Here is a 224498-nt window from a genome sequence, read left to right as displayed (position 1 = left end):
TTTTTTCTTGTTTACCAAACTTTACAAATATTTGTATCGCGTTAATATCAAATCTAATAAGCTAGTCATTGTGCAACAGCAATGGATTGCAAAGTATTTTAAGGAAAACTATAGTATTAATAATTTGTTGGTTGCCCGCCCTGAGGCAGAAAATATAAGAAACCGTGAAACCGCTCAATGCAACTCAGTGTCTACTGGAGTAAAAAGATTGCTGTACCCAGCATTTCCAAGAACTTTTAAAAATTTCAATATACTTCTTGATGCGATGGCAATCTTAAAAAAACAACAAATACATATCTATAATAAATTAAACATAATATTGACCTTTAATAAAGGAATGACGAAATTTGGAGATTTTATTATTTTTGAGTGTGAAAGGCGTGGGTTGCAAAATATACATTTCATTGGTCTGAAAAGTAAAGAAAAATTAGATGATATATATCGCAATGAAACCGATGCTCTAATTTTCCCTTCTAAGCTTGAAACATGGGGACTTCCTCTTTCTGAAGCAAAAGAGTTTAAATTACCAATTCTTTCTGCCGATCTACCCTATGCTCATGAGACAATAGGAAATTATGAAAGAGTGAACTTTTTCAAACCTGATGATGCTGTTTTGTTGGCCGAAAAATTAGCTGCCTTTTCCCAAGGTGAAGATATTTTCGGGCCGACTACATTTACTGATGATCCTGCATATTTGGTTAGTCACAGTTGGGCTGAGTTAGCGAAACAGATTATTGATTCTTTGGAAATGAAATAATGAGCTCTACTTTAAAAATTGGTATTGCGGTAGTGACTTATAATGGTGGGGAAATTTGGGAGAAAGCGGCGCAAGCTATTCATCTAAATTGTCAACCCGGTATTGATGTCGTGGTTGTGGACTCACAAAGTAAGGACAACACCCAAGCAGTTGCCCAACAGTATGGATTTATTGTCCATGAGATCCAGCAGCATGATTTTAATCATGGTGGTACTCGTAATCTAGCTATGGATATTTTTCATGATAAGGATTATGTTATTTTTCTGACTCAGGATGCTATTCTTGAAACTAGAAATAGTGTGGCTACATTAATCAATTTTATGGTCGAAAATGATCTATGCGCTGCATATGGTAAGCAACTTCCTCATATTGATGCTAATCCAATAGCTGCCCATGCACGTGAATTTAATTATGGATGCGAGTCGTTGATAAATCAGCTAGATTGTATCCCTATTCGTGGCATCAAAACTGCTTTCATGTCTAATTCATTTTCCGCTTATAAAGTAGATGATTTTCAGCGTATTGGTGGTTTCCCAACGGACACTATCCTTTGTGAAGATATGTTTTTTGCGGCGAAAGCTATTCAACATAATCTAAAAACAGGCTATTGCTCTGAGGCTGCAGTCCGTCATTCACATAATTACTCAATTATCGAAGAATATAAGCGTTATTTCGATATTGGTGTTTTCCATCAAGATGAACCGTGGATTCAGAAAAAGTTTAATGGAGTATCGTCAGAAGGTAATAGATTTATTAAATCAGAGGTGATTTATCTAATGAAACATAATCCATTGTTAATTATTAAAGCATTTATGAATAATGTGGCAAAATTAATTGGATACAAAATTGGATTAAGATATAAAAATCTCCCGCTTAGTGTCATAAAAAAAATGAGTATGCACAGGAATTACTGGAAGAATTCTTATAATAGGTGAGTCATGTTAAAGAATAAGTTTAAGCATAATGTACCGAAATATGTTTTCGCAAGTGTTGATTTTTTTGTCTATATATCCTCTCTTTTTGTAGCAATGATGCTTACCAAGCATTTTTTTGGCGGTGACTTATCACCTTTTCTGCCTGGGGAAGATTATAATTACCGAGTACTCTCTCACTTCATTCTTGGATTCGTCGCTGTAGCGTGGTTTGGAATTCGCTTACGCCATTATACATACAGGAAACCATTCTGGAATGAGCTAAAAGAAATACTACGAACAGTCATCATTTTCGCTGTAATAGATTTGGCGATCGTCGCGTTTTCAAAATGGCATTTTTCTCGCTATCTTTGGGCTTTTACTTGGTGTGGGATTTTTATATTTATACCGGTCGGCCGAAATTTAGTTAAGCGATTCCTAAAAAAGATAGGTATGTGGAAAAAGAAAACTATTATTCTAGGTGGCGGTGTTAACGCTTATGATGCATATCAAGCATTAATGAGTGAAAAGAACTTAGGCTATGATATTCAATATTTATATACTGTCAATGGCAAAGTTGAACCTATTAGTGAAGATATTAAGCTTCTTACAGAAGAGGAAGATATCTACAAAATTGAAGATTTTAGAAACATCCAATTTATCCTTGCATTTGATGATGGTGATTATCAACAATTAGATCGATGGCTTAAAAATCTCACAAAGAAAAAATGTCGTTCGATTTCAGTAATACCTACAATTCGTGGTGTGCCATTGTATGGAACAGATATGGCATTCATCTTTAGCCATGAAGTCTTATTACTTAGAGTAAATAACAATCTAGCTAAACGTAGTTCTCGTTTTGTTAAACGAACTTTTGATATTATAGTCTCTAGCTTTCTTTTAATTTTACTTTCCCCACTACTTATTTATCTGAGCCTTAAAGTAAAGAAAGACGGTGGGTATGCTATTTATGGGCATGAAAGGGTCGGTCGAAAAGGAAACTTATTTAAATGTCTTAAATTTCGCTCAATGGTGATGAATTCGCAGGAGGTGCTACAAAACCTGCTTGAAAGTGATTCTCAAGCCAGAGATGAATGGGAAAAAGACTTTAAGTTACGAGATGACCCTCGAATTACCCCAATAGGAAAATTTATTCGGCGTACCAGCTTGGACGAACTTCCGCAACTCTTTAATGTTTTGAAAGGTGAGATGAGCTTAGTAGGTCCGCGACCAGTTATCGCTGAGGAACTACTACGCTATAACGATGAAGCTGATTACTACCTCATGGCAAAACCAGGTATGACAGGTTTATGGCAGGTAAGTGGACGAAATGATGTCGATTATGAAAAACGTGTATATTTTGATTCATGGTACGTTAAAAACTGGTCTCTATGGAATGATATCGTTATTTTATTTAAAACAATTAGTGTCGTTTTAAAACGCGACGGTGCTTATTAATCTTATTAAAGGTGCGATGATGAAAGTTATTGATACTAAGATCAATGGTGTTAAGATCATAGAACCCAAAGTATTTGAAGATGTACGTGGTTTCTTTTTGGAAACATTTAACGCCCAGCGTTATAAGAAAATGTTAGATATTGAACATGATTTTATCCAGGATAACCATTCACGTTCAGTCAAAAATGTTTTACGCGGCTTACATCTCCAGACCAATAATCCACAAGGCAAGTTAGTTCGTGTGGTCCATGGAGAAGTACTTGATGTGGCCGTTGATATCCGTAAAAATTCACCAACTTTTGGTCTTTGGGAGTCAGTAATTCTTAGCGAAAGCAATAAAAAACAATTTTGGATCGCGCCAGGACTTGCTCATGGTTTTGTTGTTCTCTCTGATGTCGCTGATTTTGAATATAAGTGTACAAATTATTACGATCCTGCAAGTGAAAAATGTATTTTATGGAATGATGCTGATCTGAATATTGAATGGCTGGTATCCGATCCTATTCTTTCTGATAAGGATATGAAAGGATTAACTTTTAAAGAATATGCTTCTCAACTTTAATTTATAGGTCTATTTGATGAAAATTCTGGTAACAGGCGGTGCGGGCTTTATTGGTTCTGCAGTGGTTCGATATATTATAAATAATACCGCTGACTATGTTGTCAATGTTGATAAATTGACCTACGCAGGTAATCTAGAATCGTTAAAAAGCATTGCTGATAATGAGCGTTATTCTTTCGAGAAAGCAGATATTTGCGATAAAGCTGACATTGAACGCATTTTCGAACGTCATCAACCTGATTTAATTATGCATTTGGCTGCAGAAAGCCATGTAGATCGCTCAATTTCTGGTCCGGCAGATTTTATTGAAACGAATATTGTAGGTACATACACATTGTTAGAGGTGTGTAGAGCTTACTGGAATAACTTAGAAAGTTCACGTAAAGAAGCGTTCCGATTTCATCATATTTCAACTGATGAGGTTTACGGTGACTTACCGCACCCGGATCAATGGGAAGGCGATAATGATTCATTACCGTTGTTCACCGAGGAAACAGCTTATGCACCAAGCAGCCCATATTCAGCTTCAAAAGCATCCAGTGATCATTTGGTGCGTGCGTGGAAGCGGACTTACGGTTTACCGACAATTGTTACTAATTGCTCTAATAACTATGGTCCATATCACTTTCCAGAAAAACTTATACCTCTGGTGATACTGAATGCCCTTGAAGGAAAACAATTGCCAATCTATGGCAAGGGTGATCAAATTCGAGACTGGCTATATGTAGAGGATCATGCACGTGCGCTCTATTGCGTATTGACTAAAGGCACGCCAGGAGAAACCTATAACATAGGCGGGCATAATGAGAAAAAAAATATTGAAGTGGTTCATGCAATTTGTGATTTACTTGATGAACTCGTTCCATCTTCAACTTCATACCGTGAACTAATTAGCTGGGTTGCAGATCGACCAGGCCATGACCGTCGTTATGCTATAGATGCGGATAAAATCAAAAATGAACTTAATTGGTCCCCTCAGGAAAGCTTTGAGTCTGGGATTCGCAAGACTGTCCAGTGGTATCTCGACAATACAGAGTGGATAAATAATGTGAGAAGCGGGGAGTATGCTAACTGGATTAAGCATAACTATAAGGATCGAGTGTAATGAATATACTATTATTTGGTAAGGGCGGGCAGGTAGGTTGGGAGCTACAGCGGGCATTGGCCCCTTTGGGTAAATTGACTGCACTAGATTTTAATTCTAGTGAGTATTGTGGTGATTTTGCCAATCCCGAAGGGATTGCCGAAACTATACGCCGAATCAAACCTGATGTTATTGTTAATGCTGCTGCATATACCGCAGTTGACAAAGCAGAGTCCGAATCTGAGTTGGCGTATATAGTGAATGCCGAGAGTGTTGGGGCTATTGCATCGGAAGCCAAAAAGATCGATGCTTGGGTTATCCACTACTCCACTGATTACGTTTTCCCTGGTGATGGTGACATTGCAAAGAAAGAAACTGACCCGACGAATCCGCTCAATGTTTATGGTGAAACCAAACTAGCTGGTGAGCAATTATTGCAGCAACATTGTGAAAAATATCTTATATTTCGTACTAGCTGGGTCTATGCTGGTAAAGGGAATAATTTTGCCAAGACTATGCTAAGATTGGCAAAAAAAAATGTGACTTTGTCGGTTATCTGTGACCAATTTGGTGCACCGACTGGTGCTGAGTTGCTTGCTGATTGCACTGCTCACGCCATTATCACCGCACAAGCTAGGCCAGAAGTCGCTGGCTTATATCATTTGGTTGCATCTGGGGTTACAACTTGGGCTGATTACGCTGAATTGGTTTTTGCTCAAGCACGTAAAGCAGGGATTGAATTAGCTGTTAAGGATGTTAGAAAAATATCAACGAGTGAATATCTGACACCAGCTTGCCGTCCTGGAAACTCCCGTCTTTCAACGGAAAAATTTCAGACGACTTTCAATCTGCAGTTACCACAATGGCAGGTTGGTGTGGAGCGGATGTTGGCTGAACTATTTACCGCATCGTCACTTTGATCCCTATTTTTTGGCATAAACACTATTTGAGATAAAAAATGACAACTCGTAAAGGTATTATTTTAGCTGGTGGTTCAGGAACACGACTTTACCCAGTTACAATGGCGGTGAGTAAACAATTATTACCGATCTATGATAAACCGATGATTTACTATCCACTGACCACTTTAATGCTGGCAGGGATTCGAGATATACTTATTATCAGCACACCCCAGGATACGCCTCGATTTGAACAACTGCTAGGTGATGGGAGTCAGTGGGGACTGAACTTAAAGTATAAAATACAGGATAGTCCTGATGGTCTGGCTCAGGCTTTCATTATTGGTGAAGAGTTCATAGGTGATGATAGTTGTGCGCTAGTGTTAGGTGATAATATTTTCTACGGTCATGATTTACCAAAATTACTTTCAAACGCAGTGAAAAAAGAATCAGGTGCGACTGTTTTTGCTTATCATGTCAACGATCCAGAGCGATATGGCGTAGCCGAGTTTGATGAGGCAGGCAAGGCTATCTCCTTAGAAGAGAAGCCCGCAAAACCCAAAAGTAACTATGCAGTGACTGGACTTTATTTCTATGATAATAGTGTAGTTTCCCTAGCTAAGACCCTGAAGCCTTCGGCGCGTGGTGAGCTAGAAATCACAGATATTAATCAACTTTATCTGGAGCAAGGAAATCTCTCCGTTGAGATGATGGGACGTGGTTATGCGTGGCTTGATACTGGTACTCACCAGAGTCTCATCGAAGCTAGTAATTTTATTGCAACTATTGAAGAACGTCAGGGGTTAAAAGTTGCTTGCCCGGAGGAGATTGCATTCCGTAAAGGATTTATCACTGCTGACCAGGTTCTCAAACTTGCTGAACCGATGGCAAAGAATAACTATGGACAGTATTTGAATAAATTAGTTAAATAGTCACGGGTTATTAATTATTTGACGATGTTCAATGTAAAAAAATGACTTTATTTTTATTTCATATCATAATATAAAGATATAAAAAATACAGGGCGTCGCTTCATTGACATGAAGTGACGTATTTTTAATTTTTCTAATATTGTATTTTTTCCTGATGTTGTCTTCTGACAATATCTGGAGGACCGATGTTTAAATTTTTAATCTACCCTCTCAATACAGCGTTGATTCTAACATTGAGTTTATTTTTTTCGTTGTTGAATTTATCTTGGTTTTATGCGGAACCAGATGAAATAGGAATATTATATCTATTGATTATAATTTTTTTTCATCTGTTTTTGAGTACAATTAGCTATTGGTTGCCAAAGTCAGAATTAAAAAACTATGGGATTAATAAGAATACCTATCGCTATATGTTGTATATAAGTTTGGGTGGTTTTTTTGTTGAGTTCGCATTGTTGGGTATACCCTTGTTATTTGATGGTGGGCGTGATAATTACATCTCATTACCAGTGCTACATGTTGTATTTTATTCTTTGTTATTGTGTTCTGCTATTTTTGCCGCTTTATATTCTAGCACCAAAGAATTGATAATATGTCTGGGTTGCATTTTTATTGTCGCTATCTTATTGTTATCCCGACAAATGATAATGATGTCGAGTATTATGACGGTAATAGCATTGTCTCTGCGATATAAAGTCTCATGTAAGGCTGTAATAAAGTTTGTCTGCTATGGTTCTCTGCTAATAATAATTTTTGGTGTGCTAGGTAATTTACGACAGCAACTATCTGGTGATTATGTAGATGGTTATATTTATATAGTTGGTGGAGCGAATGGTCGTGGTGCTTTGTTATGGGAGTCGATCTATTGGATTTGGTTATATATTGCCAGTCCGATATATAATCTACTACTTAACTTCAGCAGTTATGATAATTATGGTCATGCCTGTAATACAGCCACGAATTTTGGTTCGTGTCAAGGTGACTATATAAGTAATGTTATTTTACCGAATACATTTACAAAATATCTAAACCTTGAGCCGTTTGAAATTGACCTTGTAGTCAAACATTTAAACGTGGGTACTGGATATGCAGCAGCTGCAAGGATAATGGGGGTTTGGGGGGTAGTGATACAACTTGTTTTTCAGTTGCTATTGTTTTTGATCGGCTATATCATTACGCCTAAACATATCAAAGAAGTTTTTGTCGTTTACTTCTCGACGTTATCATTCTTTATGCTTTTCGATAATTTATTTGTTAAAGGGGAGTTCTTTTTTGGCTTTGTTGTGATATTAGTTGTTGGTTTTTTGACCAGGCCAGTCGGCAACAAAGGGAAGTGTGCGTGATTAAGTCTGATTGACGATGAGTTATTATTTACTGCATCAGATGAATTGATTTAACGAATATTCTGACTGAATGCTGCGCAGCTTCATGATATACATATTCTAATATTTTAGCTTTGCTAAAAAAACTATACTAATGATACTTTGGCAAGTTTAAATCCTACCCAATATTGCTAATATTGAGTTAATATTTAGCTCACATTCAAGCCGCGCACATGCCGCGGTGACCACACCTGACAGGAGTATGTAATGTCCAAGCAACAGATCGGCGTCGTCGGTATGGCAGTGATGGGGCGCAACCTGGCGCTCAACATCGAAAGCCGTGGTTATACCGTCTCCATCTTCAACCGCTCCCGCGAGAAAACTGAAGAAGTTGTTGCCGAGAACCCGGGTAAGAAACTGGTTCCTTATTACACGGTGAAAGAGTTCGTCGAGTCTCTTGAAACCCCACGTCGTATCCTGTTAATGGTGAAAGCGGGTGCTGGCACCGATGCTGCCATTGATTCCCTGAAGCCGTATCTGGATAAAGGTGACATCATCATTGATGGTGGTAATACCTTCTTCCAGGATACCATTCGTCGTAACCGCGAACTGTCTGCTGAAGGCTTCAACTTTATCGGTACCGGTGTTTCCGGCGGTGAAGAGGGCGCCCTGAAAGGCCCATCTATCATGCCTGGCGGCCAGAAAGAAGCGTACGAACTGGTTGCGCCGATTCTGACTAAAATCGCCGCTGTTGCTGAAGATGGCGAACCGTGCGTGACCTATATCGGTGCGGATGGTGCAGGTCACTATGTGAAGATGGTGCACAACGGGATCGAATACGGCGATATGCAGCTGATTGCTGAAGCCTATTCCCTGCTGAAAGGCGGCCTTAACCTGTCTAACGAAGAGCTGGCAACTACTTTCACCGAGTGGAATGAAGGCGAGCTGAGCAGCTATCTGATCGACATCACCAAAGATATCTTCACCAAGAAAGACGAAGAGGGTAAATACCTTGTTGATGTGATCCTGGACGAAGCGGCGAACAAAGGCACCGGTAAATGGACCAGCCAGAGCTCTCTGGATCTGGGCGAACCACTGTCGCTGATCACCGAATCCGTATTTGCTCGCTACATCTCTTCTCTGAAAGACCAGCGCGTTGCGGCATCTAAAGTGCTGTCTGGCCCGCAGGCTAAACTGGCTGGTGATAAAGCAGAGTTTGTTGAGAAGGTCCGTCGCGCGCTATATTTGGGCAAAATCGTCTCTTATGCTCAGGGCTTCTCTCAACTGCGTGCCGCATCTGACGAATACAACTGGGATCTGAACTACGGCGAAATCGCGAAGATCTTCCGCGCGGGCTGCATCATTCGTGCGCAGTTTCTGCAGAAAATCACCGACGCCTATGCTGAAAACAAAGGCATCGCGAACCTGCTGCTGGCTCCGTATTTCAAAAATATCGCTGACGAATATCAGCAAGCGCTGCGTGATGTAGTGGCTTACGCTGTGCAGAACGGTATTCCGGTACCGACCTTCTCTGCAGCAGTAGCCTACTACGATAGCTACCGTTCTGCGGTACTGCCGGCTAACCTGATTCAGGCCCAGCGTGACTACTTCGGTGCGCACACGTATAAACGCACTGATAAAGAAGGTGTGTTCCACACCGAATGGCTGGATTAATCTGATTTAGTCAAACTGTGAATCCAGGCCCGGAGCGCTCCTCCGGGCTTTTTTATTGCCAAAAAATGGGATTCAGTCAGGTCCGATATCCGGTGTTGTAGCAAATCACGATATACTGGCGCAATGCAGAGCCGATGCGCCACGTTGTTGGCAGCGTGTTCACCCTCAAATGTTCAACCGGAAGAAGTTACACAGCGAATGAAGATAACTATCTCAGGAACAGGTTATGTAGGTTTGTCGAACGGTATTCTGATTGCCCAGCACCACGAAGTGGTCGCTCTGGATATCGTTCCGACGAAGGTCGAGATGCTGAATCAGAAAAAATCGCCGATCGTTGATAAGGAGATCGAAGAATATCTGGTGACAAAACAGCTGAATTTCCGTGCAACGACCGATAAGTATGATGCTTACCGCGACGCGGACTACGTTATTATCGCGACACCGACTGATTACGATCCGAAAACCAACTACTTTAACACATCGAGCGTCGAGTCAGTGATCCGCGATGTGGTCGAAATCAACCCAAATGCGGTGATGGTAATTAAATCAACGATTCCGGTTGGCTTTACGAACTCGATTAAAGAACAGTTAGGTATCGACAATATTTTCTTCTCGCCAGAATTCCTGCGTGAAGGTCGTGCGCTATACGACAACCTGCATCCGTCCCGTATCGTTATTGGTGAACGTTCCGAACGCGCCGAGCGTTTTGCCGCGTTGCTGCAGGAAGGTGCGGTTAAAAAAGACATTCCGACGCTGTTTACTGACTCGACTGAAGCCGAAGCCATTAAGCTGTTTGCTAATACCTACCTGGCGTTACGCGTGGCTTACTTTAACGAGCTGGATAGCTATGCAGAAAGTCTTGGCTTGAACTCACGGCAGATTATTGAAGGTGTGTGCCTGGATCCGCGTATCGGTAATCACTACAACAACCCGTCATTCGGCTATGGTGGCTACTGTCTCCCGAAAGATACTAAGCAGTTGCTGGCTAACTACGCGTCTGTACCGAATAACATTATTGGCGCGATCGTTGATGCGAACCGTACGCGCAAGGACTTCATTGCAGATTCTATTCTTGCGCGTAAGCCTAAGGTGGTCGGCGTGTACCGTTTGATCATGAAAAGTGGTTCCGATAATTTTCGGGCATCATCAATTCAGGGCATCATGAAGCGCATTAAAGCCAAGGGTGTGCCCGTTATTATTTATGAACCCGTGATGGAGGAAGATGAATTTTTCCACTCTCGGGTAGTACGTGATCTTAATGCGTTCAAAAATGAAGCAGATATCATTATTTCTAACCGCATGACGTCAGAATTAGTTGATGTTGCCGATAAAGTTTATACCCGCGATTTGTTTGGTAGTGATTAATCTCGTCTCCATAAAAAAGGCCTTATAAAAGGCCTTTTTATTTTAATCAGGTCAGTAATTAAACTTTGTAGAAATTACGATACCAGTCAACAAAGTTCTTCACCCCATCTTTTACCGTGGTTTCAGGTTTAAAACCAATTACCTCATACAGTGCTTTAGTGTCTGCGCTGGTTTCCAGTACATCACCTGGCTGTAGTGGTAGCATGTTTTTCTTCGCTTCAATACCCAGAGCATCTTCCAAAGCCTGGATATAGTCCATTAGCTCCACCGGTGAACTATTGCCGATATTGTAGACGCGCCAGGGCGCAATGCTGGCTGCTGGCGTACCTGTCTCAACCGTCCACTGTGTGTCTGCGTGTGGAATGACATCCTGCAGGCGAATGATTGCTTCTGCGATATCATCGATATAGGTAAAGTCACGCTTCATTTTGCCGTAGTTATAGACGTCAATACTTTTCCCTTCCAGCATCGCTTTGGTGAACTTGAACAGCGCCATATCCGGTCGACCCCATGGGCCGTATACGGTGAAAAAACGCAACCCGGTGGTGGGCAATCCGTACAGGTGGGAATAAGTATGAGCCATCAGCTCGTTGGCTTTTTTGGTTGCTGCATACAGCGACACGGGATGATCGACGGAATCATCCGTAGAGAAAGGCATTTTGCGATTCAGGCCGTAAACTGAACTGGATGAGGCATAGAGTAAATGCTGAATTTTATTATGGCGACACCCTTCCAGTATGTTCAGAAAGCCTGTGAGATTTGAGTCTGCATAGGCATGCGGGTTTTCGAGTGAATAACGTACGCCAGCCTGTGCGGCAAGATGAATGACACGTTCAAAATGCCCGGATGCGAAGAGTTCAGCCATGCCTTCCCGGTCGGCTAAATCAATTTTATGAAAATGGAAACCAGGCTGTGCCAGTAATTCCAGACGAGCTTGTTTAAGACTGACGTCGTAGTAATCGTTCAGATTATCAATACCGACTACTTGATGGCCAGCCTCAAGGAGGCGTTTGCTAACGTGGAAGCCGATGAAACCAGCGGCACCCGTAACCAGGTATTTCATGTTTATTCCTCTTTTTGGCTAAATAATAGCCAGGCACCAACAGGCGCTACTAAAAAGTGGAATGATACCGTTAGATGGTAAAAAAGCTAATTGTTATATTTTTTACGCTTACCATTTTTACTGGTCAGACGGTAAAGATTCATGACATGGATTCATTAAAATGAATTGTAAAGGGCAACGATTGGCGGACATGAAATCTGATTGTTGCTGTTTTTTTGCTCATGAAAGTGTTCTTTGAGTAATTACACTTTTGTTTAATCGTATTGATTTTCAGTAGTGATTGAAATACCAATCAAAATCCCTCAAACAATTTGATTTTTTATCATTAATCCTATGGCATTGCTTCAATTTATAGCTAAACTAATCCCAGTTTAAGGCTTTCCTTATCTAGGGTTTCTATGTCTGTAAGTGATAATAACATGTCCGGGCGCAGTCATGATCCGGAACAGATTGATCTGATTGATTTACTGGTACAGTTGTGGCGCGGGAAAGTAACAATCGTTATTGCGATTGTTATTGCTGTAGTGCTTGCTGTGGGCTACCTGGCAGTTGCTAAGGAGAAATGGACTTCAACAGCCATTATCACTCAACCGGATGTTGGTCAGATAGCCACATATAACAACGCCCTCAACGTGTTGTATGGTGTTAGCGCCCCTAAGGTTACTGAGTTACAGGCAAACGTGATTGGCCGTTTTAGCACGTCATTTTCTGCATTGGCGGAAACGCTGGATAATCAGGAAAAGCCTGAAAAACTATCGATTGAGCAGTCTGTAAAAGGGCAACCATTACCGTTGGCGGTTTCTTATGTGGCTGGCTCACCAGAAGACGCTCAGCGTCAGCTGGCTGAATACATTCAACAAACAGATGAAAAGGTTGCCAAAGAGCTGGAACTTGACCTGGTTGATAACATCAAATTGCAAACAACTACGTTGCAAGATTCTCTGAAAACTCAGGAAGTGGTCGCGCTGGAGCAAAAAGATCTGCGAATCAAGCAAATCCAGGAAGCGCTGCGTTATGCAGAACAAGCCGGGGTGATTAAGCCGCAGATTCAGCAAACTCAGGATGTTACGCAGGACAGCATGCTACTATTGGGTAGCGATGCCCTGAAGTCCATGATTGAGCACGAATCTACGCGTCCGTTGATATTATCTGACAACTACTTTCAGACTAAGCAAAAGCTGTTGGATATCGAAAATCTTAAGCTTGAGGGGGCCGAGTTACACGCCTACCGCTACGTGATGAAACCAACGTTACCGGTTCGTCGTGACAGTCCGAAAAAAGCGATTACCCTGGTGCTGGCGGCTCTGCTCGGCGGGATGATTGGGGCTGGCGTGGTGCTGGGGCGAAATGCGCTGCGCAGCTACAAAGGCAAAGCAGAGTAAGCGCTCATCTCCATAAAAAAAACCGGGCTTGCCCGGTTTTTTTACATCCACAAATTACTGATGTCTTTTGCGTAAATTCTCTATCACTGTCGTCAGGTCGAGGTCCTGATCCTGCAGCAGCACCAGCAGGTGATACATCAGATCAGAGGCTTCATTTGTCAGCTCAAAGCGGTCGTTCACCGTCGCAGCCAGCGCGGTTTCTACGCCTTCTTCACCCACTTTCTGTGCGATGCGTTTGGTGCCGCTGGCATACAGTTTCGCAGTGTAGGAACTGGCTGGGTCAGCAGTTTTACGTTCGGCCAGCAGTTGCTCAAGCTGATACAGGAACAGCCACTGGTGGCTGGTGTCGCCAAAGCAGCTTGAGGTGCCTTTATGGCAGGTCGGGCCAATCGGATTAACCAGGACGAGCAGGGTGTCGTTGTCGCAGTCAGGCGCAATGCTCACCACATTCAGGAAGTGACCTGAGGTCTCTCCTTTGGTCCACAGGCGCTGCTTGGTCCGCGAGAAAAAGGTCACTTTGCCACTTTCGAGCGTTTTTTCCAGCGCTTCCGGGTTCATATAACCCAGCATCAGCACTTCGCCGGAAACCGCATGCTGCACTACTACCGGCATCAGCCCGTCGGTTTTTTCCCAGTCCAGCTCGCGGCATTGTTGCTTCGTTAACATATCCTGATCTCCACGCCCTGTGTTGCCAGGTACGCTTTTAATTCGCCAATATTGATGATTTGCTTGTGGAAGACGGAGGCGGCAAGCGCGCCGTCAACGTCGGCATCCCGGAAGGCTTCGAGAAAGTGTTCCATGGTGCCCGCGCCGCCGGAGGCAATCAGCGGGACGTGACAAACGTCACGTACTTTTTTCAACTGTTCCAGGTCATAGCCATTACGTACGCCGTCCTGATTCATCATGTTCAGGACGATTTCGCCCGCGCCGCGTTTTTGGACTTCCTGCACCCAGTCCAGTGTTTCCCATTGCGTGACGCGGGTACGGCTTTCATCCCCGGTATACTGATTAACGTGATATTTGCCGGTTTCGGCGTCATACCAGGTATCAATGCCCACCACGATGCACTGCACGCCAAAGCGATCCGCCAGACGGGTGATAAGTTCCGGTTCGGTCAGCGCCGGGGAGTTGATGGAGATTTTGTCCGCCCCGAAAGAGAGGATACGTGCCGCATCGTCGATGGATTTAATGCCACCGGCAACACAGAACGGAATATCGATCACTTCCGCTACGCGTGATACCCAGCTTTTATCCACTACGCGGCCATCGCTGGAAGCGGTGATATCGTAGAACACCAGTTCATCTGCGCCTTCATCGGCATAGCGTTTTGCCAGTGGGACAATGTCGCCAATAATCTCATGATTGCGGAACTGGACGCCTTTTACCACCTGCCCGTCACGGACGTCCAGACAAGGAATTATGCGTTTTGCCAGCATTGAATGGCCTCCTCAACGGTGAACTTTCCTTCCAGCAGGGCCCGTCCGACGATCACTCCGCGAACTCCGGTCCCGCGCAGGGCCGCTACGTCCTCGATTCCACCAATACCACCAGATGACTGAAACGCCACCTGCGGATATTTGGCGCACACTTCTTCATAAAGCGCGACGTTTGAGCCCGTCAGCGTGCCGTCGCGGGAGATATCGGTGCACAGCACGTGCTTCAGGCCGACGGGTAAATAGGTCTCAACCAGTTCTTCCAGTGAAACCCCGGAATCTTCCTGCCAGCCGCTAACCGCTACCTGTTTGTTCCCGCGCTCGTCAATACGAACGTCCAGTGCCAGCACCAGCGCATCGGCACCAAAACGAGCAAACCAGCTTTTGACTTCTTCGGGGGATTTTACCGCCGTCGAACCCACCACCACGCGCGCCACGCCAGCGTCAAGCAGCGCCGCCACGTCTGCTTCCGTACGCACGCCGCCGCCAACCTGTACCGGAACATTGACGCCAGCGACCAGCGTTTTGATCAGCGGGATTTGCCGCTGCGCCGGGTCTTTCGCGCCGGTTAAATCAACCAGGTGCAGTACTTCGGCCCCCTGGGCTGCGTAATCCTGCAAACGGGGGAGAGGATCGTTACCGTAATCACGTTGCCTGGCGTAATCGCCCTGATGAAGACGCACCACCGTGCCGTCGATTAAATCTAATGCCGGAATAATCATTACATCTCCAGAAAGTTTTTCAGCAACTGCGCTCCAGCCGCGCCCGAACGTTCAGGGTGGAACTGCACGCCAAAGAAATTGTCCTTTTGTACTGCCGCGGTAAACGGCTCGCCGTAATGACACTGGGCGATGGTCCACGGGTTCACCGGCATAGCATAGCTGTGTACAAAGTAGAAATACGCACCATCTTCAATGCCCTGGAACAGACGATTTCCCGCCTGCGGATAGACCCGATTCCAGCCCATGTGCGGCAGCGGCAGACCGAAATCGGTCATCTTCGGGACATCCTGCTCAATAATGCCCAGCAGTGATACGCCGTTACTCTCTTCGCTGCGACGACCAAGCAGTTGCATGCCTAAGCAGATCCCCAGCACTGGTTGCGTACAGGCTTTGATCAGCTCAATCAGTTCACGCTCGTGCAACTGGTCCATCGCCGCTTGGGCGGTACCGACGCCCGGCAGAAACAGTTTATCGGCGCGCAGCACCACGTCCGGGTCACGGCTGACAACCGGGTCGTATCCGTGGCGTGCGACGGCGGATTTTACCGAGTGCAGGTTGGCGCAGCCGGTGTCCAGAATCACCACGTCCATTACAGCACTCCTTTTGAAGAGGGCAGCGTGTCGCCTTCGACGCGAATCGCCTGACGCAGCGTACGGCCAAAGGCTTTAAACAGGCTCTCCACACGGTGGTGGTCATTTTTGCCTTTGGTTTTCAGGTGCAGGGTGACGCCCATGGTGTAAGAGAGTGAGCGGAAGAAGTGTTCGATCATCTCTGTGCTCAGATCGCCAACGCGCTGGTAGGTAAACTCCGCGCGGTATTCCAGGTGCGGGCGGCCGGAGATATCCAGTGCGCAACGCGCCAGGCACTCGTCCATCGGCAGCACAAAACCAAAACGATTGATGCCGCGTTTATCGCCTAATGCCAGCTTTAAAGCTTCACCCAGCGCCAGACCGGTATCTTCAACGGTGTGGTGATCGTCTATATACAGATCGCCCTTGACGGCTATCTCCATGCGAAAACCGCCATGGGTGGCGATTTGATCCAGCATATGGTCAAAGAATCCCACGCCTGTGTTGATTTTGCTTTGGCCTTCACGGTCCAGCCAGACTTTGACGTCAATCTGCGTTTCTTTAGTATTACGCTCAACGTGTGCGTAGCGGTCACGTTTGGTCAGCTGCTCGCCGATCATCGCCCAGTTCAGGGTGTCGCGATGGTAACGCAATCCGCTAATGCCCATGTTTTCAGCGAGCTGAATATCGGTCGCCCGGTCGCCAATGACGTAGCTGTTCGCCATATCCATGGCCTGTTCAACCAGATACTGTTCAACCAGCTTCACTTTTGGCTTACGGCAATCGCACTCGTCCGCTGGCAGGTGCGGGCAAATCAGTACCTCATCAAATGTCACACCCTGAGAGGTGAAAATTTGCATCATCAGGTTATGCGGACCGTCAAAATCAGCCTGTGGGAAACTCTGCGTTCCGAGTCCATCCTGGTTAGTGATCATAACCAGCTTAAAACCTGCTTTTTGCAGTTTCAGCAAAACGGGAACAACTTCCGGCTCGAAGGCGAGTTTGTCAAAGCGATCGACCTGAAAGTCACTTGGCGGTTCGGAAATCAGGGTTCCATCACGGTCAATAAAAAGATACTTCTGGCTCATACTTGCTCCGCACGTAAGGCGTCAATGACGCGCTGGCTCTCTTCACGGGTTCCGACAGTAATTCGCAGGCAGCCGCTTAACGAAGGTTGTTTATTCTGATCTCGTAAGATAATGCCCTGATCCCACAAAGATTTAAATACGCTACTTGATGCGGTGAAGCGCGCCAGAACATAGTTGGTTTCAGAGTCGAAAACCTGTTCTACACAGCGAATCGTTTTCAGGTTATCTACCAGATACTGACGCTCTTCCAGGATCTGCTCTACGCGTTTACGCATGGCGGAAATCCCTTGCGGCGTCAGGGCCTGGGCGGCGATATCTGCTACCGGCGTAGAGAGTGGGTAAGGGGCAATCACCTTTAACAGCAGATTGATAACCTCTGCATTCGCCAGCGTAAACCCGCAGCGTAAACCGGCGAGAGCAAACGCTTTTGACAACGTGCGTAATATCACCAGATGCGGATACTCAGACAGCCAGCCTGCGAGCGTGGCCTGCGGGCAAAACTCAATATAGGCCTCATCAGCGACCACAATAGCTTTACCCTGCGTCATTTCGAGCAGTGAACGCAGATCCTGCGGGTTAATCAACTGGCCGGTTGGGTTATTAGGGCTGCAAACGTAGACCACCTTCACGCCATCAATCTTGTCCGCGATGCCTTGCAAATCCAGCTGCCAGTTATCAAGGGTCGGAACGGTGCGGCATTCGACGCCAATCGTTTCGGCGCTGACGCTGTACATGCCGTAAGTCGGCGGGCAGTAGAGAATGGCATCTTTACCGGGTTCGCAAAACGCGCGCACCAGCAGCTCGATCCCTTCATCTGCGCCGCGGCTAACCAGCACCTGCTCCGGTTTGACGCCAGCATACTGCGCGTAATTCTCAATCACCGCTTTCGGCTGACACTCCGGGTAGCGGTTCAGCGTTTGTTGACTGAGCTGGAACTCCACGGCGGTGGGATATTCATTCGCGTTGAGCCAGACATCGCCGTTACCGCCGAGACGACGGGCAGACTGATAGGGCGTTAATTCGCGAACATTCTTACGGGCTAAATCAGTGACGCTGAGAAAGTTGTCAGTGCTCATGCTTGCTCCTTCAGGGCGTTAACGCGCAGGGTAACGGCATTTTGGTGGGCAGTCAGTCGTTCAGCAGCGGCCAGTATTTCAATGGTTGAGGCCAGGCCAGAGAAACCTTGTGGGGTTAATTCCTGTACAGTCATCCGTTTCTGGAAGTCAGCCAGCCCAAGACTTGAGCACGTCGCGGTATAGCCGTAGGTCGGAAGAACGTGGTTGGTGCCAGAAGCATAGTCGCCTGCGGATTCCGGCGACCAGTCGCCGAGGAACACCGAACCGGCGCTGGTGATCTCATCAACCAGTTCACGTGCGTTGCGGGTCTGAATAATCAGGTGTTCCGGACCGTAGGCGTTAGAAATGGCCACGCACTGCGCCAGATCTTTGGCGATAATCAGCCGACTGGCACTGAGCGCCTGGCGGGCGGTCTCAGCGCGGGAAAGCTCAGCGAGCTGGCGCTCTACGGCTTTGGCAACGCCTTCGGCAAGCGTAGCGTCTGGCGTCAGTAGGATTACCTGCGAGTCCGGGCCGTGTTCTGCCTGAGAAAGCAGGTCAGAGGCAACAAAGTCCGGCGTCGCGCCGCTGTCGGCGATAACCAGCACTTCGGACGGACCAGCAGGCATGTCGATGGCCGCGCCGTCAAGACGCTGGCTGACCTGACGTTTGGCTTCGGTCACATACGCATTGCCCGGCCCGAAGATTTTATCGACCTTAGGAATAGATTCGGTGCCCAGCGCCAGCGCGGCAATAGCCTGAGCGCCGCCCACATTAAACACCTCTTTTACACCACACAGTTGCGCGGCGTAGAGAATTTCATCGGCAATCGGCGGCGGTGAGCACAGCACCACTTTTTTGCAGCCGGCGATACGCGCCGGGGTCGCCAGCATTAATACGGTAGAGAACAGCGGCGCTGAACCTCCTGGAATATACAGGCCCACGGAAGCGATAGGGCGGGTAACCTGCTGGCAGCGCACACCCGGCTGAGTTTCAATATCCACCGGTGGCAGGATCTGCGCGGTGTGGAAAGTATCAATATTACGCACCGCTGTCTGCATAGCTTGTTTCAGTTCGTCGCTCAGGCGACTACTGGCTTGCTGGATTTCTTCCTCGGTGACGCGCAGCGCGCCGACCTCGGTTTTATCAAACTTCGCGCTGTATTCACGCAGCGCCCGGTCGCCGTTATTTTTGACGTTCTCAAGGATCTCGGCCACCGTACGGCTGATGCTTTTCGAGGCGGAAATAGCCGGGCGCATCAGCAGTTCGCGTTGCTGCTCGGGGCTACAGCTATTCCAGTCAATCAGGGTATTGAAGCTCATGGCTATCACTCCATCATCTTCTCAATTGGCAGCACCAGAATTGAGCTGGCACCGAGCGCTTTCAGTTTTTCCATTGTTTCCCAGAACAGGGTTTCGCTGCTGACCATGTGCATGGCAACACGCTGCTGGTCGCCGGCCAGCGGCAGAATGGTCGGGCGCTCAGCGCCAGGCAGCAGGGCGATAACTTCGTCCAGACGCTCGCTCGGCGCGTGCATCATAATGTATTTGGATTCGCGTGCCTGAATCACCCCCTGGATACGGGTCAGCAGTTTGTCGATCAGTTGTTGCTTGGCGTCGGCCATTTCGCCGTCGCGCTGAATCAGGCAGGCTTTAGAGCGGTAAATGACTTCCACTTCACGCAGACCGTTGGCTTCGAGCGTTGCGCCGGTGGACACCAGATCACAAATCGCGTCGGCCAGACCCGCACGGGGAGCGACTTCTACAGAGCCGTTTAACAGACAGGATTTAAACGACACCCCTTTTTGATCGAGATAACGTTTGAGCAGGTGTGGGTAAGAGGTAGCGATACGCTTACCGTTCAGCGCTGCCGGGCCATCCCAGGCTTCATCAACCGGGGTAGCCAGCGAGAGACGGCAGCCGCCGAAGTCCAGACGGCGCAGGGTAAAATAGCGAGGGTCTTCACCCTGTGCGCGGCGGTTGAGCAGTTCCTCTTCGAGAACGTTTTCCCCGATGATGCCGAGGTCAACAACGCCATCCATCACCAGACCCGGGATATCGTCATCACGTACGCGCAGAATATCGATAGGCATATTCTCTGCCATTGCAATCAGGCGCTGGGTGTGAAGATTAATTTTAATGCCGCAACGGGCCAGCAATTCGCGTGAATCATCGCTTAAACGGCCAGATTTCTGCATAGCTATGCGTAAACGGGTGTTGTCTAACATTCTTTATTCCTCGTTATCCTGTCTGAATCAGTTTGGGTCACGCACAAAAAAAAGCCCCCGAAAGAAATCTTCCGGGGGCTTTCTCATACGCTCATGCACCGCTGGAAGATTTAAATGTCTCCCAGCACACATCGCCTGAAAGACTAGTCAGGATGATGGTGATGATGGTGTTTGAATTGAGCGCGTGTCATAAATTTTCTCGATGAATGTTTATTCATTTGATGTCTTTTAACCTAAACCACTTTAGCTACGGAAAGCAAGGGCTTTTTTTGATCATTAATTCATTTCATATTGATACTATGAATTGTCAGCCACCGTGGGCTGGCGTAGCCTTGCGTTATAGGCCAAAAGTCAGGAGAGAAGGCATGAAAAAGGTCGCAATTGTCGGATTAGGTTGGTTAGGCATGCCGTTAGCCATGTCGCTGGCGGCGAGAGGCTGGCAGGTTACCGGCAGCAAAACCACATTGGATGGGGTGGAAGCGGCCCGCATGAGCGGTATCGAGAGTTACTCGCTGCGCCTGGAACCTGAACTGGTCTGTGAGGCTGACGATCTCGACGCACTGATGGACGCCGATGCGTTGGTTATTACGCTGCCTGCACGCCGTAGCGGTCCTGGGGAAGCATTTTACCTGCAGGCAATGCAGGAACTGGTCGACAGCGCGCTGGCGTATCGGATCCCGCGGATTATTTTTACCAGTTCGACGTCAGTCTATGGTGACGTTCAAGGAACAGTGAAAGAGGGGACGCCGCGTAATCCGGTCACGGCAAGTGGTCGTGTTCTGAAAGAACTTGAAGACTGGTTGCACAATTTACCTGGCACGTCGGTGGATATTTTGCGTCTGGCCGGGTTAGTTGGTCCGGGAAGACATCCTGGTCGCTTCTTTGCCGGCAAGACGGCACCAGACGGACATCATGGCGTCAATCTGGTGCATCTGGACGATGTGGTTTCTGCCATCACGTTACTGCTGCAAGCGCCTAAAGGGGGACACATCTATAATATATGTGCGCCTATGCATCCGGCGCGTAACGTGTTCTATCCGCAGATGGCCCGCCAGTTGGGGATGGAGCCGCCGGAATTTCGCGACGGTACGGATAACGGTAAAGGTAAAGTCATTGATGGCAACCGTATTTGTAATGAGCTTGGGTTTGAGTACCAGTATCCTGATCCGCTGGTGATGCCGATGGAGTGACAAGCCAGCAGAGTGCCGCTGTATACCGCCAGGGGGCGAGTATGAAACCACTGCTGGACGTTCTTATCATCCTCGATGCCTTAGAAAAAGAGGGCAGTTTCGCGGCGGCGTCGGCAAAATTGTTTAAGACGCCGTCTGCGCTTAGCTACACCGTCCATAAGCTGGAAAGCGATCTTAATATTCAGATACTCGATCGCAGCGGGCACCGGGCTAAGTTCACCCGCACCGGACAGATGCTGCTGGAAAAGGGGCGGGAGGTGCTGCATACCGTCCGTGAACTCGAAAAGCAGGCCATTAAACTACACGAAGGCTGGGAGAATGAACTGGTTATTGGCGTAGATGATACCTTTCCCTTTTCATTGCTGGCCCCACTCATCGAGTCTTTCTATCAACATCACAGCGTGACGCGTCTGAAATTTATCAATGGCGTGCTGGGCGGCTCATGGGATGCCCTTACTCAGGGCCGGGCGGATATTATTGTCGGTGCCATGCATGACCCCCCTGCAGCGAGCGAATTTGGCTTTGCACGGCTGGGGGTTCTGGAACAGATATTCGTGGTTGCGCCGCATCACCCGCTGGCGCAGGAACAGGAACCGTTAAATCGTCGCACTATTCGCCGTTTTCGCGCCATTGTAGTGGGCGACAATGCGCAGCATGCCAATGTCTCAGGTTCTCAGGTGCTTGACGATCAGGAAGCCATTACCGTTTTTGACTTCAAAACCAAGCTGGAACTACAAATCAGCGGCCTGGGATGTGGCTATATTCCGCGCTATCTGGCGCAGCGATTTCTGGAGAGCGGCGCACTGATTGAGAAAAAAGTGGTCGCGCAAATTGTCCTTGAACCCGTGTGGATAGGCTGGAATGAACAGACCGCCGGGTTGGCCAGTGCCTGGTGGCGAGATGAAATTTTAGCAAATAGTGCTATTGCGGGGGTGTATGTTAAAACGGCTGCTGACAAATCAATCAGTTAAGAAAAAATATTCTTTTGTGGCCACTTCAATCTCTTGTTATTTCTCCCCAATTTAGTGCAAAATACGCCGCTTGCAAAAAATGACATTAACCGACGTTTTAATACGCGTCGGTTATTTTTTTGCATCAAACCAATCATTCATAAAAGAGGCCGGGCTTCGTACCGGATAGATACTTACTTAAAAATCGACAGTTGTTGTCGCTGAGGATTAACAAAAAATGGGGCAATTTTTTGCTTACGCGACGGTTTTCGCCGTAATGGGGGATAACCATGTCGCATAACGCTACTCCAAACACCTCTCGCGTGGAATTACGTAAAACGCTTACGCTGGTTCCGGTTGTCATGATGGGCCTTGCCTATATGCAGCCGATGACGCTGTTCGATACATTCGGTATCGTATCAGGAATGACCGATGGTCACGTCCCGACAGCTTACGCCTTTGCACTGATCGCCATCCTTTTTACCGCACTGAGCTACGGTAAACTGGTACGCCGCTATCCGTCTGCAGGCTCTGCCTACACTTACGCCCAGAAATCCATTAGCCCGACCGTTGGCTTTATGGTGGGGTGGTCATCACTGCTGGACTACCTGTTCGCCCCGATGATCAACATTCTGTTGGCGAAAATTTATTTTGAAGCGCTGGTGCCCTCGATTCCATCGTGGATGTTCGTGGTGGCGCTGGTGGCCTTTATGACCGCCTTCAACCTGCGCAGCCTCAAATCCGTTGCGAATTTCAACACCGTGATCGTGTTGTTGCAGGTGGTGCTGATTGCGGTGATCCTCGGCATGGTCGTTTATGGCGTGTTCGAAGGGGAAGGTGCCGGTACGCTGGCGAGCAGTCGCCCATTCTGGTCCGGTGATGCGCACGTGATCCCGATGATCACCGGTGCGACCATCCTGTGCTTCTCGTTCACCGGTTTTGACGGTATCAGCAACCTGTCAGAAGAAACCAAAGACGCTGAGCGCGTGATCCCGCGTGCGATTTTCCTGACTGCGCTGATTGGTGGCCTGATCTTTATCGTCTCCACCTATCTGCTGCAGTTGTACTTCCCGGATATTTCGCGCTTTAAGGATCCAGATGCTTCGCAGCCGGAAATCATGCTGTATGTTGCCGGTAAGTTCTTCCAGGTCGGCGCGCTGATTTTCTCTACCATTACCGTACTGGCGTCCGGTATGGCGGCGCATGCAGGCGTTGCGCGTCTGATGTACGTGATGGGTCGTGACGGCGTATTCCCGAAAAGCTTCTTCGGTTATGTACACCCGAAATGGCGTACTCCGTCCATGAACATCATTCTGGTTGGGGCGATTGCTCTGTTGGCAATCAACTTCGACCTGGTGATGGCGACGGCGCTGATTAACTTTGGTGCGCTGGTGGCATTTACCTTCGTTAACCTGTCGGTAATCTCCCAGTTCTGGATCCGTGAGAAGCGTAACAAGACGCTGAAAGATCACTTCCAGTACCTGTTCCTGCCAATGTGCGGTGCGCTGACCGTTGGCGCGCTGTGGGTGAACCTGGAAGAAAGCTCAATGGTCCTGGGCCTGATCTGGGCGGGTATCGGTCTGATCTACCTTGCTTGCGTGACCAAAAGCTTCCGCAACCCGGTCCCACAGTACGACGAAGATATCGCGTAATAACTGCATTTAGCTGAAAAAAAACGGAGACATGTTCTCCGTTTTTTTATACGTGGGATTTATACAATCTCTTCGGCATACTGCCAGAGTGATTTCAGCAGCATCAACTTTTCTTTGTTATCCGCATATTGCTGGCTCAATAGCTGCAATTCATTGGCATAATTTTGCAAAAACTCCGGTGTGAATACCTGGCGACGATGGTCCAGCCAGCGCTGCTGTTCAGCTTCGTCCAGCGTTCCCGGGAAGTTACGTGCACGGTAATTAAACAACAGTTTTTCAATGCGCTTATCGACAAAGGAGATATCCAGCGCCGGTAAATTGCGTGGTTCGGTTTCCAGAACGATTTTCATCGCCGCACGGTCAGCATCGCTGAAAAAGCCGTTGTACAGTTGGGCATCCACGTTATCTGATGGAGTAAAGGGTTCCGCATCGGCAAAGATCGCGACCACTTTGTCGCGTATCTGCGGGTTTTCGCGCAGAACTTTAAGATTATCCAGACAATGCTGGCGGTTAATGCCAAGACGGTCGGCGTCTTCCGGACGCAGGGTATTCGCCTGTGCCAGTACCGGGCATTTGTTGATGTGCACCAATTTAACCGGTACGGCCGGGTTATCACCCAGATCTGCTTTAGACGTGTAGAGCCGCTCGCGCAGGGCGTCGCTGTCGAGTTCGAGCAGCGGCGAAATATCACCAGCTAAGTCGACCATAATAACCGCGTTACGATTCTCCGGATGCCACGCCAATGGCGCCACCCAACTGGTGTTACCGCGCCATGCGCCGAACATACCAGAGACATGGACCAGCGGTTTCATTTGCGGGACATCAACCAGTGCGGCCAGCTTGTGCTTATTACGATGGCTGTAGAGATAATCAAACAGACGCGGCTGGCGCGACTTCACTAATTGCGCCATTGCGATCGTGGCGTATACGTCCGCCATCGCATCGTGAGCATTGGCATGCTCAATACCGTTGGCTTTAGTCAAATGCTCCAGGCGGAAGCTGGGTAAGCCGTCGTCGTTTTCCGGCCAGTTAATGCCTTCAGGGCGCAGGGCATAGCAGGCGCGCATCACATCCAGCAGATCCCAGCGCGAATTATCGTTCTGCCAACTCCAGGCATAGGGATCGTAGAAATTACGATACAGGATGTTGCGCGTCACCTCATCATCGAAGCGCACGTTGTTATAGCCCAGGATACAGGTTTTCGGCACGGTGAACAGGGCGTGGATGCGCGCGGCAAAAGCGGCTTCATTCTCTCCCTTTTCACGTGCTTCCTGCGGTGTGATACCCGTAATCAACACCGCCTCAGGCTGCGGCAGATAATCGTCCGCGGGTTTGCAATAAAAGACTTCTGGTTCACCGATGATGTTGAAATCATTATCTGTGCGGATAGCCGCAAATTGCGCGGGTCTGTCCAGCGCCGGATGGGTGCCAAAGGTCTCGTAATCGTGGAAGAGAAAACCAGGTTGCTGCTTGCCGTCATTCATTGTTCAGTTATGTCCGGGATCAATTTAGCGCTCGTCCAAGAATACCAAAAAATAGTGAGATAATCAGCTATGGTATTATCGAAGCTGGATTGTGTACGCAATAAAGTTGAGATAAACAGGACTTTTATAGAATTAATAAATAAATTCCGCACTGTTAAAATAAATTACGGAAATAAAATATCTTGGAGTTGCGGATTTGTAAACAATCTAATTGATAACCATTATTGTTATTTTCTTCTTCTTTTATTGTGTTCTGGAAACTTTAAAAGTCTTTTATAAACAAAGAGTTTTTATTTATGTCAATTGGCTGTCATGCATTGTAATGAAATGTGATTGATGTAAAAAATAAATATTCTAAACGCCATATAATCATTGGATATATCTAATAACAGGAGGTTATATGAGCATTAGTCGGCGTAATTTTTTGCGAGGAGTGGGTATAGGCTGTTCAGCCTGTGCGATAGGCAGTTTTCCGCCAGGCGCACTGGCGCGTAATTCTCCAGAGAGCATTAAGGGGAAAACATCCCTGACGCCAAGTTTGTGTGAAATGTGTTCTTATCGTTGCCCGATACAGGCACAGGTAATTAATAATAAAACGGTTTTTATTCAAGGGAACCCTAATGCGCCCCAGCAAGGGACACGTGTCTGCGCTCGTGGCGGCAGCGGCGTTAGCCTGGTCAACGACCCGCACCGTATTGTTAAACCCATGAAACGCACAGGACCTCGCGGGAGCGGAGAATGGCAGGTTATTAGCTGGGAACAAGCGTATAAAGAAATTGCCGAAAAAATGACGGCAATCAAAACGCAGCATGGTCCTCAGGGCGTCGTGTTTTCTTCTAAATCCGGTTCGCTTTCAGGGCATTTATTTCAACTGGCGACGGCTTTCGGATCGCCAAACACCTTTACGCACGCGTCGACATGCCCGGCCGGAAAATCGATTGCCGCCAAAGTGATGATGGGCGGCGATTTGGCCATGGATATCGCCAATACCCGTTATATGGTCTCTTTTGGTCACAACCTTTATGAAGGAATTGAGGTTGCCGAAACGCATGAACTGATGATGGCGCAGGAAAAGGGCGCAAAAATGGTCAGCTTCGACCCTCGTCTGTCCGTCTTCTCCAGCAAGGCGGATGAATGGCATGCGCTCAAACCGGGCGGCGACTTGCCGGTGTTGATGGCCATGTGTCACGTCATGATCAATGAAAAATTGTATGACGCGGACTTCGTTGCGCGCTACTCCACAGGGTTTGACCAACTGGCAGAAGCAGTACAAGAGACCACGCCGGAATGGGCGCAAAAGCAAGCTGATGTGCCTGCTGATGTCATTGTTCGGGTCACCCGAGAAATGGCCGCCTGCGCGCCTCATGCTATCGTCAGCCCGGGCCATCGTGCGACGTTCTCGCAAGAAGAAATTGATATGCGGCGCATGATTTTTACCCTCAATGTGCTGCTTGGCAATATTGAGCGTGAAGGCGGTTTATACCAGAAAAAAGCGGCGGCAACTTATAATAAGCTGGCCGGAGAGAAGGTCGCTCCGGTGCTGGCAAAACCCGATGTCAAATTACCCAAGCCAACGGCGCAGCGTATCGATCTGGTAGCCCCGCAGTTTAAGTACATCGCGGCGGGCGGTGGTGTGGTGCAAAGCATCATTGATGCTGTGTTAAACCAGACGCCTTATCCGGTGAAGGGATGGATTATGTCCCGACACAACCCTTTCCAAACCGTTACCTGCCGACCGGATCTGGTCAAAACCGTTGAACAGCTCGACCTTGTGGTCAGTTGTGATGTTTATCTAAGCGAAAGCGCAGCGTATGCCGACTACCTTTTGCCTGAATGTACTTACCTTGAGCGCGATGAAGAAGTTTCAGACATGTCGGGTCTGAACCCAGCCTATGCCCTGCGCCAGCAGGTAGTAGAACCTATTGGTGATGCGCGTCCAAGCTGGCAAATCTGGAAAGAGTTGGCCGTGCAGTTAGGCCTTGGGCAATTCTACCCATGGCAGGATATGCAAACGCGTCAGTTATACCAGCTTAATGGCGATCATGCGCTGTCTGCTGAACTGCGTGAGAAAGGGTATCGGGAGTGGGGTGTTCCGTTACTGCTGCGTGAACCTGAAGCGGTGCGTCAGTTTGTGGAACGCTATCCGGGTGCGGTGGCGGTTGACAGCGACGGTACCTATGGCGAGCAACTGCGCTTTAAATCCCCTTCAGGAAAAATAGAGCTTTATTCTGAAGAGCTGGAGACGCTCCTGCCTGGCTACGGTATTCCGCGCGCGCGCAATTTTGCGCTCAAAGGCGATAGTGAGCTCTATTTTATCCAGGGAAAAGTGGCGGTTCATACCAACGGTGCGACGCAATACGTGCCACTGCTTAGCGAGTTGATGTGGGACAACGCGGTGTGGATCCACCCGCAAACGGCCCGTGAAAAAGGCATCAAAAGCGGCGATGACATCTGGCTGGAAAATGCGACCGGCAAGGAAAAAGGCAAAGCGCTGGTCACCGCCGGAATTCGGCCCGATACGCTGTTTGTTTATATGGGGTTTGGCGCCAAGGCGGGAGCCAAAACCGCGGCGACAACGCACGGTATCCATTGCGGTAATTTGCTTCCGCATGTCACCAGTCCGGTTTCCGGTACAGTGGTGCACACCGCTGGCGTTACGCTTCGTCGGGCATGAGAAAGGAGAACATCATGAATCAAGCAACAAACCCTTATGTCATGCTGCATGACGAGAAACGCTGTATCGGCTGTCAGGCATGTACGGTTGCCTGCAAAGTTTTGAATGACGTGCCAGAGGGATTTAGCCGTCTACAGGTGCAGATCCGTTCACCCGAACATGAACCCGAGGTGCTATCCCACTTCCAGTTTGTTCGCGTTTCCTGTCAGCATTGTGAAGATGCGCCGTGTGTCAGCGTTTGTCCGACCGGTGCGTCATTTCGCGACGAAAATGGCATTGTGCAAGTGGATAAGTCTCGCTGTATTGGCTGTGACTATTGCGTTGCCGCTTGTCCGTTCCACGTTCGTTATCTCAATCCGCAAACGGGAATTGCCGACAAATGTAACTTCTGTGCAGATACCCGACTGGAGACTGGACAATCGCCCGCCTGCGTTTCCGTTTGCCCGACGGATGCGCTGAAATTTGGTCGTCGTGACGACCCGGAAATTCAGCACTGGATAAATCAAAAAGAGGTTTATCGCCAGCAGGATACGCGTAGCGGCCCGGTGAGTGTTTATCGGCGTAAAGAGATCCATCAGGAGGGTAAAGCATGAATTCTATCTGGGGAGCAGAGCTTAACTATGCGCCGGACTACTGGCCGCTGTGGCTCATTTATGCAGGCGTTGTTATTGTGCTGATGATTGCGGGCCTGGTTATACACGCGCTGTTACGTCGGATGTTGTCACCCAAAACAGCTACTGGAGAAGAACATCGGGATTACCTCTATTCGTTGGCAGTTCGCCGCTGGCACTGGGGTAATGCGCTGCTTTTTATCCTGCTTCTGCTGAGTGGCCTGTTTGGGCACTTCTCTGTCGGACCGGTGGCATTGATGGTGCAGGTACATACCTGGTGCGGTTTCGCCCTGTTGGCCTTCTGGGTTGGTTTTGTGCTAATCAACGCAACCAGCGGCAACGGTTGTCATTATCGGGTGAAGTTTAACGGGTTGATATCACGCTGCTTGTTGCAAACGCGCTTTTATCTGTATGGCATCATGAAAGGTGAGCCGCACCCGTTTGCAGCAACGGCAGAGAGTAAATTCAACCCGCTACAACAGTTGGCTTATCTGGCCATCATGTATGCGCTGGTTCCGCTGTTGATCATTACCGGGTTGTTATGTCTCTACCCGCAGGTAATAGGGGCAGGGCCTGTGATGCTGGTGCTGCATATGGTGTTGGCGATTGTCGGCTTACTGTTCATCTGTGCACATATTTACCTGTGCACGCTGGGTGACACACCGGGGCAAATTTTCCGCAGCATGATAGATGGCTATCATCGTCATCGCAGCCATCACTCAGAGACAGCACCGCGCAAAGGCTAATGCCCGCCGCGGTTGATATCTGAAAACCTTTCCTTACAGCAAGAAAATGTGCCTTATGTCACATTTTCTTGCAATTTATCCATGTTTGTTCGCCAGAACTTCCGTAAAAAGAACGGCTATTTTTCCATTTCCTGAGGACATGCTGTTGAAACGCCGTTTGTTTATTGCCGCTTCACTCTTTGCGATGAGTTTTTCGCCCGCGTACGCGACCGAGGTCGTAAGCTTTTCCCCACTGCCACCTGCGATTAATGCCGGAGCGTGGGTATTAATGGATTACACCACGGGCCAAATCCTGACAGCCGGAAATGAACACCAGCAGCGCAACCCTGCCAGCCTGACCAAGCTGATGACTGGTTATGTTGTCGATCGCGCAATCGACAGCAAGCGTATTAGTCCGACAGATATTGTCACCGTTGGGCGCGACGCCTGGGCGAAAGATAATCCGGTATTCGTCGGTTCATCCTTAATGTTCCTGAAAGAAGGGGATCGCGTTTCTGTGCGCGACCTGAGTCGCGGGTTAATTGTTGATTCCGGTAATGATGCCTGTGTGGCGCTGGCGGATTACATCGCCGGAGGGCAGCCACAGTTTGTCGCGATGATGAACAACTATGTGCAAAAGCTGAACCTGCGTGACACGCATTTTGAAACGGTACATGGTCTGGATGCGCCAGGTCAGCATAGCTCAGCTTACGATCTGGCCGTGCTGTCGCGAGCTATCATCCATGGAGAGCCGGATTTCTACCATATGTACAGTGAAAAAAGCCTTACCTGGAACGGAATCACGCAGCAAAACCGTAACGGTTTGTTGTGGGATAAAACCATGAACGTCGACGGTCTGAAGACTGGGCATACCTCCGGCGCTGGATTCAACCTGATTGCTTCTGCTGTTGATGGGCAGCGCCGCCTGATTGCGGTTGTGATGGGGGCGGAGAGTGCGAAAGGACGTGAAGACCAGGCGAGAAAATTGCTGCAATGGGGACAAAAGAACTTCGATACCGTGCAGGTTTTACGTAGCGGTAAGCAGGTCGGTATTGAACGGATCTGGTATGGCGATAAAGAAAAAATTAGCCTTGGCACAGAGCAGGATTTCTGGATGGCCCTGCCTAAAGCCGAAGTCGCGAATATCAAGGCAAAATATGTTCTTGATAAGAAAGAACTGGTCGCCCCCATCGCTGCCCATCAACGTGTGGGGGAAATTGAACTCTACGATCGGGATAAACTGGTGGCGCACTGGCCTCTGGTTACGCTGGAGTCTGTCAACGAAGGTGGCGTCTTCTCGCGTCTGAGCGATTACTTCCGCCATAAGGCGTAGTTTTTCCTGATGTGCCTGACTGGCAAGAGTGCGAATCTGCTCACATAATAATCACTGATTCCTTGTGGCCGTCATACCTAAAAATTACACTGTATATAAATACAGTGTAATAACGGAGGTTATATGGAGTACGAGATAAAGCAGGTCGAGAAACGCATAATTGCCGGTTTCCATATGGTTGGACCGTGGGAACAAACGGTAAAGCAAGGTTTCGAACAGTTAATGATGTGGGTCGACGGTAAGCAGATCGTACCGCTGGAATGGATAGCCGTTTATTACGACAATCCTGACGTTGTTCCGGCGGAAAAACTGCGTTGTGATACCGTGGTGTCTGTGCCTGAAGGTTTTGAGATCCCGGAAAACAGTGAAGGGGTGATCCAGACCGAGCTGGCAGGTGGCGACTATGCTATAGCCGTTGCGCGCGTTGAAAATCATGACTTCGCGACGCCGTGGTATCAGTTTTTTGAGCGCCTGATGCAGGATTCGACGTATGCGATAGCCGCTAAACCCTGTTTTGAAGTTTATCTGAACAACGGCATGGAGGACGGTTACTGGGACATTGAAATGTACGTGCCGGTACAGTTGAAGTAACTGTTTTTGGTGCAAATCAGGATGAATGTCCTGGTCATCAGGATGATGTTTTCACCGTAAAAACAGGTACAATTCGCTTTTTTGCTATTCCCTGACGGAGTGCATGAGTGCGTGCAGATAAGTCGCTGAGTCCTTTTGAAATTCGTTTGTATCGTCATTATCGTGTGGTGCATGGCATTCGCATTGCGCTGGCGTTTCTTCTTACTTTTCTGTTGGTACGCCTGTTAAACATTCCCGAAGGTACATGGCCTCTGATCACGCTAGTGGTGATTATGGGGCCAATTTCTTTTTGGGGTAACGTTGTTCCCAGAGCGTTTGAGCGTATAGGCGGAACGATCCTGGGCTCGGTGCTTGGATTGATTGCCCTGCGTCTGGAACTCTTTTCGCTTCCGCTAATGCTGATCTGGTGCGCGGTGGCGATGTTTCTCTGTGGCTGGTTGGCATTGGGTAAAAGGCCGTATCAGGCGCTGCTGATTGGCATTACGCTTGCCGTGGTCGTGGGGGCGCCTGCCGGAGATATGAATACCGCGTTATGGCGCGGTGGCGATGTTATTTTGGGTTCGTTACTGGCGATGTTGTTTACCGGCATCTGGCCGCAGCGGGCATTTATACACTGGCGTATCCAATTGGCACATTGTGTGACGGGATATAATCGGGTGTATCAGGCCGCGCTATCCCCTAATTTGCTTGAGCAACCGCGGCTTGAGAAGCATTTACAGCAGCTCTTAAGCGACGTTGTCAAAATGCGCGGGCTCATCGTTCCCGCCAGTAAAGAAACCCGTATTCAAAAATCCATTTTTGAGGCTATTCAAACGGTTAACCGCAATCTGGTCTGCATGCTTGAGCTGCAAATTAATGCACTTTGGGCCAGCCGCACCAGCCACTTTGTCATGCTGAATGCGCAAACTTTGCGTGAAACTCAGCTCAGGACGCAGCAGGCGCTACTGACCATAACCCACGCCTTGTACGAAGGGAATCCGCAGCCGGTGCTTGCCAATACGGAAAAGCTCAATGACACCGTGGCGGAGTTACGTCAGCTCATTGCTGAGCATAAAGGCGATTATGTCGCAGAAACGCCCATTCACGGCTACGTTTGGTTGAACATGGAAATGGCGCGACAGCTGGAGTTGCTCTCACATTTAATCTGTCGCGCGCTGCGCAAATAAAGAGCAGATGAGGCGATAGGTTCTACTGCTGCTTCGATTCAGCAAAGATTAGAGGTATGATACTGAAAAAGGCTAAAACCATTGGTAACTGCAATGGCTTTACCCTCGATAATTCAGGTTTCAACCATGCATTGTCGATGCAGATGCAACTTGAAGTATGGCGGGCATGAAAGTAATGTTGACCCACTTTAGCCGTTGTTTTAACGAATCCGAATCTCACATTATCAGGGGTGTAAAAATGGAAACTACCAAGCCTTCTTTCCAGGACGTGCTGGAATTTGTTCGTCTGTTCCGTCGTAAAAACAAACTGCAACGTGAAATTCAGGACGTTGAGAAAAAGATCCGTGACAACCAGAAACGCGTTCTGCTGTTGGACAACCTGAGCGACTACATCAAGCCTGGAATGAGCGTGGAAGCGATTCAGGGCATTATCGCCAGCATGAAAAGCGATTATGAAGATCGTGTTGATGATTACATCATCAAAAACGCTGAGATCTCTAAAGAGCGCCGCGACATCTCTAAAAAGCTGAAAGCGATGGGCGAAGTGAAAAACGCCGATGCGAAAGCTGAGTAACGATTTTATGCTCGTTTGGGTCGCTGCTTAGCGGCGGCCCTTATTGCAGTTCGACCCCGCCAGTTACCATCCGCAACAAATGTTGTTCCGGCCAGTGCAATGTTAATTTTTTCTGTGTCAGCATCCATTTTATGTAGTCCACATCATGACGCCTTCTGTCGAGCATCAGACCGACGACGCTGCCGCTGTGCGCGACGTTGACGCCATATAAATCACATTCTTCTACCAGTGCTAATAGTGAATCAAAATCTGGTTTAGGTAACAGCAACTGGCTGGCGATCGCGCTCAGCGTGGCGGCTTCGCCCATCCGATAAGGGTTTTGACTGATACAGGCTTCCTGTAACTTTTCCCATGCGCGTTTCAGAGCTGGGGAGCCCGCCAGTAGCCCTGACTGACGTGGAGTACGGTGATAATCAGCAGTAAGCAAGGTTTCCGGACTTTCGAGAACCAGCAGATCGAGTTGAGGCTGGGATTCACAGGCAATTTGCGTGGAGGCGTCGTTATGATCGAACAGCGTAAGCTGGCGGAAAACGGTGCTGTCGGTAGGTTCCAGCGAAACGCAAAGCTGCGCCAGAGTGGATTCGTCTAGCTGATGCCCCAGATACTGTGCCGTGGCGATTGCCGTGGCGGCGATATCCGCTGTGCTGCTGGCCATCCCTTTAGCGACAGGAATGGTTGACTGGACATCTATTCGGATATCCTGACTCATGTGTGCCGGGTATTGCCAGTGCAGCAATAACCTCTCAACCATTGCCCGCGAAAGTGGACGTTCATCTGTCAGCGGTGAACCTGAAGTGACCTCAACGGTGCTATACCATTCAACCGGGCAGGAGACCAATTTCTCACTGCCCAGAATCCAGCCCTGGATAAGTTCTCCGCACGATGCGGGACATTGCGCAACAGCCACGTCTTCACCTATGTGATCAGCAATCCTCGGCGCATAGTGTCATGGCGATCGCGCTATTACCATGATTTGCCGCAATTTGCGGTGCGGCAGTATTATGCAGGAATGCCCAATGTCACAGTTTCAGATATCGCTAAACGCAAAACGTCTTGCGCAATCATTAGCTCTTCATTGGTATTAATCACTGCTACTTTGACCATCGCATTTTCCGTTTGAATGAAGGTGGCATTACGCTGATTTTTTTCCTCATCAACGGCCAGACCCAGGAAATTCAGGTTACGGCAAATCGCAGCGCGCGCCCGTGCGGAGTTTTCGCCAATACCACCGGTAAACACCAGGGCATCCAGACCGCCCATCTGCATAATATAGCTACCAATGGTGGCACGAATGCGCTCAGCAAAAAGCGTCAACGCCAGCGCAGCCTGGTGATTGCCCGTATCTGCGGCATGTTCAACGTCGCGGTAGTCAGGTGAGATGCCAGAAACACCGAGCAATCCGGACTCATTGTTGAGCAATTGGTTGAGCTGCTGGGGTGTTTTGCCTTCTCGCAGGGCTATCCAGGGCAAAATGGATGGATCAATATCGCCACTTCGCGTGCCCATCATCACGCCAGACTGTGGTGTAAAGCCCATTGACGTATTCACCGATTGTCCGCCTTTGATCGCGCAGATGCTGCTGCCGTTGCCCAGATGACAACAAACAACGCGCAGGGCGCTGAGTGGCACACCCAGTTTTTCAGCAAGCTGTGAGCTAACGTATTTGTGGCTGGTACCATGAAAACCGTAACGACGAATACCCAACTCGACATAGTAACGCCAGGGCAGGGGATAGATGAAAGAAGGCTCATCAAGCGTTTGATGAAACGCGGTGTCGAACACCGCAACGGCTGGCGTTTTGGGCAATAGCTGGCGGAATACCGCGATCCCCAACGCATTTACCGGGTTATGCAGAGGAGCCAGTTCCGCGAGGCGCTCGATTTCTGCCAGCGTTTCATCAGTTACCAGGGCGGAGTCTTTAAAGGATTCCCCGCCGTGTGCGACGCGGTGGCCCACGCCGTCGATCTCTTCCAGACTGCTGATAATGTGGTGGTTGAGCAGTTTTTCCAGAAGCAACGTTACGGCTTCACGGTGATCGGCTACGGGCAAAGTCTCCTGCCATTTCTGCGCTGGTGTTTTTAGGGTGACCTGTGCATCAGACAAACCGATACGTTCTATCAACCCCTGGCAGATCATTTCACCCTGCGGCATCGCCAGTAGTTGAAACTTAAGCGAGGAACTACCTGCATTAATGGCCATTATTTTGTGAGACATGAAGGTTCCTTTGCATTCAGAAAAATGAACATCTCATCGACCCCGGTATTCTCCAGCGCGCTGGTGACAAATACTTTTTGCGCGCCAGCCTGAACTAACCAGCTCTCCACAAGAGAAATACGCTGCGGGTTGGCTAAATCGGCTTTGGTAACGAGGCCAATAACGGGTCGGTTCATTGGTCCGGTAAAACCGGGAGAAAATGGTGACCACGGCGCGTCAGCATTGAGTACCAGCGCAATAATGTCCGCTTCACAGGCGCTGGCCAGTAGCGCACTGTACAGGCAGCGGTTCTCAAGATATTCACCCGGTGTGTCTATTGTCGTAGGAGACCAGACTATGGCCTGGGTCTTCTGATAGTGAAGCACCTCTCCGCGCATGCACTGCGTGAGCGACGTTTTACCGCACTGGCTGGGGCCAATTAGCATGATACGTTTCATGAGATTACGTCCGGGTGATGGGACACGCGGTAAAACGCATCATTTCGCCCAGCGTTCGGGTTACCTGTTTCAGCGCGTACTCAACGGCTGAAACATCGCCCGTCAGTACCACCGCGCCGGTAAACCGGTCGAGAAAACCAATCTCTACCGCCCCTGATTTCGTGGCGATATCACAGGCGATGATTGAGGCTTCGCTAGGGGTAATGGTCAGAATACCGATCGCAGAAACCGAATCTGGTAATCCCAGTTTCTTGAACAAATCCTTACCCGGATTAGCGATAAGATGCGCTAATGTGACCTGTTTGCCAGGTACATATTCCTGAATCATTCGATCCGTGGTGGGTTGCCTTTCCATTATCCCTCCACCATCTGTCGCCACATGCTTTCATGCGGGCGAGGAATGACCGAGCGGTAAACCAGCAGGCCTTTTTCACCCGCACTTTCACTGGCAACCGTCACCGCGTTATTCACATCGGATACATCGCCGGCAACGACCATGTAGCACTTGCCGCCAATACCAAATGCCATATGGACGCGTACCAGCGTGACGTTGGAGGCTTTAACAGCCCGGTCGGCGGCGCAGATGCAGGCAGCAACGCTCCATGTTTCGACAATACCAACTGCCTGACGCCTATCTACGCTGTTTAGTCCGCTGATTGCGGGGAGTACGCTGGCATGAATGTTGGGGAGTACCAGACTATCAACGAGCATATCGCCAGCAAGAGATGTTCCAGTGGCAATCGCCTGTTGTACGGCACCTACGTCACCACCGAGCATGAGTAGAAATTTTCCCGGGCAGATGGTCTTGCTGACCAGTAAATTCACATTCGCGCTTTTTAACATGGCATCGCCAGCTTCCATTCCTTTGGCAATGCTGGTGAGTTCTAAAATCCCTATAGCCTGAGACATGATTAACCTCTTATTACCGTGATGGATTGCTCAGTGATCTCGCTGACAATACCGTCAATACTGGCGTGAACAGGCGCGCCTAATGCACCGGACGGCACATCGGCAACGCATTGACCGCGAACAACGCGTTCGCCTTGTTCTACACATGGGATAGCGCTGGCACCTATATGCTGGCGTAACAACAGCGTCGTTTTGTCTGTGGAGTAGTCAGTCTCAGCCAGTGGCGCATCGTGATACCAGTCGCTAAGGCCCAGTTTGGTAATAAGGCGCTTAACCGGGATCAGCCGGTACTTCGCCATTTCATCCTCAGGATTTAGCGGCCCTTCATAACGATGGTTGAGCGCCCGCAGCTCGCGTTTAAGCATGCGGTTGATTCGCATCGGCGAAATCCCAACCGGACAGGCAACGCTTTCACACACATTGCATTCTGAGCAGGTCAGGGCCGTGAGCAGTAGCTGCGGCGTGGCCGCCTGCTGATAATTAACCGCACGAACCAGCAGATGCGGGGATAATTCATGACCGATCAAATGCCTTGGGCACAAATCCGTACACAAACGGCACTGCTCGCAAACGGTTTTTGCAACAGAAAGCACAGTGCGTTCATCCTGCATCCGCCGCTGAATCAACGCATGAGACTTAGGCAAAACCAGCAGGCCCCCGGTGGTCTTGCTGACTGGGGTATCCAGTGAAGTAATCAGGCCGCCCATCATCGGACCACCGTTAATAAAGCCGGGATCGTCAACGGTTGCACCCCCGGCCAGCGCCAGAACGTCACGTAAAGACATGCCGACAGGGACTGTGAGTGTGATGGGACTGGCGACTGCGCCGTTAACGGTCAAGGTACGACGCGTAACGGGGTACTGCTGCTCAACTGCTCTCGCGATGTTGAGCACGGTCTGGACGTTATTGACCACTACGCCGACGCTGACCGGCAGCGCGGCAGGCGGAACTCTCCGGCCTGTTGCCATCCAGATGGTCAGAACCTCGTCACCTGCCGGGTAGACATCGGGCAAAATATGTAAGCGGATCCCGGCAGGCAGAAGGGGCGTTAATGCATTGATAGCCTGTTGGTATTTCTCTTTGAGCGCAATAATTCCGGAACTGGCTCCGGTAGCCGTCATGGCATATTGAACGCCGTGGATAAGTCGCTCAGCCTGGACGGCCATCAACTGCTGGTCAACTTTCAACATTGGCTCACATTCAGCCGCATTGACCAGAAAAGTATCGACCTGCGCCTGTAATTTTACGTGAGCAGGAAAGCCTGCGCCTCCGGCTCCGACAACGCCCGCTGCGCGAACGCGTTCGCGAATTGTCTGCGCATCATAGAGCGTGGACTCTGCCGTCATGGCTGTCTTCATAATAATTCCTCAAGCAGTTCCTGCATGGCACTGGCGTCGGCAACACGAGGATTGGTTTGCAGCGTGACATCAGCCAGCGCGGCCTGAACCATCACCGGGATACGTTGCGACCAGGCTTGCTTTCCGTCTTTAAGTGCGTCAACTAAAGAAGGCAACGCACACTGTTTTTTGAGTAGCTCGATATGATGAATGAGCGCATTCAATGCCGCTGTATCGTTCGCGTTATCCGGGCATAAATGGCAGGCTTTAGCGAAACGGGCATAGCGCTTCGCAGCCCGCGGATCGCGAGCATTAAAATGAATGACATGGGTCAGCAGCAGCGCATTGGCAAGTCCGTGTGGCAGATGAAACTGACCGCCCAACTGATGGGCAATCGCATGATTGATCCCCAGTCCAGCCTGACTAAATGCCATTCCCGCGAGCGTTGACGCATTGTGCATTTTCCCTCTGGTTGCCAGGCATTCGCCTTTGCTGACGGCGACAGGCAGATACTGGAAGACGATTTGAGCCGCTTTTTCAGCCAGTGCATCGGTGAAGTCGCTGGCCTTCGTGGACACGTATGCCTCCAACGCATGCGTTAACACGTCCATGCCGGTATTCGCGGTTATGGCTGGCGGTACGCTGACGACCAGCGTTGGATCAAGGATGGCCATGTCTGGATAAAGCGCATTATTAAACAATGGATATTTAATGCCTTTATCCGGATCGCTAATCACGCAGGCGCTGGTTACCTCGGAGCCCGTACCGCTGGTAGTGGGAATTGCGACACAGGTTTCAATTTCAATACCGAACTGTCGGCTGAACCAGACGATGGCTTTTGCGGCGTCCAATGCTGAGCCGCCACCAAAACCCATCACGACGTCCGGCCGCAGGGACTGCATTTGTGCAATCCCTTGAACTACAGTGCCGATGGTGGGATCGGGGGTGATATCGCTGAAAATGCTGATGCGGTTATCCGCTGGCAGAGCGTTGCGCAGCTTTTCAATCAGGGGAGAACGCGCGAGAAAACCATCGCAAATAATCCAGATATGCTTATTCGTGAAGCGCTTGAGCACATCCAGACTTCCCTGGCCGCTGTACAATCGAGTTTGCAGTGAAAAGCTATTCATAACGGCCCCATTAACGAATAGAAAAACCGTTTGTCAGCACGCAACGACGAGAGCGTGCGAAAGTGCGCGCAGATGTTGTTCCTTCACCGGTTGGCGTCGCAATAGTGAAGGTTGTAAAGCCTTCACCACCAACGCCGATCCCGGCGTAAGAGGGGCCATTTTTCACAAAGATGGAGGTCTGAAGCGTGCGCGCGGCAAGGTTCAAACGTGACACATTTTGCGAATGCATAATGGCCGTGTGATGCAATCCCTCTTCAACCTTCAGGGCCAACGTTAATGCACTATCAAAATCGCTCACCGTTACGACGGGGAGCATTGGCATCAGTTGCTCGCTGGTAACCCACGGGTCGTCCGCCTGGACGATGCCTATCAGTAATCGAGGTGCTTTTGCCGGAACTGGTATTCCTGCTGCTTCCAGTAAGGTTGCCGGGCTTTTACCTACCAGTTTTTTATTGGCTATGCCTTCTGGTAGACAGACGGCTCGCAGTTTGTCTACCTCTTCTCTATTGAGAAGCATCGCACCAAAAGACTGCATCTGTTGAACCAGTCGTTCGGCAACGGCATCAACAACAATCAGGCTCTTCTCAGCAATGCAGGGGAGGTTGTAATCAAAGGATGCGCCATTGATGATATCTTCCGCCGCCTTAACCAGGTCGGCCGTTTCATCAACAATGCAGGGGGGATTTCCTGCGCCTGCGCCGATGACTTTTTTCCCGCTTTTCATGCCCATAGCAACAATGCCTGGGCCACCGGTAATCGCCAGAACTGCGATTTTAGGGTGCGCCATCATCTGCCGGGTAGCCTCAAAAGTGGGTTCTGTGACCGTGACGACAAGATTACGAATTCCGCAGCAACGGAAAGCGATATCTTCAATCATGGCAATCAGCTTGAGTGAAACCTTTTTAGCACCCGGATGCGGACTGAAATAAACGCTATTCCCTGCCGCCAGCATGCTGATGCTGTTGTTAATAATGGTCTCTGTCGGATTAGTACTGGGGGCGACAGAACCAATCACGCCAAACGGTGAATACTCGAATAACACCATGCCGCCATCGCCGGTTAGCGCCGTGGTGGTGAGATCTTCGATACCCGGAGTGTTGTCCAGCGCGGCTTTATTTTTAAGGAACTTATCCTCTTTGTTGCCCATACCCGTTTCGGCAGCGCTCTCAGCGGCCAGTGAAGCAAGATGAGGCGTCAGTTCTTCGCGTAGGGCGTTTATGATGGCGCTGCGGGTTTTCAATGGACATTGCTGGTAACGCAGAAAAGCCTGATGAGCGGTATCGATCGCTTCGCCAACGGACGGAAAAATACCGTTACCCTTAACTTCTGCTTTTGCCGGGGCGAGTTGCTCACTCAAAATGTTACGAATAAGGGTTTCAAGTTCTGAAGTATTCATTGATGTGTTCTCACGTTAATCGCCGCAATGGCCGTTTCTGCAATGTCCATATCCTGTTCAACGCTTCCTCCGCTGATGCCAAGACCCCCGAGGAGTAAACCCTCACGCCACAATGCGTACCCGCCACCGAAGGTGACGACTTTTCCCTGCATATGGCTTTCCAGACCGTAAAGCGCTGCGCCTGGTTGTACTACTGATGTCAGCTCATGAGTGGCGGTTTTCATCGCCACGGCAGTCCAGGCTTTTTTCGGTGCCAGTTCGCTACTCACGAGTAATGCGTCAGGCATGCGCCAGGCCACCGTTTGGGTCCCGTTCGCATCAACAATGCTAATGACGACCGGAACCTGAAGTTCTTCTGCTCTCGTCACCGCAGCGCGAGTGAGTTGGTGGAGCTCCTGAAAAGACAGAGACATAGTCGGCTCCTTTGTGGCTGGTGGTTGAACGGCAGCGAGATAGCGCTCAGCCACTTTCTCAATGATTTCGTTTTGATGGGCGTCATGATCTTCTGCTCGTGCAAGCGCATATAAGCAGTCGGACAGGCGGTTGATATAACGCATCAGCACGTGTCTGACGGAGATCTCGGTGGACAGCTCGACCAGTCGTCTCTCTGCGCGGCGTGCCAGAGTTCGGGCAAAGTGCAGTCGGCTGGCGGCTTCGCTGCGGCCTGGTAAAATAAAGCTGCGCAGGGGCGGTACTCTTCCCATTGCGATATCGATGGCACCTTCCAGTGCCGCAATTTCTTCTGAGCTGATGTAGCGCTGCTCTGGCGTCGGTTCTTCGCTTTCGCTTGCCAGTTCGGCGCTGAACCAAAAAAGCTGCAGCTGGATATTTTCAAGTAACTGCCGGTGCTGAGGGTTTTTCGCCGCGCAAACGCACAGGCTAAGCGCCGCATTCAGTTCGTCCAGCGTACCGTAGGCTTCCACGCGCGGATGCGTTTTGCTCACGCGCTGTCCGGTAAATAGGGCTGTTGTTCCGGCATCACCTGTGCGGGTATAAATCGCCATAGTTCCTCCTAACGAGAAAGCGTGTCGACAATGCCGACGATAGCCAGATCAATGGCCTCATTAGGGCCGGAGAAAACGTGTCTGGCGCTGGACCCGCTGCTGAGTAATACCAGTTCGCCGGTCCCCGCGCCGACAGAATCAACAGCGACTTCATCTCCACTCACTGGAGACGCAGGAAGCTCTCCGTCAGCACTTACCCGACGTACCAGCAACAGTTTTTTTCCCACCAGTGATGGAGATTTTTGCGTGGAAACCACAACGCCTGTAACCCGTGCCAGATGCATAGCTCACTCCTGCTTAATTAGTTGGACATTTCGCAGACTGACAGCTTCCTGAGCCAGAGCCGTCACGACACATCGACGGCGTAGCACCAGTACGCCATCCCTCAATTGGGCGACGTCGGCATAGCTGAGAAGCTTCTCAGGATGCAAAAAGATGATTCGCCCCAGTTCGTCACTGAATTCCAGCGGCAGACGCGCTAGTTTTTTCACGGGGATTGCGGGTAACAATCGGTGTTGTAGTGAAATCTTCACGCGGACTCCGCATGCCAGCACGTCGTGAATCGTTACCACCGACATGTTGACTGGGCAGCCTTCGGCAATTTGCTCCAGTAATGGCAGGTCCACTTGCTGGAGATGGAGCGACGAGTACTGGCAGCATACTGTCCGTGAATCGATTTCCCGTAACTGCGCGACGCTAAGAGTGAGCGTGCTTTCCGCGCGTTTTTTTAATCGGGAAACAACCTCCTCGATAATGCGTTGCAGCAGTTCGTTGTTCATCGTGAGGTCACCAGTGTGGCGAATGCCTGGGGATTATCAGCGCCTGCAGCATTGGCTTCGTCTGTATCGATATGCATTTCGAGGCGCATATCCGGCGAAACGCGTACGGCGACGTTATCGAAAATCAGTCGACGTTCATCGCCATTAATGGCGACCGAGACTTTATCACCATGGGAAACTCGCAGAATCAGAGCATCGAGCGGCGACATATGGATATGCCGTTGGGCAACGATCACCCCGGATGCTAAGTCCAGTTCAGCAAATGGGCTGACAAGACGAACACCGGGTGTGCCCTGAATATTGCCCGACATCCGCAGCGGAGCAGCAATTCCCAACGTGCGGGCGTCGGTACGGGAAATTTCGACCTGGCTGGTATTGCGCAGCGGGCCGAGTAAACGCACATTTTTTAACTGACCTTTTGGCCCCACCAGCGTGACAGTCTGCTCTGCTGCATATTGCCCTGGCTGCAGCAGCTCTTTTTTCTCACTAATTGGGTGATTGGGAAACAAGCGACAGTAATCTTCAGCGCACAGATGAATATGCCGATTAGAGATCCCCAGCGGAATCGGGCGCTCGCGCATTTCATCCAGAACCTTAGCGACAGTGGTTTCCAATTGCTGTTTATCCATCACGCTTCACCTCGTTTGCCGGAGTGAAGACAAAGTGTGCGCGGCTCACCTTTTTGGCGAGGGCAGGCAGGATCAAGACACAAATTGCAGCTAATCAATTCTGCATCTTGCGGTGCTTCGGGTGCCGCATGGTCTACAAATATCTCTTCATGCGGTATGGCTGGTATGGGTTCGGGCGTTGGTTCAGGCTCCAGGACAACGCTATGCGACAGGATCCCGTCCCCGGGTCTGGAAATGACTTTGTGAGCCACCAGTCCATCTCGCTGGTCAGCGAAACTGACACCGGTGGAAATGGCCGCCTGGACGGAGGCCACATCCCCGATTATCTTGATCACCGTCCAGCCTGAGCCGTTGGTTTTTTCGAGGCCCACCAGCGTGATGGAGGCGGCTTTCGCCATGACGTCCGCGCAACTGATGGCTAATGCCAGACCACTAACTTCAAGTAATCCCAGTGATTGCTTCACGCTGTGCTCCTTGGTTGCAACGACTTATGCGGATTTAGGTAAAATGGCTTCAACGTCGCTGTGCGGACGCGGGATAACGTGGCAGGATTTCACCTCGCCAACGGCGCTTGCGGCTGCGCTTCCAGCATCTACGGCTGCTTTCACCGCGCCGACATCACCGCGAACCATAACGGTGATGAGGCCAGAGCCGATTTTTTCGTAACCAACCAACTGCACGTTTGCGGATTTCACCATGGCATCAGCGGCTTCAATAGCGCCGACAAGCCCTTTTGTTTCAACCAGTCCCAGTGCGTTATTCATACTGCTTTTCTCCTGTGGGTTATGAGTGGCATTCCCGGAACGGAATGCCTTTAACCAGCCGCGCAGCGTTGTTACCAATGCTGCGGCGATCGTGGCTATTTTGTTGATACGTCAGCGTAAAAAGCGGTGCTGATGAGGGTAAGTTTTTGTAGTGAACGACCAGTTTTTCACGGCTACAGCCAATACCAACCAGCAATGGTGATTGGCAGGCAGCCAACCATGCGTTGTGGATAACGTCAGTTGAGTCATTCTCCTGAATCACAAAGGGGATCCCTTCTTCTTCAATACCCAGCAGTACGTCATTCCAGACGTCAGCGCAGTCAGCACTGGTGAAGATAACGATGGCTGGCGTGGTGAGATTACTTTCCATGAGCGAATGCCTTATGCCAGGAGAGAATCAGCCCTGTCGCAACCGCATTGCGCGGACCTTCGGTACCACGAATATTGCCGCGCCCGGCAACCAGTCGATAATGCGCCAGAGCATCGGTGACCAGCTGCGGAACTTCAAAATCCAGGGATGAGCCGCCAACCAGTACCACAAAGGGAATATCCCGAATGTTCCCGGTCGGACTCACCTGACGTAGCGCTCTGAGTGCGTTAGTAACGAAAACGCGTTCCTTAGCACTTCGACGAATGGCTCGTACTTTCTCCAGCGCCAGTTCACCCGGCAGTGGCACCAGTTCATCGGGCTTCACTACGCACACGCGCGCAAAAACCGTTGGCGGGAGAGGCGTAGGGAAGAACTGAACGCTGCCGTCTTCGTGGCGAAGATGGAACAAGCTCTCAACTTTCGCCAACGGATACTTTTTAATCTCTTCCGCGAGATAACGGTCATCCAGACCCAGTTCACGGGCAATGATCATCGTGACCATATCGCCTGCACCCGCCAGGTGCGTGGCAATAATTTCGCCCTTAGGATTGATGATAGAAGCGTCGGTTGAACCCGCGCCGAGGTCCAGAATAGCCAGTGGTCGCGTGGTGCCCGGAGTAGTTAAGGCCCCCAGAATGGCAGCTTCGGCTTCGGCCCCGCCAACCTGAACGTCAATGTTGAGCTTTTGCGTGATCTCCTGGGCAATCATCGCCATTTGCAGGCGGTCTGATTTCACCATGGAGGCTATGCCGACAGCTTGTTCCAGCGAGAACTCACCGGCAAGTCCACCCGTCACGCTGACAGGAACCGAGGTATCGACCGCCAGCAGATCCTGAATAAAAATTTCATGACTGGGTTTATTGGTTAATTCAGCCATCGTCTGGCGCACATGCTCCAGCATGCCGCCAATATTGGTGCCAGCTTCTCCGGTAACGTTATCCAGTTTTGGGCATTCACCAACCGCTTTCATAATCGCTTCGGCGCCCGCTGCAACGTCGACCCGTACTGTACGACCCTGAGACTGTAGCTCCAGATTTCCGGCAGGAATCGCTCGCGCTTTCACATCCCCTGACGGCGTTTTCACCACCACGGCTGAACGGTTGCCGATCAGCGCCCGTGCCATCGGAACAATGTTTTTAGTCTCATCGGCATTGAGGCCAAAGACGGTTGCAATACCATAGGGGTTAGAAAGCGTTTCAATGACCTTTCCTGGTACGGCGACCTCAATGGCAGCCAGCATCCCCAACGGGATACGGTCAATATGAAGGACTTCATCGACGATGGGCAGGGGATGAGTCAGACGATTACTGACCAACACACCATCGTCCTGCTGCAAAATAACGCCAGTCAACTGGTATCCGGCACCGACGGAAGCATTAATCATCGTAGCAACATCGGCGAAATCAAATGCCGATGACACCACCAGAATATAGGGCGTATCCGCCGGGCGACTGAGAAGGTCTTCCGGCGTAATAGTGACACCCACGCCTAACCCGACGCCGCCCGGTGTTTTAGGGTTATGGCCGATCATGGTGGATTCAGTGATGATGGTTTCGGTTATTGTTTCCATCGCCACGTCGCCAATGACCGGGGTGGCTTCGTTAATACGGATGAGCGAAATATCGCTGACATTGATACCGGCGTTTTTTGCCGCCAGCGTAAGGGCCTCCTGAATGCCAAACACATTACGTAATGTGCCCTTAATTCCGGTGGTTTCTGCCAGCGCGCTGCCGGTGATGCTCAGCACGCCAGACTCATCCAGAGTAGCCAGAGCGACTTCCGTTGATGAGTTGCCTATGTCAATGCCAGCTATATATCGCATGATCCTGTCCCTGAGTTAGTCGTCGCCTTTGAGTTTTTTACGCTCAACGTACAGCGCTGCCGCTTCACGAACGAAAGCTGCACAGATTTTTGCCTGATAACGATTTTCGAGATCGTCGGCGATAGCCATCAGCTCATCTTTTGTTGAGCGGTACGGGCGCAGCGCGTTGTAGATCTCAAGAATGCGATCGTCAGGAACAGCGGTTAGCTCGGCAGCGCGCTCAAAGTTCATCGCCAGCCTGTCACGTCCGGCATCTTTGGCGATTTCCGCCTGGAGGCGCAGTGTTTCAGGAGTGATGCGCATGTCCTGCGCGGTCACTTTGTTGCTCAGAACATTTTCAAGCGTGAAGTCGTCCAGCGTTTTGTTGGTCGCAGTTTTTACCCACTCAGGATGTTTATTCGCGAGAGGGTAATCCGTGACTTTCGCGGTATGTGCTGATGAACTTGCCGCGGACGGAGTCGCGGACTCGCCTTGCAGGCTGTTCATCCGGCTCAACACATCCCGAACCATCGATTCAATTGCGTCGGTATTCATGGAGGTATCCTTTATCAAAGCGCCACGCGCAGTTCCTGCGGGTTTTTGCCTGTCACAACGTATTTGGTCTCTTTAATGTGCAGAATGGCTGATTTCGCCTGGTACTTAGGACGAGCCATCTGGTCATTCAGCGTAGGGACCGGTTGCGGAGATTCACGCTTGGCATAACGCGCGGCGTTTTTACCGATCTGACGATAGGTTTCTAGCGTCAGAAGCGGTGCCTGAGGGAACAACTCCAGGTTTGAAAGCGGCGGTAACCCCTGCTGGTGGATAACCGTCGTGCCTTTTGACTGGATACCGATAGAGATCCCGGAACCGCTCAGACGGTTACCCTCAACGGCAACAAACGCCACATCGGAGGATTTAAAGCAGCGGATAACGCGCGCTTTTATGCCTTCTTCTTCAATACCGGCAATCACTTCGCGCAAGATATTCTTATGCGGGATCCCAACAATATTGACGGTTTGTGACAGGCCAAACGCCGGCCCTACGGCAATAATCACTTCGTCCTGTTGCTGGCCTTGTTTGGCTTCACCAATCTCGGTCAGAAAGCTGTCGCCCTGTGCCGTAGTAGCCTGAGGTGCGCTTGCCGCTGTAGATGCACGGAAAGAGACGGGTTTGTCGCTGGTCTGCATTTCAGACAACACATCTTCAATTATCTGGCGCAGCAGTTTTTCATTAATTTCCATTTTTCACCCCTTAGCCAAGCTCGTTGGGATCAAGTGCGCCAGGGATGTTTTTGATCTCTTCCCAGCGTTCGCCTTGCAGGCGATAACCTGTTGCCGGACCGGCATAGTCGTTAACATCATTGACAGCGGATAGCACCTGTCCGTCGCCAACGATAATGGCGGAGGTATGCAGGTAATCCCCGGTTAACTTGGCTTTCTGGATGTTGAGCATGTCCTGAGCGACATCGGTAAATCCGCCCTGAGCAAGGGCTTTCACCACTTCCAGACCGTTACGGTTTTTGTTGATGATCTCTTGTGCAAACTTGATATCTTCAACGATGTTACGTTCCGGCATATCTTTCGAACCGTGGGCGTAGGTCGCCGCTTCCACTTCTTCATCAGTGATTGGCGGTAATCCCATCCCGGCAAAGACGGCCTGCAGCGCACGCGCCGCTTTGTTACGAATGGCGATAACGTCTTCTTCACGAACCGGGCGCAGACCACCGTCTACTTTCAGGTCACGCTGGAGAACGTTGTAGTCGTCAAAATCTTCAGCATCCTCGTTCGAACCCGCAAACATGTTGTCGTAGTTCGGCACTGCGGAATAACCAGAAGAAATGAAATCAGTACCCGGCAGGAACTGCATCAGCAGACGCGCAGTACGACGCATATCCGAGTGGGTAAAGGTTTGGTCGTTGCTGGAGGCGCATTCCAGATCCAGAGAGGAGCAGATCAGGTTTTCAGCCAGCACTGCACGAATTCCTGACGGCACGGCGGAAGGGACTCCGATACAGCTTACGGAACCGTTTTGCAGACCCTGTACGCCAGCAGCTTTGGTGATGTAAATACAGCGGGCTTCCAGATAAAGCATCGATTTGCCTTCGGCGTAACCCATCTGAACTTCTGAACCAGAGCCGGAGGTAAAGCGCATTTTCAGACCACGGGATGCGTAGGATGAGGCGAGGAAGCCTTTAGACCATGGCGTGTCATCGCCGTCGGTAAAGACGGGTTCAGTACCATAGACGGAGATGGTTTCAGCGTAGCAGGTGTGGCCTAGCATCCCGAGTTTGAGTTCGGTTGCTTCTTCCAGAGAACACTGAGTTAACACGCCCGGGCGTCCAACCTGTGAGCCGACTAACAGCGCAATGGCGTTAAATGGCGCATAACGCGCAACGGCAACGGTCGTTTCCTGTTCGTCAAATCCACGCCATGCGCCTTCAGCGGCATCAGCGGCAATTTGCACGGGGTTATCTTTGACATTAGTGACGTGCGCTTGTTGAGATGGTGTACGACGAGCACGCATTTTCTGCATGGCCATCATCATCTCAACGACGTTCATATGGGACACGACTTCGACAATTTTTGCCGGCGTCATTGCGGTGGTCAGCGGCACAATGTCTTTGCGCTTCACGTTAGGATCGCAAAGCATATTGGCCAGTTTGACCGAATCCATCGCCATGACTTCTTCAGCGCGCGCCAGGTTAATGCCATAGCGGGCAATAAAATGGTCGATTAAGTCAAATTCACTAGCGGATTTACCGTCCAGTTCAGTGACTGTACCGTTGACGATTTTAATCGACGGTTTGGGGTCGTTCGGGCTTTCCATCGCAATGAAGCCTTCTTCGATCCACTCCTTAACGAAGCCATCCTGATTCACAGGGCGCTTCGCCAGTGCTTCAAATCTTTTCGATCTCATGAATCAGCCTCACTGATATCAGATGTAGGACGGACGATCGTTTTTCGGCTCTGAGCCGAGGGTCCCGAGTACGGTTTTACCGATTTCACGGGCGGAGATAACAGCCTGACGAACAGCGCCAGAGTCACCCGAAATAACCAGAATGGCTTCGTTACTGAAGCTGGTGCCATGAGCAGGGGAGCTGTAAGCCACAACTTCCACGTTGGCGGATTTCAGGGCAGTATCAGCCATCAGGACACCAACGGATGCTGGTGCGCCGACGATGACGCCACAGGCACGACCAATCGGTGCGCCAAAGGCTTTTTCCAGCGCGTAGCTGGCGCGTGCGGTGTACTGCATTTCGATGTGACCGGCTTCGTTGGCATAAACGTCGCCAAAGGTGCGATCCAGTTCTTTCAGTGCAACTTCAATGCCGCGTTTCACGTCGGAAACATCGTTGCCGCCAAGAATAATCAGCGAGCCATGACCTGCGCCGCCTTTGGTATCACGTGGTAACTCAATACTGACGACTTCAGTATTGGTGGCTTTCACCGCTTCATCAGCGGCCATGATGTGTGGACCCGCACCAGTACGGGCGCCAAGGATGCCAATGGAGCGATAGCGTTTTTCAAGTTTCATTGCGTCCAAGAGGGCACTGTCTACGTTGGCGATTACCAGACCGACGGTGTCGCCAATCGCGGTACCGACAAACTCCGTTAAACTGCAGCTTTTCTCTGCCATAGCCGTTTCTCGTGTTGGGTGATTATTTTCTGGGATAGCCTGCTGTTCCGGCGTTGCCACGCGAGCAATCACCTGCGCCATGATCTGTTCAACCAGTTCATTGCTGCTCATTAGCTAATTCCCTTCGGTAAGATTTTTTCTACATCGGTATGCGGGCGTGGGATAACGTGTACGGCTTTCACTTCTCCCACATTACGGGCTGCGGCGGCACCGGCATCTGTTGCTGCTTTGACTGCGCCGACATCGCCGCGGACAATAACTGTTACCAGCCCCGAACCAATTTTTTCGTAGCCGACCAGCATTACATTGGCTGACTTCACCATTGCATCTGCGGCCTCTATGGCTGCAGTTAAGCCTTTGGTTTCTACCATTCCTAACGCTTCTTGTTGCATAAAGACCTCGCCTGGGTTGTCCCGATTTTCATGACTATAAAAAGAAGCGAGGAAAAAGAATGGCTGAGTTGAAAGTAAGAGTGAAAAAATAGTGGGGTTACGGTGAGATAAAATTGCTGTTTGTTATTGTAATATGCTGTTTTTATTGATTATTTTAAGATTTGTCGATATGACTATTTGGTTATGTTAATTCCATATTTACACTTTTCTGAGTGACAGTTTAAATATCATTTGCTATGCGAGAAAAATGAAATTGTGATGATTGTTTGAAAATGGCATTCTGCTTTTCGCAATATTTTATTATTTTGAAAATGTACTTTTAATAGGGTGAATCCTCGTTTTGTCACCTGTTTTAATAAAGGTGATAGCAAAATTTTGCTATCACAACACGATTTTTAAGGGTATGTCGCTTGCAGATTGCCAACAATTTGCCGATACAGATTTTTATAGTAAGTCTTGAAGTAATCTTCCTGCCAGCAAGGAGTCCGCTGGTAAAGACACGAACTCTGCTTAGAAGGTGTCACAATGAACGATTCACTAAGAGCGCAATGTATTGCTGAGTTTTTGGGTACCGGGCTATTTTTGTTTTTTGGTATTGGGTGCCTGAGCGCCCTTAAAGTCGCGGGTGCTAGTTTGGGATTGTGGGAGATCTGCATCATATGGGGCTTGGGGATCTCGCTTGCAGTTTACCTGACAGCCGGGATTTCTGGGGCCCATCTCAATCCCGCTATTACCATCGCACTTTGGTTGTTTGCCTGTTTTCCTGGCCGTAAAGTACTGCCTTATTCTGTCGCTCAGATAGCGGGTGCCTTTGGTGGCGCTATGCTGGCCTATTTGTTGTACGGCAGTTTATTTATTGAGTATGAATCAGCCCACCAAATGGTACGCGGCAGTCTGGAAAGCCTGCAACTTGCCAGTATTTTTAGCACGTATCCTGCCGCCGCACTGAGTGTCTGGCAGGCCGCACTGGTTGAAGTGGTGATTACCTCCATTCTGATGGGGATGATTATGGCGCTAACGGACGACGGTAACGGCGTTCCCAAAGGCCCTCTGGCACCACTGTTGATTGGTATTCTGGTTGCTGTTATCGGCGCATCAACCGGCCCACTTACCGGCTTTGCGATGAACCCGGCACGTGATTTTGGTCCTAAATTGTTTGCCTGGATGGCCGGGTGGGGTGATGTTGCGATGACCGGCGGGCGCGATATCCCTTATTTCATCGTGCCGATTGTGGCTCCCATCATCGGCGCCTGTGCGGGCGCAGCAATTTATCGTTATTTTATTGGCAAAAATTTACCGTGTAATTCGTGTAAGTTGGAGGAAAACGAGAGCTAGCTTCATGAAAGATGTTTATTATTGAAAGGTAAAAACTGTTTTCGTGATCCGGTTTCCTGAACGGCTTAAAAAGTCTCCCAAGAATGGGAGACTTTTGTTATGTTCAATGCTGACTTTCATCAGAGCGCTGGATCGCGAGATGAAAATGAATGTGTGAATAATATGTTTTATTTATAACAATAAATTAACTGAGAGGTTTTATCATGATTTCTGCGAGTGCCCTGAACTCAGAACTCATTAATAAAATCGCACAGGATTTTGCACAGGCCACCAGTCTGGCTGTTGTGGTTGTCAATATTCACGGTGATGAAATTTCTGAGCTTTTTAATTTCACTCCTTTTTGCCAGTTGATGCGCCAGCATCCTCAGCATAGTACGCGTTGTCGTATGAGCGACCGCTGTGGCGGGTTGGAAGCCTCTAAGTCCGATCAGCCCTGCATTTATCGCTGCCATGCCGGGCTTACCGATTTCTCAATTCCGCTGGTCATCGCGGGACACCTGGTAGGGTTTGTGCTTTGTGGACAAGTACGCTTAAGTAACGATGTAGGCCTCGTTGATATTCTGAACGTCGATGACCGCTGGCAAGCCGATCCAGAGCTGGTCAACGAGTTCCGTAATGTACCTGAGATGGACTATTCTCGTGTCATTGCCTCAGCGGATTTACTCAAGCTCATCGTCGAAAATTGCCTTAAGAAACAACTCAATTTTGTTGTTATCAAAGATAACCCGCAGCAGTCAGAGCCGGTACGCGCTAACCGCAGTACCAACCCCCATGACAGTAAAATGAAAAAAGCCCTGCGCTATATTGATGCGCATTTATCAGACGAGCTGCGTCTGGAAGATGTTGCCTCTCATGTTTTCCTTAGCCCGTACTATTTCAGTAAATTGTTCAAAAAATATCAGGGTATCGGTTTTAACGCATGGGTAAACCAACAGAGAATGGCAAGTGCCAAAGAGTTGCTTTGCCACAGTGACTGGAGCATAGCCAGCATTGCGCGTAATTTAGGCTTTTCGCAAACCAGCTATTTTTGCAAAGTGTTCCGTCAAACGTATCAGGTTACGCCGCAGGCATTTCGCCAGCAAATTAATGTCATTTCACGCGGAGAGTCCGCTTAAATAGCAATATTTTGCTATTGCCGATTTTTGATATGTGGTGCTATGCCCGTCATTATAAAATGAAAAATAATGACAGCTGCCAATAAATTGTCATAGCGCAACAAAATAATGGTATTAGAGGGATAAACTGCACCAGTTTTTATTTTTGTGATGAGATACAGTGTCTGTGTGAATGACTTTCTTTATTCTTAGCTGATACTTTCATTCAAAAAGTGAACGTATGAATATGTGGGAAAAGGCCAGGAAATTGGCTGAATGAATTCGGAAAGATATTAAACTGAATTATTGTCATGAGGTCGTGAATTTACCTCATAACAGAGAGCTTAATTAACCAGGCTCTTGAACTGACAGGTTTGCCACATTTGTGGTAGGGAAGGGGGTGAGAATCCCCCGCAGCCCCCGCTGCTGTGATGCTGACGACCCCGTATGGACCACTGATCGCAAGATTGGGAAGGACGGGTGAGGATGACGCTAAGCCAGAAGACCTGCCTGTCAGTGACTACCAACAACTTCGGTGGGAAGTGGGTGGTTCAGATGCATACAGTCGAGAGACTGGGTATCTCTACACCCCTACCACCCTGAACAGGATCAGGGTATGGCGGCCAATTTTCACGCATTTGTTCTTGCAGGTACTGGAAGCGGCTGTGGTAAAACCACGGTGACGCTGGGCTTGCTGAGCTTGTTGAAAAAACGCGGTTTGCGCGTCCAGCCTTGCAAAGTGGGTCCTGATTACCTTGATACCGGCTGGCATACAGCGGTATGCGGTACTGCTTCCCGCAATCTTGATAGCTTTATGCTTCCCGTCCCCACGCTAAACGCTCTATTCAATGAGCAGATGCGACATGCGGATATCGCCGTTATTGAAGGTGTGATGGGGTTGTATGACGGCTATGGTACAGACCCAAACTACTGCAGCACCGCCGCGATGGCTAAACAGTTAGGCTGTCCGGTCATCTTACTGGTTGATGGCAAAGCCGTTTCCACCTCAATCGCCGCAACAGTAATGGGTTTTCAGCATTTTGATCCCACCCTGAACATCGCCGGCGTTATTGTTAATCGGGTTAACAGCGAAACGCATTACCAGTTACTGAAAGTCGCAATCGAACGTTACTGCGATGTACCCGTCTTAGGTTACGTACCCCGTATGGATGGGGTTGCCCTTCCCGAACGACATTTGGGTTTAGTCACCGCACGTGAGTCGGTTATCAATCAGCAACCGTGGCAGGAGTTTGCTGCCACGCTGGAGCAAACCCTTGATATTGACGCACTGCTGACATTAAGCCAGTCAACCAATCTTCCTGCTGGCGAATGGCCCGCGCTGCCTGCCGCAGATGCTGGAGCAGGGCTAACGCTTGCAATTGCCGATGACGAAGCCTTCAACTTCTACTACCCGGACAACATTACGCTGCTGGAACGTACGGGGCTTAATATTGTTCGTTTTAGCCCGTTGCACGACACCTGCTTACCCGACTGTCAGATGATCTGGTTAGGTGGCGGATATCCTGAGCTACACGCTGCGGTGCTGGCTCGCAATGTCTCGATGCTGAAGCAACTGCGAGCGGCACATCAACGTGGCGTCGCGATTTACGCAGAGTGTGGGGGGCTGATGTATCTCGGCAGTTCGCTTGAGGACAGTAACGGCGATACCTGGCTGATGGCGGATATCATTCCCGGCCACAGCAAAATGGGAAAACGTCTGACCCGATTTGGCTACTGCGAAGCGCAGGCCGCACAGCAAACATTATTAGCAGCAGAAGGGGAAGTGCTGCGCGGGCATGAATTCCACTATTCTGATTTTACCCCTGAAACGCCAGCGGTGATGAACTGTCGCAAAGTGCGCGATGGTAAAACGCTGCAAGCCTGGTCCGGCGGCTGGCAGGTCGGAAACACCTTCGCCAGTTATCTACACGTTCATTTTGCTCAACGTCCGCAGATGCTTAACCACTGGCTGACAGCCGCGAGGAGCGCGCTATGACGATCCTTGCGTGGTGTGTTGCCTGGTTGCTTGATTTTATCATCGGCGATCCGCAGAACTGGCCGCATCCGGTGCGCTGGATTGGCAATCTGATTTCTGCAGTGCAGCGAATTATTCGGCGTTATTGTCATAGCGACCGTGCGCTGCGCATTGGTGGCGCGGTGATGTGGATTGTGGTGGTTGGTCTGACCTGGGCTGCGTCCTGGGGCGTGCTGGTACTGGCAAAATCTGTTCATCCCTGGTTGGGTTGGGTGGTAGAGGTATGGATGATCTTTACCGTGCTGGCCGGGCGATGCCTGGCGAATGCCGCACAGGATGTCGAACGTCCTCTACGGGCCGGTGACCTTGCTGCGAGTCGGGAAAAACTGTCGTGGATAGTGGGGCGTGATACCTCGCAACTGCAACCGCAACAGATCAATCGTGCGGTGGTGGAAACCGTGGCTGAAAACACCGTCGACGGCATTATCGCGCCGCTGTTTTTTCTCCTTCTCGGCGGTGCGCCCCTGGCGATGGCCTACAAAGCGGTAAACACCCTTGACTCCATGGTGGGCTACAAAAATGAAAAATACCGCGCTATCGGTATGGTCAGCGCGCGTCTGGACGATGTCGCGAACTTTATTCCTGCAAGACTGAGCTGGCTGCTGCTGGGCGTGGCGGCATTTTTATGCCGTAAAGACGGCTCGCGAGCTTTACAGATTGGCTGGCGTGATCGCTACAACCACAGCAGCCCAAACTGCGCGTGGTCAGAGGCATCCGTAGCCGGTGCATTAGGCATTCGTCTGGGTGGTCCTAATGACTACTTTGGCGAGCGCGTTGAGAAACCGTGGATCGGTGATGCGCAACGCGACATTTCGGTAGACGACATTTCCCATACGATTCGACTGATGTGGGTGGCATCGACGCTGGCACTGGCGCTGTTTATTGCGCTGCGGTGGCTGTGGGCCGGTGTAGCCTGAGGACAACATAATGCAATATATCCAGCAACCCCAGGCGATTGAAGCCAAAAGTTTCGACATTATTGGCGAGATCATCCGTGAAACCCGTCCGGACTATCAGTTTGCCAGTCCGTTACATGAAGCCATTATCAAGCGGGTCATTCACACGACGGCAGATTTCGACTGGCTGGACATTCTGTGGTTTTCCAGTGATGTGCTGGAGCAGTTTTGTGCGGCGCTTAGCCGTTCGAGCGTGATTTATACCGACACCACGATGGCGCTTTCCGGGATCAATAAAACGCTGCTGGCAAAATTCGGCGGTGAATGCCGCTGTTACATCAGTGACCCGAGAGTTGTGCGTACGGCAAAAGAGCAGGGGATTACCCGGTCCATGGCTGCTGTCGACATTGCGGTGAAGGAAGAGGGGGAAAAGCTGTTTGTCTTTGGCAACGCGCCAACAGCGCTGTTTCGCCTGCTTGAGCATGATGTCGCTGTCAGCGGTGTGGTTGGCGTACCGGTTGGGTTCGTTGGTGCAGAAGAGTCGAAAGATGCATTGACCCAAAGCAAGTTGCCCGCCATTGCCGCGTTAGGCCGTAAAGGGGGGAGTAATGTCGCTGCCGCTATCGTCAACGCCATGCTTTATCACATGCAGGGGGCGCGATGAGCGAGGCCTTCGATACGCCGGTGTGGCACAACGGTAAAGCGCTGCGTAAAGGATATACCACGGGATCGTGCGCCACGGCGGCGGCAAAAGTGGCAGCGTTGATGGTATTGCGCCAACACCTCATCCATCAGGTTTCCATCGTCACGCCTTCCGGGGTGACGTTGTGCCTGAACGTTGAGTCGCCACATATCGAAGGGCAGCAGGCGATAGCCGCCATCCGCAAAGACGGTGGTGATGATGTGGACGCCACACATGGGATGCTGATTTTTGCGCGCGTGACGTTAGACGATAGTGGCGTGATTGCCTTACAGGGCGGTGAAGGGGTTGGTACGGTAACCCGCAAAGGGATTGGCCTACCGGTCGGTAGTTCGGCGATTAACCGTACACCTCGCCAGACCATTGAATCTGCCGTCCGCGAAGCGATTGGCCCAAATCGTGGGGCGCAGATTGAAATCTTCGCGCCAGAAGGTGAAGAACGGGCGCAAAAAACCTACAACTCCCGCCTTGGCATTCTGGGCGGCATTTCGATTATCGGCACCACGGGTATTGTCACGCCGATGTCGGAAGAGAGCTGGAAACGTTCGCTGTCGCTGGAGCTGGAAATTAAGCGGGCGGCTGGGCTGGAGCGTGTCGTACTGGTGCCGGGAAACCACGGCGAGCGTTTTGTGCGCGAGCAGATGGGTATCGACACCCAGGTTGTGGTCACCATGAGCAACTTTGTCGGCTACATGATAGAAGAAGCCGTACGTCTTGGATTCCGGCAAATTGTGCTGGTGGGACATCCCGGTAAGCTCGTCAAAATCGCGGCGGGGATCTTCCATACCCATAGCCATATTGCCGATGCCCGCATGGAAACGCTGGTGGCCCACCTCGCATTACTTGGCGCACCGCTGGAACTGCTGACGCTGGTCAGCGAGTGCGATACCACCGAAGCGGCGATGGAACATATCGACGCATACGGTTTCCAGCACATTTATGACCATCTGGCTCAGCGCATTTGTATGCGTGTTCTGCAAACATTGCGCTTTACCAAAAATCCGCCGACCTGCGATGCCATCATGTTTTCCTTTGATAATCAGGTTCTTGGCAGTAATCGTCCGGTCGCAGAAATTGCTGAGGAGATGCAATGTTAACCGTTGTAGGGATGGGCCCCGCCGGTTTGCATTTGATGACGCCTGCGGCACGTGAAGCGGTCGCGGCGGCGGATGTTCTGGTCGGTGGAAAGCGGCATTTGCAGCAATTCACGGATTTTGCCGGTGAACAGTTTGCTCTTGGCGCCAATATCCCGGAACTCCTGAGCTGGATTAGCGCGCACCAGGAGAAGCATGTTGTGGTACTGGCATCTGGCGATCCGCTGTTTTACGGCATCGGGACGCGCATGGTGGCGCATTTTGGTATTGAGAATGTGCGGATTATTCCCGGCATTAGTGCGGTGCAGTACCTGTGTGCGCAGTCCGGTATTGATATGAACGATATGTGGCTGACCAGTAGCCATGGCCGCAGCGTCTGTTTTGATGAGCTGGCGCGACATAACAAGGTAGCGATGGTGACTGATGCGCTGTGTGGCCCGCGTGAAATCGCGCAGCAGCTCATTGCCCGAGGCAAGGGGCATCGCTGGATGGTGATTGGCGAAAACCTGGCGATGGAAAACGAAAAGATCCATTTCCTGCCTGTGCGTGAAGTTAACGCCGACTATGACATGAATGCAGTGGTGATCCTCGATGAAAGATGAGCTGTTTCTGCGTGGAGAGAAAGTGCCGATGACCAAAGAAGCGGTACGCGCACTTGCCCTCTCAAAACTTGAATTACACCGCGCCAGTCACCTGATTGATATAGGCGCCGGAACCGGCAGCGTGTCGATAGAGGCGGCGTTGCAATATCCCGGATTACGTGTCACGGCCATCGAACGTAACCCGGCGGCGCTCAGGTTGCTGGACGAAAACCGCCAGCATTTTGCCTGCGCAAATATCGATATTTTTCCCGGCGTTGCTCCCATGACCATCGCGGAAAAAGCCGATGCCATTTTTATGGGCGGCAGCGGTGGTCATCTGACCGACCTGATTGACTGGTCGATGCGTCAATTGCATCCCGCAGGGCGTTTGGTGATGACATTTATCCTCCAGGAAAACCTCAACACCGCGCTAACACATCTGGACCATCTTGGCGTACAGGGAGTGGATTGCCTGCAGCTACAGGTTTCCTCGCTTACCGCGCTTGGCAGTGGTCACTATTTTAAACCGAATAACCCCGTATTTGTTATCGCCTGTCAGAAGGAAGGAAACCATGTCTGAGATTTTTGATCCCCGTAGCGTGTGGTTTGTTGGCGCAGGTCCTGGCGATCGCGAGCTGATTACCCTCAAAGGTTACCGGTTGCTGCAACAGGCGCAGGTTGTTATCTACGCCGGATCGCTGATTAACACCGAACTGCTGGAGTATTGCCCTGCTGGTGCTGAATGTCACGACAGTGCCGAACTGCATCTGGAGCAGATCCTTGATCTGATGGAAGCCGGAGTGAAAGCGGGTAAGACCGTTGTGCGTCTGCAAACCGGCGATGTCTCGTTGTATGGTTCCGTGCGCGAGCAGGGCGAGGAGCTGACCAAACGCGGGATTGACTGGCAGGTGGTGCCCGGCGTCAGCGCGTTCCTCGGCGCGGCGGCGGAGCTGGGTGTTGAGTATACCGTGCCCGAAGTGTCACAGAGCCTGATCATTACGCGCCTGGAAGGCCGCACCCCGGTACCAGAGCGTGAACAGCTGGAGTCTTTTGCCAGCCACCAGACATCAATGGCGATATATCTTTCCGTCCAGCGTATTCATCGGGTGGCTGAGCGTCTGATTGAAGGCGGCTATCCGGCGACCACTCCCGTGGCGGTGATCTATAAAGCGACCTGGCCGGAAAGCCAGACCGTGCGCGGGACCCTGGCGGATATTGGCGACAAGGTTCGCGATGCTGGCATCCGTAAAACGGCCCTTATTCTGGTCGGTAATTTCCTGGGCTCGGAGTATCACTACTCCAAACTCTATGCGGCGGACTTTAGCCATGAATACCGTAAAGCCTGAGTCAATTGCGCTTTTTTGCCTGACTCCTGGCGGCGTTGTGCTGGCGAAACGTCTGGCAGCTATGCTGCCGGTAACCTGTTTTACCAGTGAAAAGCTGCTGGAGGAGGGGTTTATTCCCTTCGAAAACGGCTTTGCGAATACCGCTCGCGAAGCGTTTACGAATTATTCGGCGCTGATTTTTATCGGGGCGACCGGCATTGCGGTGCGCGTACTGGCCCCGCTGGTCAACGACAAGTTTTGCGATCCGGCGGTGGTGGTCATTGATGAACGTGCCCAGCATGTCATCAGCCTGCTCTCCGGTCATGCGGGCGGTGCTAATGCGTTGGCTCGTTATCTGGCGGGCATGTTGGGCGCCGACCCGGTTATCACCACCGCGACGGATGTGAACGATATGGCGGCACTGGATACGCTGGCATTTCAACTGAATGCCCGAATGAGTGATTTCCGTTCGGCGGTGAAGATCGTCAATCAGATGTTGGTCAGCAATAAGCGGGTTGGGCTGTGGTGGGATGACGAACTGACGCAGGATGTCAGCCATTGCGACCGGCGCGGATTTATTACGGTCACCGATCTCAACCAGCTCCCTGAACTGGATGCGGTGGTGTGCATCACCTTACGCACCAATTTACCTGAGCTGCCTGTTCCGCACTGGAAGCTGGTGCCGCAGCGGGTTGTGGCCGGAATTGGTTGTCGCCGTGATACGCCGTTCCCGCTGCTGGCTGCGCTGCTTGCCCGCCAACTCGAAGCCCAACAGCTCGATCCGCTGGCGCTAAAAGCGATTGGCAGCATCACGCTGAAAAAAGATGAACAGGGACTTATCCAACTGGCTTCATGCTGTCGCGTTCCTTTCGAAACCTTTACTGCTGACGCGCTGCGTGAGCATGAGCACCGTTTTCCGGCCTCATCGTTTGTTCGCAAAACGGTGGGTACAGGAAGCGTTTCTGGTCCTGCAGCCTGGCTGTTGAGCCACGGACAACTGTTAGGCGAGACCCTGCGAGAACAGGGCGTCACTATCACTTTGGGAGTTTCACACTGATGTTAAGCGTAATTGGAATTGGCCCTGGCTCGCAGGCAATGATGACCATGGAAGCCGTTGAAGCACTGCAGGCAGCGGAAATCATCGTTGGCTATAAAACCTACACCCATCTGGTAAAAGCGTTCACTGGCGACAAGCAGGTGATCAAAACCGGGATGTGCAAAGAGATTGAACGCTGTCAGGCGGCGATCGAACTGGCGCAGGCGGGGCACAACGTGGCGCTGATCAGCAGCGGTGACGCGGGGATTTACGGTATGGCCGGGCTGGTGCTCGAGCTGGTCAGTAAGCAAAAGCTGGACGTTGAGGTCAGGCTAATCCCAGGGATGACCGCCAGCATTGCCGCCGCCTCTTTGCTGGGTGCGCCGTTGATGCACGATTTCTGCCACATCAGCTTAAGCGATCTGTTAACGCCGTGGCCGGTTATCGAAAAACGCATCGTTGCCGCCGGTGAGGCCGATTTTGTTATCTGTTTCTACAACCCGCGCAGTCGGGGTCGCGAAGGACATCTGGCGCGCGCATTTGAGCTGTTATCTGCCAGCAAGAGCGCACAAACGCCGGTTGGTATTGTGAAGTCAGCCGGACGTAAAAAGCAGGAAAAATGGCTGACCACGCTGGGTGAAATGGACTTTGAGCCGGTTGATATGACCAGTCTTGTGATCGTGGGCAATAAAACAACCTATGTTCAGGACGGCCTGATGATCACGCCACGAGGTTATGTGCTGTGAATTATGGTGATGTGCTGGTCATGGGCGGCACCAGCGACGCGCGCATGCTGTGCCAGCAACTGGATGCAGCAAACGTGGCCTACACCCTGTCCGTTGCGACCCCGACGGGAAAGCAGCTGGCGGGAGACATCAAAGGCCAGGTGCGCTGCGGGCGTCTGGAACGTGAACAAATGATTGCCTGGCTACAGGAAAATCAGACGCGCTGGGTGATCGATGCCTCGCATCCGTACGCCGAGGTGGTGAGTCGCAACATCATGAATGCCTGCGAAGCGGCGGGCGTACTGCTGAGCCGCTACCAGCGCCCTGAGCAGTTGAGCGGATTAACTCACCCGCAGCTTTATACCGTACAAAGTATTCCGCAAGCCTGTGAGGTGGCGCGACGCTTCGGCGATCGCGTGCTGTTGACGACTGGCAGTAAAGATCTGGCCATCTGGCGCGAAGGGTTGCCTGAAAAAACGCTGCTGGCGCGCGTTCTGCCTGTACCTGAGGTCATTCAGCAATGCGCGGATCTGGGATTTGGCGTCGGTGAAATCTTCGCACTGTGTGGGCCGTTTAGCGCCGAGTTCAACGCCGCGTTTTATCGCCAGTGTCAGGCTGATGTGGTGATCACTAAGGCTTCAGGCGCTGAAGGTGGTTATCAGGAAAAAGTTCAACCCTGTCTGGATGCCGGTATCCCCTGCATCGTGATTACACGTCCGGCACCGTTGGTGACGGGAGACGAGTTACTGGAAAGTCAGGCCGCCTTTGCGGCGCGTTTAACGCGCTGGCTGGCCGCGGCTTAAGGAGTTAAAGATGAAAAAGGCGCTTCTGGTGGTCAGCTTTGGCACCAGCTATCACGACACCTGTGAGAAAAATATTGTGGCCTGTGAGCGCGATCTTGCAGCCAGTTGCCCTGACCGCGACCTGTTCCGGGCGTTTACCTCCGGGATGATTATCCGCAAGCTCAAGCAGCGTGACGGCATTGAAATCGACACACCGCTGCAGGCGCTGCAAAAACTGGCGGAGCAGGGGTATCAGGATGTGGCTATTCAGTCGCTGCACATTATCAATGGCGACGAATACGAAAAAATTGTCCGCGAAGTGCAAAGTATGCGTCCGCTGTTTTCACGCCTGACGCTGGGTGTACCGCTACTGAGCAGCCATGAAGATTACGCCCAGCTGATGCTGGCGCTGCAACAGCAAATGCCGACGCTTAGAGAAAATGAAAAAGTGGTGTTTATGGGACACGGCGCCAGCCATCATGCCTTTGCCGCCTATGCCTGTCTCGACCATATGATGACGGCGCAGCGCTTTCCGGCGCGGGTTGGGGCGGTGGAAAGCTATCCGGAAGTGGATGTGCTGATTGAAAGTTTATCTCAGGAAGGGGTGGCGGCGGTGCATCTGATGCCGCTGATGTTAGTTGCTGGTGACCATGCCATCAATGATATGGCCTCTGACGAAGATGATTCGTGGAAAACATTGTTCAATGCGGCCGGGATAAAGGCTACGCCATGGCTCAGTGGACTGGGTGAGAATCCGGCGGTTCGCGCCATGTTCGTGGCACATTTACAGCAGGCGCTTAATGTGGCGCTGGAGGAAGCAGCATGAGCGGGAAACTGTACGCATTAAGCACCGGACCTGGCGCTTCCGATCTGATCACCGTACGTGCTGCACGTACGCTGGGCATACTGGATATTCTCTATGCGCCTGCCGGGCGTAAAGGCGGCGATAGCCTGGCGCTGTCGATTGTACGGGAGTATATCGGCGAGCAGACCGAGGTCCGCTGCTGCCATTTTCCCATGAGTGCCGACAGCGCGGAAAAAGAGGCCGTCTGGGATGAGGTTGCAACCGCGCTGGTTCAGGAAGTCGAAGCTGGAAAAAAAGTAGGTTTTATTACGCTCGGCGACGCCATGCTGTTCAGTACCTGGGTCTTTTTACTGCAGCGCATTGGTTCGCCTGACTGGTTAGAAATCGTCCCGGGCGTGACTTCTTTCGCTGCGATTGCCGCGCGTTCGAAAACCCCGCTCGCCATGGAGCAACAATCGCTGGCAGTGGTCTCCTGTACCGCGCCGGAAGCTGAAATTCAGCAGGCGTTAAAGCAGCATGACAGTCTGGTGTTGATGAAAGTGTACGGTCGTTTTGCGCGTATCAAAGCGCTGCTGCAACAAGAAGGTTTGTTGGGCTGCGCATTAATGATGTCTGAAGCCACGCTGCCAGGTGAACAGTGCTGGCGTCATCTCGATGAGGTGAGCGACGATCAGCCGCTGCCTTATTTTTCGACCATTCTGGTCAACAAACAGTGGGAGTATGCACAATGAAGCTTGAACAACAGCTAAAACAGCTGTCTTTCAGCGGGTTGGCTGCGGCGCTATTACTGATGATTGTTCCTGAGCAAGCGTTCGCCATGCACATTATGGAAGGCTTCTTGCCGCCGATGTGGGCGCTGGCATGGTGGCTGCTGTTTTTACCCTGCCTGTGGTACGGGCTGGTGCGCTTGCGCCAAATCGTGCAGGAAGATAACCACCAGAAAGTTTTACTGGCACTGTGCGGCGCCTTTATTTTTGTGCTGTCGGCGCTGAAAATTCCTTCCGTTACCGGAAGTTGTTCACACCCTACCGGCGTAGGCCTGGCAGTTATCCTGTTTGGACCTGGCGTAGTGGCCATCCTCGGGGCGATCGTTCTGCTGTTCCAGGCACTGCTGCTGGCACACGGTGGTTTAACGACGCTTGGCGCGAACGGCATGTCGATGGCGGTAATTGGCCCGGTAGTGGGTTACATGGTGTGGAAAATGGCCTGCCGTGCAGGGCTGCGTCGTGATGTTTGCGTCTTCTTGTGCGCGATGCTGGCGGATCTCGTCACCTATTTCGTGACGTCGGTACAGCTGGGCGTGGCGTTCCCGGATCCCTCTGCTGGCGCTACCGGTTCAATCATTAAGTTCATGGGGATTTTCTGTCTGACGCAGATCCCAATCGCGATTGCGGAAGGGTTACTCACCGTGCTGATTTACGATCAGCTAACCAAACGCCAGTTAATAACCGCACAAGGACATTAACGATGAAAAAGACGCTGATTATATTGGGCATGGTAGTGGCGCTGGTGATCCTGCCGTTCTTTATCAACCACGGTGGAGAGTACGGCGGTTCAGACGGTGAGGCGGAGAGTCAGATTCAGGCTATTGCCCCGCATTATGAACCCTGGTTCCAGCCGCTGTATGAACCGGCAAGCGGTGAAATTGAAAGTCTGCTGTTTACACTTCAGGGATCGCTGGGCGCAGCCGTGATTTTCTATATTCTGGGTTATACCAAGGGCAGGCAACGCCGTGATGACCGGGCTTGACAGGCTTAGCTATCAAAGCCGTTGGGTTCATGTCTCGCCAGTGCGGAAATTTCTGCTCTGGCTGGTGATGATGATTCTGGCGTTTACTCTGCCCCCGTTGGGGCAGGGTATTGAGCTGTTATTGATTGCCGCGCTGAGCTGCTGGCTGCTGCGTATTTCCTTCTGGCGCTGGTGCCGTTGGATGGCATTACCGTTTGGTTTTCTGGCGGTTGGCGTAGTGACCATCCTGTTTAGCATCAGCCGCGATCCACAGACGCTGTTGGCCAGCATACCTGTGGGAAGTTACTGGTTGGGGATCAGCGCACCAGGTCTGGTGACAGCGAATGAAACATTCTGGCGCAGCCTTGCTGCGCTGGCGGCAACCTTCTGGCTGGTACTGAATCTGCCGTTTCCGCAATTAATTATCCTACTCAAACGCGCGCACGTTCCTCGCCTGCTAACTGAGCAGATCCTGCTGACCTGGCGGTTTATTTTTATTCTGTTAGACGAGGCGCTGGCTATTCACCGCGCACAAACGCTGCGTTTTGGTTATCGTAGCTTGCCGTTGGGCTACCGCTCTCTGGCAATGCTGGTGGGATTGCTGTTCACTCGCGTGTTGATCCGCTACCAGCAAATGACCACCACACTGGATATCAAACTTTATCAGGGTGATTTTCACCTGTAAGGAAAAGTATGCTTGCCACCTCAGCGCTTTGGTTTCGCTATCAGGATGACCCGATCCTCAAAGGGCTAACGCTGGATTTTTCTACGCATGCCGTCACCGGGTTGGTAGGCGCTAATGGTTGCGGGAAATCCACGCTGTTTATGAACCTGAGTGGCTTATTGCGCCCACAGCAAGGCGCGGTGATGTGGCAGGGTAAACCGCTGGATTACAGCAAACGCGGCCTGCTGGCGCTGCGTCAACAGGTGGCAACGGTATTTCAGGACCCCGATCAGCAAATCTTTTATACCGATATCGACAGCGATATCGCCTTTAGCCTGCGCAATCTCGGGGTGGATGAGGCTGAAATCACCCGACGCGTGGAAGATGCGCTTACGCTGGTCGACGCCCAGCATTTTCGCCATCAGCCCATTCAGTGTTTAAGCCATGGGCAAAAAAAACGCGTAGCGATAGCCGGGGCGTTGGTGTTGCAGGCGCAGTATCTGCTGCTGGATGAACCTACTGCGGGCCTCGACCCGTCAGGCCGCACACAGATGATTGAGATTATCAAACGCATCGTAGCGCAAGGAAACCATGTCGTAATTTCAAGCCATGATATCGATCTTATCTATGAAGTCAGCGATGCGGTGTACGTTTTACGCCGGGGCGAAGTACTCACGCACGGCACGCCAGGCGACGTTTTCGCCCGTACGGATCTTATTGAACAAGCGGGATTGACTCAGCCCTGGCTGGTGAAGCTGCATACCGAGTTGGGCTTCCCGCTGTGTAAAACAGAGGCTGAATTTTTTAGCTGTATGCGAGAGAACGCACTGAAGGAGGCGTCATGACGCAGGCAATAATGTTGCAGGGAACGGCATCTGATGTGGGTAAAAGCGTATTGGTCGCCGGGCTGTGTCGTATTTTTTATCAGGATGGACTGCATACCGCACCGTTCAAATCGCAGAACATGGCGCTGAACTCTGGCATTACGCCAGAGGGAAAAGAAATGGGCCGCGCGCAAATTTTTCAGGCTGAAGCCGCAGGTATTACGCCAGATGTGCGTATGAACCCGGTTCTGCTTAAACCGACCAGCGATCGCAAAGCGCAGGTAGTGCTGATGGGCAAAGTAGCGACTGATATGGACGCGGTGAGTTACCACGAGTACAAACCTCGTCTGCGGGAACAGATCCTGTCAGTTTATAACAGCCTGGCGCAGGAGTTCGATGTGCTGGTGCTGGAAGGTGCGGGGAGCCCGGCAGAGATTAACCTGCGCGATCGCGATATCGTCAATATGGGCATGGCAGAAATGGCGCAGTGCCCTGTCGTTTTAGTGGCGGATATCGATCGTGGTGGGGTATTCGCCTCCATTTACGGCACGCTGGCGCTGTTGCACGATCACGAACGCGCACGCGTAAAAGGGGTGATCATCAATAAGTTTCGCGGTGATGTGACGCTGCTGCACTCCGGTATCGAGCAAATTGAAGCGCTGACCGGTGTTCCGGTGCTGGGCGTGATGCCATGGCTGGATGTTGATCTGGAAGATGAAGATGGCGTTGCACTGCAAAAGGGCAAGTATTTGCGCACTGATAAACGCGACATCGACATCGCCGTTGTGCAAATCCCGCACATTTCTAACTTTACGGATTTCAATGCGCTTGCTGCGCAGCCGGATGTGCGTGTGCGCTATGTTCGCCAGCCTGAAGAGCTGGCGGGGGCCGATCTGGTGATTTTGCCCGGCAGCAAAAATACCCTTGGCGATCTGGTGTGGCTGCGTGAAAGCGGGATGGCGCATGGCGTCGTGCAATTGCATCGTAATAACGTACCGGTGGTGGGGATTTGCGGCGGTTATCAAATGCTTGGCGATACCATCATTGATGAAGTGGAGTCAGGACTCGGTACGCTGCCGGGGCTGGGTTTGCTCAATACCGTAACCCATTTTGCCCAGCACAAAACTACGACCCTGGTTGAGGGGCAAATGTCCTCATCGCTGCCTGACTGGCTGGCGGGCACGGCGGGGTTATCCGTTCGCGGTTATGAAATTCATATGGGCGAAACAGCATTAACCGATGAATGTCAGTCGGTGATGACGTTGCACAAAGACGGCTGCAACGTTGTTGACGGCGCGGTCACTGCGGATGGTCTGGCGTTCGGCACCTATCTTCACGGTCTTTTCGACAGCGATGATTTCACCCGTGCGTTGGTCAATGGCCTGCGAGAACGTAAAGGGTTAGCTCCGCTGGATTCCACCTTCCATTACGCGCAATATAAATCGCAGCAGTTTGATCTGCTGGCGGATGCGATGCGGCAACACATCGATATTGAGAAAATTTATACCATCATGCAGCAACACCGGGAGCCAGTATGATGATTCTGGTTACTGGCGGCGCGCGAAGCGGTAAGAGTCGGCATGCGGAAGCGCTGATCGCTGATTCCCCAAACGTTTTGTATATTGCGACTTCGCAGATTTTTGATGAGGAGATGGCTGCGCGAATTCAGCATCATCGCGATGGACGTCCTGCGCACTGGCGTACAGCCGAACGTTGGCAACATCTTGATGAACTGATCACGGCCGCGAACGATCCTCAGGAAACCATTCTGCTTGAATGCATCACTACGATGGTGACCAACCTGCTGTTTGCTCTGGGCGGTGACAGCGATCCGGACAGCTGGGATTACGCGGCGATGGAGCAGTCTATCGAAGGTGAAATCCGTTCGCTGATTGCAGCCTGTCAGCGCTGCCCGGCAAAGATCGTGTTGGTCACTAACGAAGTGGGAATGGGGATTGTGCCGGAGAACCGTCTGGCGCGGCATTTTCGTGATATTGCAGGACGCGTGAACCAGCGACTGGCGGCGGCGGCTGATGAGGTCTGGCTGGTGGTATCAGGAATTGGAGTCAAAATTAAATGAGTAAGTTGTTCTGGGCAATGCTCTCTTTTATCAGTCGCTTGCCCGTTCCTGCTCGCTGGTCGCAAGGACTGGATTTCGAGCACTATTCCCGCGGTATTGTGATGTTTCCCCTGATTGGCGTCGTGTTGGGAGGGTTGACGGGGCTGGTCTTCATGGCGCTCCAGACCTGGTGCGGTATACCGTTGGCCGCTCTTTTTGCGGTGCTGACGCTGGCGTTATTGACCGGGGGATTTCATCTGGATGGTCTGGCGGATACCTGTGACGGCATTTTTTCGGCGCGTCGACGCGAGCGGATGCTGGAAATCATGCGCGACAGTCGTCTGGGAACCCACGGTGGACTGGCGCTAATTTTCGTTTTACTGGCGAAGGTGCTGGTGGTGAGCGAACTGGCTTTGCGTGGCACGCCGATGCTGGCTGCGCTGGCGGCGGCATGTGTCGCCGGGCGAGGAACGGCGGTGTTGCTGATGTATCGGCATCGCTATGCCCGCGAAGAAGGGCTGGGTAACGTTTTTATTGGTAAAGTCACCGGGCGTCAAACCTGCGTTACGTTGGGATTGGCGGCGATCCTTGCCGCCGTGCTGCTTCCCGGCATGCGCGGCGTGGCAGCGCTGGTTGTCACAATGGTGGCGATTTTTATTCTTGGGCAGTTATTAAAACGCACGTTGGGTGGGCAAACCGGCGATACGCTGGGCGCTGCCATTGAACTTGGCGAGTTGATTTTCTTGCTGGCTCTGCTCTGAGTCAGCCCACATACTGGAACCCTTATGCAGACTTTAACCTCTTTACTCCGCGCGATCCCATTACCTGACAGTGCCGCGATGCTGCGCGCGCAGCAGCATATCGACGGCTTGCTTAAGCCGCCGGGAAGCTTGGGGCGACTCGAATCTCTCGCCGTGCAAATGGCCGGGATGCCTGGCCTGAAGGGTGTGCCGCATGTGAATGGCAAAGCGATGCTGGTGATGTGCGCCGATCACGGCGTGTGGGATGAAGGGGTTGCCGTTTCACCTAAAGTTGTCACGGCTATACAGGCTGCCAATATGACGCGTGGAACGACCGGCGTCTGCGTCCTCGCCGCTCAGGCGGGGGCGAAGGTCCATGTGATAGATGTGGGGATTGATGCTGAACCTATTCCCGGCGTGGTGAATATGCGCGTGGCACGCGGCTGCGGCAATATAGCCGAAGGCCCGGCAATGAGCCATTCGCAGGCCGAGGAGCTGTTGCTGGAAGTCATTCGCTATACCCATGAACTGGCCAAAGACGGCGTAACGCTGTTTGGTGTCGGTGAGCTTGGTATGGCAAATACTACACCTGCGGCGGCCATTGTTAGCGTGCTTACCGGCAGTGATGCTGAGGAAGTCGTGGGTATTGGCGCTAACCTTCCTCTTTCTCGGGTGGGGAATAAGGTAGACGTTGTGCGTCGGGCAATTGCCGTCAATCAGCCAGATCGCCATGACGGTGTCGATGTGCTGGCTAAAGTTGGTGGGTTCGATCTTGTCGGCATGGCAGGGGTAATGTTGGGGGCGGCCTCCTGCGGCCTGCCGGTCGTGCTGGATGGTTTTCTTTCTTATTCCGCTGCGCTGGCGGCCTGCCAGATTGCACCACAAATAAAACCCTACCTAATCCCGTCACATTTCTCCGCTGAGAAGGGCGCCCGTACCGCGCTGGCGCATCTTGAATTGGATCCATATCTGAATATGGGGATGCGTTTGGGTGAAGGCAGTGGGGCCGCGTTGGCGATGCCTATTGTTGAGGCTGCTTGTGCGATGTACAACAATATGGGGCAGTTAGCCGCCAGTAACATCGAGCTTCCGGATGGTAAGGAAGCGTAGTTACCGCTCAACCTGAACCTCGCCTGTTGGCGAGGTTTTTTTATGCGCAAATATGTCGTAACCCACTAAAACAGATAATAAAAGCTATAATTAACGGATATCTGCTGCGACGAAGGAAAGGAAAAAGATGCGTCGTGTAAAACTGCTTTGTTCACTCATTATGCTGCTTGCGAGTCAGGGCGCGCAGGCGGTGAGTTATCCACTGCCGCCAGAGGGCAGTCGCCTGGTGGGTAGCCCTTTGACTGTTACGGTTCCACCAGGAAATACCAAGCCGCTGGAGGCATTTGCCGCTCAGTACGGGCAGGGGTTGAGCAATATGCTTGAAGCCAATCCGGGCGTCGATGTTTTTCTGCCTAAATCGGGTTCAACGCTGGTTGTGCCGCAGCAACTGATATTACCGGATACCGTACGCGAGGGGATTGTCATCAACGTCGCCGAGATGCGGCTTTACTATTATCCTGCTGGCAGCAATACGGTTGAGGTTTTACCCATTGGCATTGGTCAGGCGGGTAGAGAAACGCCGCGCAACTGGGTGACGGCGGTAGAGCGTAAGCAGGAAGCACCAAGCTGGACACCGACGCCAAATACCCGACGCGAATACGCCGCTCGCGGGGAAAGCTTGCCAGCATTTGTTCCTGCCGGGCCAGAAAATCCGATGGGCCTGTATGCAATTTATATCGGCAGGCTTTATGCCATTCACGGGACAAATGCCAATTTCGGTATTGGTCTGCGGGTAAGCCAAGGGTGTATCCGTTTGCGGAATGACGACATCAAGTACCTGTTTGATACGGTGCCTGTAGGGACCCGTGTACAATTAATTGACCGGCCGGTGAAATACAGCGAAGAGCCGGACGGTAGTCGTTGGGTGGAAGTGCATGAGCCGTTGTCGCGAAATCGTTCGGAATACGAGTCTGACAGAAAGGTACCTTTGCCAGTCACTCCCGCTCTGCGTACCTTTATCAACGGGAATGACGTGGATGTGAGCCGTGGGAACCAGGCACTGGAAAGACGTTCCGGTATGCCGGTGAACATCAGCCTGGTACAGAAACATTATTAATTTTCAGGGCGACTCTGGTGACCTTCAGGTCGGATGGGTCGCTTTTTTTATTTGATACTGCCCCATTTTTACCACGCCAATATGGTCTGCCATTAGTTGAGCTTCGTGTTCACTGTGGGTAACCAACAGCGCCGTTTGCCCTGCGGCGCGCAAAATATCCCGTACCTCGTTGCCAAGACGTTCACGCGTGCGCTTATCAAGGCTGGAGAAGGGTTCATCGAGCAACAGGATTTCCGGATGTGGCGCCAACGCGCGCGCAAGGGCGATACGCTGTTGTTGCCCGCCTGAAAGCTCATGCGGATAGCGGTTGGCATGGCTGTGTAACTCCACCATTTTCAGCAGCTCAGTCACTCTGGCCTGTTGATCCTCACGCGGCATGCGACGCAATCCAAAGGCCACATTTTGCTGCGCGGTCAGATGGGGGAATAACGCATATTCCTGGAAGACCATGCCGACATGACGTTTTTCCGGTGGCAGATGAATGCCGGGACCGGCAACACGGCGCTGTGACACATAGATCTCTCCGTTTTGCAGGCGTTCAAATCCGGCAACTGCGCGTAGCACCGTGGTTTTCCCGCAGCCTGAAGCGCCCAGCAGACAGGCGATTTCACCTTTATGTACCGACATTGAAAATCCGCTCAGTACCGATTGCTGGCTGTTGCCATAAGTAACGTGTACATCCTGGAGTCGTAATGCAATTTCTGACATTGTTGCTCTCTTAACCACGGCGAGTCATTTGATGACGCACCAACAAAATAACCGGTAGCGTGCCAGCTAAAACAATCATTAGCGCGGCGATAGCACCTTCTTCATAGGTTCCACGGGCTGCTTCCGCATACAACAATGTTGCCAGCGTTTCGAAATTGACCGGGCGCAAAAGCAACGTTGTTGGCAGTTCTTTCATGGCATCGGCAAAAACCAGCAGGGCACTGCTGACTAACGCTGGGCGCAGCAGGGGAAAATGGACCCGTGCAAACGTCCCCGCGCCATTCTCACCCAACAGACGAGACGCCTGTTCCAGTGAGGGGGGGATACGGCCCAGACCAGAATCCAGTGCGCCAATGGCAATCGCCTGGAATCGCATGGCACAACAAATTACCAGCAGGATCCCGGCGGACATCAGCGGCAGACCACGAACATCCAGTAAATCGGCCAGCCAGCGGTCTACCGCCATGGCGGGGGTCAAAAAACCAATTGCCAGAATTGTGCCGGGAACCGCATAGCCTAAAGAAGCCAGACGCATCACGCCGCGACGAAATCCTGGCATGGCGTTGTCGGCGGCGCTATGACGCGCGCTCCAGGCCACTAACATACTGACGCAAACCACCACCAGCGTGGTTCCCGCCGCCAGCGATAGCGTATTTTGTAATGCTGATAGTAACGAAGAGGAAAGCGGATTCTCATCACCTATGCGTTTGGCGCTTTCCCACATTAAAAACAGAACCGGAGCCAGAAAACCCAGCAGGACAGGCAGTGAAATAACGCCACCAAGCAGCCAGCCACGCCAGCCCTGCACGCGCGTAGGTTGAATTTCCCGTAGGCTGCGACTGCTGAATCCTTGTTTTCTGCGACCATAAAATTCCAGCGTCAGAATAAGGAATATAAACATCAGCATCATGCAGGCAATTTGTGCCGCGGCAGATAAATCAGAACGCGAGATCCATGTGGTGTACACGGTAACGGTTAACGTCTGTACCCCGAGAAACTCCGATGCGCCAATATCGTTGAGCGTTTCCAGCAGTGCAAGGCTGATCCCAACGGCCAGTGCCGGACGGGCCATGGGCAATGCAACACGAAAGAAGGTTCCGGTCGCGCTGCATCCCAGCGTGCGTGCGGCTTCCAGTAAATGGGCCGGTTGGCTAATAAACATGGCACGGGTTGTCAGATACACGTATGGGTAAAGCACCAATCCGAGTAGGATGATTGCGCCGGAAAGTGAGCGTAAATCTGGCAGACGGAACTGTCTTGGGCTGTCAAAACCCAGTAAAAAACGGATAAAGGTTTGCAGGGGGCCAATCGGATGCAGCAGATCAAGCCACGCAAAGGCCACAATGTAGGTCGGCATCGCCAGCGGCAACAGTAACGCCCAGCTAAGTATTTTACGTCCGGGGAAATCCCATGCCGTTACCGCCCATGCGCTGCCTACGCCAATCACGCCGACCATCACCGCGACACCGGCTAATAACAGCACGGTATTTTTTAGTGCGGCAGGTAGTACATACGTCAGGAGATTACCCCAGTGAGATAAATCGGCCTGGGTAGCCTGCCAAATCAGCGCTATGATCGGTGTCAGAACGCCAAGCGCCACGCACAGTGCGCCAAGATGTAGCGGCGTTAATAATGACTGCGGCCCGGAAACCAGGCCGCGTAACGTCGGAAACTGCAGAGGTTTATTGATCGAATCCAACTTTATCTACCAGCAGACTAGCTTGTTTACGATATTTAACGATTTCGGTTAATGGTGTTTTATCGACGTCGATTTCGCCAATAGTTGCGTTGATAACCGGGTCAAGCGTCACGCCTTTCAGTACCGGGTATTCGAAGTTCGCTTTCGCATATTGCTGCTGGGCAGGTGCGGAAACCAGATATTCCATCAGCTTAACGGCATCGGCTTTATTTGGCGCATAGCGGGCTACAGCTGCACCACTGATGTTGACGTGTGTACCGCCATTTTCAAAGGTAGGTTTAACGACTTTAATCGCATCGCCCCATTGACGCGCATCGCTGCCTTCTTTGGCATTTTTCATATGGCCGACGTAATAGGAGTTGGCGAGACCAATATCGCAAATGCCGCCGAGGATATCGCGAGCAACATCGCGATCGCCACCAGTAGCTTTACGCGCCAGGTTAGCTTTCACACCGCGCAGCCATTCTTCGGTCTTTGCTTCGCCGTGATGAGCAATCATTGCGGCGATCAGCGCCGTGTTATACGGGTGCTGTCCGGAACGAATACAGACTTTACCTTTGTACTCAGGGCTGGCGAGTTGTTCGTAATGCCAGTTATCGATTGGCAGTGACTTCTCGGCATACAGCACGCGGGCACGCATCGATAGCGCAAACCACTGATTATCTGCACCGCGCAGATTAGCCGGAATCGCGGTTTTCAGTGCTTCTGACTCTACTGGCTGAGTTACACCCGCTTCCACTAAATCAATGAGATTACCGGCATCGACGGTCATCAGCAGGTCGGCAGGTGAATTTTTACCTTCAGCTTTAACGCGCTCAAGCATACCGTCCTTGATATAGACCGTACTGACTTTGATGCCGCTGGTTTTGGTCCAGCTATCAAGCAAAGGCTGGATTAGACCCGGTTCACGGGTTGTATAGAGCGTTAACGTTTCCTGAGCGAAAGCCGGTAGGCTAACTGAGAAGACCAGGGAAGAGGCAAGTGTGATACGGCGCAGTCCGGCGCGAGGCAGAGAATTCATCGTTTATATCCCAGAGTAATTGGAACGTACAGTGAACCGAGCGAGGGCTCGTTCCTTTGGCTCGCGTACAATAAATGATAATCACTAGCACTTACAATAATTGCAAAGTTTAAACGATTTACATTTACATAACTTTAATCAACGTTGTGATGCGGCATGTAACGGGGTGCAGAGCAGGCTGGGTGCTTATGAGAGGGGATTTTATAGCGACCGAAAAGCAAAAAGCCTGCTTAGTTTCCTAAGCAGGCTTCTTAAATATGGCTCCTCTGACTGGACTCGAACCAGTGACATACGGATTAACAGTCCGCCGTTCTACCGACTGAACTACAGAGGAATCGTGTGAACGAGGCGCATATTACTGACCTCGCCATGAGGTGTCAACAGTAAAATTAGCGCGTCATTTCAATTGCTTAATTAATCTTCAAATTCAGCGTTAATGCACATTTGGTGAGCGATAATGACCATCTTAGCGGGTATCGCGTAACCGCTCCATGGGGTTCTGGCGGTAAAACTGAATAAAACGCTGCCATAAGGCCGGAAAACGTGGCGCAAATAATTCAGGAGCACTGAAGAAATACTCCGAAAGAACGGCAAAGCATTCGGCCGGGTCGGTTGCTGCGTAAGCATCTATACTGCACGCGGTTTCACCGACCAGATCAATTTCATCCTGAATGTTATTCATTGCGGCATACAGGTCGTGCTCCCAACCGGCAATATCTCGCAGAGGGATCGCCGGAATACCGCTGGCGCGGTCGCCATTACGCATATCAAGCTTATGTGCCACTTCATGGATGATCAGATTAAAGCCGGAGGCATCAAAAGAATCCTGAATGTCGAGCCAGTTAAGGATTATCGGACCTTGCTGCCAGCTCTGCCCGGACTGTAGAACCCGTTGATTATGCACCAGCCCAATATCGTCTTCCCATTCATCGTCCACGACAAACGGGGCAGGGTAGATGAGAACTTCATGAAACCCGTCGAGCCACTCGACCCCTAATTCCAGGACAGGCAAACAGAAAAGCAGCGCAATGCGCGTACTTTTCAGCGGGTCAAGTTCAAACCCCTGAAGCGCTACCAATCTTTTTTGCTGTAAAAAGCGCTCGGCCAGGGCGATAAGTCTGGCTTGTTCTTGCTCGGTGAGATTCACCAGAAGAGGAATAGCCAGGGCGTCGTCCCACGGCCAGTCGTCACTCCGGGTTGTTTCTTGCTCTTTCCAGGGCCACTTAATCATCGTTTTGCTCGCAAACTCGTCACTTGAACGAAATTGACGGAACGGGGTCTGTTAAAATGCCAAATTACCTGGCATCATGGCAACCGCCAAAACGGAGAGATGCCAGAGCGGCTGAATGGACCGGTCTCGAAAACCGGAGTAGGGGCAACTCTACCGGGGGTTCAAATCCCCCTCTCTCCGCCACTATTCAAACACTTAGCTCAATTCCTTTCAACGACTCATGTCACACTTGGTATAGTGTTGATATATTCGCTTAGTATAAAGCTCGCCATCATCATGTTCTGATTTGCCCAATACTGGAAGATCCAGTGTGGGGGAAATTTTCACTTTTCTGTCATAAACCGCAACCTGGCGTTCAGTTTTGTGATCTGAGAATAGTTGTTTGTCCTTTCTCGTTTCTATCAAGTTTTTTTTCCTGCGGCTCAAAGTTAAACCAGGGGCAGGGTAGCTAAAGTTATTTTGGTTTTTATCCTAGAAGAAGATAGCCCCAGAAACCAGGCCGTTAGAGAAATTAGCAACAAGCCTCGAGAATAAATCTGGCAGTTATCTTTGAGCGATGAGCGGACGCACAAGACGGTGACAAGATTGCAATATTTGTTGGGGTTATGCCCACGACTTGTTTTGGATAAACTCACTTAACCCTTTGTGATACGATAATTATCTTAGATTGTCACATGGGGCCAGATTTTGAATTCATACATTTTCCTTGCCGGGGCCATTGTAGCTGAAGTAATAGGTACAACCCTGATGAAGTTCTCTGACGGGTTTACACGTCTATGGCCATCTGTCGCAACCATTGTGTGCTACTGCACTGCTTTTTATCTTCTCGCTCAGACGCTGTCGACGATTCCAACGGGTATTGCATACGCAATTTGGTCAGGTGCTGGAATCGTATTAATCAGCCTTTTGGGCTGGTTGGTAAGTGGGCAAAAGCTGGATTTCCCAGCGATCGCAGGCATGTTCCTGATTTGCGCTGGGGTTCTGGTTATCAATATTTTTTCAAAATCTTCCCCGCATTAATTCTAAAAGAATGTCGGATATCTGGCGCTGTTAGCAGAGCTTATTCCTGTGCGGTGAAAAAGCCCGCTTGGTATGAAGCGGGCTTGCGTATTTTTGTCGTAATTAGAACTGGTAGACTAAACCAACGGCAACGATGTCGTCAGTTGCGATACCATTGCTTTCATAGAAGCTGTCGTCTTCGTCCAGCAGGTTGATTTTATAATCAACGTAGGTGGACATGTTTTTGTTGAAGTAGTAAGTCATACCCACATCAACATATTTGACCAGATCTTTGTCGGTGTAGCGTGGGGTGCCATTGCTATGGTGATCCCAGCCACCTAAGTCGACACCTTTAGATTGCAGGAATGCAACGGACGGGCGCAAACCAAAGTCAAACTGGTATTGTGCAACAACTTCAAAGTTCTGCGTTTTGTTGGCGATACCGCCTTTGTCATCACCATAAGCGGTCATATTGCGGGTTTCGGCATACATTGCAGCCAGGTACACGTTGTTAGCGTCATATTTCGCGCCAACAGTCCATGCATCTGCTGTTTCACCACCAGCATATTTACTGGTGTAGCTACGATCATTGCGACCTTCAGCGACTTGGTTGTTAGTACGATCAGAACTGGAGTACGCTGCACCGAGACTTAAACCGAAGTCGAAGTCATAAGAGGTGGACATACCGAAACCGTCGCCGTTTTCTTTCGCCAGTTTGCGGTTTTCACTATTACCAGAACCTTCCTGACCTACGCTGCTACCTTCATTATTCCCCTGATATTGCAGGGCAAAGTTCAGGCCATCAACCTTACCAAAGAAGCCTTTATTACGATAGGTAGCAACGCCGTTGGTACGGCCCAGCATGTAAACGTCGGTCTGAGTGTAGGTATCACCACCGAATTCTGGCAGCATATCGGTCCAGGCTTCAACGTCGTACACGACGCCGTAGTTACGACCGTAGTCGAAAGTACCGTTTTGACCAAAACCTAAACCGGCAAAGGCCAGACGAGTCCATGAATCGCCTTTGTCACCTTCGGTACCGTTGGCCTGAATGTTATATTCCCACTGACCATAGCCAGTCAGCATATCGTTGATCTGCGTTTCGCCCTTAAAGCCCAGACGCGCATAGGTCATGTCGCCGTCGCTGCCTGCATCATCAGAGAAATAACGCAGACCATCGACTTTTCCGTACAGATCCAGTTTATTGCCGTTTTTATTATAGATTTCAGCCGCATTTGCTGCGCCTGCAGCTAATAAAGCAGGGAGAAGCAGTGCCAATACTTTTCTTTTCATTATGTATTCCCTTTGCATGATAATTAAAATGAATATGTAGTACTATCCAAGAAACTACATTTGGATACTATCCATGAAGTTCATTTAATTTAAAATATAACATGTAACAAATGTATTTAAAATATTTCTAAATGTTTCATAGATGTGTTTTTATAACTATAAATATATGTTAGTTAAATTATTATTTGTCACATAAATTATTTTTAATCAATATCTTATGTGTATCGTGCTATTTATTTGAAACTTGAATTTTATTTGTGTGGAGTATTTATTTTTGTTATTCATATAATATAGTTGTTGATATTGAAATTATGGTTTTTATAAATTCATGTGGATTTTGTTTTCGGTGTGATAATAAAAGTTAATTATGTAATGGGGCAGGCAGTGGTTTGCAATGAAAATTGTTGCTAAGGTGATTTTCTTTCTACAAAGGGAGATAGCATGAAACTGCACGACTGGCAGTCGCAATTTGAAGCTTGGTTAGCTGATAACCATTCCGGACAAGATGCCGCGCATGACATCTTTCACTTTCGTCGTGTGTGGATGACGGCGCAAAAGCTGAGTACAGATGCTACTGTAGACTGGCTAGTGGTGTTGACCGCGTGCTACTTCCATGATCTCGTCAGCCTGCCAAAGAACCATCCTGAGCGTCATCGTTCGTCGGTACTGGCAGCTCTGGAAACGCGTCGCATTTTGATGCGCGATTTTCCGGATTTTCCACAACAAAGAATACCTGCCGTGTGCCATGCCATTGAGGCGCACAGTTTTAGCGCCAAAATTGCACCAGAAACCCTTGAAGCGAAAATCGTGCAGGATGCGGACCGGCTTGAGGCGCTGGGGGCTATCGGTCTAGCGCGCGTATTTGCCGTTTCAGGGGCGTTGGGGGTTGCGCTGTTTGATGCGGAAGATCCGTTTGCCCGAAAGCGTAGCCTTGACGATAAACAGTACGCGCTCGATCACTTCCAGACCAAGTTATTGACGTTGCCGTTGATGATGCAAACCGAACAAGGGAGGCATTTGGCACAACATAATGCGGATTTTTTACTGACGTATATGGCGAAGCTGAGTGCGGAGTTAAAAGGAGAGTATGAAATGCTGGATCTTGACGCGATTCAACCCTTTAAAGCGCGCTAGTCGCCTGTACGGCTGAAACGTCAACCGTGCTAATTTATGTTAATCTGTCGGTTATCCATTTCTGCCGGTTAAATGTATGCAGGATAATTTTTCAGTAGCAGGCTCCATGAACCCGATGACAGATGATAACAAGGCCGCCGCGCAGGTGATTTTGGCTAAGTTGCTTGAAATATATGACGTGAAAACCCTGGTTGCTTATCTGAACGGTGTTGGCGAGAACCGCTGGAGTCCGGCCATCTTTAAGCGAGTGGTGGCGAACGAAACATGGCATCGCCTCAGCGACAATGAGTTTACTTATCTGAATTCCTTGCTGCCGACGCCACCTGCGCATCATCCGTATTATGCCTTTCGATTTATCGATCTGTTTGCCGGCATTGGCGGGATTCGTCGCGGCTTTGAGGCAATTGGTGGGCAGTGCGTGTTTACCAGCGAGTGGAACAAGCATGCGGTGCGCACCTACAAAGCGAACAACTTTTGCGATCCCTTCCAGCATCACTTTAATGAAGATATTCGTGATGTCACGCTGAGCCATCAGGATGGGGTGAGCGACCAGCAGGCGGCAGAACATATTCGCCAGCACATTCCAGAACATGATGTACTGCTGGCGGGATTTCCTTGTCAGCCCTTCTCCCTGGCCGGAGTGTCAAAGAAAAATGCGTTAGGGCGGGCCCACGGTTTTGCCTGCGATACACAAGGCACACTCTTTTTTGACGTGGTGCGCATTATCGACGCTCGTCGACCAGCAATATTTGTGCTCGAAAACGTCAAAAACCTGAAGAGTCACGATCAGGGCAAAACGTTTCGCATCATTATGCAGACGCTGGACGAGCTGGGTTATGACGTGGCAGATGCGGCAGATAACGGTCCGGATGATCCGAAAATTATCGATGGGCAACATTTTTTGCCTCAACATCGCGAACGTATCGTGCTTGTCGGTTTCCGACGCGATCTGAATTTGAAATCAGACTTCACGCTGCGGGATATTGTCACGCGTTATCCGCAGCGGCGTACTACGCTGGCGGAACTGCTTGAGCCGAACGTCGATGCGAAATATGTGCTGACGCCGGTGCTGTGGAAATACCTCTACCGCTATGCGAAAAAGCATCAGGCGCGGGGAAATGGATTTGGCTATGGCATGGTGTATCCCGGTAACCCTGATAGCGTAACGCGCACATTATCTGCGCGTTATTATAAGGATGGGGCGGAGATTCTGATTGACCGTGGCTGGGATATGGCGCTGGGTGAAAAAGATTTTGACGATCCGCAGAATCAGCGACACCGCCCACGCAGACTTACGCCCAGAGAGTGCGCGCGCCTGATGGGGTTTGAATCTCCGCAAGGCTATCAGTTCAGGATCCCCGTGTCAGATACTCAGGCTTATCGCCAGTTTGGTAATTCGGTGATCGTTCCGGCATTTGCGGCGGTGGCCAGGCTGCTGGAGCCAAAAATCAGGCAGGCAGTTGCTATTCGCGAGAAAGAGAACCTGCATGGCAGACGTTCACGATAAAGCAACACGCAGTAAAAATATGCGGGCGATAGCCACCCGCGATACCGCAATTGAAAAACGCCTTGCCAGCGTGCTGACAGAGCAGGGGGTAACGTTTCGCGTGCAGGATGCGACGTTACCCGGTCGCCCCGATTTTGTGGTGGATGATTATCATTGTGTGATTTTTACTCACGGTTGTTTCTGGCACCACCACAATTGCTATTTGTTTAAAGTCCCCGCGACACGAACGGAATTCTGGCTGGAAAAAATAGGCAAAAATGTCCAACGCGATGCGCGGGATTGTGAAAAATTGCAGGCTCTTGGCTGGCGCGTACTGATTGTCTGGGAGTGCGCCCTGCGTGGTCGCGAAAAGCTGGATGATGAAGCGTTATCTGAACGTGTCATCGAGTGGATCTGCGGCGGTGGCGACACCGCGCAGATCGACACTCTCGGTATTCATTTACTGTAATGTTTTTTCCGACGAACTCGCGACGGCATCCGCTTTAACAGGGAACAGGTATTTCCCCAACGTTACCAGCACCACAGCAAACACGATCACGCCGAGCGCCAGCCATTCGATAGGGGCCAGTCTTTCTCCCCCCAGACCGGTACCTAACAGCACCGCAACAACCGGGTTGACGTAGGCGTAGCTGGTGGCTAGCGCCGGGCTGACATTGCGGATCAAGAACATATACGCATTAATGGCAATAATGGAGCCAAACAGGGCCAGGTAAGCCACCGCCATAAAGCCTGAAAATGTTGGCATGGTGGTCAGTTTTTCCCCGGAGAGTAACGATGCGCACATCAGCACAATACCGGCTGCTAACATTTCAATGGCTCCGGCCATCATGCCAACGGGTAGCGTAATGCGTGAACCGTACACCGAGCCAAACGCCCAGCTTATCGAACCGATCAGGATTAAAATAGCGCCCCACGGATTGCCACTTAAATTGCCTCCGCTGTTCAGCATGATGATCCCTGCGAGCCCAATCGCTATTCCCAACCATTCCAGTTTGCGCGTTTTGATGCCAAAAAAGTGGCTAAAACACAGCGTAAATAGCGGGACGGTGGCGACCACCACGGCGGCAATACCGGAAGGGACATTTTGATGTTCTGCGACGGTGACCAGTCCATTACCCACAGCCAGCAGCAGGATACCAATTAACGCGGCGTTCAGGATTAAGCGTAAGGGGGGGAGCTTATGCCCGCGAATAAGTAAAAAACTTGTTAATAAAATTCCCGCAGAGAGAAAACGTACGGCTGCCATCATTAACGGCGGCCAGCTTTCAACACCAATGCGAATAACGAAGTACGTGGAACCCCAAATGATGTACAGCGCGAATAGCGCACTGAAAAGCGGTAACAATTGCCTGAAACGCATAATCCCTCACGGTAGAAATAAAAAGGTGCAACATAGTAAACGTCAAAACTATCTTACTGGCGAGATTTATAATTACGTGTCGATGTTAAAAACTTGTTGACCAGAAAGGTCAGTTTCAGCATGGCGTGTTTTACTTCATACTTATGACTGCAAAAAAATAATATTGAGGGTCAAAATTTTGGCAGGAAGTAGCTTACTAACCTTACTCGATGATATCGCCACGCTGCTGGATGATATATCAGTGATGGGAAAATTGGCCGCGAAAAAAACCGCGGGCGTGCTGGGAGATGATCTGTCGCTTAATGCGCAGCAGGTATCGGGCGTGCGGGCGAACCGTGAACTCCCGGTGGTCTGGAGCGTGGCGAAGGGGTCGTTTGTAAACAAAGTTATCCTTGTACCGTTGGCGCTATTGATAAGCGCATTTATTCCCTGGGCGATCACCCCATTATTAATGGTAGGTGGGGCGTTTCTCTGTTTTGAAGGGGTAGAAAAGGTTCTGCATACCCTGGAGGCGCGTAAGCACAAAGAAAGCCCGGAAGAGCGTCAGCAGCGTCTGGCTGCTCTGGCCGCACAGGATCCACTCACCTTTGAGAAAGATAAAATCAAAGGGGCAATACGTACTGACTTCATTTTGTCTGCCGAGATTGTTGCGATTACGCTGGGTATTGTAGCGGATGCACCTTTGCTGAATCAGGTGTTGGTGTTATCGGGTATCGCGTTAGTGGTGACCGTGGGCGTGTATGGCCTGGTCGGGATTATCGTTAAGCTTGACGACATCGGGTACTGGCTGGCAGAAAAACGTAGCCAACTTGCCCAGTCGCTGGGGAAAGGGTTGCTGGTGGTTGCCCCCTGGCTGATGAAAACACTTTCTGTGGTCGGTACATTGGCGATGTTTTTGGTGGGGGGCGGTATTGTGGTACACGGAATATCACCGCTGCATCATGCGATTGAACATTTTGCTCAACAGCAAAGTACATTGATTTCGCTAATGCTTCCGACCCTGCTTAACCTGGTGCTCGGCTTTATCATCGGTGGGATTGTCGTTATGCTGGTGAAAGCTGTCGCCAGACTGCGCGGAGTTTCGCACTAATTGTTACAGGACTGATTATGCAAAACGCCTCTTTGTCATCTAAGGTGTAAAGGTTTCTCTTGATACAGGAGGCAGGTATGGTCTTTTCTGTCAGTGAGGAAGTCACCTCCAAAGAGGGTGGCCCACGTATGATCGTTACCGGGTATGCCAGCGGAATGGTGGAGTGTCGCTGGTACGACGGCTTTGGCGTTAAACGGGAAGCATTCCGTGAAGATGAACTGGTGGTGCCGGGCGAGCGAAGACAGCTCTGTCAGGATGCCTGAACATTTGACTCGACCGTAACCTGGTGATCTCTCACCCATTAGTTATATTTATCATTTTGGTGAGAATTATTTACTTGTCAGGCAAAAAAATTGCAGATAAGGTTTGGTTCACATCAGATTTTCTGGTGTAACGAATTTACAAGTGCTTCTTGCATAAGCAAGCTTGATCCCGACCCGATAAGGGCCGGGATTTTTTTCGCCCTCAGTCAGCGATTGATCTCCGATACGCTAAAGTCATGGATATCAAGTTCGAACGCGTCGGCCAGTTCATGCCATGTATGGTAATCTCGGCCGTCGACGCTAACGCGCTCCGGGTCATCCTGGCTGCGATGAATTTCACTCTCGCAGATTTCGTTGATTGCCTTTAGCAACGCGTCGACATCGACGCTGACTTCACGTTTGGCCGTATCGCTGTACTCTTTCGCGGTTTTCATCCTCATACCTCTCAACCGTTAAGGATACCGGGGGAGCGTACCCAAACATCAGATACGCACAACTTAAGTATAGACCGTCGATAAAACCCGCAATCGCGCGTGCAGAGCGCTGCCAGAAAAAGGAATTTGTTCTACACTGGCACAAAGCCACAGGAGGAAAACTATGAAGGTGAATGATCGGGTCACAGTCAAAACGGACGGCGGTCCTCGTCGACCGGGCGTGGTACTGGCAATCGAAGAGTTTAGTGAAGGCACCATGTACCTGGTTTCGCTGGAAGACTACCCGCTCGGTATCTGGTTCTTTAATGAATCAGGTCATCAGGATGGTATCTTTGTGGAAAAAGTGGAGTGAGATGAGTTCCGCTGTTTGATTCTGACTGGTGGAGTCGCCACCAGTCAGAACGTCTTAGCGCATATTCACAAAGATACCATTGGTGACGTTATCCGTAAGCCTCACAACGTGATAGATAACTTGCTTATTATGCGTCTTAATCTTTCGTTTTATATTCCCCTTATGGGATGACACCGTCTTGGCTTTGATATTCATTTGATCCGATATCTGTATTGTTCCCTGACCCTCCATCCACATACGCAGCATGCTGGATTCGGTTCGACTTAATGATAATGTCGGCAGATTCACATCAATAGCAATATCTACTTCTTTTTTCAGAATATCGCCAAGTAGTTTATCCAGTGAGTCAGGTTTAATCGATTTAGAACTAATCAATAAGTTTTTTCTGACGAGTAGATATTCATCAAAATGCACGTTGGCAATTGCCATAAACACAATAAATAATGTGCTGGGATGCTGATTAATGATTTGCTTTATTTGCTGGCTATTAGCAGGATCGTGGATAAAGCAGTCCTCATTAATAAACACCACAGCGGGTTGTTGAGAGACACAGGCGAGACTGAGTTCATCAACGTTGGAAATGTTGTTGATTTCCCTTTTTTTCACTCCCCGACTTACCAGATACCCGGTTAACCCTAGTCGGGTGTAACTGCATAAATCCATAATAATCGTTGACATGGCATACCCTCACTCAATGCGTAACGATAATTCCCCTTACCTGATTATTTCATCACAACTAAACGGAATAATAACGACCCAAGATGACGCTTTCGCTGTTTTTCAGGCGAATTTACTATCCCGTAAAGTTGCGTATAATTTGCCAGGAAACATCTTAAAGTAAAGTGAATGTTGCGTTATGTGAGTGAGGCAAAAACAAATAAGCCGCGACAGAGATATCTTGGTGGATGTTGTCACTTTTTAAAATTAGGACAATCCTTAGTAAAACAGGATAAAAATTAAGGGTTATTATTTTCCAGGCATTTCGCTAACGATATCGGCCAGTAAATTAAAAATCTCACTGAATAATCGTTCGCAGAATGGCGCAATTAATGGCATTAGCGCCGCCATCAGTGAAATACCTACGGTCAGAGTGAGAGGAAAGCCGATGACGAAAACCGACAGCTGTGGCGCCATGCGATTTAACAAACCAAGTGCGAGGTTCAGCGTGAGTAGCAGCGTCATTACCGGCAGGGCCAGCATTAGCCCGTTGAGGAAAATCAGGCTGCCCGCCCGTGCCAGCGCGAGAAACGCATTGCTGTTCACCGGATTGCCACCGATGGGCAGAGTATGAAAAGTATCTACCAGCAGCGAAATCAGCCATAAATGACCGTTAAAGGTCAGGAACAGCAGCATGGCGAGCATGTCGATCAGTCGTGCCAGAACCGGCATATTCAGACGGCTACCGGGATCGAAGAACGTCGCGAAGGAAAGGCCCATTTGCAGGCCAATTAATTCCCCGGCGGTACGTACTGCGGCAAACGCAAACTGCATGGTGAAGCCTAAAGCGATACCGATCAGGATTTGTTGCATTGCCTGCCATAGTGCGCCGATCGAAAAGATGGGGACGTCAACGGCGGGAATTGACGGGGCGATAACGACGGTTATCATCAACCCCAGCCCCAGCTTTACCCGTTTGGGGATGGCTCGTTCACTGAGGATGGGGGCCGTTGAGATGAGCGCCAGTATGCGCAGCAAAGGCCAGAAGTATAAATTCAGCCAGTGGAGCCACTCAACGCTGGTCACCTGCAACATAACGTTGTCTACCCGATGATATAGGGGATATTGCTGAACAGCGTACGCACGTAGTCGAGCAGCAGGTTAAGCATCCACGGGCCAGCAACAATGATGGCAATAAACACCGCGACAATTTTGGGAATGAAGGACAGCGTCATTTCGTTAATCTGGGTCGCCGCCTGCAGAATACTGATGATAAGACCTGTGACGAGAGCGACCAACAGCAAAGGCGCAGCAAGGGCCAGGGCGACTTTCATCGCCTCTGTGCCCATCATCATGACCGATTCAGGAGTCATTTCGCGCCTCTAACTGTAAAAGCTTTGTGCCAGCGAACCGACAAGTAGCTGCCAACCGTCTACCAACACAAACAGCATCAGCTTAAACGGCAACGCGATTGTGGCTGGCGGTACCATCATCATCCCGAGCGCCATCAGTACGCTGGCGATCACCAGGTCGATAATCAGAAACGGAATAAAAATGGTAAAACCTATCTGGAATGCTGTTTTCAACTCACTGGTGACATAAGCGGGTAGCAAAATTCGCATCGGCACGGCTTCTGGTCCCTGTAATGGACCGCTGTTTGCTAAGCGCGCGAAGAGGGCCAGATCGGCTTCGCGGGTCTGGCGTAACATAAACTCACGCAGCGGCTGGGCGCCTTTCTCCATAGCTTCCTGCATGGAGATCTTCTCTTCGCTGAACGGTTGATATGCGTCGACGTAGATTTTATCGATCACCGGCGACATGATGAAAAAGGTCAAAAAGAGCGCCAGGCCCAGTAGCACCTGGTTAGGTGGTGCAGAGGGGGTACCCAGCGCATTTCGCAGGAGACCGAAAACAATGATGATGCGGGTGAAGCTGGTCATCATCAGCAAAATTGCAGGCAGGAACGTCAGCGAGGTGATGAACACCAGTGTCTGCACGGGCAAAGACCAGCTTTGTCCGCCGCCCGGCAATGGCTGACTAACCAGACCCGGGAGTTGGGCGAGGGCAACGGGACTGAAAAGCCACAAGCCTGCCAGCGTGAGGGATAACAAACGGCGCATCAGGATCTCCCAGGACGCTTAAGCAAACTCTTCATCATGGCCTGGAAATCCGCAGGGGAGGCCGTTTTTTCTTCTGCATCGGCAGGTGCCGGGGGCAGGGTGTGCAGGACGTTAATCTGCGAGGCTGTGACACCCAGTACCAGACGGGCATCTTCGACCTCGACAATCACCACGCGCTCACGTGGACCCAATGAGGTGCTGGCTGCGACTTTCAGCCCGCGAGTACCGGCACTTTTGGGGGCAAATCCCAGACGTTTAATGACCCAGGCCACCGCCAGGATCAAGACGATGATCCCGAGCAGCGCGCCGCTTACCTGCACCAGCGGTGAACCGGGAACGGCGGCGGGTTCAGAAACGGTAGCCTGGGTATTCATGATTAACGGCTCAGACGGCGCATACGTTCAGACGGGGTGATAATGTCAGTGATACGCACACCGTATTTATCCGCGACCACGACGACTTCGCCCTGGGCAATCAGATAACCGTTGATCAGGATATCCAGCGGTTCGCCTGCCAGACCATCCAGTGCGACAACCGACCCCTGCGTCAGGCGCAGCAGCTCTTTGATGGTCATGCGGGTACGGCCCAGTTCGACGGTCAGTTTGACCGGAATGTCCATGATCAGGTCGATGTCCTGCAAAGCACCGCTGACGTCGCCGCCACCTAACTGCTGGAATACCGCATCGGCCGCACTTTTGGTGGGCGTGGTTTTTTGCTCGTTTAACGCGTCAGCCCACAGATCGTCCAATGCGCCAGTGTTCTCATCGGACGGATTATTCATATCACTCATTTGGGCTGTTCCTCATTCAGCGAATTCAAAATCGGGTTTATCAGATGTTCTACGCGTAACGCATACTGACCGTTTACAGTGCCATACTGGCTGGTCAGCACAGGCACGCCGTCCACATGAGCAATAATGCGGTCGGGTTTTTCAATCGGCAGTACATCGCCGGGTTTCAGTTTTAAAATCTGGGATAGCCGCAGCGGAATGTCGGCAAAGTTTGCCACCAGCTCCAGCTCAGAATGCTGAACCTGACGCACCAGATTATTGCGCCAGTTCTGATCTTCATTACGCGAGTTTTCCAGCGGCGGATTCACCAGCAGCTCACGCAACGGCTCAATCATGCTGAATGGCAGACAGATGTTAAATTCACCGGTCAGGTTGCCAATTTCAACGTGGAACGGGGTGTTCACCACAATGTCGTTCGGGGAGGTGGTGATATTGGTAAATTTCACCTGCATCTCAGAACGGACGTATTCCACTTCCAGTGGGTTGATGGCCTTCCACGCGTCGCTGTAGCTTTCCAGCGCCAGCTTCAGCATGCGGTTGATAACGCGCTGTTCCGTGTGCGTAAATTCGCGGCCTTCCACTTTCGTCGGGAAACGACCGTCACCACCGAACAGGTTGTCTACGGCGATAAATACCAGACTTGGTGAGAACACCACCAGACCCGTACCGCGCAGCGGCTTCAGGTGGATTAAGTTCAGGTTGGTCGGAACCGGCAAGTTGCGCGCAAATTCGTGGTAAGGCTGGATACGGATCGCCCCCACGGTAATATCTGGGCTACGGCGCAACAGGTTAAATAACCCCATACGGAACTGGCGCGCGAAGCGTTCGTTAATGATCTCCAACGCCTGTAAACGCTCACGTACTACGCGACGCTGAGTGTTGGGATCATAAGGACGAATATCGCTTTCTTTTGCGATACCTGAAATGGGTTCGTCTTTGGTTTCGCTATCGCCGTTCAGCAATGCGTCGATTTCTGCCTGAGAAAGAATACTGTCGCCCATGTCTTTACCGCAGAATAAAAGCTGTATAAAGAACGTCGGTGACAACCTGTTTCGGTTGTCCAACAACAAGCGGAGTCGCCAGCGTCTCTTTGATGGCGGTAATCAGCTGTTGCTTACCTTCCTCGGTGGCGAGTGTGGCCGCATTCTGACGAGAAAATAGCAGCAGCAAGCGGCTGCGCACTTCCGGCAGATATTCGTTAAGACGTGAACGTGTCGCCTCATCTTTCATGCGCAGTGTGATACCGATATACAGCACACGGTCTGCATCACCCAGATTGACGGTAAAGGTATCCAGCGCAAAGAACACCGGGGCTGGCGGTGGAGCCGGTTCCGCTTTGACGCTGGCGGAAGGCTGCTGCTGCATGCGCCAGTAGCTATAACCTGCAGTTGCGCAGGCGGCGAGGGTAATTAATACCAGCAGAGGGATCCAAATAGCGCGTTTACTTTTTTTGTTAATCGCGGAGTCAGTCATCAGATACGGGCTTCCTGTTTCGGTACAGCTTATGGGCTGATTATCCCGTGTCCTGTCCACGACAAAGCGTGGAAAAGACGCGGATAATCATGCTACCTCTGGCGTTAGGCGAAGATGTCTACTGCGCCATCGCCGCGGGCAGTGGCTTGCAGCGAGGCTGGGGTTGCCAGTATTGCGTCATCTTCAGCGGCAAAAATGTCTTGTCCTTGAGCGCGACCAGACTGCTGTTGCTGTCCGGAAGACTGCTGATGGCCAGCGAAGCTTTCACTGCTGATGTTGCTTTGCCCCAGTTGGATCCCGCTTTCAGCCAACTGTGTACGCAGCATCGGTAATGCGGCTTCCAGTGCGGCGCGCACGTGACTGTGCGGTGAAACCATTTGTAACTGTGCGAGGTTATCGTCCAGCTTGAGCGAAATATGTACCTGACCCAGGTCCTGCGGATGCAGACGCAGCTCTGCGCTTTGCTGGCCCTGGCGCGTGAACAAGGTGACGTGCTGGCTCAGCGATTGCTGCCATTCATGGCTACCTAACGGAGCGCTTAACACCGGCGCGGCCGTCGGTAACGGTTGTGCATGTGTTTGTGGACCACTTAGCGGGGCCGCAGTCATGCCAATGCTGGTCGGTGACGGGGTGCTGTCGATTTCAGCTCTGGCGTTCACTGCTGCCGTCAGCGGGGTTAATGTTGGATTGTTTGCCTGATTAGCACCACCGCCAGCAATCGTGACATCCGCTTTGCCTTTTTTGGCATCGCCCGGCAGTAATTCGTCTGCATTATCAGTCGCCGCGCCGTGTACCGCGCCTCGTGACAATGCGGAAAGCGCCGCATCAACAGGGGCTGGTGCGCTGTCGACGGCAGGCGTAGCCAGTGGTTGTCCTGGCAGCATGGCGAACAACGCGCTCAGGTTGGCGAGATCGTCATCACTCAGCGTAGTGTTTTTTTCGTCCTGCTGTGCGACTTTGCCCAGTGTCGTCAGGGCATTCGCTTTCAGTGAAGGCGTGAGAGCGGACAACAGTTGCTGAGCGTCAGTCATGTCGGCAAGAGAAGTCTCGGTTTGCAGCTCCTGTTGCGCCAGCAGATCGGTTAATTTGACCGACGGTGTGGCATCGCCATTTTTTTGCAGCAACCCTTTTTGCAGCTTACTGCTGGCCGCCTGTAAGTCGGCAAGCGACAGCGGGGCGTCTTTACCTTGTGCGTCGCCCGCACCTAATGCGCCAGCCAGTAGCGCTAAAAAATCCTCGGGTGAATCTACCGCTTTGCCTGACTGAAGACCTGCGGCTACATCGGTGTCGGTGGTAATCAGTTGGGGTAAAGTAATCATTCGGGTTTCCTCATAGCTGCGCGCTGAGCAAATTCATCCATTTTTTTCTGATCCAGACGGTTTTCGGCCAGTAACGCCGCCGAGGTTTGTCTGTCCTGCAACGTCTGCCACGCCTGTAATCGTTGTTTTTTGTCGCGCCAACTGTTCAATGCCTGGTCTACTTTCTGTGTCCATTGATTGAGCTGTTGGCGATGTTGCTCAATCGCTTTTTCCAGCGTCTGAATAAATTGTTGGTAATTGATCCAGCGATTGCTGGTAATACCCTGGCCCATATCGGTATTCAGATTGTTGCGATACTCATGCTGATAATCGATCAGCATTTTTAACTGTTCTTCCGCCTGCTGACAGCCACGACGCATCTCTCCCAATAAGACAGCAGCGTCATCTACCTCTTTTTCAGCCAGGTCTTTCAATGTTGCTAATGCACCATGTTGTGCCATGACCTATGCTCTCCTGCTTAATCACACACCAGGGAAAATCAGTTCCAAAGCTTGTAGAGAATCTTCCCAGTCAGCCCGTTCAAAAATACCTTGCTGTAAGAATGCTTCCAGCTGCGGCCATAAGGCTATGGCTTTATCCAGCATCGGATCGCTGCCTTTCGCATACGCTCCTACGCTGACCAGATCGCGGTTACGCTGGAAGCTGGACAGCAACTGTTTAAAGTTACGCACCCGTGCATAGTGTTTTTCACTAATGAGCGCGGTCATGGCGCGACTGATCGAGGCTTCAATATCGATGGCCGGATAGTGACCCGCCTCGGCCAGATGACGAGACAGCACAATGTGACCGTCCAGAATCGCGCGCGCGGAATCGGCAATCGGGTCCTGTTGGTCGTCACCCTCGGTCAGTACCGTATAAAACGCGGTGACTGAACCGCCTCCGTGGATACCGTTACCGGCCCGTTCGACCAGCGCCGGTAACTTAGCGAATACTGAGGGTGGATAACCTTTGGTTGCCGGTGGCTCGCCGATCGCCAGGGCTATCTCACGTTGTGCCATCGCGTAGCGGGTGAGGGAGTCCATAATCAGCAATACATGCTGTCCGCGATCGCGAAAATCTTCGGCGATGCGCGTGGCGTAGGCCGCGCCTTGCATACGTAACAGCGGCGAGACGTCCGCCGGAGCGGCAATCACTACCGAGCGTGCGCGACCGTCAGCGCCGAGAATATTTTCAATAAAATCTTTAACTTCGCGACCACGCTCGCCAATCAGACCCACGACGATAACATCGGCCTGGGTATAGCGCGCCATCATGCCGAGCAGGACGCTTTTACCGACGCCGGAACCGGCGAAAAGCCCCATACGCTGGCCGCGGCCAACGGTTAACAACGCGTTGATGGGGCGTACGCCGGTATCCAGGACGTGTTCAATTGCGGTGCGTTGCAGGGGGTTAAACGGCGGTGTAATCAGCGCGCCGGTTTCGGTGGTATCCGGGGCGGGCAGTCCGTCGAGCGGTTTGCCGCTACCGTCCAGCACACGACCCAGCAGAGCAGGGCCAAGCGGTAATTGCTTCCCGCTTTGCAGACCTTCTCCGGCAATGTTCTTCGCGTATACGCGTGCGCCGGGCAGAACGCCTTCGACCTCTTCGAGCGGCATCAGAAACAGACGTTGACCGTTAAAGCCCACGACTTCGCTTTCGACCTCCTGGGTTTCGTTGCCGTCCTGACGTTCAATGACGCAGGTGGCACCGAGCGGCAGCTGTAACCCCGTGGCTTCCAGCACCAGCCCGGTTGCGCGGGTCAGGCGACCATAACGACGCACCGCAGGCAGCAGTGACATTTTCTCTTCGAAGTTGTCCAGCGTATTGAGCCAGCGAGTCAGGCGAGTGGTCATTACACGACTCCCGGCGCTGCCAGACGGCAGAGTTCTTGCCAGCGCGTGGCGACGCTGGCATCCAGATCGCCTTCATCAGCTGAGACTTTACAACCGCCGTGATGCAGCGTGGGATCGCCGCGTAGCCGCCAGCCGTGCAGGCTGAGAGTGGCACCGAGCATCTCCTCCACACGCTGGAGATCGTCCGGATGTACGCGCAGCTGCGGTTTACCGCTAAACAGCGGTTCCTGTTGCAATAACTGTTGGATTTGCTTAATCAGCGCCGCGTTATCCACGATTGGCGTCTGACCAATCACCTGACGGGCAGCTTCCAGCGCCATTTGCATCAGTCGCGAGGCAATGACGCTATCCAGCGCGTCCAGCGTATTCTGAAACTCACTCACCAGCTGCTGCATGCGGGCATGGATCGGCGCATGCTGTGCTCGCGCCTGGTTCTGGCCTTGCTCCAGCCCCTGGCTCAGACCTTCCTGATAGCCTTGTTCGTGACCTTTTTGTCGACCTTCCGCCAGCCCCGCGTTATACCCTTGCTCATGGGCCTGCATTTGCAGCTGTGCGAGCTGCTGTTCAAGCTGTTGCTCTGCGGAAAGCTGTGGCTCTTCAGCTTCTTCTGACAGCGGCGTTTCGCTGTGGTCGGCCAGTACGAACTCCGCCATCGGTGGGGCGAGGTCGTCCGGAGTCCAGACTTTCCACGGCAGTTCGTTAGACATAGGTATCCTCGCCGCTGCCTATCACCATCTCGCCGGTTTCCGCCAGACGACGCACAATAAGCAGAATGGCTTTCTGTTCGTTTTCCACTTGCGACAAACGCACCGGGCCGCGGTTGGCAAGGTCGTCGCGCAGAATATCGGCAGCACGTTGCGACATGTTGCGCAGGAACTTCTCGCGTAGCGGCTGTTCGGCACCTTTCAGGGCAATCAGCAGCGATTCGGAATCCACTTCCTGCAACAGGCGCTGGATACTGCGATCGTCGACGTCCACCAGGTTTTCGAACAGGAACATCTCGTCGATAATTTTCTGTGCCAGCTCGCCGTCGAATTCGCGTACGGCGGTAATAACCGCTTCTTCCTGCTGAGTTTTCATCAGGTTGATAATTTCTGCTGCCGTTCTCACGCCGCCCATTTTGCTGCGCTTGAGGTTCTGACCATCGAGCAGACCGTTCAGTACCTCGGTCAGTTCTGCCAGCGCGGCAGGCTGCACGCCGCCGAAGGTGGCGATACGCAGCATCACGTCGTGACGTAAACGCTCGTCGAACAGCGCCAGAATATCGGCGGCCTGGCCCCGTTTGAGGTGCACCAGAATGGTGGCGATAATCTGTGGATGCTCGTCGCGGATAAGGTCGGCGGCGCTTTGTGGTTCCATAAAGTTGAGCGTTTCAATGCCGCTGGTGGTATCGCGGGTTTCCAGAATATCTTCCAGCAGGCTGGAGGCGCGTTCCTCGCCCAGCGCTTTCACCAGCACGGAGCGCAGATATTCGTTGGCGTTGATATTCAGCGCGGCAAACTGTTCTGCTTCTTGCTCAAACTCGGCCAGCACTTCCGTCAACTGTTTGTTGGAGATCTGGCGTACGTTCGCCATCGCTGTACTGAGCGCCTGAACTTCGCGCGTGGAAAGATGTTTAAACACCTCAGCCGCGCGATCTTCGCCAATGGTCATCAGCAGGATGACGCTTTTATCGGTACCGGTAAGGGCATTACTCATGATCGTTACTCATCCACTGGCGAATGACCAGCGCCACGACGCGCGGATCGTTATCTGACATTTCACGAATACGCTGGCTCATCACTTCTGCACCCAGACGTTGATTCGTACGACGCTGCTGGGTTTGTTCGTCTTTGCTGAGGCGAACTTCTACCGCTTCTTCGGTTTCCTGACGGATACGCGTTTGTTCTTGTACCGCTTTTGCTTCTTCGCTGCGGCGAACCAACTGCGGGCGAACAGCCTTACGCCACAGGATCCAGGCAACAAGCAGCACCAGCAACCAACGGCCAGCGGTCATCAACTGTTCAATAAAGACCTGCTGTTTCCAGAACGGCAGTTCGCCAATGGAATCGTCGGTCGCCGTGAAGGGTGAATTCACCACGTTCAGGGTATCGCCACGCTTGTCGGAGAAGCCCATCGCTTCGCGGGTCAGGTCCTCAATCTGTTTCATCTGATCGGCGGTTAACGGCAGAGGTTTACCGTCCGGCAACGTTTTATAGTTGACCACCACTGCAACCGAGAGACGCTGTACATCGCCGACGTTCATTTTGGTGTGGCGAATGGTACGGTCGACTTCATAGTTGCTGGTTTCATTACGCTGCGTACTGCGTGGACCAGCATTATTGTTGTTATTTGCCGTTTGCGTGGTTTGCGCATTTTGCTGATTAGCCGGAGGGGTGGCGATTGGCGCGGTATTAGCCGGTGCTGGTTGATTAGACAATGCGCCCGGTACGCCGCCTGGCGCTCCGCTCCCGATCTGCTCGCTGACGTTTAACTGGCGTGAACGCAGCACGGCCTGGGAATCATCACCGTTTGGACGGTACTGTTCTTCGGTTTGCTCTTTATTAGCAAAATCCAGTTGCGCGGTGACCTGCGCATGTACGTTACCGTTGCCGACAATCGGCGACAGGATCGATTCGATACGACGTTGAACGCGCCCTTCGACATCGCTCGCGTATTTCAACTGCGCATCGTTAAGATCGCGGCTGCTGGTGTTCGACTGAGTTAACAGATGACCCGCCTGGTCGACCAGCGTAACGTTGCCCGGCGGCAAGCCTGCAACAGCGCTGGAAACCAGATGCGTGACCGCACTGATTTGACCTTCATCCAGTGCGCGGCCAGGTTCAAGGTTAACGGTCACGGAGGCTGAAGGTGCTTTTTGCTCACGCACAAACAGCGACGGTTTTGGCATTGCCAGATGCACGCGGGCGCGTTTTACCGGTCCCAGCGTTTCAATGGTACGGGCTAATTCACCTTCCAGCGCACGCTGGTAGTTGACCTGCTCGCTAAACTGGCTAATACCAAACTTTTCCTGATCCAGCAGCTCAAAGCCAACGGCGCCGCCCTTCGGCAGACCTTGTTGTGCCAGACGTAACCGCAATTCGTGAACTTTATCGGCAGGAACTTCTATAGCACCGCTTCCCTCAGTAAAACGATAGGGAACGTTCATCTGCGTCAGTTGGGTGACAATCGCGCCACCATCCTGATCGGATAGGTTGCTGAACAGTGTGCGGTAGTCAGGTGTTTTGGCCCACAGGACCATCGCCACGATGATAGCGACGGCAGCGGCTCCCGCCACAATCAGAGGAATTCTGGGATTCGCGCGCAGGCGGTTTAACCACTCGAGAGGTTTAAGCTGGGTTGCAGTCGATGCTGTCGCACTCATCTCGCACCTCGTGGCTTATCGTGGACGGCGTTTTTTGCAAAGTGGAACAAGACTCACTCCCGGGTCAGCAAACTCGAAAAATTGACGGTCTCATTATTTGCGGTTTCGAATTTTTCTATGCGTTAAAAACCGTGGTTTTTTATCGTTATTTAACGCCTTTATCTTATTGACTAACTGGTAATCTCAGCTAAGTAAAAAATCATCCAGGGGATCAGAATGTCGGCAATACAGGGGATTGAAGGGGTCATCAGCCAGTTACAAGCCACGGCGATGTCAGCAAAAATGCAGGATATGCAGCCACAACCGACCGTGAGTTTTGCCGGTCAACTGCATGCGGCGTTAGACAGGATCAGCGATGTGCAAACCGCGTCCCGTACGCAGGCTGAGAAATTTACCCTCGGTGAACCGGGTATTGCGCTGAATGATGTGATGACCGATATGCAAAAAGCGTCGGTATCAATGCAGATGGGTATTCAGGTACGTAACAAACTGGTGTCGGCGTATCAGGAAGTGATGTCGATGCAGGTGTAGGTTTAACGTGCAGAGATTGTTTGCCGGATAAGCGCAGCGGCCATCCGGCAACCAGTTACTTCTGAATCAAATAGCGGATCGTTGGACCATCCTGCTGAATATCCAGCACCGTATAGCCGTGATTACGCGCATCCAGTGGAATATTGTTGATTGACTGCGGGCAATCGCTCACCACTTCCAGAATTTCACCTTTCTTCAATTGCGGCATCGCTTCCAGCGTGGCGACAGCCGGGTATGGACACGGTTCTCCGACCATATCGAGGCGATAATCAGGCACGATATTTTTCATACAGACTCCTTGGCAGGCGTTAGCCCTGCGCGACGGAAGAAGCGTTTTTCCCAGCCGATAATGAGCATCAGCGCGGCAAACAACAGCAGATAGGTTACCAGCAGACCGCCGAGTGGACCGAAGGTGTTGAGCAGATTCACTTTGTCCCAGTTGGTGGCAAGCGCGGGAGCAAAATCATCCCAGTAGTAGGCCAGAATGGTCGAGCCAATAACGTTGCCCAGACCAACCCACCAGTAATGCACCTGGCCTTCAACGGCGCGGTACATCCAGCCGGTTTCGCATCCGCCCGCTAAAACGATGCCAAAGCCGAACAGCAAGCCGCCGATCACCGCATTTGGACCCGCCCACATGATTTTAGGCTCGACGCCCAGTTGCACGTAGCTAAAGATACCGATGGCGCTGACCGCCATCCCGAAGATGATTGCTTTTGCCATATGGGTGCGACCGGAAATCCACAGGTCGCGGAAGGCGGAGGTGAAGCAGATTTGCGCCCGTTCAATCAGCAGACCGAACCCAACGCCAAATAGCATCGCCAGACCGAGCTTGGGTTTATCCATCGCGGTGAGCAGCGCCCAGCCGATCATGCCGATAAACACCAGCATGCCAAGGCGGAAACGGCGACGGGCCTGATCCGGCTTTTGCGTCAACGGCGAAGCGGCGGAGACTTTCTGCATTTTGACCGGAATACGAAACATCGGCAGCAGGGTAAAGCGTGCGCCAAACCATGAGCCGATTGCCGTTGCCAGCGCGAAAAACCAGGCATGTAGCGAGAACTGTGGAATGCCGGTGAAGAATGCGGCCAGGTTGCAGCCCATCGCGAGCCGGGCGCCGAATCCGGCGATCATCCCGCCAACAATCGCCTGCATAATGCGCACCCGACTGCGCGGCATGCGTAACTTGACGTTGTTAGCCCACAGCGCGGCAGCAAAACAGCCGCCGAACATACCGAGGATCATCATGCCGTCAATGCGGGTCAGGGGCGAGCCTTCGAGATGAATCAGCTTGTAGTATCCCCACTCTTCGGCGTGCACGCCAAACAGTTGCAGGATTTGCCCACCCCAACGGGTGAATTCACCGGTAACGGCCCAGAAGGTTCCCGTAATGCCGAAATAATAAGTGGAGAGAATACCCGCTGCGATGACCGCAGGGGCGGGGGCCCAAAATTTAATTAACCAGGCCTGTTTGAAGTGTTGCCATGACATGCGTTGCGCCTCTGAACTCAGAAGGTATGTAACAAGAAGTGTGGATACTACACCGTTCATAATTTTTGACTATGAGTAATAAGAGGTAATACCGTCTGGATCAATCTTTCTCAACGCTGCCGAAAGGCTGGCGACATCAGGCCTTTAATGCCACAATCCCATTTTCTTCGCATGCAGGATGAATGATGAAAAAATTAGCAATCGTTGGTGTATTTCTGGCGCTTACCGGATGCGCCGAAGTAGAAAATTATAACGACGTGGTGAAAACGCCAGCGCCAGCCGGTCTGGAAGGATACTGGCAGTCAAAAGGTCCGCAACGCAGTCTGGTAAGCCCGGAAGCGATTGCCAGCCTGGTGATAACGAAAGAGGGCGATACGCTGGATTGTCGCCAGTGGCAGCGGGTGATCGCGCTGCCGGGGAAACTGACGATGCTCTCTGGCGATCTCACCAACGTGACGGTGAAACGCGAACTGTATGAGATCGAACGCGAAGGCAATACGCTGGAATATGACGGTATGACGCTGCAACGGGTGGATCGCCCGACGCAGGAATGTGCTGACGCGTTAAAGAAAACGCCGCTGGCCACACCGCTGCCATAAACCGTACGCCCCGGTAGCCTCTGGCCACCGGGGTTGAACTTTACAACACGTCCTCAATCACCCACACGCTGACGCTCCCGCCGTTACAGAAAAACGTTGCTTCACCGTTTTCATCGGTGACCACGCTTTCCTCGCGATTTCCCAGATAGTCACGCCAGGTTTTATTGCCGTAATTCGCGCCGAGATTGATGGTCTTTTCCCCGTCATCGCCGTTTGACAGTACCACCACACAGCCGGGATCGTCGTCCGTTCCGCTGCGGCTAAAAGCGATACAGTTAGGATGATCGAAAAAGAGCGTCTGTACCCCGTGTGCGAAGCGCTGGCGCGCGAGGATCAGTTCATCAAGCTGTTCAATGATCGGCATGTCGATAGGATAGGTTTCGCCATCGCCGCCGGTGTCTTCGTAATGCGCTCCGTAGAGGTCAGGGTAAAACACCGACGGTACGCCATTTTCACGCAGCAAGATCAGCGCATAGGCCAGCGGCTTAAACCACGGCTCGACGGGGGCTTCGAGTGCCTGTAAAGGTTGGGTGTCGTGATTGGCCACCAGCGTGACGGCATGAAACGGATCTGCTTCTACCAGGGTATCGGTGAAAATCTGGCTCATGTCATAATCGCGGCCCTGACGGGACGCTTCGTGAAACTTCATCTGTAGGGGGGCGTCGAACAGCATGGTTTTCCCCTCTACCTGGTTGATGTAGGTTTGTAGCTTATCGACTTCGTGGGACCAGTATTCCGCGACGATAAACAGCGGTTTTGGCGCGACTTCCTGCACGTGCTCAATCCACTCTTTATAAAACCAGGCCGGAATGTGCTTGACGGCATCCAGGCGAAAGCCGTCGCAATGGGTTTGATCCATCACCCAGCGCGCCCAGTATTTGATTTCCTCGGTGACGGCGTGATTACGAAAGTCGATGTTCTCGCCCATCAGGTAATCAAAATTACCCAATTCATCATCAACCTGGTCGTTCCAGCCTTCGCCGGTGTAATCGTTAACGATTTTAAAAATCCCGTCTTCGGTGGGATTCTCGATATGGTCAATGCCGCTGAAGCATTTGAAGTCCCATATGAATTGCGAGTACTGGCCTGCGCGGGCAGGGAAGGTGTAGCGCGTCCAGCCTTCGCATTCGATAATCTCATCGTCTATTTGCGTGCGATCCTCGGCGTTAACCTGTTGGACGCGGATCTTTTCTTTCTCATCTGCGCCCATTTTGTGGTTAACCACCACGTCCAGCAGTACGGCAATATCATTGTGCTTAAGCGCGTCTATCGCCGCCAGCAGCTGGTTTTTATCGCCGTATTTGGTGGCGACGGTTCCCTTTTGGTCGAATTCGCCCAGATCAAACAGATCGTAGGAGTCGTAGCCAACGGAATAGCCGCCGGACGCGCCTTTATAGGCGGGGGGCAACCATACCATGTTGATGCCGATATCATTGAGTCCACCTGCGCGTTCGGCAAGTTCGGGCCAGAGTTGGCCGCCATCAGGGTAATACCAGTGGAAGTACTGCAATAATGTGGGATTTTTCATCTTCCGTGCTCCAGAAGTCGTTTGGCCGACCTCTGGAGTATGGAAGATAATTCAGACGAGACGGGAAATTATTGTGGCGTAGTGGGGGCGTCGGGTACCAGCAGCATGCCGGAAAGACGTCCATAGGCGTTATTCAGCGTCTTTTGGCGTGTCGACTGGCCGATGAGGTTGCTGAGTTCATCCAGGCGCTGCTGCAACAACGTTTTGAGTAATTGTTCATTATCCAGCGTCTGTTTAATATACCCGGCCACTAAATCCTGAATACTTCGCGTAATTCCCGGTGGAGTTTGCTCTTCCATGACCACTTCAATACTTTGCAGATAGGTAACTTCCTGTTCCAGTAAAAGGTCCCATTCACCGCGCTGCGCCAGTTCCAGCAGTGAGTGACTGAGCAACGCGATGCGCTGCCAACGGTTGATAAACTCCACGGCTGAGGTCATTAACGAGACTCCTGGGAAGATGCTTTCGGTGAGATCTGTTTCCAGGCATCTGCAATGTTGCCGAGTAATTCTTCGACTTCTTCAATGGCCTGACAATCATTACGCAAGTTGGCTTGCAGTAAACGGCGGATCATATAGTCATACAGCGAGGACAGGTTAGTGGCGATTTCACCGCCATTCTCCTGATCCAGGCCTGCTTTCAGACCATTGTCGATAATGTTAATGGCTTTGCTTAAGGCCTCGCCTTTGGCGACGATATCACCCTGCTGCATAAACAGGCGAGCGCGCACCAGGGCGCTGTTCGCGCCATCAAACAACATTTCGATCAGCTGGTGTGGACTGGCGCTCATCACGCCACTCTCTATGCCGACCTGTGCATAGGCTTTGGTACCGCTCGCGGTATACATACTTACCTCGTGTTATCAGGATTTATTCATCGCTGTAAATTGCTGGCCCAGATAGGTACTGGTGTTATTCAGTTTGCTCATCATGCTATCAAGCTGGGTAAACTGCGCCGTATAGCGCGCAACCATGTCATCAATGCTGGCGCTCACAGACAGGTACTGTTTGGTCAGCTTTTTCAACGTGGCATTAATGCTGTCCTGCGCGCTGTCAATAATACCGTCATCAGCCAGGTAGCTTTTAACTTCAACTGCAATCTTGGTAGTAATACCGGTTTCTTTACCATCGCCAGCCAGCAGTTCACGTACCGAAGCGGTGTTTTCGTCCAGCGCTTTTTTCAGTTTGGTATCATCGATGGTCATCTTGCCGGTTTTGCCATCTTGTTTAATGCCGATTTCATTCAGGGTCTTAAAGGCGCCTTCGCTACCAGAGTTAGCAAACTGCGCACGGATACCAGTCTGGATCATACGTACTACGCTATCACCCACCAAGGCACCGTTGTCTTTGTCCTGTCCTTCAGCACCTTGATCAACGGCTTTATATTTGGTCAGCGTATTAAAGGTATCGATCAGTGAGTTATAGGCATCCACCCAGCCTTTAATCGCTTCCGTGGCTTTGTCATTGCTTTTGGTCACGGTCACTCGGGCGTCGGTGACTTTTTTGGTCAGCTCAAGCGTAACACCTTGCGGGGCATCGGTGACTTTGTTGCTTTGACGTTCAATATCGATACCGTTCATCGTGAGCTTGGAGTTTTGGGCCTGAACCAACTCGGTCATTTTCCCAGCACCGGTCTTACTGTCGTAGGCCAGCAGATCGTTCAGCTTACTGTCGCCGTCAACGGAGATGGTCATCTTGCTGTCCAGACCTTCGGCTGCGGTGAGTACCAGTTTGAACTCACCGTCTTTCACCTTGACGATACTGGCGGAGATACCGCTGTCGGTATCGTTAATTGCCTTGCTGATATCATCCAGCGTGGTCTTATCTTGCGAGAGTTTAATCTCCAGCGGCTCTTTCCGACCCGTCTGTTCAATTTTAATAGTACGAGTACCAGAACCATCACCCAGGGCCTCTTTGCTGGAAGTAACCGATGAGGTGCTCAGAGACTGTGCCTGGGCCAGCTGCGTGACGCTGATGGTATAAATACCCGGTGCCGCGCCGGCTTCGGTGGTAACTTTCAGATCTTCGGTACTGCTGGTCACATTACTGCTTCTGAACAGTTCTGGTTTATTTAACGCAGTATTGGCCGTCTGGAATTTTTCCAGCGCACTCTTAAGCGTACCGTAGGCCGTCAGGCGGGCGGTATTGTCGGTTTGTTGCTGAGTGATTGGGTTTAAACGTTTTTTTTCCGCGATAGTCAGGTTGTTTAGCAACGTATCCAGTGGTAAGCCTGAGCCTACGCCCAATGATGTAAATGAAGCCATGCCCGATTCCTTGTGATTGCAAACAATTGTTAAGCGGGTTATCGGCAATCTGCGCGCAAAGTTTAATGATAGTTTTGTAATAATAATGCGCAGAATAGTGGGGCATATTGCGGGTAATTCTGGGGCTAAGAAAAAAGAGGGCGGAAAGTAAAAAATTTCTAAAGTTCGAATTTAAGGTGCCGATACATGGGTTACGGTGAGAAACCGTGGGCAACAGCCCAATAACATCAAGTTGTAATTGATAAGGAAAAGATCATGGCACAAGTCATCAATACGAACAGCCTGTCGCTGTTGACCCAGAACAACCTGAACAAATCTCAGTCTTCCCTGAGCTCCGCTATCGAGCGTCTGTCTTCCGGTCTGCGTATCAACAGCGCGAAAGATGATGCGGCTGGTCAGGCGATCGCTAACCGTTTCACTTCTAACATCAAAGGCCTGACTCAGGCTTCCCGTAACGCCAACGATGGTATCTCCATCGCGCAGACCACTGAAGGTGCGCTGAACGAAATCAACAACAATCTGCAGCGCGTTCGTGAATTGGCTGTTCAGTCTCAGAATGGAACAAACTCAGATTCTGATGTTCAATCTATTCAAGAGGAAATTCAACAACGTTTAGCTGAAATTGACCGGGTCTCAGGTCAAACTCAATTTAACGGTGTTAAGGTATTAACCTCAGACTCAAAACTTAGCATCCAAGTTGGCGCTAACGATGGAGAGAAGATTGATATCGATTTGAAGAAAATAGACACAGGAACTCTCGGTTTAGCAAACTTCTCTGTTGATTCAAAATTTGATGCAACAAGTGCTAAAGATGTTGCTGCTGGTGCTGATATCGTTCTGTCCTCCAAGACTGTTAAAGCAGAAATCCAGATTGATAGTGAAACTACTACTCCAAAAGCGGCAAACGGTTTGTATGCTCTGAAGGACGGTAGTGGATATGTAGTAAAAGATGAAGACGGTGTATATCATGCTGCTACTAAAAATGCTGATGGCAAGGTTACCTGGAATTCAACTACGGCCGCAACAACAGCAACTGATGTTGATGAAACGACTAAAATTACAGAGTTCAAGGAAGTAGATAAAAAGGTTGCCGCTGATATATCCGGACTTGCTACTAACCAAAAATTGCATTCTTACAAAAAAGATAATGGCGATCTTGGATATGTGGTTAAAAATGCTGATGGTTCTTTTAATCGCGCTAATGTCGATTCTAAAACGGGTGTTGTGTCTGTAGGAACTAAAATTTCCACAAGTCCTGATGTCTTAGCTACTATCGATAATGCTTTGAAGATTGTTGACTCCCAACGTAGCTCATTAGGTGCAATCCAGAACCGTTTCGATTCAGCTATTACCAACCTGGGTAACACCGTCAACAACCTGTCTTCTGCACGTAGCCGTATCGAAGATTCCGACTACGCGACCGAAGTGTCTAACATGTCTCGTGCTCAGATCCTGCAACAGGCGGGTACTTCTGTTCTGGCACAGGCTAACCAGACTGTAAGTAGCCCGCATAATCGTGCCATTCACATTTAGAGATCATCCGGCATAATCAATCTGCCAATGAAGGAGATCGCTATGCGTAAAGCCCGTTTTACTGAGCATCAGATTATCGCTGTGATTAAGTCGGTTGAAACCGGACGAACTGTTAAAGATGTCTGCCGGGAGGCCGGTATTTCTGAAGCCACCTACTACAACTGGAAGTCCAGATACGGCGGCATGGAGGCTTCTGATATTAAAAAGATCAAAGATCTTGAGGACGAGAACCGACGTCTCAAACAGATGTTTGCCGACCTGAGCCTTGAGAACCGGGCGCTGAAAGACGTTATCGAAAAAAAGCTTTAAAACCAGCCTTTAAGCGTGAGCTGGTCACTCATCTGGTAACGACATTCGGACTCAGTATCCGTCAGGCCTGCCGGAGTCTGAACCTGAGCAGAACGGTTTACCATTACCGCCCGGATCCCACGCGTGACGAACCCGTTATTGTCGCGTTACAGGCAGTGGCAGAGCGATACCCACGATACGGTTTTCCAAAACTTTTCCAGGTGTTGCGGCGGCAGGGACACCCGTGGAATCACAAAAGGATCCATCGTATTTATTGTCTGCTGAAGCTGAATTTTCGCCGAAAGGGCAAACAGCGGTTGCCGGTGCGTAATCCTTCGCCACTGGCCACGCCGGAAGCACTGAACCAGAGCTGGTCTGTCGATTTTATGCATGATGCCCTGGTCTGTGGCCGTCGTTTTCGCACGTTCAATGTCGTTGATGACTTTAACCGTGAGGCGTTGTCGATTGAAATCGATCTGAATCTGCCAGCTCTGCGCGTGGTCCGTGTACTCGACAGGATTGCGGCAAATCGCGGCTATCCGGTCATGCTACGTATGGATAACGGTCCGGAATTTATCTCACTGGCACTGGCTGAATGGGCAGAGAAACATGCAGTAAAACTGGAGTTTATCCAGCCGGGTAAGCCGACGCAGAACGCTTTTATTGAGCGCTTTAACCGAACATACCGTACAGAAATACTCGATTTTTATCTGTTCAGAACGCTGAATGAAGTGCGGGAAATCACGGAAAGATGGGTGTCAGAATATAACTGTGAACGCCCTCATGAATCACTGAACAATATGACGCCGGAGGAATATCGGCAACACAATCATTTGGCCGGGATCTCAAAAAATGCATGGAACTAAAACGGGTCTATTTACAAGACCACGCAGAACGTTCTGTCTCTGCTGCGTTAATTTACGCTTATCGCGCAAACCCCGCTCCGGCGGGGTTTTTTACATTCGGCTTTACCCGTAACCCCTAAATAACCCCCCATTTCACCCACTATTCACCCGATTAAAACCCCTGCAGAAACGGATAATCATGCCGATAACTCATTTAACGCAGGGCTGTTTATCGTGAATTCACTGTATACCGCTGAAGGTGTAATGGATAAACACTCGCTGTGGCAGCGTTATGTACCGTTGGTGCGTCACGAAGCATTGCGCCTTCAGGTGCGTTTGCCGGCGAGCGTAGAACTGGATGACCTGCTACAAGCGGGCGGCATCGGGTTATTGAATGCCGTTGACCGATATGACGCTTTGCAAGGAACGGCATTTACTACTTACGCAGTGCAGCGTATTCGTGGAGCAATGCTGGACGAACTACGTAGCCGGGATTGGGTGCCGCGTAGCGTTCGGCGCAATGCTCGCGAAGTGGCACAGGCGATGGGACAACTGGAGCAGGAATTAGGACGCAACGCGACGGAAACCGAAGTGGCGGCGCGTCTGGCTATTCCTGTACAAGAGTATCGTCAGATGTTGCTCGATACCAATAACAGCCAACTCTTCTCTTATGACGAGTGGCGGGAAGAGCATGGCGATAGTATTGAGCTGGTGACGGAAGAACATCAGCAGGAAAACCCGTTACAACAGCTTCTTGAGGGTAACCTCCGCCAGCGCGTGATGGACGCGATCGAGGCGTTGCCGGAGCGCGAAAAGCTGGTGTTAACGCTGTACTACCAGGAAGAGCTGAATCTGAAAGAGATTGGCGCAGTACTGGAAGTCGGGGAATCACGGGTCAGCCAGTTGCACAGTCAGGCCATCAAACGTCTACGCACCAAGCTGGGTAAGCTATAGGGGTACATTATTACCCCTGAACAATGCCGCATTACGAATTGACTACCAGGAGTTCTCATGACGGTGCAGCAATCAAAAAGACGGCCTCTAAGCCGCTACCTCAAAGATTTCAAACACAGCCAGACGCATTGCGCCCATTGCTTTAAGTTGCTCGACAGGATCACGCTGGTTCGTCGCGGGCAAATTGTGAATAAAATCGCTATCGCCCGCCTGGACACTTTGTTGGATGAAGCCGAGTGGGAGCAGGAGAAAAAAGAGTGGGTGGCACTGTGTCGTTTTTGCGGTGATTTGCATTGCAAAGAGCAGAGCGACTTTTTCGATATTATCGGTTTTAAACAGTTTTTATTTGAGCAGACCGAAATGAGTCACGGTACGGTACGTGAATACGTTGTCCGTCTGCGTCGCCTCGGGAATCACCTGACCGAACAAAATATCTCTCACGATCTGCTACAGGAAGGGTTCCTCGACGAAAACCTTGCCCCGTGGCTGCCGGAAACCAGCACCAACAATTACCGCATCGCCTTACGTAAGTATGAGCAGTTTAAAGCCCATACGCATATAGGGCATATGCAGAAATCCTCCTGGACAGCCAGTTCTGATATATATTAAAAACGAATAAGGTGTAACAGAGTCGTGTTTGTGGATCACAGCAAACGTTTTACACTGTAGTCATAAATGATAGTCACTAATGACAATATTCGGGGTAACTATGAAATTAGCACTTCTGGGACGTCAGGCTCTGATGGGTGTAATGGCTGTTGCACTTGTCGCCGGAATGAGCGTAAAGACTTATGCAGATGAAGGTCTGTTAAATAAAGTTAAAGAGCGCGGCACGCTGCTGGTGGGCCTGGAAGGGACCTATCCCCCGTTTAGTTTTCAGGGCGATGACGGCAAGCTGACCGGTTTCGAAGTGGAATTCGCTGAGGAACTGGCCAAGCACCTTGGGGTGAAAGCTAACCTGAAGCCGACCAAGTGGGACGGTATGCTGGCCTCTCTTGATTCCAAGCGCATTGATGTGGTCATCAACCAGGTGACCATCTCTGACGAACGTAAGAAAAAATACGATTTCTCTACCCCGTATACGGTTTCTGGTATTCAGGCGCTGGTGAAAAAAGGCAATGAAGGCGTTATTAAGACCGCTGCCGATCTGAAAGGTAAAAAAGTCGGCGTTGGTCTGGGCACCAACTATGAAGAGTGGCTGCGCCAGAACGTGCAGGGCGTGGATATTCGTACCTATGATGATGACCCGACCAAATACCAGGATCTGCGTGTAGGCCGTATCGACGCCATTCTGGTTGACCGTCTGGCGGCGCTGGATCTGGTCAAGAAAACCAAGGATACGCTGGCTGTGACCGGTGAAGCGTTCTCCCGTCAGGAGTCCGGCGTGGCGCTGCGCAAAGGCAATGAAGATCTGCTGAAAGCGGTTGATGCGGCCATTGCTGAAATGCAGAAAGACGGTACGCTGAAAGCCCTGTCTGAAAAATGGTTTGGAGCGGATGTGACGAAATAATCGTCATCCGCTGAAAAAAAGGCGCCTTTAACAGCGCCTTTTTTTATTTCATTGCGCCTGAACGTGCATAATAAAAAGAACATCACAACAACGAATACCGGAGGCTGTATGCCGCTGCATAACTTAACGCGCTTTCCACGTCTGGAATTTATTGGCGCGCCAACGCCGCTCGAATATCTTCCACGTTTCTCCGACTACCTTGGGCGCGATATTTTCATCAAACGCGATGACGTCACGCCGATGGCCATGGGCGGCAATAAGCTGCGTAAGCTGGAGTTCCTGGCCGCAGACGCACTGCGTGAAGGCGCTGATACGCTGATAACCGCGGGTGCCATCCAGTCTAACCATGTTCGCCAGACGGCGGCGGTAGCGGCTAAGCTTGGCCTGCACTGCGTGGCGCTGTTGGAAAATCCGATTGGCACCACGGCGGAAAACTATCTCACCAATGGCAACCGTCTGCTGTTGGATCTGTTTAATACGCAGATCGAAATGTGTGACGCGCTAACCGATCCGAATGCGCAGTTGCAGGAGCTGGCGACGCGCATTGAAGCGCAAGGGTTCCGCCCGTATGTGATCCCTGTTGGGGGCTCTAATGCTCTGGGGGCGATGGGTTATGTGGAAAGCGCGCTGGAAATTGCCCAGCAGTGTGAAGGGGCCGTTTCGCTCTCTTCCGTGGTGGTCGCGTCGGGCAGTGCGGGAACGCATGCCGGGCTGGCGGTGGGGCTGGAGCAACTGATGCCAGACGTCGAGCTTATCGGCGTGACCGTTTCGCGCAGCGTCGCCGATCAAAAACCAAAAGTTGTCACGTTGCAGCAGGATATTGCCCGTGAACTGGAGCTGACGGCCTCAGCGGATATCCTGTTATGGGATGATTATTATGCGCCGGGCTACGGTACGCCAAACGAAGAGGGCATGGAGGCGGTAAAACTGCTGGCGCGCCTCGAAGGCATTTTGTTGGATCCGGTGTATACCGGTAAGGCGATGGCGGGTTTGATTGACGGCATCAGCCAGAAGCGCTTCAAAGATGAAGGGCCAATCCTCTTTATCCATACCGGTGGGGCGCCTGCACTGTTTGCCTACCATCCTCACGTGTAACAACCAGGTCGAAAAACGCTAATGCATGAAAGTATCCAACTGGTAATTGATTCCCTGCCGTATCTGCTCAAAGGCGCGGTTTTTACGCTGCAACTGAGTATCGGCGGGATGTTTTTTGGCCTCGTGCTGGGGTTTATCCTGGCGTTGATGCGTCTGTCGCCGCTGCTGCCTGTGCGCTGGCTGGCGCGTTTTTATATCTCTATCTTTCGCGGAACGCCGTTGATTGCCCAGCTGTTTATGATTTATTACGGTCTGCCGCAGTTTGGAATTGAGCTTGATCCCATCCCGGCGGCGATGATTGGCTTGTCGCTTAATACAGCCGCCTACGCTGCGGAAACCCTGCGTGCGGCAATCTCTTCCATCGACAAAGGACAGTGGGAGGCGGGTGCCAGTATTGGTATGACGCGCTGGCAGACCATGCGCCGGGCAATCCTGCCACAGGCTGCGCGCGTTGCGTTGCCGCCGCTGAGCAACAGCTTTATCAGTCTGGTGAAAGATACCTCTTTGGCCGCCACTATTCAGGTACCGGAACTGTTCCGTCAGGCGCAGCTGATTACCTCGCGTACGTTAGAAGTCTTTACGATGTATCTGGCGGCCTCGTTGATTTACTGGGTGATGGCGACGGTGCTTTCTGCGCTGCAAAACTATTTTGAAGAACAACTGAACCGCCAGGAGAGAGAGCCGAAATGAGTGCTATCGAAGTCAGAAACCTGGTCAAAAAATTTCATGGGCAAACGGTGCTGCATGGGATCGATCTTGACGTCAAACCTGGTGAAGTAGTAGCGATTATCGGGCCGAGCGGATCGGGCAAAACCACGCTGCTGCGTAGCATTAATTTGCTGGAGCTACCGGAGGCGGGCACCATTAAAGTAGGTGAGATTACCATTGATACCGCGCGTTCGTTGACCCAGCAGAAAGGGCTGATTCGTCAGTTACGCCAGCACGTCGGTTTTGTGTTCCAGAACTTTAATTTGTTTCCCCATCGGACAGTGCTGGAAAACATTATTGAAGGGCCGGTGATAGTCAAAGGTGAACCAAAAGCTGAAGCGACAGCTCGTGCGCGTGAATTGCTGGCGAAAGTCGGGATGGCAGGTAAAGAAACCAGCTATCCACGGCGTTTATCGGGTGGACAGCAGCAGCGCGTAGCGATTGCCCGAGCGCTGGCGATGCGACCTGAGGTTATTCTTTTTGATGAACCGACCTCCGCGCTTGATCCTGAATTGGTTGGCGAGGTACTTAATACCATCCGCCAACTGGCGCAGGAAAAACGCACCATGGTAATTGTGACGCATGAAATGAGCTTTGCTCGCGATGTCGCCGATAGAGCGATATTTATGGATCAAGGACGGATAGTCGAGCAGGGACCAGCAAAGTCCTTATTCACGCACCCGCAGCAGCCACGTACCCGTCAGTTTCTTGAAAAGTTTTTGATGCAATAAATAGTGTATATGGCACTCGCCGGGATTGTTTCTGGCGAGTGCTCTTCGCATAACTATTTATAATTATTGCTTTATTATTAACATTTGATTCTGTTACTTACTTCCGCTGTTGAGTAATACTCAAGTAATTGTTCATTTGTCCGATAATTTGCATATATAAAATACATTTATGTGTTAGCTTGTTTCATATGTTTGGATGATTATCAATCTCAGGGGCATTACCACTTAGTATGCAGGATCTTGATTTCTTCACCTGGCGACGGAGCATGCTGTTACGCTTTCAGGAAATGGCGACGGCAGAGGATGTCTATACGGAATTGCAACAACAGACGCAGCACTTAGAGTTTGATTTTTACGCGCTCTGTGTTCGTCATCCGGTACCTTTTACCCGACCTAAAACGTCACTTCATACGACCTATCCCAAAGCATGGGTGGCGCATTATCAGTCCGAAAATTATTTTGCCATTGATCCGGTGCTGAAACCTGAAAACTTCAGTCAGGGGCATTTACCCTGGAACGATACTCTGTTTCGCGATGCGCAACCTTTGTGGGACGCCGCGCGCAATCACGGTTTACGCAAAGGGATGACGCAATGCTTAATGTTGCCTAACCGGGCGTTGGGTTTTTTATCTGTATCGCGTGCAAGTATCCGTAACAGTCGCCTTGCGAGCGATGAAGTGGAGCTCAGGATGCAGCTTTTGGTACGGGAAAGTCTGTCTGTACTGACGCGACTGGAAGATGACATGGTTATGGCGCCAGAGATGCGTTTTAGCAAGCGGGAAAAGGAAATATTGAAATGGACGGCAGAAGGGAAGACCTCTTCAGAGATAGCCATCATTCTGTCGATTTCTGAAAATACCGTGAACTTCCACCAGAAGAATATGCAAAAGAAATTCAACGCGCCAAACAAAACGCAGATAGCCTGTTATGCCGCGGCAACCGGGCTTATCTGAGTAAATTATCGTTCTGAGTGTCAGACGCAAAACCGGCTGAGAGCATTGCTATCAGCCGGTTTCTTATTACTGGCGGTAAGCTTGTTTAATTTGCTTAACCGTGTTGGAAAATACCGCAGCCTGTGATTGATCTTCAATCAGCGCGAGCTGTTTTTCCATTTTAAGAATCACGCGGCCTGCATCGGCTTGACCCATTGCCTGCAGCATCAGCGTTAACATGGCTTTCAGGCAGGTGACTTCATTGGCCAGTTCCTGGTTATTCTCAGCAGTGGAAAAGTCAGGCGTACTCATTTATTTTCCTCGTTATGTTTCAATGAAAAAGTGCGATGTCAAATCTTAAGGCGGCGGAGTATACCATAAGCGAGGCTAAAAATATCTGTGGTTGTTTTTTGCGCGGACCAATGTTGTGGACATTAAAATAAACAACATGTTGCAGTGCATATATTTTCTCCACATGTTGTTTATTTCGAGTATTTTCCTCGTTAATTATTGTTACAACTTTGACTGCCTGGTTTGCATTCAGCGAAGGAATATGATCTTTTTGTCACCATTATGAAACAGCTATGCAGATATAACCTTGGCAGAAGGCTGTCAGGACTGAAAGTTTCCACTCGTCGTACAATCTAATTTCCAAAAACGAGAGCAAAATCGAAAGTCGGGCGTTTTTTACATTTCAAAGTTGAGATAAAACCCGTTAACATAGGACCGATTAACTATCGGTAGCGTTATCCCTATTCTGGAGATATTCCTTTGATCAACGTTTTTCTTGTTGATGACCACGAACTGGTGCGCGCAGGGATACGACGCATTCTGGAAGATATAAAAGGCATAAAAGTTGTCGGCGAAGCGTGCTGCGGTGAAGATGCGGTAAAATGGTGCCGCTCAAATTCCGTTGACGTTGTGCTGATGGATATGAATATGCCCGGTATTGGCGGTCTGGAAGCAACCCGCAAAATTGCGCGTTCCACGGCAGACATTAAAGTGATCATGCTGACGGTACACACCGAAAACCCATTACCTGCAAAAGTTATGCAGGCAGGGGCCGCAGGGTATCTCAGCAAAGGCGCCGCCCCCCAGGAAGTAGTGAGTGCGATTCGTTCGGTTTTTTCCGGGCAACGGTATATTGCCTCCGATATCGCTCAGCAAATGGCGCTCAGCCAGATTGAGCCTGAGAAAACGGAAACCCCGTTTGCCAGTTTGTCTGAACGCGAGTTGCAGATTATGCTGATGATCACCAAAGGTCAGAAGGTTAATGAGATCTCAGAGCAACTGAATCTTAGTCCTAAAACGGTGAACAGCTATCGCTATCGAATGTTCAGTAAATTAAACATTCATGGCGATGTAGAGCTGACTCACCTGGCAATTCGCCATGGCCTGTGTAATGCGGAGACATTAGCAAGCCAGTGACAGATCAGTTTGATGCCAAAGCGTTCCTGAAAACCGTGACCAGTCAGCCCGGCGTCTATCGTATGTATGATACCGCCGGAACGGTTATCTATGTCGGGAAAGCGAAAGACCTGAAAAAAAGGCTTTCCAGCTACTTCCGTAGTAATCTTGCGTCACGCAAGACCGAAGCGCTGGTCGCGCAAATCCAGCAGATTGATGTCACGGTAACGCACACTGAAACCGAAGCGTTATTGCTTGAGCACAACTACATCAAGCTATATCAGCCGCGTTATAACGTATTGCTGCGTGATGATAAATCCTACCCCTTTATATTCCTTAGCGGCGATACCCACCCGCGTCTGGCGATGCATCGTGGGGCAAAGCATGCCAAAGGCGAGTACTTTGGACCGTTCCCTAACGGTTATGCGGTGCGTGAAACGCTGGCGCTGTTGCAGAAAATATTCCCTATCCGCCAGTGCGAAAACAGCGTTTATCGCAACCGTTCTCGACCTTGTCTGCAATATCAGATTGGCCGCTGTCTCGGCCCGTGTGTCGCGGGTCTGGTGAGCGAGGAAGAGTATGCTCAGCAAGTCGAGTATGTTCGTCTGTTCCTGTCCGGAAAAGACGATCAGGTATTAACACAGCTGATCACCCGCATGGAAAAGGCCAGCCAAAATCTCGAATTTGAAGAGGCTGCGCGAATTCGTGACCAAATCCAGGCCGTACGCCGCGTGACCGAAAAACAGTTTGTCTCTAACACCGGAGACGATCTGGACGTCATTGGCGTGGCGTTTGACGCCGGCATGGCCTGTGTGCACGTTCTGTTTATTCGCCAGGGTAAAGTGCTGGGCAGCCGCAGCTATTTCCCTAAAGTACCCGGTGGTACGGAACTCGGCGAGGTCGTCGAAACCTTTGTCGGGCAGTTTTATCTGCAGGGGAGCCAGATGCGTACCTTACCCGGGGAGATCCTGCTCGATTTCAATCTTAGCGATAAAACCCTGCTGGCAGACTCTCTGTCTGAACTGGCCGGACGGAAGATTAACGTGCAGACGAAACCGCGAGGGGATCGCGCGCGTTATCTGAAGCTGGCGCGGACCAACGCGGCAGTGGCGCTCACCACGAAACTTTCTCAGCAGTCGACGATTACGCAACGTCTAACGGCGCTGGCCTCCGTATTGAAGTTACCTGCGGTGAAGCGTATGGAGTGCTTCGACATTAGCCATACGATGGGGGAACAGACGGTAGCCTCCTGCGTGGTTTTTGATGCCAATGGCCCGCTGCGTGCAGAATATCGGCGTTACAATATTACCGGCATTACGCCGGGTGATGATTATGCGGCGATGAATCAGGTCTTACGTCGGCGTTATGGTAAGGCGATTGAAGAAAGTAAGATCCCGGACGTCATATTGATCGACGGCGGTAAAGGTCAGTTAGGGCAGGCGAAAGCCGTTTTTGCTGAACTGGACGTTCCCTGGGACAAACAGCACCCACTTTTGCTGGGGGTGGCAAAAGGGGCCGATCGTAAAGCCGGTCTGGAAACACTGTTCTTTGAGCCGGAAGGTGAGGGCTTTAGTCTGCCGCCGGATTCGCCTGCATTGCACGTTATCCAGCATATCCGCGATGAATCTCACGATCATGCGATTAGCGGGCATCGTAAAAAGCGGGCGAAAGTGAAAAGTACCAGCACGCTTGAGACCATCGAAGGTGTCGGGCCAAAGCGTCGCCAGATGTTGTTGAAATATATGGGAGGTTTGCAAGGTCTTCGTAATGCAAGTATCGAAGAAATTGCAAAAGTGCCGGGTATTTCGCAAGCTCTGGCAGAAAAGATCTTCTACTCGTTGAAACATTAGGCCCTCTGTAGCAACATAGGGGTAATTTCACTGACAACAGATAGTTATCCGTCATATGCAATTTAATATCCCTACGTTGCTCACGCTGTTTCGCGTCATCCTGATCCCATTCTTTGTATTGGCTTTTTACCTGCCATTCACCTGGGCTCCTTTTGTTTGTGCGCTGATCTTCTGTATCGCAGCGGTCACAGACTGGTTTGACGGTTTTCTGGCTCGCCGCTGGAACCAAAGCACGCGTTTTGGCGCCTTCCTCGATCCGGTCGCTGATAAAGTGCTGGTAGCTATTGCGATGGTACTGGTGACAGAGCATTACCACAGCTGGTGGGTGACGCTCCCTGCCGCAACAATGATTGCGCGTGAAATCATCATCTCTGCACTACGTGAATGGATGGCCGAACTGGGTAAACGCAGCAGCGTAGCCGTATCCTGGATTGGTAAAGTGAAAACCACTTCGCAAATGGCTGCACTGGCCTGGCTGCTGTGGCGTCCAAATATCTGGGTTGAGTATGCTGGGATCGCACTTTTCTTCGTCGCCGCGATACTGACTTTGTGGTCAATGTTCCAGTATTTGAGCGCTGCACGTGGAGATTTGCTTGATCAGTGATCGTTTCGACGCAAATTTCAGCAAACGATCGTTAGTGGTGAAAAATATCGTTGACTCATTGCGTCAGGTAAGTAGAATGCAACGCATCGAACGGCAGCACTGATTGCCAGACGATAACAAAATCAAGTGATTAACAAAGTTACTTGGTGATGCGGGAATAGCTCAGTTGGTAGAGCACGACCTTGCCAAGGTCGGGGTCGCGAGTTCGAGTCTCGTTTCCCGCTCCAAATTAGAGACATCGGCAATCGCGGATGTCGGCTGTAAAGCCAGAAGATTTCGGCGCGTTAGCAAAGCGGTTATGTAGCGGATTGCAAATCCGTCTAGTCCGGTTCGACTCCGGAACGCGCCTCCAATTTCTTCCCGAGCCCGGATGGTGGAATCGGTAGACACAAGGGATTTAAAATCCCTCGGCGTTCGCGCTGTGTGGGTTCAAGTCCCACTCCGGGTACCATGGGAAAGAACAGAATAATCAAAGCAATAAGCAGTGTCGTGAAACCACCTACGGGTGGTTTTTTTGTGCTTGTTTTTTACAAGCATAGAACTCACTATTGCTCATCAATCTATCGCCGAATAGGCGCGTTAAACATAAAGCCCCCTCGGGCAGGGTTGTTGATAAAACCATCGCGGGCGGGATTATAGTTGTGGTCCTGGAAACCATTCATCAGGATGGGATCGCCAAAGTCATCCTGTATCGCCAGGTGTCTGTGGATTCGGTTTCGTGCCCTGAACGTGAAAACGAAATCATCCGTCCCGCCAATGATGATCACGCCATTACCGGCTCGAAGTGCCGCGCTTAACTCTTGCTCTCTGACGGCCTGGTTTTGTAACGCGCTGGATGTGGCAGAAGATGACGACAGCAGCAGTAATATAAGAACGGTGCATGAAAATACCGATGGCAGTTTCATGATTAATACCTATTAAAAGTATGGCTATTAAAGTATAGCTTTATGTTGTCATCTCAACTAAAAAGAAAACCAATAATTTAAACCTGCTGCCCATACTGAGTCTGAGGGGCCGGAAGAGTAGTGCCGCGCAGTTAAGAACTATAATAAAAACAGTCGGCAGGTGATAACTCCTGTTTGCCAATCGCGCTGGTTCAGGGAGCAGCTATGAACATTTCATCTTCTCCGATAGTCATGTTCGCAGCATTGCTCACCTTTAGTTGTGCAGCATATTCGGTGGAAAAAGGGAATATCTTTTCGCAGAATGCCAGGTCTATGGATCCCATCGCATTTTCTCAACAGTCATTTAATAACCTGACGTCTTATCAGGTCATGATGCGCTCTTCGTCGCCATCCGATGAAAGCAAAATTATTCGCTATAGCTTTCAAAAGCCTGGGTATGTGCGGATGGATTTTACCCAACCGCATTCAGGAGCGGTGCTTATCTTTAATCCTGTCAGCGGTAAAGTGACGTTATGGCCATTTGGTGTGGGTTCTTTGCCCATTTTGCACCTGTCGCCTACTAATTCATTGATCCAGGATGAGCGTGGTCATCGGGTGGATCGCTCTGATATCGGCGTGTTGTTGGGCAATATTCGTCATCTGCAACGCGAAGGGACAATGACCACTGTTGCTAAGGAAAACCTTGCAGGACGGGCGACGACGCACGTATATGTGGTTGGGCCTGGAACAATGGTGGTTGATGGTGTTCACCGCTATGACGTCTGGCTGGATAATTATCACGGACTCCCTGCCAAAGTGATCAGCTATGCGCCAGATGGGCAGCGATTAGAAACCGTGCTTCTGGATGCTATGGTCATTAACATCCGTTTTCCCGCTAATTTCTTCTCACCCTGAAGGAGGCTGTATTATGGCTGACTATCAGTTTTCCACCGTCTGGCGGGTTGAGGCTTCTATTCAGGAGGTATGGGATGTTTTTTCTCATCCCGATCAGTGGCCTGAATGGTGGGAAAGTCTGGAACGCATTGTTGAGATTAAAAAAGGTGATGTACAGGGCATTGGGGCGCTGCATCGTTATACCTGGAAAGGAGCGCTTCCCTATCGCTTAACCTTTGACATCAACGTGTTAAATATTCTGCCTTGCTCGCTGCTTGAGGGACAAGCCAGTGGGGCGGTAGAAGGGCGAGGTGTGTGGTATTTTTCTGCCAGTGGCGCTGAGACCATCGTCAGATATGACTGGAATGTTCGCACCACGATTCGTTGGATGAATTACCTGGCCCCGCTGGCGGCACCCGTTTTTCGCTGGAATCACGATACGGTCATGCGCGAAGGGGCCAGAGGATTAGCCCGCAAACTGGCAACGAATGTACATATATTTTGAGTTCAGTCAGCGTTGAGGATTAATTAGCGTCCTGATATTTAAAATTGCCTCCACTACTGATTAATAACTTAGCGATCTCAGTCAATTTCTTATCATACACGGCGGCATTTTGTAGGCCTGCCTTGCGCAGAAGTTCTAAGTTTTCACGCGATGCGTTATCCAGCGTTGGATCGGCGCCGTATAGTTCAGGCTGAATTCTGTAGTATTTAGAGTTTTTTACCGTTGAGGCAATTTGTTGCAGATAATATGCGGTCATCTGTGGCCCCCCCTCTAGCGCGATATCAATAGCCGGTTTTGCCCAGCCAAAGGGGCCCCAGTCCTTAACTTCGGAATAAGAATACCCCTGCAATTTCTTGCCGGTGCCCAGTGAGACAATAATCATATCCTTAATGCCAGCGACATTACTGAATTTAATCGCTTCGGAATAGGCGCAGAGCGCCGGGTCGTTAGCCACCACACCGCCATCAACCAGGACAAATTTTTCGGGTACCGGGGGTAGTGAATAAATACGCGCTGCCTCGAAATAGGTGGGAGCTGCTGAGGTACCCCGTAAAGCATCCCTGACCAGGAAGTCCCGATTCTTGGCGAGGGCGGAGTGTTGTTTGAAAATGACAGGAAGACGACTGCTCACGTCATAAGAAACAAAGCAGGTTGGTCTTAATAATTCACTGATTTTTGTTTCACCAAATGCTGTTTTTAATACCCTCTCCAGCTCCTTTGCAGAATATTTTTCATCGCTAGCACCACCCAGTGAACTGATTGTTTTCCAGATGCCGACATCAAAAATTTCATCCCCATCCTGAAGGTAGAAATTGACGGCTTCCTGAGCGGAGAACTTGGGCTTTCCTTTCGCATCAGGGCAAACGTAAGCAGAACACAGAATGGCCCCGGTACTGGTACCGGCAACGAGATCGAAGTAATCCGCAATTCTGGCGGCAGGATTTTGTGATATATCCTGCAATTTCTTCTCCAGTGCCACAAGTAGCATACCCGGAAGGATGCCTCTGATCCCGCCACCATCGATAGACAGTATTCTCATTGCCATTTTTATGTCCTCCAAAGATAAGAAACGGGATTTAGGGGTAGGGTTGTTTCCGCTATGGCTGCAGTTAAATATAGACAGGATTTACGCTGAGTTTGTTTCATAAGAAGGGGGCTGGCAGATTGATATCCGCTCACTGCTGTACTTTTTTGCCTGCAAATGGCTTAATAGCGACCTTGTAGTATCTTATTTCATTCACAGTTAACAGGTCTGTTATTGATGAATAACCTCCATCGGCTCACCTTTTTATGTCAGCGTCTGTCTGCTGTGATGATCGTATACGGTTTTTACCTGCTTAGCCGTAGTTCAACTCTTACAACATGGACAGACAGCAATGCAACGTCGACAATTTCTCAAAAATAGCGTTCTCCTTTCGGCCGCCGGTTTAGTCGGTCCTGCGGTTATTAGTCAGACGGTTCGCGCCGCTGAGCCATCCGTTGCACCAGTCGCGCGTCGGCGCTTTGTGTTATCCCAGACCTATAAACTTAACCCTCCTAAGGGCTCGAGCGGTGTAGTAAAACTGTGGATCCCGCTTCCTGTAGATACCGCGTTTCAACAAATGACGGCGCTTGCCTTTAGCGGAAACTATAAGCAAGCGTATGTCACCACTAATAATACTTATGGCGCGAAAACGCTGTTTGCCACCTGGCCTGACTCGCAGGGCGAACTGTTGATTAACGTTGATATCGACATTGAAACCGCCGACTGGGAACCGCTGAAGCAGGACGCGTTGAAAACCTGGCAAGCGCCGGAGCAGATTATTTACCCGCTGGATGTAAAACCGTACCTTTTGTCGACGGCACATACCCCAGTTGATGGGCTGGTTCTGGAAACCGCACGTAAAATCACCGGTAATGAGCAGGATCCGCTGAAAAAAGCACGCCTGATTTACGAGTGGGTGAGTAGCCATATGGAGCGCGATAACGACGTTATCGGCTGCGGCACGGGGGATGTAGCGGAGATCTTAAAAAGCGGTAAGCTCAAAGGAAAATGCACCGACATGAGCTCCGTTTTTGTGGCTCTGGCGCGTGCCAGCGGCATTCCGGCGCGTGAACTGTTTGGTATCCGTCTGGGCAAAGCCAATAAGCTCGATCGTTACTCGAAAAGTGCATTTGGCAAAGCAGACAGCGCAGGCGTTGCTGATGTGAGCGGTGGACAACATTGTCGTGCCGAGTTCTATCTGGCCGGTTACGGTTGGTTACCTTGCGATCCTGCTGATGTGACCAAAATGCGTCTTGCAGAGAAAAAATCGCATCAGGACGCCGATGTCCAGGCGGTAAACACTTACCTGTTTGGCAACTGGGAAATGAACTGGGTTGGATTCAACTACGGGCGTGATTTCGAGCTGTATCCGGCAACGGAGCAGGGAGCCATGAACAACTTTGGCTATCCTTACGCTGAAGTCGATGGCGATCCGATCAATTTCTACGATCCTAAAGCGTTCTCCTACAGCTATGTCGCCACAGAACAACGCTAAAGGGGCGGGACTCACCCTGTTGACGGCTGCGGTAGCTGCCGTCACCGCGGGCTTATGCTGCGTTGGACCGCTGCTCTACCTGCTGTTTGGTATTTCGGCGGCGAGCTTTGCTGTTTTCACCCAGTTTGAGTTTTTGCGAATTCCCTTGATGCTGGTGTCATTGGGCTTATTACTGCATGTTTTCTGGCGGCTCTATTTCTCCAGGCGGCTGTGGTGCTCCGGGTGGCTAACTCTGAAGCAAGCGCGCGTTCTCTACTGGTGCGCACTGGCATTGATTTTGCCAGTGTTATTTTACCCAACGCTTGTTGCCTGGTTTTATGAGGTATTTGAATGAAAATCTTCACATTAGTTGCATGCTTGTTGCTGCCGCTGTGGGCTCAGGCGACCAATCAAAAAGTGGTGCTGGATATACAAAATATGACCTGCTCGCTATGCGTTATTTCGGTCAATCAGGCGCTACGTGAAACCGACGGCGTGATTAAAGCAAAGTCCTCCCTAAAAACCCGACAAGCAGAAGCGATTGTGCCAGAAGGTTTCCCAACCGATACTTTACTTAACGCGGTAGCGAAAACGGGCTATACCGCAACGCTCAACCGCATTGAACAACAGTAAATCACCTGCGGGTGGTTTTATTGTGTTTTCCCGGTATGATGCCCGGCGGCTTCGTGTTCTCTTTTGTGCGTTAACTTCCGGAATTCCCCTCGTTTCCTGTTAACCTGAACAGGCGGCAACTGTATGCCGCATATGCCCATTTGTATCTGTTATCCCTCCAGCCATGTAGGATGATCACAGGCAAGATTTTTTGACTAAGGAAAAGCGTTATGAAAACGGGACCATTAAACGAGAGCGAACTGGAATGGCTGGATGATGTACTGACTAAGTACAATACAGACAAGGCTATTCTGGATGTGTCAGAACTGGATGGTTTGCTGACGGCGGTGCTGAGTTCACCGTATGAAATTGAACCAGAGCAGTGGCTGGTCGCTATTTGGGGGGGCGCGCAGTATGTCCCTCGCTGGTCCTCCGAAAAAGAAATGACGCGTTTCATGAACCTGGCGTTTCAACATATGGCGGATACGGCCGATCGTCTGGATGAATATCCTGAGCAGTTTGAGCCGTTGTTTGGTTTGCGTGAAATTGACGAGCATGAACTGACCATCGTTGAAGAGTGGTGCTTTGGTTATATGCGCGGCGTTGCACTGTCAGACTGGTCCGCGTTACCGGACACGTTAAAACCAGCACTTGAGGCTATTGCGCTGCACGGTACGGAAGATAACTTTGCGGTGGTTGAGAAATTGACACCTGAAGCGTTTGAAGAGAGCGTCGATGCCATCCGCCTGGCTGCGCTGGACCTGCATGCTTACTGGATGGCGCATCCTCAGGAAACGCCGGTCAAAGTACCGGTGAAAGTGGATGCCAAAGTAGGGCGCAATGACCCTTGCCCCTGTGGCAGCGGCAAGAAATATAAGCAGTGCTGTTTGCATTAACAGAAAGGGGCGAAAGCCCCTTTGTTTTAACCCACTTCTGGTAGTAATCCTGCTGCAATAGAAAACTGTACTGCTATCACCACAATGCCGCACAAAAATACCAGTGCCAGCGCCGGAGCACCGCCGGCTACGCGGTAGTTGGCCTGCGGATTATGTTTTCTGCTCTGCCAGGCCAGCATCGAGGGAATGAGCAGCGCCAGCACCGCCAGGGCAACGCCCGCATACCCTAATGCCATGACAAAACCACGCGGATAGAACAGCGCGAATGCCAGCGGCGGCAGGAAGGTCACCACGCCGGTTTGCATTCTTCCCGCTACGGTATTGCGGCGCTGGAAGAGGTCGGCCAGGTAGTCAAATAATCCCAATGCAACGCCGAGGAAAGAGGTTGCCAGCGCGAGGTCGGCAAACAGATGTACCGCCAGTTCGACGTGCGGCGAAGCCACGACTTCACGCAATGCCTGCAATAAGCCGTTTAAGCCTGCGTGGTTGGCTAAAAGCCCCATGAACGTTGTCGAGTTAATGCTGCCAAGCGTCGCCAGTTGCCAGAAGATATAGGCGACCAGTGGAATAGCGCTACCCGTAATAAACACCCAACGCAGTTTACGGATGTTACCGTTCATATAGCTGACGATACTGGGGACACTGCCGTGAAAACCGAACGAGGTGAAGATGACCGGGATTGCGGAGAGCGCCAGCCCCTGTTGCAGCGGCAGCGTAAGCAGGTTCACTTTATGGATATGCGGCATTAACAGAGCCAGCATCGCCACCAGGAAGATTATCTTGGCGCTGAATAGCAGACGGTTGAACAGATCGACCAGCGAGGTCCCAACACAAACCACGCCACCGGCAACAAAGGTGAACAGCAGTACGCCTGTTGTCGGAGATATATTTGCTCCGGTCCAGTCGCTGATGCTGGAGGCCAGCAGTTCACCTGCACCACTGATGTACGCCGCCGTCAGGGCATACATTAAAAACATCATGCTAAAGCCCGTTACCCATTGTCCGTAACGACCAAGATACCGTTTTGCCAGCGTACCCAGCCCGGTGTCTGCCGGGACATGTTGATATACTTCAAGCAGCAGCAGCGCGGTGTAGCACATCAACGCCCAAAGACTGGCTAACAATACCAACGTGACGCTAAACCCCACGCCTGCCGCAGCCAACGGCATTGCCAACATACCGGCACCAATCGTGGTTCCCGCCACGATAAAAATACTACCCAGGGTTCTGTTTTTCACGCTTTCCTCTGTCCCAGAGATAATCAACGGTTATATCTGCGGCGCAGGTTAAGGCAAAACGCTATGCTCGTCAAATCGTCGTTACAATGGTTGTACATTAATGTTTACGATATTTTTGACCATTAAGATGTATAACAAATGACATTTATCTGCGGATAAACCTGCGTTAGCGCAAAGCAGCGCCGTGCGGTTCACATTAGGCTACGGTCTTTATTGAGGAGGTAGTATGGAATCTATTCACGGTCACGAAGTGCTCAACATGATGATTGAATCTGGCGAGCAGTATTCAAATGCCAGCCTTGAAGCGGCAATTACGGCACGTTTCGGCGAGCAGGCACGTTTCCACACTTGTTCTGCGGCAGATATGACGGCAGGCGAGCTGGTAGCGTTTTTAGCGGCGAAGGGAAAGTTTATTGCAAAAGAAGACGGCTTCTCTACGCACGAAAGCAAGATCTGCCGTCACTGATTTTAATGGGTAATGATGGCGGGTTGCCTTCATTACCCCAAAATATTAATTCTGCGTATCAAGCGTAGCCAGTTCTTTATCGATGAAATAAAGACCTTCGCCGCTTTTCCCTGCCAGCGACAGCTTATCAATAACAGATTTAAATAATTTCTCTTCTTCATGCTGCTCGGCAACATACCATTGCAGGAAATTAAAGGTTGGATAATCCTGGTGGGTCATTGCCGCGTGTGCCAGCTCATTAATTTTCTGGGTGATCAGCTGCTCGTGTTCGTAAGTGACACGGAACAGTTCATCCAGAGACGCATATTCAGCAAAAGGGGAAGAAACGGTATTAATACGCGGCAAGCTGCCGGTATCGGTCAGGTAATCGAACAGACGCTGCATGTGCGTCATCTCTTCCTGAGCGTGACGGCGCAAAAACGCGGCGGCACCTTCGAAGCTGTGATAGCTGCACCACGCGCTCATCTGTTGGTAGAGCAGAGATGAATATAATTCAAGATTCATTTGCTCATTCAGTTGGTCGATCATTTCTGTTTTCAGCATGGTTCTGCTCCACAAACATTATTATATATTGACGTGGCGTCACTATAATTTGTTATTTAATTATTTGCAAAAGGTAAAATAATAAATTTATTTATTAAAAATGCGAATGGGAATAAAACGCATTAACGATATTAAGCGGGGGATATAAATAATAAAGTGGTTAAAGACCAGCAAAAATGTGCTGGTCGGAAATATTAATAATTGAATGAGGGGGATTGCGATACCGCGACACCATGACACTGCCAGGCGAGTGTAATTTTGGTATTTAAGCACAGAGAGCCTGCATATACGCTGCAGGTTGACACCGGCTGACCAAACGCTTCAGCGCTGGCATAGCCCAGGCGCTGACACTCTTTGGTGGCTGTCCCTTGGGTAACGTAGTCATCGGTACGTGCTGTTTGTAACATGGCCTGATTATAAGTCAGGCGAACCACACCAGTGATGGCGCTGGCTTCGCTGACCTGCGCCTGTTTTGTAATTGTGCATCCTGTCAGCACGAGCGGCAAAAGCGCTAGGATAAAGGTCTTCATGAGATCGCTCTGAAAGTTCGAAGATACACTATCATGGCATACAGAGGCCCTCATCAATGGCTTGAATAGCCCGAAGATCACCTGTGATTAATCACAACGAGGTCATTCGTTTGAGGCAATTCTGAACTTTTCAGACAAGAATGTGAGCGCAACTTTGTTTTTTAAAACTAAATTTCATTAAATTTGAAAGTGTGATTGAAAAATAGTAATGTGGCTGAATGTTATGACTTTCAGCGGGCTACCGCAGTGCATTCAGGAGAGTACAGAATGAAAATTGCATTGATGATGGAAAACAGCCAGGCAAGCAAAAACGCCATCATCCATAACGAGCTTAAAGCCGTTGCGGATGAAAAAGGTTTTCCGGTCTATAACGTTGGGATGAGCGATGAAAATGATCATCATCTGACCTATATCCATTTAGGAATTATGGCCAGCATCCTGCTTAATTCCAAAGCGGTTGATTTCGTGGTCACCGGTTGCGGCACGGGCCAGGGGGCAATGATGTCACTGAATATCCATCCGGGTGTGGTGTGTGGTTATTGCCTCGATCCTGCAGATGCGTTCTTGTTCTCTCAGATCAACAACGGCAACGCACTTTCTCTGGCATTCGCCAAAGGTTTTGGCTGGGGTGCTGAGCTGAATGTGCGCTATATGTTTGAAAAAGCGTTCACCGGGCGTAACGGGGAAGGCTACCCACCGGAGCGTAAAGAGCCGCAGGTACGTAACGCCGGTATTCTGAATCAGGTGAAAGCGGCTGTGGTAAAAGAAAATTATCTGGACACGCTGCGCGCTATCGATCCTGAACTGGTGAAAACCGCTGTATCAGGCCCGCGCTTCCAGCAGTGCTTCTTTGAAAACTGCCAGGACAAAGCAATCGAAGCGTTTGTACGCGAGGTAATTGGCTAAATCCTGTTGGCCCGGCAGCGTTCACCCTCCGGGCTACCTGTTCTTGTTCGATACTGCACTTCCTGCATCACGGGTGAGCCGCAGCGTATCCACCATACCTACCAGGCAAATAATGGCAATAGCGACAAAGGCCAGCCGGAAACTGATCCCTGGAATATTGCCCAATGCCAGCCTTTCACTGACCACATCGCCAATGCGGATCCCAATAGCGGCTAAAGAAATGCCCAATCCTACCGCTAATTGTGTCGCTGTACTGAACAGCGTATTAGCGTAGCTCATTTGTGCCGCGGGGACGTCCGCGAAGGCAAGCGTGCTCACGCCGGTAAACTGAATTGAGCGGAACACACCGCCCAGATACAACACCAGCAAAATAACCCACACGGGGGTCTGCGGCGTAATTAATGCACAGGCCAGCAGCGCCAGAACGTTAAGCGCACCGTTAATCAACAGCAGTTTCTTAAAGCCCAGCCAACGTATCAACGGTGTGGTGGCCGGTTTAATCGTCAGATTGCCCACAAATACCGCCAGCACCAGCGAACCCGCGTGGAAAGCGTTCATGCCAAAACCTACCTGAAACATTAACGGCAGCAGAAACGGCACGGCGCTGATAGAGGCACGAAACAGCGATCCGCCATACATGGTGACGCGAAAAGTAGGGACGTTCATGGCATCAAGGCGAATCATTGGCCATGCGGCGCGACGAAAATGATGCAGGGCAAACAGAAATGTCACTGTTCCTAGCGCCAAAAGTCCGGCGGTCAGCCAGCCCTGAGGCTGTTGGGTTCCCAGTAACTCCATGGCATACACCAGGCTTACCATCGCTACAGAGGTTGCGATAAATCCCGTTATATCAAATGGGCGGCGCTCGTCGTCATGAATATCCGGGATAAAACGTAGCGCCAGCGCAATCGCCAGTATCCCGAGCGGTACATTGATGAAGAAGATCCAACGCCAGTTGGCATAGCTGGTAATGAATCCGCCAAGGGGAGGGCCAATGATGGGGGCGACTAACGCGGGCCAGGTCAGGGTCGCAATAGCGGTGATCAACTGATGTTTAGGCGTGGTACGCAATACCGCAAGTCGGCCAACCGGAACCATTAGCGCGCCACCTACACCCTGTAAGATTCGCATGGCGACAAAGCTCTCAAGGCTTTCGGACAAACCGCATAAAACCGAGGCGAGAGTAAATATCGCCAGCGCCAGGGTAAACACCTTTCGGGCGCCGAAGCGATCCGCAATCCAGCCGCTGGCGGGAATCAGCACCGCGAGGGTGATCAGATAGGCGCTGATACCTATGTTCAGGTCTACCGCTTGCACGGCAAAACTCTTCGCCATGTCGGGCAGTGCGGTGGCAATCACCGTGCCGTCAATAAACTCCATAAAGAAAGCCCCGGCAACAAGTAATGCAGCCGGGGATAGACCGCGTTTGTTCTCAACCGCTATATGTTCACTCATGTTGTGCTTGCCATCTCAAAAGAAACTGACTGGATCTATTTTTATTTTCCAGCGCATTCGTAATGCATGCGCGGCTATCGTTTCGTTCGTTGAATAGGTACTATGACGACCTTTCTATAAGGAGCTCACTATGTCCCAAACACTGAATGCCGATCAGGAACTGCTCTCGGACGTTGTTGCCTGTCAGCTGGTTATCAAGCAGATTATGGATGTTCTTGATGTTATTGCCCCAGTAGAAGTGCGGGAGAAAATGTCCAGCCAACTGAAAAGCATCGATTTCTCCAGCCATCCTGCGGGCGCCGATCCGGTTACTATGCGCGCAATACAAAAAGCAGTTGCCTTGATCGAGTTGAAATTCACGCCGCAGAATGAATCTCACTAAAATAAACCGTTGTTTCAGGTTTTAGAAAGGTTTTTTTGCGCCTCGCAGAATGAGAGGCGTGAGCGTAGAGAAAATTAAGCACCAGCCGGATAAGGTGCGTCGCATCGTTATCCGGCATTAACACGATGAAAATTGAAGATTAGTGATGTTGATAATTCACGACGTTCAGCAGATGCTTATCGGTTTGCGCCATGCACAGTCCCGCACGTTTAGCGCTGCGGACTTCATCAAGAATCGTTTGTAACAGCACGCCATCCTGCTGCTGCTCTTTTTCCAGATCGTGAAGAAAATCAATGGTTGTTGCATCATTCAAGGCTTCTGCTTCATTGGTCAAGCGTGATAGCTTGCTGTAACGCTGTTGGTATTCATCCAGCGTTTTCTGAAACAGTTCTTCAAGAGAAGTTAGTTCATCACCCGGAACATCAATAGCCTTGACGATGGGGTTAGCCCCGGCACTTTTCATAAAATTGAACATACGCATCATTTGAGTCACGTTACCTTGTGCCTGAGTGCGTAGAAAGGTTGCGGTGCCAGTCAGGCTGTGTTCGTAACACCATTCACTGAGATGCAGGTAAAGATTCGATGCGTAGAACTCGAGGTTCATTTGTGTGTTGAGTTTATGAACAATTCCAACTGCAGCCATATCAATATCCTTATTTCCAGAAAGGGGGATGTACGTTACTTACGTCAGTGCAACGGGCTGCCGCTACACATCACCTCTACGTACAATTAAAACTGTTAGCAGAATAAATCCGTTCCGCCGGTCCTTTAGTGATCACGAATTATATTCGCTCCCGATCGAGATTCAGCATAACTCCTGTTCCGACTTAAGAAAATCCTTAAATCTGCGTATTTATGATTTTTTACATATTGTCATAGCAATATTAGTGATTTTTCTGCTTGTGTATATAAGTGGTGTGAATATAAGAGATTGATATTTATGGGATTAAATCCAAGTATTAATATTGAAATGATGTTTCATATCACGAAATGGAATTTCACAATCAGGTATTGTCTCTCACCGGATGATTATCCGGCCTTGGGATGGAGAAATTTCATTATCGGGACGTGTCAGTGAACGTTATCTGCTGGCTAATTTTTTGCGCCAGATCAGTTTTGTGGAAATTAATAAAGTTAAGCGCCTGAATGATTCGGCATTTATGGTTTGGTGTATTTGGAAAAATCGAGGAGTGTGTATGAAAAAGGTTGCCGTGCTACTGGCACCTGGTTTTGAAGAGGCGGAAGCCATTGTTACCATTGATATTCTGCGCCGCCTGCAGATCGAAGTTGAAACACTGGCCTGCGCCGAGTCCCGTGCGGTGGTGAGCTATCATGACGTGCCGATGGTGACGGACAGCACGCTGGCTGCGCGTCAGACGGATCTTTACGATGCCGTTGTGTTACCGGGCGGGCCGCAGGGCAGCGTTAATCTTGCCGCCAGTAAGGCTGTCATCCAGTTTATCGCTCGCCATGACGAGGCAGGAAAACTCATTTGCCCGGTGTGTTCCGCGGCTGCGCGCGTGCTGGGTGGCAACGGCCTGCTGAAGGGGCGTCGCTACGTGTGTTCGGGGGATCTGTGGCAAAACGTAACGGATGGGGAATATATCGATGCGCCGATTGTGGAAGATGGCAACCTGATTAGCGGTAAAGGGTTAGGGCATATTTTCGATTTTGCATTGACGCTTGCGGCGCGTCTATTGGGAGATGATATTCCGGTTCGCGATCACGCTGATCACATTTATTACCGATGGTAAGCATTTTCCCGAATACTCCGGTATTCGGGAACAAGGATTCGTTGGCTGATGTTATGGACTAATCTGCTATTCCTCTTTTTTCCCGTCGACAAAACCGCGTTTTTTTATGTCATTTCCCGCTGAATTTATGTACGCAATTACTGTAATTCTGTGGTGTGATGCCGCTCTCTTATGGAGAATCAATTTCCCGCTACAAATACTCTCAGCACTGGCATTGATCTTATCAATAAAAGGTAATGCCTTGTTTTACGTCCGAATTACAAAAAATCGTCTGATTTTACCCTACATAAAAGAACGTTAAAGCTGGAGTTAACCATGCACAAATTCACTAAAGCGCTTGCTGCCATCGGTCTGGCGGCCATTATGTCACAATCCGCTATCGCTGAATCCATGAAGCTCGGTTTCCTGGTCAAACAGCCGGAAGAACCGTGGTTCCAGACTGAATGGAAATTTGCCGATAAAGCCGGTAAAGACCTTGGTTTTGAGGTGATTAAAATTGCCGTCCCGGATGGTGAGAAAACCCTTAACGCCATCGACAGCCTGGCTGCAAGTGGAGCAAAAGGGTTTGTTATTTGTACGCCAGACCCAAAACTGGGGCCAGCCATTATGGCTAAGGCGCGTGGCTACGATATGAAAGTCATTGCCGTCGATGACCAGTTTGCCAACGCCAAAGGTAAGCCGATGGATACCGTACCGCTGGTGATGATGGCGGCAACCAAAATTGGTGAGCGCCAGGGCCAGGAGCTGTACAAGGAGATGCAAAAACGCGGTTGGGATGTGAAATCCACCGCCGTAATGGCCATTACCGCCAACGAACTGGATACCGCACGTCGTCGTACTTCTGGTTCAATGGAAGCGCTTAAAGCCGCAGGCTTCCCGGAAAAACAGATTTACCAGGTCCCAACAAAATCGAATGACATCCCCGGCGCATTCGACGCCGCTAACTCCATGCTGGTTCAGCATCCTGAAGTCAAACACTGGCTGATTGTCGGCATGAACGACAACACCGTGCTGGGCGGCGTACGTGCAACCGAAGGGCAGGGCTTCAAAGCGCCAAACGTGATTGGTATCGGGATTAACGGCGTTGACGCGGTTAGCGAACTGTCTAAAGGCGAAGCGACCGGGTTCTACGGTTCACTGCTGCCAAGCCCGGACGTTCACGGCTACAAGTCCAGTGAAATGCTCTACAACTGGGTAACGAAAGGTGCAGAGCCACCGGCATTCACTGAAGTGACGGATGTGGTGCTGATTACCCGCGATAACTTCAAAGAAGAGCTGGCGAAGAAAGGCTTAGGCGGTAAGTAACACAAATGCCGGATGTGACGTCAACGCGTCTTATCCGGCCTACGAATTGCGTCCTCAGAAGGCCGGATGAGGCAAAGCCCCCTCCGGCATAAAGATCTGACTCACGGAGACGTTATGCAACAGTCTACCCCGTATCTCTCATTTCGCGGCATTGGCAAAACGTTCCCCGGCGTTAAGGCGCTGACGGATATCAGTTTCGACTGCTATGCCGGACAGGTGCATGCGCTGATGGGCGAAAATGGCGCCGGGAAATCAACACTCTTAAAAATTCTCAGCGGTAACTATGCGCCAACGACGGGATCATTGACGATCCGCGGACAAGAAGTTTCCTTCGCGGATACCACTGCCGCGCTCAGCGCCGGCGTCGCCATTATTTATCAGGAACTGCATCTCGTCCCGGAAATGACCGTTGCCGAGAATATTTATTTAGGGCAGTTACCGCACAAAGGCGGGATTGTGAACCGCTCGCTGCTGAACTATGAAGCAGCAATCCAGCTGAAGCATCTGGGCATGGATATCGATCCCGATACCCCATTGAAATACCTCTCCATTGGTCAGTGGCAGATGGTGGAGATTGCAAAAGCGCTGGCGCGAAACGCCAAAATTATTGCGTTTGATGAACCGACCAGTTCCCTGTCAGCACGTGAGATTGAGAATCTGTTTCGTGTCATCCGTGAGCTGCGCAACGAAGGACGCATCATTCTGTACGTTTCGCACCGTATGGAGGAGATTTTTGCTCTCAGCGATGCCATCACTGTGTTTAAGGATGGTCATTACGTCAAAACGTTCACGGATATGCAGCAGGTCGATCACGACGCGCTGGTGCAGGCGATGGTCGGGCGCGACCTCGGGGATATCTATGGCTGGAAATCCAGACCGTATGGCGCAGAGCGTCTGCGGTTGCATGAGGTAAAAGCCCCGGGCGTGCGTACACCAATCAGTTTATCCGTGCGAAGCGGTGAAATTGTCGGGCTGTTTGGCCTGGTGGGGGCCGGACGTAGCGAATTAATGAAAGGACTGTTCGGTGGTACGCGTATCACGGCGGGCCAGGTATTTATTGATGAACAGCCTATCGATATCCGTAAACCAAGCCATGCCATTGAAGCAGGGATGATGCTGTGCCCGGAGGATCGCAAAGCCGAAGGGATCATTCCGGTCCATTCAGTGCGCAACAACATCAACATTAGTGCACGACGTAAGCATGTTCTGGGGGGATGCGTGATCAACAACGGCTGGGAAGAGACCAATGCCGATCACCATATTCGTTCACTCAACATCAAAACACCGGGTGCAGAGCAACTGATCATGAATCTCTCCGGCGGTAATCAACAGAAGGCTATCCTCGGTCGTTGGTTATCGGAAGAGATGAAGGTGATTTTGTTGGATGAGCCTACACGCGGCATTGATGTAGGCGCCAAGCATGAAATTTACAACGTGATTTATGCCCTCGCAGCGCGCGGTGTGGCCGTATTGTTTGCTTCCAGTGACCTGCCAGAAGTGCTCGGTGTCGCCGATCGTATTGTGGTGATGAGAGAAGGCGAAATTGCCGGTGAGTTACTTCATGAACAGGCGGATGAGCGCCAGGCGTTGAGCCTTGCTATGCCTAAAGTCAGCCAGGCTGTAGCCTGAATAAGGAGAGTATGATGTCTTCCGTTTCTACATCGGGTTCTGGCGCAGCGAAGTCGGCGCTAAATCTGGGCCGCATTTGGGATCAATACGGTATGCTGGTGGTGTTCGCCGTGCTGTTCCTCGTTTGTTCCCTGTTTGTGCCAAACTTTGCCACCTTCATCAATATGAAGGGACTGGGGCTGGCAGTATCGATGTCGGGTATGGTCGCGTGTGGGATGCTGTTTTGTCTGGCATCCGGTGATTTCGACCTGTCTGTCGCATCTGTGATTGCTTGTGCTGGTGTTACCACTGCCGTAGTCATTAACATGACTGAAAGTTTGTGGATTGGCGTGGCTGCCGGACTTCTGCTCGGTATTCTGTGTGGCCTGGTGAATGGGTTCGTGATTGCGCGGTTAAAAATTAACGCCCTGATCACTACTCTTGCGACGATGCAGATTGTACGTGGTCTGGCTTATATTATCTCCGACGGTAAGGCAGTCGGGATTGAAGACGAGCGTTTCTTTACACTCGGTTATGCTAACTGGTTTGGTCTGCCTGCGCCTATCTGGATCACTGTCGTTTGTTTCATTGTCTTTGGTTTACTGCTGAACAAAACCACGTTTGGTCGTAATACGCTGGCCATTGGGGGCAATGAAGAGGCGGCGCGCCTGGCAGGGGTTCCGGTTGTTCGTACCAAGATTATTATCTTTATTCTTTCCGGTCTGGTATCCGCCATTGCCGGGATTATCCTCGCATCGCGTATGACCAGCGGCCAACCAATGACCTCAATCGGTTATGAGTTGATCGTGATTTCAGCCTGCGTGTTAGGGGGCGTTTCGCTTAAAGGTGGCATCGGAAAAATCTCATATGTGGTGGCCGGGGTGTTGATCCTGGGTACGGTTGAGAATGCGATGAATCTGCTGAATATCTCTCCGTTCGCGCAGTATGTGGTACGTGGCCTCATCCTGCTGGCGGCGGTGATCTTCGACCGTTACAAGCAAAAAGCGAAGCGTACCGTTTGATGATTTAAACCCTAACTTTTTAGTCTAGCTTCTGCCCATCGCCAGCCGCTACCCGGCTGGCGATTGTTTTTCCAAATGGCGAGCATGGTCACACTGTCTATACTTATATCCGTCATACATCATCTATACGCCGCGATCCGCGTGGCGTTCTGACCATGATGAGGAGGATAACCGGGTGACAGCATCACTGATCTTACCCCCTGAACAATCTGTAAACTGTGCTTACTTTTTTGATCTCGATGGGACACTTGCTGAGATTAAACCCTTTCCCGACCAGGTCGTTGTCCCTAAGGCAATCCTGCAATGTTTACAACAGTTAGCGACGCATAATGCGGATGCGCTGGCATTGATTTCAGGGCGCTCAATGGTTGAGCTTGACGCACTCACTACTCCGTTTCGTTTTCCGCTTGCCGGAGTGCATGGGGCAGAACGCCGTGACATCAATGGTCAAACGCACATAGTACACCTGCCTGAAGGTATCGAGCGTGAAGCTGGGGCTTTATTACACGCAGCGTTAGTGACGTTACCGGGGACAACGCTGGAAACCAAAGGCATGGCTTTCGCGTTGCACTATCGCCAGGCACCCGAACACGAAGCTGCGCTGATTACCCTGGCTGAACGCATCACGCGCAGATGGCCGCAGCTTGCTCTGCAGCACGGAAAATGTGTCGTGGAAATAAAGCCTAAGGGCAGCAATAAAGGCGACGCGATAGCTGCATTTATGCAGGAAGCGCCTTTTGCTGGCCGGATCCCTGTGTTTTTCGGTGATGATCTGACAGATGAAACAGGATTTGCTGTGGTTAACCGCGCTGGCGGTATTTCCGTGAAGGTGGGGATCGGGCCGACGCAGGCGACATGGCGTCTGGATGGCGTCAGGGATGTCTGGCGCTGGTTGGAGCAAATTAACTCTTCGCAGCAAGAATCGAAAGCAACGAATAACAGAAGAGGTGGCTATGAGTCGTTTAGTCGTAGTATCTAATCGTATCGCCTCACCAGATGACAAAGGGAGCGCGGGTGGGCTCGCGGTCGGTGTACTGGGTGCGTTAAAAGCTGCTGGTGGTCTGTGGTTTGGCTGGAGTGGTGATACAGGTAATGAGGATAAACCGTTAAAAAAAGTCACGCGTGGCAATATCACCTGGGCCTCGTTTAATTTGAGTGAGCAAGATTACGAAGAGTATTACTGCCAGTTTTCAAATGCGGTTTTATGGCCCGCATTTCACTATCGACTGGATTTAGTTCAGTTTCAGCGCTCTGCCTGGGAAGGCTACCAACGGGTTAATGCCTTACTGGTAGATAAACTTCTGCCGCTGCTTGGCGATGACGACATCATCTGGATTCATGATTACCATCTATTGCCGTTTGCCTGCGAGTTACGTAAGCGCGGTGTGAATAACCGCATCGGTTTTTTCCTGCATATTCCTTTTCCGACGCCGGAAATTTTTAATGCGCTCCCTCCACATCTGGCGCTACTTGAGCAAATGTGTGATTTTGATTTGCTTGGTTTCCAGACTGAAAACGATCGCCAGGCTTTTCTGGACTGTCTCGCAGCCCAGACTCGGGTGTCCACGCATAAAGATAAGCAGCATCTGGCATGGGGAAAAGCGTTTCGCACTCAGGTCTATCCCATCGGTATCGAACCTGATGAGATTGCACGACAGGCGTCCGGACCGCTGCCGCCAAAACTGGCGCAGCTAAAAGCGGAGCTTAAAAATGTGCAGAATATTTTCTCCGTGGAGCGTCTGGATTACTCCAAAGGCTTGCCGGAGCGCTTTCAGGCCTACGAGGCCTTACTGGAACATTATCCGCAGCACCACGGTAAAATTCGCTATACGCAGATAGCGCCGACCTCGCGTGAAGAGGTGCAGGCCTATCAGGATATTCGCCACCAACTGGAAACAGAAGCAGGGCGAATCAACGGCAAATATGGGCAACTGGGCTGGACGCCGCTTTACTATCTGAACCAGTATTTTGATCGTAAATTGCTGATGAAGATCTTCCGCTACTCTGACGTAGGATTGGTGACCCCGTTGCGCGATGGTATGAACCTGGTGGCGAAAGAGTTTGTGGCCGCACAGGATCCTGCTAACCCTGGCGTGCTGGTTTTATCGCAATTTGCCGGGGCGGCGAATGAGCTAACCTCTGCGCTTATTGTTAATCCTTATGACCGGGATGAAGTGGCAAGCGCATTAAACCAGGCGCTGACGATGCCACTTACCGAACGCATTTCGCGCCACGCTGAAATGCTTGAGACTATCGTTAAAAACGATATCGACAACTGGCAGGCGACGTTCATTAGTGATCTTAAAGCAGTCACGCCGCGTCGGAGTCAATGCCAACTGCCAGACAATATTTCATCCTGTTCTAAACTCGCATGAAGTCCTGGCGCTGTGTATTAATCTCCGGCTAGCGGAACCAGAAGAACGTCCACCTGGCTGGTATGAATGACGCTTTTCGCGGAACAGGAAGCGCGTGAAAAAAAACTGTGGTTATGGTTGCCGTAAATGACCAGATCAATGGCGTATTTGCGGCATACATCCAGGATATGTTCATTCAGAGCCCCATAGGTAATAAAGGTATGCTCAATGGGGTATTCTGCTTCTTTGCTAAGTTTGTCGATAAAATCCTGAGTTTCTTCCTGCATGACTTCACGCAGGTCTTCCAGCATGGGGGCAGCAAACTGGTTATAAAGTTCGGGGTCTGAGACCAGTGTAATCAGGCTAATTCGGGCGTTGACAGGGCGAGCGATAGAAACCGCCTTGTCTAACAACTGCTGACTTTCAGGGGTGGCGGCAACAGCAACAAGAATGTGCGAATAGCTCATAACTCGCTCCTTTTTTTCAAGAATTATGAGAGGGCTTTTCAGCTTTACTCAGCTTACTCCATACTGCAACGTTTCCTTCCTTCATAGTGTGAATGTCATCATGATTATTCATTAATTATTCTTATAAATAGAATAATCGATTCATATTGGTTGCAGATATGTTCAGGTAACTTAAGTAAAACCCACGGCTAATGAAAACAATGTGTTAATAAAAAATAAACATACATTAACATTTGCAAGGTCGTCACATCGCGGTATTAATTAATCGCTCTAAATATTTAAGTCATTGTTTATAAAGTATTTAATTAAAAAAGTTTTTTGAGTTAAATATGTGATCCAGCTCGCTATTTCATGGCGTGATATTAACGGTCGTGAACATAATACTATTCGCTTTTATTGCAAGAATATTCGTACATCAGGAATCGAAATGGATAATGGAAGGTCAAGAAATAAACAAAGTAAAAGCCACGCTGATGGATTTATGTTAAGTGTTTGGCTGGTTTATGTGATCTTGATCACATATTCTTTAAATTCGCAGCATAGCTCCGTTGTATGTGTAACTGACGGCGGGTAGAGTTGCGTCGAATTAGGAAAAATCTTAGACATTTGTAAGAATTGATGTGAGCTTGTAAGGGACGCTGCCTTCTTAAAAGGGAATGTTTAGACGACGCGTAAGTGTCGTTACGTTGCTATGTATTTGACCTTTTGCTTTTTTTTACCGGGCCTTCCCGGCGACATCACGGGGTGCGGTTTTACCGCATGAAAACAATGTTGGTTATTATGGATGCAAATAATGCATACATCCGAGTTGCTGAAACACATTTATGACATCAATTTGTCATATTTATTGCTTGCACAGCGTTTGATCGTTCAGGACAAAGCATCTGCGATGTTTCGCCTTGGTATCAGCGAGGAAATGGCGGACACGTTGGCAACATTAACACTTCCTCAAATGGTCAAACTGGCCGAAACAAACCAACTGGTATGTCATTTCCGTTTCGACGATCACCAGACTGTTACTCGCCTGACGCAAGACTCCCGCGTTGACGATCTTCAGCAAATTCATACTGGTATCATGCTTTCAACACGCCTGTTAAGCGACATCGATGATGCAGCACGTAAGAAAAGGGCTTGATGATGAGCGAAAAAAGCATTGTTCAGGAAGCGCGTGATATCCAGTTGGCAATGGAATTAATCACATTGGGCGCCCGTTTGCAAATGCTGGAAAGCGAAACGCAATTAAGCCGTGGTCGATTAATCAAGCTGTACAAAGAATTACGCGGTAGTCCTCCGCCAAAAGGGATGCTCCCGTTTTCCACCGACTGGTTTATGACGTGGGAACAAAATATTCATGCGTCGATGTTTTGCAATGCATGGCAATTCCTGCTCAAAACGGGTCTCTGTAGCGGCGTGGATGCCGTAATTAAGGCGTATCGGTTATATCTTGAGCAGTGTCCGCAGCCTGAAGAAGGGCCATTGCTGGCGTTAACTCGCGCGTGGACGCTGGTGCGATTTGTCGACAGCGGATTGCTGGAGTTGTCCCAATGCAATTGCTGCGGTGGGAATTTTATCACCCATGCACACCAACCCGCAGGCAGCTTTGCCTGTAGTTTATGCCAGCCGCCATCAAGGGCCGTAAAAAGACGTAAACTTTCCCAGAATGCTGCCGATATTATTCCACAACTGCTGGATGAACAGATCGAACAGGCTGTTTAACTGATACGGTGTGGATGAACACTCCAGCAGCGGTAAGCGATTACCGCTGCTTTTTTTTGTCCTGACCTTACGTTAATTGCCCGACTGCGCATCCTGTCATAGTCAATTGCGAAAGGATGATGTCGTGCTTATCTTATTAGGTTACCTGGTTGTTATTGGTACAGTTTTCGGCGGTTACATGATGACCGGCGGACACCTTGGGGCACTCTATCAACCGGCTGAGCTGGTGATTATCGGTGGCGCGGGTATTGGGGCATTCATCGTCGGCAATAATGGGAAAGCCATCAAAGGGACGATGAAAGCGATCCCGTTGCTTTTCCGTCGTTCGAAATACACCAAAGCGATGTATATGGATCTGCTGGCGCTCCTGTATCGCCTGATGGCCAAGTCACGTCAACAGGGCATGTTCTCGCTTGAGCGCGACATCGAAAACCCAAAAGAAAGTGAAATCTTCGCTAGCTATCCGCGCATTCTTGCCGATGCCGTAATGCTTGATTTTATTGTCGATTATCTACGCCTGATTATCAGCGGCAATATGAATACGTTTGAAATTGAAGCGCTGATGGACGAAGAAATTGAGACTCATGAGAGTGAGGCCGAAGTTCCGGCGAATAGTCTGGCGATGGTCGGCGACTCACTGCCGGCATTCGGGATCGTCGCGGCCGTTATGGGTGTTGTGCATGCACTGGCTTCTGCCGATCGCCCGGCAGCAGAGCTGGGGGCGTTGATTGCGCATGCGATGGTGGGAACATTCCTCGGTATTTTGCTGGCCTATGGATTTATTTCTCCGCTTGCCAGCGTTCTGCGCCAGAAAAGCGCTGAAACAACCAAAATGATGCAGTGCGTGAAGATAACGCTGCTCTCCAATCTGAATGGCTACGCGCCGCCGATTGCCGTTGAATTCGGTCGTAAGACTCTGTACTCCAGCGAACGTCCTTCGTTTATCGAACTGGAAGAACATGTTCGTGCGGTGAGAAATCCAACTGCGCAACAGACGACCGAGGACGCATGAAAAATCAGGCCCATCCCATTATCGTTGTAAAGCGACGCAAACATAAGAATCACGGTGGTGGGGCGCATGGCTCGTGGAAAATCGCCTACGCCGATTTTATGACCGCGATGATGGCCTTCTTTCTGGTGATGTGGCTCATTTCTATATCCAGCCCTAAAGAATTGATCCAGATTGCCGAATATTTCCGTACACCGCTGGCCACCGCGGTGACCGGGGGAAATCGTATTTCGAATAGCCAAAGCCCGATTCCAGGCGGCGGGGATGATTACACCCAGCAGCAGGGTGAGGTGAACAAGCAGCCGAATATTGATGACCTGAGAAAACGTATGGAACAGAGCCGCTTGAGCAAACTTCGTGGCGATCTCGATCAACTGATTGAATCCGATCCCAAACTGCGAGCGCTGCGTCCGCATTTAAAGATTGATTTAGTTCAGGAAGGGCTGCGGATACAGATTATCGACAGTCAGAATCGCCCAATGTTTAAGACCGGTAGTGCTGAAGTTGAGCCGTACATGCGCGATATCCTGCGCGCGATTGCACCAGTGCTCAACGGGATCCCTAACCGGATCAGCCTTTCCGGTCACACGGATGATTACCCTTACGCGAATGGTGAGAAAGGGTACAGCAACTGGGAATTGTCTGCCGATCGCGCAAATGCATCGCGTCGCGAGCTGGTTAGCGGCGGTCTGGATGATGGAAAAGTATTACGTGTGGTAGGTATGGCCGCCACGATGCGTCTGAGCGATCGCGGTCCTGAAGACGCTATCAACCGCCGTATTAGCCTGCTGGTTCTCAATAAGCAGGCAGAAGAGGCCATTTTGCATGAAAACGCTGAAAGCCAGAATGAGCCGGTAAGTGTCTTACAACGGCCAGCGGAACTCCCGCCGGTAAGCGTTCCCACATCGCCACCAGCCAATCCGAGGTGATAGCGTGAGCATGGATATTAGCGATTTTTATCAGACATTTTTTGATGAAGCTGACGAACTGTTGGCAGATATGGAGCAACACCTTCTTGATTTGGTTCCTGAAGCCCCGGACTCCGAACAGCTGAATGCCATTTTTCGTGCAGCGCACTCAATTAAAGGCGGGGCGGGCACCTTTGGCTTTACCATTTTGCAGGAAACGACCCATCTGATGGAAAACCTGCTGGATGAAGCGCGGCGTGGCGAGATGCAGCTCAATGCCGACATTATCAACCTGTTTTTGGAAACGAAAGATATTATGCAGGAACAGCTCGACGCCTATAAAAGCTCAGTGGAGCCTGATGCCGACAGTTTTGAGTACATTTGCCAGGCGTTACGGCAGTTAGCGCTCGAAGCGAAAGGTGAAACCGCACCGTCAGTTGTCAACTCAGCAAAACTGAGCGTTGTTGATAGCACCGCGATGCAGGAAGAGGCGGTTGCAAAGCCTGAACTCGCCAGTGAAGAGAGTAAAAAACGCATTACTCTCTCGCGTCTGAAAGCCAGCGAAGTGGATTTGCTGGAAGAGGAACTGGGGAATCTGGCGACCTTAACCGATGTGGTAAAAGGAAGCGACACGCTGTCAGCTACGCTTGATGGCAACCTCGCAGAAGATGACATCATTGCAGTACTCTGCTTTGTCATTGAAGCTGACCAAATTGAATTCGAAACCGTCAGCGCAGCGCCCGCGACCGTTGAAACTGAAGAGGTAGCCGTTGTCGCGAAGCCGCAGCCGGTTGTCGTTGCGCCAGCGGTGAAAGCCGCCGCCAGTGAAGCGCCACATGGGCGCGCGGAGCGTGAAAAACCAGTCCGCGCCAGCGAGTCGACCAGCATCCGCGTAGCGGTTGAGAAGGTCGATCAGCTCATTAACCTGGTCGGTGAGTTGGTGATCACCCAGTCGATGCTGGCCCAGCGATCTAACGAACTGGATCCCGTCAATCATGGCGATCTCATCACCAGCATGGGTCAGTTACAACGTAACGCCCGCGATTTGCAAGAGTCGGTGATGTCGATTCGTATGATGCCAATGGAGTATGTGTTCAGTCGTTTCCCTCGTTTGGTGCGCGATCTGGCCGGTAAGCTGGGTAAACAGGTCGAGCTGACGCAGGTAGGTAGCTCAACCGAACTCGATAAGAGCCTGATTGAACGCATCATCGATCCGTTGACGCACCTGGTGCGTAACAGCCTCGACCATGGTATCGAACTGCCGGAAAAACGCCTTGAATCCGGCAAAAGCCCAATCGGCAATCTGACGCTTTCCGCGGAGCACCAGGGTGGGAATATTTGTATTGAAGTGACCGATGATGGCGCTGGCCTGAACCGCGAACGTATCCTGGCCAAAGCTATCTCCCAGGGCATGCCGATCCACGAAAATATGAGCGATGACGAAGTGGGTATGTTGATCTTCGCTCCAGGCTTTTCGACCGCCGAACAGGTGACGGATGTCTCTGGACGCGGCGTGGGTATGGATGTGGTGAAGCGAAATATCCAGGAGATGGGCGGCCATGTTGAGATCCAGTCCAAACAGGGACAGGGGACCACTATTCGCATTCTGCTGCCGCTGACGCTGGCGATCCTCGATGGGATGTCCGTGCGTGTGGCGGATGAGGTCTTCATTCTGCCACTAAATGCCGTTATGGAATCGCTGCAACCGCGCGAAGAAGATCTCCATCCGTTGGCCGGAGGCGAACGCGTTTTGGAAGTGCGTGGCGAATATTTACCGCTGGTTGAGTTGTGGAAAGTCTTTGAGGTTGAAGGCGCTAAAACTGAAGCGACTCAGGGCATTGTGGTTATTTTACAAAGTGCAGGGCGTCGCTATGCGCTGCTGGTCGATCAGTTAATTGGCCAACACCAGGTAGTGGTCAAAAACCTGGAAAGCAACTACCGCAAAGTGCCAGGTATTTCTGCAGCAACGATCCTCGGCGACGGCAGCGTCGCGCTGATTGTCGATGTCTCTGCATTGCAGGGATTAAACCGCGAACAACGTGTGGCGATCACAGCCGCCTGATTGAGTGAGAAGGGAATAATATGACCGGTATGAGTAATGTAACTAAACTGGCCGGCGAACCGTCAGGTCAGGAATTCCTCGTGTTTACACTGGGGGATGAAGAGTACGGTATCGATATCCTGAAAGTGCAGGAAATCCGTGGTTATGATCAGGTGACGCGCATCGCTAACACGCCTGCGTTTATCAAAGGCGTCACGAACCTGCGCGGTGTGATTGTGCCTATCGTCGACCTGCGCGTGAAATTTAGCCAGAGTGATGTGGATTACAACGAAAACACCGTGGTGATTGTGCTGAACCTGGGTCAGCGGGTGGTTGGGATTGTGGTGGATGGCGTTTCGGATGTGCTGTCTCTGACAACGGATCAAATCCGTCCGGCACCGGAGTTTGCGGTCACGCTGTCGACGGAATATTTGACGGGATTGGGTGCGCTGGGTGACCGGATGCTGATCCTGGTCAACATTGAGAAGCTGCTGAACAGCGAAGAAATGGCGCTGCTGGATATTGCCGCATCGCATATGGCATAAAGGTAGTCAATATTATCATTCTCTGTAATATTTAGCTGGCAGTTATTAAACGCCCTCCACAATATGGAGGGCGTTTTGCTTTTAATTTTGTGTGTAGGGAAGCCAAGTAATAATGGTTGTTTTATTTTAGTTTTGAATGTTTATTGTTATTTCATTTGCTTGGTTTATTTGTATTTTTTTTCTTTAATTAAAACTGGCAAGTCCTTATAGTATCTATTGTTTGCTGGCGCATATAATATAATCTACAAGTGCAATATATAAATTATTAATTGGTTGAAATAATTTATATTGTTCATGAATATATAATGAATTTGTGCCTCCTGATTTTTCTATTGGCGTAGAGGGAACTAAATATGAATGCTATATATAATATAGTCTGGAGTACGGCGCGTAATATGTTTGTGGTTGCTGGTGAGTTTTCCCGCGGTAATAATGGACTGCGTAATAGCATCAAAATAACAGGCCTGGCAACATTAATAAGTACTGCTGCTGTTAATGCTGCAGAGTTAGGCCCACAAAACGGTGCATCAATTATTTTGAGTGATAATGAAGTCGTTACGGCTAGTGGACAAACAAATACCACGGGTGTTGAGAGCATCACGACCGGCGGTGATGGCTTACAGATTGAAGGAAAAGCAACTATCAACGTATCTGGTGAAACTCTGTCTACCGGGGTTTCACTGGATAATGGCACCAAAAATGATTTAGGCACGAATACCGAAGTTCATGTCGCCGATACGGATGGCACACAAAATTCAAGTAAAAATACTACCGGAATTTTGATTTCAGCTAATAACCCGGGTACAGAGGTAAAAGCATCTGGTATTAATATCGACGTTTCGGGTAAAAATAATGTTTATGGATTTAAAAATATAGGGAAAGACAGTAACGTCGATCTTGGTAGTGGAAGTTCTATTACAGCCATAACCGAAACTGATTATAGTATTAGTGGGATAGGTGATGCCCGCGGTGTTTATTTATTAGGCGGGAGTGGTACTTTCACCATGGATAATGGTTTTATCCATGCTACGAGTAAAGACAACACCGCTTGGGGGATTCAAAGCACGGGTAATGCTAAAATTGATTTAGGTAAAAATAGCCAGGTGGTTGTAGAGGGCAATAATATTGTAACCGGTATTGAGATAGGTACTGATGGTGTATTAGATGCCGATCAACTCACTATCACTGCAACAGGACTGGCAACAGATTATGGTTCTGTGACAGGTTTAAAGTTGGGTAAAAATAATCATGTTGATTTGGGAAATAACAGCAGAGTAACTATCAATGGCACCTCCGATCTTGCTGAAGGTATCTCGGTTATGGGTCCTGATGCTACGTTAATCGCCAATAATATGGATATTAATATCAGTACGACTCTGGACTGCCGCACAGGAGGGTGTACCACGCGTGGTATCGCTATTAATGAGGCCGGATCACGCATTGATTTGGGCAGCGGATCGACCATCTCAATCACCGGGTTCTATGATGGGGCTGGAGTAACGATAAACCCCGCGGCAAAAGGTTCTGAATTTATTGCTGATAATCTAACGATTGATGTAACAGGGTCTCAGGTAAATGCAATATCAATGAACACAGGTTTTATGGATTTAGGCCAAAACAGCATCATAAGCGCAGCCGGAGAGGCGACGACTCTCTGGGTGACGGGGGGCGAATTCCACGCGGATGCACTTATCGTCAATACCGCCCAGTCTGTGGGCATCATTGCGCAGGGGGGCGATGTGATGATTGGTGCAGGCAGCGTTGTTGACGGCAGAAGTTCAGCCAGGTCGGGCTCTGCGACCAGCGGTATCGCTGCGGCCTCCGGGAGTACTCTTGATTTTAAAGGGGATGCCGACAATCGAAATGTTATTTACGCGATCGATGGTTACGGCGTGTCATCCCAGTTCTACGGCGCAACGGTTAATATCGCGAATACCGATATTATCATGAGTGGGCAAAATAACCCTTACGGGCTTTGGGCGATAGGAAGTAATAATTTAAACCGTCCGGGAATAATTAATGGTGAAAACCTGACCATTGATGTGACAGCGAGTGGGGAAAATGGTTATGGCGCGGTGGTTCAGCAGGGCGGGGCAATATCGCTGATCGGTAACACCACCATTAAAACCCAGGATGGTGTCGCTATTTTTGTTCCGGTTGTTACCGACAGTGCGGGAAATCTCTTACCCGGCGGGACCGTGACTGGTTCAGGTGTAATGGATATTACGGGCAATATCATTAGCGCGGGCGAAGGCAGTATTTCACTGGATATGGCGTCTGGTTCGCGGTTTGTGGGGGAAACGTTTGTTAACACCGAGCCAACGGTAGACTCTTCGCTGAATCTCTCACTGGCTGAACAGACGCAATGGACAATTACCGGTGATTCTTCTTTAACTCAATTAAATAATGCCGGAGATATTGTATTTGATACTCCTTCACATAACGGACAGTTCAAGACGCTGACGATTAATGGAAATTATCATGGTGATAACAGTAATCTTTATCTGAACACGCAGTTAGGGGATGACAATTCACCGACGGATAAAGTGATTATCACAGGTGATACTTCCGGTAGCACGACGCTCTATGTCAATAATATCGGGGGAGAAGGGGCGTTAACAACGAAAGGTATTCAAGTGATTGATGTCGGCGGTCAGTCTGATGGCGTTTTTACTCAGGGTAATCAGGTGCAGACAGGTTTGTATGAATACCGATTGTATGAAGATGGCGGTGACTGGTATTTGCGTTCGCAGGCTGTCCCGCCGATAGACCCGGATGATGGCGACGATGTTACACCGGTAGACCCGGATGATGGCGACGATGTTACACCGGTAGACCCGGATGATGGCGATGATGTTACGCCGGTAGACCCGGATGATGGCGATGATGTTACGCCGGTATACCCGGACGATGGCGGTGATGTCACGCCGGTATACCCGGACGATGGTGGTGATATTAAACCGGTAGAACCGCAATATCGGGCTGATATTGGCGCTTATCTGGGCAACCAGTGGATGGCGCGTAATCTGCAAATGCAGACCCTTTATGATCGCGAAGGGAGTCAATTACGTACAGGTGACGGCGGTATGTGGCTGCGCTTTAAAGCGGGTGAAGCGTCGTCAACAGCTGCAGACGGTCATGTGGATATTGACAACACTTATTCGCAACTGCAAATCGGTGGTGATGTGCTTAGCTGGGATAATGGCGAGCAGAGCCTGAAGGCGGGGCTGATGGTGAGTTATATTCACGCCGACACGGACAGTACGGGTAACCGTGGTGCAGATGGGAGCCGGTTCTCTGCCAGTGGTAACGTAGCCGGTTATAATCTTGGCGCTTATGCCACCTGGTTTGCGGATGCGAAAAATCACAGCGGCCTGTACGTGGACAGTTGGTACCAGTACGGGCTCTACAATAACAGCGTCGATAACGGCGATGTCGGGTCAACAGATTATGATTCGGCGGCGAGCGCGGTCTCTCTGGAAACGGGCTATCGGTACGACATCATACTTGCAAACTATAATGTCGTCAGCCTGACGCCGCAGGCTCAGACGACATGGCAGCAATTTAAAGCGGATGCTGTCGCACAGAATGGAACGCGTATTGATGGACAAAACGGGGACAGCTGGACCACGCGCCTCGGACTGCGGGTAGATGGCAAGCTGCACAAGAATACGACGTCGGTGATCCAGCCGTTTGCAGAGGTGAACTGGTTACACACCAGTGATGATGTTGGCGTAGCATTTGATGGTGCTGAGGTGAAGCAGGATCTTCCGGCAGATCGCGCCGAGGTGAAAGTGGGTATCCAGGCGAATTTGAATAGCCAGTGGAGTATCACTGGACAAGTGGCGGGTCAAAAAGGACGTAATGACTATGGCGATCTCAGCGGTAGTTTGCTCGTACGTTATAGCTGGTAATTGATGTAAATTATCATCCAGGTATTGTTGAAATACCCCAGTCTATGGCTGGGGTAATCTTTGTTGATTTGCTGCTCTTGTTTACTTAGCTTGCTCTTGTCTTAAAAAAGCTAAGCCTTAATTTGTTCTGTGATGTTTTCTGAAGACTTGCTTTCTTCCAGTAAACCTTCATCCTGCGCCAGCATCGCCGTTGCAATCCCGTTACCTAATACGTTGATTGCTGAACGTCCCATATCCAGGAAGTGGTCAATACCCATCAGTAGCAGAATTCCGGCAACCGGAATATTGAAGCTCGGGATGGTTGCCGCCAGCACCACCAGTGCTGAACGTGGCACACCGGCAATTCCTTTGGACGCCAGCATCAGCGTCAGCATCAGGACGGTGATTTCTGCGAAAGAGAGGTGAATATTATAGGCCTGCGCGATAAACATGGAGGCAAATGAACAATAGACCATGGAACCGACCAGGTTGAACGAATAACCGATAGGCAGCACGAATGACACGATGTTGGGTGAGCAGCCAAATTTGGTTAATTGCTCCAGCGTTTTCGGATAAGCGGCCTCAGAGCTGCTGGTGGTGAATGCCACCAGAACCGGGTCTTTCAGCATGCTCACCAGGCGAAAGACCTCTTTTTTCAGCATGACATAACCCACCGCCAACAGAACCAGGCAGGTCAGCAAAATCGCCACATAGTAGCCGCCGATAAACGATGCATAGTTAAGCAGGATCCCCAGACCCTGGGTAGAGATTACGGAAGAGATGGCGGCAAAAATTGCCAGCGGCGCGACGTACATCACGTAGCCGGTCACTTTCAGCATAATGTGGGAAACCACATCCAGCGCGGCAACCAGCGGAGCGTTAAATTTCTCTCCGAGCGATGCTCCACCAATACCGAAAAACATTGAGAACACCACGATTTGCAGGATCTCATTGTTAGCCATTGCCTCGGCTATGCTGGTTGGAATGGTATGTGTCAGAAAACCTTTCAGGCTCATGCCGCCTACGGCCAGACCGGTGTCGGTGGCTTCCAGCGGGATCGTAAGGTTTAACCCGCTCCCGGGTTGCTCAAGGGAAACCACAAACAGACCGACCAGAATAGACAATACAGAAGAGCTGATAAACCAGACCATCGCTTTGCCGCCCACGCGACCGATGGTGGACGTTTCCCCCAGGCGCATAATACCAACGGTCAGGGTGCTGAATACTAAAGGCGCAATCACCATTTTAATCAGACGTAAAAAGATGTCGGTGAGAAGCGTAATATTATCGGCCCAGGCGGTCACAACGCCGGGGGAGGCATAAGAGTGGATCACCGCACCCGACAGGATCCCCGCCAGCATGAAGATCACGATAAACAACGTGAGTTTGTTTGCATTTGCCACTAAAAAGCCCTCAGTAAGGATTTAACATTTATTGATCGGTTACTCATTTTTTATACTTATTAAGTGGTAACGAAGTATTCATCATATAAATTGGATTAAAGCGTAAACGGATACAACTTTTTTTAATTTTTTATCCATTTTGTTGTGGTATTTACGATGCGTATGTGTGATCCAAATCACACAAAAAAGTGTATTTCAGCCAATCAGGCCGTGCTCACTGATGAGTATGAATGTTATTTGCATGATAATTATGGTGTTTTTATGTGAATAATTTGTGGTTGCTGCACACCCGTTTTACCTTCCCCTCGCCAGGCTTCACATCCCTTCAGGATTTCCTTTTTGCAAACGTAAAGTTATCTCTGCCACTGCCGATAACGTTGGTAACTCGTTTTCAGGAAGGTGCCTTATGTTTAACCGTATCCGCGTTGTCACAATGCTGATGATGGTGCTGGGGGTTTTCGCACTGCTACAGCTTGTTTCCGGTGGTCTGTTGTTTTCTTCATTGCAGCAGAATCAGCAAAGTTTTGTTATTTCTAACGATCTTCGACAGCAGCAAAGTGAACTCACCTCAACATGGGATCTGATGCTGCAAACACGAATCAATTTAAGCCGTTCTTCTGCGCGCATGATGATGGATGCGTCTAACCAGCAAAGCAGTGCCAAAAACGATCTGCTGAAGAATGCGAAAGCATCGCTGGCGCAAGCTGAAACGCATTACGCAAAATTTAAAAACATCACACCGTTGCCGGAAATGGCAGAAGCCAGCGGCAACGTTGAGGAAAAATATCAGCAGTACCATGCGGCCTTGGCAGAACTGGTTCAGTTTCTGGAAAGCGGCAATATGGACGCCTACTTTGCGCAGCCTACGCAGGGAATGCAAAACGCACTCGGCGAGGCGCTGGGCAAGTACGCCAGCGTTAGCGAAAAGCTTTACGTTCAGGCATTTGATCAAAGCGCGCGGGATTACCATTTCGCCCAATGGCAGCTTGGCGTGCTGGCCGTGGTGCTGGTGCTGATTCTGGTGGTGGTCTGGTACGGCATCCGTCATACCCTGCTTAATCCTCTGTCCCGTGTTATTGCCCATATTCGGGAAATCGCCAGCGGTAACCTGACCGCAACTCTTGCCGTTAGTGGTCGTAACGAAATCGGCGAGCTGGCCAGTACGGTTGATCATATGCAGCGCTCGCTGACGGAAACCGTCACTCTGGTGCGTGAAGGCTCTGATGCGATTTATTCCGGTACCAGCGAAATTGCCAGCGGAAACACGGACCTCTCATCTCGTACGGAACAGCAGGCGTCTGCGCTGGAAGAGACTGCAGCCAGCATGGAACAACTGACCGCAACCGTGAAGCAAAACGCGGACAACGCGCGTCAGGCCTCACAACTGGCGAAAAGCGCCTCGGACACCGCGCAGCATGGCGGCAAAGTGGTCGATAGCGTGGTGAACACCATGCACGAAATTGCCGATAGCTCGAAGAAAATTGCCGACATTATTAGCGTCATCGATGGCATTGCCTTTCAGACCAACATTCTCGCACTGAACGCGGCGGTTGAAGCTGCCCGCGCCGGTGAGCAAGGCCGCGGCTTTGCCGTGGTGGCGGGCGAAGTGCGTAATCTGGCAAGCCGCAGTGCGCAGGCGGCGAAAGAGATTAAAGCGTTGATTGAAGATTCCGTTTCCCGGGTTGATACCGGTTCTGTACTGGTAGAAAGCGCTGGGGAAACGATGAACGACATCGTCAATGCCGTGACGCGGGTGACCGATATCATGGGTGAGATTGCCTCGGCCTCCGACGAGCAAAGCCGGGGGATTGATCAGGTTGCGCTCGCGGTCTCTGAAATGGATCGCGTTACGCAGCAGAACGCCTCTTTGGTACAGGAATCGGCTGCCGCAGCGGCCGCTCTTGAAGAACAGGCCAGTCGCCTGACGCAGTCGGTATCGACTTTCCGTCTTGCATCACGTCCGGCCTCGACAAAACCACGCGATACACGATTACCTGCAGCGCCGAGCGCATCCTATCCGCGCCAGAGCATTGAACAAGATACGAATTGGGAAACATTTTGACTGACAGTTAAACCGCGGCCAGTGCCGCCCGATGGGAGCGTTGATGTTTAATCGTATTCGAATTTCGACCACGCTGTTTTTGATTTTAATCCTCTGCGGTGTTTTGCAGATTGGCAGTAATGGCTTGTCCTTCTGGGCATTTCGGGACGGTTTTCAGAACCTGAATCAGGTCGAACGGAGTAATCAGCAACGCGCTGCGCTGGCCCAAACCCGCGCTGTGTTATTACAGGCCAGTACGGCCCTTAATAAGGCAGGGACGCTGACCGCCCTGAGCTATCCGCCAGAGGACATCAAAACCCTGATGACCCTTGCGCGCGACAGCCTGGCGCAGTCTGAATTGATGTTTAAACGCTTTATGGCGACGTCGGATTCGACGGAACAAGGCAAGGCGCTGTTTAGCGCGACGGAGAAAAGTTTCAACCAGTGGCACAGCGATCTCGCGCATCAGGCCACCTGGCTTGAAAACAATCAGTTGTCAGATTTTCTGACCGCGCCGGTGCAGGCGGCTCAAGATGCTTTTGATGCGAATGTGAATGCGTGGCAGAGCAACATCGACCGCGTGTTGCAAACGGCAGGAGAGCAGAGTCAGCGCAATTACCATATGTCGGGGGTGATTTTCGCCACTATGGTGGTCCTGGCAGCACTGCTCACCAGCGGTGCGCTGTTCTGGTCACGCAAGATGATTGTTCAGCCGCTGGCGATTATTGGCAGCCATTTCGACAGTATTGCCGCTGGGAATCTGGCACGGCCAGTAGCGGTTTATGGGCGCAATGAGATCTCGGCCATTTTTGCCAGCCTGCAGAAGATGCAAAAGGCATTACGCGAAACAGTAAATGACGTTCGTCAGGGCAGCTCAGCCATGCATAGCGGTATTTCAGAAATCGCGATGGGCAATAACGATTTATCTTCGCGAACCGAACAGCAGGCGGCCGCGCTGGCACAAACGGCAGCCAGCATGGAACAACTTACCGCCACTGTCGGCCAGAACGCTGATAACGCGCGCCAGGCGTCAGGGATCGCCAAAAGTGCGGCAGACACAGCGCATAAAGGTGGCGAGCAGACGTCCCGGGTTGCCAGCACCATGCATGAGATTTCTGCCAGCTCGCAGAAAATCGGCGACATCATCGGCGTGATTGACAGCATTGCCTTCCAGACCAATATCCTGGCGTTGAATGCCGCGGTCGAGGCCGCCAGGGCAGGGGAGCAAGGGCGTGGTTTTGCCGTCGTCGCTGGTGAAGTGCGTAATCTGGCAAGCCGTAGCGCGCAGGCGGCGAAAGAAATTAAGGGGCTCATTGAGGAGTCAGTCACCCGGGTGCATCAGGGCTCGCAACTGGTGGATATGGCGTCGCGCACGATGACGGAAATTGTCAGTTCGGTGACCCGGGTTAACGACATAATGGGCGAGATTGCCTCGGCATCCGCTGAACAGCGCAGAGGCATTGAGCAGGTGGCGCAGGCCGTCAGCCAGATGGACTCAGTGACGCAGCAAAACGCCGGGCTGGTGGAAGAAGCCGCATCCGCCACCGGACAACTCGCTACACAGGCCGATAATCTTTCCGCCTGTGTCGCATTTTTCAAGCTTGAAGAGCAAACCGTAGCAAAACAAGAGTTGGCGCAGCCGCAGGTTGTGCCCGTTGTATCCTGAATGTGATTGAGAAGGCGCTATGACATCATCTCTGCCCACCGGGCAAACGTCATTATTGTTACAGATGACACAGCGCCTCGCGCTGTCTGACGCGCATTTTCGTCGGATATGTCAATTAATCTACCAGCGTGCGGGGATCGTACTGGCCGACCACAAGCGGGATATGGTTTATAACCGCCTGGTCCGCCGTTTGCGTACCCTGGGGCTGGATGACTTTGGTCGCTATCTCAGCATGCTGGAAGCTAACCAGAACAGTGCTGAGTGGCAGGCTTTTATTAACTCCCTGACTACCAACCTGACCGCATTTTTTCGCGAAGGGCATCATTTTCCGGTGCTGTCAGATCATGCTCGTCGGCGCAGCGGTGAATACCGCGTCTGGAGCGCGGCGGCATCAACCGGAGAAGAACCCTACAGCATTGCGATTACGCTTGCCGATACCTTAGGTATGGCACCGGGCCGCTGGCGTGTTTTTGCCAGCGACATTGATACCGAAGTGCTGGAAAAGGCCAGAAACGGCATTTACCGCCTCGATGAGCTAAAGACGCTGTCACCCCAGCAGTTGCAGCGTTATTTCATGCGCGGCACCGGGCCGCATGAAGGGTTGGTACGCGTTCGGCAGGAACTGGCAGGTCATGTTGAATTTTCCAGCGTCAATTTACTGGATAAGCAGTACAACGTGCCAGGCCCTTTTGATGCCATATTTTGTCGTAACGTGATGATCTATTTCGATAAAACGACGCAGCAGGACATTTTGCACCGTTTTGTTCCACTTCTTAAACCTGACGGACTGCTGTTTGCAGGTCATTCAGAAAACTTTAGCAACCTTGTGCGCGAGTTTAGCCTGCGTGGACAGACCGTGTATGCGCATGCGCCAGGTAAGGATAAAGCATGAGTAAAATCAGGGTGTTGTCGGTAGATGATTCTGCATTGATGCGTCAAATCATGACCGAAATTATTAACAGCCACAGTGATATGGAAATGGTGGCGACGGCGCCGGATCCGTTGGTCGCCCGGGATTTAATCAAAAAATACAATCCCGACGTCCTGACGCTGGACGTGGAAATGCCGCGCATGGACGGCCTCGATTTCCTTGAGAAGTTGATGCGCCTGCGTCCGATGCCGGTGGTTATGGTTTCTTCACTGACCGGTAAAGGTTCTGAGGTCACGCTGCGGGCCCTGGAACTGGGGGCGATTGACTTTGTCACCAAGCCTCAGTTGGGGATCCGCGAAGGAATGCTGGCGTATAGCGAGATGATTGCGGAGAAAATCCGCACCGCATCGCGGGCAAAACTGGCCGCCCACAAACCCTTGGCGGCACCGACGACCTTGAAAACGGGGCCATTACTCAGTTCAGAAAAACTGCTGGTCATCGGCGCCTCAACCGGAGGAACAGAGGCAATTCGCCATGTACTCCAGCCATTGCCGCTTTCAAGTCCCGGTATTCTTATTACCCAGCATATGCCGCCAGGATTTACCCGTTCGTTCGCCGAACGTCTGAACAAACTGTGTCAGATTACCGTAAAAGAGGCAGAGGACGGAGAGCGCGTTCTCCCTGGGCATGCGTATATCGCGCCTGGCGACAAGCATATGGAGCTGGCGCGCAGCGGCGCGAACTATCAAATCAAAATTCATGACGGTCCGCCGGTTAACCGGCACCGGCCCTCAGTGGATGTGCTGTTTCATTCGGTGGCGAAACATGCGGGGCGTAATGCCGTTGGGGTGATCCTGACCGGTATGGGCAACGATGGCGCAGCCGGAATGTTAGCGATGAACCAGGCGGGTGCCTGGACCATTGCGCAAAACGAAGCAAGTTGTGTGGTGTTCGGCATGCCGCGCGAGGCCATCAATATGGGTGGCGTAAGCGAAGTGGTCGATCTTAGCCAGGTGAGCCAGCAAATGCTGGTGAAAATTAGTGCCGGACAGGCAATACGTATTTGAATCAGGAGTTTATTTTTATGGCGGATAAAGAGCTTAAGTTTTTGGTTGTGGATGACTTTTCCACCATGCGTCGCATCGTGCGTAACCTGCTTAAAGAGCTGGGATTCAACAATGTTGAAGAGGCTGAAGATGGCGTGGATGCGCTGAACAAGCTGCAGGCAGGGGGATTCGGTTTTGTTATTTCTGACTGGAACATGCCGAACATGGATGGACTGGAACTGCTGAAAACCATCCGTGCAGATGGTGGGATGGCTTCTCTGCCGGTGCTGATGGTCACGGCAGAAGCGAAAAAAGAGAACATCATTGCGGCGGCACAGGCAGGCGCCAGTGGCTATGTCGTGAAACCGTTCACGGCGGCGACGCTGGAAGAAAAACTGAATAAAATCTTTGAGAAACTGGGCATGTGAGGGTGTGATGATGATGCAACCACAAATTAAACCTGCTGACGAACACTCTGCAGGGGACATCATCGCGCGCATCGGCAGTTTGACCCGAATGCTGCGCGACAGCCTGCGTGAACTGGGGCTGGATCAGGCTATTGCCGAAGCGGCAGAAGCAATTCCCGATGCCCGCGATCGTCTCGATTACGTTGTACAGATGACCGCTCAGGCGGCAGAGCGCGCGCTGAACAGCGTCGAAGCTTCGCAGCCGCACCAGGACGCGATGGAAAAAGGGGCCAAAGACCTGACCAAACGCTGGGATGAATGGTTCGAAAATCCGATCGAACTGTCAGACGCTCGTGAACTGGTCACCGATACCCGTCAGTTCCTTGGTGATGTGCCCGGACATACCAGCTTTACCAATGCCCAGTTGCTGGACATCATGATGGCGCAGGATTTCCAGGATCTCACCGGACAGGTCATCAAGCGCATGATGGATGTTATCCAGGAAATTGAACGTCAGCTGTTGATGGTTCTGTTGGAAAACATACCGGAACAGGGCGCTCGTCCTAAACGTGAAAACGAAAGCTTGCTGAACGGCCCGCAGGTTGACGCCTCGAAAGCTGGCGTAGTGGCAAGCCAGGATCAGGTTGACGACCTGCTGGATAGCCTCGGGTTCTGATGAGTATTTGCCGGATGTGAGGCGTGGCCCTCTCATCCGGCTTACGCGCAATTCTGCTTAAAGCCATAAATCCCGTCTTTTTTACCGCTTACTCTTCCCATTGCTGGATAGCTGTTCTGGCATCATTCTCGCCTATATCTCTATCCAGGGTCTGATGCGTGGCAGAAGAAAGCGACGACGACAAAACAGAAGCCCCCACACCCCACCGACTTGAAAAAGCGCGGGAAGAAGGGCAGATCCCCCGATCCAAAGAGCTAACCTCGCTACTTATTTTGTTGGTGGGCGTGTGTATTATCTGGATTGGCGGGGAGTCGCTTGCCCGCCGGCTGGCCGGTATGCTGTCGGCCGGATTACGTTTTGACCACAGTATGGTCAACGATCCAAACCTGATCCTCAGCCAAATCATCCTGCTGATTAAAGACGCGATGATTGCGCTGTTGCCGTTGATTACCGGCGTCGTTCTGGTGGCATTAATCTCCCCGGTGATGCTTGGCGGCTTGATTTTCAGCGGTAAATCCCTGCAACCCAAATTCTCTAAGCTGAATCCGTTGCCGGGCATAAAACGCATGTTTTCCGCGCAAACCGGCGCAGAACTGCTCAAAGCGATACTGAAGTCGACGTTAGTGGGCAGCGTGGCCGGGTTTTATCTCTGGCACAAGTGGCCAGAGATGATGCGGCTGATGGCGGAATCTCCGATTACGGCGATGGGCAACGCCCTGGATTTAGTCGGCATGTGCGCGTTGTTGGTGGTGCTTGGCGTCATTCCGATGGTGGGATTCGACGTTTTTTTCCAGATTTACAGCCATCTGAAAAAGCTGCGCATGTCGCGCCAGGATATCCGTGACGAATTTAAGCAAAGCGAAGGTGACCCGCACGTTAAGGGCAAAATTCGTCAAATGCAGCGCGCGGCCGCTCAGCGTCGCATGATGGCGGATGTACCAAAAGCAGACGTTATTGTCACTAACCCTACGCACTACTCAGTGGCGTTGAAGTATGACGAGAACAAAATGAGTGCGCCGAAAGTTGTCGCTAAGGGGGCCGGGCTGGTTGCGCTGCGCATTCGTGAAATTGGCGCAGAGCACCGTGTCCCTACGTTAGAAGCGCCGCCACTGGCGCGTGCGCTCTATCGCCATGCTGAAATTGGTCAGCAAATACCGGGTCAATTATATGCCGCCGTTGCCGAAGTGCTGGCATGGGTATGGCAGCTGAAACGCTGGCGTCTGGCTGGCGGCAAACGTCCACCACAACCTGAAAACCTTCCGGTGCCTGAAGCACTGGATTTCATGAACGAGAAGAATACTGATGGCTAATCTGGTCGCGATGCTGCGCCTGCCCAGCAACCTGAAATCCACGCAATGGCAAATCCTTGCCGGACCGATCCTCATCCTGCTGATCCTGTCGATGATGGTGCTGCCGCTGCCGGCTTTCGTCCTCGATTTGCTGTTCACATTTAACATTGCGCTGTCGATCATGGTGCTGCTGGTGGCGATGTTCACCCAGCGTACGCTGGAATTTGCCGCATTCCCGACGATTTTGCTGTTTACCACATTATTACGCCTGGCGCTGAACGTCGCGTCGACCCGTATCATTTTGATGGAAGGACACACCGGCGCGGCGGCGGCGGGGAAGGTGGTTGAAGCTTTTGGTCACTTCCTGGTGGGCGGTAACTTTGCGATCGGCATCGTGGTCTTCGTGATTCTCGTCATCATTAACTTTATGGTAATCACCAAAGGTGCAGGGCGTATCGCCGAGGTTGGCGCGCGCTTCGTGCTGGATGGTATGCCCGGCAAGCAGATGGCGATTGATGCGGATTTGAATGCCGGTCTGATTGGCGAAGATGAAGCTAAAAAACGACGCTCGGAAGTGACCCAGGAAGCGGATTTTTACGGCTCAATGGACGGTGCGAGTAAATTCGTCCGTGGAGACGCCATTGCCGGTATTTTGATCATGGTGATCAACGTAGTCGGCGGTCTGTTAGTTGGGGTGTTGCAGCATGGTATGAGCATGGGCAGCGCTGCGGAAAGTTATACCCTGCTGACCATCGGTGACGGGCTGGTGGCACAAATTCCTGCGCTGGTTATCTCTACCGCGGCGGGCGTTATCGTGACCCGCGTGAGTACCGACCAGGACGTAGGCGAACAGATGGTGACCCAACTGTTCAGCAATCCTAGTGTCATGTTGCTCAGTGCGGCGGTACTTGGACTTTTGGGCCTGGTTCCGGGCATGCCGAACTTGGTGTTTCTGATGTTTACTGCCGCATTGCTGGGCTTGGCCTGGTGGATGCGCGGTCGTGAGCAAAAAGCGCCAGATGAACCGCAGCCGGTGAAAATGCCGGAAAACAACTCCGTGGTGGAAGCCACGTGGAACGACGTGCAGTTGGAAGATTCGCTGGGAATGGAGGTTGGTTATCGCCTGATCCCAATGGTGGACTTTCAGCAGGATGGCGAGTTACTGGGACGAATTCGCAGTATTCGTAAGAAATTCGCTCAGGATATGGGCTTCCTGCCGCCGGTGGTACACATCCGTGACAATATGGATCTGCAGCCGGCCCGCTATCGAATTTTGATGAAAGGGGTAGAAATTGGCAGCGGTGATGCCTATCCGGGACGCTGGCTGGCCATTAACCCAGGTACTGCTGCCGGGTCGCTGCCAGGCGAGAAAACGGTCGATCCGGCTTTCGGACTGGACGCTATCTGGATTGAAAGCGCATTGAAGGAACAGGCGCAGATTCAGGGCTTTACGGTGGTTGAAGCCAGTACTGTTGTTGCTACGCATCTAAATCACCTGATTGGCCAGTTTGCCGCTGAGCTGTTTGGCCGTCAGGAAGCGCAGCAGTTACTGGATCGAGTGTCGCAGGAAATGCCAAAGCTGACGGAAGATCTGGTGCCGGGCGTTGTGACGCTCACCACGCTGCATAAAGTGCTGCAGAACTTACTGGACGAGAAAGTACCGATTCGTGATATGCGCACCATTCTTGAAACGCTGGCGGAACATGCGCCGCTGCAAAACGATCCGCATGAGCTTACCGCGGTCGTCCGTGTTGCGTTGGGACGCGCCATCACTCAGCAGTGGTTCCCGGGTAATGAAGAGGTTCAGGTTATCGGTCTTGATACTCCGCTCGAGCGTTTGCTGCTGCAAGCGCTGCAGGGGGGTGGTGGCCTGGAGCCTGGGCTTGCAGACCGCCTGCTGGCCCAAACACAGGAAGCGCTGTCCCGGCAGGAAATGTTGGGCGCGCCGCCGGTCTTGCTGGTTAATCACGCGTTGCGTCCGCTGCTGGCGCGGTTTTTACGTCGCAGCATCCCGCAGTTGGTGGTGTTATCGAACATGGAGCTTTCCGATAACCGCCATATCCGTATGACAGCGACCATTGGAGGTAAATAATGCGCAAGTTACTGTGGTTGTTGTTTTTTCCTCTGGTGGCGCAGGCCGCCGGAGAAGGGGCCTGGCAGGCAAGCGGTATGGGGATCACCTTAAATCACCGTGGCCAGTCAGCCTCGTCTGAGCCTTTGGTTCCTGGCCAGCCGGTCTCAGGCTTAATGACGCTGGTAGCCTGGCGCTATGAGCTGAATGGCCCCACGCCCGCAGGTCTGCGGGTACGTTTATGTTCTCAGTCCCGTTGTGTCGAGCTGGACGGGCAAAGTGGGACCACCAACGGGTTCAATAATGTTCCGGCCATTGAACCGATGCATTTTGTCTGGGAAGTCCCCGGCGGTGGTCGCCTGATCCCCGCGTTACGCATTCAGAGCAATCAGGTGATTGTGAACTACCGTTAACACCCTCCGTCATTCAGACCAGCAGTTGAAACTGCTGGTTGTTTCAACATTCCAGTCTCTCATTCAATTAAATAGAAACGCAGTTTTATAAAATAAGTGACGTACGTTGCCGGACTCTTTGTATTGTTGCCATTCCACGAACCCTTCTGGCAGAAATAGAAAGGTTTCACTTCCTGTTTGCTTTTACTGTGCCCCTATAAGGATGCCCATTGTCAAAGCGAGGATTGCGGGGCCTCCCAAATAAAGCTGCTGCGCCGCAACAGGGGCAGGTCACAGCATTGAATCCGACATTGACAGAGGTTAAGTAAATGATTGTTTACCAGGTTAAACATAGCCCGTTGTTGCGCCAGCCAGAACATTTTATTGCCAGGGATGAATTAAAAACGCTGATCAAAAAGGTGACGCATAACCTGGTCAATATTCATGACGAAACTGGTGAGTTCTTGCTGCGTCTGGACGATGGACGCGTAATTGATACCAAAGGCTGGGCGGGATGGGAGTGGACCCACGGCGTCGGCTTGTACGGGATGTATCAGTACTATCTGCAAACCGGTGATGAAACGATGCGCGATATCATCGATAGCTGGTTTGCCGATCGCTTTGCTGAAGGTGCAACTACCAAAAACGTTAACACCATGGCGCCATTTTTAACGTTGGCGTATCGCTATGAAGAGACGCGTAATCCGGCGTATCTACCGTGGCTCGACAGCTGGGCTGAGTGGGCAATGCATGAGATGCCGCGTACCGAGTTCGGCGGTATGCAACACATTACGCTGGCGGAAGAAAACCACCAGCAGATGTGGGATGACACGCTGATGATGACGGTTCTACCGCTGGCGAAGATTGGCAAGTTACTCAATCGCCCTGACTACATCGAAGAGGCAACGTATCAGTTCCTGCTGCACGTGCAAAACCTGATGGATAAAGACACGGGGCTGTGGTTCCACGGCTGGAGCTATGAAGGAAATCATAACTTTGCCAATGCCCGCTGGGCGCGTGGCAACAGTTGGTTAACTATCGTGATCCCGGACTTTCTCGAATTACTTGATTTACCAGAAAACAATGCCGTTCACCGCTATCTGGTACAGGTCCTGAACGCACAAATCGCGGCGCTGGCGAAATGCCAGGATGAAAGTGGGTTGTGGCATACCTTGCTGGACGACCCGCAGTCGTATCTGGAAGCATCGGCAACTGCCGGATTTGCTTATGGGATCCTCAAAGCTGTACGTAAACGCTATGTTGGGCAAGAGTATACGCTGGTGGCCGAAAAAGCCATTCGTGGCATTGTGCAGCATATTTCACCGGAAGGTGAACTGCTGCACACCTCGTTTGGTACCGGGATGGGACACAATCTCGATTTCTACCGCAACATCCCTCGGACTTCTATGCCTTACGGACAAGCGATGGCGATGCTGTGTCTTACCGAATACTTGCGTAAGTATTTTTGATATCGGTATTCGATGGCGCTTCCGCTATCGGACCTGATGGTTGAGTCGTCACTGTGTGTACCGTGTTGTCCTGCGGGGCAAAGAGATGATCCATGATTTGACGCATAACCGGCGCGGCGGTGACACCATCGCTGCCGCCGTTTTCCAGAATTAACGCCACCGCGACCTTCGGGTTCTTATAGGGCGCAAATGCGGTATAGAACACGTGGTCGCGCAAGCGGACAGGGATCATCTTCGCATTGTAGGTCTGATTTTCTTTCAGGCTAAAGACCTGCGAGGTGCCGCTTTTCGCCGCAATGCCGTAAGGTGCGGTGTGAAAGAACTTATAACCTGTACCATTTGGTTCATTCGCCATGCCGAACATCGCCTGACGCACCAGTCCCCAGTAGGGTGACGAGGCTGAGGCGATTTGTGACGGTGCTTCTGGAGCCTGATACGGCGTGAAGGTTTTGCCATTTTCTTCATCGAGTAGCAGGTGAGGGACGATAACCTTGCCGTTGTTAATCAGTGCGACCATGGCTTTGACCATCTGGATAGGAGTGGCAATCCAGTAGCCCTGGCCGATGCCAACTGAGATAGTATCCCCCTGATACCAGGCTTTTTTATGCACTTTTTGCTTCCATTCACGGCTCGGGAGCAGGCCGTTATACTCCTCATCAAGATCGATGCCGGTCGGTTTACCGTAACCAAACTGGCTGAGCATGCTGTTAATCCGGTCGATCCCCATCATATACGCCACCTGATAGAAGAACGTATCGGCAGACTCTTCTATCGCTTTGGTGACATCCAGCATACCGTGGCCCGTTTTTTTCCAGTCACGGTAATGTCGCTCGGTGCCGGGTAGCGTCCAGGTAGGAGCACCGAAGAAACTGGTCTGCGGCGTGATCACACCGTTTAGTAATGCTGACATCGCCATATACGGTTTGACCGTTGAAGCGGGGGGGTACAATCCCTGTGTGACGCGGTTGATTAATGGCAGGTCTTTATCCTGGAGTAGCTTGTTATAGTCCTGATAGCTAATGCCTTTGACAAACGGATTCGGGTCATAGCTAGGGTTTGAGACCATCGCCAGTACAGAACCGTCGTGTGGATCTTCAACCAAAACGGCGGCACGCTGGCCAGCCAACAAGCTCTCAATATATTGCTGTAAATGTAAATCCAGCGTCAGATGGATATCTTTACCGGCAACGGGCGGCACATCTTTGATCAGGCGTACGATGCGTCCGTGGTTATCTACTTCCACCTCCTGATAACCGGTCTTTCCATGCAGTTCATTTTCGTAATAGCGCTCAATACCTTGCTTACCGATATTATGATCGGCGGCGTAGTTCTCTGCCTGACCCTTTTGATCCAGTGCTTTCAGGTCGTTGTCATTGATTTTTGAAACATAGCCAAGGACATGTGCCAGCGCCGCGCCATAGGGATACTGGCGGTCTTCGTAGCTATTAATGTTTACGCCGCTAAAATGAAACTGGTTTACCGAGAAACGGGCGATTTCCACATCGGTAAGTGCATTTTTTAGCACGACCGGACGATAACGGCTGCTGGCTTTTAGCTCATGGCGAAACTGATCAATATCATCAGGAGTGAGGTCAACGATGGGCGTGAGCTGCTGGATTAACGCATTCATATCGCTGATTTTATAAGGCGTAACGGAAATATCGTACCAGGTGACGTTGCGCACCAGCGGGATGCCGTTGCGATCGTAAATCATGCCACGTGTGGGGGCGACGGGTAGCATTTTGATGTCGTTTGCATTCGACCGGGTGGTGTAATACTGGTGCTGACAGATTTGTAAGTTATACAGATTGTAAATCAGGATGCCAAAACAGATGACCACCAGGCCAAAGGCCACCAACACACGCCGCTGAAAGAGTTTTTCTTCCGCCTCAAAATCTCTGAATGTCATTGACCCGTACCCGATTAATTCGCCGCCTAATGATACGGAGGCTTAAACGGGATGACAGGCAAAAAATGTTCCATATCTCTAGGGAAATGTGTCATTCCTTGTGGGCTGTTACAAATTACAGTGAACGTCGCCGCTTCTCGTAGGCCTGATTGCGCTGCCATGAGAACGGGTCAGGGAAAATAAAAAAGCCCGCGACATAGCGCGGGCTTCCACATTACTTGAAGTAATTACATACGTTCTACGGTTTCGATACCCAGTGTATCCAGACCCAGCTTCAGGGTTTTCGCCGTCAGCTGTGCCAGTTTCAGCCGGCTGTTACGAATCTCTTCGTTTTCAGCGCTGAGGATAGGGCAGTGCTCGTAGAAGCCAGAGAACAGACCGGCAACGTCGTACAGGTAAGCACACATCACGTGCGGTGTACCTTCACGCGCAACGACGGTCAGCGTTTCTTCAAACTGCAGCAGACGCGCAGCCAGCTGAGCCTCGCGATCTTCGTTGATAATCACCTGCGCATTTGCCAGCGCGCTTTCGTCGATATCCGCTTTACGGAATACGGACAGTACGCGGGTGTAAGCATACTGCATGTACGGCGCGGTATTGCCTTCGAACGCCAGCATGTTGTCCCAGTCGAAGATATAGTCGGTGGTACGGTTTTTGGACAGATCCGCGTATTTCACCGCGCCGATACCGACCGCATTTGCCAGCTTTTCCAGCTCATCGGCAGGCATGTCCGGGTTCTTCTCCGCGACCAGACGACGTGCGCGCTCCAGCGCTTCATCCAGCAGGTCGGCCAGTTTAACCGTGCCGCCAGCGCGGGTTTTGAACGGTTTACCGTCTTTGCCCAGCATCATACCGAACATGTGGTGTTCCAGCGGCACCGAATCCGGCACATAACCAGCTTTACGTACGATGGTCCAGGCCTGCATTAAGTGCTGATGCTGACGAGAGTCGATGTAATACAGTACGCGATCGGCATGCAGGGTTTCGTAACGATACTTGGCACAGGCGATGTCGGTTGTGGTGTAGAGATAGCCGCCATCTTTCTTCTGAATGATAACGCCCATCGGTTCGCCTTCCTTGTTTTTATACTCATCAAGGAATACGACGGTAGCGCCTTCGCTTTCAACAGCCAGGCCTTTGGCTTTGAGATCGGCCACGATGCCAGGCAGCATCGGGTTGTACAGGCTCTCGCCCATGACGTCGTCACGGGTCAGGGTAACGTTGAGGCGATCGTAGGTTAACTGGTTCTGTGACATGGTAATGTCGACCAGTTTACGCCACATCTCACGGAAGTATTCGTCGCCGCCTTGCAGCTTCACGACATAGCTACGAGCGCGTTCCGCGAAGGCTTCATCTTCGTCGTAATGTTTTTTCGCGTCACGGTAGAAACCTTCCAGGTCAGCCAGCGCCATCTCTCCGGCATTTTCCTGCTGCTGTTTTTCCAGCCATGCGATGAGCATACCGAACTGAGTTCCCCAGTCGCCGACGTGGTTGGCGCGGATAACCTTGTGACCAAGGAATTCCAGCGTACGCACCGCCGCGTCACCGATGATGGTGGAACGCAGGTGACCAACGTGCATCTCTTTCGCTACGTTAGGCGCGGAGTAGTCAACCACGACGGTTTGTTTAGTCGGTTGGGTGACGCCCAGACGATCGGAAGCCAGCGCCTGCTGAACGTGCTGCGCCAGAAATGCCGGGTCGAGAAAAATGTTGATAAAGCCCGGGCCTGCAATTTCAACTTTGCTGGCAATCCCGTTGAGATCCAGATGAGTCAGCACCTGCTCAGCCAGTTGTCGCGGCGCCATACCCAGTTTTTTAGCGACAGCCATCATGCCGTTAGCTTGATAGTCGCCGAACTGTACTTTTGCTGACTGACGAACCTGTGGTTCGCAATCTGCAGGCGCGCCTGCAGCAATCATGGCCTGACTGACTTTTTCTGAGAGAAGAGCCTGAATATTCACCGGAATACCTTACATTTATGAAGCGGTCTAAAATTCACCGCACCAGTTTAAGAATTAAGGGCAGGAGTATACTGCAAATGCCCGTTGCCGTCAGCATTGTGTGTACCGCCAGTAGCCTGAAATATAAACCATGCAATGGCGTAAATTTATCCATGATGTGTTCGGAGAAAACAGCGGTTGGATGGCGCAGCGCAACAGAGTAAATTAGCGACTTTGAACATGGATATGAGCTTTTAATATGGCGAACTGGCAAACCGTTGCAGAACTACAGGATATTTCTGCAGATTTATCGCATTTCACGCAGGCATTAACGGAACTTTCTACCCGTCTTGGGCTGGATATCACAGGCCTGGAAGCCGATCACATTTCCTTGCGTTGCCATCAAAATACCACTGCAGAACGCTGGCGTCGTGGGTTTGAACAGTGCGGTGAATTGTTGTCAGAAAACATCATTAACGGCAGACCTATTTGTCTTTTTAAACTGCATGAGCCGGTTTGTGTGCAACATTGGCAATTTTCCATCGTCGAACTGCCGTGGCCGGGCGAAAAACGTTACCCACATGAAGGCTGGGAACATATTGAAATTGTTCTGCCGGGTGAGGCACAAACGCTGAATGCGCGAGCGCTGGCGCTGCTTTCCGATCACGGTCTGAGTCAACCTGGTATATTTGTGAAAACCAGCTCGCCAAAAGGAGAACGTGAACGTTTACCGAATCCGACGCTGGCGGTTAGCGATGGTAGCGTGACGATTAAATTCCACCCTTGGTCGATTGAAACCATTGTGGCAAGCGAGCGTCAGGAGTGAGCATGACTATACTGGAAATCTGCTGTTACAGCATGGAGTGCGCGCGCACGGCGCAGCAAAACGGCGCGGATCGTATTGAGCTTTGCTCGGCACCCAAAGAAGGGGGCTTAACGCCTTCACTGGGCGTCTTGCGTTCTGTTCGCCAGCACATTTCGATTCCCGTCAATCCCATTATTCGCCCACGTGGAGGCGACTTTTGTTACACCGAAGGTGAATTCGCTGCAATGCTGGATGATATAGCGATGGTCAGAGAACTGGGGTTCTCAGGGCTGGTGACCGGCATTTTAGATGCGGATGGCGATGTCGATATGCCGCGCATGGAGAAAATTATGATCGCCGCCGGTTCACTGCAAGTCACTTTTCATCGTGCCTTTGATATGTGTGCTAACCCACTCAATACGCTTAAAAAATTAGCTGATTTGGGCATCGCCAGAGTACTCACCTCCGGGCAAAAATCAGATGCGGCGCAAGGTTTAACAAAAATAATGGAACTTATTGCGCAGCCTGGTGCTCCAATCATTATGGCCGGAGCGGGGGTTCGCGCCTCGAATTTGTCCCTGTTCCTTGATGCTGGGGTGCAGGAAGTCCATAGTTCTGCCGGAGTATGGCTGGCTTCACCAATGCGTTATCGCAATTCGGGGTTGTCGATGTCTTCGGATGCGCAGGCGGATGAGTATTCTCGCTATGCGGTAGACGGGGCGGCGGTTGCTGAAATGAAAGCAATCATTGCACACCATCAGGCCAGCTGATTTTACCGTTGCATCATGTCGCCCAATATGATGCTTGCTCGTACCAGGCCCCTGCAATTTCAACAGGGGCCTTTTTTTCTCCTTCTCCTGCATATTTCGGTCTGCAACTGTGTTGGCTTTCCTCGCTCACCCCGGTCACGTAGTTATCTACGCTCCCAGGGATTTGCTGCGTCGCCGCCTTGTTGCAAACCGAACTATTTTGGAGAAATGGTGCTATACGTAATAGTCATTTGGCAAAAATGACTACGGTTTACGCGCAATCAATACCGCACGCAGTGGGGCGGGGTAGCCTTCTACCGTCTTGCTGTGGTCGTTCGGGTCAAGGAAGTCGGCCAGCGATTCGGTAATCATCCATTCGGTGCGGCGCTGTTCTTCGGTAGTGGTCACACATACGTCGGCAATGCGCACATCAACAAACCCGCATTTTTCCAGCCAGTTTTTTAGCGCCAGTGCAGACGGGATAAAGTAAACGTTACGCATCTGGGCGTAGCGATCGCCCGGCACCAGCACGGTATTTTCATCGCCTTCGACGACCAGCGTTTCCAGTACCAGTTCGCCGTCTTTAACCAACTGATCCTTTAACTGCCACAGGTGTTCCAGCGGCGAGCGGCGGTGATAAAGCACGCCCATGGAGAATACGGTATCAAAGGCGTTGAGCGCCGGAAGCTGTTCAATACCCAGCGGCAGCAGATGGGCGCGCTGGTCATTGCCCAGCAGTTTACGCACCGCCTCAAACTGGCACAGGAAGAGTTGGGTCGGATCGATACCGACCGCCAGATGTGCGCCCGCGCCAATCATGCGCCACATGTGATAGCCACTGCCGCAGCCGACATCAAGAATGGTACGTCCGGTGAGATCAGACAAGTGCGGTAGGACACGATCCCACTTCCAGTCGGAACGCCATTCGGTATCGATATTGACGCCGTACAGCGAGTAAGGTCCTTTACGCCATGGCATCAGGTTACGCATCAGGGTGTCGATACGTTTAAGCTGACCTTCGCTTAGCGGCTCTTTGCTTTCTGCGGTAACGCTGTGAAGTAAGTCCAGACGATGCGGCGTTAGCTCGGGCAGAAACTCGACGGCGTTTGACCATTGTTTAAAAAGACCGTGCTGATCGCGCTGCCAGGCAGCGATTTGCGCCGGAAGTGTTTCCAGCCAATGGGACAGATGATTTTTGGCAATCAACTGATAAAAGTTACCAAAATCGATCATGCGCTAACCTCAGCCTTCAACGCCACCAGAGAGCCAAAGTTGAAGCACTGGAACCACAACTCACTGTGCTCAAAGCCGGCCTGATGCAGTCGCGCTTTGTGCGTTTCGACCGAGTCGGTGAGCATCACGTTCTCCAGCATGCTGCGTTTCTGGCTGATTTCCAGTTCGCTATAGCCATTGGCTCGTTTGAAGTCGTGGTGCATGTTGAACAGCAACTCGCCTACGTTCGCGTCTTCGAAGCTGAATTTTTCAGATAGCACCAACGCGCCACCGGGATTCAGCCCCTGATAAATCTTATCCAACAACGCTTGGCGCTCAGGTGGCTCAAGGAATTGCAGGGTAAAATTCAGCACCACCATCGAAGCATTTTCGATAGTAATGTTGCGAATATCGCCTTCGACAACCTCAACCGGAGTCGGTGCTTTATAAGCGTCGATGTGACGACGGCAGCGCTCAACCATCGCCGGGGAGTTATCGACAGCAATAATTTTGCAATTCTCGTGATGAATATTGCGACGCACCGAGAGCGTCGCCGCGCCCAGAGAACAGCCCAGATCGTAGACCTGCGTGTTGGGTTGTACGAAACGTTCGGCCAGCATGCCAATCATAGAAATAATATTGGAATAGCCAGGAACGGAACGCTGGATCATATCCGGGAAGACTTCAGCTACCCGTTCATCAAAGGTCCAGTCACCCAGACTGGCGATAGGCGCAGAAAAAAGCGTGTCGCGGTGAGACATAACGTAAAAATCCGGGAAAAATAAAGTGGCGTATTGTGCGCTAATGCAGGGAGAAAACCAACTCCCAGGGCATATACCAGAGATTCGCCAGCACCATTAGCAACAGCGAACACCAGGTTGCGCTCATGCCTGAACGGCGCCAGCGGAAAAGCCGGTGGTGGAATCCGTAATAATGCATCAGACGTCCGGCAATCAACATCAGCCCGCAAAGATGCACCATCCACGTCTCTGCGCCGTTCATTTCCATAAATAACAGCAGCACTAACGCGACGGGAATATATTCCACCGCGTTACCGTGAATGCGGATAGCGCTTTGCAGTTCGCTAAAACCTCCATCGCCATAGGCAACGCGATATTGCATGCGCAGGCGAACAACGTCAAAGGAGAACTTTATTAACAATAACGCACCCAATACGGCATAAAGCGCGCTTACCATACAAACTCCCTTTTAAAATGGCTGCTGGCATTGACTATGATAGGTGGCATTTTCAGAAAAGAGAAGATTGCTGTGGAATAGACGGCGCTGATCCGATCTCTGGCAGAGCATTGCGTAAATCTGCCCATAGCGTATCAACAAGCTCCGGGGCCTGCGCGATGTCCGGCGTATGCAAAAACAGATACGGCGTCGTGGTGTGATGCCATAGCGACAGCTTGGTCAGCCAGACGGCAAAAAGCGCGCTGTTTTGTGCCATATCATCGCTACCGATAAAGCGTACCATCGGATGGTTTGCCGTCACCACCGCATGCACCGGAACCTTCGGTTTCTTGCGCTGGGCGTCACGTATCGCTTCGGTATGTGGGATTGCGGCATGTACCGGGCGGCTGTCCAGAATCACCCGGTTTACTCCACGCTCGTGTAACCCGCGATTAAATAGCTGTTCGGCTTCGCCTTTGGCAAAGAAGTCTGGATGGCGAACTTCCACACCGTAGGTAAAGCATTTGGGGAGCGTGTCGAGAAACTGCCACAGGGCAGGCAGGTCGCGTGGGCTAAAAGTCGCGGGTAATTGCAGCCAGTATTGTCCAATGCGCGATCCCAGCGGCGACATGCGCGTAAAAAATTCCTGCACCAGGTCATCACAATTACGCAGCGCGGCCTTATGCGAAATGGTCGCCGGAAACTTAAAACAAAATCGAAACGCATCGGTGGTCTGTGCCTGCCAGCGGGCAACAATATCGGCTTTAGGCAGCGCATACAGCGTGGTATTGCCCTCCACGCAGTTAACATGACGGGCGTTAGGGGTTAACTTACTGATTTTAATAATCCTCCCGTACTGCTCTCGTGGCTATGGGGCATCAATGGGGCAAAATCTGCCAGCTTCTGATTCAGCATTGCGATCTGCTCTGCGCTGCTGTCAGCCATCCATGCACCGTAAACATTGAACACCATCTGCGCGCTCGCATGCCCCATCTGACTGGCAATAAAACTAGGGTTTGCACCAGCTGATAATGACCAGCACGCATAGGTGTGTCGTGACTGGTACGCCTTTCTGTGTCTGATCCCCGCACGCTTAAGTGCCGCTTCCCATGAGTCGCCTACTGAATCGACCCGGTAGATAAATCCGACCTGCTTACTGCGTCTGACCACATGCGGATTAAAGACGAATGTACACTCATGGTTCACCGAACGGCCGTACTCACGTAACTGCACTTCAATGTGATATTGCCTGCCCAGCCTTGTCATTTCAGCCTGATTTTTCAGGATACTGATTGCGGGCTGGATAAGATGCACCACTCGATCTGTGCTTGCCTCGGTTTTCGGTAGAGTGAACTCACCAAGTTTCGTATAATTACGTCTGACGGTAATTGTTCCAGCCTTCAGGTCGATATCTTCCCAGGCCAGGGAGACCAGTTCCCCGTGACGCATTCCTGTGTACACTGCTAATGACCACAGGTTTTTCGTCTGCTGATGCCGGCATGCATCTATCAGGCGAATAAATTCATCACGAGACAGAGGATCTGGCTCTGCCCTGGCTTTTTTCAGAGGCTTAATTCCTTCGAATGGGTTCACCTCTAAGTAACCGTGATCCGCAGCAAACTGAAACATTCCGGCCATTGTCGTCATGTAATAGTTCACAGTAACAACGCTTCGCCCTTTTGTCGGGGCTTTGTTTTTCGTCGGATTCTGGTAACCGGTCAGCAAATCTTTCCTGAGATACAGCAATTCCTCTTTGGTTACTGCTGACGCCAGGCGGTTACCACCGATCCTCGGAACCATATTCCTTGCGACAGACTCATAGCGATTGAATGCGTTCGCGCAGATTTCCATCCGTTTCAGATCCAGCCATTTTTCTTCAAGTTCTTTCACTGTAATGTCTTTTTTACTTACACCAAAAGCCTTGAGGTTAGGGGAGTCAGGAAACTGGGTTGCATAATCAAAGGTTCCTGTGCGGATGGCAAAACATACTGATGTCCGCAGTTCCCCGGCTATCTTCCTGTTCTTAGCGGTGTCAGGGACACCGAGACTTTCCCTGACACGCTTACCTTTAAAATTAAACCAGATGCGTAATGTGCCACCGTGGTTTTCGACGCCTGTTGGATATGTGATTTTATCCATTGGTGTTACCTCCAGACGCCCAAGAGCGATATGAGCTTACCTTTTTCATGGCATCAAATCACCCTGGCTGTTTGTTTTTCATCGAAGCTACCCAGGCATCGACCGCTTTACGGTTATACATGCATTCACTTGATGGTTTTGGGTTACCATCTGGTGAAACGTGGATATACTCCCTCCCAACCATCCAGCATTCTTTTCTGGCCCGGAGGATGGTACCGGGCTTGAGCCCGGTCACCGCGATCAGAACACTTTCACAAACCCAATCGTTAGGAGCTAACTGAATAACATTGCTCATATACCCGCCTCACACCAAGTCAAGGCCACGGCAGTGGCGCCACACATCAAACATCCGCTTTACCACTTCCCTACAGTAAAAACCGTCGCAATCTCGCGTAAGGTCGTAACGGCTCCCGTACCGTTGGCGCACCCATATTTCAAATGCTTTGTGCATTACTTCACCTCTGCAGATAACGTCGTCACAATGACATGCTGGCGCGCCTTGGGTTTTATCAGAAAAATAGCCTTGTCATGCCTGAGCCCGTATCCACCTTCACGTTCGCAGCGTGCGACTGAGGCGCACAAAGAGCGGGGAATACCTTTCTTGCTGACATCAAATACCCAGGCGTTTTTGAGATCGAGGATCAGATTTCCTACATCGCCACCAATGCGTTCGATATAGCGTTCAATAGCGTGAACAGTCACCATGTAGTGGCGAAACTGCACACTTCCTGAGGCGGTCATTATTGGTGTAGTGGTGGTCATCACTTCACCTCCACGCCGATCCCGGCAATGACACAAGCTCGCTCGATAGCTTCTTTCACCCAGCGCTTATAGGTTTCCGGATGGAATACTTCGCTTTTCCCGGTATCGCTCCAGAACGCTTTTGACGTAATATCTGGCAGGGTGATGGTCAACGGTTTACCAGAAGTGACATCGCTAACCACTCTCTCCCAGCGGTCGCCAGTCTGCTATTCAAGACGCTGAATTAACTCCCCAATACTTAAAGGGGCGATCAACTGCTGGCGTAAGCGCTGAATCTCCTCAGCCATGTAGTAGCCTGTTTTGCTCCAGGTATCCACATCATCACCGACCATTTCTGGTTCCATGGTCGCCATCAGAACGGCGTCGTGATAGTTCTGGCTGCCACTGGTAATCGCAACAGCGTAGGTGTCACTGTTTTCGCGCTTATGGATAAGCACGACAGGGTTAGTGATTTTGTTCATTCCGCTGTCTCCCGCTCAGCTTCGATGATGGCATCTACAGCCATCACCAGGGTTTTGGCGAGGTCGTCGTAATCCTGCCATGCATCATTGCTAAAAAAATTCGTGAGCATTACTGGCGCTATCTGCACAACGAGGTGCTGGCGATAGGTCATGCCACGGGGAGTATCGATGCGCGGGCATGGGTAAGCTGAATGCTGGCCTTTGCTCATCGTGTCGCCTCTCGTTGAATTGTCTTGTAGGCTCGCAACATATCGCGAGATTTTCCGGACAAAACCGTCTTCATGAAGAACATTCCACTACGGTTTGCAACTATTCCTGGTGTGCAGAGCAGCGTGGCGTCTACCACGCGGTTATGTTTACGGAACTCAAACACAGTGCTGTTGATCACGATGTTCGCTACGGCGCCATAGTCCTGATATTCGATTTTCATGCCAGATGCTCCTCAATAATTTTGAAAGCATCATCACGGCATGGCATCACGACGAACTCAGGATTACCGTATGCAGTGTTGATCACTGGATCGAACTGAATGCGAACCGCTCCAGCCTCACCGGAAGGGCGTAACTGGATGGGAATAAACTTCCGCTCGCGACCAAACATCTTTTCCGGATAACTGAGGTATTCAGCCTGGATAACCGGATTGATACTGAAATCCACTTTTTTCGGGATGACGCGTTCCATATCAGGAAAGCGACCATCAACAAGTTTGATGCCGGTGATCGAAATCCGGCGTTCGAATGCGTCTCGGTGAATGGCAAACGCTTCTTTGTTAAATACCAGTTCAGTGGTTTCCGCTTTCGCCGGAACCGGCCCTTCAAACTGGACGATGATGTTTTTCTTCGTCCGGATGCCGTGCTCCATGCGCAGGGCTACATGCCCGTTAGTCGACTCGATATATTTCGGAGTGATGTGCACACCATTCAGGTAGTAACGGACATCATTTTTTGCTGCGCATACCAGAGCTGCGCGAATAAGTTTCGACTGGAGGATCATGCTTCCACCTCCACGAAGATCTCTTTCGGATCCTTACGCAGAACGAAGCCACCAAATTCAGGATGTTGCCAGCGCTTGCGTTTACCGCTTGGGCGAACGGATTCTTCCAGCAGCACCTGAAATGCGTGAATGAACGATTCATGATGTACGCACAGCCCACGAACTCCCGGCAACTGTCTGGAGGGCAGGTTTGCGAACTGAACAAGACGACGGCACGAAGGATCGGACAGACTGGTTTCCCATGACACTTTGTGTACCGGAACGAATTCGGCATCGGTATTCACGAATTCAGTCGAACTAATGCGCCGTTGTGGTAGAGAGGAAGATACAGGCGAAGCAGCAACCAGGTTGGCGCCACTCACTTCCATTACTGCTTTCATCGTCGCTGATGCGGTTGCTTCGGCCACAACGCGGGCCAGTGAAAGAATGTCATGGTTCATGCTGATTTCTTGCTGGTGTGATTTAGCTACTGGCACTTCTTTGCTGTATGTGCCTGTGGTCATGATGGCAGGGAGTACATCCTCACAAACCCAGTCCTGTACGCGTTCAGCCGATGGAAGCTGGCTTCGCAGGATAAGGCGGAACAAGTCGGCCTGACCCGCCAGCTGAGTACCGCGCGGTTTTTCACCAAAACCCAATTCTAACGATTCGTTATAATCAAGTTTAATCAACGCCTTGCAGTGGTCTTTCAGGGCTTTTGCCGGGTTCGTATAACCGAGGGATTTAGCCAGTTCTACAGCGTCAAATGCTGGCCTTCCCTCATAAAGAATTCCGCTCATCGAAAAATTGAGTTCTTCTGAGCTAAAGGTCATAAGTTGTTTATTCATCGTTATTTCCCTCAGTGCATAACTGGCATTTCTGGCATGCCGTTGGCGTTAATCTCTCCGATGTAGTCATCGTGAAGCATCTCAAGTCCTTTTCGCCCAAAGGGTGACATCCTGAATCCGCACCCAGGATCCGCAATCACCATGTCCTGATACATGCGAAGGGCTAGGGCTGAACCCTCGCAAACGCCATATTTCTCTATGGCGATGCTTTCCACATGGTTAGCGAGAGAAAAACGCAGTGGACCGGGGTAGATACTCAAATTTCCTTTCTTACCCGAATAAATAACTGCGATATCAACGCCGCCGTCACCGTTAGGAACCTCAACCATGCCGTTCTTATCCTTCTCTTCATTGATGAATACTGTTGCCACCAGCCAGCGCCAAAGGGTGAGTTGTTTCTCTGCGGTCAAAGTTATCCAGCCCGCCATCGCTGCTTCCCATATGCAGGCCAACATTCGCATCCCCTTAGAGTTCCTTAGGTCATATCGACCATTGTCCAGCCCACTGATCACCACTTGATAACCGATAGTTCGACGGCCAATTTTTATGCCAATTGATGTTGCTTCCGGGATGATTTTGTTATCTCTCATCGGATCCCCTCCGGCTTGCAAGCCTGCAGCTCATCGACCTCTTTGGTGTATCGGTCGTGCATTGAGTCCCATTTCTCACACCATTTCGTCATGTCACGCTTAATGGCCAGAATGCGACGAAGACGTCGAACACAGCGCTGGTGGGCTCCGATGTACTCAACTGTTACACCTCCTCGCTGCCAACAATTCAGTTCTGGATTGAGATGGTGGACGGCCTGCACATCCGGGTAGCGCTGCTCGAAGCTGGAACGACTGAAAGCTTCGGTGGTCATGAAGAACGCCAGATAGCGGATCGCCGTATCCCGTGTGAAGCATTTTTTAGTGCGCCCGTGTCGTACTGCCACGAACAAAGGGCCAACTGGCGTATCATGTTTCTGTAACGCGAGGTCTATCGCGCTTACGGTACGGTTGTCAGTCATTCGATATTTCCTCAAGACGTAGCTCCATTTCGCGAGCCATTTCGATAAAAGTGTCCAGTGCGCAAATATGTTCGTCGTCGAGCAGCCGGCGGTCGCATGTCACACGCCATTTTTCGATGTAAAGAACCACGCGTCCGGTGAAATCCGGAAGCACATGCAGATCCACGTTGAGGACTTGGGGGTGGATCTGCATTTCGTGCATAATTGTTTGTTGTGAGGCCATCAGTTAATTCCTCCACATACGTATTTCTCTTTCGCGTGTTTAATTAATTCCGCAAAAATCTCGTCAACAATCATCTTTCCTGTTTCGGTCAGATATTCGGTGTGTCCATTGATATCGACGCTTTTCATATACGTCTGGCGAAGAAATGTTTCCGCTTCTGTGTTGAATTCAGTCCGAGCCTGTTTTTCGAAGCGCAGCAAAAGTTTCATCATTGATTCTTCGTTAATCTCGATAACCTGAATATTGTTATCGGGCATATTTACGGATAGGCAATAACCTCCTGTCTTACGCTTCATTCGATTTAATGTCGCAATAGCAATGCGGCGGCGATAAATTTCAATGGTGTTGTTTTTCATTGTCATTACCGCCCGTAAGCCTTGCGCAGAAAAAGGTTTGCAATATGCAGATAACTATTTCCATAAGAGGCAAAAAGTTTTGCTGTGTTGTGTGCTGCTTTATCTTTCAGAAACGTCATTATTGCCCCCCCCTTTTTTTGAGGTGTTCTCCATGGTCATTTTGGTCATGAAGCAAAGCTCATTAAGTAACGAGGTGAATCTTCCTGCTACCTTCACATCAGTGCGTGTGATTGCGGGCATAAGTAACTGGGTAAATTCAGCACGCAGCTCATGCGCATATTTATTGGCACACTCTGCTGTTTTGTGGGCTTTATTTATGTAAAGAAAGTCGCCATCCTGATTGGCTGGATGGACTTTGTTATTCACGATTTCACTTCTGACGATAATATTCATTTGCATTTCCTCAGGGTGAGTGATGCCACACCAGTTAAGGCGTTAATTATTTATTTGTTAATTACGAGTTTATTTTTTCAGCTTTCTTGCTGATTACTTCTTGTAGCTCGTCGAGCTTTTCAAAAACGATAGTCAGAGTTCCTATTGCAGATAATTCCTGCGGAATGCAGTCCATCGCATTACAAACCGCCATTTTGCAGTTTCCGGCTTCTGTAGCCCAGTTGTTAAGCACGCCAGATGTTAATCTCTTGCTTGCACCTGCGGATAAATTATTGGCGCTGGCGTTCCGGGTAATGCTTTCCGGGGGTAGCATAGTGACGTATTCATTAACACCATCCAGTGTTTTCTGCATTGAGCGAATAAGGCATGCAATTGCGTTATCGGCTTCTGGCGGAAGCTCGTAGTTACGATAAATAACCTCAAGTAACGAGGTGTTTTCCACAATATCAGCTGCGACACTTTCGACTATTTCGACGGGAGTTTTCATTTTCTATTCTCCATTGCGTGATCATGAGCAGCCTCAGCGTATTGCTTTGCTAAGTAAAAAATACAATCACCAAGATCCGATTTTTCTTCTATATCGATAACCGAAATAATTAATCCAGTTTCAATCATCGCGGCTATCTGACGAAAAGCGGTTTCCGGCTCTAGGGTGAGCCCTTTGAAGGTTTTCATTGGCGTTTCTCAGATTCGTTCTGGTGGGCCTCATTTGCATAATTACAAACAAATGCAAGGAGGGTGTCGCTGATTTCACGATACTTGTCATCGTTAGTTGCAGATAACAAACTAGCAGCTTCAATGATTAAGGACATATTCTTGAAAGCATCGCGTGGGCGAGTGGATAGCCCCTTAAATGTTTTTATCGCTTCTGTCATTTCCTATCACCTCTACGTTAACTTGATGGGTGAATGATAGAACTTGCTATTACTTATTGCAATAGGTATTGCTATATGTATTGCTATTATTTTTTATGTGATTGATATCAAAAATAAAAAACAGGTATTGGCATTTGTTGAATTGCGGATAGCGTCCAACGTTGTGAAATTATGGGGAGCTGAATAGGTAGCGAGTGAGGTAAATAAAAACCCGGCACGGCGGCCGGGTTGGACTCTATTCACTTTCTGTTGCTGGGAGTGTCATTGTCTTTTCCCTGGTTTAACCATGCTTTCTGTACGTCTGTGGCATGCTGCCGATCACCTTTCCGAATATGAATATTTTGTTCATCTCTTCTTTCTCGATTGGGTCCCATGGTCGATAGGTATGGTTGTCAGAGATAACCAAGAGCTTGTCTTTCATCTTCTGCAAACGCTTAACGTGCGACGTATCGTCGTATATGAATGCGTAAATACCGTCGCCGTCAAAGTGTTGAACGCTGATATCGACGAAAAGCAGATCACCAGGTTCAATTGTTCCGGACATGCTATCGCCGCGAACGTTGATGATGCGTATCTGTTCCTGTTTTCGTCCGTTAAACATTTGACGTGCATCTTCAACTGAGTATTCCACGGAGCGCAACACCTCCACGAATTCGCTGTTAATTATTCCTGGGCCTGCACTAACCGTGAGGTCTAGTACGTCAACTCTGAAGATGTTTGGGTCTGTTTTGTTGGTAATTTCGGAGGTTGCTCGTTTGGCATCAACTCTCATTGGACCAGTCCCGTTTGACAACCACTCCGAGCGAACACCTAAAGCATTCGCTATTTCAACGATTTTTGTTGTTCCTCTGGCATTGCCAGATGTTATGCGCCATATGGTTGGCTGAGCCATATCTGCTGCTTTGGCTAATTGCCCTTGGCTCATGCCCATCTCATTCATTGCGTAATTAAGTCTGTCAGCCAGTGTCTTAAGTTTACTCTCTTGCATTTTTATAGCCTCCGCTATTGCATTCTAGTCTCGCATGATAAACAAGTCTATTGCTCATTCCAATAGCAATTGCTATTATCAATCGATAGCAATCATATGGAGTGGGTAAAGAAAATGAAATCAGCAATTGAGAGAGCTATTGACGCTGCTGGCGGGGTTAATGCTTTAGCCCGCGCGATAGGTGTTAAGCAGCCATCCGTTTCTCGCTGGAGGAAGGTTGGTGTTGTTGGGGTGGATCATGTGCCTGATGTTTCAGCTTTGACTGGAATCCCAGCGTATGAGTTAAGGCCGGATAAACCTAAATTATTCCCACATCCCTCCTCAGAGGTGTGACATGTCACACGCGAACACATCACAAGATCCGATTAAGTCACTCGATATCGATTATCGCGATCCGCGCGGTGTTGTTGTGCATGTCACTGGCTGGAATCGTGATAAGCAGCAGGTGTATTTCACCAGGCAGAATTACCCGCATGAATGCATGCAGCCTGTCTGGAAGTTTCAACAATATTTTACGAAGGTCTCGGAGGCGCAAAATGCGTGATTACGGAAAGGTGTCTCCTCACTTCTGGATTGGCAGAACAGGTAAAGAACTGCGCCAGGCTGGGCCTGAGTCCCAGCTTGTGGCTTTGTACCTGCTTACCAGTCCGCACGCCAATATGATCGGTCTTTATTACATGCCCCTTGCGTTCCTGTCTCATGAGACTGGACTAACCATAGAAGGGGCTAAGAAGGGGCTTAATAGCGCCATTAAAGCCGGGTTTTGTAAGTACGACGAGCATTCTGAAATGGTGTGGGTTATCGAAATGGCAACGCACCAAATCGGCGAGGCATTGAAACCCGGAGACAAGCGTTGTGCTGGGGTGCAGAACGAGTACAACAAAGTGTCAGATAATCTTTTCCTTTCAGAGTTTTACGAGAAATATTCGAAGCAATTCAATATGACTTCTTCCCGCAATAGTGAGGCTCAGATCCCGCAAGAAGTCGAAGGGGCTTCTAAGGGGCTTGCAAGCCAAGAGCAGGAACAGGAGCAGGAGGAAGAACAAGATCAAACTAATTTGTCCGATTCGAATCGGACCGATGTTGATAATTCTGGCGAATCGAAAGCTCAGCCTGCACAGGAAAAACCTGATTCAGAATCTGATGGTGCTGAAGAATCAGATCCAGTCGATGCCGCTTTCGAAAATATTTTTTGGGGTGCAGGCCTGAGGAAAGATGCCAAGGTCAAGGCCCGATCCGCCTTTAAAACCAAATACCGTGACTGGAAAAAAACAAACCGAGGTACTCCTGATAGCTTCGCCGTAATGCTGGCTGAAGATATCCGGATCCGGGCAAAAGCGCAGCAAATGGGATTCGACAAACTCCTCCCAGCCTCATACCTGAACGGTGAACGCTGGAACGACGAAAAACCAGCGCCAGAGGATGTGCAGGCTACATCGAACAGTTCCGACGGGCAGAACAGGGAATCCTGGGCAACACAGTCCACCGACGGATCCGCTGAAGTGTTTGTTAACTACGCAGCCCTTGAACGAGCTAAGCGCGGGAGTTATCGCCCATGAAATCATTCCTCAAGCGTGTGCTGGTGGCTGGATATAATCACGGCGTTCTGAGCGAGGGATTCGTGACATGGTGTTTTGTTAAATTTGATTTACGGAGTGAGTGAGCATGACGCCCGCCGAACTTTCAGAAAAATTATGGGACAACGCCGAAAGGGTTGCAAAGTACCTGCTGCCAAAAGGTCACCTGGAAGGCAAAGAATGGTGTGTTGGGAATACCAACGGTGACGCCGGAAAGAGCCTTAAAATTAACATCGGTGGCAAAAAAACGTGGGCAGACTTCGCCAGCGGCGACAGTGGTGATCTGCTTGATTTGTGGGTGTTGGTACGCAACTGCCAGCTGCATGATGCGATGCGTGAGGCAAAAGAATTTCTCGGTCTGAAAGACGACGATCACCATTTCGAGGCGAAGAAAAAAACATTCTCCAGGCCGACGAAGAAGGGCGTGAAAAAAGCGAGCAATTGTTACGATTACTTGGCTACGCGTGGAATCACCCGCGAGACGGCGGATCTGTTCCGTGTGTCTGATGCGGTGGTCTGGTATCACGATGAAAATCGCGAGGTGCCCGCGGTTGCATATCCTTACATCCGGAATGGGGAATTATTGCAGGTTAAGCGCATTGGCACCGAACGCCCGAATGGTAAAAAACTGATCATGGCTGAGGCGGATTGTGAACCCTGCCTCTTCGGCTGGCAGGCCCTGGACAAATCCACGCGTCTGGTCGTTCTGTGCGAAGGCGAGATTGATTGTATGACCTTCACGCAGCTTGGTTACGACGCACTTTCTGTTCCCTTTGGCGGTGGCAAGGGTGCCAAACAGCAGTGGATTGAATATGAGTACCACAATCTGGATCGCTTTCAGGAGATCTGGCTTTGCCTGGATAACGACGATGTCGGCCGTGAAGCTGCAAAGGAAATTGCCAGACGACTTGGCGAGCATCGCTGCCGCCTGGTTGAACTCCCGCACAAGGATATCAACGATTGCCTGATGAGCGGCATGGACAGTGAGTCCATCCTGGAGCACATGGAACGCGCTAAATTTTTCGATCCAGATGAACTGTGCTCGGCAGGTGATTTACTTCAGGAAACCATTGAAGCGTTTGAGCATCGAGATGTTGGCTTGTTTACCAGCCCATGGACCTCGCTGAATTACAATTTCAAATTTCGCGCCGGAGAACTGACGCTGGTAAATGGCGTGAATGGTCACGGCAAGACCGAACTGGTTGGCCATATCGCAGTTGCTGCTATGAATCAGGGGATTCGGACGTGCATCGCCTCTCTGGAACTGAAGCCAGGGAAAATGTTGGCCCGTCTGACGCGGCAGACTATCTGTACCGCATCACCGAAGCGCGAAGAAATCGTTATGACGAACGAATGGTTCTCCGATCGTCTGTGGGTGTTCAAACTCACCGGCACCGCGAAAGCTGGCCGTCTGCTGGAAATCTTCGCCTATGCCCGGCGTCGGTATGGAATCGATCTGTTCGTTATCGACAACCTGGCGAAATGCGGGCTCGATGAGGAGGACTACGGCGGACAGAAAGAATTTATCGACACCCTGTGTGACTTCAAAAACGAACATAACTGTCACGTCCTTCTGGTGACGCACGCCCGCAAAACCAACGAAGCGGCACCGACCGGGAAAATGGACGTCAAAGGCACCGGCGCATTAACCGATATGCCTGATAACGTTATGTCCGTCTGGCGCAACATTCCCCGCGAGCTGGCACAACGTAAGGCTGAAAAAATGGGATACGAAAGCCTGGATAAGGATGAGCAGGCAGCGATCCAGATGCCAGCTTCAATGATTCGTCTGCTCAAACAACGCGAAGGTGAGGGGTGGGTTGGTGATATTGGCGCAAATTTTGATACCCGTTCACACCAGTTTCTGGAAGGAGAAAAACAACCATTTAACTATCTGGTCGGTAAGCCTCAGAGCGAGGTGGATCTGGAATGGGAAGCAGGCAACGTGACGAGGTACTGAGCATGACAAACGAAATTTTAAAAGAAGCTATTGAAAACTATCAGCACCTGAAAGCGCAGGTTCGCCAGCAGGAAGAAGAAGACGATGATGACATTGAGTCTTTCGGTGGGGTTGATACGGATTTATTTGAACGGTTCATGTTTGCCAAAAGTCAGCTCCAGGAGCTGATTAACCCCGATGATTATTTTTCGATGAAGGATAAGGTGTCGCACCTTAACAGCGAGATCGGGGCGCTGATACTAGAAAATATCATTCTTAAAAATGAGGTAGCTAGGTTAGGCGGCGCTCCTGATTTTTTGGGCAATGTGGACGTTGAGGGGAAAGCATGAAACTGGAAGCATCACTCAAACATTTCAGCCCTCAGGGTATGCACATCAGCGACGACGTGAAAGGAACAGGAGCAAAAGACAATGCGTGATATGTATGAGCTAATGGACCTCTGGGGGGCTTGGGCTGCGGCAGACAGTAGCGGTGTTGACTGGCAACCTATTGCCGCTGGGTTTAAGGGGCTACTACCTCACGGCAAAAAATCACGTCTTCAGTGTAACGATGATGAGGGCATCATGATTGACGGTTGTGTGGCTCGTCTGCGGAAATATAAGCCAGAAGAGCATGAACTGATTATTGCTCACTTTGTTATCGGTATCTCATTACGCACGATTGCGAAAAAGCGGAAGTGTTCTGATGGGACGGTCAGGAAGGAATTGCAAACAGCATTAGGATTTATAGATGGGGTGCTGTCAACTTTCGGTTAGAAGGGGGGGGCTATAGCCCCCCTCTAATTCAACGGCTAAAAAAACTTTGTTGGAGGTATTTGCTGCTGTTCTTATCGTTACTCAAGCGTTTTGTCGACGGAGTTATGGTTTTAACCGGCTGAGAAGGGTTAAATTTTTTCTGCCATTCGCGTAGTTCAATGTTTGTTTGAAGCTGAGTAGACATGGTTTCCCTCATTAATTCCTATTAAAGTACTGATAGTTAAGCTCTTTATCGAAGTAATGTTTTCGCTTAACCCAGACAAAACCGTCACCTTTAGATATTATAGCAACATCGATTGGACCGCCAACAGTTTCACTATCGTTTGAGATTTTTCGTTTGAAAGCGGTGAGGTTAACCAACGACTCTGCCATGTATCCTAGATCTTGCTTTGGAAGGAACTCAATCATCTCCACAACTTTGCTAATGTGGTTTTCGATTATGTATTCCCGTATCTCACCAGTTGTTTTCGTCCAATCTTCATTTGCAAAATTCGTAATATCGGCAATTAAAGCATCACTTTCATCAGTCGGAAGTGAAGATTGTTTAATTCTTTCAATTACATCGTTTAAGATGCTATCTGTTCCTTTTTCAATTTTAGGGAACATGAAATCTTGAAGCTCACCACTTATTCCTGTCATGAAGGCACTAACTTCATCTTCTTGAGCGTAAGCTGTGACACCACTTTCTCCACCACTTGTACTTTTATCCATATTTGGTGAATAGCGAAGTTTGTTTCCAAAAAAACCGATCACATCATATGCTAAAATACTTGGGAAAAACTCCTTTTCTCCATAACCGGCAATAACTAGGCCAGTATTTGTTCCAAATGGAGATTTTCTGCATATAATATGTGCGAACATCGTTGAAAGTGCATCTATAAGTGTGCTTGGTAACTCTACTCCATCTTCTTGATATAGTATTGCTTCGCAAGCGTCTTTCGCAATCGGTGTGGAAAAATCAATGGCGCTAGTCAAATCTTGGGAATCAAACCCTTCATAAAAATTACTTGAGTTAAAGTTATTAACGAACTCTCTACACGCATTTTCCAAAATATTATAAGTTTCTAATGTGCTGGGTTGATGTTTGTTCTGCTCAATAAAACCTTTTATGTGATTATCTTGAATGTGTTGCATGAAACCAGGGAATACATTGTAAAGAAGGATATCTTCTAAGTGATTTTTTTTAATATCATCAGGGATTATGTGATCACATTCACAAAGAAAGTTCCAAAAATTTGCAGCGTACTGTTCAACTGTATCATAACTTTTGTTGCCTAACTGACGACGATACTCTTTAATAATCATTTCCCAAGGAACACCACATAAGCTTCCTGCTCCGTAGACCATCAGACCTACAGGATGATGTTTACTTAATGCAAATAATTTCTCTGCACCATTATTTATTTTTACAGTATTTCCACCTGTTATAGTGACTGCGGAATCAGCCGCAAGTGAAACTGCAAGTTTGTTATATACTGCTATTTCAGCTGTCATTGGCATCACTCGAAAAAATAATTAATTAGTCTGTTTATCCTACATGCTGGCAGGTTTTTCAAGGGAAAATAACTAACGCGTACGCAAAAAGTATCGTAACATGATAAGAGTGGTCACTTCGACACATAGCTTAACAATCGAAGCCCTGCCAGAAATGGTGGGGTTTTTGTTTTTCGCACTCAGTGTAAGTGAAATATAACCATGTGCTTTCAGGGTGAGTTACTATGCAGATTCCTTTCAAAAGTTGTCTGGAGAGTGGCATGGAATTAACATTTAAGGATCTGAAAGAAAAACGCACTAAACTGGTCGAGGCGCAATGGAAGTTACAGGATAAACTTCAGGAGAAGGCGAGCGAACTACTACGAGAGTATTCAGGTTCTCTTGATCTTACATCTCGTGAGTGGACTGGTTCTGACGGAACAAGATGGCCTTATGTGGACATTGGTATTTGGGAGGAGGAGGGGAAGTTCTTTCCTGTCTTAATCCCCCAACTCAATATGGACAGCCGTTACCACTTGAATTTCGTGATTGCAACCACTCTTGATGATTCTCCGCTAACAGGTGGCTACAGGCAGGGCGTAAGCATCTCACTCTGGTATGAGAACTCATCATTTTATGCTGAAGTAGGCTCAGGAGACGACGTCTCCCGTTTTTCTGTCTCATCTCAGCTGGGTGGATTTTATCAGGTATGCAACGCTATTAAGGCGTTAATTAGCTCTTCTATGGATCGCGCCATGCCAGATATTCCAGCGAATTAATAAAGCATAAACATCTTTCAGGGCTATGCAAATGCATGGCCTTTTCTATATCCCGTTGTGAAATGTTCGTGAGGCATGGGTTGTCAGCCAAAGGATCACCGGGAGACACCCAGCACCACGCATCCATTATTGCATAGCAAAAAGGCTCACAACGGTGGAACTTTTAGCAGGGCGAAAAAAAGCCCGCATTGGGTTGCGGGCATAACAGAGAACAAATAGCTAATATTCAAGTTGTCTTTCATCAACTTGTCAGAAGAATTTAACCTTAAGAAAAATTGATGTAAAGACAATATTGATTTCTGGTTACAGGCTGCGCATTTGCGTGGCCTTTTCTATTTCAGGCTCACGGGAATCATCCGCTACGTGCTTTGTTGATAAATCCAGCCCGTGAAGCCTGACCTTTTCATCACACACAGCGCCATCCGAAAAATCGGAGGTGAGGCTATGACCAGAATGAGCACCATTTACAGCAGACTTTCATATGGAACAGGAACCACGCTGACCGGCTGCGGTGTATCAGCGAAGGCATATGCCGAAACAGCTAAAACAGCAAAAGAGGTGTCCTGGATGTTGGCCGACAGAATTGCAGGGTTAAGCCTGAGCGACTGGGCAATTATTGTCGGTATCGCATGCACAGTTATCACCTGTGCAGTGAACTGGTACTACAGGCAAAAGGAAAGGGAGGACCGGCTTAATGGCAATGTCACCAAAGCTGAAGAATAAACTGAGTGCAGCGGTCGTTGGTTTAATTCTTGCGGGGGCTTCCGCGCCCGTGATTCTCGATCAGTTTCTGGATGAGAAAGAGGGTAACAGCCTGACGGCGTATCGTGACGGCGGCGGAATCTGGACCATTTGTCGTGGCGCCACGATGGTTGATGGCAAGCCAGTAGTTCAGGGCATGAAGCTGTCAGCTGAGAAATGTGCCCAGGTGAACGCCATTGAACGCGACAAGGCGCTGGCATGGGTTGAACGAAATATAAAAGTTCCGCTGACCGAGCCGCAGAAAGCAGGTATCGCTTCTTTCTGCCCTTATAACATCGGCCCCGGAAAATGCTTCCCGTCTACGTTCTATAAGCGCATCAATGCTGGCGACCGTAAAGGCGCATGTGAGGCGATTCGCTGGTGGGTTAAAGACGGTGGCCGCGACTGTCGTCTGACCAAAGGCCAGAAAAATGGTTGCTATGGGCAGGTAGAAAGACGGGACCAGGAAAGCGCGCTGACGTGCTGGGGGATAGACCAGTGAAATATTTACCATCTGCAATCTGCTTCATTGTCGCCGGAATACTCGCATGCAAGGGGATGACTGGTTGGGGATGGTTCTTGTTTGTGGGAGTGATATTGCTATGAGTTTTCGCTCTCAGATCATTATCGCCGCGCTTCTGGTATCCGTCGCATTCATCGGCGGAAATGTCTGGAGTAACCGAGGCTGGGAAAAAAAGTGGGCGGAACGTAATAGCGCGGAATCATCGCGAACAGCGAACGCGCAGACCGCCGCCCGCATGATTGAACAAGGGCGTATTATTGCCCGTGATGAGGCTGTAAGAGATGCACAAGCACAAGCCGCAAAATCTGCTGCCACTGCTGCTGGTCTGTCTGCCACTGTTAGCCAGCTGCGCACCGAAGCAAAAAAACTCGCTACCAGCCTGGACGCCGCAAAGCACACCGCAGATCTTGCCGCTACCGTCCGAAGCAAAACAACCAACGCCGACGCCAGAATGCTCGCCGACATGCTCGGAGATATTGCAGCAGAAGCTAAACGTTATGCTGGAATCGCTGACGAACGCTACCGCGCCGGAATGACGTGTGAGCGGATTTACGACTCGGTGAGAGAGTCAAACAACAACCCCATAGCCTCGCAATAGCGGGGCTTTTTAACAACTGAGGAATGAGTATGACAGTAGTTCTTACAGCTAAGCAGATTGAAGACCTGGCAGCCTTCGCGAAAGATGATGGTCAGCCCCAATACACCATCACCACTGGCACAATCCCGGAATTCGAAGCGGATGATGGCGAGATTATCCCTGAATACACAGGGCTGATCGCTTACTCAGAGTCACTTGAGCACGGTGTGTTGCAACTCGACGACTAGTGGCATTACAGCAGGCATTCACTGAGTGCCTGTGATAATGCTCTTGCGCACAGTTATTGATATACTCCTCACATGGATAAAAATGAGGGGTAAAGCGTGTCAGCAATAAATCACATAAAAAACCCACTAACAATTATTGGCATTTTTGCTGGGATAGTAGAGGTTTCAGCTAACTTTGTTCTTCCATTTCTGGAGGAAGGTCAACAGGCAACATATATATGGTTTTTGATGTTGTTCCCGGCTGCTTTAGTGGTTCTTTTCTTCATAACGCTAAACTTTAATCATGTAGTGCTTTATGCCCCTAGTGATTATAAGGATGACCAAGGTTTTATGAGGGCTAATGGGAAAATGGATAACAACGCAGTAGTGGGTACTGATCCAACACAGGGGTTTGATTTATCATGATGCGATTCATATCGAGTACGTTTAAAAATACAACGGTAGACCTTGATGGTGCGCATTATGAGAATTGTACTTTTCAGAATTGCGACATTCGTTTTCGCGGGACAGCTCTTTTTGGTTTGGTAGGGTGTAAGTTCGAGTCATGTAAATGGTCTTTAGACGGGCCTGCTGCCAATACAATCCAATTTTTACGTTTAATGTATAAAGATATGGGTGACTTTGGTAAACAAATGGTTGAAGCGACGTTTGAAAATATAAAGAAATGACGCCAGCATCTGAATAATATTTTTGTAAAAAGCCTCGCACCCGCGGGGCTTTTTAATGCGCATCGCACGTGCACATCAAAGAGAGTCTTTTCAGTAGTGAGCCTTGGTAATCCGTTAACTCTTGGCGGCTTTGCCGTGCGACAGGCTCACGTCTAAAAGGAAATCGTTATGAAGTTTCAGATTGCTAAGTTGTATCGCGGAGAGCGCTTTATGGGTTATGGCATTGCTGTGAATGGACAGCTTCTTGATAACCAGGTATCGACGGTTATAGATACTCAGTGTAGAGAACTCCCCACCGTAACAGTGGTATTTAATCTTGATAAAAACCACGCTGAAAATCAAATCACTATTGATTTGCGTAATGGTGAACCATGCCAGCATTAATACCCCGTGCCTGTCGCAAGAGAGGTTGTGCTGGCACGACTACGGATCGCTCAGGTTACTGCGAGCAGCATCGTAATGAGGGCTGGCAGCAGCATCAACAGGGTAAGAGTCGCCATGAGCGTGGCTACGGCGGAAAGTGGGATATCAAGCGCGCCCGCATCCTGAAGCGTGATAATCATCTGTGTCAGAACTGCCTGCGTACTGGACGTGCTGTCGCGGCCACAACCGTTGACCATATCAAGGCTAAGGCACATGGGGGTACCGATGATGATTCGAACCTTGAAAGCCTGTGCTGGCCTTGCCACCGCTCGAAAACGGGGCGTGAGCGTTTCAAATGATAGTAATTATCATCAACAGGCGTAGAGGGGAGGGGGAGGTCAAATCCCTGTAGCCGGGCGCCCAAAGGACCGCCGCCTAGCCTTTCTTCACATCGCCGCAGGTTAGAAAACTTTTTTTGGGGTACCCCAGCCGATGATTAATAGGAGTTTTCGATTATGTCTGGACCGCCGAAAACCCCTACCCATCTGCGTTTGGTGAGGGGTAACCCATCCAAACGACCAATCAACAAAAACGAGCCGCAGCCACCTAAAGGGGTCCCCCCAGTTCCCAAGCATTTCGACAAGCAGGGGAAGTACTGGTTTAAGCGGATGGCCGAAGAACTTGATGCCATTGGCGTCATATCTCAGCTGGATGCCAGGGCTCTGGAGTTGCTGGTAGAGGCATATACGGAATACCGCCATCATTGTGAAACGCTGGATCGGGAAGGTTATACCTATGCGGTATACAGCGATGATGATGCTGATGAAGGGAAAGAGCGTGAAATACGCATGATCAAGCCGCATCCGGCAGCCATGATGAAAGCTGATGCCTGGAAGCGACTTCGCGCGATGTTAGCGGAGTTTGGTATGACTCCTTCCAGCAGGTCTAAGGTCAGTAAAGACAAACCAGACGATGATGACCTGTTAAGTCAATTTCTTAATTCGAGGGACTGATGGCTAAAGTTTCTGATGGCATACGTTACGCCGAACGCGTCGTTGCCGGGGAGGTTATTGCCTGTGAATTTGTCCGTCTTTCCTGCCAGCGATTTCTTGATGATCTGAAGCACGGTGGAGAACGTGGCATCTATTTCAGCGAGCCCCGCGCACAACATATCCTCAATTTCTATAAATTCGTGCCTCATGTTAAAGGAGCACTGGCAGGACAGCCGATTGAGTTGATGGACTGGCATGTTTTCATTCTGATCAATATCTTCGGATTTGTTATACCTCTGATAAATGAACAGACAGGTGAAGTTGTGCTGCGCAACGATGGCAGTGAACGCCCGGTGATGGTCCGCAGGTTTCGTACTGCATATAACGAGGTAGCCCGTAAAAACGCCAAGTCGACACTTTCTTCTGGTGTTGCGCTCTATATGGCTGGCGCTGATGGTGAGGGTGGGGCAGAGGTTTATTCCGCAGCAACAACCCGTGATCAGGCCCGAATCGTATTTGATGATGCAAAAACGATGGTCAAAAAAGCCCGACCTACTCTGGGCCGGTTGTTTGAATTTAACAAACTGGCTATCTACCAGGAGCAGACCGCATCAAAATTTGAACCGCTTTCTTCTGATGCCAACAATCTGGATGGTCTCAATATCCATTGCGCCATCATCGACGAACTGCACGCCCATAAAACCCGTGATGTCTGGGACGTTCTGGAAACGGCGACGGGCGCGCGACTGCAACCTTTGCTGTTTGGTATCACCACGGCCGGTTTCAATAAAGAGGGCATTTGCTACGAACAGCGTGATTATGCGATTAAGGTATTGCGCGGTTTCAACAGCAATGTTGAAGGAGCCGTTAAGGATGACAGCTATTTTGCCATTATCTTCACGCTGGATAAGGATGATGATCCGTTTGATGAAACGGTCTGGCAAAAGGCTAACCCCGGGCTGGGTATCTGTAAGCGCTGGGATGACCTTCGACGCCTGGCAAAGAAGGCCAAAGAACAGGTTTCCGCCAGAGTTAACTTTTTCACCAAACACATGAATATCTGGGTGACCGCTGAGTCAGCCTGGATGGACATGATTAAGTGGGAAAAATGTGAGTTTATAGCCCCCCGTCATGAGCTGAAAACCTACCCGATGTGGGCTGGCGTGGATCTGGCCCACAAGATTGATATTTGCGCAGCAGTAAAACTCTGGCGGGCAGACAACGGTCACGCGCATGCAGACTTTAAATTCTGGTTACCCGAAGGGCGGCTGGAAAAATGTTCCGCTCAAATGGCGCAGATGTATCGCAAATGGGCTGAGCTTGGGAAGCTGGAACTGACCGATGGTGATGTTATCGATCATGCGCAGATTAAAGCTGATTTTCTGGAATGGATTAGTGGCGAAAACCTGAAGGAAACCGGATTCGACCCGTGGAGCGCAACGCAGTTTAGCCTCGCTCTGGCAGAAGAGGGCGTGCCGCTGGTGGAAGTTCCGCAAACGGTCAGAAACTTTTCCGAGTCAATGAAGGAGGTTGAATCGCTGGTTTACGGCGGGCGCTTCCATCACAGCAATCACCCTGTAATGAACTGGATGATGTCTAACGTCACCGTCAAGCCTGACAAAAACGACAATATCTTTCCGAACAAATCCACGCCAGAAGCGAAAATAGACGGGCCTGCCGCCTTGTTTACCGCAATGAGCCGCATGCTTGTAAACGGCGGCGAACAACAGGACAGCCTCTCTGACCATCTGGAAAGTTACGGCGTCCGTTCATTATAAAGAGGCAGTTATGATCCTGATGATTCTCGCCCCGCTGATCGGGGTGATGGGCGCTATTTTGCTTTCGTTTGGTGTATGGATGATTTATCCGCCAGGAGGCTTAATCAGTGCGGGTATGCTTTGCCTTATCTGGTCATGGCTGGTTTCCCGCACGCTTTCGCTGGCCGGGAAAACATTGCGAGGAGGGACTGACTGATGTTTTTCCCCGGAATGTTCAAAAAAAGTGACGCCCCTGTCACTACTCCGGCAGAACTCGCTGAGGCAGTGGGAATGACTTACGACACCTATACAGGGAAAAGGGTAAGCAGCCAGAAAGCCATGCGGCTTACAGCTGTTTTCGGTTGTATCAGGGTTCTTGCTGAGTCGATGGGCATGCTGCCCTGTAACCTGTACAAGATAACCGGAAGCAGTAAACAAAAAGCGACTTCCGAAAGGCTGCATAAATTACTGACGATGAAGCCAAATGATTACATGACCCCCCAGGAGTTCTGGGAACTGGTCATTGTCTGTCTTTGTCTTCGCGGTAATTTTTACGCCTACAAAGTTAAAGCGCTTGGCGAGGTGGTGGAGCTTCTTCCCATTGACCCCGGGTGTGTTGAACCAAAGCTTAACAGTCAGTGGCAGCCGGTTTACCAGGTAACATTCCCCGATGGCTCAACAGATGTGCTTGGGCAGGATGATATCTGGCATGTCAGAACGCTTACCTTTGACGGGCTGGTGGGGCTGAACCCTATAGCCTATGCAAGAGAAGCAATATCTCTGGGAATGGCAACAGAGGAACATGGGGCGCGGTTGTTCTCAAATGGCGCGGTTACCTCCGGCGTACTCCGCACTGAGCAAACGCTCACTGACGCTGCTTACGCAAGGCTGAAAAAGGATTTTGAGGATCGTCACCTCGGGCTGAGCAACGCGCACCGACCAATGATTCTCGAAATGGGACTGGACTGGAAGTCGATGGCGCTCAATGCGGAAGACAGTCAGTTCCTTGAGACCAGGAAATTCCAGCTGGAGGAAATATGCCGCCTGTTCCGGGTGCCGATGCACATGGTGCAGAACACTGACCGCTCGACGTTTAACAATATTGAAAACCTCGGCATGGGGTTTATCAATTATTCACTCGTTCCATATATGACCCGCATTGAGCAGCGAATCAACATCGGGCTGGTGAAGGAATCAAAGCAGGGTGTGTACTACGCAAAATTCAACGCCGGCGCATTGCTGCGCGGGGATATGAAGTCGCGATTTGAGGCGTATTCAACAGGCATTAACTGGGGTATTTACTCACCAAATGACTGCCGGGAACTTGAAGAACTTAACCCACGCGCAGGCGGAGATATTTACCTTACGCCAATGAACATGACGACGAAGCCGTCAGACAGCAGCAAGAACAAAACAACAGAGGAACAACATAATGCCGATGACTAAACAGCGGCTGGACATTCCGCTACAGCTAAAGTCTGTCAGCGACAGCGGGGAGTTTGAAGGCTATGGCTCTGTTTTTGGCGTAAAGGACAGCTACGATGATGTTGTCGTGCCAGGCGCTTTTTCGGCCTCCCTTCAGGCATGGAAAGAAAAGAATGCTCTCCCTGCATTACTCTGGCAGCACCGTATGGATGAACCCATCGGTATTTACACTGAGATGAAAGAGGATGAGGTTGGTCTTTATGTTAAAGGCCGGTTACTCATTGATGACGATCCCCTTTCGAAACGCGCACACGCCCACATGAAGGCCGGTTCTTTAACCGGCCTTTCTATTGGTTACATGCTGAAAGACTGGGAGTACGACCGTGTTAAGGGTGTGTTCCTTCTCAAAGAGATCGACCTCTGGGAAGTCAGTCTCGTCACGTTTCCGTCGAACGATGAAGCGCGTGTAAGCGATGTCAAAAGCGCATTTTCCCGCGGAGAAATCCCTTCTCAAAAAAGTATTGAACGAGTCCTGCGCGATGTTGGGCTCTCACGCACCCAGGCTAAAGCATTCATGGCCGGGGGTTATAGCTCACTTTCACAGCGTGATGTTGATGAGGTGAGTACCGCACTGGATGCACTGAAAAACATCAAATTTTAATCAGGAGTTAATTATGTCAGTTGACGTTAAAGACGTAGAGCAGGTCGCGCAGGAACTGCAGGCGAAGTTTGATGCGTTCAAAGAAAAGAACGATAAGCGCCTGGAAGCAGTTGAACAGGAAAAGGGCAAGCTGGCGGGGGAGGTTGAAACCTTAAACGGCAAGTTGTCTGAACTGGATGAGCTTAAATCTGCGCTGGAAGAGGAACTGAAGCAGGTTAAGCGTCCAGCCGGTGGTCCTCAGAGCAAAGCCGCAAGCGAACATAAAACCGCTTTCATTGGCTTTATGCGCAAGGGTAAAGATGACGGGCTGCGCGAACTTGAACGCAAAGCCCTGCAGGTCGGTGTGGATGAAGATGGTGGCTATGCCGTGCCGGAAGAGCTGGATCGCACGATCCTTAATCTTCTGAAAGATGAAGTGGTGATGCGCCAGGAGGCGACAACCATCACAGTCGGCGGCGCTAACTATAAAAAACTGGTTAATCTCGGCGGTACGGCTTCCGGCTGGGTTGGTGAAACTGATGCCCGCCCGGAAACCGATGCGTCTAAACTCGGTCAGATTGAGCCGTTCATGGGAGAAATTTACGGTAACCCGCAGGCGACTCAAACCATGCTGGATGATGCCTTTTTCAATGTCGAAGACTGGATCAACAGCGAACTGGCAATTGAGTTTGCAGAGCAGGAAGAAATCGCCTTTACCAGCGGTAACGGGACGAAGAAGCCGAAAGGTTTTCTGGCATACGCTTCCACGCTTGATCCGGACAAGACTCGTGCATTTGGTACTCTCCAGCACATTCTCTCTGGCGCTGCGGCAGGCGTAACGGCTGATGCGATCATCAAACTGGTCTACACGCTGCGTAAAGTGCATCGTAATGGTGCTAAGTTCATGATGAACAATAACAGTCTGTTTGCTATCCGAATCCTGAAAGATTCAGAAGGCAACTACCTGTGGCGTCCTGGTCTGGAACTGGGTCAGCCTTCCTCTCTGGCCGGGTACGGTGTGGCAGAGAACGAACAGATGCCGGATATCGCTGCTGATGCTAAAGCAATTGCATTTGGCAATTTCAAGCGTGGTTACACCATTGTTGACCGCATCGGCACCCGCATTCTTCGTGACCCCTACACCAAAAAACCATTCGTTGGTTTCTACACCACCAAACGAACCGGGGGAATGCTGGTGGATTCTCAGGCCATTAAACTGCTGCAGATCGGCACTGGCGCTTAATTCTCTGGGGCTTCGGCCCCGATTTTTCGAGGTAATTTATGCCTGAATTATTGCGTGAACTTAAGTGGTCCCCAGATGGTTGTATTGTCGAATCCATTCCCGCAGGGGTGTATTCGGACGGTGAGCTACCTGCCCGCGCTGAGGAAATTGCTGCCGAACTTGGCATTATTAAATTTGGTGGTGGCGATGTTCATGTCGCTGCAGAGTCAGATCCAGAGCCAGCGGTAACAAAACGCGGGAAAACCAAATGAAGCCATCCATACAAGAGCTTCGCTACCAATGCCGCATCGACAGTGATGACGATGCCGAAGATGTAATGCTGGAACTGTACCTTAACGCCTCTCTGAAACATGCCGAAAAAATTGTTAATCGCCATCTTTATGATGACGCTGTTCCGGAAGATGACCCGGATGGACTGGTAATTGATGACGATGTCAAGCTGGCCCTGATGTTGCTGGTATCGCACTGGTATGAGAACAGAGAGCCAGTAAGTCACGACAGCGTCAATACTATTCCATTCGGTGTTGAGGCGATTCTCAAACAGCACCGCAAAAGACCGGGAACGTAGGAGGGAGTATGCAGGCAGGTCGATTACGCCATCGCGTTACTATCCTGAACTATGTTGCTGTGCGTGATACAACGGGGCAACTGATTGAAGAGTGGCAGGAGGGAAAGACCATATGGGCGGAAGTGTTGGGTATCAGTGGCAGGGAGCAGTTGCAATCGGGTGCGGAAACGGCGCAGGCAACGATCCGGGTGTGGGTCCGTTTCCGGCGTGATGTGACTGCTGCATCAAGATTAAAGGTGCTGACAGGGCCATTCAAAGGCGCGGTACTGAATATCATTGGTCCTCCCATACCCGACAGTAAAGCCACCAGGCTGGAAATACTCTGTAAAAATGGAGCGGAAAAATGATTGATATCAGTCTGGATTTTTCTGGTCTTGAAGCGATTTCCCGCGATCTGGAGTTACTGAGCAGAGCCGAAAACAACAAAGTCCTGCGTGATGCCACGCGAGCTGGTGCTGAGGTTCTGAAAGACGAGGTGATAGCAAGAGCGCCTGAACGAACCGGCAAGCTGAAGAAAAACGTTGTGGTGCTGACGCAGCGATCACGTAAACGCGGTGATATTTCATCCGGTGTTCATATTCGTGGTCGAAACATGCGAACGGGTAACAGCGATAATTCAATGAAAGCCTCCGATCGACGTAACGCGTTTTACTGGCGATTTGTCGAAATGGGTACAGTGAATATGCCCCCACATCCTTTTGTCCGTCCTGCGTTTGATACCCGCGAAGAACTGGCGGCGCAGGTTGCTATGAAACGCATGAACCAGGCCATTGACGAGGTGCTGAGTAAATGACGGAAGGTGACCTTTATCTTTTGCTGAGGCCGCTGGCCGGAGGGCAGGTTTATCCCTATGTTGCCCCGCTTGGCAGTGATGGTCAGCCCTCGATATCGCCACCCTGGGTGATTTTTTCACTTATTTCTGATGTGACCGCTGATGTTCTTTGTGGGCAGGCCGAATCAGGGATATCGGTCCAGGTGGATGTTTACTCACTGACTCTCAAAGAGGCGCGGAATCTTCGTGATATGGCGCTTCAGGTGGTTAAGCCACTCAATCCCACCAATATAAGCAAAACCCCTGGTTATGAACCAGAGAACCGGCATTACCGGGCGACGCTGGAATTTCAGGTCACTGTCTGACAAATCCATTAACTCACAGACCCGCTACGGCGGGTTTTCTATTTTCAGGAGACAAATATGTCCTCACTGTATGAAAAATCGCAGGGTACGAAAATTCAGATCACCTCTGCGCCAGCGACACTGGATACGATTGGCGCCGCAACCTGGCTGGATTTGCACTGTACTATCAAAGAAGTCCAGTTTACTGGCGGTCAGAAGCAGGACATTGATGTCACCACGCTGTGTTCCACCGAGCAGGAAAACATCAACGGCCTGGGTGCTCAGTCAGAAATCTCTATGTCCGGTAACTTCTATGTTAACCCGGCACAGGATGCGCTGCGTGAAGCTTACGATAACGACACCACGTATGGTTTTCGGATTGTCTTCCCGTCTGGTATTGGCTTCCAGTTCCTGTCTGAAGTTCGTCAGCACACCTGGTCTTCAGGGACAAACAGCGTGGTGGCTGCAACGTTCTCGTTACGCCTGAAAGGTAAGCCGACGAAAATTGATAACGCGCTGCGCCTGACCACCGACCTGCCTGACACCAAATCTGTTACCTCTGGTGCGGCTTTATCACTGACGGTGGTAGCTGCCGGGGGAACAGCACCTTATTCCTATGTCTGGAAGAAAGGCGGCAGCGCGGTGAGTGGACAGACGACAGCAACGTTCAACAAGGCAAACGCTGCTGCAGGTGATGCCGGCGATTACGTTTGTGAAGTTACCGACGCTTCCACGCCTGCTGGAAAAGTTACCTCAGCAACCTGCGTCGTAACGATAGCGTAATTCATCTTCTTTAATCAGGGATAAAAAATGGCTAAAAGTCTTAAAGAACTGGCGCTGGCTAAAATGTCAGGCTTTCGTCATAAAATCATTACGGTCCCTGAATGGGGTGGTGTGAAGGTTGTTCTACGGGAACCTTCTGGCGAAGGTTGGCTACGCTGGCAGGAAATTGCAAAATCTGGCGCTGATGAAGAAGGCGAGGTGTCTGTATCAGAAAAAGCACACCGTAATCTTTGTGCTGACGTGGTGCTGTTCATTGATGTCCTTTGCGATACCAACAAGCAACCGGTATTCAGCGTCGATGAAGAAGACCAGGTTCGTGAAATTTACGGGCCCGTTCACTCACGCCTTCTCAAACAGGCGCTTGACCTCATCAACAGCGCGGACGAAGCGCGGGAAAAGTCGCAACCCCCGGCGTAAAGTTTCTGATGGCGCTTGCGCTCCGCATGGGGCGCACGCTCTCAGAGCTTCGGCAGACCATGACGGCAAGCGAGCTTCTGATGTGGATTGAATTCGACAGACAAAGCCCCATCGGCGATATTCGTGGTGATATTCAGGCAGCTCAGATCGTCTCTGCTATCTACGGCTCACAGGGGGCGAAAGTACCGCTGGACGATGCGATCCTGCGCTGGGGTGGTGATGAACAATCAGCACCGAAGGATCCGTTTGCAGGGCTTGAGGCTGCATTAACAGCAGCAACTCAGTGACATTTATTCAGTAAGATAATAGGATTTACCTCATTGATGATGTTTAGGGGAAAGTCATGGAAATCTTACTTATTTCAATTGTTATTGGTCTAATACCTGCATTGATTGCAAGTAGCAAGGGTCGCTCTTTTTTGGGGTGGTGGATTTATGGGGCTCTGTTATTCATTGTTGCCTTAGTTCACTCTTTAGTTATTAAAAAAGATGTACAGTTTGAAGAAAAAGAGAAGCTGGAATTTGATGGTATGAAAAAATGCCCATTCTGTGCTGAATTAATAAAAAAAGAAGCCATCAAATGCAAGCATTGTGGTAGTGATTTGTTATCAAGTGATCATCCCACAAAAACCGATGAAGAATATCTTGAGGAAGCCCGACGAAAAGTCTGGGAAAAATAATAATACAAACCGCTTCGGCGGTTTTTTTGTTTCTGGAGAATGAATAATGGCCACCTTGCGAGAACTGATTATTAAAGTATCCGCAAATTCACAATCTTTCCAGACAGAAATTTCTCGCGCTTCACGTATGGGGCAGGATTATTACAAAACCATGCAGAATGGTGGTCGTCAGGCGGCCGCTGCATCAAGAGAGACGCAGAGAGCTCTGGCAGAAGTAACGAACCAACTTAATTCTGCAAAATCCTCTGCGATGGGGCTTGCTGGTGCTTTCGCTGGTGCATACGCCACTGGGCACCTGATATCCCTTGCGGATGAATGGAGTTCGGTTAATGCACGATTGAAACAGGCCTCGCAATCAACTGATGACTTCAACCAGTCACAACGCTCTCTGATGGATATTAGCCAGCGAACAGGAACCGCATTTTCAGATAACGCAAACCTGTTTGCTCGCTCAGCTGCATCAATGCGTGAATTCGGCTATAGCTCCGAAGAAGTATTAAATGTTACTGAGGCTATTTCTACCGGATTGAAGCTTTCTGGCGCAAGCACAGCAGAGGCGAGTTCTGTTATTACCCAATTCAGCCAGGCACTAGCTCAGGGGGTTTTACGTGGTGAGGAATTTAACTCAGTTAATGAGAATGGTGATCGTGTTATCAGGGCTCTTGCCTCTGGGATGGGGGTCGCTAGGAAAGACTTAAAAGCAATGGCTGATGCAGGTCAACTTACTGCTGACAAGGTTGTTCCGGCATTAATCAGCCAGCTTGGATCACTTCGTGAAGAATACAACGCAATGCCGCAGACTGTATCTGCGGCAACAACAAAAATTGAAAACGCTTTTATGGCTTGGGTTGGCGGCGCAAATGAAGCAAGTGGTGTTAGCCGGACATTGACAGGCGCATTAAATGGGATTGCAGATAATATTGATGAAGTTGCAACTGCCGCAGGTGTTCTTGTTGCTGTTGGCGCAGCGCGTTGGTTTGGAGACATGGCATCAGGAGCGTTTTCAGCAACATCAGGGTTATTAAATGCAGCAAAGAGTGAGATTGCGCTTGCTGAAGCGCAAGTTAGAGGTACTCAAATATCCACGGCTCGCGCTCGTGCAGCTGTGTATCGGGCACAACAAGCTTTAATTGCTACCAGGGGAACTGATGCTCAGGCAGCAGCGGAGAAAAGGTTATCTGATGCTCAAGCATCATTAACCAGAAATATTTCGGCAAGGACCGCAGCGCAGGAAGCCCTAAATAATGTGACATCATTAGGCTCTCGGTTGATGGGGGGCGCTCTTGGGTTGGTTGGCGGGATTCCTGGTTTGGTTATGCTGGGAGCTGGTGCATGGTACACCATGTACCAGAATCAGGAGCAAGCTCGCCGATCCGCACAAGACTATGCAAATACTATTGATCAGATACGCTCTAAAACAAAAACCATGTCATTACCTGAGGCTTCAGATAATGAAGCCAAGACCAGGCAGGCATTAGACGAGCAAAACCGGCTTATTGATGAGCAGGCAAATAAGGTTAGGCAGTTACGGGAAGAAATTTCCGGTTACCAGCACATGTTGGCTAACCCTGGTCCTACAGTTGCAGGTTACATGGTTAACCATCTTAAGAGCATAGATGATGCCACTCGAGGTCTTTCTGATGCCACTAATGCTTTAGCTATTGAGCAAGAACGCCTGGCACAGATGCAGGCTAAATCGCAGTCTATTCAGGAGGTTCTTGAGGGGGTAGAGCATCGTCGTATTGCGCTTATACGTCAGCAGGCAGCAGAACAGAATTCAGCCTATCAGTCATTATTAATTATGAACGGCCAGCATACAGAGTTTAACCGTCTGCTAGGGTTGGGAAATGCACTGCTTATGTCTCGCCAGGGACTGGTTAACTCTCCGTTAAGGTCACCTCAGGCTGACCTAAATACTAAACAGGTGGATGCGATTGAAAAAAGTAGGCGTGAACTTGAATTATCTCGCCGTAAAGGCGAGGAGAGAGAACGCTTACGATTAAGTTATTCTGCTGATGATCTTGGCTTCGCTTCTAATGACCCTCGTTATCAGACCAGCCGTCAGGAGTTAATTAACAATGGCTTAGAAGAGTGGCGGAATAATCAGGCTAACAAGCCGAAAGCAAAAGGTGGAAAAACAGAAGCCGAAAAAACGGCGGATACTTACGACAAACTCATTAAGCAGCAGAAAGAGCAAATCGCTCTGGCTGGTCAAAATACCGAACTGGCAAAACTGAAATACCAGGTTAGCCAGGGTGAGCTTACGTCTCTCACCGAGGCACAAAAACAAACCCTGTTGCAGAATGCCGCGTTGATTGATCAGCAAAAAATCCGCGAACAATTAGCGGCGTATGAAGCCAACCTCGCTGACTCAAACGCCAGCGCGCGAGCATCTAACCAAGCAGAACTTACCGGATATGGACAGGGAAGCCGAATGCGTGAACGGATGCAGGAAATGCTACGCATCCGGGAGGAGTTTCAGCAGAAGAACGTTGATCTGCAGCGGCAGTACCAGTCAGGTGATATTTCGGAAGACCTATACCGTCAGGAACTGGCACTGAATAAACGTTATCTCGATGAACGGTTACGAGATCAGGGATCTTACTACTCAGCCTCTGATGCCCAGCGCAGTGACTGGACAACGGGTATGCGTGAAGGTTTTGCGAACTGGGCTGACACTGCTTCTGATTACGCATCTCAGTCTGCTGACCTGGTGAATAACGCAATGTCCGGGCTGGTGGGTAACATTTCTGATGCACTGGCCGGTAATAAGGTTGACTGGGAAGACTGGGCCAGTTCGGTGCTTCAGTCTATGCAGAAAATTATCCTAAATGCGATGCTGGTGGATTCTTTACGCTCTGCCAGTAACAGCGGTTTTTTCAGTTCAATCGGCGGCATGTTTGGAGCGGGTGCTGGCGCTGCATCTGGCAGCACTCCTTCAGGCGCTTATAACTCGGCCGCATCTGGCATAAAGCTGAATGCGAAAGGTGGCGCATATGCTTCTGAAAGCCTGAGCGCTTACAGCAACAGTATTGTTAGCACACCGACATATTTTGCTTTTGCAAAAGGCGCTGGGCTTATGGGAGAAGCGGGGCCGGAAGCCATTATGCCCCTGACACGATCAGCTGATGGTTCGCTGGGTGTTCGCATGGTTGGTAGTCCGGGTTCCACGTCAGGTGGCGGTGATACGATTATTCATCAGCACTTCAACATATCTGGTAACGGGGATGCGGCACTGAAGCAGGCTATGCAGGAAGCTGCTCGACAGGGAGCGAATGACGGTGCGAAGCAGGCCCGTCAGGATTTGCTTCAGGACTTCTCTAATAGAGGCCAGGCAAGGCGATTGCTTGGCGTGTAACCATTATTAATATTCATTAAGCCGAAAGGCAGGAGACAGTTATGACTTTAGAAGAACGAGTTGAAGTGCTGGAAAAGTCGCTTTTGCGTATGCGCCAGGCCAATAATGAGATTAACTGCGCGATTGATGAACTCAGCGCTTCTGTTCGACAGCAACTGAAAGTTAATGATAATGGACTTCAGGAGCGGGGCGACAAAGTTACATTAGCAGATGGCGGTATTACTGTTCATCTTAAAGGGGGAGGGGTTATTGTTATTAACTGTTTTAGTTCCCCTGTAAGCGAATCAGATAAATTACGCCAGGCAATGGAGAAAGCCGCTACTGCTGGTGCGGAGGCGGCTATGAAACAAATACATCAAGACTTTATTTCTCGTGGACCACTACGCCGATTACTTGACTGAGGCGGAATATAATCCATTGAGGTACTGATTAACTTCTTTTTCAAGATCCACGAGAGTGCGACTCTTCGCATCCTTAATGTATATATGATTGGTGATGCTTTCTCCGTGCTCACCATAAACGGTAAATCTGACATTTGGATCCCCGGCTTCTGGTTCGTAATCACCTGGCATTCCAATGTGTAGCAGTTGCACTTTAGACAGGTAAAACTTCATTTTATTTCCTTATCCAGAGGTAATCAGCTATCCCTCCTTAATCTGAGTGCGTCAGTGTCCCACCACTGACGGGCTGAGTAACAACCATAACCAGGTATGTAAATCAGTAACATCCTGACAAATGATCAGTAGCGCCGCTGGGCGCAGAATAATGCAGGAGAATCTATGGCTGTACTCGAATGGCCGGAAGATGTCTGTCCCGCGTCGCTGACCTGGCGACCAGAAAGTAATACCAAAACCTTTCGTTCCCCCTTCAATGGCTCATCGCAGACAGCACGCTTTCCCGGTACCCGCTGGGTCTGTTCCCTGACCTTTAATAACCTGACAGATGAAAAATCCAGACGTATAGATGCTCTGGTGGCTTCACTCGATGGCGAGTATGGCAGGGTAAAAGTTCGCGACTGGGGGAGAAGTGGCAGAGCGCCAGCGGGTGTGCCTGTTGTTGATGGTGCTAATCAGACAGGAACTCAGCTTCAGAGTAAGGGCTGGACACCAGGGGTAGTGGTGCTCAGGCAGGGCGATTATTTCACTGTTAACGACGAGCTGAAAATGGTTACAGCCGATGTAACGAGCGTGGATAACGGTACCGCAATGATTGTATTTGCGCCGATGTTGCGTGGTTCTCCGCCTGCTAATGCTGTCATTGAGGTTGCGAAACCCTACGGCATTTTCAAACTGAAGGATAACCAGCAGGGTGCCGGTAACCGTGTGCCGGGTGTTTTTACCAGTTACACGCTGGAGCTTGAGGAGGCATTTTAATGCTGTATTCCCCCTTTTCTGACTCGATGGTGGAATGGTTATCCCGCGACAGGGTGACAGTTGCTATTGCCGCTAATATTCAGTTTGAATCCGGCACCGTCTATGTGCATTCCGGTACAGGGACGCTGGTTCTCGGCGGGTATGTTTATTACGGCATGGGGCGCATGGGCTCCGTTGATGATGCCAGTGAAACCAGCACGACAAGCCCGACGCAGGTCAAAATGACCCTTTCCGGTCTGGATATGGCCCTCTTTGCCACCACGCTGAATGAGCGCTGTGTGGGCAGAAACGCCGAAATTTACCTAGTGGCCATGGATGATAGCGGCGTTGTCCAGGTTGCCGATCTCCTGTTCAAAGGGCGGGTATCCAGTACGGGGGCGACAGCCGGAGAGACGAACGCCCTGCAGTACACCATCAGTAATATTTTTGAAGACTGGCAGCGTCCTTTCCCCGATCGCTATACCGATGAATCGCAGCAGGCTGCTTATCCCGGCGACCGCATATTCCGGTATGTGGCGCAGATGTCTGAACGTTCGATTTACTGGGGTAGTAAAAAAGATGCACCAGGATTTACCTATAAGTGAGGAAGCATGAAGCATCCGGACTGGCATAACAGATTAATTACCGTAATAAGGGCCGCTGAAAAGCGGCCTTTTTTATGGGGCAGTCATGACTGCTGCCTGTTCGCGGCGGACTGCGCTCAGGCCATGTGCGGCGAGGATTTTGCGGCAGGCTGGCGCGGAACCTACGACAGCGAACATGGGGCGAAAAAGGCAATATTGCGAGGCGGTGGTTCGCTTGAAAAGGTGCTGGCCCGTTATCTCGACGAGGTGCCGGTGAAACTGGCGCAGCGTGGGGATATTGCCGTTGTTGAAAATGCCGGAGCGCGATGTGCCGGGGTGGTGTATTCCGGCGTTGTATGGGTTCCTGGCGAAACTGGTCTTGTCAGTCTGCGGGTTAAACCGCTGAGTGTCTGGAGGGTGCGTTAATGCCTGCTGCTGTTCCTATTGTTGCCACCATTGCCGCAGGTGTGGCGGCGGCAAATGAAATGTATGCCATTGCGATGGTTATCACCGTCGCCGCACAGATTGCCACTCAGGCACTGACCAAGACCCCGTCGCTGAATTCCTACCGTGATACGTCTGAACGCAAACAGGTTCTGCGCGCAGCGGCCAGTGCTAAAACCGTTGTTTATGGTCGTTCCACATCTGCTGGCACTCTGTTCTTTTCCGAAGAGCAGGCTGGCGAACAGGATGATGGTGAAATGTTGCATCTGGCCATTGCTCTGGCGGGACACCCGTTATCCGGTGTACAGACTGTCTGGCTGGGTGATGAGCCTATCAGTAGCTATCCTGAGCATGCCTTTTTCGAGTTGCACACCAATCGCCAGACGGCGGACCCGTACATGCTGGAACACTGCCCGTCATGGAAAGAAGACATGATCGGGAAAGGGATCACCTGGCTGCGTGTAAGTCTGAAATTCAATGCTGAAAAATTCCCGGCAGGCATCCCTAACATCAAGGTCGAAAAGCAGGGGCGGGCTATTTATGACCCGCGTACCGGGTTGACGGGTTACAGCAATAACGCTGCGCTGGTTATCCTGGACTATTACCGCAATTACCTGAAAGTGCCCGACACCGATATTCTCTGGGATCAGTTTAAGGAAGCGGCGAATATCTGTGATGAGGATGTGATTACTGGAGGTAATACCGTTGAGAAGCGCTATACCATCAACGGTGAGTTCGATCTCAGTGAAAACAAAGTCAGTATTCTGGAAGGGATGCTGGCAGCATGCGCCGGGGATGTAACGTATACCGCGGGCAAACATGGCCTTCTGGTTGGGGCTTATTATGGCCCCGCGACAGAGGTGATCACTGAGAGCCAGCTGGCCGGTGATATTGAAATCATGCCGGAAGTCTCTCAGGCGGAACGCGTTAACACCATCAAGGGGACGTTTGTTGATCCGCAGCAGGGGTATACAGAAGCTGATTTCCCCTCTGTGTCTGTCAGTGAATGGGTGACGGAAGACGGCGTGGAAATATCGCAGGATATGAAGCTGCGATTTGTGACCTCTGAATTTCAGGCCCAGCGTCTGGCAGACGTGAAGTTAAAGCGCACCCGCATCGCCAGAACCATGAACGTTACGTTAAACCTGAGCGGGTACCGTTATCGCCCGGGAATGTATGTGAAGGTGAATTTCCCGTCTATCGGTATCGTGAATGTTGAGATGCGGGTAACAGACTGGAAGTTTGGCGTTCAGAACGGTGTGCAACTGACGCTGAAGCAGGAAACAGCAGATGTCTGGGGGGACGCCATCGGTAAACCGATCGAGCGACCTCCATTCACTCAGTTGCCGTCAGGTGGCGTGGCGCAGCCGCAGAACCTGAAATACACCGTGGAGGAAATTGGTCAGGTCGTACAGGGCATTTTGTCCTGGCAGAACATCGGGCAGGTGGTCTACAACAAAGTGATCATTCGTCGCAATGGTCAGATGGTCATGTCCGTCCAGGTTCCGGGGACGTTTACGCGTCTTACAGGATTACCGAAAAATACCTACACAGCACACGTTATTGCTGTAAACCAGATGGGGGCAGAGTCGCCGGAAGGGTATCTGGAATTCAGCATCGAAGCCCCGCCAGCACCTTCCCATGTTGATATTGAACAGGGTTTCTTTGCCATTACTCTGATCCCCCGTATGGCTGCAATCACCAGTGTTTCCACGCAGTTTGATTTCTGGACGTCAGGCGAAACAAAGCTACCCAACACCTCAACAGCCACGGTGGAAGGGAATGCCAGCCGCGAGGGGATGGGAACGACCTGGACCAGTAATCAGTTAAAGATTGGCCATACCTATTACTGGTACATCAGGACGATTAATGCCTTTGGCGCCTCCGGCTTTATCGAGGTACCGGCGCTGTGTTCCATGGATACTGGCGGGCTGATTGACATCATTGATGACCAGATTCAGAACTCTGATGCGTTCCAGAATATTAAGTCCGGTGTTGATACGAATCTGGAAGGCATTATGGAAAATGCGCTGGCAAACCACGGAACCGTTGAACATCAGTGGGTGCAGTACGGTGAGGTTCGCGCGGACATATTGATTGTGAAAACAACAGTCGCAACCGCAGAGCAGGGGCTTGCTGATTTATCCACCTATGTACAGGCTCAAATAGGACCGGAAGGAAGCCTGACTTCTGCGGTCAACCAGAAAATGACGGCTGAAGTAAAAAGTGACGGAACAGCCAAAGCCTCTTACACCCTGAATATGGGCATTGTGCGAGACGGTGTTAAATACAATACCGGATTTGGCATGTCTATTGAGCCATCAGGAAACAGCTATAAATCCACAGTTGTATTTGCCGCCGATCAGTTCGGTATTTACTCCGGTAACAATCCAGGTAACTGGCAGGCTGCATTTTTTGTCTATAACGGGCAGGTATTTATTCGCAGCGCATTAATTCAGGAAGCATCCATCGATTTTGCGAAAATTACCGACTCACTTCAGTCTGCGAACTTCGTCCCAGGTGGTGGTGGGCGTGGATGGAATTTACCGAAATCTGGTAGCCCAGAATTCCATGGAAAACTCTATGCCGACAGTGGTGAGTTTGCATTTAACGGAGTGAATAACGTTACTCGCATTGACGGAAACGGGATCACTGTAAATCTCTCGGGAGGTGGTCGCGTTGTTGTTGGACGCTGGACATAAGGTGAACTATGCCTGAAGGAATTCTGATCGACTACAATGATGGACGCCCGGCAATGGCAATTACTGCAGGGCTGCGTGCCCCAAGTTTTTGCACATCCTTCTCGGGCTGGTCATCCCAGTCAATGCAGTACCCGGTCAATACGCCACTTGTTCCCGGCTCACTGGCTATCGTGGTACCCACCAATCCCATTTACATCTATTCCTTCGCTGAATTTGATGTGGCCATTATGACCAGCGTCACCCGAAACGGTGATTCAGGAGTGATTATCGGTGCTGAGACAATCGGCGGAAAAAGCCTTATCCCTGACTGGTCAGGCTACGTCATGGAGCTACTGCCCGCGGCGACTTATAACGAAGGGCTGTTTATTTCAAACTCGACTGACTTCACTGCGATATCCAACCAGGCCGCGCTGATGACCTGCGCTTTTTCCGGGCGCATTACGGTTAGTGGCAGTGCGCCGCTTCCGGTGAGCGGTATTCCTTTTGGGAAATGGGATAACCCGAATGTGTCGGTGGGGTTTGACGGCGGCAACATCATCGTGCGCGATATTTCCTACACAGGGCGTGATGACTTAGAAGGCACAGCGACGATTGACCTGGTGATATTCAACCAGACGGCTCCTGTCGGTGGCGACGGTATCACAATGACCAACGCCGCAGGCCAGGTCACGTTCTCCACGCTGAAACGCCCGTTTGTCTATGACCGCCAAATTCAGATTACTGACGCCTTTCAGGATATTGGCGGTGGATTCTGCCAGATAGTCTATACCGGCGTTCAGGTACGAATGAGTGGTGGATGGGGAAATATCAGAACCAAAGGCGTGGTCATGTCAGGCGGTAGCGTCAGGTCGGCCTATAACAAAGTGTTTGCGAACCGTAATTCAGGCGCATGGGATATGACCCGAAACAGAAATATCGCCATGCCCATTCTTATTCTTCCAAACATGTACTGAGGAAAAACTATGTCAGCAGGAATCTTAACCCTGACCAATAATTCAGCAGCCGTAACTGGAAGCGGAACTGCCTTTACTACTGAGCTGGCAGCCGGTGACTTTATTGTTGTGACCGTGGGAGGCACACCCTACACAAGACCCGTACTGGCGGTTAATAGCGATACATCACTGACGCTCATCAGTAATTACTTTGGGCCAACACAATCAGGAGTTGCCTGGAACGCGCTTCCCCGGGTAGCACTGAATATGGTAACCGCCGCGCTGGTGACACAGAGTGAAGAGGCGCTTCGCGGTCTGAATTACGACAAGCGGAACTGGCAGCAGTTTTTCACTGCTGATGGTGATGTCACAATGACGCTTCCAGATACCAGCCAGACGACAGGACCATCAGCGAAAAAATTAATCAGTAGCGTGGGTGGCAAAGCTGATAAAACAGATCTGGATAAAAAGGCAGACTCACATTTTCCGAGTTTTACCGGGATAATGAATTTTGATAGAGGTGCCGCATCAATATACCAGTCATCAGATGTGATGATTATGAGGACTGCCGGCGTTGATCGCTTGCAGCTGAGCTCGAATGGAATTTATTTAGTCAGCGTCATGGATGCGGCGGGGGGGTATCGTTCACGTCAGGGGCAAAGTGGGGCGACAACATCAAACGTCTGGAATTTTCACTGGAACGGCTCACTCAATGCATGGGTTGATTCGTCTAACGTCGGTCAGGTGTCACTTGTCAATACATCAGATAAATTTCTGAAGAAAGACATCATTTATCAGTCAGATGAATCGCCAATATTTTACAACCAATGCCTTGATGAGGTATTGCGCTGGAAACCTGCATTATTCAAATATAAAGAGCGCGGGGTTATTCCGGAATCTGATGAGAAGCTCGGGTTTATTGCAAACGACCTTGTTGAAGTATCACCCGAGTGTGTTACCGGAGAGGGTTTGAAAGAAGACTTTGATCCACTCAACCCAGTCGGGGCGTATAGTCTGAACGAAGTCGCAATGCTTGCAAAACTGACCGGAGCAATTCAGGCATTGCAGAAACAAATTACTGAACTTCAGGGCAGTAGGGTGTGATGCCTTTCTTGTGATATGAATTGCCGCAGTCACGTCGTATGCAGAACGGACTGCGGCAGACCGTCACTTAATCTGAAACCAGCCAGAACTCAGCCTCTTCAAACATTTCCTGAACAGTTCGGCTTATCTGTTCCTTCTCGTGCTTGCTGGCGTCAGTGTTGATCGCCGGCAATGTCATCATCGGTTTAACCCGGACATCAGCATCGGGGAAGATCCGGTGAACCCTCTTACTCAATTCGCCCAGAATGATATCTTTCGCACCGGGCAGACCATCAAAATTCCTTTTGTCATAAACGAGTTCCACGAACATTGCTTATTGCCTCTTTACTGGATGAATATACAGTATTTATACTGTGTTTTTATCCGGTATTCAAGAGAGGGCGTAAACATGGGCTTTCCTTCACCAGCTACCGACTATATAGAGCAGCGGGTTACGCCAGCCAGTGTCTGCATGACTCCCGACAGTCGCATCCTCGAGACGTCGGCGGGTTATGCGATCATCGTCCCGGTCACGCGCCCACAGCAGGGTGATGCGCTGTTGATTCTGTCCGGAGGTCGGACGCAGTTTGCGAAGCTTAGGGGGAAAGCGTTAATCACGGATGACGGCGAAGCGATCGAAGGTGATGCAGCTGAAGAGGCTGAGGTTATGAGGCGGGTGACGCACTTTATCAACAGCACTGATGCTGCGATATCTCTTGAGGCGGCATTGGCGCAGTTTTGAGACATATGTACGATAGAAAAATTCCGAAGATTGGCAATAGATCTCTTTATATTTGCATTCAAATTTTGTTTATTATGTATTTACATAACGTAAATTTATAAAATTTAATAAAAACAACTCAGATTGCTAATTTTTAAAGATGCATTTAATATATATGTTATAAATTGCAAAGCTCATTAAGGGATTCCCCAGTGAATATTGATAAAATGAAGATCCAGCATGCCGAGATTATCCATAAAATTAGCCGCCTCAGGGAGCTTAGCCGGGCGGGTGTGACGGCTCATGCGCAAGAAATCGCTCAAACCGTTATCAGTATGAGTTCTGTGATTAAAGTACACCTTTCTGCCGAAGATCAGTTTTTATATCCTTATCTGGAAAAGGTGAACGATCAAAAGCTAAAAACAATGAGCGTAAATTTTCAGCGCGAGATGGTTGATATTGTTGCCGAGTATGAAAAGTTTTCCCGTCGCTGGAATACGGCAAATAAGCTTATCAATTGTGACGAGGCATTTCGCCGCGACGCGAATGTAGTGTTGCGCAAGGTGCATGAACGAATGCAGCGCGAGGATCATAATTTTTATCCGCTGGTAGAGCAGCTTTAAAAAAGGGCGGCAATGGTTCATCCAATACGGGAATTTGGTTTCCCGTATCCAGAAAGGTATGAAAAGGACTTGGTAAAAGCTGGCACTACTCCGAAACTAACCACATATCGGATTCTTCAAACATTTCCTCCAGCATGCGGTTCAGCTTCTCCCGATCGCTTTTGCTGGCATCGCTGTTTAAGCCGTTCGCCTGCATCGGCTTAACCTTCACTTCTGCATCCGGAAAGATCCGGTGCACTCGCTTTGTTAACTCATTCAGAATTATTTCTCTGGCACCTGTTAATCCTTCAACATTCCGTTTGTCGTACACCAACTCAACGAACATACCGCCTCCAAAGCAACAATGATTTTGCACGCAATTTATACTGTTTATTTATACAGCGTCAACGGTTGGGCACGTAGCTTTTTAAGGAAGGTTTTTGGGGCATGTATGGGGCATAAATGCCAGTTTTGGGGCATGGTTGGGACATTTTAACTCATATGAACTTAACCGAATTTCATATGGAGGCGTCTTATAATGCACTGATTAACCTAAAGAAAACACATGCTCTTGGGCGTTCTTTAGTGATTTTAAAAATTACCGCGTCACGCAGTTAAAGTGGCGGGCATACTCTTCAAGACTTGTGATCCCCAAACGCACCCATTTTGGATGCGACCACTGGGGTAAACCGATATAGATCATAGCGCTTGCAAAATCTCTTCCACGCTGCGAACGCGCGCAATGCGGGGGAAAATGTGAGTCATGCTGCCCAGGTGTTGCTCAGCACTGGCGGCACTACAGGCATCCTCTGCAATGATAAGACTGAAACCCAGCTCCCACGCATTTCGCGCCGTCGACTCAACGCCAATGTTCGTAGAGATGCCGCACAGGACGATGGTATCGATACCCCGGCGACGCAGCTGCAATTCCAGATCGGTGCCGTAGAATGCGCCCCACTGGCGTTTGGTTACTTCGAGGTCGCTGGTGCATTTACCCAGAGCAGCCGGGTAATCCCACCAGTTTTCGGGCAATGCTTTTGCTGGAGTCTGAGCATCTACTGGTTGTTTTAGCGCTTCGGCGTAATCGTCAGACCACCCGACGCGCACCATTACCACCGGGGAACCGTGGGTACGGAATTTTTCCGCCAACTGCGCGGCGCGGGCAACCACAGCGTGTGCCGTATGAGGTCCGCCAGCGAAAGGCAGGATCCCTTCCTGTAAGTCAATCACGACAAGGGCGGTTGTTTTTGCGTTCAGTTCCAGCATGGTCACTCCAGTAAAAAAATAGAATTCCGTTACACCTTAAGCGCGAATCAGTGTGAAAGGGGCGACAATTTTTGTTATTTTTTGTGAGATTACGCAATGCCCGTCCAGGAAACAGGCGTACAGTCAGTACCGGACTTATCGTGCGGCAGAATTTCCAGTATAATAGCCGCCTTTTTTCATTCAGTTGTGACATTCAGCTAAAGCTGCGACTTCGTCATCTGCGAGACAGGTGACAATCCGCCTGCGGCAAAGTTAAGGGATATCTCATGCGTACAGAATATTGCGGACAGCTACGTCTGTCCCACGAGGGGCAGCAGGTGACTCTGTGTGGTTGGGTCAACCGTCGTCGTGATCTTGGTAGCCTGATCTTTATCGATATGCGCGACCGCGAAGGTATCGTGCAGGTATTTTTCGATCCGGACCGTGCGGACGCGTTAAAGCTGGCCTCCGAACTGCGTAATGAGTTCTGCATCCAGGTTACGGGCACCGTGCGTGCGCGTGACGCGAAAAACGTCAACGCCGAGATGGCGACGGGCGAAATTGAAGTGCTGGCCTCCGATCTGACCATCATCAACCGTTCAGACTCGCTGCCGTTGGACTCTAACCACGTCAACACCGAAGAAGCGCGACTGAAGTATCGCTATTTAGATCTGCGTCGCCCTGAAATGGCGCAGCGCCTGAAAACGCGTGCCAAAATTACCAGTCTGGTGCGTCGTTTTATGGACGACCACGGCTTCCTCGACATCGAAACACCGATGCTGACCAAAGCGACGCCGGAAGGCGCGCGCGATTACCTGGTACCTTCTCGCGTACATAAAGGTAAATTCTACGCGCTGCCGCAATCACCTCAGTTGTTTAAACAACTGCTGATGATGTCTGGCTTTGACCGCTACTATCAGATCGTAAAATGCTTCCGTGATGAAGACTTACGTGCTGACCGTCAGCCTGAATTTACCCAGATCGACGTTGAGACTTCCTTCATGACCGCACCGCAGGTGCGTGAAGTGATGGAAGCGCTGGTGCGTAATCTGTGGCTGGAAGTTAAAGGGGTGGATCTGGGTGATTTCCCGATCATGACCTTTGCCGAAGCTGAGCGTCGTTACGGTTCCGATAAACCAGACCTGCGTAACCCGATGGAGCTGGTTGACGTTGCCGATCTGGTGAAAGACGTTGAGTTCGCAGTGTTCTCTGGTCCGGCAAACGATGCGAAAGGCCGCGTAGCTGCTCTGCGTGTACCGGGCGGTGCCGCACTGAGCCGTAAGCAAATTGACGATTACGGCAACTTTATTAAGATTTACGGCGCGAAAGGTCTGGCTTACATCAAAGTCACCGAGCGTGCGAAAGGTCTGGAAGGTATCACCAGCCCGGTTGCTAAGTTCCTGAACGCAGAAATCGTGGAAGCGATTCTGGCGCGTACCGGTGCGCAAGACGGCGACATGATTTTCTTCGGTGCCGACAACAAGAAAGTGGTTGCCGACGCGATGGGCGCGCTGCGTCTGAAACTGGGTAAAGACCTGAACATTACCGACGAAGCCAAATGGGCTCCGCTGTGGGTTATCGACTTCCCAATGTTTGAAGACGATGGTGAAGGCGGACTGACCGCAATGCACCACCCGTTCACCGCGCCGAAAGATATGACGGCCGCTGAGCTGAAAGCTGCGCCGGAAGACGCGGTTGCTAACGCATACGATATGGTTATCAACGGCTACGAAGTGGGCGGCGGTTCCGTGCGTATTCACAACGGCGACATGCAGCAGACCGTATTTGGTATTCTGGGCATTAACGAGCAAGAGCAGCGTGAGAAATTCGGCTTCCTGCTGGATGCGCTAAAATATGGTACGCCACCGCATGCGGGCCTGGCGTTTGGTCTGGACCGTCTGACTATGCTGCTGACCGGTACTGACAACATTCGTGACGTTATTGCTTTCCCGAAAACCACTGCTGCAGCGTGTCTGATGACTGAAGCGCCGAGCTTTGCCAACGAAGCTGCGCTGGCGGAACTGAGCATTCAGGTTGTTAAGAAGGCCGAGAATAACTGATATGAGATACAAACAGCCTGTCTCGGTGTTAGTCGTGATTTATGCAAAGGACACCGGGAGAGTGCTGATGTTACAGCGACGCGACGATCCTGATTTCTGGCAGTCGGTCACCGGCAGCCTTGAAGAGGGTGAAACCGCGTCGCAAGCCGCTATGCGCGAAGTAAAGGAAGAGGTCGCCATTGATGTTGCATCTGAGCAACTGACCTTAATTGACTGTCAGCGCACGGTGGAGTTTGAGATTTTTAGCCATTTACGTCATCGCTATGCACCGGGAATTGAACGAAATACTGAATCCTGGTTTTGCCTGGCACTTCCCTCAGAACGAGAGATCGTGTTCACCGAACATCTGACCTATCGTTGGGTTAATGCGGTTGAAGCCGCCCAATTAACCAAGTCGTGGAGTAACCGGCAGGCGATTGAAGAGTTTGTAATTAACGTCGCCTGAAAAGGCGCGCTTTTTGGAGATATTATTTATGGCAGGTCATAGTAAATGGGCCAACACCAGACACCGTAAAGCAGCGCAGGATGCTAAACGCGGTAAAATTTTCACCAAAATAATTCGTGAGCTGGTGACGGCGGCAAAACTCGGCGGCGGCGATCCGGACGCTAACCCGCGTCTGCGTGCAGCGGTTGATAAAGCGCTGGCTAACAACATGACCCGTGACACCCTGAACCGTGCAATCGCGCGCGGTGTGGGTGGTGATGAAGATTCCAACATGGAAACCATCATCTATGAAGGTTATGGTCCTGGCGGTACAGCCGTTATGATTGAATGTCTGTCTGACAACCGTAACCGTACTGTTGCGGAAGTGCGTCACGCGTTCACGAAAACTGGCGGCAACCTCGGTACCGACGGTTCCGTGGCTTACCTGTTCAGCAAAAAAGGCGTGATCTCCTTTGAACAAGGCGACGAAGACGCCATCATGGAAGCGGCGCTGGAAGCAGGTGCTGAAGACGTGGTGACCTTCGACGACGGCGCAATTGACGTTTACACCGCGTGGGAAGAGATGGGTAAAGTGCGTGACGCGCTGGAAGCGGCGGGTCTGAAAGCGGACGCGGCTGAAGTGTCTATGATTCCATCCACCAAAGCAGATATGGATGCAGAAACAGCGCCGAAGTTGTTGCGTCTGATCGATATGCTGGAAGACTGCGACGACGTGCAGGAAGTTTACCATAACGGCGAGATCTCTGATGAGGTTGCAGCTACCTTAGAATGAGGTGGCTGTACCGCAACCTGACAGGAGGTGCGTGATGTCTATCATTCTCGGCATTGACCCGGGGTCGCGCATCACCGGCTATGGCGTTATTCGTCAGGTCGGAAGACAGCTGACCTACCTCGGCAGCGGTTGTATCCGCACCAAAGTCGACGATCTCCCGTCACGCCTGAAGTTAATTTACGCGGGCGTGACGGAAATCATCACCCAGTTCCAGCCGGACTATTTTGCCATTGAGCAGGTCTTTATGGCGAAGAACGCTGACTCGGCGCTAAAGCTTGGACAGGCACGCGGCGTGGCAATCGTTGCGGCGACCAATCAGGATCTACCGGTATTTGAATACGCGGCCCGCCAGGTAAAACAGACTGTGGTGGGGATCGGTAGTGCGGAAAAAAGCCAGGTCCAGCATATGGTGCGCACGCTGCTAAAACTCCCGGCGAATCCGCAGGCGGATGCCGCGGATGCGCTGGCGATAGCTATTACCCACTGCCATGTCAGTCAGAATGCCATGCAAATGAGCGAGTCGAGGCTGAATCTGGCGCGAGGTCGATTACGTTAGTGACAAATGAGGCTGGATATCTATCCAGCCTTTTTTTATGATAGCGCATTACCTTTTAGCCCTTAACGCAGGAGCGTCACGTGATAGGCAGACTCAGAGGCATCATTATTGAAAAACAACCCCCGCTGGTCCTTCTGGAAACGGGTGGGGTAGGCTATGAAGTGCACATGCCAATGACCTGTTTCTACGAGTTGCCGGAAGCCGGGCAGGAAGCGATTATCTTCACCCATTTTGTGGTGCGTGAAGACGCTCAACTGCTGTATGGCTTTAACAACAAGCAAGAGCGCACGCTGTTTAAAGAGTTAATCAAAACCAATGGCGTGGGGCCGAAGCTGGCGCTGGCGATCCTCTCCGGAATGTCTGCGCAGCAGTTTGTTAATGCCGTTGAGCGCGAAGAGCTTGGCGCGTTAGTGAAATTACCGGGCATTGGTAAGAAAACCGCAGAGCGTTTGATTGTTGAAATGAAAGACCGCTTTAAAGGCCTGCATGGTGACCTCTTTACCCCGGCGGCGGATCTGGTTCTGACCTCTCCGGCCAGTCCGACAACGGACGACGCCGAGCAGGAAGCGGTTGCTGCGCTGGTGGCGTTGGGCTATAAACCACAAGAAGCCAGCCGCATGGTGAGCAAAATTGCCCGCCCTGATGCCAGCAGTGAAACCCTGATTCGTGAAGCGCTTCGCGCGGCATTGTGAGGTAAAGGATGATTGAAGCAGATCGCCTGATTTCGGCTGTCAGCACGACCCCTGAAGACCTGGTGGATCGTGCGATCCGCCCTAAATTGCTGGAAGAGTATATTGGCCAGCCTCAGGTCCGTTCGCAAATGGAGATTTTTATCCAGGCGGCGAAGCTGCGTGGTGACGCTCTCGATCACCTGCTGATTTTCGGTCCTCCAGGTCTTGGTAAAACCACGCTTGCCAATATTGTCGCCAATGAAATGGGCGTTAATCTGCGCACCACGTCCGGTCCGGTACTGGAAAAAGCGGGTGACCTGGCGGCAATGCTTACCAACCTTGAACCCCACGATGTGCTGTTTATCGATGAAATCCATCGTCTTTCACCGGTGGTGGAAGAGGTGCTGTATCCGGCGATGGAAGATTATCAGCTGGATATCATGATTGGTGAAGGGCCGGCTGCACGTTCGATCAAGATCGATCTGCCACCGTTTACGCTAATCGGGGCGACGACGCGCGCCGGGTCGTTAACGTCTCCGTTGCGTGACCGTTTTGGTATTGTACAGCGCCTGGAATTCTATCAGGTGGCTGATCTGCAGCACATTGTAGGACGCAGTGCGCGTTTTATGGGCCTGGAAATGAGCGATGAAGGCGCGCTGGAAGTGGCACGCCGCGCCCGCGGTACGCCGCGTATTGCCAACCGCTTATTACGCCGGGTACGTGATTTCGCCGAAGTGAAGCATGACGGCACGATTTCAGCAGATATCGCCGCTCAGGCGCTGGATATGCTCAATGTGGATGCGGAAGGATTTGATTATATGGATCGTAAGCTGCTGCTGGCGGTTATCGACAAATTCTTTGGCGGACCGGTCGGACTGGATAACCTGGCAGCGGCGATCGGGGAAGAGCGTGAAACCATTGAGGACGTGCTTGAGCCATATCTGATTCAGCAAGGTTTTCTGCAGCGTACGCCGCGTGGACGTATGGCAACCGTGCGCGCCTGGAACCATTTTGGCATTACGCCGCCACAAATGCCTTAATGCATGATGTCGCTACGCTTATAAGGCCTGGGCGATTTTGTAGGCCCGGTAAGCGCAGCGCCACCGGGCAACGCATGCTTAGCTCGCTTGCTTTTTCATCATGCTGAAAATAAACAGCAGCGCGGCACACAGCACCACGGAGGGACCTGCCGGGGTGTCATAGAAGGCCGAGAAGGTCAGCCCACCTGTAACCGCTATCATTCCCACACCAACGGCAACTCCTGCCATCTGTTCCGGCGTACGGGCAAAGCGACGGGCGGTCGCCGCAGGGATAATAAGCAGCGAGGTGATAATCAACGCCCCGACAAACTTCATCGCCACGCCAATCGTTAACGCCGTAACCAGCATCAGCAGCAGCTTCACGCGTTGCAGCTTCACGCCATCGACAAATGCCAGATCCGGACTGATGGTCATCGACAGCAGGTTACGCCACTGCCAGAACAGAATCGCCAGAACAATAACCACGCCGATGGCGATGGAGATAAGATCTTCAGGCGTCACGGCGAGCAAATCACCAAACAGGTAAGCCATCAGATCCACACGGATGTTGGACATCAGGCTGACGACAACCAGCCCCAGCGACAATGCACTATGCGCCATAATGCCCAGTAAGGTATCGATCGCGAGGTGAGGGCGCTTTTCAAGCCATACCAGACCGCCAGCCAGCAACAAAGTGACGGCGATAACCGCATAGAAAGGGTTTACATCCAGCAGCAGGCCAAAGGCGACTCCCAGCAGCGAAGCGTGGGCCAGCGTATCACCGAAATAAGACATTCGACGCCAGACCACAAACGAGCCGAGTGGGCCAGCAGCACAGGCCAGCATGATCCCGGCTAACCAACCGGGTAATAACAATTCAATCATGAGTGACCATTTCCCCGGCGTAAGACGATACGACCCTGTAAATCGTGGCGGTGGTTGTGATTATGACGGTAAATTCCGAGTTGTTCGGCGCCGCGTTGCCCGAACATTGAGATGAATTCCGGGTGCATGGAAACCACTTCCGGTGCACCGGAACAGCAAATATGATGGTTCAGGCACAGTACTTCATCGGTTTTGGCCATCACCAGATGCAGGTCATGGGAAACCATCAGTACGGCGCAATCCAGTTCACGTCGCAACTGGTCGATAAGGTCGTACAGTGCGACCTGCCCATTGACATCCACGCCCTGGGTCGGCTCATCTAGCACCAGTAGCTGAGGTTTATTCAATAAAGCACGGGCTAACAGGACGCGTTGCGTTTCCCCGCCAGAGAGCTTTTGCATCGGCGCATTCATCAGATGTCCGGCCTGAACGCGCTTCAGTGCCGGAAGGATATCCTCTTTTTTGGTGCCGGGACGTAAGCGCATAAACCTGCTTACCGTCAGCGGAAGCGTAGTATCGAGGTACAGTTTTTGCGGTACATAGCCAATCCGCAATTGGCCATTACGCTTGATAACTCCCTCATCAGCCGCTACCAGTCCTAATACAACGCGCACCAGCGTAGACTTCCCGGCACCATTTGGGCCGAGAAGCGTTAAAATTTTACCGGGTCGAAGTTCAAGCGATACGTCAGACAGGACGCGGCGTTGACCATAAGAGACCGAGACATTTTCCAGTGAAACCAAAGTCGTCATATCAATTTTAGTCTTGCAGAAGTTATAGAATGTTATAATATCACATTTCTTACATTCATTACGATGATTGGTCGCATTATGTTACATAAAAATACGCTTCTTTTCGCAGCATTATCCGCTGCTCTTTGGGGTAGTGCAACACAGGCAGCAAATGCTGCTGTGGTGGCCTCGCTCAAGCCGCTGGGATTTATTGCTTCGGCCATTGCGGACGGGGTAACAGACACTGAAGTTTTGCTGCCTGACGGGGCTTCCGAACACGACTATTCACTGCGTCCATCAGACGTAAAACGCTTACAGGGCGCGGACTTAGTCGTTTGGATTGGCCCTGAGATGGAAGCGTTTATGGAAAAGTCAGTTAAGAATATTCCTAACGCGAAACTGGTAACGATTGCGCAGCTCAATGACGTGAAACCGTTACTCATGAAAGGTGCTGACGACGACGATGACGATCATGGACACAATGATGCTGGCAGTGAAAAAAGTGACGAGCATCACCATCATGGCGATTACAACATGCATCTTTGGCTTTCCCCAGAGATAGCGCGGGCCTCAGCGGTTGCAATCCATGAAAAATTAGTGGAACTTATGCCGCAAAGTCGAGCCAAACTTGACGCCAACCTGAAGGATTTTGAGGCACAATTAGCCGCAACCGATAAGCAGGTAGGTAACGAGCTCGCACCGCTCAAGGGAAAAGGTTATTTCGTTTTTCATGACGCCTATGGCTACTACGAAAAACACTACGGACTAACACCGCTTGGTCACTTTACCGTGAACCCTGAGATTCAACCTGGTGCGCAGCGTTTACATGAAATAAGAACACAGTTGGTTGAGCAAAAAGCAACCTGCGTTTTTGCTGAGCCACAGTTCAGGCCAGCGGTCGTTGAAGCCGTCGCGAGAGGGACATCCGTTCGAATGGGAACGTTGGATCCGCTCGGTACGAATATCAAACTGGGTAAAACAAGCTATTCAGCGTTTTTGAACCAATTAGCCAACCAGTATGCGAGCTGCCTGAAAGGAGATTAATGAGGAAGTGAATACGTGCAACAGATAGCCCGCTCTGTCGCTCTGGCATTTAATAATCTGCCGCGACCCCATCGCGTTATGCTGGGGTCGCTTACCGTACTGACATTGGCCGTCGCCGTCTGGCGGCCTTATGTTTACCATCCCGATTCTGCACCCACCGTTAAAACTATCGAGCTGGAAAAAAGCGAGATTCGTTCACTGTTGCCTGAGGCAAGCGAACCTATTGATCAGGCTGCACAAGAAGACGAAGCCATTCCACAGGATGAACTGGATGACAAAACGTCTGGTGAAGCTGGTGTGCATGAGTATGTCGTCTCCACTGGCGATACGCTGAGCAGTATTCTGAATCAGTACGGCATCGATATGGGCGATATCAGTCAACTCGCTGCTTCCGATAAAGAGCTGCGTAATCTGAAAATTGGTCAGCAACTTTCCTGGACCTTAAGCGCGGAAGGTGACCTGCAGCGTCTGACCTGGGAAGTATCCCGCCGTGAAACCCGTACTTACGATCGCACTGCGACGGGTTTCAAAATGAGCAGCGAAATGCAACAGGGCGATTGGGTTAACAGTCGTATCAAAGGCACGGTGGGCGGAAGCTTCGTCGCCAGCGCCAAAGATGCCGGGCTGACCAGCTCTGAAATCAGCGCAGTGATTAAGGCCATGCAGTGGCAGATGGATTTCCGCAAACTGAAAAAAGGTGATGAGTTCTCGGTGCTGATGTCTCGCGAAATGCTGGACGGCAAGCGCGAGCAAAGCCAACTGCTGGGCGTGCGTTTACGTTCTGAAGGCAAAGACTATTATGCCATCCGTGCAGCAGACGGTAAGTTCTATGACCGTAACGGTACCGGGCTGGCGAAAGGCTTCATGCGTTTCCCGACGGCGAAACAGTTCCGTATTTCCTCGAACTTTAACCCGCGTCGCCTGAATCCGGTGACTGGACGCGTAGCGCCGCACAAAGGTGTCGACTTTGCGATGCCGCAGGGGACGCCGGTACTGTCGGTGGGCGATGGTGAAGTGGTTGTAGCGAAGCGTAGCGGCGCTGCCGGATACTATGTTGCGGTTCGTCATGGTCGCACCTACACCACGCGTTATATGCACCTGCGTAAGCTGTTGGTGAAACCAGGTCAAAAAGTGAAACGTGGCGATCGTATCGCGCTGTCAGGTAACACCGGGCGTTCAACGGGGCCGCATCTGCACTATGAAGTATGGGTTAACCAGCAGGCCGTGAACCCTTTGACGGCGAAACTGCCGCGTACAGAGGGTCTGACCGGCTCGGATCGCACCGATTACCTGGCGCAGGTGAAAGAGGTTATGCCTCAGCTACGTTTTGATTAATTAGTACACTGACAAAGCCGGTACGCTATGCGTGCCGGCTTTTTTATTTTGTACGGCGCACGGTGCGCCGCTACACTATCAGCAGATTTACTTTTCGCGGCACCAGACACTGGAAGAGCATGGAAACGAAAAAAAAGAATATTGAGTATATCCCTGAGTTTCACAAATCATTTCGCCATCCGCGCTACTGGGGCGCCTGGCTGGGGGTGGCGGCGATAGCTGGTATTGCGTTAACGCCGGCAGCATTTCGTGATCCTATTCTGGCAAAACTCGGACGGCTCGCCGGAAGACTGGGAAAAAGCTCCCGTCGCAGAGCATTGATCAATTTATCCCTCTGCTTTCCTGAACGTAGCGAAGCTGAGCGTGAAGCCATTGTTGATGATATGTATGCAACTGCGCCTCAGGCGATGGTCATGATGGCTGAATTAGCAATATGTGGCCCGGAGAAAATTCAGAGTCGGGTTGACTGGCAGGGCCTGGAAATCATCGAAGAGATGCGGCGCAACGATGAAAAAGTTATTTTTCTCGTTCCACATGGCTGGGGGGTAGATATCCCGGCGATGCTGATGGCGTCCCAGGGACAGAAAATGGCTGCGATGTTCCACAATCAGGGGAACCCGGTATTCGATTACGTCTGGAACACGGTACGCCGTCGCTTTGGTGGTCGTTTGCATGCGCGTAATGATGGCATTAAACCGTTTATTCAGTCTGTCCGTCAGGGATATTGGGGATACTACCTGCCGGATCAGGACCATGGGCCTGAACACAGCGAGTTTGTTGATTTTTTTGCTACCTATAAAGCAACGTTACCGGCGATTGGACGTCTGATGAAGGTCTGCCACGCGCGCGTGGTACCGCTGTTCCCCGTATACGATGGGAGAACGCACCGCCTGACGATCCATGTTCGTCCACCGATGGATGACATCCTGACGGCGGATGACCACACCATTGCCAGACGGATGAACGAAGAGGTGGAGATTTTTGTCACGCCTCATGTCGAACAATACACCTGGATTCTGAAACTGCTTAAGACGCGTAAACCCGGCGAGATTGAGCCCTATAAGCGCAAAGATCTCTATCCGAAGAAATAAAAAAAAGCCTCTCAAACGAGAGGCTTTTTTACATTTAAGCGACTTATTCTACGGTCAGAATACGCGTGGTGTTGGTTGAGCCAATGGTGCTCATCACATCGCCCTGGGTCACGATCACCAGGTCACCAGAAACCAGGTAGCCTTTATCGCGCAGCAGGTTCACCGCTTCATTGGCGGCAACGACGCCGTCAGTTTCGCTGTCGAAGTGAACCGGGGTGACACCGCGGTACAGGGAGGTCAGATTCAGCGTGCGCTCATGACGAGACATCGCGAAAATCGGCAGGCCGGAACTGATACGAGAAGTCATCAGCGCAGTGCGACCGGACTCCGTCATTGCGATGATAGCGGTGACCCCTTTCAGGTGGTTAGCAGCGTACATCGCTGACATCGCAATCGCTTCTTCAACGTTATCAAACTGCACGTCAAGGCGGTGTTTAGAGACGTTGATGCTCGGTATCTTTTCAGCGCCGAGACAGACGCGCGCCATCGCCGCGACGGTTTCCGCCGGGTACTGACCTGCTGCTGTTTCTGCAGAGAGCATCACGGCATCGGTGCCGTCGAGGACGGCGTTAGCCACATCCATCACTTCCGCACGAGTCGGCATTGGGTTGGTAATCATCGACTCCATCATCTGCGTAGCGGTGATGACCGCACGGTTCAGCTGGCGCGCGCGACGAATCAACGCTTTCTGAATACCTACCAGCTCAGGGTCACCGATTTCAACACCCAGGTCGCCACGGGCTACCATCACTACGTCAGAAGCCAGGATGATGTCATCCATCGCATTCTGGTCGCAGACGGCTTCTGCACGTTCTACTTTGGCGACAATTTTCGCATCGCAACCGGCATCGCGCGCCAGACGGCGGGCATAATTCAGATCTTCGCCGCAGCGCGGGAAGGAGACAGCCAGATAGTCAACGCTGATTTGTGCTGCGGTAATGATGTCGGCTTTGTCTTTTTCGGTCAGGGCTTCAGCAGAGAGACCGCCGCCCAGTTTGTTTATGCCTTTGTTATTGGATAGCGGGCCACCGACGGTGACTTCGGTGAAGACTTTCATGCCCTGAACTTCCAGCACCTTAAGCTGTACGCGACCATCGTCGAGCAGCAGGATATCGCCAGGCACGACGTCAGCAGGCAGCCCTTTATAATCAATACCGACTTTTTCTTTGTCGCCTTCGCCTTTGCCGAGGTTGGCGTCTAACAGGAACTTGTCGCCAACGTTAAGGAATACTTTACCTTCTTTAAAGGTGGATACGCGGATTTTAGGTCCCTGCAGGTCACCCAAAATAGCTACATGACGTCCCAGTTTTGCGGCAATTTCACGGACTTTATCCGCCCGCAGTTTGTGATCTTCTGGAGAGCCGTGGGAAAAGTTCATACGTACGACGTTCGCACCCGCGGCGATAATCTTCTCAAGGTTGTTATCGCGGTCAGTTGCCGGGCCTAACGTGGTAACGATTTTGGTTCTGCGAAGCCTTCTGGACATGTAATACTCCGTTGACTGAAACAACTTGGTGTTGCGTGAACATTGATCCGGCCGTTCTCAAACATTAACGGTAAATGAACAACCCGGATGATAAAAGGGTAGAACATTGTTATTGCTTTTAGCGGTCATCACTCTTGATGAGTAATTCTTTATCAAAACGCGATTCCTTGAGCGCTTCCTTGACACGCTTCAAGTTATCTCTAAATTTTGCCCCTCGGCGCAAAGTAAATCCTGTAGCCAGCACATCTATCACGGTCAGTTGAGCAAGTCGAGAGACCATGGGCATATAAATGTCAGTATCTTCCGGTACATCGAGGGTAATTGCCAGCGTGGCTTCCCGTGCCAGTGGCGTACCGGGAGAGGTGAGGGCGATAACCATGGCATCGTTTTCCCGCGCTAACTGCGCCAGTTCAACCAGACTTTTGGTTCTTCCGGTATGAGAAATAAGCACAATGACGTCGTCGTCGCTACAATTCATACAACTCATGCGTTGCAGAACAATATCGTCGGAATAAATTACCGGCACGTTAAAGCGGAAAAATTTATTCATCGCGTCATGCGCTACCGCGGCGGAAGAACCTAAACCAAAGAAGGCAATTTTCTTCGCCTGGGTTAATAAATCTACCGCCCGGTTTACCGCCGCGTTATCCAGCGACTGGCGAACGTGGTCGAGGCTTGCCATCGCTGACTCGAAGATTTTCCCCGTGTAAGATTCTACGCTGTCATCCTCATCCACATTGCGATTAACATAAGGGGTGCCATTTGCCAGACTTTGCGCCAGATGCAGTTTAAAATCAGGAAAGCCGCGGGTGTCCATGCTGCGACAAAAACGGTTCACCGTTGGCTCGCTGACATTCGCTTCTACAGCAAGTGCGGCGATGCTTGAATGGATTGCCCGCTCGGGAGAGGCAAGAATAATGTCGGCGACTTTACGCTCTGACTTGCTCAAATGTTCCAGTTTTAACTGGATTTTTTCCAGCATATTCATGATGTAGGTAGACTCATGGGTCATGGGCAAAAACGATTTCAGCGATACGGGGAAACCGATACACAATTTAGTGTATAGATATTACCCCTGCTAATGCAGCAACGGGGCAAAATGGACAGAATAGTTGTTGTTTTTTTTCATTACATGATCGGAGTCGGATTTTCATACTTCGTCATGGGTACGGAAAATACGACTTTTTTATCCATTTTGATGGGTTATACGCCAATAAAGCGGCTGTTCGCGGTAACAGCACGGCTGGATAAGCGTTTACGGTTTCCGGATTCACGTAAAAGCAGTACAGTGCACTGTAATAAAATTACAACCAGTGTCTGGCAAAAGCACCAGGCACTTAATTGAGGAGAATGACATGGCGGTAACGCAAACAGCCCAGGCATGTGACCTGGTCATTTTCGGTGCGAAGGGCGACCTGGCGCGACGGAAATTGCTGCCTTCCCTGTATCAACTGGAAAAGGCCGGCCAGATTAACCCGGAAACCCGTATCATTGGGGTTGGGCGTGCCGACTGGGACAAAGCAGCTTATACCAAGGTTGTGCGCGAAGCGCTCGAAACCTTCATGAAAGAAAAAATCGATGAAGGTTTATGGGAGACCCTCAGCGGTCGTCTGGAGTTTTGTAATCTGGACGTCAATGATACCGCCGCATTTAGCCGTCTGGGTGAAATGCTGGATCAGAAATCACGTACCACTATTAACTATTTCGCGATGCCACCAAGCACTTTTGGCGCAATCTGCAAAGGCTTGGGTGAAGCAAAGCTGAATGCTAAGCCTGCCCGCGTGGTGATGGAAAAACCGTTAGGAACGTCACTGGCAACATCGCGCGAAATCAACGATCAGGTCGGCGAGTATTTCGAAGAGTGCCAGGTTTACCGCATCGACCACTATCTCGGCAAAGAGACGGTACTGAACCTGTTGGCACTGCGTTTTGCCAACTCCCTGTTTGTGAACAACTGGGATAACCGCACTATCGATCACGTAGAAATTACCGTGGCGGAAGAAGTGGGCATTGAAGGGCGTTGGGGCTACTTCGACCAGGCCGGTCAGATGCGCGACATGATCCAGAACCACCTGCTGCAAATCCTATGCATGATCGCGATGTCTCCACCGTCCGATCTGAGCGCTGACAGCATCCGTGATGAAAAAGTGAAGGTACTGAAATCACTGCGTCGCATCGATCGTTCGAACGTGCGAGAAAAAACGGTTCGCGGTCAGTACACCGCCGGTTTTGCCCAGGGCAAAAAAGTTCCGGGATACCTGGAAGAAGAAGGTGCCAACAAGAGCAGCAACACGGAAACGTTTGTGGCAATCCGTGTGGATATCGATAACTGGCGCTGGGCGGGTGTTCCATTCTACCTGCGTACCGGTAAACGTTTACCGACCAAGTGCTCTGAAGTCGTGGTTTACTTCAAAACGCCTGAGCTGAACCTGTTCAGAGAATCCTGGCAGGACCTGCCACAGAACAAGCTGACCATCCGTTTGCAGCCTGATGAAGGTGTCGATATCCAGGTACTGAACAAAGTACCGGGTCTGGATCACAAGCATAACCTGCAAATTACCAAACTTGATCTGAGCTACTCCGAAACCTTCAACCAAACACATCTGGCCGACGCTTATGAGCGTCTGCTGCTTGAAACGATGCGCGGCATTCAGGCGCTGTTTGTGCGTCGAGATGAAGTTGAAGAAGCATGGAAGTGGGTCGACTCTATTACCGAAGCCTGGGCAATGGACAACGACGCGCCGAAGCCTTATCAGGCCGGTACTTGGGGACCGGTTGCCTCTGTGGCCATGATTACCCGTGATGGTCGTTCCTGGAACGAATTCGAGTAAAATATCATCTAGCCCATAGGTGTTATTTTACCGGTAACATGATCTAACACAGATTGTAGAATAATTTTTGCACTTTTAAGCCTCGCGTGGATTCACCCGCGGGGCTTTTTTTATTACACTGCCTGAAACGATTTTGCCCCTGAGCTACGGCTAACAAGCGATTCAGCTGTTTTTAACCCAACTGAAACACATTGTTTTTCCAACGCTCTGACAGATAAATTTTAGGAGCCTCTATGAATCCGAATTTGTTACGCGTAACACAACGTATCGTCGAACGTTCTCGCGACACACGTTCCGCCTACCTTGCCCGTATTGAACAAGCGAAATCGACTACCGTTCATCGTTCACAACTGGCGTGCGGTAACCTGGCGCATGGTTTTGCTGCCTGCCAGCCGGATGACAAGGCTTCGCTGAAAAGCATGCTGCGTAACAATATCGCGATCATTACCTCCTATAACGACATGCTTTCCGCGCATCAGCCGTACGAACATTACCCGGACATCATTCGCAAAGCGCTGCATGAAGCCAATGCGGTAGGCCAGGTCGCTGGCGGTGTTCCTGCGATGTGCGACGGTGTGACCCAGGGACAGGATGGGATGGAGCTTTCGCTGCTGAGTCGCGAAGTGATTGCTATGTCGGCTGCTGTGGGCCTCTCACACAATATGTTCGACGGCGCGTTATTCCTTGGCGTGTGCGACAAAATTGTCCCGGGTCTGGTGATGGCGGCACTGTCATTTGGTCATCTGCCTTCGATCTTTATTCCCTCCGGCCCGATGGCGAGTGGTCTGGCGAACAAAGAAAAAGTGCGTATCCGTCAGCTGTATGCTGAAGGTAAAGTCGATCGTATGGCGCTGCTTGAATCCGAAGCTGCGTCTTATCACGCACCGGGTACCTGTACGTTCTATGGCACGGCAAACACCAACCAGATGGTAGTGGAGTTTATGGGGATGCAACTGCCAGGATCCTCATTCGTGCACCCGGATGCGCCGCTGCGCGAAGCGTTGACCGCCGCTGCGGCTCGTCAGGTAACGCGTCTGACCGGCAACGGCAATGAATGGATGCCGATCGGTAAAATGATCGATGAAAAAGTAGTGGTCAACGGTATTGTCGCGCTGCTGGCGACCGGGGGCTCCACTAACCATACAATGCACCTGGTCGCGATGGCGCGCGCGGCCGGTATTCTGATTAACTGGGACGACTTCTCCGATCTGTCCGATATCGTGCCGCTGATGGCGCGTCTGTACCCGAATGGTCCGGCAGACATTAACCACTTCCAGGCGGCGGGTGGCGTGCCGGTGTTAATGCGTGAACTGCTTAACGCGGGTCTGCTGCATGAAGATGTGAACACCGTTGCCGGGTTTGGTTTATCGCGCTACACCATGGAACCCTGGCTCAACGAGGGTGAGCTGGACTGGCGTGAAGGTGCGGCGAAGTCGCTGGACAGCAACGTGATAGCCACCTTTGACCAGCCTTTCTCCCACCACGGCGGCACCAAAGTGCTGAGTGGAAACCTCGGCCGCGCAGTGATGAAAACGTCGGCGGTACCGGTAGAAAATCAGGTGATTGAAGCGCCCGCGGTTGTTTTCGAAAGTCAGCATGATGTATTGCCTGCCTTCGATGCGGGACTGCTCGATCGTGATTGCGTAGTAGTTGTGCGCCATCAGGGACCAAAAGCAAACGGAATGCCAGAATTACATAAACTCATGCCGCCACTTGGTGTATTATTGGACCGTTGTTTCAAAATTGCGTTAGTTACCGATGGACGACTTTCAGGTGCTTCAGGTAAAGTGCCTTCAGCAATCCATGTAACCCCAGAAGCCTATGATGGCGGGCTGCTGGCAAAAGTACGCGATGGCGACATCATTCGTGTGAATGGACAGACAGGTGAATTGACGCTGCTGGTTGATGAAGAGGAACTTGCTTCTCGTCAGCCTCATATTCCTGACCTCAGCGCATCGCGCGTGGGCACAGGCCGTGAAATGTTCAGCGCGTTGCGTGAAAAGCTGTCCGGTGCGGAACAGGGCGCAACCTGTATCACTTTTTAAGACTTATTTTGTAATCAGGCGAGAGAAAACTCTGATGAAAAACTGGAAGACAAGTGCAGAAGCAATCCTGACCACTGGCCCGGTTGTACCGGTTATCGTGGTTAATAAACTGGAACACGCAGTGCCGATGGCAAAAGCGCTGGTTGCAGGCGGCGTGCGCGTTCTGGAAGTGACCCTACGTACCGCATGTGCGATGGATGCCATTCGCGCGATCGCAAAAGAAGTTCCGGACGCTATCGTTGGTGCAGGTACTGTACTGAATCCACAACAGCTGGCTGAAGT

250 protein-coding genes, 5 tRNA genes, 5 pseudogenes, 1 riboswitch and 1 other annotated feature (2 of these 262 running past the window's edge) are annotated in these 224498 nt (G+C 50.7%); of the genes and pseudogenes, 155 read left to right on the top strand and 105 right to left on the bottom strand.

The features are described from left to right. The 10 genes from WC1_RS09550 to ugd all read left to right on the top strand — a co-directional run. Positions 1–757: the 3' portion of a glycosyltransferase gene (locus tag WC1_RS09550; RefSeq protein WP_016150595.1), read on the top strand. Its footprint begins 383 nt before the window's first position; 757 of the gene's 1140 nt are visible here — the last part of the coding sequence; its start codon lies off the left edge, out of view; its stop codon occupies positions 755–757. Next, entirely contained in the window at positions 757–1692 is a 936-nt protein-coding gene (locus WC1_RS09555) for a glycosyltransferase family 2 protein (protein WP_016150594.1), read from the top strand. Before WC1_RS09550 ends, WC1_RS09555 begins: the two co-directional genes overlap by 1 nt. A gap of 3 nt (positions 1693–1695) precedes the next feature. Next, on the top strand, positions 1696–3126 hold the full coding sequence (gene wbaP / locus WC1_RS09560; RefSeq protein WP_003844301.1) for an undecaprenyl-phosphate galactose phosphotransferase WbaP: 1431 nt from the start codon (positions 1696–1698) through the stop codon (positions 3124–3126). 19 nt (positions 3127–3145) lie between these two features. Then, positions 3146–3688, top strand: coding sequence for a dTDP-4-dehydrorhamnose 3,5-epimerase (gene rfbC, locus WC1_RS09565; protein WP_003844299.1), 543 nt, complete (start codon positions 3146–3148; stop codon positions 3686–3688). 16 nt (positions 3689–3704) lie between these two features. Next, complete coding sequence (rfbB, locus tag WC1_RS09570) at positions 3705–4793, top strand: dTDP-glucose 4,6-dehydratase (RefSeq protein ID WP_003844298.1); 1089 nt, start codon at positions 3705–3707, stop codon at positions 4791–4793. Continuing rightward, positions 4793–5692 carry a dTDP-4-dehydrorhamnose reductase gene (gene rfbD / locus WC1_RS09575; protein ID WP_003844296.1) on the top strand — a complete coding sequence of 300 codons (900 nt, stop codon included), beginning with the start codon at positions 4793–4795 and terminating at the stop codon, positions 5690–5692. Before rfbB ends, rfbD begins: the two co-directional genes overlap by 1 nt. A gap of 38 nt (positions 5693–5730) precedes the next feature. Continuing rightward, on the top strand, positions 5731–6603 hold the full coding sequence (gene rfbA, locus WC1_RS09580) for a glucose-1-phosphate thymidylyltransferase RfbA (RefSeq protein WP_003844295.1): 873 nt from the start codon (positions 5731–5733) through the stop codon (positions 6601–6603). Between the two features lie 185 nt (positions 6604–6788). After that, positions 6789–7946: a hypothetical protein gene (locus WC1_RS09585; RefSeq protein ID WP_003844293.1), complete on the top strand. Its 1158-nt coding sequence runs from the start codon at positions 6789–6791 to the stop codon at positions 7944–7946. 246 nt (positions 7947–8192) lie between these two features. Further along, positions 8193–9599 carry an NADP-dependent phosphogluconate dehydrogenase gene (gene gndA, locus WC1_RS09590; RefSeq protein WP_003844291.1) on the top strand — a complete coding sequence of 469 codons (1407 nt, stop codon included), beginning with the start codon at positions 8193–8195 and terminating at the stop codon, positions 9597–9599. A gap of 198 nt (positions 9600–9797) precedes the next feature. After that, on the top strand, positions 9798–10964 hold the full coding sequence (gene ugd, locus WC1_RS09595) for a UDP-glucose 6-dehydrogenase (protein WP_003844288.1): 1167 nt from the start codon (positions 9798–9800) through the stop codon (positions 10962–10964). A gap of 58 nt (positions 10965–11022) precedes the next feature. On the opposite strand, the gene WC1_RS09600 is transcribed toward ugd, so the two are convergent. Beyond that, positions 11023–12027 carry an NAD-dependent epimerase gene (locus tag WC1_RS09600; protein ID WP_003844286.1) on the bottom strand — a complete coding sequence of 335 codons (1005 nt, stop codon included), beginning with the start codon at positions 12025–12027 and terminating at the stop codon, positions 11023–11025. A gap of 398 nt (positions 12028–12425) precedes the next feature. Here WC1_RS09600 and wzzB point away from each other — a divergent pair, with 398 nt between their 5' ends. Further along, a complete protein-coding gene (wzzB, locus tag WC1_RS09605) occupies positions 12426–13409 on the top strand; it encodes an LPS O-antigen chain length determinant protein WzzB (protein ID WP_016150592.1) in 984 nt (327 codons plus the stop codon). Between the two features lie 54 nt (positions 13410–13463). On the opposite strand, the gene hisIE is transcribed toward wzzB, so the two are convergent. The 9 genes from hisIE to hisL form a co-directional block, all read right to left on the bottom strand. Then, positions 13464–14075, bottom strand: coding sequence for a bifunctional phosphoribosyl-AMP cyclohydrolase/phosphoribosyl-ATP diphosphatase HisIE (hisIE, locus tag WC1_RS09610; protein ID WP_016150591.1), 612 nt, complete (start codon positions 14073–14075; stop codon positions 13464–13466). After that, entirely contained in the window at positions 14069–14845 is a 777-nt protein-coding gene (gene hisF, locus WC1_RS09615) for an imidazole glycerol phosphate synthase subunit HisF (protein WP_016150590.1), read from the bottom strand. The genes hisIE and hisF overlap by 7 nt, the downstream gene beginning before the upstream one ends. Beyond that, a complete protein-coding gene (hisA, locus tag WC1_RS09620) occupies positions 14827–15564 on the bottom strand; it encodes a 1-(5-phosphoribosyl)-5-[(5-phosphoribosylamino)methylideneamino]imidazole-4-carboxamide isomerase (protein WP_003030127.1) in 738 nt (245 codons plus the stop codon). The genes hisF and hisA overlap by 19 nt, the downstream gene beginning before the upstream one ends. Next, positions 15564–16154, bottom strand: coding sequence for an imidazole glycerol phosphate synthase subunit HisH (gene hisH, locus WC1_RS09625; protein WP_003844282.1), 591 nt, complete (start codon positions 16152–16154; stop codon positions 15564–15566). The genes hisA and hisH overlap by 1 nt, the downstream gene beginning before the upstream one ends. Next, positions 16154–17221 carry a bifunctional histidinol-phosphatase/imidazoleglycerol-phosphate dehydratase HisB gene (hisB, locus tag WC1_RS09630; protein ID WP_016150589.1) on the bottom strand — a complete coding sequence of 356 codons (1068 nt, stop codon included), beginning with the start codon at positions 17219–17221 and terminating at the stop codon, positions 16154–16156. Before hisB ends, hisH begins: the two co-directional genes overlap by 1 nt. Then, entirely contained in the window at positions 17218–18297 is a 1080-nt protein-coding gene (gene hisC / locus WC1_RS09635; RefSeq protein WP_016150588.1) for a histidinol-phosphate transaminase, read from the bottom strand. The genes hisB and hisC overlap by 4 nt, the downstream gene beginning before the upstream one ends. Further along, positions 18294–19598 (bottom strand): histidinol dehydrogenase, encoded by a 1305-nt coding sequence (hisD, locus tag WC1_RS09640; protein WP_016150587.1) that lies wholly within the window; start codon positions 19596–19598, stop codon positions 18294–18296. Before hisD ends, hisC begins: the two co-directional genes overlap by 4 nt. 5 nt (positions 19599–19603) lie before the next feature. Then, positions 19604–20503, bottom strand: a complete 900-nt coding sequence (gene hisG, locus WC1_RS09645) for an ATP phosphoribosyltransferase (RefSeq protein WP_003030161.1) — start codon at positions 20501–20503, stop codon at positions 19604–19606. 45 nt (positions 20504–20548) lie between these two features. After that, positions 20549–20671, bottom strand: a sequence feature (His leader region). Then, positions 20647–20694 carry a his operon leader peptide gene (gene hisL, locus WC1_RS24745; RefSeq protein ID WP_100250077.1) on the bottom strand — a complete coding sequence of 16 codons (48 nt, stop codon included), beginning with the start codon at positions 20692–20694 and terminating at the stop codon, positions 20647–20649. Its footprint overlaps the feature before it by 25 nt. A gap of 174 nt (positions 20695–20868) precedes the next feature. Between hisL and WC1_RS09650 the strand changes: the two genes are divergently transcribed. From WC1_RS09650 to plaP, 4 genes and pseudogenes are all read left to right on the top strand, one after another. Next, positions 20869–21693, top strand: a complete 825-nt coding sequence (locus tag WC1_RS09650; RefSeq protein ID WP_003030163.1) for an SDR family oxidoreductase — start codon at positions 20869–20871, stop codon at positions 21691–21693. A 41-nt stretch (positions 21694–21734) separates the two neighbouring features. Then, positions 21735–22719 (top strand): annotated as a pseudogene (locus WC1_RS09655) (LysR family transcriptional regulator). A gap of 162 nt (positions 22720–22881) precedes the next feature. Next, positions 22882–22944, top strand: a complete 63-nt coding sequence (yoeI, locus tag WC1_RS25130) for a membrane protein YoeI (protein ID WP_099045591.1) — start codon at positions 22882–22884, stop codon at positions 22942–22944. Beyond that, complete coding sequence (gene plaP / locus WC1_RS09660) at positions 22934–24295, top strand: putrescine/proton symporter PlaP (RefSeq protein ID WP_003030167.1); 1362 nt, start codon at positions 22934–22936, stop codon at positions 24293–24295. Before yoeI ends, plaP begins: the two co-directional genes overlap by 11 nt. 59 nt (positions 24296–24354) lie before the next feature. On the opposite strand, the gene sbcB is transcribed toward plaP, so the two are convergent. Next, positions 24355–25779, bottom strand: coding sequence for an exodeoxyribonuclease I (gene sbcB, locus WC1_RS09665; protein WP_003838973.1), 1425 nt, complete (start codon positions 25777–25779; stop codon positions 24355–24357). A gap of 400 nt (positions 25780–26179) precedes the next feature. Between sbcB and phsA the strand changes: the two genes are divergently transcribed. From phsA to WC1_RS09700, 7 genes are all read left to right on the top strand, one after another. After that, a complete protein-coding gene (gene phsA, locus WC1_RS09670; RefSeq protein WP_016150585.1) occupies positions 26180–28453 on the top strand; it encodes a thiosulfate reductase PhsA in 2274 nt (757 codons plus the stop codon). Between the two features lie 14 nt (positions 28454–28467). Further along, positions 28468–29046 (top strand): thiosulfate reductase electron transport protein PhsB, encoded by a 579-nt coding sequence (phsB, locus tag WC1_RS09675; RefSeq protein WP_003838976.1) that lies wholly within the window; start codon positions 28468–28470, stop codon positions 29044–29046. Next, positions 29043–29810, top strand: coding sequence for a thiosulfate reductase cytochrome B subunit (phsC, locus tag WC1_RS09680; RefSeq protein ID WP_016150584.1), 768 nt, complete (start codon positions 29043–29045; stop codon positions 29808–29810). The genes phsB and phsC overlap by 4 nt, the downstream gene beginning before the upstream one ends. A 139-nt stretch (positions 29811–29949) precedes the next feature. Further along, positions 29950–31122 carry a serine-type D-Ala-D-Ala carboxypeptidase DacD gene (gene dacD / locus WC1_RS09685; RefSeq protein ID WP_032948010.1) on the top strand — a complete coding sequence of 391 codons (1173 nt, stop codon included), beginning with the start codon at positions 29950–29952 and terminating at the stop codon, positions 31120–31122. Between the two features lie 123 nt (positions 31123–31245). Then, positions 31246–31713 (top strand): DNA gyrase inhibitor SbmC, encoded by a 468-nt coding sequence (gene sbmC / locus WC1_RS09690; RefSeq protein WP_003838984.1) that lies wholly within the window; start codon positions 31246–31248, stop codon positions 31711–31713. Between the two features lie 107 nt (positions 31714–31820). Continuing rightward, on the top strand, positions 31821–32879 hold the full coding sequence (locus WC1_RS09695) for an FUSC family protein (RefSeq protein WP_003030186.1): 1059 nt from the start codon (positions 31821–31823) through the stop codon (positions 32877–32879). Between the two features lie 238 nt (positions 32880–33117). Continuing rightward, positions 33118–33453, top strand: coding sequence for a DUF496 family protein (locus tag WC1_RS09700; protein WP_003030187.1), 336 nt, complete (start codon positions 33118–33120; stop codon positions 33451–33453). 40 nt (positions 33454–33493) lie between these two features. Here WC1_RS09700 and WC1_RS09705 read toward each other — a convergent pair whose 3' ends face one another. The 21 genes from WC1_RS09705 to pduA form a co-directional block, all read right to left on the bottom strand. Further along, positions 33494–34360 carry a GHMP family kinase ATP-binding protein gene (locus WC1_RS09705; RefSeq protein ID WP_016150582.1) on the bottom strand — a complete coding sequence of 289 codons (867 nt, stop codon included), beginning with the start codon at positions 34358–34360 and terminating at the stop codon, positions 33494–33496. A 92-nt stretch (positions 34361–34452) separates the two neighbouring features. Beyond that, complete coding sequence (locus WC1_RS09710; RefSeq protein ID WP_016150581.1) at positions 34453–35667, bottom strand: acetate/propionate family kinase; 1215 nt, start codon at positions 35665–35667, stop codon at positions 34453–34455. Next, the gene (pduV, locus tag WC1_RS09715; RefSeq protein WP_003030195.1) at positions 35652–36104 is read right to left on the bottom strand and encodes a propanediol utilization protein PduV; all 453 of its coding nucleotides are present in this window, start codon (positions 36102–36104) and stop codon (positions 35652–35654) included. The genes WC1_RS09710 and pduV overlap by 16 nt, the downstream gene beginning before the upstream one ends. Before the next feature lie 4 nt (positions 36105–36108). Next, on the bottom strand, positions 36109–36459 hold the full coding sequence (gene pduU / locus WC1_RS09720; RefSeq protein WP_003030198.1) for a propanediol utilization microcompartment protein PduU: 351 nt from the start codon (positions 36457–36459) through the stop codon (positions 36109–36111). Next, a complete protein-coding gene (gene pduT / locus WC1_RS09725) occupies positions 36459–37013 on the bottom strand; it encodes a propanediol utilization microcompartment protein PduT (RefSeq protein WP_016150580.1) in 555 nt (184 codons plus the stop codon). Before pduT ends, pduU begins: the two co-directional genes overlap by 1 nt. Before the next feature lie 2 nt (positions 37014–37015). After that, the gene (gene pduS, locus WC1_RS09730; RefSeq protein WP_016150579.1) at positions 37016–38371 is read right to left on the bottom strand and encodes a cobalamin reductase PduS; all 1356 of its coding nucleotides are present in this window, start codon (positions 38369–38371) and stop codon (positions 37016–37018) included. Next, complete coding sequence (locus tag WC1_RS09735) at positions 38368–39480, bottom strand: 1-propanol dehydrogenase PduQ (RefSeq protein ID WP_016150578.1); 1113 nt, start codon at positions 39478–39480, stop codon at positions 38368–38370. Before WC1_RS09735 ends, pduS begins: the two co-directional genes overlap by 4 nt. 10 nt (positions 39481–39490) lie before the next feature. After that, positions 39491–40876 (bottom strand): CoA-acylating propionaldehyde dehydrogenase PduP, encoded by a 1386-nt coding sequence (gene pduP / locus WC1_RS09740; protein ID WP_016150577.1) that lies wholly within the window; start codon positions 40874–40876, stop codon positions 39491–39493. Continuing rightward, positions 40873–41880, bottom strand: a complete 1008-nt coding sequence (gene pduO, locus WC1_RS09745) for a two-domain cob(I)yrinic acid a,c-diamide adenosyltransferase PduO (RefSeq protein WP_016150576.1) — start codon at positions 41878–41880, stop codon at positions 40873–40875. Before pduO ends, pduP begins: the two co-directional genes overlap by 4 nt. 8 nt (positions 41881–41888) lie before the next feature. Then, on the bottom strand, positions 41889–42164 hold the full coding sequence (locus WC1_RS09750; protein ID WP_003030211.1) for a EutN/CcmL family microcompartment protein: 276 nt from the start codon (positions 42162–42164) through the stop codon (positions 41889–41891). Between the two features lie 3 nt (positions 42165–42167). Continuing rightward, positions 42168–42659 carry a microcompartment protein PduM gene (pduM, locus tag WC1_RS09755; protein ID WP_003844248.1) on the bottom strand — a complete coding sequence of 164 codons (492 nt, stop codon included), beginning with the start codon at positions 42657–42659 and terminating at the stop codon, positions 42168–42170. After that, positions 42656–43288, bottom strand: a complete 633-nt coding sequence (locus WC1_RS09760; protein ID WP_016150575.1) for a phosphate propanoyltransferase — start codon at positions 43286–43288, stop codon at positions 42656–42658. The genes pduM and WC1_RS09760 overlap by 4 nt, the downstream gene beginning before the upstream one ends. Next, entirely contained in the window at positions 43288–43752 is a 465-nt protein-coding gene (locus WC1_RS09765; RefSeq protein WP_016150574.1) for a BMC domain-containing protein, read from the bottom strand. Before WC1_RS09765 ends, WC1_RS09760 begins: the two co-directional genes overlap by 1 nt. Positions 43753–43776: 24 nt before the next feature. Continuing rightward, positions 43777–44052 carry a propanediol utilization microcompartment protein PduJ gene (pduJ, locus tag WC1_RS09770; protein WP_001057752.1) on the bottom strand — a complete coding sequence of 92 codons (276 nt, stop codon included), beginning with the start codon at positions 44050–44052 and terminating at the stop codon, positions 43777–43779. Positions 44053–44071: 19 nt separating this feature from the next. Then, positions 44072–44422: a glycerol dehydratase reactivase beta/small subunit family protein gene (locus WC1_RS09775; RefSeq protein ID WP_003844243.1), complete on the bottom strand. Its 351-nt coding sequence runs from the start codon at positions 44420–44422 to the stop codon at positions 44072–44074. Beyond that, entirely contained in the window at positions 44412–46244 is a 1833-nt protein-coding gene (locus tag WC1_RS09780) for a diol dehydratase reactivase subunit alpha (protein WP_016150573.1), read from the bottom strand. Before WC1_RS09780 ends, WC1_RS09775 begins: the two co-directional genes overlap by 11 nt. Before the next feature lie 15 nt (positions 46245–46259). Beyond that, on the bottom strand, positions 46260–46778 hold the full coding sequence (pduE, locus tag WC1_RS09785; RefSeq protein ID WP_016150572.1) for a propanediol dehydratase small subunit PduE: 519 nt from the start codon (positions 46776–46778) through the stop codon (positions 46260–46262). Positions 46779–46792: 14 nt separating this feature from the next. Next, on the bottom strand, positions 46793–47467 hold the full coding sequence (gene pduD, locus WC1_RS09790; RefSeq protein ID WP_016150571.1) for a propanediol dehydratase medium subunit PduD: 675 nt from the start codon (positions 47465–47467) through the stop codon (positions 46793–46795). 10 nt (positions 47468–47477) lie between these two features. Beyond that, positions 47478–49142, bottom strand: a complete 1665-nt coding sequence (gene pduC, locus WC1_RS09795; protein WP_003030249.1) for a propanediol dehydratase large subunit PduC — start codon at positions 49140–49142, stop codon at positions 47478–47480. Between the two features lie 18 nt (positions 49143–49160). Further along, entirely contained in the window at positions 49161–49973 is an 813-nt protein-coding gene (gene pduB / locus WC1_RS09800) for a propanediol utilization microcompartment protein PduB (protein WP_003030252.1), read from the bottom strand. Beyond that, a complete protein-coding gene (gene pduA / locus WC1_RS09805) occupies positions 49973–50254 on the bottom strand; it encodes a propanediol utilization microcompartment protein PduA (RefSeq protein ID WP_003030255.1) in 282 nt (93 codons plus the stop codon). The genes pduB and pduA overlap by 1 nt, the downstream gene beginning before the upstream one ends. A 525-nt stretch (positions 50255–50779) precedes the next feature. Between pduA and pduF the strand changes: the two genes are divergently transcribed. The 23 genes from pduF (at position 50780) to ldtA (ending at position 70844) form a co-directional block, all read left to right on the top strand. Then, positions 50780–51589, top strand: coding sequence for a propanediol diffusion facilitator PduF (pduF, locus tag WC1_RS09810; RefSeq protein ID WP_003030258.1), 810 nt, complete (start codon positions 50780–50782; stop codon positions 51587–51589). Positions 51590–51792: 203 nt separating this feature from the next. Continuing rightward, positions 51793–52704, top strand: coding sequence for a transcriptional regulator PocR (pocR, locus tag WC1_RS09815; RefSeq protein WP_003030260.1), 912 nt, complete (start codon positions 51793–51795; stop codon positions 52702–52704). 332 nt (positions 52705–53036) lie between these two features. Then, positions 53037–53212, top strand: a riboswitch (cobalamin riboswitch). A gap of 87 nt (positions 53213–53299) precedes the next feature. Then, the gene (locus WC1_RS09820; RefSeq protein ID WP_016150570.1) at positions 53300–54679 is read left to right on the top strand and encodes a cobyrinic acid a,c-diamide synthase CobB; all 1380 of its coding nucleotides are present in this window, start codon (positions 53300–53302) and stop codon (positions 54677–54679) included. Beyond that, positions 54676–55635: an adenosylcobinamide-phosphate synthase CbiB gene (cbiB, locus tag WC1_RS09825; RefSeq protein WP_016150569.1), complete on the top strand. Its 960-nt coding sequence runs from the start codon at positions 54676–54678 to the stop codon at positions 55633–55635. Before WC1_RS09820 ends, cbiB begins: the two co-directional genes overlap by 4 nt. Positions 55636–55645: 10 nt before the next feature. Beyond that, on the top strand, positions 55646–56278 hold the full coding sequence (locus tag WC1_RS09830; protein ID WP_003030267.1) for a cobalt-precorrin-8 methylmutase: 633 nt from the start codon (positions 55646–55648) through the stop codon (positions 56276–56278). Beyond that, positions 56275–57411 carry a cobalt-precorrin-5B (C(1))-methyltransferase CbiD gene (gene cbiD, locus WC1_RS09835; RefSeq protein WP_003030269.1) on the top strand — a complete coding sequence of 379 codons (1137 nt, stop codon included), beginning with the start codon at positions 56275–56277 and terminating at the stop codon, positions 57409–57411. Before WC1_RS09830 ends, cbiD begins: the two co-directional genes overlap by 4 nt. Next, positions 57405–58010, top strand: coding sequence for a cobalt-precorrin-7 (C(5))-methyltransferase (locus tag WC1_RS09840; protein ID WP_016150568.1), 606 nt, complete (start codon positions 57405–57407; stop codon positions 58008–58010). Before cbiD ends, WC1_RS09840 begins: the two co-directional genes overlap by 7 nt. Further along, positions 58000–58569, top strand: a complete 570-nt coding sequence (locus tag WC1_RS09845; RefSeq protein WP_003030273.1) for a decarboxylating cobalt-precorrin-6B (C(15))-methyltransferase — start codon at positions 58000–58002, stop codon at positions 58567–58569. Before WC1_RS09840 ends, WC1_RS09845 begins: the two co-directional genes overlap by 11 nt. Further along, on the top strand, positions 58562–59335 hold the full coding sequence (locus WC1_RS09850) for a cobalt-precorrin-4 methyltransferase (protein WP_003030275.1): 774 nt from the start codon (positions 58562–58564) through the stop codon (positions 59333–59335). The genes WC1_RS09845 and WC1_RS09850 overlap by 8 nt, the downstream gene beginning before the upstream one ends. Next, entirely contained in the window at positions 59316–60371 is a 1056-nt protein-coding gene (gene cbiG / locus WC1_RS09855; protein ID WP_016150567.1) for a cobalt-precorrin 5A hydrolase, read from the top strand. Before WC1_RS09850 ends, cbiG begins: the two co-directional genes overlap by 20 nt. Continuing rightward, complete coding sequence (locus tag WC1_RS09860) at positions 60371–61096, top strand: precorrin-3B C(17)-methyltransferase (RefSeq protein WP_003030278.1); 726 nt, start codon at positions 60371–60373, stop codon at positions 61094–61096. Before cbiG ends, WC1_RS09860 begins: the two co-directional genes overlap by 1 nt. Further along, complete coding sequence (locus WC1_RS09865) at positions 61093–61878, top strand: cobalt-precorrin-6A reductase (RefSeq protein WP_003844233.1); 786 nt, start codon at positions 61093–61095, stop codon at positions 61876–61878. Before WC1_RS09860 ends, WC1_RS09865 begins: the two co-directional genes overlap by 4 nt. 10 nt (positions 61879–61888) lie before the next feature. Next, positions 61889–62683 (top strand): sirohydrochlorin cobaltochelatase, encoded by a 795-nt coding sequence (locus WC1_RS09870; RefSeq protein ID WP_003844231.1) that lies wholly within the window; start codon positions 61889–61891, stop codon positions 62681–62683. After that, on the top strand, positions 62680–63393 hold the full coding sequence (locus tag WC1_RS09875; RefSeq protein WP_016150566.1) for a cobalt-factor II C(20)-methyltransferase: 714 nt from the start codon (positions 62680–62682) through the stop codon (positions 63391–63393). The genes WC1_RS09870 and WC1_RS09875 overlap by 4 nt, the downstream gene beginning before the upstream one ends. Continuing rightward, positions 63390–64127 carry a cobalt ECF transporter S component CbiM gene (gene cbiM / locus WC1_RS09880; protein WP_003834098.1) on the top strand — a complete coding sequence of 246 codons (738 nt, stop codon included), beginning with the start codon at positions 63390–63392 and terminating at the stop codon, positions 64125–64127. Before WC1_RS09875 ends, cbiM begins: the two co-directional genes overlap by 4 nt. Before the next feature lie 2 nt (positions 64128–64129). Continuing rightward, positions 64130–64411 carry an energy-coupling factor ABC transporter substrate-binding protein gene (locus WC1_RS09885; protein ID WP_003030289.1) on the top strand — a complete coding sequence of 94 codons (282 nt, stop codon included), beginning with the start codon at positions 64130–64132 and terminating at the stop codon, positions 64409–64411. Beyond that, positions 64398–65075 (top strand): energy-coupling factor ABC transporter transmembrane protein, encoded by a 678-nt coding sequence (locus WC1_RS09890; protein ID WP_003030290.1) that lies wholly within the window; start codon positions 64398–64400, stop codon positions 65073–65075. The genes WC1_RS09885 and WC1_RS09890 overlap by 14 nt, the downstream gene beginning before the upstream one ends. 8 nt (positions 65076–65083) lie before the next feature. Beyond that, entirely contained in the window at positions 65084–65899 is an 816-nt protein-coding gene (locus WC1_RS09895) for an energy-coupling factor ABC transporter ATP-binding protein (protein WP_016150565.1), read from the top strand. Continuing rightward, entirely contained in the window at positions 65896–67416 is a 1521-nt protein-coding gene (locus WC1_RS09900) for a cobyric acid synthase (protein WP_016150564.1), read from the top strand. The genes WC1_RS09895 and WC1_RS09900 overlap by 4 nt, the downstream gene beginning before the upstream one ends. Then, a complete protein-coding gene (gene cobU, locus WC1_RS09905) occupies positions 67413–67958 on the top strand; it encodes a bifunctional adenosylcobinamide kinase/adenosylcobinamide-phosphate guanylyltransferase (protein WP_003844228.1) in 546 nt (181 codons plus the stop codon). Before WC1_RS09900 ends, cobU begins: the two co-directional genes overlap by 4 nt. After that, complete coding sequence (gene cobS / locus WC1_RS09910; RefSeq protein WP_003844226.1) at positions 67955–68698, top strand: adenosylcobinamide-GDP ribazoletransferase; 744 nt, start codon at positions 67955–67957, stop codon at positions 68696–68698. The genes cobU and cobS overlap by 4 nt, the downstream gene beginning before the upstream one ends. A 24-nt stretch (positions 68699–68722) precedes the next feature. Continuing rightward, positions 68723–69787 (top strand): nicotinate-nucleotide--dimethylbenzimidazole phosphoribosyltransferase, encoded by a 1065-nt coding sequence (cobT, locus tag WC1_RS09915; protein WP_016150563.1) that lies wholly within the window; start codon positions 68723–68725, stop codon positions 69785–69787. Positions 69788–69914: 127 nt separating this feature from the next. Beyond that, entirely contained in the window at positions 69915–70844 is a 930-nt protein-coding gene (ldtA, locus tag WC1_RS09920; protein ID WP_016150562.1) for a L,D-transpeptidase, read from the top strand. Positions 70845–70868: 24 nt separating this feature from the next. Here the strand turns inward: ldtA and WC1_RS09925 are convergent, their stop codons facing one another. The 5 genes from WC1_RS09925 to mtfA form a co-directional block, all read right to left on the bottom strand. Further along, complete coding sequence (locus tag WC1_RS09925; protein ID WP_016150561.1) at positions 70869–71552, bottom strand: ABC transporter ATP-binding protein; 684 nt, start codon at positions 71550–71552, stop codon at positions 70869–70871. 10 nt (positions 71553–71562) lie between these two features. Next, complete coding sequence (locus WC1_RS09930) at positions 71563–73251, bottom strand: ABC transporter permease (RefSeq protein WP_016150560.1); 1689 nt, start codon at positions 73249–73251, stop codon at positions 71563–71565. Next, positions 73235–74272 carry an extracellular solute-binding protein gene (locus WC1_RS09935; protein ID WP_003030303.1) on the bottom strand — a complete coding sequence of 346 codons (1038 nt, stop codon included), beginning with the start codon at positions 74270–74272 and terminating at the stop codon, positions 73235–73237. Before WC1_RS09935 ends, WC1_RS09930 begins: the two co-directional genes overlap by 17 nt. A 258-nt stretch (positions 74273–74530) precedes the next feature. After that, positions 74531–74606, bottom strand: a tRNA-Asn gene (locus tag WC1_RS09940). A 132-nt stretch (positions 74607–74738) separates the two neighbouring features. Continuing rightward, positions 74739–75503 (bottom strand): DgsA anti-repressor MtfA, encoded by a 765-nt coding sequence (gene mtfA / locus WC1_RS09945; RefSeq protein ID WP_016150559.1) that lies wholly within the window; start codon positions 75501–75503, stop codon positions 74739–74741. Between the two features lie 93 nt (positions 75504–75596). On the opposite strand from mtfA, the gene WC1_RS09950 reads away from it, so the two are divergent. Continuing rightward, positions 75597–75686, top strand: a tRNA-Ser gene (locus WC1_RS09950). A gap of 27 nt (positions 75687–75713) precedes the next feature. Here the strand turns inward: WC1_RS09950 and WC1_RS24990 are convergent. Then, positions 75714–75893: pseudogene (locus WC1_RS24990) on the bottom strand (hypothetical protein); the annotation flags it as partial. Positions 75894–76190: 297 nt separating this feature from the next. Between WC1_RS24990 and WC1_RS0122885 the strand changes: the two are divergent. Beyond that, complete coding sequence (locus tag WC1_RS0122885; protein ID WP_003839058.1) at positions 76191–76523, top strand: EmrE family multidrug efflux SMR transporter; 333 nt, start codon at positions 76191–76193, stop codon at positions 76521–76523. 102 nt (positions 76524–76625) lie between these two features. Here WC1_RS0122885 and ompC read toward each other — a convergent pair whose 3' ends face one another. Next, positions 76626–77795, bottom strand: a complete 1170-nt coding sequence (ompC, locus tag WC1_RS09955; RefSeq protein WP_016150558.1) for a porin OmpC — start codon at positions 77793–77795, stop codon at positions 76626–76628. A gap of 441 nt (positions 77796–78236) precedes the next feature. Here ompC and WC1_RS09960 point away from each other — a divergent pair, with 441 nt between their 5' ends. The 3 genes from WC1_RS09960 (at position 78237) to WC1_RS09970 (ending at position 80884) form a co-directional block, all read left to right on the top strand. Further along, positions 78237–78929, top strand: a complete 693-nt coding sequence (locus WC1_RS09960; protein ID WP_016150557.1) for a phosphohydrolase — start codon at positions 78237–78239, stop codon at positions 78927–78929. A 76-nt stretch (positions 78930–79005) separates the two neighbouring features. Beyond that, complete coding sequence (locus WC1_RS09965; protein WP_032948008.1) at positions 79006–80436, top strand: DNA cytosine methyltransferase; 1431 nt, start codon at positions 79006–79008, stop codon at positions 80434–80436. Beyond that, positions 80417–80884, top strand: coding sequence for a very short patch repair endonuclease (locus tag WC1_RS09970; RefSeq protein ID WP_003030411.1), 468 nt, complete (start codon positions 80417–80419; stop codon positions 80882–80884). Before WC1_RS09965 ends, WC1_RS09970 begins: the two co-directional genes overlap by 20 nt. On the opposite strand, the gene yedA is transcribed toward WC1_RS09970, so the two are convergent. Continuing rightward, entirely contained in the window at positions 80876–81796 is a 921-nt protein-coding gene (gene yedA, locus WC1_RS09975; RefSeq protein ID WP_003839069.1) for a drug/metabolite exporter YedA, read from the bottom strand. The two genes, WC1_RS09970 and yedA, sit on opposite strands and share 9 nt — an antisense overlap. 175 nt (positions 81797–81971) lie before the next feature. Here yedA and WC1_RS09980 point away from each other — a divergent pair, with 175 nt between their 5' ends. Both WC1_RS09980 and WC1_RS09985 read left to right on the top strand, forming a co-directional pair. Beyond that, positions 81972–82886 carry a DUF808 domain-containing protein gene (locus WC1_RS09980; protein ID WP_192474795.1) on the top strand — a complete coding sequence of 305 codons (915 nt, stop codon included), beginning with the start codon at positions 81972–81974 and terminating at the stop codon, positions 82884–82886. Between the two features lie 77 nt (positions 82887–82963). Beyond that, positions 82964–83149 (top strand): YodC family protein, encoded by a 186-nt coding sequence (locus WC1_RS09985; RefSeq protein WP_003030415.1) that lies wholly within the window; start codon positions 82964–82966, stop codon positions 83147–83149. 206 nt (positions 83150–83355) lie between these two features. Here WC1_RS09985 and yodD read toward each other — a convergent pair whose 3' ends face one another. After that, positions 83356–83583 carry a YodD family peroxide/acid resistance protein gene (yodD, locus tag WC1_RS09990; RefSeq protein ID WP_003030417.1) on the bottom strand — a complete coding sequence of 76 codons (228 nt, stop codon included), beginning with the start codon at positions 83581–83583 and terminating at the stop codon, positions 83356–83358. A gap of 163 nt (positions 83584–83746) precedes the next feature. On the opposite strand from yodD, the gene dsrB reads away from it, so the two are divergent. Beyond that, positions 83747–83935 carry a protein DsrB gene (dsrB, locus tag WC1_RS09995; RefSeq protein WP_003030419.1) on the top strand — a complete coding sequence of 63 codons (189 nt, stop codon included), beginning with the start codon at positions 83747–83749 and terminating at the stop codon, positions 83933–83935. A 54-nt stretch (positions 83936–83989) separates the two neighbouring features. Here the strand turns inward: dsrB and rcsA are convergent, their stop codons facing one another. The 14 genes and pseudogenes from rcsA to fliF all read right to left on the bottom strand — a co-directional run bounded on the left by rcsA (position 83990) and on the right by fliF (position 95490). After that, complete coding sequence (rcsA, locus tag WC1_RS10000; protein WP_003030421.1) at positions 83990–84613, bottom strand: transcriptional regulator RcsA; 624 nt, start codon at positions 84611–84613, stop codon at positions 83990–83992. A 278-nt stretch (positions 84614–84891) separates the two neighbouring features. Then, positions 84892–85687: pseudogene (gene fliR / locus WC1_RS10005) on the bottom strand (flagellar biosynthetic protein FliR). 8 nt (positions 85688–85695) lie between these two features. Next, positions 85696–85965 carry a flagellar biosynthesis protein FliQ gene (gene fliQ, locus WC1_RS10010; RefSeq protein ID WP_003030425.1) on the bottom strand — a complete coding sequence of 90 codons (270 nt, stop codon included), beginning with the start codon at positions 85963–85965 and terminating at the stop codon, positions 85696–85698. Positions 85966–85974: 9 nt separating this feature from the next. Then, complete coding sequence (gene fliP, locus WC1_RS10015) at positions 85975–86712, bottom strand: flagellar type III secretion system pore protein FliP (protein WP_003030427.1); 738 nt, start codon at positions 86710–86712, stop codon at positions 85975–85977. Continuing rightward, on the bottom strand, positions 86712–87089 hold the full coding sequence (gene fliO, locus WC1_RS10020) for a flagellar biosynthetic protein FliO (protein ID WP_155849120.1): 378 nt from the start codon (positions 87087–87089) through the stop codon (positions 86712–86714). The genes fliP and fliO overlap by 1 nt, the downstream gene beginning before the upstream one ends. After that, positions 87089–87502, bottom strand: a complete 414-nt coding sequence (fliN, locus tag WC1_RS10025; protein WP_003030433.1) for a flagellar motor switch protein FliN — start codon at positions 87500–87502, stop codon at positions 87089–87091. Before fliN ends, fliO begins: the two co-directional genes overlap by 1 nt. Continuing rightward, a complete protein-coding gene (fliM, locus tag WC1_RS10030; protein WP_003030434.1) occupies positions 87499–88503 on the bottom strand; it encodes a flagellar motor switch protein FliM in 1005 nt (334 codons plus the stop codon). Before fliM ends, fliN begins: the two co-directional genes overlap by 4 nt. Positions 88504–88507: 4 nt before the next feature. Continuing rightward, complete coding sequence (fliL, locus tag WC1_RS10035; RefSeq protein ID WP_003030435.1) at positions 88508–88975, bottom strand: flagellar basal body-associated protein FliL; 468 nt, start codon at positions 88973–88975, stop codon at positions 88508–88510. Between the two features lie 104 nt (positions 88976–89079). Next, a complete protein-coding gene (gene fliK / locus WC1_RS10040) occupies positions 89080–90294 on the bottom strand; it encodes a flagellar hook length control protein FliK (protein WP_016150553.1) in 1215 nt (404 codons plus the stop codon). Further along, positions 90291–90734 carry a flagellar export protein FliJ gene (fliJ, locus tag WC1_RS10045; RefSeq protein WP_003839084.1) on the bottom strand — a complete coding sequence of 148 codons (444 nt, stop codon included), beginning with the start codon at positions 90732–90734 and terminating at the stop codon, positions 90291–90293. Before fliJ ends, fliK begins: the two co-directional genes overlap by 4 nt. Positions 90735–90755: 21 nt before the next feature. Further along, entirely contained in the window at positions 90756–92126 is a 1371-nt protein-coding gene (gene fliI / locus WC1_RS10050) for a flagellar protein export ATPase FliI (protein ID WP_003030440.1), read from the bottom strand. Next, positions 92126–92833: a flagellar assembly protein FliH gene (gene fliH, locus WC1_RS10055; protein ID WP_003030441.1), complete on the bottom strand. Its 708-nt coding sequence runs from the start codon at positions 92831–92833 to the stop codon at positions 92126–92128. Before fliH ends, fliI begins: the two co-directional genes overlap by 1 nt. After that, a complete protein-coding gene (gene fliG, locus WC1_RS10060) occupies positions 92826–93824 on the bottom strand; it encodes a flagellar motor switch protein FliG (RefSeq protein ID WP_003030443.1) in 999 nt (332 codons plus the stop codon). The genes fliH and fliG overlap by 8 nt, the downstream gene beginning before the upstream one ends. Continuing rightward, positions 93817–95490, bottom strand: a complete 1674-nt coding sequence (gene fliF / locus WC1_RS10065) for a flagellar basal-body MS-ring/collar protein FliF (protein WP_003839087.1) — start codon at positions 95488–95490, stop codon at positions 93817–93819. Before fliF ends, fliG begins: the two co-directional genes overlap by 8 nt. Positions 95491–95706: 216 nt before the next feature. Between fliF and fliE the strand changes: the two genes are divergently transcribed. After that, positions 95707–96021: a flagellar hook-basal body complex protein FliE gene (gene fliE, locus WC1_RS10070; protein WP_003030448.1), complete on the top strand. Its 315-nt coding sequence runs from the start codon at positions 95707–95709 to the stop codon at positions 96019–96021. Positions 96022–96076: 55 nt separating this feature from the next. On the opposite strand, the gene yedF is transcribed toward fliE, so the two are convergent. Both yedF and yedE read right to left on the bottom strand, forming a co-directional pair. Then, complete coding sequence (gene yedF, locus WC1_RS10075) at positions 96077–96310, bottom strand: sulfurtransferase-like selenium metabolism protein YedF (protein ID WP_000790504.1); 234 nt, start codon at positions 96308–96310, stop codon at positions 96077–96079. Beyond that, entirely contained in the window at positions 96307–97572 is a 1266-nt protein-coding gene (gene yedE, locus WC1_RS10080) for a selenium metabolism membrane protein YedE/FdhT (RefSeq protein ID WP_085951577.1), read from the bottom strand. The genes yedF and yedE overlap by 4 nt, the downstream gene beginning before the upstream one ends. Before the next feature lie 125 nt (positions 97573–97697). Between yedE and yedD the strand changes: the two genes are divergently transcribed. Beyond that, complete coding sequence (gene yedD, locus WC1_RS10085) at positions 97698–98111, top strand: lipoprotein YedD (protein WP_003030454.1); 414 nt, start codon at positions 97698–97700, stop codon at positions 98109–98111. 40 nt (positions 98112–98151) lie between these two features. Here the strand turns inward: yedD and amyA are convergent, their stop codons facing one another. The 4 genes from amyA to fliD form a co-directional block, all read right to left on the bottom strand. After that, complete coding sequence (gene amyA / locus WC1_RS10090; protein ID WP_016150552.1) at positions 98152–99639, bottom strand: alpha-amylase; 1488 nt, start codon at positions 99637–99639, stop codon at positions 98152–98154. 68 nt (positions 99640–99707) lie between these two features. After that, positions 99708–100079, bottom strand: coding sequence for a flagella biosynthesis regulatory protein FliT (gene fliT, locus WC1_RS10095; protein ID WP_016150551.1), 372 nt, complete (start codon positions 100077–100079; stop codon positions 99708–99710). After that, positions 100079–100486 carry a flagellar export chaperone FliS gene (gene fliS / locus WC1_RS10100; RefSeq protein WP_016150550.1) on the bottom strand — a complete coding sequence of 136 codons (408 nt, stop codon included), beginning with the start codon at positions 100484–100486 and terminating at the stop codon, positions 100079–100081. The genes fliT and fliS overlap by 1 nt, the downstream gene beginning before the upstream one ends. Positions 100487–100501: 15 nt before the next feature. Beyond that, entirely contained in the window at positions 100502–101902 is a 1401-nt protein-coding gene (fliD, locus tag WC1_RS10105; RefSeq protein ID WP_016150549.1) for a flagellar filament capping protein FliD, read from the bottom strand. Positions 101903–102157: 255 nt separating this feature from the next. On the opposite strand from fliD, the gene WC1_RS10110 reads away from it, so the two are divergent. The 9 genes from WC1_RS10110 to sdiA all read left to right on the top strand — a co-directional run bounded on the left by WC1_RS10110 (position 102158) and on the right by sdiA (position 110519). Continuing rightward, the gene (locus WC1_RS10110) at positions 102158–103435 is read left to right on the top strand and encodes a FliC/FljB family flagellin (protein ID WP_016150548.1); all 1278 of its coding nucleotides are present in this window, start codon (positions 102158–102160) and stop codon (positions 103433–103435) included. A gap of 42 nt (positions 103436–103477) precedes the next feature. Further along, positions 103478–104589 (top strand): IS3 family transposase gene (locus WC1_RS24480; protein WP_085951609.1). Its coding sequence is split into 2 segments (ribosomal slippage): positions 103478–103739 and positions 103739–104589, totalling 1113 coding nucleotides; the frame shifts between segments, so codons are not numbered across the junction. Between the two features lie 213 nt (positions 104590–104802). After that, positions 104803–105522, top strand: coding sequence for an RNA polymerase sigma factor FliA (locus WC1_RS10125; RefSeq protein WP_003030465.1), 720 nt, complete (start codon positions 104803–104805; stop codon positions 105520–105522). Between the two features lie 57 nt (positions 105523–105579). Further along, positions 105580–106131, top strand: a complete 552-nt coding sequence (fliZ, locus tag WC1_RS10130) for a flagella biosynthesis regulatory protein FliZ (protein ID WP_016150547.1) — start codon at positions 105580–105582, stop codon at positions 106129–106131. Positions 106132–106231: 100 nt separating this feature from the next. Continuing rightward, on the top strand, positions 106232–107032 hold the full coding sequence (gene tcyJ / locus WC1_RS10135) for a cystine ABC transporter substrate-binding protein (protein ID WP_003030469.1): 801 nt from the start codon (positions 106232–106234) through the stop codon (positions 107030–107032). 108 nt (positions 107033–107140) lie between these two features. Continuing rightward, entirely contained in the window at positions 107141–108127 is a 987-nt protein-coding gene (gene dcyD / locus WC1_RS10140; RefSeq protein ID WP_003030471.1) for a D-cysteine desulfhydrase, read from the top strand. 21 nt (positions 108128–108148) lie between these two features. After that, on the top strand, positions 108149–108817 hold the full coding sequence (gene tcyL / locus WC1_RS10145; protein WP_003030474.1) for a cystine ABC transporter permease: 669 nt from the start codon (positions 108149–108151) through the stop codon (positions 108815–108817). Further along, a complete protein-coding gene (gene tcyN / locus WC1_RS10150; protein WP_016150546.1) occupies positions 108814–109566 on the top strand; it encodes an L-cystine ABC transporter ATP-binding protein TcyN in 753 nt (250 codons plus the stop codon). Before tcyL ends, tcyN begins: the two co-directional genes overlap by 4 nt. A gap of 230 nt (positions 109567–109796) precedes the next feature. After that, positions 109797–110519, top strand: coding sequence for a quorum-sensing transcriptional regulator SdiA (gene sdiA, locus WC1_RS10155; protein ID WP_003030480.1), 723 nt, complete (start codon positions 109797–109799; stop codon positions 110517–110519). A 66-nt stretch (positions 110520–110585) separates the two neighbouring features. On the opposite strand, the gene WC1_RS10160 is transcribed toward sdiA, so the two are convergent. After that, the gene (locus WC1_RS10160; RefSeq protein WP_003030482.1) at positions 110586–110810 is read right to left on the bottom strand and encodes a DUF2594 family protein; all 225 of its coding nucleotides are present in this window, start codon (positions 110808–110810) and stop codon (positions 110586–110588) included. A gap of 459 nt (positions 110811–111269) precedes the next feature. On the opposite strand from WC1_RS10160, the gene uvrY reads away from it, so the two are divergent. The 6 genes from uvrY to WC1_RS10190 all read left to right on the top strand — a co-directional run bounded on the left by uvrY (position 111270) and on the right by WC1_RS10190 (position 114810). Further along, complete coding sequence (gene uvrY, locus WC1_RS10165) at positions 111270–111926, top strand: UvrY/SirA/GacA family response regulator transcription factor (RefSeq protein WP_003030486.1); 657 nt, start codon at positions 111270–111272, stop codon at positions 111924–111926. After that, complete coding sequence (gene uvrC, locus WC1_RS10170) at positions 111923–113755, top strand: excinuclease ABC subunit UvrC (RefSeq protein WP_003030488.1); 1833 nt, start codon at positions 111923–111925, stop codon at positions 113753–113755. The genes uvrY and uvrC overlap by 4 nt, the downstream gene beginning before the upstream one ends. 55 nt (positions 113756–113810) lie before the next feature. Continuing rightward, complete coding sequence (gene pgsA, locus WC1_RS10175; RefSeq protein ID WP_003030490.1) at positions 113811–114359, top strand: CDP-diacylglycerol--glycerol-3-phosphate 3-phosphatidyltransferase; 549 nt, start codon at positions 113811–113813, stop codon at positions 114357–114359. 151 nt (positions 114360–114510) lie between these two features. Then, positions 114511–114586, top strand: a tRNA-Gly gene (locus tag WC1_RS10180). A gap of 51 nt (positions 114587–114637) precedes the next feature. Then, positions 114638–114711: transfer RNA gene (locus WC1_RS10185), tRNA-Cys, on the top strand. 12 nt (positions 114712–114723) lie between these two features. Further along, positions 114724–114810, top strand: a tRNA-Leu gene (locus WC1_RS10190). A 109-nt stretch (positions 114811–114919) separates the two neighbouring features. Here WC1_RS10190 and WC1_RS10195 read toward each other — a convergent pair. Then, the gene (locus tag WC1_RS10195) at positions 114920–115264 is read right to left on the bottom strand and encodes a hypothetical protein (protein ID WP_016150545.1); all 345 of its coding nucleotides are present in this window, start codon (positions 115262–115264) and stop codon (positions 114920–114922) included. Positions 115265–115468: 204 nt separating this feature from the next. Between WC1_RS10195 and WC1_RS10200 the strand changes: the two genes are divergently transcribed. Next, on the top strand, positions 115469–116158 hold the full coding sequence (locus WC1_RS10200; RefSeq protein WP_016150544.1) for a LolA family protein: 690 nt from the start codon (positions 115469–115471) through the stop codon (positions 116156–116158). A gap of 13 nt (positions 116159–116171) precedes the next feature. Next, entirely contained in the window at positions 116172–116642 is a 471-nt protein-coding gene (locus tag WC1_RS10205; protein WP_003839113.1) for an SRPBCC family protein, read from the top strand. Between the two features lie 19 nt (positions 116643–116661). On the opposite strand, the gene WC1_RS10210 is transcribed toward WC1_RS10205, so the two are convergent. Continuing rightward, on the bottom strand, positions 116662–117687 hold the full coding sequence (locus WC1_RS10210) for a patatin-like phospholipase family protein (protein ID WP_016150543.1): 1026 nt from the start codon (positions 117685–117687) through the stop codon (positions 116662–116664). A 331-nt stretch (positions 117688–118018) separates the two neighbouring features. Here WC1_RS10210 and WC1_RS10215 point away from each other — a divergent pair, with 331 nt between their 5' ends. The 4 genes from WC1_RS10215 (at position 118019) to WC1_RS10230 (ending at position 120648) form a co-directional block, all read left to right on the top strand. Beyond that, positions 118019–119161, top strand: coding sequence for a transglutaminase-like domain-containing protein (locus tag WC1_RS10215; RefSeq protein ID WP_016150542.1), 1143 nt, complete (start codon positions 118019–118021; stop codon positions 119159–119161). Continuing rightward, positions 119139–119495, top strand: a complete 357-nt coding sequence (locus WC1_RS10220; protein WP_016150541.1) for a mercuric transporter MerT family protein — start codon at positions 119139–119141, stop codon at positions 119493–119495. Before WC1_RS10215 ends, WC1_RS10220 begins: the two co-directional genes overlap by 23 nt. Further along, positions 119492–119773 carry a heavy-metal-associated domain-containing protein gene (locus WC1_RS10225; RefSeq protein WP_003839119.1) on the top strand — a complete coding sequence of 94 codons (282 nt, stop codon included), beginning with the start codon at positions 119492–119494 and terminating at the stop codon, positions 119771–119773. The genes WC1_RS10220 and WC1_RS10225 overlap by 4 nt, the downstream gene beginning before the upstream one ends. 209 nt (positions 119774–119982) lie before the next feature. Next, the gene (locus tag WC1_RS10230; protein WP_016150540.1) at positions 119983–120648 is read left to right on the top strand and encodes a YecA/YgfB family protein; all 666 of its coding nucleotides are present in this window, start codon (positions 119983–119985) and stop codon (positions 120646–120648) included. A gap of 26 nt (positions 120649–120674) precedes the next feature. On the opposite strand, the gene tyrP is transcribed toward WC1_RS10230, so the two are convergent. Beyond that, entirely contained in the window at positions 120675–121886 is a 1212-nt protein-coding gene (gene tyrP, locus WC1_RS10235) for a tyrosine transporter TyrP (RefSeq protein WP_016150539.1), read from the bottom strand. A gap of 226 nt (positions 121887–122112) precedes the next feature. On the opposite strand from tyrP, the gene WC1_RS10240 reads away from it, so the two are divergent. Further along, positions 122113–122352, top strand: coding sequence for a YecH family metal-binding protein (locus WC1_RS10240; protein ID WP_003034586.1), 240 nt, complete (start codon positions 122113–122115; stop codon positions 122350–122352). 45 nt (positions 122353–122397) lie between these two features. On the opposite strand, the gene ftnA is transcribed toward WC1_RS10240, so the two are convergent. Together ftnA and yecR are read right to left on the bottom strand one after the other, a co-directional pair. Beyond that, positions 122398–122895: a non-heme ferritin gene (ftnA, locus tag WC1_RS10245; protein ID WP_003034588.1), complete on the bottom strand. Its 498-nt coding sequence runs from the start codon at positions 122893–122895 to the stop codon at positions 122398–122400. A gap of 194 nt (positions 122896–123089) precedes the next feature. Further along, a complete protein-coding gene (gene yecR, locus WC1_RS10250) occupies positions 123090–123425 on the bottom strand; it encodes a YecR family lipoprotein (RefSeq protein WP_003034590.1) in 336 nt (111 codons plus the stop codon). A 267-nt stretch (positions 123426–123692) separates the two neighbouring features. Between yecR and WC1_RS10255 the strand changes: the two genes are divergently transcribed. Continuing rightward, a complete protein-coding gene (locus tag WC1_RS10255) occupies positions 123693–124331 on the top strand; it encodes an RpiB/LacA/LacB family sugar-phosphate isomerase (protein ID WP_003034591.1) in 639 nt (212 codons plus the stop codon). A gap of 33 nt (positions 124332–124364) precedes the next feature. Here WC1_RS10255 and WC1_RS10260 read toward each other — a convergent pair whose 3' ends face one another. Beyond that, positions 124365–125786, bottom strand: coding sequence for an MFS transporter (locus WC1_RS10260; RefSeq protein ID WP_016150538.1), 1422 nt, complete (start codon positions 125784–125786; stop codon positions 124365–124367). A 130-nt stretch (positions 125787–125916) separates the two neighbouring features. On the opposite strand from WC1_RS10260, the gene WC1_RS10265 reads away from it, so the two are divergent. Continuing rightward, on the top strand, positions 125917–126168 hold the full coding sequence (locus WC1_RS10265; protein ID WP_016150537.1) for a DUF2766 family protein: 252 nt from the start codon (positions 125917–125919) through the stop codon (positions 126166–126168). Between the two features lie 139 nt (positions 126169–126307). Here the strand turns inward: WC1_RS10265 and WC1_RS10270 are convergent, their stop codons facing one another. Beyond that, positions 126308–126811 carry a non-heme ferritin-like protein gene (locus WC1_RS10270; RefSeq protein ID WP_003034597.1) on the bottom strand — a complete coding sequence of 168 codons (504 nt, stop codon included), beginning with the start codon at positions 126809–126811 and terminating at the stop codon, positions 126308–126310. Between the two features lie 553 nt (positions 126812–127364). Here WC1_RS10270 and WC1_RS10275 point away from each other — a divergent pair. From WC1_RS10275 to otsA, 6 genes are all read left to right on the top strand, one after another. Beyond that, the gene (locus WC1_RS10275; RefSeq protein ID WP_003034599.1) at positions 127365–127922 is read left to right on the top strand and encodes a DJ-1/PfpI family protein; all 558 of its coding nucleotides are present in this window, start codon (positions 127365–127367) and stop codon (positions 127920–127922) included. A gap of 315 nt (positions 127923–128237) precedes the next feature. Then, positions 128238–129227: an arabinose ABC transporter substrate-binding protein gene (locus WC1_RS10280; RefSeq protein WP_003034602.1), complete on the top strand. Its 990-nt coding sequence runs from the start codon at positions 128238–128240 to the stop codon at positions 129225–129227. 114 nt (positions 129228–129341) lie between these two features. Beyond that, a complete protein-coding gene (gene araG / locus WC1_RS10285) occupies positions 129342–130856 on the top strand; it encodes an arabinose ABC transporter ATP-binding protein AraG (protein ID WP_016150536.1) in 1515 nt (504 codons plus the stop codon). Positions 130857–130870: 14 nt separating this feature from the next. Next, the gene (gene araH / locus WC1_RS10290; RefSeq protein ID WP_003034609.1) at positions 130871–131857 is read left to right on the top strand and encodes an L-arabinose ABC transporter permease AraH; all 987 of its coding nucleotides are present in this window, start codon (positions 130871–130873) and stop codon (positions 131855–131857) included. 175 nt (positions 131858–132032) lie between these two features. Then, positions 132033–132836 (top strand): trehalose-phosphatase, encoded by an 804-nt coding sequence (gene otsB, locus WC1_RS10295; RefSeq protein ID WP_016150535.1) that lies wholly within the window; start codon positions 132033–132035, stop codon positions 132834–132836. Continuing rightward, positions 132811–134232, top strand: coding sequence for an alpha,alpha-trehalose-phosphate synthase (gene otsA / locus WC1_RS10300; RefSeq protein ID WP_003844177.1), 1422 nt, complete (start codon positions 132811–132813; stop codon positions 134230–134232). Before otsB ends, otsA begins: the two co-directional genes overlap by 26 nt. 17 nt (positions 134233–134249) lie before the next feature. Here the strand turns inward: otsA and uspC are convergent, their stop codons facing one another. Beyond that, on the bottom strand, positions 134250–134678 hold the full coding sequence (gene uspC / locus WC1_RS10305) for a universal stress protein UspC (protein ID WP_003034619.1): 429 nt from the start codon (positions 134676–134678) through the stop codon (positions 134250–134252). A gap of 793 nt (positions 134679–135471) precedes the next feature. Here uspC and flhD point away from each other — a divergent pair. The 7 genes from flhD to WC1_RS10340 all read left to right on the top strand — a co-directional run bounded on the left by flhD (position 135472) and on the right by WC1_RS10340 (position 144811). Next, complete coding sequence (flhD, locus tag WC1_RS10310) at positions 135472–135813, top strand: flagellar transcriptional regulator FlhD (RefSeq protein ID WP_003034622.1); 342 nt, start codon at positions 135472–135474, stop codon at positions 135811–135813. Next, positions 135810–136394: a flagellar transcriptional regulator FlhC gene (gene flhC, locus WC1_RS10315; RefSeq protein ID WP_008785071.1), complete on the top strand. Its 585-nt coding sequence runs from the start codon at positions 135810–135812 to the stop codon at positions 136392–136394. Before flhD ends, flhC begins: the two co-directional genes overlap by 4 nt. 124 nt (positions 136395–136518) lie before the next feature. Further along, complete coding sequence (gene motA, locus WC1_RS10320; RefSeq protein ID WP_003034628.1) at positions 136519–137406, top strand: flagellar motor stator protein MotA; 888 nt, start codon at positions 136519–136521, stop codon at positions 137404–137406. Then, positions 137403–138332 carry a flagellar motor protein MotB gene (motB, locus tag WC1_RS10325; protein ID WP_003034631.1) on the top strand — a complete coding sequence of 310 codons (930 nt, stop codon included), beginning with the start codon at positions 137403–137405 and terminating at the stop codon, positions 138330–138332. The genes motA and motB overlap by 4 nt, the downstream gene beginning before the upstream one ends. A 4-nt stretch (positions 138333–138336) precedes the next feature. After that, entirely contained in the window at positions 138337–140373 is a 2037-nt protein-coding gene (gene cheA, locus WC1_RS10330) for a chemotaxis protein CheA (protein WP_016150534.1), read from the top strand. 20 nt (positions 140374–140393) lie between these two features. Next, positions 140394–140897, top strand: a complete 504-nt coding sequence (gene cheW / locus WC1_RS10335; RefSeq protein ID WP_003839146.1) for a chemotaxis protein CheW — start codon at positions 140394–140396, stop codon at positions 140895–140897. A 353-nt stretch (positions 140898–141250) separates the two neighbouring features. Beyond that, the gene (locus tag WC1_RS10340) at positions 141251–144811 is read left to right on the top strand and encodes an autotransporter outer membrane beta-barrel domain-containing protein (protein WP_016150533.1); all 3561 of its coding nucleotides are present in this window, start codon (positions 141251–141253) and stop codon (positions 144809–144811) included. 110 nt (positions 144812–144921) lie between these two features. On the opposite strand, the gene WC1_RS10345 is transcribed toward WC1_RS10340, so the two are convergent. After that, on the bottom strand, positions 144922–146193 hold the full coding sequence (locus WC1_RS10345; protein ID WP_016150532.1) for a dicarboxylate/amino acid:cation symporter: 1272 nt from the start codon (positions 146191–146193) through the stop codon (positions 144922–144924). Positions 146194–146599: 406 nt separating this feature from the next. On the opposite strand from WC1_RS10345, the gene tar reads away from it, so the two are divergent. From tar to WC1_RS10395, 10 genes are all read left to right on the top strand, one after another. Next, complete coding sequence (gene tar, locus WC1_RS10350; RefSeq protein WP_003833879.1) at positions 146600–148255, top strand: methyl-accepting chemotaxis protein II; 1656 nt, start codon at positions 146600–146602, stop codon at positions 148253–148255. Positions 148256–148298: 43 nt separating this feature from the next. Beyond that, the gene (tap, locus tag WC1_RS10355; RefSeq protein WP_016150531.1) at positions 148299–149900 is read left to right on the top strand and encodes a methyl-accepting chemotaxis protein IV; all 1602 of its coding nucleotides are present in this window, start codon (positions 148299–148301) and stop codon (positions 149898–149900) included. A gap of 19 nt (positions 149901–149919) precedes the next feature. Then, entirely contained in the window at positions 149920–150792 is an 873-nt protein-coding gene (cheR, locus tag WC1_RS10360) for a protein-glutamate O-methyltransferase CheR (protein ID WP_003034649.1), read from the top strand. Continuing rightward, positions 150789–151838, top strand: a complete 1050-nt coding sequence (locus WC1_RS10365; protein ID WP_003034651.1) for a protein-glutamate methylesterase/protein-glutamine glutaminase — start codon at positions 150789–150791, stop codon at positions 151836–151838. The genes cheR and WC1_RS10365 overlap by 4 nt, the downstream gene beginning before the upstream one ends. A 17-nt stretch (positions 151839–151855) precedes the next feature. Beyond that, on the top strand, positions 151856–152245 hold the full coding sequence (cheY, locus tag WC1_RS10370; RefSeq protein WP_003034656.1) for a chemotaxis response regulator CheY: 390 nt from the start codon (positions 151856–151858) through the stop codon (positions 152243–152245). Between the two features lie 10 nt (positions 152246–152255). Further along, positions 152256–152900 (top strand): protein phosphatase CheZ, encoded by a 645-nt coding sequence (gene cheZ, locus WC1_RS10375; RefSeq protein WP_003034659.1) that lies wholly within the window; start codon positions 152256–152258, stop codon positions 152898–152900. A 158-nt stretch (positions 152901–153058) separates the two neighbouring features. Continuing rightward, positions 153059–154210, top strand: a complete 1152-nt coding sequence (gene flhB, locus WC1_RS10380; RefSeq protein ID WP_003034664.1) for a flagellar biosynthesis protein FlhB — start codon at positions 153059–153061, stop codon at positions 154208–154210. Next, positions 154203–156281 carry a flagellar biosynthesis protein FlhA gene (gene flhA, locus WC1_RS10385; protein ID WP_003034666.1) on the top strand — a complete coding sequence of 693 codons (2079 nt, stop codon included), beginning with the start codon at positions 154203–154205 and terminating at the stop codon, positions 156279–156281. Before flhB ends, flhA begins: the two co-directional genes overlap by 8 nt. Next, positions 156281–156673 carry a flagellar protein FlhE gene (gene flhe, locus WC1_RS10390; RefSeq protein ID WP_016150530.1) on the top strand — a complete coding sequence of 131 codons (393 nt, stop codon included), beginning with the start codon at positions 156281–156283 and terminating at the stop codon, positions 156671–156673. The genes flhA and flhe overlap by 1 nt, the downstream gene beginning before the upstream one ends. Positions 156674–156981: 308 nt before the next feature. Further along, positions 156982–158121 (top strand): beta-galactosidase BglB, encoded by a 1140-nt coding sequence (locus tag WC1_RS10395; RefSeq protein ID WP_016150529.1) that lies wholly within the window; start codon positions 156982–156984, stop codon positions 158119–158121. Here WC1_RS10395 and mrdA read toward each other — a convergent pair. Further along, positions 158093–160030, bottom strand: a complete 1938-nt coding sequence (mrdA, locus tag WC1_RS10400; RefSeq protein ID WP_016150528.1) for a penicillin-binding protein 2 — start codon at positions 160028–160030, stop codon at positions 158093–158095. The two genes, WC1_RS10395 and mrdA, sit on opposite strands and share 29 nt — an antisense overlap. Before the next feature lie 227 nt (positions 160031–160257). Beyond that, the gene (argS, locus tag WC1_RS10405; RefSeq protein ID WP_003034673.1) at positions 160258–161991 is read right to left on the bottom strand and encodes an arginine--tRNA ligase; all 1734 of its coding nucleotides are present in this window, start codon (positions 161989–161991) and stop codon (positions 160258–160260) included. Positions 161992–162229: 238 nt separating this feature from the next. Here argS and WC1_RS10410 point away from each other — a divergent pair, with 238 nt between their 5' ends. Next, entirely contained in the window at positions 162230–162796 is a 567-nt protein-coding gene (locus tag WC1_RS10410; RefSeq protein ID WP_016150526.1) for a VOC family protein, read from the top strand. 2 nt (positions 162797–162798) lie between these two features. Next, positions 162799–163545: a copper homeostasis protein CutC gene (gene cutC / locus WC1_RS10415; RefSeq protein WP_016150525.1), complete on the top strand. Its 747-nt coding sequence runs from the start codon at positions 162799–162801 to the stop codon at positions 163543–163545. A gap of 243 nt (positions 163546–163788) precedes the next feature. Here the strand turns inward: cutC and cmoB are convergent, their stop codons facing one another. The 22 genes and pseudogenes from cmoB to WC1_RS10515 form a co-directional block, all read right to left on the bottom strand. Then, positions 163789–164757, bottom strand: a complete 969-nt coding sequence (gene cmoB, locus WC1_RS10420; RefSeq protein WP_003839177.1) for a tRNA 5-methoxyuridine(34)/uridine 5-oxyacetic acid(34) synthase CmoB — start codon at positions 164755–164757, stop codon at positions 163789–163791. After that, positions 164754–165497 (bottom strand): carboxy-S-adenosyl-L-methionine synthase CmoA, encoded by a 744-nt coding sequence (cmoA, locus tag WC1_RS10425; RefSeq protein WP_003034686.1) that lies wholly within the window; start codon positions 165495–165497, stop codon positions 164754–164756. The genes cmoB and cmoA overlap by 4 nt, the downstream gene beginning before the upstream one ends. Positions 165498–165537: 40 nt before the next feature. Next, positions 165538–165933 carry an MAPEG family protein gene (locus WC1_RS10430; RefSeq protein ID WP_003034689.1) on the bottom strand — a complete coding sequence of 132 codons (396 nt, stop codon included), beginning with the start codon at positions 165931–165933 and terminating at the stop codon, positions 165538–165540. A gap of 52 nt (positions 165934–165985) precedes the next feature. Next, positions 165986–166759 carry a DUF72 domain-containing protein gene (locus tag WC1_RS10435; RefSeq protein ID WP_050567833.1) on the bottom strand — a complete coding sequence of 258 codons (774 nt, stop codon included), beginning with the start codon at positions 166757–166759 and terminating at the stop codon, positions 165986–165988. Next, positions 166738–168051, bottom strand: a complete 1314-nt coding sequence (locus WC1_RS10440) for a tyrosine-type recombinase/integrase (protein ID WP_016150523.1) — start codon at positions 168049–168051, stop codon at positions 166738–166740. Before WC1_RS10440 ends, WC1_RS10435 begins: the two co-directional genes overlap by 22 nt. 58 nt (positions 168052–168109) lie before the next feature. Then, positions 168110–168346, bottom strand: a complete 237-nt coding sequence (locus WC1_RS10445) for an excisionase family protein (RefSeq protein WP_016150522.1) — start codon at positions 168344–168346, stop codon at positions 168110–168112. 155 nt (positions 168347–168501) lie between these two features. Continuing rightward, the gene (locus tag WC1_RS10450) at positions 168502–168813 is read right to left on the bottom strand and encodes a hypothetical protein (RefSeq protein ID WP_016150521.1); all 312 of its coding nucleotides are present in this window, start codon (positions 168811–168813) and stop codon (positions 168502–168504) included. Next, positions 168813–168983: pseudogene (locus tag WC1_RS24985) on the bottom strand (ATPase); the annotation flags it as partial. The pseudogene WC1_RS24985 and the gene WC1_RS10450, both read right to left, overlap by 1 nt. A gap of 36 nt (positions 168984–169019) precedes the next feature. Next, a complete protein-coding gene (locus tag WC1_RS24980) occupies positions 169020–169274 on the bottom strand; it encodes a hypothetical protein (RefSeq protein ID WP_016150520.1) in 255 nt (84 codons plus the stop codon). After that, a complete protein-coding gene (locus WC1_RS10455; RefSeq protein ID WP_016150519.1) occupies positions 169271–169483 on the bottom strand; it encodes a hypothetical protein in 213 nt (70 codons plus the stop codon). The genes WC1_RS24980 and WC1_RS10455 overlap by 4 nt, the downstream gene beginning before the upstream one ends. Then, positions 169480–169704 carry a hypothetical protein gene (locus tag WC1_RS10460; protein ID WP_016150518.1) on the bottom strand — a complete coding sequence of 75 codons (225 nt, stop codon included), beginning with the start codon at positions 169702–169704 and terminating at the stop codon, positions 169480–169482. The genes WC1_RS10455 and WC1_RS10460 overlap by 4 nt, the downstream gene beginning before the upstream one ends. Then, positions 169701–170267 (bottom strand): beta clamp domain-containing protein, encoded by a 567-nt coding sequence (locus WC1_RS10465; protein ID WP_016150517.1) that lies wholly within the window; start codon positions 170265–170267, stop codon positions 169701–169703. Before WC1_RS10465 ends, WC1_RS10460 begins: the two co-directional genes overlap by 4 nt. Then, positions 170264–171094, bottom strand: a complete 831-nt coding sequence (locus WC1_RS10470) for a BRO-N domain-containing protein (RefSeq protein ID WP_016150516.1) — start codon at positions 171092–171094, stop codon at positions 170264–170266. Before WC1_RS10470 ends, WC1_RS10465 begins: the two co-directional genes overlap by 4 nt. Before the next feature lie 11 nt (positions 171095–171105). After that, positions 171106–171684 (bottom strand): hypothetical protein, encoded by a 579-nt coding sequence (locus WC1_RS10475; RefSeq protein ID WP_016150515.1) that lies wholly within the window; start codon positions 171682–171684, stop codon positions 171106–171108. Beyond that, positions 171681–172103 carry a hypothetical protein gene (locus WC1_RS10480; protein WP_016150514.1) on the bottom strand — a complete coding sequence of 141 codons (423 nt, stop codon included), beginning with the start codon at positions 172101–172103 and terminating at the stop codon, positions 171681–171683. Before WC1_RS10480 ends, WC1_RS10475 begins: the two co-directional genes overlap by 4 nt. Then, positions 172096–172326, bottom strand: a complete 231-nt coding sequence (locus tag WC1_RS10485) for a hypothetical protein (RefSeq protein WP_016150513.1) — start codon at positions 172324–172326, stop codon at positions 172096–172098. The genes WC1_RS10480 and WC1_RS10485 overlap by 8 nt, the downstream gene beginning before the upstream one ends. Continuing rightward, the gene (locus tag WC1_RS10490) at positions 172326–172682 is read right to left on the bottom strand and encodes a hypothetical protein (RefSeq protein ID WP_032948002.1); all 357 of its coding nucleotides are present in this window, start codon (positions 172680–172682) and stop codon (positions 172326–172328) included. Before WC1_RS10490 ends, WC1_RS10485 begins: the two co-directional genes overlap by 1 nt. Positions 172683–172781: 99 nt before the next feature. Then, on the bottom strand, positions 172782–173075 hold the full coding sequence (locus WC1_RS10495; protein ID WP_016150510.1) for a hypothetical protein: 294 nt from the start codon (positions 173073–173075) through the stop codon (positions 172782–172784). Positions 173076–173136: 61 nt separating this feature from the next. Beyond that, complete coding sequence (locus WC1_RS10500) at positions 173137–173562, bottom strand: hypothetical protein (RefSeq protein WP_016150509.1); 426 nt, start codon at positions 173560–173562, stop codon at positions 173137–173139. Beyond that, the gene (locus tag WC1_RS10505) at positions 173559–173750 is read right to left on the bottom strand and encodes a hypothetical protein (RefSeq protein ID WP_016150508.1); all 192 of its coding nucleotides are present in this window, start codon (positions 173748–173750) and stop codon (positions 173559–173561) included. Before WC1_RS10505 ends, WC1_RS10500 begins: the two co-directional genes overlap by 4 nt. Next, entirely contained in the window at positions 173747–173950 is a 204-nt protein-coding gene (locus tag WC1_RS10510) for a hypothetical protein (RefSeq protein WP_016150507.1), read from the bottom strand. Before WC1_RS10510 ends, WC1_RS10505 begins: the two co-directional genes overlap by 4 nt. A gap of 280 nt (positions 173951–174230) precedes the next feature. Next, positions 174231–174938: an XRE family transcriptional regulator gene (locus tag WC1_RS10515; protein ID WP_016150506.1), complete on the bottom strand. Its 708-nt coding sequence runs from the start codon at positions 174936–174938 to the stop codon at positions 174231–174233. A 96-nt stretch (positions 174939–175034) separates the two neighbouring features. Here WC1_RS10515 and WC1_RS25125 point away from each other — a divergent pair, with 96 nt between their 5' ends. From WC1_RS25125 to WC1_RS10535, 6 genes are all read left to right on the top strand, one after another. Further along, entirely contained in the window at positions 175035–175271 is a 237-nt protein-coding gene (locus tag WC1_RS25125; RefSeq protein ID WP_220131624.1) for a transcriptional regulator, read from the top strand. 1 nt (position 175272) lies between these two features. After that, on the top strand, positions 175273–175482 hold the full coding sequence (locus WC1_RS10520; protein WP_016150505.1) for a DUF4222 domain-containing protein: 210 nt from the start codon (positions 175273–175275) through the stop codon (positions 175480–175482). Then, entirely contained in the window at positions 175475–176497 is a 1023-nt protein-coding gene (locus WC1_RS24865; protein ID WP_016150504.1) for a hypothetical protein, read from the top strand. Before WC1_RS10520 ends, WC1_RS24865 begins: the two co-directional genes overlap by 8 nt. A gap of 106 nt (positions 176498–176603) precedes the next feature. Beyond that, positions 176604–178475, top strand: a complete 1872-nt coding sequence (locus WC1_RS10525; protein WP_016150502.1) for a toprim domain-containing protein — start codon at positions 176604–176606, stop codon at positions 178473–178475. 2 nt (positions 178476–178477) lie between these two features. Next, positions 178478–178804: a hypothetical protein gene (locus tag WC1_RS10530; protein WP_032947999.1), complete on the top strand. Its 327-nt coding sequence runs from the start codon at positions 178478–178480 to the stop codon at positions 178802–178804. Between the two features lie 81 nt (positions 178805–178885). Beyond that, positions 178886–179230: an antiterminator Q family protein gene (locus tag WC1_RS10535; protein WP_016150499.1), complete on the top strand. Its 345-nt coding sequence runs from the start codon at positions 178886–178888 to the stop codon at positions 179228–179230. A gap of 195 nt (positions 179231–179425) precedes the next feature. Here WC1_RS10535 and WC1_RS10540 read toward each other — a convergent pair whose 3' ends face one another. Then, on the bottom strand, positions 179426–180724 hold the full coding sequence (locus tag WC1_RS10540) for a hypothetical protein (RefSeq protein ID WP_016150497.1): 1299 nt from the start codon (positions 180722–180724) through the stop codon (positions 179426–179428). Between the two features lie 260 nt (positions 180725–180984). On the opposite strand from WC1_RS10540, the gene WC1_RS10545 reads away from it, so the two are divergent. From WC1_RS10545 to WC1_RS10665, 25 genes are all read left to right on the top strand, one after another. Next, positions 180985–181482: a hypothetical protein gene (locus WC1_RS10545; protein WP_000423994.1), complete on the top strand. Its 498-nt coding sequence runs from the start codon at positions 180985–180987 to the stop codon at positions 181480–181482. A 444-nt stretch (positions 181483–181926) separates the two neighbouring features. Continuing rightward, entirely contained in the window at positions 181927–182205 is a 279-nt protein-coding gene (locus WC1_RS10550; RefSeq protein ID WP_016150496.1) for a phage holin, read from the top strand. Beyond that, positions 182177–182725, top strand: a complete 549-nt coding sequence (locus tag WC1_RS10555) for a lysozyme (RefSeq protein ID WP_016150495.1) — start codon at positions 182177–182179, stop codon at positions 182723–182725. Before WC1_RS10550 ends, WC1_RS10555 begins: the two co-directional genes overlap by 29 nt. Before the next feature lie 100 nt (positions 182726–182825). Further along, a complete protein-coding gene (locus tag WC1_RS10560) occupies positions 182826–183344 on the top strand; it encodes a DUF2514 domain-containing protein (protein ID WP_032948111.1) in 519 nt (172 codons plus the stop codon). A 29-nt stretch (positions 183345–183373) separates the two neighbouring features. Then, the gene (locus WC1_RS10565; protein ID WP_016150493.1) at positions 183374–183571 is read left to right on the top strand and encodes a hypothetical protein; all 198 of its coding nucleotides are present in this window, start codon (positions 183374–183376) and stop codon (positions 183569–183571) included. Positions 183572–183667: 96 nt separating this feature from the next. Next, entirely contained in the window at positions 183668–183976 is a 309-nt protein-coding gene (locus WC1_RS10570) for a hypothetical protein (protein WP_016150492.1), read from the top strand. Between the two features lie 431 nt (positions 183977–184407). Further along, on the top strand, positions 184408–184623 hold the full coding sequence (locus WC1_RS24730) for a hypothetical protein (RefSeq protein ID WP_155849118.1): 216 nt from the start codon (positions 184408–184410) through the stop codon (positions 184621–184623). Then, positions 184611–184961: an HNH endonuclease gene (locus tag WC1_RS23805; RefSeq protein WP_032947998.1), complete on the top strand. Its 351-nt coding sequence runs from the start codon at positions 184611–184613 to the stop codon at positions 184959–184961. Before WC1_RS24730 ends, WC1_RS23805 begins: the two co-directional genes overlap by 13 nt. Positions 184962–185117: 156 nt before the next feature. Further along, complete coding sequence (locus tag WC1_RS10585) at positions 185118–185615, top strand: phage terminase small subunit P27 family (RefSeq protein ID WP_003841734.1); 498 nt, start codon at positions 185118–185120, stop codon at positions 185613–185615. Further along, the gene (locus tag WC1_RS10590) at positions 185615–187372 is read left to right on the top strand and encodes a terminase large subunit (protein WP_016150488.1); all 1758 of its coding nucleotides are present in this window, start codon (positions 185615–185617) and stop codon (positions 187370–187372) included. Before WC1_RS10585 ends, WC1_RS10590 begins: the two co-directional genes overlap by 1 nt. Positions 187373–187382: 10 nt before the next feature. Beyond that, a complete protein-coding gene (locus WC1_RS10595; RefSeq protein ID WP_008323320.1) occupies positions 187383–187568 on the top strand; it encodes a hypothetical protein in 186 nt (61 codons plus the stop codon). Then, a complete protein-coding gene (locus tag WC1_RS10600; RefSeq protein ID WP_016150487.1) occupies positions 187568–188797 on the top strand; it encodes a phage portal protein in 1230 nt (409 codons plus the stop codon). Before WC1_RS10595 ends, WC1_RS10600 begins: the two co-directional genes overlap by 1 nt. Beyond that, positions 188784–189437 (top strand): HK97 family phage prohead protease, encoded by a 654-nt coding sequence (locus WC1_RS10605; protein WP_016150486.1) that lies wholly within the window; start codon positions 188784–188786, stop codon positions 189435–189437. Before WC1_RS10600 ends, WC1_RS10605 begins: the two co-directional genes overlap by 14 nt. A gap of 13 nt (positions 189438–189450) precedes the next feature. Further along, positions 189451–190659 carry a phage major capsid protein gene (locus WC1_RS10610; RefSeq protein WP_016150485.1) on the top strand — a complete coding sequence of 403 codons (1209 nt, stop codon included), beginning with the start codon at positions 189451–189453 and terminating at the stop codon, positions 190657–190659. Between the two features lie 38 nt (positions 190660–190697). After that, positions 190698–190910, top strand: coding sequence for a hypothetical protein (locus tag WC1_RS10615; protein WP_016150484.1), 213 nt, complete (start codon positions 190698–190700; stop codon positions 190908–190910). Further along, positions 190907–191227 (top strand): head-tail connector protein, encoded by a 321-nt coding sequence (locus WC1_RS10620; RefSeq protein WP_016150483.1) that lies wholly within the window; start codon positions 190907–190909, stop codon positions 191225–191227. Before WC1_RS10615 ends, WC1_RS10620 begins: the two co-directional genes overlap by 4 nt. Positions 191228–191235: 8 nt before the next feature. Continuing rightward, a complete protein-coding gene (locus WC1_RS10625; protein WP_016150482.1) occupies positions 191236–191574 on the top strand; it encodes a phage head closure protein in 339 nt (112 codons plus the stop codon). Beyond that, positions 191571–192020, top strand: coding sequence for an HK97-gp10 family putative phage morphogenesis protein (locus tag WC1_RS10630; protein WP_016150481.1), 450 nt, complete (start codon positions 191571–191573; stop codon positions 192018–192020). The genes WC1_RS10625 and WC1_RS10630 overlap by 4 nt, the downstream gene beginning before the upstream one ends. Then, positions 192017–192364, top strand: coding sequence for a tail completion protein gp17 (locus WC1_RS10635; protein ID WP_016150480.1), 348 nt, complete (start codon positions 192017–192019; stop codon positions 192362–192364). Before WC1_RS10630 ends, WC1_RS10635 begins: the two co-directional genes overlap by 4 nt. A gap of 57 nt (positions 192365–192421) precedes the next feature. Then, positions 192422–193126, top strand: coding sequence for an immunoglobulin domain-containing protein (locus tag WC1_RS10640; protein WP_016150479.1), 705 nt, complete (start codon positions 192422–192424; stop codon positions 193124–193126). A gap of 27 nt (positions 193127–193153) precedes the next feature. Further along, on the top strand, positions 193154–193543 hold the full coding sequence (locus tag WC1_RS10645) for a phage tail assembly chaperone (RefSeq protein ID WP_016150478.1): 390 nt from the start codon (positions 193154–193156) through the stop codon (positions 193541–193543). 8 nt (positions 193544–193551) lie between these two features. After that, positions 193552–193830, top strand: a complete 279-nt coding sequence (locus WC1_RS10650) for a phage tail assembly protein T (protein ID WP_016150477.1) — start codon at positions 193552–193554, stop codon at positions 193828–193830. A gap of 56 nt (positions 193831–193886) precedes the next feature. After that, positions 193887–194222: a zinc ribbon domain-containing protein gene (locus WC1_RS10655; RefSeq protein ID WP_016150476.1), complete on the top strand. Its 336-nt coding sequence runs from the start codon at positions 193887–193889 to the stop codon at positions 194220–194222. A gap of 46 nt (positions 194223–194268) precedes the next feature. After that, a complete protein-coding gene (locus WC1_RS10660; RefSeq protein WP_016150475.1) occupies positions 194269–197580 on the top strand; it encodes a phage tail tape measure protein in 3312 nt (1103 codons plus the stop codon). Between the two features lie 41 nt (positions 197581–197621). Further along, on the top strand, positions 197622–197981 hold the full coding sequence (locus WC1_RS10665) for a hypothetical protein (RefSeq protein WP_016150474.1): 360 nt from the start codon (positions 197622–197624) through the stop codon (positions 197979–197981). Here the strand turns inward: WC1_RS10665 and WC1_RS10670 are convergent. Continuing rightward, positions 197970–198194, bottom strand: coding sequence for a hypothetical protein (locus WC1_RS10670; protein ID WP_003841703.1), 225 nt, complete (start codon positions 198192–198194; stop codon positions 197970–197972). The genes WC1_RS10665 and WC1_RS10670 overlap by 12 nt on opposite strands. 165 nt (positions 198195–198359) lie before the next feature. Between WC1_RS10670 and WC1_RS10675 the strand changes: the two genes are divergently transcribed. From WC1_RS10675 to WC1_RS10700, 6 genes are read left to right on the top strand one after another with little or no spacing between them, the layout of a single operon-like run. After that, positions 198360–198953 (top strand): hypothetical protein, encoded by a 594-nt coding sequence (locus WC1_RS10675; protein WP_016150473.1) that lies wholly within the window; start codon positions 198360–198362, stop codon positions 198951–198953. Beyond that, positions 198953–199537, top strand: coding sequence for a hypothetical protein (locus WC1_RS10680; protein WP_016150472.1), 585 nt, complete (start codon positions 198953–198955; stop codon positions 199535–199537). Before WC1_RS10675 ends, WC1_RS10680 begins: the two co-directional genes overlap by 1 nt. A gap of 6 nt (positions 199538–199543) precedes the next feature. After that, positions 199544–199942, top strand: a complete 399-nt coding sequence (locus WC1_RS10685) for a DUF6950 family protein (RefSeq protein ID WP_016150471.1) — start codon at positions 199544–199546, stop codon at positions 199940–199942. Next, on the top strand, positions 199942–202662 hold the full coding sequence (locus WC1_RS10690; protein WP_016150470.1) for a phage tail tip protein J-related protein: 2721 nt from the start codon (positions 199942–199944) through the stop codon (positions 202660–202662). The genes WC1_RS10685 and WC1_RS10690 overlap by 1 nt, the downstream gene beginning before the upstream one ends. Before the next feature lie 8 nt (positions 202663–202670). Then, complete coding sequence (locus WC1_RS10695; RefSeq protein ID WP_016150469.1) at positions 202671–203615, top strand: DUF6453 family protein; 945 nt, start codon at positions 202671–202673, stop codon at positions 203613–203615. 9 nt (positions 203616–203624) lie between these two features. After that, complete coding sequence (locus tag WC1_RS10700) at positions 203625–204698, top strand: tail fiber domain-containing protein (RefSeq protein WP_016150468.1); 1074 nt, start codon at positions 203625–203627, stop codon at positions 204696–204698. Positions 204699–204765: 67 nt separating this feature from the next. Here the strand turns inward: WC1_RS10700 and WC1_RS10705 are convergent, their stop codons facing one another. Further along, a complete protein-coding gene (locus WC1_RS10705) occupies positions 204766–205008 on the bottom strand; it encodes a DinI-like family protein (RefSeq protein ID WP_016150467.1) in 243 nt (80 codons plus the stop codon). A gap of 78 nt (positions 205009–205086) precedes the next feature. Here WC1_RS10705 and WC1_RS10710 point away from each other — a divergent pair, with 78 nt between their 5' ends. Then, a complete protein-coding gene (locus WC1_RS10710; RefSeq protein ID WP_003841689.1) occupies positions 205087–205419 on the top strand; it encodes a hypothetical protein in 333 nt (110 codons plus the stop codon). Positions 205420–205610: 191 nt separating this feature from the next. Beyond that, positions 205611–206021, top strand: a complete 411-nt coding sequence (locus tag WC1_RS10715) for a hemerythrin domain-containing protein (RefSeq protein WP_016150466.1) — start codon at positions 205611–205613, stop codon at positions 206019–206021. 85 nt (positions 206022–206106) lie between these two features. Here the strand turns inward: WC1_RS10715 and WC1_RS10720 are convergent, their stop codons facing one another. The 3 genes and pseudogenes from WC1_RS10720 to WC1_RS10725 all read right to left on the bottom strand — a co-directional run bounded on the left by WC1_RS10720 (position 206107) and on the right by WC1_RS10725 (position 207266). Next, positions 206107–206346 carry a DinI family protein gene (locus WC1_RS10720; RefSeq protein WP_000497460.1) on the bottom strand — a complete coding sequence of 80 codons (240 nt, stop codon included), beginning with the start codon at positions 206344–206346 and terminating at the stop codon, positions 206107–206109. A 261-nt stretch (positions 206347–206607) separates the two neighbouring features. Next, a pseudogene (locus WC1_RS24975) lies at positions 206608–206703 on the bottom strand (hypothetical protein); the annotation flags it as partial. Next, complete coding sequence (locus WC1_RS10725) at positions 206700–207266, bottom strand: hydrolase (RefSeq protein WP_003841685.1); 567 nt, start codon at positions 207264–207266, stop codon at positions 206700–206702. The gene WC1_RS10725 and the pseudogene WC1_RS24975, both read right to left, overlap by 4 nt. Before the next feature lie 266 nt (positions 207267–207532). Here WC1_RS10725 and aspS point away from each other — a divergent pair, with 266 nt between their 5' ends. From aspS to ruvB, 6 genes are all read left to right on the top strand, one after another. Beyond that, positions 207533–209305 (top strand): aspartate--tRNA ligase, encoded by a 1773-nt coding sequence (gene aspS / locus WC1_RS10730; RefSeq protein ID WP_003034862.1) that lies wholly within the window; start codon positions 207533–207535, stop codon positions 209303–209305. A gap of 1 nt (position 209306) precedes the next feature. Continuing rightward, positions 209307–209750 carry a dihydroneopterin triphosphate diphosphatase gene (gene nudB, locus WC1_RS10735; RefSeq protein ID WP_003844155.1) on the top strand — a complete coding sequence of 148 codons (444 nt, stop codon included), beginning with the start codon at positions 209307–209309 and terminating at the stop codon, positions 209748–209750. A 28-nt stretch (positions 209751–209778) separates the two neighbouring features. Further along, entirely contained in the window at positions 209779–210522 is a 744-nt protein-coding gene (locus WC1_RS10740; RefSeq protein ID WP_003034865.1) for a YebC/PmpR family DNA-binding transcriptional regulator, read from the top strand. A gap of 34 nt (positions 210523–210556) precedes the next feature. Further along, positions 210557–211078, top strand: coding sequence for a crossover junction endodeoxyribonuclease RuvC (gene ruvC, locus WC1_RS10745; protein WP_003034867.1), 522 nt, complete (start codon positions 210557–210559; stop codon positions 211076–211078). An 80-nt stretch (positions 211079–211158) separates the two neighbouring features. Beyond that, positions 211159–211770 (top strand): Holliday junction branch migration protein RuvA, encoded by a 612-nt coding sequence (gene ruvA, locus WC1_RS10750; protein ID WP_003034869.1) that lies wholly within the window; start codon positions 211159–211161, stop codon positions 211768–211770. A gap of 8 nt (positions 211771–211778) precedes the next feature. After that, the gene (gene ruvB / locus WC1_RS10755) at positions 211779–212789 is read left to right on the top strand and encodes a Holliday junction branch migration DNA helicase RuvB (RefSeq protein ID WP_003034872.1); all 1011 of its coding nucleotides are present in this window, start codon (positions 211779–211781) and stop codon (positions 212787–212789) included. 78 nt (positions 212790–212867) lie between these two features. On the opposite strand, the gene znuB is transcribed toward ruvB, so the two are convergent. Then, complete coding sequence (znuB, locus tag WC1_RS10760) at positions 212868–213653, bottom strand: zinc ABC transporter permease subunit ZnuB (protein ID WP_003034874.1); 786 nt, start codon at positions 213651–213653, stop codon at positions 212868–212870. Then, positions 213650–214405: a zinc ABC transporter ATP-binding protein ZnuC gene (gene znuC, locus WC1_RS10765; RefSeq protein ID WP_003034877.1), complete on the bottom strand. Its 756-nt coding sequence runs from the start codon at positions 214403–214405 to the stop codon at positions 213650–213652. The genes znuB and znuC overlap by 4 nt, the downstream gene beginning before the upstream one ends. Positions 214406–214483: 78 nt before the next feature. On the opposite strand from znuC, the gene znuA reads away from it, so the two are divergent. From znuA to lpxM, 3 genes are all read left to right on the top strand, one after another. Beyond that, positions 214484–215428, top strand: a complete 945-nt coding sequence (znuA, locus tag WC1_RS10770) for a zinc ABC transporter substrate-binding protein ZnuA (protein ID WP_003841677.1) — start codon at positions 214484–214486, stop codon at positions 215426–215428. A 15-nt stretch (positions 215429–215443) separates the two neighbouring features. Next, positions 215444–216763, top strand: coding sequence for a murein DD-endopeptidase MepM (gene mepM, locus WC1_RS10775; RefSeq protein WP_016150463.1), 1320 nt, complete (start codon positions 215444–215446; stop codon positions 216761–216763). A gap of 119 nt (positions 216764–216882) precedes the next feature. Beyond that, a complete protein-coding gene (gene lpxM, locus WC1_RS10780) occupies positions 216883–217854 on the top strand; it encodes a lauroyl-Kdo(2)-lipid IV(A) myristoyltransferase (protein WP_016150462.1) in 972 nt (323 codons plus the stop codon). A 43-nt stretch (positions 217855–217897) separates the two neighbouring features. Here the strand turns inward: lpxM and pyk are convergent, their stop codons facing one another. Continuing rightward, positions 217898–219340, bottom strand: a complete 1443-nt coding sequence (gene pyk / locus WC1_RS10785; protein ID WP_003034890.1) for a pyruvate kinase — start codon at positions 219338–219340, stop codon at positions 217898–217900. Positions 219341–219458: 118 nt separating this feature from the next. Further along, positions 219459–220328, bottom strand: a complete 870-nt coding sequence (locus tag WC1_RS10790; protein ID WP_003034893.1) for a MurR/RpiR family transcriptional regulator — start codon at positions 220326–220328, stop codon at positions 219459–219461. A gap of 367 nt (positions 220329–220695) precedes the next feature. Here WC1_RS10790 and zwf point away from each other — a divergent pair, with 367 nt between their 5' ends. The 3 genes from zwf to kdgA form a co-directional block, all read left to right on the top strand. Continuing rightward, complete coding sequence (zwf, locus tag WC1_RS10795; protein ID WP_003034896.1) at positions 220696–222171, top strand: glucose-6-phosphate dehydrogenase; 1476 nt, start codon at positions 220696–220698, stop codon at positions 222169–222171. Positions 222172–222404: 233 nt separating this feature from the next. Further along, the gene (gene edd, locus WC1_RS10800; protein ID WP_003841668.1) at positions 222405–224216 is read left to right on the top strand and encodes a phosphogluconate dehydratase; all 1812 of its coding nucleotides are present in this window, start codon (positions 222405–222407) and stop codon (positions 224214–224216) included. Between the two features lie 34 nt (positions 224217–224250). Next, on the top strand, positions 224251–224498 hold the 5' portion of the coding sequence (gene kdgA / locus WC1_RS10805; RefSeq protein ID WP_003034901.1) for a bifunctional 4-hydroxy-2-oxoglutarate aldolase/2-dehydro-3-deoxy-phosphogluconate aldolase. Its footprint extends 394 nt past the window's final position; 248 of the gene's 642 nt are visible here — the first part of the coding sequence; it begins with the start codon at positions 224251–224253; its stop codon lies beyond the right edge, outside the window.

Origin of the sequence: Citrobacter sp. KTE30, from assembly GCF_000398825.1 — a bacterium.
In the GTDB taxonomy this organism is placed as follows: domain Bacteria; phylum Pseudomonadota; class Gammaproteobacteria; order Enterobacterales; family Enterobacteriaceae; genus Citrobacter; species Citrobacter freundii.
Note: the sequence above shows the minus strand (reverse complement) of the source record. Positions and strands in the feature narration are given on the sequence as shown.

Excerpts from the sequence above, each read along its gene's own strand:
- WC1_RS09885 (WP_003030289.1), top strand. The coding sequence starts at position 64,130 with ATGAAAAAGACGCTGATTATATTGGGCATGGTAGTGGCGCTGGTGATC.
- WC1_RS09820 (WP_016150570.1), top strand. The coding sequence starts at position 53,300 with ATGGCGGCCAATTTTCACGCATTTGTTCTTGCAGGTACTGGAAGCGGC.
- fliL (WP_003030435.1), bottom strand. The coding sequence starts at position 88,975 with ATGACTGACTCCGCGATTAACAAAAAAAGTAAACGCGCTATTTGGATC.
- WC1_RS09870 (WP_003844231.1), top strand. The coding sequence starts at position 61,889 with ATGAAAAAGGCGCTTCTGGTGGTCAGCTTTGGCACCAGCTATCACGAC.
- WC1_RS10710 (WP_003841689.1), top strand. The coding sequence starts at position 205,087 with ATGGGCTTTCCTTCACCAGCTACCGACTATATAGAGCAGCGGGTTACG.
- fliI (WP_003030440.1), bottom strand. The coding sequence starts at position 92,126 with ATGACCACTCGCCTGACTCGCTGGCTCAATACGCTGGACAACTTCGAA.
- ompC (WP_016150558.1), bottom strand. The coding sequence starts at position 77,795 with ATGAAAAGAAAAGTATTGGCACTGCTTCTCCCTGCTTTATTAGCTGCA.
- fliP (WP_003030427.1), bottom strand. The coding sequence starts at position 86,712 with ATGCGCCGTTTGTTATCCCTCACGCTGGCAGGCTTGTGGCTTTTCAGT.
- WC1_RS10220 (WP_016150541.1), top strand. The coding sequence starts at position 119,139 with ATGTCGCCACAGAACAACGCTAAAGGGGCGGGACTCACCCTGTTGACG.
- araG (WP_016150536.1), top strand. The coding sequence starts at position 129,342 with ATGCAACAGTCTACCCCGTATCTCTCATTTCGCGGCATTGGCAAAACG.
- rcsA (WP_003030421.1), bottom strand. The coding sequence starts at position 84,613 with ATGTCAACGATTATTATGGATTTATGCAGTTACACCCGACTAGGGTTA.
- cbiG (WP_016150567.1), top strand. The coding sequence starts at position 59,316 with ATGAATACCGTAAAGCCTGAGTCAATTGCGCTTTTTTGCCTGACTCCT.
- WC1_RS10535 (WP_016150499.1), top strand. The coding sequence starts at position 178,886 with ATGCGTGATATGTATGAGCTAATGGACCTCTGGGGGGCTTGGGCTGCG.
- WC1_RS09860 (WP_003030278.1), top strand. The coding sequence starts at position 60,371 with ATGTTAAGCGTAATTGGAATTGGCCCTGGCTCGCAGGCAATGATGACC.
- WC1_RS10530 (WP_032947999.1), top strand. The coding sequence starts at position 178,478 with ATGACAAACGAAATTTTAAAAGAAGCTATTGAAAACTATCAGCACCTG.
- WC1_RS10460 (WP_016150518.1), bottom strand. The coding sequence starts at position 169,704 with ATGAAAATCGAATATCAGGACTATGGCGCCGTAGCGAACATCGTGATC.
- edd (WP_003841668.1), top strand. The coding sequence starts at position 222,405 with ATGAATCCGAATTTGTTACGCGTAACACAACGTATCGTCGAACGTTCT.
- WC1_RS10340 (WP_016150533.1), top strand. The coding sequence starts at position 141,251 with ATGAATGCTATATATAATATAGTCTGGAGTACGGCGCGTAATATGTTT.
- tcyN (WP_016150546.1), top strand. The coding sequence starts at position 108,814 with ATGAGTGCTATCGAAGTCAGAAACCTGGTCAAAAAATTTCATGGGCAA.
- WC1_RS09555 (WP_016150594.1), top strand. The coding sequence starts at position 757 with ATGAGCTCTACTTTAAAAATTGGTATTGCGGTAGTGACTTATAATGGT.
- WC1_RS10200 (WP_016150544.1), top strand. The coding sequence starts at position 115,469 with ATGAACATTTCATCTTCTCCGATAGTCATGTTCGCAGCATTGCTCACC.
- cmoA (WP_003034686.1), bottom strand. The coding sequence starts at position 165,497 with ATGTCTCACCGCGACACGCTTTTTTCTGCGCCTATCGCCAGTCTGGGT.
- sbcB (WP_003838973.1), bottom strand. The coding sequence starts at position 25,779 with ATGAATGACGGCAAGCAGCAACCTGGTTTTCTCTTCCACGATTACGAG.
- zwf (WP_003034896.1), top strand. The coding sequence starts at position 220,696 with ATGGCGGTAACGCAAACAGCCCAGGCATGTGACCTGGTCATTTTCGGT.
- nudB (WP_003844155.1), top strand. The coding sequence starts at position 209,307 with ATGAGATACAAACAGCCTGTCTCGGTGTTAGTCGTGATTTATGCAAAG.
- WC1_RS10635 (WP_016150480.1), top strand. The coding sequence starts at position 192,017 with ATGACGGAAGGTGACCTTTATCTTTTGCTGAGGCCGCTGGCCGGAGGG.
- WC1_RS10650 (WP_016150477.1), top strand. The coding sequence starts at position 193,552 with ATGGCGCTTGCGCTCCGCATGGGGCGCACGCTCTCAGAGCTTCGGCAG.
- WC1_RS10240 (WP_003034586.1), top strand. The coding sequence starts at position 122,113 with ATGGAATCTATTCACGGTCACGAAGTGCTCAACATGATGATTGAATCT.
- znuA (WP_003841677.1), top strand. The coding sequence starts at position 214,484 with ATGTTACATAAAAATACGCTTCTTTTCGCAGCATTATCCGCTGCTCTT.
- cobT (WP_016150563.1), top strand. The coding sequence starts at position 68,723 with ATGCAGACTTTAACCTCTTTACTCCGCGCGATCCCATTACCTGACAGT.
- motB (WP_003034631.1), top strand. The coding sequence starts at position 137,403 with ATGAAAAATCAGGCCCATCCCATTATCGTTGTAAAGCGACGCAAACAT.
- WC1_RS09710 (WP_016150581.1), bottom strand. The coding sequence starts at position 35,667 with ATGTCTCACAAAATAATGGCCATTAATGCAGGTAGTTCCTCGCTTAAG.
- lpxM (WP_016150462.1), top strand. The coding sequence starts at position 216,883 with ATGGAAACGAAAAAAAAGAATATTGAGTATATCCCTGAGTTTCACAAA.
- WC1_RS10660 (WP_016150475.1), top strand. The coding sequence starts at position 194,269 with ATGGCCACCTTGCGAGAACTGATTATTAAAGTATCCGCAAATTCACAA.
- WC1_RS24865 (WP_016150504.1), top strand. The coding sequence starts at position 175,475 with ATGCGTGATTACGGAAAGGTGTCTCCTCACTTCTGGATTGGCAGAACA.
- fliZ (WP_016150547.1), top strand. The coding sequence starts at position 105,580 with ATGACGGTGCAGCAATCAAAAAGACGGCCTCTAAGCCGCTACCTCAAA.
- WC1_RS24980 (WP_016150520.1), bottom strand. The coding sequence starts at position 169,274 with ATGAACAAAATCACTAACCCTGTCGTGCTTATCCATAAGCGCGAAAAC.
- pduB (WP_003030252.1), bottom strand. The coding sequence starts at position 49,973 with ATGAGCAGCAATGAACTGGTTGAACAGATCATGGCGCAGGTGATTGCT.
- amyA (WP_016150552.1), bottom strand. The coding sequence starts at position 99,639 with ATGAAAAATCCCACATTATTGCAGTACTTCCACTGGTATTACCCTGAT.
- pduM (WP_003844248.1), bottom strand. The coding sequence starts at position 42,659 with ATGAACAACGAACTGCTGCAACGCATTATCGAGGAGGTTGTTTCCCGA.
- WC1_RS23805 (WP_032947998.1), top strand. The coding sequence starts at position 184,611 with ATGCCAGCATTAATACCCCGTGCCTGTCGCAAGAGAGGTTGTGCTGGC.
- WC1_RS09850 (WP_003030275.1), top strand. The coding sequence starts at position 58,562 with ATGTCTGAGATTTTTGATCCCCGTAGCGTGTGGTTTGTTGGCGCAGGT.
- WC1_RS09585 (WP_003844293.1), top strand. The coding sequence starts at position 6,789 with ATGTTTAAATTTTTAATCTACCCTCTCAATACAGCGTTGATTCTAACA.
- pgsA (WP_003030490.1), top strand. The coding sequence starts at position 113,811 with ATGCAATTTAATATCCCTACGTTGCTCACGCTGTTTCGCGTCATCCTG.
- fliM (WP_003030434.1), bottom strand. The coding sequence starts at position 88,503 with ATGGGCGACAGTATTCTTTCTCAGGCAGAAATCGACGCATTGCTGAAC.
- cbiD (WP_003030269.1), top strand. The coding sequence starts at position 56,275 with ATGAGCGAGGCCTTCGATACGCCGGTGTGGCACAACGGTAAAGCGCTG.
- dcyD (WP_003030471.1), top strand. The coding sequence starts at position 107,141 with ATGCCGCTGCATAACTTAACGCGCTTTCCACGTCTGGAATTTATTGGC.
- fliS (WP_016150550.1), bottom strand. The coding sequence starts at position 100,486 with ATGTATACCGCGAGCGGTACCAAAGCCTATGCACAGGTCGGCATAGAG.
- WC1_RS10410 (WP_016150526.1), top strand. The coding sequence starts at position 162,230 with ATGGCGAACTGGCAAACCGTTGCAGAACTACAGGATATTTCTGCAGAT.
- dsrB (WP_003030419.1), top strand. The coding sequence starts at position 83,747 with ATGAAGGTGAATGATCGGGTCACAGTCAAAACGGACGGCGGTCCTCGT.
- fliG (WP_003030443.1), bottom strand. The coding sequence starts at position 93,824 with ATGAGTAATGCCCTTACCGGTACCGATAAAAGCGTCATCCTGCTGATG.
- WC1_RS09700 (WP_003030187.1), top strand. The coding sequence starts at position 33,118 with ATGGAAACTACCAAGCCTTCTTTCCAGGACGTGCTGGAATTTGTTCGT.
- WC1_RS10225 (WP_003839119.1), top strand. The coding sequence starts at position 119,492 with ATGAAAATCTTCACATTAGTTGCATGCTTGTTGCTGCCGCTGTGGGCT.
- wzzB (WP_016150592.1), top strand. The coding sequence starts at position 12,426 with ATGTCTGTAAGTGATAATAACATGTCCGGGCGCAGTCATGATCCGGAA.
- yecR (WP_003034590.1), bottom strand. The coding sequence starts at position 123,425 with ATGAAGACCTTTATCCTAGCGCTTTTGCCGCTCGTGCTGACAGGATGC.
- WC1_RS10255 (WP_003034591.1), top strand. The coding sequence starts at position 123,693 with ATGAAAATTGCATTGATGATGGAAAACAGCCAGGCAAGCAAAAACGCC.
- WC1_RS10705 (WP_016150467.1), bottom strand. The coding sequence starts at position 205,008 with ATGTTCGTGGAACTCGTTTATGACAAAAGGAATTTTGATGGTCTGCCC.
- WC1_RS10275 (WP_003034599.1), top strand. The coding sequence starts at position 127,365 with ATGAAAAAGGTTGCCGTGCTACTGGCACCTGGTTTTGAAGAGGCGGAA.
- WC1_RS10695 (WP_016150469.1), top strand. The coding sequence starts at position 202,671 with ATGCCTGAAGGAATTCTGATCGACTACAATGATGGACGCCCGGCAATG.
- pduU (WP_003030198.1), bottom strand. The coding sequence starts at position 36,459 with ATGGAAAGGCAACCCACCACGGATCGAATGATTCAGGAATATGTACCT.
- fliT (WP_016150551.1), bottom strand. The coding sequence starts at position 100,079 with ATGACCTCAGCCGTGGAGTTTATCAACCGTTGGCAGCGCATCGCGTTG.
- uspC (WP_003034619.1), bottom strand. The coding sequence starts at position 134,678 with ATGAGCTATTCGCACATTCTTGTTGCTGTTGCCGCCACCCCTGAAAGT.
- WC1_RS10700 (WP_016150468.1), top strand. The coding sequence starts at position 203,625 with ATGTCAGCAGGAATCTTAACCCTGACCAATAATTCAGCAGCCGTAACT.
- WC1_RS09735 (WP_016150578.1), bottom strand. The coding sequence starts at position 39,480 with ATGAATAGCTTTTCACTGCAAACTCGATTGTACAGCGGCCAGGGAAGT.
- pduD (WP_016150571.1), bottom strand. The coding sequence starts at position 47,467 with ATGGAAATTAATGAAAAACTGCTGCGCCAGATAATTGAAGATGTGTTG.
- rfbD (WP_003844296.1), top strand. The coding sequence starts at position 4,793 with ATGAATATACTATTATTTGGTAAGGGCGGGCAGGTAGGTTGGGAGCTA.
- WC1_RS10670 (WP_003841703.1), bottom strand. The coding sequence starts at position 198,194 with ATGAAGTTTTACCTGTCTAAAGTGCAACTGCTACACATTGGAATGCCA.
- WC1_RS09840 (WP_016150568.1), top strand. The coding sequence starts at position 57,405 with ATGTTAACCGTTGTAGGGATGGGCCCCGCCGGTTTGCATTTGATGACG.
- WC1_RS10480 (WP_016150514.1), bottom strand. The coding sequence starts at position 172,103 with ATGACTGACAACCGTACCGTAAGCGCGATAGACCTCGCGTTACAGAAA.
- pduS (WP_016150579.1), bottom strand. The coding sequence starts at position 38,371 with ATGAAGACAGCCATGACGGCAGAGTCCACGCTCTATGATGCGCAGACA.
- cobS (WP_003844226.1), top strand. The coding sequence starts at position 67,955 with ATGAGTAAGTTGTTCTGGGCAATGCTCTCTTTTATCAGTCGCTTGCCC.
- wbaP (WP_003844301.1), top strand. The coding sequence starts at position 1,696 with ATGTTAAAGAATAAGTTTAAGCATAATGTACCGAAATATGTTTTCGCA.
- WC1_RS10645 (WP_016150478.1), top strand. The coding sequence starts at position 193,154 with ATGGCTAAAAGTCTTAAAGAACTGGCGCTGGCTAAAATGTCAGGCTTT.
- hisB (WP_016150589.1), bottom strand. The coding sequence starts at position 17,221 with ATGAGCCAGAAGTATCTTTTTATTGACCGTGATGGAACCCTGATTTCC.
- phsC (WP_016150584.1), top strand. The coding sequence starts at position 29,043 with ATGAATTCTATCTGGGGAGCAGAGCTTAACTATGCGCCGGACTACTGG.
- ruvB (WP_003034872.1), top strand. The coding sequence starts at position 211,779 with ATGATTGAAGCAGATCGCCTGATTTCGGCTGTCAGCACGACCCCTGAA.
- fliE (WP_003030448.1), top strand. The coding sequence starts at position 95,707 with ATGTCGGCAATACAGGGGATTGAAGGGGTCATCAGCCAGTTACAAGCC.
- WC1_RS09925 (WP_016150561.1), bottom strand. The coding sequence starts at position 71,552 with ATGTCAGAAATTGCATTACGACTCCAGGATGTACACGTTACTTATGGC.
- WC1_RS09900 (WP_016150564.1), top strand. The coding sequence starts at position 65,896 with ATGACGCAGGCAATAATGTTGCAGGGAACGGCATCTGATGTGGGTAAA.
- pduF (WP_003030258.1), top strand. The coding sequence starts at position 50,780 with ATGAACGATTCACTAAGAGCGCAATGTATTGCTGAGTTTTTGGGTACC.
- WC1_RS10500 (WP_016150509.1), bottom strand. The coding sequence starts at position 173,562 with ATGAAAACTCCCGTCGAAATAGTCGAAAGTGTCGCAGCTGATATTGTG.
- hisH (WP_003844282.1), bottom strand. The coding sequence starts at position 16,154 with ATGGACGTGGTGATTCTGGACACCGGCTGCGCCAACCTGCACTCGGTA.
- WC1_RS10790 (WP_003034893.1), bottom strand. The coding sequence starts at position 220,328 with ATGAATATGCTGGAAAAAATCCAGTTAAAACTGGAACATTTGAGCAAG.
- cheZ (WP_003034659.1), top strand. The coding sequence starts at position 152,256 with ATGATGCAACCACAAATTAAACCTGCTGACGAACACTCTGCAGGGGAC.
- cbiM (WP_003834098.1), top strand. The coding sequence starts at position 63,390 with ATGAAGCTTGAACAACAGCTAAAACAGCTGTCTTTCAGCGGGTTGGCT.
- WC1_RS10515 (WP_016150506.1), bottom strand. The coding sequence starts at position 174,938 with ATGCAAGAGAGTAAACTTAAGACACTGGCTGACAGACTTAATTACGCA.
- hisF (WP_016150590.1), bottom strand. The coding sequence starts at position 14,845 with ATGCTGGCAAAACGCATAATTCCTTGTCTGGACGTCCGTGACGGGCAG.
- WC1_RS10265 (WP_016150537.1), top strand. The coding sequence starts at position 125,917 with ATGTCCCAAACACTGAATGCCGATCAGGAACTGCTCTCGGACGTTGTT.
- WC1_RS09965 (WP_032948008.1), top strand. The coding sequence starts at position 79,006 with ATGCAGGATAATTTTTCAGTAGCAGGCTCCATGAACCCGATGACAGAT.
- rfbB (WP_003844298.1), top strand. The coding sequence starts at position 3,705 with ATGAAAATTCTGGTAACAGGCGGTGCGGGCTTTATTGGTTCTGCAGTG.
- WC1_RS09875 (WP_016150566.1), top strand. The coding sequence starts at position 62,680 with ATGAGCGGGAAACTGTACGCATTAAGCACCGGACCTGGCGCTTCCGAT.
- WC1_RS10270 (WP_003034597.1), bottom strand. The coding sequence starts at position 126,811 with ATGGCTGCAGTTGGAATTGTTCATAAACTCAACACACAAATGAACCTC.
- WC1_RS09600 (WP_003844286.1), bottom strand. The coding sequence starts at position 12,027 with ATGAAATACCTGGTTACGGGTGCCGCTGGTTTCATCGGCTTCCACGTT.
- pduA (WP_003030255.1), bottom strand. The coding sequence starts at position 50,254 with ATGCAACAAGAAGCGTTAGGAATGGTAGAAACCAAAGGCTTAACTGCA.
- WC1_RS10550 (WP_016150496.1), top strand. The coding sequence starts at position 181,927 with ATGACCAGAATGAGCACCATTTACAGCAGACTTTCATATGGAACAGGA.
- cobU (WP_003844228.1), top strand. The coding sequence starts at position 67,413 with ATGATGATTCTGGTTACTGGCGGCGCGCGAAGCGGTAAGAGTCGGCAT.
- znuB (WP_003034874.1), bottom strand. The coding sequence starts at position 213,653 with ATGATTGAATTGTTATTACCCGGTTGGTTAGCCGGGATCATGCTGGCC.
- WC1_RS10540 (WP_016150497.1), bottom strand. The coding sequence starts at position 180,724 with ATGACAGCTGAAATAGCAGTATATAACAAACTTGCAGTTTCACTTGCG.
- phsB (WP_003838976.1), top strand. The coding sequence starts at position 28,468 with ATGAATCAAGCAACAAACCCTTATGTCATGCTGCATGACGAGAAACGC.
- hisD (WP_016150587.1), bottom strand. The coding sequence starts at position 19,598 with ATGAGCTTCAATACCCTGATTGACTGGAATAGCTGTAGCCCCGAGCAG.
- fliQ (WP_003030425.1), bottom strand. The coding sequence starts at position 85,965 with ATGACTCCTGAATCGGTCATGATGATGGGCACAGAGGCGATGAAAGTC.
- WC1_RS10395 (WP_016150529.1), top strand. The coding sequence starts at position 156,982 with ATGATTGTTTACCAGGTTAAACATAGCCCGTTGTTGCGCCAGCCAGAA.
- WC1_RS09760 (WP_016150575.1), bottom strand. The coding sequence starts at position 43,288 with ATGGATAAACAGCAATTGGAAACCACTGTCGCTAAGGTTCTGGATGAA.
- WC1_RS10160 (WP_003030482.1), bottom strand. The coding sequence starts at position 110,810 with ATGAGTACGCCTGACTTTTCCACTGCTGAGAATAACCAGGAACTGGCC.
- fliN (WP_003030433.1), bottom strand. The coding sequence starts at position 87,502 with ATGAGTGATATGAATAATCCGTCCGATGAGAACACTGGCGCATTGGAC.
- WC1_RS10230 (WP_016150540.1), top strand. The coding sequence starts at position 119,983 with ATGAAAACGGGACCATTAAACGAGAGCGAACTGGAATGGCTGGATGAT.
- yedE (WP_085951577.1), bottom strand. The coding sequence starts at position 97,572 with ATGAACGGTGTAGTATCCACACTTCTTGTTACATACCTTCTGAGTTCA.
- flhD (WP_003034622.1), top strand. The coding sequence starts at position 135,472 with ATGCATACATCCGAGTTGCTGAAACACATTTATGACATCAATTTGTCA.
- WC1_RS10465 (WP_016150517.1), bottom strand. The coding sequence starts at position 170,267 with ATGATCCTCCAGTCGAAACTTATTCGCGCAGCTCTGGTATGCGCAGCA.
- WC1_RS10215 (WP_016150542.1), top strand. The coding sequence starts at position 118,019 with ATGCAACGTCGACAATTTCTCAAAAATAGCGTTCTCCTTTCGGCCGCC.
- WC1_RS10440 (WP_016150523.1), bottom strand. The coding sequence starts at position 168,051 with ATGGATAAAATCACATATCCAACAGGCGTCGAAAACCACGGTGGCACA.
- WC1_RS10585 (WP_003841734.1), top strand. The coding sequence starts at position 185,118 with ATGTCTGGACCGCCGAAAACCCCTACCCATCTGCGTTTGGTGAGGGGT.
- rfbC (WP_003844299.1), top strand. The coding sequence starts at position 3,146 with ATGAAAGTTATTGATACTAAGATCAATGGTGTTAAGATCATAGAACCC.
- sbmC (WP_003838984.1), top strand. The coding sequence starts at position 31,246 with ATGGAGTACGAGATAAAGCAGGTCGAGAAACGCATAATTGCCGGTTTC.
- pduP (WP_016150577.1), bottom strand. The coding sequence starts at position 40,876 with ATGAATACTTCAGAACTTGAAACCCTTATTCGTAACATTTTGAGTGAG.
- WC1_RS09780 (WP_016150573.1), bottom strand. The coding sequence starts at position 46,244 with ATGCGATATATAGCTGGCATTGACATAGGCAACTCATCAACGGAAGTC.
- flhe (WP_016150530.1), top strand. The coding sequence starts at position 156,281 with ATGCGCAAGTTACTGTGGTTGTTGTTTTTTCCTCTGGTGGCGCAGGCC.
- WC1_RS10600 (WP_016150487.1), top strand. The coding sequence starts at position 187,568 with ATGTTTTTCCCCGGAATGTTCAAAAAAAGTGACGCCCCTGTCACTACT.
- WC1_RS10690 (WP_016150470.1), top strand. The coding sequence starts at position 199,942 with ATGCCTGCTGCTGTTCCTATTGTTGCCACCATTGCCGCAGGTGTGGCG.
- WC1_RS10560 (WP_032948111.1), top strand. The coding sequence starts at position 182,826 with ATGAGTTTTCGCTCTCAGATCATTATCGCCGCGCTTCTGGTATCCGTC.
- WC1_RS09890 (WP_003030290.1), top strand. The coding sequence starts at position 64,398 with ATGACCGGGCTTGACAGGCTTAGCTATCAAAGCCGTTGGGTTCATGTC.
- ldtA (WP_016150562.1), top strand. The coding sequence starts at position 69,915 with ATGCGTCGTGTAAAACTGCTTTGTTCACTCATTATGCTGCTTGCGAGT.
- ugd (WP_003844288.1), top strand. The coding sequence starts at position 9,798 with ATGAAGATAACTATCTCAGGAACAGGTTATGTAGGTTTGTCGAACGGT.
- WC1_RS09970 (WP_003030411.1), top strand. The coding sequence starts at position 80,417 with ATGGCAGACGTTCACGATAAAGCAACACGCAGTAAAAATATGCGGGCG.
- fliD (WP_016150549.1), bottom strand. The coding sequence starts at position 101,902 with ATGGCTTCATTTACATCATTGGGCGTAGGCTCAGGCTTACCACTGGAT.
- WC1_RS10630 (WP_016150481.1), top strand. The coding sequence starts at position 191,571 with ATGATTGATATCAGTCTGGATTTTTCTGGTCTTGAAGCGATTTCCCGC.
- pduJ (WP_001057752.1), bottom strand. The coding sequence starts at position 44,052 with ATGAATAACGCACTGGGACTGGTTGAAACAAAAGGGCTTGTCGGCGCT.
- hisIE (WP_016150591.1), bottom strand. The coding sequence starts at position 14,075 with ATGTTAACGAAGCAACAATGCCGCGAGCTGGACTGGGAAAAAACCGAC.
- dacD (WP_032948010.1), top strand. The coding sequence starts at position 29,950 with ATGCTGTTGAAACGCCGTTTGTTTATTGCCGCTTCACTCTTTGCGATG.
- WC1_RS09750 (WP_003030211.1), bottom strand. The coding sequence starts at position 42,164 with ATGCATCTGGCACGGGTTACAGGCGTTGTGGTTTCCACGCAAAAATCT.
- WC1_RS10565 (WP_016150493.1), top strand. The coding sequence starts at position 183,374 with ATGACAGTAGTTCTTACAGCTAAGCAGATTGAAGACCTGGCAGCCTTC.
- WC1_RS10525 (WP_016150502.1), top strand. The coding sequence starts at position 176,604 with ATGACGCCCGCCGAACTTTCAGAAAAATTATGGGACAACGCCGAAAGG.
- WC1_RS10720 (WP_000497460.1), bottom strand. The coding sequence starts at position 206,346 with ATGTTCGTTGAGTTGGTGTACGACAAACGGAATGTTGAAGGATTAACA.
- fliJ (WP_003839084.1), bottom strand. The coding sequence starts at position 90,734 with ATGGCACAACATGGTGCATTAGCAACATTGAAAGACCTGGCTGAAAAA.
- tap (WP_016150531.1), top strand. The coding sequence starts at position 148,299 with ATGTTTAATCGTATTCGAATTTCGACCACGCTGTTTTTGATTTTAATC.
- cutC (WP_016150525.1), top strand. The coding sequence starts at position 162,799 with ATGACTATACTGGAAATCTGCTGTTACAGCATGGAGTGCGCGCGCACG.
- WC1_RS10555 (WP_016150495.1), top strand. The coding sequence starts at position 182,177 with ATGGCAATGTCACCAAAGCTGAAGAATAAACTGAGTGCAGCGGTCGTT.
- WC1_RS10455 (WP_016150519.1), bottom strand. The coding sequence starts at position 169,483 with ATGAGCAAAGGCCAGCATTCAGCTTACCCATGCCCGCGCATCGATACT.
- fliK (WP_016150553.1), bottom strand. The coding sequence starts at position 90,294 with ATGATTACTTTACCCCAACTGATTACCACCGACACCGATGTAGCCGCA.
- WC1_RS09895 (WP_016150565.1), top strand. The coding sequence starts at position 65,084 with ATGCTTGCCACCTCAGCGCTTTGGTTTCGCTATCAGGATGACCCGATC.
- WC1_RS10680 (WP_016150472.1), top strand. The coding sequence starts at position 198,953 with ATGCTGTATTCCCCCTTTTCTGACTCGATGGTGGAATGGTTATCCCGC.
- WC1_RS10510 (WP_016150507.1), bottom strand. The coding sequence starts at position 173,950 with ATGACAGAAGCGATAAAAACATTTAAGGGGCTATCCACTCGCCCACGC.
- pduT (WP_016150580.1), bottom strand. The coding sequence starts at position 37,013 with ATGTCTCAGGCTATAGGGATTTTAGAACTCACCAGCATTGCCAAAGGA.
- phsA (WP_016150585.1), top strand. The coding sequence starts at position 26,180 with ATGAGCATTAGTCGGCGTAATTTTTTGCGAGGAGTGGGTATAGGCTGT.
- cbiB (WP_016150569.1), top strand. The coding sequence starts at position 54,676 with ATGACGATCCTTGCGTGGTGTGTTGCCTGGTTGCTTGATTTTATCATC.
- pyk (WP_003034890.1), bottom strand. The coding sequence starts at position 219,340 with ATGTCCAGAAGGCTTCGCAGAACCAAAATCGTTACCACGTTAGGCCCG.
- ftnA (WP_003034588.1), bottom strand. The coding sequence starts at position 122,895 with ATGCTGAAAACAGAAATGATCGACCAACTGAATGAGCAAATGAATCTT.
- WC1_RS09845 (WP_003030273.1), top strand. The coding sequence starts at position 58,000 with ATGAAAGATGAGCTGTTTCTGCGTGGAGAGAAAGTGCCGATGACCAAA.
- WC1_RS09650 (WP_003030163.1), top strand. The coding sequence starts at position 20,869 with ATGAAAAAGGTCGCAATTGTCGGATTAGGTTGGTTAGGCATGCCGTTA.
- WC1_RS10195 (WP_016150545.1), bottom strand. The coding sequence starts at position 115,264 with ATGAAACTGCCATCGGTATTTTCATGCACCGTTCTTATATTACTGCTG.
- tar (WP_003833879.1), top strand. The coding sequence starts at position 146,600 with ATGTTTAACCGTATCCGCGTTGTCACAATGCTGATGATGGTGCTGGGG.
- WC1_RS10475 (WP_016150515.1), bottom strand. The coding sequence starts at position 171,684 with ATGAGAGATAACAAAATCATCCCGGAAGCAACATCAATTGGCATAAAA.
- WC1_RS10445 (WP_016150522.1), bottom strand. The coding sequence starts at position 168,346 with ATGAGCAATGTTATTCAGTTAGCTCCTAACGATTGGGTTTGTGAAAGT.
- WC1_RS10620 (WP_016150483.1), top strand. The coding sequence starts at position 190,907 with ATGAAGCCATCCATACAAGAGCTTCGCTACCAATGCCGCATCGACAGT.
- pduE (WP_016150572.1), bottom strand. The coding sequence starts at position 46,778 with ATGAATACCGACGCAATTGAATCGATGGTTCGGGATGTGTTGAGCCGG.
- gndA (WP_003844291.1), top strand. The coding sequence starts at position 8,193 with ATGTCCAAGCAACAGATCGGCGTCGTCGGTATGGCAGTGATGGGGCGC.
- hisC (WP_016150588.1), bottom strand. The coding sequence starts at position 18,297 with ATGAGCACTGACAACTTTCTCAGCGTCACTGATTTAGCCCGTAAGAAT.
- WC1_RS10260 (WP_016150538.1), bottom strand. The coding sequence starts at position 125,786 with ATGAGTGAACATATAGCGGTTGAGAACAAACGCGGTCTATCCCCGGCT.
- WC1_RS10615 (WP_016150484.1), top strand. The coding sequence starts at position 190,698 with ATGCCTGAATTATTGCGTGAACTTAAGTGGTCCCCAGATGGTTGTATT.
- WC1_RS10740 (WP_003034865.1), top strand. The coding sequence starts at position 209,779 with ATGGCAGGTCATAGTAAATGGGCCAACACCAGACACCGTAAAGCAGCG.
- WC1_RS10430 (WP_003034689.1), bottom strand. The coding sequence starts at position 165,933 with ATGGTAAGCGCGCTTTATGCCGTATTGGGTGCGTTATTGTTAATAAAG.
- WC1_RS10505 (WP_016150508.1), bottom strand. The coding sequence starts at position 173,750 with ATGAAAACCTTCAAAGGGCTCACCCTAGAGCCGGAAACCGCTTTTCGT.
- yodD (WP_003030417.1), bottom strand. The coding sequence starts at position 83,583 with ATGAAAACCGCGAAAGAGTACAGCGATACGGCCAAACGTGAAGTCAGC.
- otsA (WP_003844177.1), top strand. The coding sequence starts at position 132,811 with ATGAGTCGTTTAGTCGTAGTATCTAATCGTATCGCCTCACCAGATGAC.
- fliF (WP_003839087.1), bottom strand. The coding sequence starts at position 95,490 with ATGAGTGCGACAGCATCGACTGCAACCCAGCTTAAACCTCTCGAGTGG.
- WC1_RS09775 (WP_003844243.1), bottom strand. The coding sequence starts at position 44,422 with ATGGAAAGTAATCTCACCACGCCAGCCATCGTTATCTTCACCAGTGCT.
- WC1_RS10685 (WP_016150471.1), top strand. The coding sequence starts at position 199,544 with ATGAAGCATCCGGACTGGCATAACAGATTAATTACCGTAATAAGGGCC.
- WC1_RS10450 (WP_016150521.1), bottom strand. The coding sequence starts at position 168,813 with ATGACCACCACTACACCAATAATGACCGCCTCAGGAAGTGTGCAGTTT.
- cheR (WP_003034649.1), top strand. The coding sequence starts at position 149,920 with ATGACATCATCTCTGCCCACCGGGCAAACGTCATTATTGTTACAGATG.
- WC1_RS09960 (WP_016150557.1), top strand. The coding sequence starts at position 78,237 with ATGAAACTGCACGACTGGCAGTCGCAATTTGAAGCTTGGTTAGCTGAT.
- WC1_RS09830 (WP_003030267.1), top strand. The coding sequence starts at position 55,646 with ATGCAATATATCCAGCAACCCCAGGCGATTGAAGCCAAAAGTTTCGAC.
- WC1_RS10625 (WP_016150482.1), top strand. The coding sequence starts at position 191,236 with ATGCAGGCAGGTCGATTACGCCATCGCGTTACTATCCTGAACTATGTT.
- hisG (WP_003030161.1), bottom strand. The coding sequence starts at position 20,503 with ATGTTAGACAACACCCGTTTACGCATAGCTATGCAGAAATCTGGCCGT.
- znuC (WP_003034877.1), bottom strand. The coding sequence starts at position 214,405 with ATGACGACTTTGGTTTCACTGGAAAATGTCTCGGTCTCTTATGGTCAA.
- WC1_RS10610 (WP_016150485.1), top strand. The coding sequence starts at position 189,451 with ATGTCAGTTGACGTTAAAGACGTAGAGCAGGTCGCGCAGGAACTGCAG.
- pocR (WP_003030260.1), top strand. The coding sequence starts at position 51,793 with ATGATTTCTGCGAGTGCCCTGAACTCAGAACTCATTAATAAAATCGCA.
- WC1_RS10605 (WP_016150486.1), top strand. The coding sequence starts at position 188,784 with ATGCCGATGACTAAACAGCGGCTGGACATTCCGCTACAGCTAAAGTCT.
- cheY (WP_003034656.1), top strand. The coding sequence starts at position 151,856 with ATGGCGGATAAAGAGCTTAAGTTTTTGGTTGTGGATGACTTTTCCACC.
- fliH (WP_003030441.1), bottom strand. The coding sequence starts at position 92,833 with ATGTCTAACGAACTGCCGTGGAAAGTCTGGACTCCGGACGACCTCGCC.
- WC1_RS25125 (WP_220131624.1), top strand. The coding sequence starts at position 175,035 with ATGGAGTGGGTAAAGAAAATGAAATCAGCAATTGAGAGAGCTATTGAC.
- WC1_RS10110 (WP_016150548.1), top strand. The coding sequence starts at position 102,158 with ATGGCACAAGTCATCAATACGAACAGCCTGTCGCTGTTGACCCAGAAC.
- WC1_RS10655 (WP_016150476.1), top strand. The coding sequence starts at position 193,887 with ATGGAAATCTTACTTATTTCAATTGTTATTGGTCTAATACCTGCATTG.
- araH (WP_003034609.1), top strand. The coding sequence starts at position 130,871 with ATGTCTTCCGTTTCTACATCGGGTTCTGGCGCAGCGAAGTCGGCGCTA.
- yedF (WP_000790504.1), bottom strand. The coding sequence starts at position 96,310 with ATGAAAAATATCGTGCCTGATTATCGCCTCGATATGGTCGGAGAACCG.
- WC1_RS10520 (WP_016150505.1), top strand. The coding sequence starts at position 175,273 with ATGTCACACGCGAACACATCACAAGATCCGATTAAGTCACTCGATATC.
- tcyL (WP_003030474.1), top strand. The coding sequence starts at position 108,149 with ATGCATGAAAGTATCCAACTGGTAATTGATTCCCTGCCGTATCTGCTC.
- sdiA (WP_003030480.1), top strand. The coding sequence starts at position 109,797 with ATGCAGGATCTTGATTTCTTCACCTGGCGACGGAGCATGCTGTTACGC.
- WC1_RS10675 (WP_016150473.1), top strand. The coding sequence starts at position 198,360 with ATGGCTGTACTCGAATGGCCGGAAGATGTCTGTCCCGCGTCGCTGACC.
- yedD (WP_003030454.1), top strand. The coding sequence starts at position 97,698 with ATGAAAAAATTAGCAATCGTTGGTGTATTTCTGGCGCTTACCGGATGC.
- flhA (WP_003034666.1), top strand. The coding sequence starts at position 154,203 with ATGGCTAATCTGGTCGCGATGCTGCGCCTGCCCAGCAACCTGAAATCC.
- WC1_RS10590 (WP_016150488.1), top strand. The coding sequence starts at position 185,615 with ATGGCTAAAGTTTCTGATGGCATACGTTACGCCGAACGCGTCGTTGCC.
- WC1_RS10365 (WP_003034651.1), top strand. The coding sequence starts at position 150,789 with ATGAGTAAAATCAGGGTGTTGTCGGTAGATGATTCTGCATTGATGCGT.
- WC1_RS10490 (WP_032948002.1), bottom strand. The coding sequence starts at position 172,682 with ATGAAAAACAACACCATTGAAATTTATCGCCGCCGCATTGCTATTGCG.
- WC1_RS24730 (WP_155849118.1), top strand. The coding sequence starts at position 184,408 with ATGAAGTTTCAGATTGCTAAGTTGTATCGCGGAGAGCGCTTTATGGGT.
- rfbA (WP_003844295.1), top strand. The coding sequence starts at position 5,731 with ATGACAACTCGTAAAGGTATTATTTTAGCTGGTGGTTCAGGAACACGA.
- WC1_RS10205 (WP_003839113.1), top strand. The coding sequence starts at position 116,172 with ATGGCTGACTATCAGTTTTCCACCGTCTGGCGGGTTGAGGCTTCTATT.
- aspS (WP_003034862.1), top strand. The coding sequence starts at position 207,533 with ATGCGTACAGAATATTGCGGACAGCTACGTCTGTCCCACGAGGGGCAG.
- hisA (WP_003030127.1), bottom strand. The coding sequence starts at position 15,564 with ATGATTATTCCGGCATTAGATTTAATCGACGGCACGGTGGTGCGTCTT.
- ruvC (WP_003034867.1), top strand. The coding sequence starts at position 210,557 with ATGTCTATCATTCTCGGCATTGACCCGGGGTCGCGCATCACCGGCTAT.
- WC1_RS10210 (WP_016150543.1), bottom strand. The coding sequence starts at position 117,687 with ATGGCAATGAGAATACTGTCTATCGATGGTGGCGGGATCAGAGGCATC.
- WC1_RS10665 (WP_016150474.1), top strand. The coding sequence starts at position 197,622 with ATGACTTTAGAAGAACGAGTTGAAGTGCTGGAAAAGTCGCTTTTGCGT.
- WC1_RS09935 (WP_003030303.1), bottom strand. The coding sequence starts at position 74,272 with ATGAATTCTCTGCCTCGCGCCGGACTGCGCCGTATCACACTTGCCTCT.
- WC1_RS10280 (WP_003034602.1), top strand. The coding sequence starts at position 128,238 with ATGCACAAATTCACTAAAGCGCTTGCTGCCATCGGTCTGGCGGCCATT.
- cheW (WP_003839146.1), top strand. The coding sequence starts at position 140,394 with ATGACCGGTATGAGTAATGTAACTAAACTGGCCGGCGAACCGTCAGGT.
- WC1_RS10495 (WP_016150510.1), bottom strand. The coding sequence starts at position 173,075 with ATGAATATTATCGTCAGAAGTGAAATCGTGAATAACAAAGTCCATCCA.
- WC1_RS10640 (WP_016150479.1), top strand. The coding sequence starts at position 192,422 with ATGTCCTCACTGTATGAAAAATCGCAGGGTACGAAAATTCAGATCACC.
- WC1_RS10545 (WP_000423994.1), top strand. The coding sequence starts at position 180,985 with ATGGAATTAACATTTAAGGATCTGAAAGAAAAACGCACTAAACTGGTC.
- pduC (WP_003030249.1), bottom strand. The coding sequence starts at position 49,142 with ATGAGATCGAAAAGATTTGAAGCACTGGCGAAGCGCCCTGTGAATCAG.
- cmoB (WP_003839177.1), bottom strand. The coding sequence starts at position 164,757 with ATGATCGATTTTGGTAACTTTTATCAGTTGATTGCCAAAAATCATCTG.
- WC1_RS09985 (WP_003030415.1), top strand. The coding sequence starts at position 82,964 with ATGGTCTTTTCTGTCAGTGAGGAAGTCACCTCCAAAGAGGGTGGCCCA.
- mrdA (WP_016150528.1), bottom strand. The coding sequence starts at position 160,030 with ATGACATTCAGAGATTTTGAGGCGGAAGAAAAACTCTTTCAGCGGCGT.
- pduO (WP_016150576.1), bottom strand. The coding sequence starts at position 41,880 with ATGGCGATTTATACCCGCACAGGTGATGCCGGAACAACAGCCCTATTT.
- mtfA (WP_016150559.1), bottom strand. The coding sequence starts at position 75,503 with ATGATTAAGTGGCCCTGGAAAGAGCAAGAAACAACCCGGAGTGACGAC.
- tcyJ (WP_003030469.1), top strand. The coding sequence starts at position 106,232 with ATGAAATTAGCACTTCTGGGACGTCAGGCTCTGATGGGTGTAATGGCT.
- pduV (WP_003030195.1), bottom strand. The coding sequence starts at position 36,104 with ATGAAACGTATCATGCTAATTGGCCCCAGCCAGTGCGGTAAAACGTCG.
- WC1_RS10725 (WP_003841685.1), bottom strand. The coding sequence starts at position 207,266 with ATGCTGGAACTGAACGCAAAAACAACCGCCCTTGTCGTGATTGACTTA.
- plaP (WP_003030167.1), top strand. The coding sequence starts at position 22,934 with ATGTCGCATAACGCTACTCCAAACACCTCTCGCGTGGAATTACGTAAA.
- WC1_RS10470 (WP_016150516.1), bottom strand. The coding sequence starts at position 171,094 with ATGAATAAACAACTTATGACCTTTAGCTCAGAAGAACTCAATTTTTCG.
- WC1_RS10595 (WP_008323320.1), top strand. The coding sequence starts at position 187,383 with ATGATCCTGATGATTCTCGCCCCGCTGATCGGGGTGATGGGCGCTATT.
- WC1_RS10485 (WP_016150513.1), bottom strand. The coding sequence starts at position 172,326 with ATGGCCTCACAACAAACAATTATGCACGAAATGCAGATCCACCCCCAA.
- yedA (WP_003839069.1), bottom strand. The coding sequence starts at position 81,796 with ATGCGTTTCAGGCAATTGTTACCGCTTTTCAGTGCGCTATTCGCGCTG.